The sequence below is a fragment of the Bartonella clarridgeiae ATCC 51734 genome (assembly GCF_000518185.1).
Taxonomy (GTDB): Bacteria; Pseudomonadota; Alphaproteobacteria; order Rhizobiales; family Rhizobiaceae; genus Bartonella; species Bartonella clarridgeiae.
This window is the reverse complement of the sequence record NZ_JADC01000009.1, coordinates 1-230,686: the sequence shown is the minus strand read 5'-3', so window position 1 is coordinate 230,686 and position 230,686 is coordinate 1. Positions and strand designations below refer to the sequence as shown.

Genomic DNA, 230,686 nt, shown 5'->3' with positions numbered 1-230,686 from the left:
ATTTCAAATCGAAATACGCGTTTATTTGTATCTTGCAAAATTATAACACTTATTTCACCATTATGAGACACTATTGTATTTGCAATCAATAACAAATTGAGTAGAAGCTTAACTTCATCTTTTTGTAGAAGCAAAGAAGAAGCTTGCCATTTCAAAGTTGCTTTTTCTTCTTTCATGTATTGTTGAGAAATCTGCTTAGCAAAATCCGTATCTATTTTGTCCTCTACTCCTCCTGCAGATCCAAAAGCTAATCGCGCAAATTGTAAACGAGCAGAGGCATTGGCAACAGATAAACGCACTAATTGCAAAGCATCTTCATCAGCACCTCCTTCATCATAAAGCTCCATAGCATTCTGAATAGCACCAATAGGAGAAATTAAATCGTGGCAAATACGGCTACAAAGCAAAGCAGCCAAATCAGTAGACTTTAAAGAAACAGCCAACGTCATATCTATTATAGCTCCTCAATTCTTAAAAATTTTCTTCAACTGAAGCTTTTAACATTTAATGAATATATTAGAAATTTAACAATCGCATTAAAATCTTCTTTTTAAGAAAAAATTTAAGAATTTAAATAACTTTATGCCTTATTTTCTATTTAATTGGATAAACATTTTAATTCTATCCTCTTGTGTATAATTAATTAAAAGAGAAAAATCCTATGGTACACTCTCTCTTATCACGTTGGTATATGAACATCGTACTCTTCATATCGCTCTTATTCACAACGATAAATATTGTAAATGCTCAGCTTCCACCAATAGAAGAGCATGATCAAAATTTCTCGCTGCAAGAAATTATTGCTTCCGGTCATAATTTTTTTGGTAAAACAGCAGGTAGCATAGCCATTGCAATTGAAAATATTTTTTCACGATATGGGCATCCAAATGCTTATATTTTAGGAGAAGAAGCATCTGGTGCTTTTTTTGCTGGATTAACTTATGGTGAAGGGAAAATCTTTACCAAAAGTTATGGTCAACATAAAATTTTTTGGCAAGGACCATCTGTAGGATGGGATTTTGGTGGTCAGGGGTCCCGTGCAATGATCTTAGTTTACGATCTGAATAAAATAAATAATTTATGGGGACGCTATGGAGGTATTTCAGGTTCGGCCTATTTAATTGCAGGAGTTGGCTTTCATGTCCTCAAACGGAACAACACTCTGTTGATTCCAATACGTACAGGCGTTGGCGCACGTCTTGGAATCAATATGGGATATTTAAAATTAACACCCACGCCAACATGGAACCCATTTTAAAGCTCTTATTGAAAAGAGGTATTATGCTTATCCAATCAATTCTTTTTTTTATTCTTGGAGTTGCAACCATTTCTTGGTTATTAGTGCTTGTTTCTCCTCTCATTTGGCGCAAGGTTCTTCATTTTGCATATCAATCCGTTTCCGCAAAAATTCCATTATCACTTATTGAAATACAAGCAAACTATAATTTTCTTTGTGCTCAACATGCGGTAGAGTTGGCGCGTCATGAACAACAATATGATTCTTTACAAAAAAAATATGCTCAACAAAAAATACAACTTAGCCAAAAAAAAGAACAGCTTTACTGTTCATATTCTCCTGCGCAATACACACCTTTTCCCCCTACTAAAATAGAAAAAGTAGAAAATAAAGACAATGTTCTAGCAATAGATATTTTGATAAGGGAAATTAAAGCTATGCAAGAGAAAATAGCACATTATGAACAACGTTTAAAAAATATTCAAATTGATGAGCTTGATACTGCTGCTAAAGATCAATTGTTGAATGAATTGTGCGAAGAAACAAAAGAATTAGCAGCTACACTAGCTGCCCATATCGCTTTGAAAGAAGGCAAAGACTCATCCCTTAATAAGTTAATTAAAAGCTTTAAAAAAAATAACGATCTTGCATCTTATATTCACAAAAAAATCGCTAATACTAAAATAGAATAAATCAATAAAACGCTTATAGTACATTATAAACTATACTGTTTACATAAATAGTGCGTTTCTCTTACAGATTTTATACACTATAAAAATCTCTTATACACTGAATAATTTTATCTTGATCGCCTTGCGATAAATAAGGATACATAGGTAAACTTAAGACACAACTTCCCAAATATTCAGAAACAGAAAGAGAATCTTTTACATAGGTAAAATTTTTATAAGCTGGTTGTAAATGCAACGGAGTATTATAATAAATCATTGTAGGAATGCCGTTTTTTTGTAAATAGGCTTTTAACTTATCGCGATTTTTCACTTTAATGGTGTATTGTGCATAAGCACAACAAACATCCGTTTTCACTTCTGGAACTTCTACAATATCCTTTAAATTCTCAGAATAACGTTGGGCAATTGCCGCACGTTTTTCTATCTCATCTTCAAAAATAACAAGTTTTTCTAATAAAATAGCGGCTTGAATTGTATCTAATCGTGAATTCATACCAATACGCACATTGTCATATTGTGTTTTACCTTTACCATGAAACAATAATGAACGTAAAAGGGCTTCCATACCATCATCATTGGTCATCATAGCACCCCCGTCACCATAACACCCTAAGGGTTTTGCTGGATAAAAACTAGTTGCTGCAACATCACCAAAAGCTCCGCACATAACATTACCACTTTTACCACCTATCGATTGAGCTGTATCTTCAATAACAAAAAGATTTTCTCTTTCAGCTACCAGAGAAATTTTATCATAATCAGCAGGGAGTCCAAACAAATCAACAGCAATAATCGCCTTTGGTTTAAGACGCCCCTCTTTTTTAATCATTTCGATTGCTTCACAGAGTTTATCAACATCAATATTGAATGTATCAGATCTTACATCAACAAAAACAGGTTCGGCTCCTACCAAAGCAGCAACCTCCGCAGTTGCAGAAAAAGTAAAGCTAGGACAAAAGACAGCGTCACCTGGACCAATATTCTTAGCCATAAGAGGCATCATTAACGCATCTGTTCCATTAGCACAAGCAATAACATGTTTAACACCAAGATAGTCCGCTAATCGATCTTCAAATTCTTTTACTTTCGGCCCTAAAATATACTGACCACTGGCTATAACATGCGCAATTGCAGCATTAATTTTGTCTTCGATGCGCGCACGCTGCGCTCCAAGGTCAATGAATTGCATATTAACTCCATTGATAATCACAATAATATAAAGGCTTACCTTACCTTTTATCCATAATGATCGACACTAGCTGCAGTTAGAACCCTTAAAATAGCGATAGCATCTTTTCCATTTGTACGAGGTGATTGGCGTGTCTCAATACAATTTAGAAAATGTTGCAATTCGTAGGTAAGCGGTAAACCTTCACAAATATCAATATAATTTATCTTATCAGTATTAGAAACCCATTCTTTATTCTCCTGCCAAACAGAAAAACGGTGAAATGCTAATTTACGATTCCACTGTTCCATATCATCAAATACAAGCATAGCCTTTGTACCAACAACTGTTAGGCGTCTTTCACAATAAGGACTAAGACGTGAAGTAAAAAGGTGGCTGCGCATACCATTTGGAAATGTCATATGAATATGTGCAAAATCAGAAAACCGGTTAATCACTGCGGATCCTTCTCCATGGACCCGTAAGGGCTCACATTTTGTCAAAGCTAAAATCATTGAAAGATCATGGGGAGCAAGATCCCATAAAGCACTGCTTTGTGTATGAAATTTACCAAAACCTAACCGATGAGAATAAATATAACATATATCTCCTAATGCTCCCTGCTCTATTAATTCACATAATTTTTCAAAGGCAGGGTGAAAACGCAGAATATGGCCTACCATAAAAATCCGTCCATATTCATTAGCAGTCCGAACTTGGAGTTCAGCATCAGCTATATTTAAAGCAATTGGTTTTTCAACTAAAACATCCTTGCCATTCTTAACAGCCCGCATCACATTTTCTGTATGAAATTGTGGGGGTAATGCCAAAATAAGCGCATCAATATCTTTATGAGTAAAAAGATTATCGGGTGTAATAGCCATAACACCATACATACTTGCGAAATGCGCAGCACGATTGGAATCAACATCGGAAACTGCTGTTAAAACTCCAAGACTTTGAAGGGTCTGTATATGATTTTTACCCCAATAACCGCACCCTAAAACCGCTACACGTGGCGCCATTTTTTATGCCTTATTCTTGCCAACTATATAAAATTTATATTTTCATTCATTCCATATCTGGGATGAAATAGAATAACAAGAGAAAAGCTTAAAAACGATGCTTGACATCTTACTATTCTACCTCTTAGTATCCGCCAAAGATAAAATTACTTATAAGATTTATCTATTTTGGCGGAGTAGCTCAGTAGGTTAGAGCAGAGGAATCATAATCCTTGTGTCGGGGGTTCGAATCCCTCCTCCGCTACCAATATTTATCTTATGACATTTTTTAGAAAAGTTTTCATTATGTAATTCCAATTAATTTTATTGAGTCATTATAAAAGATTTTTATAATTAATGAATAGAACTGAACAGGAAGTACGTAAATACTTCTCAAAAGAGACATTCAGAGGAACATTATAATAATTTATTATTTAATCCTTTTAAAACTTGATATAATTATGGTAACATATTTATACAGAGAAAAAACAGTGATAAAAAATAATAAAATAAATCATTATTTTTCTGTATATTTCGATTTTTAATTTTCGTAAAAAAATTGTTAAAAATAGAGTTACTACAATAGTAGTAGTAATCGTTCAAAATCGATTGTCCAAATTTCTAATTCAATTATGTGTAATCGTATCAAAAATACGTAGTATTATCATTAAAATCGTGGCTTCAATTATAATTATATACTAACAAACTAGTCTAATATCAGAAAAAAAGAAAATATAAAACTCTAGAAAGAGCAATATAAAAAAGAAAATTTGCCTTCTTATAATCTCTATAATGCTCTTTTTTCTCTATGAACAATAGGTTCAATACTGGATTCAAAAAACATCTTTGTATAGTCGTTTTTCGCATGCAAATGACGCAAATCATTATTGCTTAATTCTTCAAGAATTACACCTTTGTGCATGATTCCAGCACGTCCACATATATGCGCAATAACAGAAAGATCATGAGAAACCATTAAATAAGTAAGATGTTTTTCTTCCCGTAATGATTTCAACAAATTTAAAATTTCAGCCTGAACCGATACATCCAATGCAGATGTTGGTTCATCAAGCAACAAAACTTCTGGCTCAATAATTAAAGCACGGGCAAGAGCAACGCGCTGACGTTGACCTCCAGATAACTCATGTGGATAACGATAAAAAAATGAAGAACCTAAACCAACAGCGCTCAAAACATCATTTATCCGTTCTTTTTTATTGTCCATATTATGAATTGAAAGAGTCTCAGAAAGAGCAGTATAGACCATTTTTCTTGGATGAAGCGACGCATAAGGATCTTGAAAAACCATTTGAATGCGACGCAGAAAAGCTTTGTTTTTTTTCTGCAACACTTCTTTCCCATCAAAAATAAAACATCCTCTAGAACAGGAAATCAACCCAACTAATGCATTCAAAATAGTTGATTTACCGCACCCTGATTCACCAATCAAACCATAAGCTTCACCACGCTTAATATGAAAGTTAACATTTTTCAAAACTTCTACTGCTTGATATCCACGTCCAAAAGTCACAGATAAGTCAGAAACGTCAATAATATTTTCACAGTTGATCACAACAACCTCTTTCAACACCATTAACAATCGTAGGACCATCTAACCAACTAGGATCTCGCTCAGGAACAGCTAAAATATCAACTGGATTATCAAGCCGTGGCAAACTTGCCAGTAAAGCCTTGGTATAAGGATGACATGCACGAGATAAATCAGATGCTGATAACTCTTCCAATATACGACCAGCATACATTACCAAAACACGATCACAAAAATTAGCAATCATATTCAAATCATGACTAATGAAAATAAGCCCCATTCCTGATTTTGTCACAAGCTCATCCAACACCCTTAAAACCTGAGATCTCACTGTGATATCAAGTGCAGATGTTGGCTCATCTGCAATAATTAAATCAGGTTTGGGAATAAGCATCATAGCAATCATAACTCGTTGTCCCATTCCACCTGATATTTCATGAGGGAATAACCGCATAACATGTTCAGGGTTACGAATATGAACAGACTCCAACATAGAAATTGTCCGTTCCCATGCATCCATTTTTGAAACACGATAATGAATACGGTAAGCTTCTATAATCTGATCCCCAATTCGTATTAGTGGATTAAGTGAATATTTTGGATCTTGTAAAATCATTGAGATACGTTTTCCCCGAATAGTACGCATCTGATACTCACTTGCAGATAATAAGTCGATATCATCAAAACACATTTTCTTAGCTTTAATGATTGCTGATTTCGGATTTAGTTTTAAAATCGCACGTCCAGTCATTGATTTTCCCGATCCAGACTCCCCAACAATTCCAACTTTCTCTTTCCCAACAGAAAAGCTAACACCCCGCACAACATCTGAAATACCATCTGTTGTAGGAAATGAAATGTGTAAATTTTCTATCTCTAATAATTTTTTATCCATTGCGCGGGTCCAATATATCACGAAGTCCATCGCCTAAAAGATTAAAAGCAAGGCTTGTAAGTAATATTGCACAACCAGGAACCGCTGCCAACCACCAACTTGTCATCATAAATTCACGACCTGTCGAAAGCATAACCCCCCATTCAGGACTTGGTGGTTGGGCACCTAACCCTAAAAAACCAAGACCGGCAGCCATTAAAATAATCGCAGACATATTCAATGTTAATCGTACAATTACCGAGGGAATACACATCGGTGCAATATGAAATAGAATAATGCGCCAAAAAGATGCTCCTTGTAGTCGAATGGCAGAAACGTAATCAGATGAACGTATTGTCAGAGTTTCAGCACGCGCTAAACGTGCAATTGGTGGCCATGCTGCAATTGAAATCGCAATTGCAGCATTTTCAATACCTGGTCCTAAAGCAGCTGAAAAAGCAAGTGCTAAAATCAAATTTGGAAAAGCAAGAAAAATATCAATAATACGCATAAAAATAGTATCAACCCATCCTCCTATATATCCAGCTGTCGTTCCTACAATGAGACCTATAGGTGCCACAATAATCGTGGTTAGAAAGACAATATAAAGGGTAATACGCATACCAAAAATTAATCGACTAAAAATATCACGTCCTAACTCATCTGTTCCCAAATAATGCAATTTAGATGGTGGAAGAAGCCGATGAGCAAGATCATTACTCATAATATCATGGGTAGCAATCCAAGGCGCAAAAATCGCACACAAAATAATAGAAAAAATAATAACAAAACCAAATAAGGTGGAAATATTATGAAAAAATCTAATCAATGAATGATAAAATTTCTGTATATTGGCCTGAATAGCTGATTGTGGAACAGATCTATTTAACCAACATCTTAAAGAAAAAGATGATTGTGATTCATTTTCATGCAATATTGTCATAATTTAACGTATCCTTGGATCGAAGATTCTATAAAGTAAATCAGAAAGTAAATTAATAACAATAAAGAAGCACCCTATAAGCAATGTACAAGCTATAACCGCATTCATGTCACCTGCTAAAAGTGCATTAGTTAAATAACGTCCAAATCCAGGCCAAGCAAAAACTGTTTCTGTCAGCACAGCACCTTCTAATAAAAAAGCATAAGAAAGTCCAACAACAGTTATAATCTGAACAGCAGCGTTGCGGAAAGCATGCCCCCAAACCGTTTGTCGCCATGACAACCCTTTAACACGTGCAGTAATAATATATTCTTGATTCAGTTGTTCAATCATAAATCCACGAGTCATACGACTAATATAGGCCATAGCACCAAAAGCTAGAATTAAAGCAGGCATAATAATATGACTGAAAGCGTTGCCAAAAGCCTCCCATTTTCCTTGCATTGCAGTATCTAAAAGAAAAAATCCTGTTTTGGCTTCAAAAGAATATTCATAAATAAAATCAATACGTCCTGGACCACCAATCCAATCAAGTTTAGTATAGAATACCAATAATGCCATCAATCCAAGCCAAAAAGTCGGCGTTGAATAAACAAACAATGTAAAAAAACGCACAAAATAATCAATGGGTGAATTACGATACATTGCTGCAATAACACCAAAAGGAATACCAAAGCTTGTACCAATAATAATAGCAACTGTTGCTAATTCAAACGTTGGAGGAAATACATTCATGATATCTGTTAAAACAGGACGCCCTGAAACCAAAGCATCTCCAAAATCAAACAAAAAAATATGTTGAAGATAAGTCCAATATTGGATGATTAATGGCTGATCAAGACCCAACTTATAGAACATTTTATCGTAAGCTTCTTGACTGATATTATCTCCAAGAATGGCAATAACCGGATCTAAAGGAAGAAGACGACCAATAAAAAAAGTGATTGTTATTAAACCAATTAACGTAATAAATACCGAAATCAAAAGCTTAAAAATTTTTAAAAAAAAGGTCCATATATACAGATTTTTCTGCTTTGGTGATACTGCCATATCAATTTTTAATGATGAAGCCATCATAATATACTTTCCTACCCCCTATGAAACATAAGTCTAGCGTTATTTCCCACCATACAGTCAAACAAATTTTAACTACACATTCCATATGAGACTCTATTCATCATTTGATCGCACATACTTTTCAGCTTTATTATAATAAAGCCTGAAACTATTCCAAACCCATTTTTTCACTGTAGGTCCTACCCCAATAGTATAATATGTCTGGAATAAATAAGCCATAGGACCGTGATTAAAAATATAATTCTGTAGTTCCCGATACTGTTCAAGGCGTTTATTTTTGTCCTCCTCGAATAAAGCATCCATCACCATTTTATTTGCCTTTGCATCATAATAACCAGCCCGCCAAGCCAAATGCATACTGTGCTGTTCAGTAAATGTTGGATCAGGATTAAAAACATGGTGCCATGAAGATGCGTGTCCATCAGGATCAGCTGTATTCCAACTCATAATAGCAATATCATAATTTCCACCACGAACGCGACTTAATAATTGAGCTTGTGCCATTTTTTCAATGGTCAGTTCAATACCAATTTTATGTGCATTTTCTTGTATAGTCTGCGCAACAGATGACATATAAGTAAGACTGCCAATTAAAAGATTGGCTTTAAAGCCATTTAAATAACCCGCCTCATAGATTAACTGCTTTGCTTTTTTTAAATCCAATTTAAATGGCACACCCTCTTTTTCATCCAAAGCACCTGGCACTCCTAATGGCATATAACTTGCACGAGGAATGGCAATCCCTTTTAAAACAGTTTTACCAAGAGTATCATAATCAACTAGATAACGAAACGCCAAACGCACTTTTTCATTAGCAAAAATTACATTCTTATTATTCAATGAAAGATAAACAGACTGTGGGCGCAAAACACGATAAATTGTAATGGGTCCTCCTTGTTTCTCAATATCCAGTATATCCTCTGAAGAGAGATCGCGCGCTATATCTACAACCCCCTTTTCTAAAAGAAATCTTTGACTTGCTGATTCAGCCATATGAAGTATTAAAATCTTCTCAATTTTTGGTGCTCCTCCCCAATAATGTTGCGTTGCCTGTAAAACAACCCGCTCTCCGGGAACCCAACGTACTAATTTATAGGGACCAACACAAGCTGAATGAGTAGCTAAATATTTATTTCCCATATCATCATTAACAGCATGCATTTCGATTTTTCGTCGATCAAGCAAAGCAGAAGCATAAGATTGCCCAATTACAGTCAATATAAGACGCAGAGGATAAAATTTATCAAATTGCATTTGTAAAGTTTTATCATCGAGGGCTTGGATATTTGTTTCAACATTATCTTTAGTAAATCCATAATCCTTTAAAGATTGAGCATAACCCAATCCTAATTTAACAATCCGTTGCATTGACCAAGCAAGATCTTGTGCAGTAGCTACTGTTCCATCGTCAAATTTTAAATCATCACGAAGATGAAAAATAATTTTTTTCCCATCGTCTGAAACGTCCCAAGACTGGGCCATAGCAGGATGAATTACCATAGGATTATCTGGATGATACTGTACTAATGCACTGCAAATATTGGTCAATAATTCACTTGTCACCATTTCCACCGATTGTGCCGGATCAAAATTGGTAATTGAATCAATATTCCATGCCATCACCAATGTATTTTTAGGTGATGCATTCAGCACTATTGGCATTAGTCCACTAAAAAAAGCAATTAATCCTAATATAGTACAAATTCTCTTAAACATTTTCTTGTACACCCATTTTGTATTGTGTCTCACCCCTTCAAAACAAAGTATCAATTTAATTATCATAAAACACATTAAACTTATTTTACTATTCAAATCAAATATACTCTCGTATCTTTTTTGATGAAAGAAAACATACGCTTCATATTATCAATATTGATTGAACAAACTATAAACTTTACTTTGAAATAAGAATTATGCTTAATAACTTTATATTATAAATTATTATTGTATAGGGAAATATAATTTTATTACATTTCCCTAATTACTTGTTCTTTATATTTTACAGTGTCTAATATGCATTTATTTTTCAACTGCATTATAGAAAACACGGGGAACACTATTCCAAACCCATTTTTTAATAACAGGTGAAACCGCTACCACATTATACTTCTGATACAGAAAAGCATAAGGCCCTTTTTGCATAAGTTCAAGCTGCAAATCAACATATCTTTGTATTCGTTTTTTTTGATCCTTTTCAAACAAAGCATCTTTAATTTGTTGATTCATCTTTTCATCAAAGTACCCATGTTGCCAACTGGGATAAGCTGTATTTTTAGATTCAAACCGATTATCAGGATTGTAAACAATCCGTGCAGCTGTTGTATGAGGATCTAAAGATTCGCTATTCCATCCCAGAATAATTGTTTCAAAAGCACGTGTAGAAACTTTTGAAAATAGTTGTGTTCCTGCAAGACGCTTAATTTTAAGGCGAATCCCAACCTTTGCTGCATTATCTTGAATAGATTGAATAAGCTGTAAAGCATCAGAATTCCCTATAAGAACACTTATTTCAAATCCATTTGGATAACCCGCTTCAGTTAAAAGCTGTTTAGCTCTTTTAAGATCAAGCTTAAAAGGCAATCCTTCTTTTTCACTTAAAGCACCTAAAGCTCCGATAGGCATAAAACTAGAACGAGGAATACCAATGCCCTTTAATACTGTTTTTCCAAGCCCCTCATAATCGATGAGATAACGCATAGCCAAACGCACTTTTTCATGAGCTAAAATAGGGTGTGTCATATTAAACCCCCAATAAAACATAGCTGGCAGCAATAGTTTTTCAATCCTAATATCTGTTGTTGCTTGAAGATCTTCCAAAATCTCCACCGTCAAATCACGTGCTACATCAACATCTTTTTTTTCTAGTAACAAACGTTGCGTACTTGGCTCAGCAACATGGCGGATCAGAACTTTTTTGAGCTTTGGCTCCTCTCCCCAATAATGAGAATTAACACCTAGCAACACTGCTTCCCCTACACGCCAGCTTAATAATTGATAGGGTCCAACACAAGCAGAATGAGTTGTTAAATATTTATTTCCTATATCACCATTTTTTTCGTGTTTCATAATCGTTTCACGATCAAGCAACAGAGCAACAGGATTAGCGGCAATATTATTAAGAATAAGCTCTGCTGGATATGGCTTATCAAATTTCATCACAACAGTTTTTTCATTTAGTGCTTGAATAGCAGCATCAACTGTTTGTTGTGTAATACCATACTCTTTAAATAATGCCGCGCCTGCCATATCCAATTTAACAACCCGTTTCATACTCCAAACAAGATCACTAGCGCTAGCAGATCTACCATCAACAAACTTCAAATCATCACGCAAATGAAAAGTAATTATCGTATTATTCTCACCTGAAACATCCCAACTTTTTGCTAAATTAGGAACAATTTTGGTTGCATCATTAGGAGAATAATCGACTAAACTAGAACAAATATTGAGAATAATTTCATGACTATAAATATCATTTGTCTGTGCTGGATCAAATGTACTGATTGCATCAAGATTCCAAGCCATTACGAACGTGTCAACGGGTGTCTTTGCTAGTGTTTGTTGCAAAAACATATTCATAGACATAAAAGCAGAAATAAAAAAACAGCTTACTTTAAATATCTTCTTTTTCACATTCATGGATTTTCTTTCTAAAACTTTATTACATAAATCAACTATTTATATGTAAATTGACGAATTTACATCAGAAAATATTGAATCAACATAACGCAAGTACTTTTTAATAATTATTTTCTTTACTAATCAATGAAACTGATTTTTCCATTGTATTATAGAAAACATTTCACTTAATATAACCAAATTTATTTTTGATAATTAAGTACAACCACAACTATGGTATTTTTTATCGTAAGTATATCAGAAATTTTTAAATAAAAGCAACTCTTCTTTTCATTCAAAGTCTTCAAAACTCAATAGAAGTAACAACACAGAACACCTCAACATCTTTGATAAATTTCTAAAATCATTATAATCAAAAAAACATACAACTCAATATATTGTGTTCATTAAAAAATAGATCTATTATCTTGTTTAGACAAGAATATGTTATTCTTCTCCATTTTATCTACTATATTTTAGATATATAATAAAACTCTAAACATTAAATTACATGATGCATCAATATCCTTTACTTAGCTTGGCATTCTAGTAAATAAAAACTCTTTTAGGCTTAGATATTTTTTTCTCCAATAATTAAAGCTTATATGCAGAAAAATTTCTTTCTTCTCAAAGCATTAATTTATCAGCTAACAAAATCTGATAGACGCTACATAAGCATTCAAATGCTCGATTCTCAATAACACAATTTTGTATTTTAAGGATTTTAAAACAGTGCTTAAATATTCTGCTGCTTATTTATTATTTTTTAAATGATTCTTCTTTGTTTACAGGAAAAAATAGTGACGCTCTTAATAAAAATAAAATCAAACAAAAAAGATTTCAGCCAATTTATCGGCAAAAACATCCTTCAAGATGATCATTAACAATCCCCACTGCTTGCATAAAAGCATAACAAGTAATAGGGCCAACAAATGTCCAACCACGCTTTTTTAAATCTTTAGAAAGACGAATGGACGCAGGCGTCACAGAATTAGCTTTCCATATCTGAAAATCTTTCTTCTCATGTCGTTCAGACTGTAATGTCTGAAAAGACCAAAAATAGCGCGATAAACTACTCCATTCTGCTATAATTTTCTGCGCTTTGAGAGCATTATTGATCACCGATCTAATTTTACCCTGATGGCGAATAATACCTTTATCTTGCATCAGTATTTCTATTTTTTCTTCATCATAATGTGCAATCTTTTCAAAATCAAAACAATCAAAAGCACGATGAAAATTGGATATTTTTCTTAAAATCGTTAACCAAGAAAGCCCTGCTTGAAAACCTTCAAGACAAATTTGTTCAAATAGATGACGATCATCAAAAACAGGCTTTCCCCATATATAATCATGATAAGCGCAATAAAGCGGATCAGTCCCTGCCCATGAACAACGAATTTTTCCATCTTTTCCCATAAGAAGACCTTCACCAAGCATTAATATTCACCATATCAAAAAAGCGTTCCTTGATCATCTCTCTGCTGTTTTAATCGCCTAGGCTTTGGAAATTGCTTAGGAGCAGAATTACAGGTTGAAACATTAATTTCACCATCAAAAAATCGTAAGCTTATTTTTACTGCTCTAGGAAACTGTACCAATCGTTTAATTGGTTTATTTTCTTGCCCTAAAGCTAAAACAAAACCACGCTCTAAAATACTCTGATAAGATGTATTTTTTAAAAGCCTAAATGCCATCTCTATTTGGACGCGTTGTTTTTCAACACTACGTAAAAAAGCGTGATGAAGACGTACAGTATACTCTTTTGTATTTTGCTGTGCTGTTTCAATATTCAACAAACGTGGACACAATCGGATAACAAGTGTATAAAAATAAAAACGTTTTTTATCATAGTTAACACAAAGAGCACGTTGCAACCGGCTTGAAATTTCATCAAAGCTACGCCGTGGTAAAGCAAATAACTGATCGACAGTAGGAAGACCTCGTACAACAGAAGATAATTTTTGTTTATAAAAACTAAAATAACGCGCTAATCCTACACGAAAGCGTAAACTAAGTGATGCCAATCGCGTTTCAAGATCAAATTTAACTGGTACAGCTCTTTCTGCTGCTCCTGTAGGAGTTGGTGCCCGCCAATCAGCAACATAATCAATAAGAGTCCAGTCTGTTTCATGCCCAACTGCAGAAATAATTGGAATAGCAGATGCACTAACAGCGTGAACAACTGCTTCGTCGTTAAACCCCCATAAATCTTCTAAACTTCCCCCACCACGTGCCACAATAATAAGATCAGGTTTAGATAAAACACCATCTAAAGGTAATGCATTAAACCCAGTAATAGCGGCAGCCACTTCTCGACCACTGGTTTCTCCCTGTACCCGTACAGGCCAAACCAAAATATGTAAAGGAAAACGGTCTGATATACGATGAATAATATCACGGATAACAGCACCTGTTGGTGACGTTATGACTCCTATAATTCGAGGCATATAAGGCAAAGTTTTCTTCTTTGCATCGTCAAAAAAGCCCTCATCTGCAAGTTTTTTCTTACGATTTTCTAAAAGAGTCATCAAAGCGCCAACTCCTGTTGGCTCAAGAGTTTCAATAATAATTTGATATTTTGATGATCCTTGGTAAGTTGTTAACTTACCTACAGCAACTACTTCTATCCCTTCCTCAGGAGGAAATTGGAGCTTTTCTATAACACCTCGCCAAATAACAGCTTCTAATCGAGCTTTATCGTCTTTTAAAGCAAAATAGGCATGCCCTGAAGCGTGTACACCCCGATAACCTGATATTTCCCCACGCACTCGTACATAACCAAACTTCTCTTCAACAACACGCTTTAAAGCTCCTGCTATTTCAGAAACACTAAATTCTGCTACATTTGTTACCACTGATTTTTCAATAAACAAATCCATCTTATTATTCAATTCGCTTATATTGATTATATACTACAGCGCAGTCACTAAGATTACGTATGTTTTCATTACCTTTTTTATATAATACATCTTCTTGAATGAAAACCTATTGACTTTATTTAAAATAAGATAGACTTTTTAATCTCTATAGACAACAGGAATTATGATTTTGTAAATCTTTTCTTTCCATGTTATTTCAACACTAATATCACACTGGTTATTATTGCATATAAATATTGAATAATTTTTCAGAAAAAGGAAGTTTATATTTAGACAATACAACATTAGTATTATTATTACTTTTTCTTTTTTATGTAATCATTCAATAGAAAAATTAAACACCTTAGAGTTTTTCTTTATTCTAGTCTTTCCGAAAAGCAAAACGACATAAAAATCCTGTAGCCATAGCGACAAACACTGCAACTATCCCATACCAAAAACTGTGTTTGCGCGCTTCATGAAAAATTGTATAAGCAACATATGCTTTAACAATTTCAAGAGTAGTTGTTGCACTACTTATATACTGCCCATCACGGAAAAGATAAGCATTCACATGATAACGTCCAACAGGAACATTTGCCGGTAATTGAAAATGTGCTGTAAACAGTGAACCAGAACCAAAATACACACCACCAGCTTCTTCATGATAGAGGTTTTTAGCTTTCTGCAGCTCTATCAGCTCATTACGAAAGCTTCGTGTTTTTTCTTGATCTTTTTCATCAGTTGAAAGAAAAAAATAAGATAATCCTAAACCTAAACGCTTATAACTCTCAGCATCAGTGATATTATCAATTTCACGCGTTGTTACCATTGAATAAAATAAAGGAGCGTTTTTAAAAGTCACGCAATCTGCATTAATCCACATTCCTGCCTTACGTTTCTTTTCTCGTACAATCATCGATCGGGTTTGCCCTTCTAAACTAACAATAACATCATAACGATTTTGTTGGCGAAATAACGGATTCATATTTTCTAAAACGCCAGCAATATAAAGATCATGACCAGAAAAATTTGCGCCAACTGTGATCGTATTTGTTGTAACAATAATTTGAACAACCTCCTTCTCTTCTGATACAACTTCTTCACTGCCCTGTGCCTTCATAGAAAAAGGAATAAAACAAAACCAGCTTACCATGATAAATAAGAAGAATAATTTATCCATTATCATCTCATAAGAATAACAAGAGAAAAAAGATTATCAGGGCGTATAAATAACTGGAAAGCTAAACGCATACATACAATTATGACAAGAAATGCAAGTGCCATACGTAATTGTTCTGCTTTTAATTTTTGTCCAGCCCGTACCCCGTATTGGGCTCCAATTCCTCCTCCAATCGTAAGTAAGAAAGCTAAAACAATATCAACTGACTGGTTACTTACACTTTGCAAAACAGTGGTAAAAGCTGATACAAATGTCATCTGAAAAAGTGAAGTTCCAACCACCACACCAGTCGGAACACGTAAAAGATAAATCAGTGCCGGCACCGTAATGAAGCCCCCACCAACTCCCATAATAGAAGACAATAACCCAACGACAAAACCAATTCCTAAAACTGGAATAATACTTACACAAATCATCGATGCTTGAAAATGAATTTTAAATGGCAATCGATCGATCCAATTATAATAACTAGGAGAATGAGTAGTGATTTTTTTTTCTTTGCGTTGTCGCATCATAGCGCATAAACTTTCAACCATCATCAAACTCCCAATACTCCCAAGAAGGAAAACATAAAGAAGTGAAATAATAAAGTCTAACTGCCCTAATTTCCTAAGAAGAGAAAAAATTTGAATCCCGATCAAAGATCCAATTCCCCCTCCAATCACCAAAAGAATACCAAGTTTAATATCAAGAGTACGTCGTTTAAAATGCGTAATTGCTCCCGTTACAGATGAGGCGATTACCTGATTAGCTCCTGTTCCAACAGCAATGGTAGGAGGGATATTATAGAAAATCAATAAAGGCGTAATTAAAAAACCACCACCAATTCCAAAAAGGCCTGAAAAAAAACCAACAACTGCGCCCATGCCAATTAAAATCAGCATACTCAGTGACAATTCAGCAATCGGTAAATAAATACTCACTTAATTAAGAATCTTCAAAAAATTTAAGATTTATTTTTAATTTTTTCTTTCAATTTTACAATAACAAACAACCTTGACATCGCACACACTTCTGCAAACCTATGAACTGGCATCCATAACATACCTCTCATATCCTTTATTTAACTGAATAGCAACACACCAAAATTAATAACAAATAAGATGACGTAATAACATCAAAATACATTCTAAAGACTATTCTTTGAAAGAAAATGCACGCCGAACTCCTGTAAAAAAACCACTTAATAATTGAGTATCGGATAAATTCTTATTTGTTAGAAAATTTTTCGACGGTTTCACAAAATCAGTTGATAAGGAGCTTATATTCTCTTGTTTTAATGTGCCCACGGTATTTGTTTGTACTGGCTGAATTCTATCTTTTTTCAAAGTATTGAATCTCTCATGAGGCTGAGACCTCTTATTCTCCTCGCCTGCCATATGTGCAAGATGGCGCACAACAGAATTAATTGATTGTGAAGAGGTTTTATGCTGTTTTATTATTGTTTTTTGTAAACCTTCCTTTTCATAAAGAAGATTCTTAACAAGTTTTTTTATCTGCTCTAAATCCTCAAAAAGTTTTTTTTCTTTCTGATTTCTAGCATAATGTTCAGCCAAAATCGCTCGACTAATTTCGTCTAAATAAGATTTTATACTATTATCTACAGAAATCTGCTTAGCTAAATGATTATGCGTTTTTTTTATCTGCATTTTTTCATAAACATAACGTAACTTAGCAGAAATATCTGACATCTTTATTTCAGAAGGTACTTGTATTTTCTGAGTTTGATCAACAGTAGAAATAGAATAATGTTTATGCTTAGCTGGATTCAGAACGTCGTGTTTAATATTCACAGATTCTACCTCTTATCTATATTCAACATGAATCATCATTAATTAATGAAAAATGTGACCTATTTTAGTAAATAGAGCTTTAAGAACAATAAGAAAAATTGAAAATGATTTTACAAAATTAAATAAGCTCAACGTATTTTTACACCCAAAATATAACAAAAAATTTAGATTAGATAAAAACTATGCATTAAAAACGGAAAGAGAAAAATACAAATAAACACAGAGAAGTTTATATAACTAAAGAAGAACTATGATAAAATTCAATCTTAAATGATTTGGTTTCCCATGATTATTACTATAAACTCGTGGGCATATAAACTAAAGAGGATCATCATGAAAATAATTGTCGCTGTCAAACGTGTTGTTGATCACAATATCAAAATACGTGTTAAATCTGATAGCACAGGTGTCGATTTATCTAATGTTAGAATGTCTATGAACCCTTTTGATGAAATCGCTGTAGAAGAAGCAATTCGACAAAAAGAAGCTGGAAAAATTTCAGAAATTATTCTTGTTTCAATTGGACCAGAAGCAGCACAAGAAACTTTACGCACAGGACTTGCAATGGGAGCGGATCGCGCTATTCTCGTAAAAACTGATGAAATACTCGAACCTTTAACAATCGCTAAAACTTTAAAAGTTATTATTCTTGAAGAAAAACCAGATATGGTCTTTTTAGGGAAACAAGCCATTGATGATGAATGCAATCAAACTGGCCAAATGCTTGCAGGTCTTCTTAGTTGGGGACAAGCGACTTTTGCTTCATGTTTAAACATAGAAAATGGGCAAGCTCAAATTACCCGAGAAATAGATAACGGCACACAAACTATTTGCCTCCCTCTTCCCATGGTTATGACTGTCGATTTGCCGCTCAACGAACCACGCTATACCTCCCTTCCTAATATTATAAAAGCTAAAAAGAAACCTATTGAGCAAAAGGATATTGCTAATCTTTGTGTAAATACGCAAAAACGCCTCACAATCCTTAGTGTTGAAGAACCCAAACCTCGTGCAGCTGGTATAAAAGTAGCAAATGTAACTGAGCTTATTAGTGCACTCAAAAAAACAAATTGCATTTAAAATATGCTAACAAATAATCAAAAGTAATAATGCATAAAAGGGCAAAAACTTATGGCAATTCTTTTATTAGCTGAACACAATAACCATTCTTTAGCAGAAGAAACTGCAAAAGCTCTCACTGCTGCTCAATTAATTGGTAATGATATCGACATTCTGGTTTGTGGAATGAAGGTTCATGCTGTTGCTGAAAACTGTGCTCAATTGGTTGGCGTTCGGCAAGTGCTTGTTGCTGAAGCTGATTATTTAGCGCATCAATTAGCTGAACCCATAGCAGCAACAATTGTTGAACAAGCTAATGATTATGATGTGATCATGGCAGCTTCAACAACCAACGGAAAAAATATCATGCCACGCGTTGCTGCTCTTCTTGATCTTATGCAAATTTCAGACATTATCGCTGTTGTCGCACCTGATACCTTCAAACGACCAATTTATGCAGGTAATGCCATTGAAACCGTTCGCACAAATGATCGCCAAAAAATTATAACAGTGCGTACAGCTTCTTTCTTACCAACACCTAAAGGGAATGCTGCCCCTATAAAAACAATGACACCAGCTCCTAACCCAAATCTTTCTTTTTTTGTAAAAGAAGAAATAAACAAAAGTAATCGTCCAGATCTTACTTCAGCACGCATTATTGTATCAGGTGGACGAGGTCTCGGTTCTGAAGAACAGTTTAAAGCACTACTTTTGCCACTTGCAACTAAGCTTGGCGCTGCCTTAGGAGCAAGCCGAGCAGCCGTCGATGCAGGCTATGCTCCTAATGATTGGCAAATCGGACAAACAGGAAAAGTCGTTGCTCCTAAACTCTATATTGCTATTGGTATCTCCGGTGCTATCCAACATCTAGCTGGAATAATGAATGCACAAACCATTGTTGCTATTAATAATGACGAGGAGGCTCCTATTATGCATATTGCTGATTATGCTCTTATAGGTGATCTTCATCATATTATTCCTGAATTGGAAAAAGCTTTGTAAATCATGAGTGCAGATATACATACCCAACGTGAAACAATAGAATGCGATATCGTCATTGTAGGCGGAGGACCGGCAGGGCTTTCTGCTGCCATTCGCTTAAAACAGATCAATCCTGATTTTTCTATTATAATACTTGAAAAAAGCACAGAAATCGGGGCGCATATTCTATCAGGAGCAGTCATTGATCCCATTGGTATCAATAAACTTTTGCCAGAATGGAGCAGTGAACAAAACCATCCTTTCAAAACACCTGTCATTAGCGATCAATTTTTCCTGCTCACATCAAAAAAGGCCCAAATATTTCCCAATATTCTCCGTCCTCCAATTTTATCAAATAATGGTTGCTATATTGTTTCACTCGGAAATGTCTGCCGTTGGCTAAGCAAAAAAGCTGAAGAACTGGGTGTTGAAATTTATCCTGGCTTTCCAGTATCCGATATTCTCTGTAATGATCACGGAAGTGTTATTGGTGTCCTTACAGGAGATATGGGCATTGAAAAAAATGGAACTCCTGGAAAAAATTATGTACCCGGTATAGCCTTATTGGCAAAATATACCCTGATTGCAGAAGGCGCGCGTGGCTCCATTGCTAAGCAACTGATACAAAAATTTAATCTCAGCAAAGATCGCGAACCACAAAAATTTGGTCTCGGGCTTAAAGAATTATGGGAAATTGATCCTCAAAAACACAAGCTCGGTTTAATTCAACATTTCACTGGTTGGCCACTCGATAATTATACTGGTGGTGGAGGTTTTCTCTATCACCAAGAAGACAATTTGATTTCTGTTGGTTTTGTCGTGCATTTGGACTATAAAAATCCTTATCTCTCTCCTTTTGAAGAGTTTCAACGTTTTAAAACGCATCCTAAACTCTACGAGCTCTTTAAAGGCGCAAAACGCCTTGCTTATGGTGCACGCACCATCACTGAAGGAGGATGGCAATCTGTACCAAAACTCACCTTTCCCGGAGGGGTACTTATTGGCTGTTCTGCCGGTTTTGTCAATGTACCTCGTATCAAAGGTTCACATAATGCTATATTATCTGGCATATTAGCGGCTGAAAAAATCGCCACTGCTCTTACCCAAGGTCGTGCTCACGATGAAGTTACAGAAATTGAAGAACACTGGCGCAAAGGTCCTATCGGTAAAGATCTTTATACAGTACGTAATGTTAAACCGCTCTGGGCAAAATACGGTACAAAATACGGAATCAAGCTAGCAGGTTTTGATTTATGGTGGCAACAATTTTTCCGTTTTTCTTTATTTAGAACACTCCCTCACAGAAAAGAAGACTATGCATGCCTTGAACCAGAGGAAAAATTTCACCCTATTGCTTATCCTAAACCAGATGGTGTTGTAACCTTTGATCGTCTTTCTAGTGTGGCCCTTTCGAATACACACCATGAAACAAATCAACCTTGTCATCTCAAAATAATTTCCATAGAAAAACAAAAAAGCTCTGAATATGCAATTTATGGTGGTCCTTCGACACGCTATTGTCCTGCTGCTGTCTATGAATGGCTCAAATGTGATGATCATGAAACTTATATTATCAATGCTTCAAACTGTATACATTGCAAAACTTGTGATATAAAAGATCCTAATCAAAATATTAATTGGACCTGTCCACAAGGAAATGAAGGGCCTGTTTATCAAAATATGTAATTAATATTTTCTGTTACAAAAATTGGCTATTACTAAGTTCAATCAAGAATATCATTTCATTCAAAAAAATTCTTATATTGCATAATTGATGTACTCAATTCCTCAAATAAAGAGAACAACATTGTAAGTCATACTTACAAATATAAGCTTTCAACGATTGCAATAAATCTCTCATCCAATTCACTTAATCATTTATCTTATTTAAAATTCCTAAAAAAAGGCTATGCAACGCATAGCCTTTTCCACTCTACATTTACTAAAACTATACTCAATTAATTACGAAATAACGCTAAAATATTCTGACTTCCTTGATTAGCTATAGAAAGAGCCTGAATACCAAGCTGTTGCTGAACTTGCAAGGCAGCCAACTTAGCAGATTCTGCATTCATATCAGCATCAACAAGTGCACCAATACCTACTTCAACATTATCTAACAACTTTTTAACAAAGTTTAGTTGGATATTCACCAAATTAACAGCGGCTCCAATTTTAGAACCTGCAGTCAAAGTCACATTAACTGCATCACGTACTGTATTTTGAACACTCGTCATAATCATACGTTGTATGTCTGAATGTAACTCGCCAAGGCCTTTTAATTCAGTAAAATCAGCTAAAGTCATACCATCAAGCACAGTTTGGAACTCACCTTTTGCTTTATTATATGCTTCCTGACCATCTTTTAAACCCGTTTTAGCAGTTTCTACAGCCTGTTTAGCCTTTTCTATAATTGCTTTACCGGGCTCATCTTCAGGGCTTTCACCATACTTAGCTATTGCCTTAGCGAGATCAGCCTCTGCATTCCTCAACGTATCTTCTAATCCCTTATACGTAGCATGTGCAGCACTGAATGCTCCAATTCCCTTCCCGACTACATCTTCTCCTTCATCTCCTTTACTGGTTCCAAAGATACCTCCCAAAACACCTTGAGACATATCAATTGTACCATCAGAACCAATAGTACCAAAATTCAATTCTGAGCCACCAACATCAATCATATCAACATAAACAGCTGTACCTTCACGACGATACCCTGCTGCCATACCAACAGTCTGACCTCCATTGGAAAGAATATTTTTTCCACCAAAAGAAGCCGATTGAACTGCATTAGAAATATTTTTCATATTACCTATAATGGAGTCTTGAATCTTAGCAATGTCATCACTGCCTTTTTCACGAGCAGAAACCATTGATTTTTGAATATCATCCAAAGCTTCTTTGGTAAGACCAATTGCTGTATCAGCAATACCAACCTGTTCTTTACCTAGATTAATCGCATCAACAATAGCACTCATCGTGTTACTGTCATGCCTCATCATTGATGAAATCGACCAATATGCAGTATTTTCAGAAGCATTACTGATACGCAAACCTGTCGAAACACGATCTTTTGACCGATCTAAATTAGCATCAATACTACGTAAAGTTTGCAATGCAGTCATTGCAGATTTATTTGTAAGTAAACTTGTACCCATAATATCGTCCCTATAACGAAAAAATAAAAAAGGGACATGCTGCTCTAAGCAGCGAATGATAGAGCGACATCATGCCTGTTGAATGAATAAAATCTAATTCAACCTACCATTGCTTTTAGTACTATCAAATAAAAAATGATTAATCAAGTTTTTTATTTAGTCTGTGGATAAACCTTTATTTTTTGCAAAGTTTTCTCAAGAGCCATTGTTAAAGCACGTCGCCCACCTTGATGAGAAAAACAATCTGATAAAAGTTCATTGGTTCCTCCTTTAGTTGAAAATTCTCTTTCAAGGTAGGAAAAATTAACAGCTGTTGAATGATTGGCTACTTTTGTCTTGCGCATTTCATCTGCAAGATTACCAAACATCATAGCAAGAAAATCTGCTGAATAAAGTGGATCTAATCCCTTTTTTACCAACCACTGATGCGCTGTTTCTATAAAATTAAAATAAACCCCCATCAGTGAACCCGCCGTCATGAAAAAATTAAACTGATCTTCTTCATTAAGAACCAGTGCGCCCCCTAACGCATTAAACATCGCACGTAAAAATGGATGATCTGGATAGATTGGGGTTACATTCTTGCATTCTGCAATAAAAGGTAGCGGAATAGCGCGATAAACTTTATGGTTGATCCATCCCTCAATTTCTGCCATTGGAGCCATCGCAAGGACAGAAACAACAAGCTGATCCGAACGAAAATAAAGAGAACGTAATATCTCTTCTGCAATTTGATTGCGCAAACACAAAAAAACACAATCACTAACATCCAACAATTTTTGGTTGTTTTCCGCAATCGTGACCTTCTTATACACACGTGCAAGACGCTCTGCTCTTTCTGCATTACGCGGAGAAACAATAATCGACTGTACATCAAAACTGCTTGCCATTAAACCATCTACCATTGCAGCACTGATTTTACCTGTCCCAAGAAAGCCAATTCTCATTTCTATTTCTCATCCTCATCATCACAAATAAAGCTTATTACTACAAGATTAACGCAAAGCTCTTTCCAATAAAAACGAATCATTATTCTGTAAAAACTTCTATAGCTTAATCCAATTCTAAACATTATAGCGTGATGAACAAATGAACATACCCTATTATTCTGTTCTTACCTTTTAAAAATCTTTTGTCTTAAATATACAAAATATACAACGCACCATATCAGATATGGTAAGCATACAAATAAAAATCATTTTAGCTCAATCTGTTTCATTTAATATAATCCTCGATAGAAGCAGCAACAGATAAAACGGCAAGAATAGTCATCTCTAAATAAATTTTAGGTTTATCTAATAAAACTGAAAAAGCAGAAAACTAGCCAATAATGTAAACAAAAAACCCGGTTTATTAATAGTCCAATATACATTGCTATTAAACCACTAATAATCAGCATTTCAAAAACAATTAGTAATCCCATTGCAAACTTTTCATAATCATCCACACTTTTCCCTCATCATGAAAAATTTCTCCTCTTTTTCTCTTTCAGTCTATGCACACTATGCACAACAACAAAACAGAATATCTTTGCTTATGTTGAAATATATTTATTTATAAGGCTCAAAAAACGCTGGAATATGATGAGGCCAACACCATGGCAAAATTGCAATCAAATCAAAACGCATACATAAAAGGGAACGGTCCTTTTGCTGAGCAAGCCAAATATCAGCTGTTGCCTCAATACGCCTCTCACTTGTTCGGCAAACAGCAGTCATTGCTTCAGCTAATGTTGAGCGTGCTTTTACTTCAACAATTAAAACAAGATTTCCACGTCTTGCAATTAAATCAATTTCACCACATTTTGTTTTAAAACGCCTTTCGACAATACGAAATCCTTTCAAACGCAACCACCAAGCTGCGCATCTTTCCGCACGAATACCCCGATAAAAAGAGCCCTGCTTACGTTTTTTTTGCTTCATCTCCTCTTCCCTCTAAAAGAGTCAAACGCCGAAAAAGTTCCTGCTTTTTACATCCTGTTTTCTTTGCAGCTAAAGCAGCCGCTTTAGATGCAGAATGAACACTCGCTAATTCTATCAATATCTTATTAATTTCATTAGTGCTCATTTCCTCTAAAGAATTAGTTTCTTCCCCAACCAACACAACAATTTCCCCACGAACACGATCTTTTTTTTGATAATTTTCAACTAAATTTCCTAAGGTAGAAACGTCGACTGTTTCAAACTTTTTTGTTAATTCGCGACATATCGCCGCTGGACGATCAGATGCAAAAATAGTAACCATATCTTGTAAAGCTTCCACAAGACGGTGAGGAGATTCATAAAAGACTAAAGTTGCAGGAACAGCCTTTAATTGCTCTAACTGCTTCTGACGTTGCACTCTTTTCGCGCTCAAAAAACCTGCAAAGAAAAAACTATCCGTAGGAAGACCTGTTGTTACAATAGCTGCTAAAAGAGCTGACGCACCAGGAATCGGAATAATTTTATAACCGGCTTTACGCGCTTCTTCTACCAATCTAAATCCAGGATCAGAAATAAGAGGAGTTCCAGCATCTGATACAAGTGCCACCGTTTTATTTTCTGCCAACGCTGCTAATAACATCAAACGTGCTTTTTGTGCATTATGTTCATGATAAAGAAAAAGTTTTCTCCGAATACCATAATGGTCCAATAAAACACGCGTTACTCGTGTATCCTCACAAGCTAAAATATCAACTCCTGCAAGCACTTGCAAAGCACGAATGGTTATATCCGCAAGATTTCCAATAGGTGTTGCTACCAAATAAAGCCCAAACTCCATAACAGATGCAGAATAAGCGTGAGCACCTATAAAATACGTTTTTTCACTCATGCTCTTCCTTCATCCCAAGTGTTCCTTTTCTAAAAGCCTACACCTTCACTAATGATTATCAGTCATTTCTGCTAAAATCGCTTTTGCTGCAGCTAAAGGATTGGTCGCTTGGATAATCGGTCGCGCTATCACAAGGTGGCTTGCACCAGCATTCAATGCTTCCTTTGGAGCCATAACACGTTTTTGATCACCTTTATCACTTCCTGCAGGACGAATCCCTGGCGTTACTAAGGCCATATTAGTTCCAATAATTTTCCTCAAATTGGCTGCTTCACGGGCTGATGCAACAATTCCACCCATCCCTGCTTCTCGAGCTTGCTCAGCCCTTTTAACTGTCAAATCCGCTAAATTCTCTTTATAACCGGCATTTTTCAGATCAACTTCATCCATTGATGTCAACACCGTCACCCCCAACAAACATAAATCGCTTCCTTGAGCAGCTGCAACAGCGGCTTGCATTGCTGTTGGATAGGCATGAATCGTTAGCATCGAAACACCTAATTTTACGATATTTTCCACAGCTCTGGCAACCGTATAATCAATATCTAGTAATTTCATGTCAAAAAATACTTTTTTTCGTGCTTGAATAAGATCTCTAACGAACTCCATTCCTCCAGAAAAAACAAACTGATAACCAATTTTATAAAAACTGACATAATCACCCAATTGTGTAACCAATTTTTCTGCTTGCTTCATATCCGAAACATCTAACCCAACAATAAGGCGTTCAAACATTTTCGTTCCCATCAAAATACTCCCTTAGTATTTCATGATCATTCTGTCTCAATAAACCATACGAGAAAAACACAAATTCAAGAAAATCTATCTTTCATCTGGTGAATTATTGTACGATAAAGGTTAGAATGCTCCCCCTCAGGATCAGCAACAAAAATTGGCACACCATCATCTGAAGAAGACCGTAAAGCTGCATCAAGTGGCACTTCTGCCAAGAAAGGAATTCCCCGACTTTCTGCTTCTGATCGCGCTCCACCATAACCAAAAATATCATAGCGTCTTCCAGTATCAGGGGCAATAAAATAACTCATATTCTCAATAAGCCCTAAAATAGGAACCTCAACTTTCATAAACATTTCTATTGCCTTGCGTGCATCAATCAAAGCAAGATCTTGTGGAGTAGAAACAATTAATACACCTGTTAACTGAACCTGTTGAACAAGCGTTAATTGTGCATCTCCCGTTCCTGGGGGCATATCAACTACCAGAATATCAAGAGGTCCCCATAAAACACCTCTAAGTAATTTAGTTACCGCAGCCATTACCATAGGACCACGCCACACTATCGGTTTTTCCTCCTCAATCAAAAAACCCATCGACATTAATTTGAGGCCAAATTTTTCGAGAGGCTGGAACTTCCTATCATTAATCATTCTTGGTTTTTGATTAACAAGTCCTATCAAACGTGGCAGAGATGGGCCATAAATATCTGCATCCATTAAACCCGTTTTAAAACCAGCATCTTGTAAAGCTAATGCAACATTTATCGCCATTATAGATTTACCAACCCCCCCTTTTCCAGAAGCAACCGCAATAACATGTCGAACGCCTTCTATCGGCGTCTTCATGAGTAAAGCACCTCCCGCTTTACGTCTTGGTGCAAAAACAGTTGTATTTTCATTTACCTGAGAAGAAGTATTTTCATTTACCTGAGAAGAAAATGTCCTCGATTTTTTTTCTGCCGTAAGCGTCACCATAACAGCTTTAACTCCTTCCATGGCAGATACAACTTCTTCAGCAGCACGACGCAATGGTTCAAATTCCTGCGCACACTCATCAGGAACAGTAATGGAAAAAAAAACCTTTCCATCAGCAATAAATATTTCTGAAAGAAGGCCTAGTGATACAATATTACTATTACTATCACTCTCAAAATTGGGAACTTTAACTTTATGTAACTCTTTGCGGATAGCCTCGCGTGTAATAGGATCCACGCTCTTTCCTCTCATACAAATGCTAGATAATACAGCAATAAGGATGAAAAACACCCAAGTCAACCATCTCCCTATTTTTCTCTGTGAAAGTCTCTCTGTATAAGCCAGTGATACAATGATACTGAATTCAAAAATACAACTAATCCAATAATTCGAAATAAAACAATTTTACAGTATAAAGCTATGCAAAATAAAATCCTTTATGCTTATACAAAAGTAATGCATAATTTATCTTACATTTTATTTATCTTACATTTTAATTTTTTGAATATTTACTTTAGTGCAGAAAACAAATATAAATTAACTTGTTTTCTCAATAAAATACGCATTAAATAACAGTTTGTTTTCACATTTCTAGAAAACGCTCTATAATTGACTTTTTTCATGTTTTCTTTTATTGAAAGTGGTGTTCGCTTTAGAAATTTCTGATAAAATACAATATGTTTATTAAGCATATAATTGTTTATAGAACCAAGAAGGAAGGGCCGCACACCGCGGTTTTAAATAAATGAAACGTACTTACCAACCCTCTAAACTTGTTCGTAAACACCGTCATGGTTTCCGTTCTCGTATGGCAACTGCTGGTGGACGTAAAGTTATTGCAGCTCGGCGTGCTCGTGGTCGAAAGCGTTTATCTGCTTAATTTTCAATTTCACAATGAACTGGAAATGTTTGCTTTTGTATATAAAGATCAGGTATATAAATCAAGAGTAAGCATTTAGCAAAACTGCGAAGAATCCTTTATATGAAGCAAAAGCACCCTTGTCGCATTCGCAAGAGAGTAGATTTTTTAGCTGTACGCACAGGAGAAAAGCGACGTGGTCCTTTATTTTTACTTGAAATAAAACCCCGTGAAAAAACAGCAGAAACAAAATATCCTCTTGTGGCACGTGTAGGATTTACTGTAACACGAAAACATGGCAATGCTGTTCAACGCAATCGTATTAAAAGGCGTTTGCGAGAAGCGGTTCGAGTTGGACTAGTAAATGAAATGGAAGCAGGAACTGATTACGTTATTGTTGCTCACCGTGATGTTCTTCATGCACCTTTTACTTTTCTCATTAGCGAATTAAGCCGACGAATAAAGCTAAAAACAAAAAACACAACGGCAATAGGATAATATGAATGGAATATAATCGCAATTTTTTTATCGCCATTGGACTATCTTTTGTGGTTTTTGTTGCATGGCATTTCTTGTATATTGTTCCTCAACAAGCGAAATTGCAGGAATCAAAAATAATTGCACATAAATTATCAAATCATAATTCAACATTTCCCGCGAATGATATGCATTTTTCTAATCATGGATTGAAAGATGAAATAGTATCTATAACCAATCATCATGTAACGCCTGAAATTCGTAAAGCAGAATTAGCTAAAACAAACCGTGTTTTAATTAAAACCAATGAACTCGAAGGCTCTATTAATCTTGTTGGTGGAAAATTTGACGATCTTCTTCTCAAAAAATATCGCCTAACAGTCGATAAAACATCACCAGAAATTATTTTGTTAAATCCTAATGGACTTACAACAACTTATTTTGCTGAATTCAGTTTTATAAGTTCATCCTTACCAGCAAAGGCCTTGCCACAATCTAATACAAAATGGCAAATTGAAGGTAACAATACAATATTAACACCTTCAACCCCTATCACCTTAATCTATAATAATGGACAGGGGCAAATTTTTCGCCGCATTTTTTCAGTCGATAATCATTACATGTTTACCATTAAGGATTCTATTAGCAATGAAAGTAGCAGTCCTATACATCTTTCGTCTTATGCTCGAATTGCACGTGCTGCACCACCGGAAGATACAAATGCAACCTATTTTCTCCATGAAGGTATGATTGGTATTGCAGGTGATTCGCTTAAAACTGAAAAATACACAGCCTTAGCAGAGCTGAATCCTAATCCTAAAAATGGTCAGAAGAGTGTTATTTTCTCTAACGTTACAGGAGGATGGGTCGGTATAACCGATAAATATTGGGCTGTGGCAGTTATTCCTCCACAAGATAAAGAATATACAAGCCGTTTTGTTTATTTTGATCAATTAAACACCCATTATCAATCCGACCTGCAAAGTGCGCTCTTAACAGTTTCCCCTCATGAAACAAAAACCATTACCAACCGCCTTTTTGCTGGTGCAAAGCGAGTTGAAATCATTAATCACTATCAAAATCAATTAAAAATTAATAAATTCAGTCTTCTCATTGATTGGGGATGGTTTGATTTCATTACCAAGCCAATGTTTGCTTTCATTGACATACTTTATAAATATACAGGAAATTTTGGTGTTACTATCCTTCTTATCACAGTGCTCTTAAAAATACTTTTATTCCCACTTGCTCATAAATCTTATAAGTCTATGGCGCATATAAAACTTATACAACCGATGATGCTAGAAATTAAAGAAAAGTACGCACATGACCGGAATAAACAACAACAAGCAATAATAGAATTGTATAAAACCAAAAAAATTAATCCCCTTGCAGGTTGTTGGCCCGTACTGATTCAATTCCCTATATTTTTTGCTCTCTATAAAGTTCTTTATATCACTATTGAAATGCGACATGCGCCTTTCTTTGGTTGGATTAAAGACTTAGCAGCGCCCGACCCAACTTCTATTTTTAATTTATTTGGCTTATTACCTTATACAGTACCAGTATTTCTTACTCTTGGTGCATGGCCTTTAATTATGGGGATAACAATGTTTTTGCAAATGCAAATGAATCCGCTTCCTCAAGATCCAACACAAGTTATAGTTTTTAGATGGATACCGGTTATTTTCACTGTTATGCTAGCATCTTTCCCGGCTGGACTTGTAATCTATTGGGCATGGAACAATATATTGTCGATTATTCAGCAAAGCATCATAATGAAATGTCAAGGCGTAAAAATTGAGTTTTTTGATAATCTGAAAGCTATTGTGCAAAAAGATACCAAAAAAGAAATACATAAATGATATGCAATATCCTAACCTTTCAGAACTTTTCGTCTGCAATTGGATTTTCATTCGCGGTGTACCTACAATGAAATTTCTACCAGCCGAAGGACCACCAGAAATCGCATTTGCAGGACGTTCCAATGTTGGAAAATCTTCTCTCATCAATGCATTAGTTCAACAAAAAAACCTAGCACGTACTTCTAATACACCAGGACGTACTCAGGAGTTAAATTATTTCATACCTGATGGTTTTAATGGACAATCACAAAATTTTCCTCCTATAGCATTCGTAGATATGCCAGGCTATGGTTTTGCTGAAGCTCCTAAACACCTAGTTAACGCTTGGACACATTTAATTTTTGACTATTTACGGGGCCGTACAACACTTAAACGCGTTTATGTTTTGATTGATTCACGTCACGGAATTAAAAAAAACGACATCGAGACTTTTAATCTTCTTGACAAAGCAGCAGTCTCTTATCAAATTGTGTTAACCAAAAGTGATAAAATAAAATCAGATGCGCTTAAAGCTTTAATAATGATCACAAAAACAAAACTTCTTAAACATCCAGCAGCTTATCCTGAAATTCTAGTAACCTCTGCAAAAAAAACTTTTGGTTTAGAAGAATTACGCACTGCCATTATACAAGTCATTACATAACATAATAAAATACGTCTCTAATTCTCTAATTAATGTGTTATAAAAATAGCCAACAGTTATTAATAGCCTTGTACTTATAGCAAAGCGCTTTTATAAAAATATTTTGCTTTTAAAGAATCCATCGACTCTATCTGATCGTATAAACTATGCTAACACTTTTCCATTATCCTCTCTCTTCTGCTTCCCGTTTTATACGCATTATTCTTGAAGAATATTGTGTAGCCACTCACCTAATTGAAGAACATGAATGGGCAAGAAGGAGTGAATTTCTTGCTCTTAATCCGGCAGGACATTTACCCGTTCTTCTTGCTGAACGTGAAGTTCCATTATCAGGTGCCATTGTGATCTGTGAGTATTTAGATGAAACACGTGGTAGTTTACGGCAAGAAAAGAGATTTTTTCCAGAAACTTCTTTAGAACGCGCTGAAGTACGCCGTCTTATTGATTGGTTTTTAAACAAATTTGAAAATGAAGCTACACGCCATATTGTGCGAGAGCGAATCTATAAACGTGAAATGCCATTAGCTATTGGTGGTGGAGCACCTAACTCGCAAATCTTACGCAACGCTCGAGCCAATATTGTACCACATATGAATTACCTAAATTGGCTTTGTGCATCCCGCGACTGGTTAGCTAGCTCCGAACTATCTTACGCCGATTTAGTAGCTGCAGCTTCTGTTTCTGTACTTGACTTTTTAGCAGAAATTGACTGGAAACAATTCCCAGCTGCCCGCGAATGGTATACGCGAATTAAATCCCGTCCTTCTTTTCGGCCTCTTTTAATGGATCGTGTTCGAGGAATTGCACCTAGTTCTCATTATGCTGATCTTGACTTTTAACCAGAAGCGTATAACTTAAGTCTTTTATATTAAAATATCTGTACAAAAATTGTATGTTATTATTACAAGACTACATTTCATATAAATAAAAATCTTCTTCAATTTCTTGATAAAAGCTATCGCAAAGGCAGTAATTTTGATCAAATAAATGATTGCAAATTTCCTGATCATTAACTAGATATCACTCTCCTGCTTCGATATGGTTCTAATACACAAATATTTTATCCAATTTTGAAATATCCTATAACTTTTATACAAATACTTATATCTCATAATCTAATTATTATTTCACTATCGTTCTTCCTAGAAAATCTAGTAACTTCGATCTCTTTGGTATAAAGCACAAGCTCTTCTTCAACGGAATTGATAATTCTTCAAAGACGAGTTTAGAATAATCATTATAATAATTACTATGATTACTTAATTACTAAAATGATGAAATAGGAGGATAAACAAATCAGCAATTTATGGTGAACTAATCATAACAAGTTGTTCCCTTATATAAAAAAGATACAAAGCTTTATACTGCAAAAGCTGCAGTCTTTACTCTCGTGTCACTAACTCTGAATGCTTTAACTTGCATGCATGCTTCTTGCGATTGCTTGATCATTTGTGTAATTTCCCGTGCTTTACTTACTGATATGCCGACACTTTGAGCAAGTTGCTCATAACGATTCTTACCAATTGCATTATGCTCGTTTGGTGAAAAACGAATTTTGATTTTACTCATAAAATCTTCAAGTTCTTTGTGAAGAGAAGGATTGGCATTTAAAGTTGTTATCCGATCTTCTTTTGGCAAATTAAGAATATCTCGCAATGCTTGGCTAGGCATTTCTAACACTTTTTTGCAACGTTCTTGTGCTGATTGATGTTCTTGAAGAATGTTTTCTCTAGTAGAGATTACAATACTTATATAATCATCAATTTTTTGACTGAGATCAAAAGCTTTCGCTTCAGCTTGTTTGTATTTTTGACTTTTCATGCCTAATATTTTGATACCTGCAAACTTAGAAGTAGCTTGAGGAAAATTCATAACATTTCTGACATGGTGCTCACCCAAGCTTGAATCTGTATTAATCAGATACATATATTCGTTCACCATTCTCGAGTTGCCATAAACAAGCCCTGATAAACGTTCGATTTCTTTTCGACACTTTTGGACAGAGGCATTTTTTACAATTCTTGCAACAATTTCTTTTTCCGTTAAAGAAGGTAATTCTTCTCCTGGGATAAGAATATTTTTAAAGTTGTCTGGCATTAAAGCTCTAAAAGTAAGCTTATCATCAAGCTGCAATGTCTTTACTGTTATTGGTGAAAAATAATCTTTTTTGCATAAAACATAACTATCTTTCACCATGAGCATAATGGAATCTAGGCTACAACCTTTATAAATACCTGTATAGGTACTGCCTTCATCTGGTATTACAATAATCTTATTGTGCATCTGTTCGGGCGTGATAACATCGGTCTCTCTTATGTATATCATAAATTCCTTTAAAATACCCACTTTTTCTGGATTGGAGATATCTTCAAACAAATGGAGCATAGGGGTTATATTGCCTCTATTATTATTGCCGTCGAATGATAACGCAGCATGAATGGCAAACTGCATACGTTTTTCTGTCACAACTGAAAAATCAAGCTTATGCCCTGCAGCTTCGGCTATTTGTTCAAAAAATATTCGTTGTACATATTTATTGCCAACCATGAAAGGACGTATTTTATTAAGCAAAATAAACACTGTCGATACTTCATGAATAAATTCTTTACGTGATAAGCCCTGGAAATTATTCTTCTCGGCAAGTATTTGATCGATTCTTTTTAAACCCTCTTTAATTTTATTATTGATCGGCACCTTAGTAACTGTGCCATCTGAAAATGTAAATGGAGTATCGCAAGTACATCCAGCCCACTCAAACATCTTCTCGTACAAACGCTGATGAAGATATTTTAGATAAGAAGAATCAAACTTTTCTGGCAGCGGTTCTTTTCGTAGATTAAGCATCGCTTGTAATAAATCATATGCACATCTCTCCTGCAAAGCCTTACCCTGCATTCCATATTTATTTTTCAGCGTTCTACCATCAAAATGGGTATAACCATAAAATGAGATGGAACTTTGCACGTAATCATTACAATTAGCACGTGACATCAGCTCTTCTGGGTCTTTTGGGTCTTTTGGGTCTTCTCCGATATAATGGGATATAATGGGATATAATGGGATATAATGGGATATAATGGGATATAATGGGATAGAATAGGTATAATCAAAAAATCTTGGGATATAATTACTCGCATTTTCATAGCGAATTTTTGGGGAAGTATTTTCCATAAATTCCTCTCCAATTTTAATCAATATTTGTAAAAATCATTTATTTTTTTGATAAAAAATATCTATATGATAAATTTATACTTTCTTTTTAAATTATTTTCAACATGTTATTTAATAATATATAAGTTTTATATTTATAAATCGCAATTTAATTAAATAAATTTATTTTAAGAATAGATTAAGTTTTTATATTATATTATATATGTTTCATAATATATTTATATAAAATCAGTGATTTTTATTTAATAATTATTAAAAATAAAATCATTTGCGATGAAATCATTAAATAAAATACAAATTATTATTTATGTAATAAAATATAACTACTAGAAAATATCATTACAAATTTATAGAACAATATTTTAATAGCTTTTTGTTCTAAATCGATTACGTATAGAAATGAATCTTAAGTTTTCTAGAACACCTCTAGATTTTATCACGCTACTCAAAAGACAATTAATGACCAAATTCAATCTTTTGATAACAGCCTCTGTGCAAATAGTAGTACGGATAACACAAATGATTAAAAAATTCTTAATCACTAAATTAGATATGGCTCTCCCACTCCGATCTGGTTCTAATGCATAAATATTCTATCCAATTTAAAATATCTTATACTTTTTATGCAAATTCTTATACTTCGTAAGCTAATTATTATTTTACTATTATTCTTTCTCGAAACATCCCGCACCTCTGCCTCTTTGATATCAAGAGAAAGTTCCTCTTCTTTAACTGAACTGATGATCTCTCAAAAGTAAATTTAGAGCAGTCATTGTAACTACTAAAATGATGAAATAGGAGAATAAACAGGTTATAAACTTATAATGAAACAATGCAAAATAAGTTGTTCACTTATATAAAAAGAACAGTTGGAAAAAAAGAGAATTTGCCTATAATTTTAAAAATAAAATGTCATAAGGAGAGAAATATGCGCCTTGCAGTTGTTGGTGCTAATGGAAAAATGGGGCGAGAATTGATTACAGCTCTCCAATATAGGCAAGATGTAAAGCTGAGCGCTGCAATTGTACGCAAAGGATCACCTTTTATCGGAAAAGATGCTAGCATATTGATTGGTTCAAACTTACTTAAAATCCGCATCACTGATGATCTTGAAAATGCTTTTTCTAACGCAGAATGTATTTTAGACTTTTCTCAGCCACAAGCCAGCGTCGTCTATGCAGATTATGCCGCCAAAAAAGGTCTTATCCACATTATTGGAACGACTGGATTCAGCAAAAAAGAGGAAATGCAAATTGCCGCTTTTGCAAAACATACTACTATTGTCAAATCCGAGAATATGAGTCTCGGTATTAATCTTTTAGCTAATCTCGTTAAAAAAGCAGCTAAAGTATTAGAAGCTGACGATTTTGATATTGAAATTTATGAAATGCATCATGCCGAAAAAATTGATGCTCCCTCTGGCACAGCCCTTCTTCTCGGAAATGCAGCAGCTAAAGGACGCAATGTTACACTCAAAGATGTCAATATTAGCGAACACAATCGCTATACAAGCAAGCGTAAAAAAGGCACTATCGGTTTTACCTGCTCACGAGGTGGGACAGTTATTGGTGATCACAGTGTTACTTTTGCAGGTTTGAATGAACGCATCGTTCTTTCACACTTAGCGCAGGAACGTTCTATTTTTGCTAATGGTGCATTAAAAGCAGCATTATGGGCAAAAGAGCGCAAAAATGGTCTTTATTCAATGCTTGATGTTCTAGGATTAAAAGATTAATTTTCATAATCAACAATGATCACAGAAAGTTCACCATGGGACGTACGCTTGTATTAATTCGTCATGGACAAAGTGAATGGAATCTAACCAATCGCTTCACCGGCTGGAAAAATCCAGCTTTGACAGAAAAAGGTCATACAGAAGCAATAACAGCAGGAAAAAATCTAAAAGCAGCTGGATTTAAATTTGATATCGCTTATACATCTGCCTTACAGCGGGCGCAAAAAACTGCAGAACATATTTTAGAACAGCTAGGGCAATCAAACCTTCACTTGGTGAAAAATACAGCATTAAATGAACGCGATTATGGTGATTTATCCGGTTTAAATAAAGATGAAGCACGTCAAAAATGGGGAGACAAACAGGTGCATATTTGGCGTCGTTCTTATACCATTGCCCCTCCCAATGGAGAAAGCCTGCGTGATACCGGTGCACGCGTCTGGCCCTATTATCTTTATCATATTCAACCTCATGTTTTACGCTCTAAGACTGTTCTGGTCGTAGCACATGGCAATTCTCTTCGTGCTCTTATTATGATACTTGAAGGCCTAAATAATGAAGAAATCATGTCGCAAGAATTAGAAACTGGAATTCCTATTATTTACGAATTCAACACTGACTCAACAATTAAATCAAAAGAAATCATTGTACCTTAATTATTAAATCGAGATAGATACGAGCATTTTAAAGTAATGCTTTCCAAAACAGTTCCCCTCCATCACATAAAAATGCAAAACCTTACTTGGAAAATCCTGTAGCCATAATTCTCGAGCGATCAGCTTTGAATACTTTTTCTTTCTGGCATACCTCTTGGGCTCGCTTAATAATTTGCGTAACTCTCTTTGCTTTACTTACTGATATGCCGATACTTTCAGCAAGTACATTATAATTATTATCACCAATTGCTTTACGCTCGCTTTGTGAAAGACGAGATCCAACTTTACACATAAAATCTTGGAGATGTTTGCACAACAAAAAGTCAGAATTTAAGATTTCTATACTAATATTCCCTGACATACTTAAAATATCTTGTACCGTTTTGCAAGGCATTTTTACTACCTGTCCGCAACGTTCTTGTTCTAATGAATGCTCTTTAAGAATTCGTTTCCTAGAATGTAGAACGGCGCTTATATAACTATTAATTTTTTGATCGAGATAGAAAACATTCTTTTCAGTTTGTTGGTATTTTGGATCTGCTCTGCCTAACATTTTAGTACCTGAAGACTTTAAAATAGGTTTAGGCAAATCCGTAACAGCATATCTGACATTCTGTTCACCCGCGCTTGAACCTATATTAATCATATCCATATGTTCGTTCAACATTTCTGAATTGCCATAAATAAGTTTTGATAAACTTTTGATTTCTTTTCGACACTTTTGAACAAAGAAATCTTTTTGAATTTTTTCGATAATTTCTTCTTCGGTCAAAGAGGCTAGTCTTTCTTCTGGAATGAGAATGTTTTCACAATCTTTTGATATTGAAGCTGTAAAGGTAATACTATCACCGAGTTTTAATGTCTTTAATTTTTCTGGTGGAAGATAATCTTTTTTGCATAAAACATAACTATCTTTCACCATGAGCATAATAGAATCTAGACTACAACTTTTATAGAATCCCGTATAGGTTTCGCCTTCATTTGGCATTACAATAACTTTATCTCTAATATCTTCACCTTTAATATCACTTGTATATTGTATGAATTCTTTCAAAACACTCACTTTTTCTGGATTGGAAATATCCTCAAAAAGATGACGCAGAGGGGCTACATTGCCTTCATTATCACCGAATGATAACGCAGCACTACCGGCAAATTGCATACGTGCTTCTGTCACAACCGAGAAGTCAAGCTTATGACCTGCAGCCTCAGCGATTTTTTCAAAAAATATTCGTTGTGCGCATCCATTCCCAGCTACAAAAGGCTGTAAATTATGGAGAAATGCAAATGTTACTGATGCGTTATGAACAAATTCTTCACGCGATAAATTCCGCCAATTATTCTTCCTGGAAAGCTTTTGGTCGATTATTTTCAAACCTTCTTCAATTTTATCACTCCTTGCCAAGTAAGTGTTCGAGCCCGATATTCTTATTGACGATGGCGCCTCAGCAACTGTGCCATCTAAAAATTTAAATAAAAGATCGCGGGTATACCCAGCCTATTCAAATACATTATCATATAAACGTTTATGAATAAATTTTAGATAATCAGTATCAAACCATTCTGGAAGCGGTTCTTGTTTTAGATTCACAATTGCTTTTACTACATCATATGTACATCTCTTTTTAAAGGCTTCTGCATCTATTAATCCATATTTATTTTTCAGTACTGAAGAATTAGATCCATTATGATAGTTATAACCATAATATATTATCCCTTTCTCCAATAACTGCACTATATCAGTTATTTCTGATACAGAGGCATCCCCCATAGTGTTAAATTCCTCTAGGTTGCCCCCATGCTTTACATATTTTTCTAAAATCTTGATCGTCTTAGGCGGAGAGGAGAGGAATAGAAATCCCATCAGTCACATACATACCGTTGATGGAATCATTGGCTTCAAGGGCTTCTTGTAATTCTTGTTGCAAAAAAGAACTAAATTTAATACCGTCAACTGTTTTCATATCTTTATTTCATAAGTAATTTAAGAGTATATACTATTATCTTTCTCTTTTTTGAATTATTGTTAATATGTTTTTTTAAATCTAATTATTATATTTGATTATTATATTGCTTAAACAATATATTCGTAACAACTTTTGAATCAATTATTCTTTTTGTACATATATTAATTTCATCCGTAAAATTTTTAACAGTTTCCATTAATTGATAATTTTTATAATTACATTGACAAAATGTATTTAATAAGCTTAATATGAATTTCATTGTCCAAATGGCGGAATTGGTAGACGCGCAGATTTCAGGTATCTGTGCCACAAGGCGTGGAGGTTCGAATCCTCTTTTGGGCACTAAGTTCTTTTTATATAATATATTGATTCTATTGATATTTCTAATGTGAAAGAATAGGATTTTATATTTTCCTTTAATAACGTACTATAAATCAAGATTTCTTTTCGTTTTTATAACCTCTTTAATCTTTATGACTTGATCTTTTTGGACATGTTGCCACTCACACAACTGTTCACCATATTTTATGCTTCAAAACTTGTTTTGCTAGATTGATATTGATCAATTGAGATCTTTCTGATCTCAATACATTGGAGACCAATCAATAAAGAAGGACTCCTACTTGCACGCCTACTTAGCAAGATCAGAATGCACATCAGTATTTTTTATTAACTTCATTCTCCACCTTAAACCTGTTGTTGCTGTCTTTAAAGATTCCTGTATCTTCTATAGCACCCAGATTTTTTACTAAGCAGAAAAGCTTTTGCTAATAATCCAAACAAAGCAAAAAATGCGGCTATTGCCATCATTAGGTTTTTTAATCCACTGATTTCCATTTTGCTAAAAAATTGTCTATTAAATTGCTCTTACATCCTTATAAGCTTTAAGACAAGGACCTTCGACGCATTATGAAACAACCACAAAAGCTACACCGACAAAAAAGGCACCAATCTAACAATTATTCGAAATTGCTGTGCCAATATAAGTAAAGTGGTTCTTGAGGTTATCCATTCTTTCTATTGAGCGTTTAAAAACATTAAAACACCCATTTTTCACTTCTTTAAGAGCTTAATCCAGCAATAACAATGCCATAATTTTCTCCTAAGCTTTGTTCAGCACCATAAGAAGCCGATTTAAGAGCTGCTTCTTCATTAATTGTTATAGCAGAAACAAGCAATTCAAGAACCTAGGAATTGGTCCTTTGTTCTTATAGCATCCATTTGGGAACTAATTCATTGTTCTCTACTAAGCCTGTTTTCATAGCTTACTTACGTTTATGCAGTGGCAAATTCTCAAAAAAGCGATGTTTCAAAAAGCATTTTCACACGCTGTTCATCATTAAAAACTTTTATCACTTAATTCAAAATGAGTTCTAATAAAACCTACTAAGAAGGCCATTTTTCTTTTCAAGACAGAAAAGAAGATAATTAAAGATAAAATTTAAACACAATTTATGAAAATTTCTTCTTATTAAGGAAATTGATATTATATAGAAGTCATCAGATTTAACAAACAGTGCTAATAGTTCATTAAAAACTAAAGCAGATAACATTATTCAGAAATAATTTATTTAAGTATTTTTGATCATCTTAGTCAATAAATTGGAATGAGGTTACACATTCAAAATTTTTTATAAAAACATCTTGAACCAGGATATTGATTTTATCTCATTTCTTTTTAGGAAAAGAAAAAAGTGATATGTAGCATAATTTAGTCATATAGTGTTTTGATACTTAACTTCGGTTTTTACAGGGAGAATGGTTAATGCAGAGATTATTAAATGCAATAAAAAATGCTATTGGTTTACCTAACACTGAAGATAGCTTTAGCAATGCATCGCTAGAAAATATCATTACAGATTTAGAGAATGACATCGCTAATAATTATTGGCACAATAGAGTGTACGCAGAAAGAGATTTTAAAATGATGCCTGCCTTGGTAAAGCAAGCAAACGATAAATATCCAGAGATGAATCTCAAATTGATTAAAGAACCTATAGACTTCGTTTCATCATTCAAAAAAACAATTAAGAAAGGGATTCAGTCTTCTAGATATATAGTTAGCGCAGGAGGTGATTATCAATCGCATTTTGGAGTAGTTGATCATCAAACTCTCAATAACAAAATATCCCTAATATTATTTGAACCTGCAAGATTTGATCTTACAAAACCAGCGATTCTAGGAGCGAAAATGCAAATAATCATGGAAACTCGATTATCTCATTGTTATTTTTCTATGGCGGAAATGGATATTCAACGAAGTATATCTGAATGTGGAATTTTTAGTTTAGCTATCGCAAAAAAACTTTATCGTCAATCTGATAAATTAGAAAAATTACATATAGATAATATTAAAGGTGATCAATGGGATAGGGGAATCCATTTATCTTATAATCTTTTGGATAAATATCTTCCAGTCAGCTTTTATAAACACACGCAAGGTATGAGACGTATCAAAGAGTACATAGAAAAAAATCCAGGGTCTGAAGATGAAATTGTTAACAAAAAAAATCAAACCATTGTTGAGAGATTTGAAGAAAATTTGGTTATATTACCATCTAAAAGTATATCTGTCTCAATACACAAGAAAAGAGTTTCTGAATATAAATCTCTAATGAGATGACGATATCATTTTTTAATGTTGTTGGTTAATGTTAATTAGAGCCATACATTATTGATGTGTGTAATTTATTGGGTTTAGTGGTTTTGTGTACTTTTTAAAATTTATAATATACTAACAAATATTATAAATTAAAGATAGTAAGTGTACTCTTTTAAATGTTTAAATGTTTTCTCTGAAGAGAAATACTCTATGCTGATACAATTGACATAAAATAGTTATATAGTTATGAGGAGTGATTTTTTTATATATTCCCTTTATTTATTTTCCAAGTGATATCTCTATAAATTTGATAATTGACCTCCAAAAGACTTTTCCACTACATGTAAATCACTCAAATGAATGCGAAAATTTCTTTATTTAATACGCCTTTCTTGAATATGCGCTAATAATTCTAATGTTGAATTATCATGGTTGTTATTTTTATTTTCCCCACAAATCATTGGTAATAATTCATTTGCTAGCTCTTTGCCAAACTCAACACCCCATTGATCAAATGGATTAATATTCATCAAAATACCTTCAACAAAAATACGATGCTCATAAAGTGCAATTAAACGACCAAGCGTAAAAGGCGTCAATAGATCTTGGAGTAATATAATATTGGGTCGGTTTCCTTTACAACTTTTATGAAGCGCTAAATTATCTAATTCAGTATCGTCAACTCCATGAATAGTATGTCGTACTTCTTCAATATTACGGCCCCTCATCAAAGCTTCTGACTGTGCTAAACAATTAGCCACCAGCATATCATGCATATGACATAAATTTGGTTCATGCCCTTTTACAAATAGAATAAATTCTACAGGGACAATATCTGTTCCTTGATGTAAGAATTGAAAAAAAGCATGTTGTCCATTTGTTCCTGAAGAACCCCAAACAACCGGCCCACTTGGAAAATTCATTGGCTTACCATCCAAAAAAACTTGTTTGCCATTTGATTCCATATCAAGCTGCTGTAAATAAGCTGGAAAACGCTCTAAACGCTGCGCGTAAGGAATAACAGCACGCGATGTATAACCACAAATAATACGATGCCAGAATCCTAAAAGAGCAAACCGAATAGGAATATTCTGATGCAAAGGTGCACTCTTAAAATGTTGATCCATCTGCTGAGCACCTTTGAGAAATTGACGAAAATTCTGACCACCTATTGCCAACATAATAACAAGACCAATTGCTGACCAAACTGAATAACGTCCCCCTACCCAATCCCAAAATCTAAAAATTTTTGATGAATCTATACCAAATTCTATTACTTTATCGACTTTACTTGATACGGCAACAAAATGCGTTCTTATTGCTTCCTCGCCTAAATGCGCACTGATCCACTGACGCGCAACACGAGCATTAACCATTGTTTCAATAGTAGTAAAAGTTTTAGAAGCAATAACAAATAAGGTTGTTGCTGGATTTAAATCAGCAAGAATGTCAGAAATATGTGCACTATCAACGTTAGAGACAAAATGGCAACGCGGACCATCATGATAGGGCTTCAAGGCGTTAGTAACCATTGCAGGCCCAAGATCAGAACCCCCAATACCGATATTCACAATATCAAGTATCCTCTCACCACTGCTTCCCTCATAGCTACCATCGCGAACCATTTCAGAAAATATTTCCATATGGGCAAAAACAGCCTGAATATCTCGAACGATATCACGTCCGTCTAACATAAAAATTTCATCAACAGAAAAACGTAATGCAACATGAAGAGCTGAGCGTTTTTCAGTAGTATTAATAACTTCACCAGAAAACATCGCTTTACACCAGCCTAATACATCTGCCGCAACAGCAAGATTATCCAAAAGTTGCAACGTATTAAATGTCACACCGCATTTCGAAAAATCAAAAAGAAGATCATCAAGCTTTAGAGAAAAACGAGAAAAACGTTGTGCATCTTTTGCAAAGTGTTGACGAATATCACAAACTCCATCTTTTATAAGATGCTGTTTTAATGCCTTCAAAACTTGCTCAAAAGCTCTTTCATTACGAATTATCAATTATATCTCCATAACCATTGATAATAGAGTTTTAAACATCAATGATAACAAAACAGAGAACTATCCAACTTATTTAATTCATTCTCATTGCTAACTCACAAAATAAAGCAATAAAAACGAAAAAGATAAGATATTACAATGATATCTTTTAAATAAAAACTTAAAAAATCTATTAGTCTTTTATTTAAGAAAAGTCATTCAATTTGGCGAGTTCTTTTTTTAAACACATCTCTTCTTCTGCTTTTGGTTGTACAAAACGTCCCAGTAAGAGATAAACAACTGGTGTCACATAAAGAGTAAAAACCGTTGCTAGGCCTAAACCACCAAAAATAACCCACCCTAAAGCTATACGTGCTTCTGCACCAGCACCTTTTGCTAAAACTAAAGGAATTCCTCCTAAGATAGCGCAAATCATCGTCATACACACTGGACGAAGACGAATATTCGCTGCGTCTTCTACAGCTTCACGCACGCTTTTACCTTGATTACGTAACTGATCTGCAAATTCAACAATCAGAATACCATTTTTGGCCATAACTCCAACCAATAAAATCAAACCAATTTGACTATAAATATTCAGACTAACACCGCTAAAAAGCATAGCAATTACAGCACAACCGATTCCTAAGGGTACAGTAGCCATTATAATAAAACCTGAAACAAAACTCTCAAACTGCGCAGCTAAAACTAATAAAATAATCACAAAAGCAATACCAAAAACAATCATAAAACTAGAAGATGTTTCACCAAGTGTCGCAGCTTCCCCCAAAGGAACAATATAATTTCCTTCCAATAATAAAGGAGAAGCAATATCCTTTATAATTTGATACGCATTTCCTAAAGAAACACCTGAAGCAAGACCGGCACTTAAAACAACAGCACTCATACGTTTTTCCCGTTTCAACTGAGGTGCAATAGCTTTTTCATGCAAATCTGCAATAGCCGATAAAGGAACATATTTATCATCTGTAGTTTTAAAAAAGACATTCTCCAAATCAGCAGGATTATTAATAGGATTCTTACGTGATGTTAATTTAACATTATAAGAATGGTCATCTATATAAATGGAACCAATTTTTCTTCCATCTAAGATTGCTTGTAGCGTATTACTCAAATTGGTGATATCAATACCTAAATTAGAAGCTTTCTCTCGATCAATTTCAATAAAAAATTGTGGTTGTGTTGCATCTACCGTAAGCCGTGGACGAACGAAACGTGCATCAAGCTGCAAAAGCTTAATAAGTTCACCAGCAGTGGATTCTAATTTTGTATAATTATCCCCAAGGATTGCAAATTGTAATCCTTGACCAGTTTCTCGGATTCCTAATGAATTACCTTGGGCTGCAAATACAAGTACTGCCGGAAATTCCTTAACCTTCCTATTAATATCTTCCACAATTTCTTGCTGACTCCGAGAACGCTGATCCCAAGATGAAAGCAACAAAACAAGAAAAGCACTATTAGGTGAACCACCAATTCCAGCAATAGAGTAACTATTAATAATCTCACCAGAATCGCGCAAAGGCTCTAAGCTCGCTTCAATCTGTTTCACCTGCTCATTCAAATATTGCACTGAAATCCCTTGTGGCCCATTAATCACCAGAAGGATAACTGCCCTATCTTCTTCTGGCGTTAGCTCCTGTTGTAACTTCATATAGCCTCCAAAACAAAAACCTGCAAAAATAAGGGAAACCAATATAACAGTCCAAGGGCGTTCTAAACATTTATGTAAACTATAAGCATAACTTCTGCTAAAAAAAGTACCCCATTTATCTAAAAGAACAAAATAATGTGTTCCTCCTCCACTGTCTTCAACATATTTTCTAAGAAAGCGTGAAGCAAGCATGGGACAAAGTGTCAAAGCAACGACTGAAGAAAGCAAAATAGAAATAGCTAAGACAAAACCGAATTCTTTAAAAAGTCCCCCAACCTGCCCAGGAAGAAAAGAAATAGGTACAAAAACAGCAACCAAAGTCAATGTCGTTGCTAAAACAGCAAAAAATACTTCTCGCGTTCCTACTACTGCTGCTGATCGAGATCCTAATCCCATATTACGCCATCGAACAATATTTTCAAGAACAACAATTGCATCATCTACAACAAGGCCCGTCGCCAAAACAATTCCTAAAAACGTCAGAATATTCAATGAAAAATCTGCAAGATAAATCGCTGCAATTGTCCCGATAAGAGCAACTGGAATAGACAAAACAGGAATAAGTGTTACACGAATATCTCTAAGAAAAAGAAAAATAACCAAAATAACACTCAATATAGCGATAACTAAGGTAATCTTAACTTCATGAAGAGCACTTTTAATAAAAATAGCATCATCACTAAGAATACTTATATCCACAGAAGGAGGCAGAACAATTTTAAGATTTTCAAGAACCGCGCGAATACCTTCAGAAATATCAAGAGTATTAGATTGCGCCTTACGCACAATCCCCATCCCTATCCCTGTCTTCCCATTAATACGAAGAATAACTGTTTCTACATCAGGGGATAAAGTGACATGAGCAACATCTCCAAGTCGCACATGAGGTTTTAAAACAACCTGTTCAAAAGCTTCAGGCGTTGTCAAACGAGCAGTAGCACGTACAATTAAAGTTTGTATAGAATTGCGCAATGATCCTACAGGAGCATCAGTTGTCATATCAGCAAGAACACGCGAAATATCTGCAACAGTCAATCCATAGCTAGCAAGCTTAACTTGATCAACATCAATCTGAAAAATCTTCGTACGAGCATTATCAACTTGTACATCACCAACACCATCAACAGCAGAAAGCACATCAACAATTTGATCATTTACAACCGTTGTTAAATCATCAATACTCATTGTTGGTGAAGTCACAACTAAATACATCATTGAAGCAGCATTTGAATCTGCTTTAATAATCAAAGGTGAATCTGCATCTTTGGGGAGAGAATATGCAATACGAGAAATGGCATCACGAATGTCAGATGCTGCAACATTTAAATCGACACCAACATTAAAATTAATTTGCACACGGGAACGACCAAAAGAGGAAGTTGAAGAAATCGTTTTAACTCCTGAAACACGAGCAACAGCATCTTCTATAACTTTCGTAACCTCACGATCAATTGTTTCTGCCGATGCACCAGAAAAAATTGTCATAATCGTCGTTACTGGAGTATCAACGTCTGGCAATTCACGTACATCAACATTCATCCATGCAGCAAATCCTGCAATCATGATCATAGCATTCACAACAAAAGTGAAAACTGGTCTCCGAATAAACAATGCGATCATACCGCCTTGCTCTGGCTGTATTATAGACTGTTTTGTCTTAAACTCTTGACTCATTATAATACATCCCGCTCATTCATCACCGATAATTACTGTTGAGGCCCCTTTGAAACTTCAACAATGACACTCCTACCTGGATAAAGCGTTTGTACTCCCTGAATAACAACTTGAGCATCATTTTCTAGAAAAGCCTTCACAAACACTTTATCTGTTTTATGCTTAATAATCGATACTGGAGTACGTTCTACTTTATCTTCTTTTACACACCATACAAACGACCCGTTACTATCCCATTGAATAGCAAGAGGATTAACAACAGGAAATAAGCCAATATCGAATTGAAATGTAACAGAAAAAGACATACCAGACATAAGTGTATCTTTTTCATTTTTGATCTCAACTTGAACGTGAAATGTACGACTTGCAACATCAACTATATTATCAATCGCATAAATATGGCCAATAAAAGTTTCACTAGACTGAGTTGTTAAAGTTACAGCTACTTTATCTCCTTTGCTAATACGTGATGCATATCGTTCAGGCACCCATATATCAATCAAAATGCGCTCTCTATTTTCAATACGACCTATTTCAGTATTAAGAGCAACGGCGTTCCCTACATCAATAGGTAAAATACCAACAATTCCACTAATTGGTGTACGAATTGTTCGTCGATCAAGTGCTAATTCAGCATCACGCAAAGCTAAATTTGCATTATCTAACTCTAAGCGTGCCGTGAGTTCTTGCACTTCTGTTGCTGTATTAGTAGCACGTAACTTAAGAATACGAGAAAGTGTTAAAGCACTATTATCACGTTGTACCTTTGCTCTTGCAGCCGCTATTTCTTCCTTTTTAGAATCAAGTTTTGCAATCAAATCACCAGCTTGCACCTTTTCTCCAGCTGATACAAAAAGTTTATCAACAACACCTGCTGACCAGGGAGTTAATCCTACCGTTGCAATAGCTCTTCCGTTGCCAATTACATTGAGCCTTTCAGAAAATTTTTTAACCTTAACAGAATCAACAATAACTTTCGCTGCCGGCATACCTGTTGATGATTTTAATGTTTTATGCGACACATTTTTTGTTTGATCCACTGCACGAATAGAGTTTTCTGAACTATGTTTTGACTTACAATAAGAAAAAATCAAAACGAAAGCTAAAAGTACAAATGGAACAGTCTTTTTCAACAACCCCATAGCTCTTCCTTGATTTATAATAAATATGCACATCTGTATGAAATAATTTTATGCAATATTAAAGTTTTATATAAAACCAAATTGCAGATAGTATCTCTTAAACTCTCATCACAAAAACCTATCTCATTTATACTTGACTATCTTTCGTAGATCAGACCGTCAAGTTAACTATCGTTCATATTGAAATTTTACTATAACAAACACAATGATATAAGAACTATGCAGAGACTTTATAGTAAATAGTAATCCCAAAATTACAACAGTACTTAAACAACATGTAATGGATCAACAGATAAAAATCTTTATTTTACCAAGTTTCACTTGTAATTCACTAACGAAACGATTAAGAACCCTATATCCTAACGATACGAAAAACTGAATACGCACCCGTAGCTCAGCTGGATAGAGCACCAGACTACGAATCTGGGGGTCAGGAGTTCGAATCTCTTCGGGTGCGCCAATAGAGTTTTATACTCATAAGATATTGATTTTATTTATATTTTTTGATAATTAGGAACAGTATAATAAAGGTACGAAAACAGGATTTTACATTTTCCTTTAACAGTACGCTATAAATCAAGATTTCTTTCTGGATTGTCTTTTTATTTTTGTAAGCTCTATATTTGTAATTTTTTTGGATACCGCTATTTTTACAAATTCAACACTAACTTAACAATTCAATGAAAAAAAATTATTATAACTTAAATTATTAAAATCGAGATAGACACAAGTATCTTAAACTAATACTATTCACAGACAATTCATCCCTGAATATAAAAAAAGATATAAAACCTTACATTTTTAACGAGTCATACCCATCGTTCTCGACTTATGAATTTTGTATTTTCTGGTTAACTGTCTTGCTATCTGAACTTTCTGAACAATTTCTGCAATTTTTTGTGCCTTACTCATTGATATGCCAACGCTCCTAGCGAGTTTCTCATAATGATTCCCATCAAGTGCTTGATGCTCTCTTGGCGAAAGACGAATTTTGACTTTATTCAAAAGATCTTCGATATCTTTGTTCAGCGAAGGATTGTCATTTAACGCTTTTATTCGATCTTCTTTTGGCAAATTAATAATATCTTGCAATGCCTGGCTAGGCATTTCTACTACTTGTTGGCAACGTTCTTGTTCTTTTTGATATTCTTGAAGAATTTTTTCTCTAGTAGCGATTACAGTACTTATGTAACTATCAACTTCCTGAACAAGCTTAAAGTAATTCGCCTGAGCTCTTCTGCGTTTTGGACTTCTTATACGCAATATTACTGTACCTGCAAGCTTAGAAGTATATTTAGAAAAATCCACAATCTGTTTGACATGCTGTTTACCCAAACGTGAATCTATATTAATCAGACTTATATCTTTGTTCAATATTTTCGAGTCCCCATAGACACGTTTTGATAAACGCTCGATTTTTTCTCGACTCGTTTGGACAGAAGCATTTTTTACAATTCTTGCGACAATTTTTTTTTCCGTCAAAGGAGCTAATTTTTCTCCTGGGATCAGTATGTTCTCAAAATTGTCTCGCATTGAAGCTGTAAAAGTAAGCTCTTTACCAAACCGTAATTTCTTTAATGTTTCTGGCGCAAAATAATCTTTTTTGCATACAAAGTAATTATCCTTCACCATAAACATAATGAAATCTGGGCTACAATCTTCATAGATTCCTGTATAGGTACTGCCTTCATTTGGCAGGACAAAAATCTTATTTTTCATCTCTACGTATTTGATAACATTCGTATCTCGCATGTGTATCATAAATTCCTTTAAAATACGTACTTTTTCTGGATTGGAAATATCTTCAAAAAGATGGTGCATAGGAGTTATATCACCTATATCGTTGCCATCACTTGGTAATGCAGCATGACAAGCAAATCGCATGCGTTTTTCTGTCACAACTGAGAAATCAAGCTTATGTCCCGCAGCCTCGGCCATTTTTTCAAAAAATATTCGTTGTGTGCATTCACTTCCAGCCTGAAAAGGATATAAATTATTGAGCAAGGCAAATATTGTTGATGCTTCATGAATAAATTCTTCACGTGATAGACCTCGCAAATTATTCTTCTCGGCAAGCATTTGATCAATTCTTTTTAAACCGTCTTTAATTTCATTATTGATCAGTGCTGTGCCATCTGAAAATTTAAATGGAAGCTCGTGGGTAAAACCAGCCCATTCAAACATCTTCTCAAACAAACATTTATGAAGATATTTTAGATAATCTGAAAATTTAAATGGAGGCTCGCGGATACAACCAGCCCCTTCAAACGTCTTCTCAAACAGACATTTATGAAGATATTTTAGATAAGAGGAATCAAACTTTTCCGGCAACGGTTCTTCTTTTAGATTAACGATCGCTTGTATTATATCATGTGCACATATCCTCTCAAAAGCCTTACCTTCCATTCCATATTTATTCTTCAGCGTTCGGCTATTATTATAAGCATAACCATTAGAGGACTGTAAGGTATTACTGTTTATCTTTACTTTCCGCGCATTTAATCTCACATCATTATTCTTTAGTCCAGCATTATCCATCAAATTATTAAATTGTTCGAGTGAATAACCCTTGCGCGCATATTTTCTCACAATTTCGAGTGTTTCATAAGAAATAAATAACCCATCAAGCATATACAAACTGATGGCCGCATCAAACGCTTCGTGGAATTTTTGTGGTTGTTTTTGCAAAAAAGATATAGAATTAGGAGTTGAATCTTTTTCCATACATTTTTTCTAGCTCTAATCAAATTGTGTAAGAATTATTTATCATTATCATAATAAAAATATGTATATTCTTTTGATTATTATCAATATGCTGTTTATTGTGATAATATATAAATGTTATGTTGTTTAAACACAATATTTAGTAAAAACTTTATTCTAAAATATTTCTATATATATATTTATAATAGTGATGTTTATTCACTTAATTATTATATATTAAAATAATTTATGATGAAATCATGAGATAAAGTTGTTGTTTTTCATCGATTACGTAGAGATGAATTTTGATATAATGAATGCCTTGGTAAAAGATGAAGCTTCGATTTACTGAAATACCGGTAGCTGCGCTGCTTAACCACAAAAACAATTAATGACCAGTTTTAATCTTCCAGATATATTAGTGTTCATTTCGGAATAGTTGATCATCAAACTATCGATAACAAGACATCCCTGATATTGTTTGAGCTTGCACAATGCGATTATATGCGACCGGATCTAAAATTAATAACAAAACTGACCATACTTTTGAGAGAGGCAACATATTAGCAAGTAATAGCAAAAAATAGAGTTTTTGAAAAGCAATATAGACAAATACCCTATTTATATGATAAGTATCTTGTGCTATATACTCTTTTTACTCAACAGTTTAAAGAAAGTTAGGTTTTAACCTATTTATTTTTAATATTGAAACAAAGCAGGATAAGCTGTGCAGGTACTCGTTCGTGATAATAATGTTGATCAAGCACTACGTGCATTGAAAAAAAAGATGCAACGTGAAGGTATCTTCCGTGAAATGAAAATGCGTGGATACTATGAAAAGCCGTCAGAAAAACGGGCTCGTGAAAAAGCTGAAGCTATTCGTCGCACACATAAGCTTGCTCGTAAACATGCACAAAGAGAAGGGCTTATTAGTGGTGGTCGCACTTTTCCTGTGCGGTAATATAGTCGTCTAACCTAGAATATGAATAGAGGGGAAAGTTTTTGTGTGTTTTTTTATGTGAAATTATTTTATCTTACGGTTAAGTATATTAAAATACTTTGATTATTTTTTGGTATTTCATTAAATTAATAAAGTAGATTCAACAGTAAAAATAGTTGTGGGGAGGGTGTTTTTTGTGGCTTTTTCATTGATAAAGCTGCATTTTCCTGTTTTTCCACAATAACGTTACACTTATAGGATTCGAATTATTCGAATATAAGGTTGTGTTAAAACTAAATACTAAATGATAAACAGCAATTAAAGTATGTGCATTATTAAAGAAGATTTTTTTATTTTAAACAATTCAGTAAGTATATTCTAAAAATACTCGATCCACAGATTTACCCCAAATAGAATGATAGTTAGATAAAAGTTTATCAGCATTTGTTTGCCCTATTGCTACAACTTCTTCCAAAGGAGTCAGAAAATCTGTCTCATCAAAACCACCAGTATCATACTGCTGACGATTTTTTAAACCTTTACGTGAAATAGCAAGGACTTGACGTGCTAATTCTAAAATCATAGTTTGACGGAAAGGTGTTTTTAACCCTTCTTTAGCAACACGTGTATGCATTTCTAAAACTTCTTCAAAACACCAATCTTTTGTCAAAGCCTCCGCTTCATTGAGTGCCTCACTATCATAAAGAAGACCAACCCAAAAAGCAGATAATGCACAGATATGCTGCAAAGAACCACCATCAGCACCTCTCATTTCCAAAAAGCGTTTTAACCGCACTTCTGGAAATAAAGTCGATAAATGATTAGTCCAATCTCCCATAGCTGGTGTTGAATCTGCAATTTGCCTTCTCAAGGCTCCATTCATAAATTGGCGAAAAGTTATATGCGTACAATCATAATAATGTCCATCACGCACAACGAAATACATTGGTACATCAAGTGCCCATTCAACGTAATCAGAAAAACCAAAACGCTCAGAAAATACGAATGGAAGTATTCCTGTTCTTTGATTGTCAGTATTGCGCCAAACGTGAGAGCGCCAAGACAAAAAACCATTTGGCTTCCCCTCAGTAAAAGGCGAACTGGCAAATAATGCTGTTGCAATAGATTGTAATTTCATTGATACTTGCATTTTCCGTCGCATATCAGTTTCAGATGAGAAATCAAGATTAACCTGAATGGTCGCTGTCCTATACATCATATCAACGCCGTTATGACCAACTTTTGGCATATAATTGGTCATAATTTGATAACGTGACTTGGGCATTCTCGGTGTTTCATCCAATGTCCATTTTGGGCTAGCCCCCATACCTAAAAAACAAATACCTAGCGGCTGTGAAACTTTTTTGAGGAGTTCTAAATGCGCCATAACTTCACAGTAAGTATTGCCAATTGTTTTCAGTGGTGCCCCAGATAATTCGAACTGCCCCCCAGGTTCTAAAGAAATAGCACCTTGATCTACTGATCCTAGGAGCCCAATAATATTCCCCTCATCTAAAACAGCTTTCCATCCTAAAACTTCTTGCATTTTTTCCAATAACACTCGTATTCCTTTTGTACCTTCATATGGAACAGGACGGAAACCATCTACATAAAACGGAAACTTTTCGTGTTCTGTACCGATACACCAGTCATCCTCTGCTTTACAGCCCTCTTCGAAATAACCAACTAAAGAATCTAAGTTGTTAATTTCACTTTCATCAGTTGTATCAAGCGCCATCAATTATTTTATCCTACTATTAAGTGTATTATTAAAATGAATTGTTTTGGATGATATTGCAAGCCTCTTAATCAATTGGCCAATCCCCTATATAGCATTAACAAGAGCTAATGCAGCAACAGCTGCAGTATCAGCACGCAAAATGCGCGGACCTAATGACACAGAAAATACAAAAGGATATTTCTTTAAAAAAACTCGCTCCTCTTCACTAAACCCACCTTCTGGTCCAATAAGAACACCCAACGGAGTTGTTCTATGCTTTTTAAAAAGAGGAATCGTATTATACGATTCGCTTAACTCGTCACAAAAAAACAAAGCATGCGTTTCATCCCAATTTTCTAAAAATGTCTTTAATGGTACAGCAGGGGCGCATTTTGGCAAAGATAAAATACCACATTGTTCAGCAGCTTCTATAATATTAGCCTCTATACGAGCCATATTGATACGCGTGACTTGTGTATAATGTGTTATAATAGGATGCAAAACAGAGGCCCCCATTTCTACAGCTTTTTGTATCATATAATCCAAACGCATATATTTAAGGGGAGCAAAACAATAAAAAAGATCTGAACTTTTTGTCTGCAATCTTTCCTGATTAATAAGACGAACCACCACAAATTTTTTCTTAATAAAAGTAAGCTTGGCAAGCCACTCGCCATCCTGTCCATTAAAAAGCAAAATTTTAGCGCCTTCTTTCATGCGCAAAACATGCATAAGATAAGAAGCTTGTTGACCCTCTATTACTATTTCTTTGTTTAAAGCTAGTAATTGCCGAACAAATAGTCTTTTCAATTTATAATTTACACGCATAAAAAGTTTGTGCCAGAGCTTTTTAAAATGGTCAAGAGAATGGTAATCAGCACGAAAAATACAATCTATAAAACTAAATTATAAAAGGCGATAGAATTTTTTTACTTTTATAAGATATACTTGGAACAATTAGAATGCTAAATGATTCTGTTTTCATAAAAATTTATCATTAATAATACACATCATTGCACTCAATAGATTATCTTGTAATTGGAGAAAAATATGTCTTTTAAAAAAGCTACAGTTATCACTATTATTACAATTCTAGGCTTTATTTTGGTTACTGTAGGAATTGGATCAGTTGGAGCAAATGAAAAGCGTGTAATTATCCACGATGGCTACGGTATTTCTACTCACTTCAATACACATACACCAGCATAAATACATACACGTCAGCATATTTTTAAAATTTTATATAAAATAATATTTTCTAAAAACTCTCTGCATTACCACTAATAGTGAAAAGCAAAATGTTAGTTTTCAGTGATATTTTTTTTCACAAAAAAATTGCCGAAAACTTTCTCAGCAGGACTGAATGAAAAAACCAAAGGTTGTACAAGACTATTAGTGAGACACTCAATATCTTTGCATATAGTCTCTGAACGATTATTCTTCTGCAATTTTGCTCGTAATATCAAATCATTCCGCTCACCCTTAGTAACAAAAGTTTCTATTGCTTTATGAACAGACAAATTCCAATCCGCAGTATGCATTAATGCTTCTGTCACGGATATTACACCATCTGAAAGTTTCGCTTTAATATTCAAACGATCAAAATCTGTTGAAAGCTTCTGATTATTCATTAAAAGAAACTGTTCATTTTCTGAAAGTTTACTCTGCAAATCATTTAGATTATACCCCACCAATCGACCAGAAGACATATTCAATGTTAACTGTCCTTGCATCTGAGTAAGAATTTTTGACCAACAATTAGGAAACATCTGCATTGTCATAATGAAGTTGGTTTTTGCCTGTAAAAGCGGAGAAAGTCCTAAAGCTAATGAAATAGCCTGTACGTCAACAGAAGTACCTGAAGCACTTCCTTTAATATTTGCTCTTTTGCCATCTGGAATAATCTGAATATTGCTCTGAATAGAACCACCAAAAATATTCACGTTTCCAAGATCAAAAATGCCATGTCCATTTTTAATTTGTATTGCTGCTGCCAAATCAGTCAATCCAATATCACCTATTTTTGCTTGTGGTGCTGAAAGGCGTATGTCCAATCCTATACGGTTTAAAAAAGCTACATCAAAAAACTCATTTTCCTTTTCAGAACAAAAAAATAACGATTTCAAAATATTAAAATCAAGCTTATCAAAACCTAAAGATCCAATGAGAACAGGTACATGATTTTTAAAATCAAATTCCAAAGCTCCACGTGCGTTTGCTGTACCGATTGTAAATATAATATTGTTCATTCGAATACGTGCCGGCTGTGCTAAAAAATGAGATTCCCATACAATAGGTATCTTCAACCCATTCCCCCAAAACTGATTACCACCAATCCACGCGACTGTCTGATCCCACCCAGGGAAACGCAGTGAAAGTTTCCCGTCAAAAATATAATATTCAGATAACTGTGCTTGTCCTTTAAATGTTATACCACCACGCACGGAATTGAAACTCACCTTAAGTGAGCTTTTCCCTCCTGCTAAAAGAAACAAAGCTTGATCAGCGTTAATTAATAATTCCGTTAACTCTCCATGCCAACGGGCTTTTGCGCGAAACTGCACTGCCTGTGTTAATCCAGGCCAATCTATCGATGCATTTAATCCTGTTATTTTTTCCATTACATCAGAAATACCATCACGATATATCAGTGTACCATTTTCAATAACAATACGCCCAAAAGGTTGATTTAAAAGGCTTGCTACATCTGGATTATCAGGATTATGCTTAATAATCTCACGAGCACTCTGTATTGCCAAACCTAATGCACCTTGCGACCGCAAAAGTGTATCAAAAAAATCAGATATCGTTTTAACAGGTTTATCCATAACAAATTTTGGGTACATAACTCGTGTTTCTGAAAAAGAAATATGTCCCCCAAGGAGAGAAACCAAAGAAAGATCAACTTCAATCGATTCTACTTCCATTAAAGGTGCAATACTTTCAATTTTTGGTGTTAAAGTAACTCCTGAAAGAAATGCTTTGGGATAAGGAAAAATTTTTAATCTTGGAGGATCGCGTAACTGAACATTATAGCCAGTCCATACACTTAAATCCTGTGCTAAACGGATACGAATCGCATCTGTTGATACAATATAGGGAAAAATAATAACTGCAGCCCCACCTAAAGAAACAATTGCGATAAAAATTCCACTTAAAAATTTTATTATTTTAATGCACACAATTTTACTCTAAGCTCTCATCCTTATCACAAACTAAAATCAAATAAAATAAAAGTTCAGAAAGGTTTTTACACTCTTGAAATCTCTTATATATATTAACAGTTCAATTATTTCCATTTTTATCGAAATTTCATTGGAACAGAAATATTATTACCTTTTTATCAAACATTCATTTTAACTGCCTTCACAGTGTTAAAAAACATAAGAACCATTTAACCACCTTTTTTATTCTAACTTAAACATTGCTATAAAACTCTATTTTATTATCAGCAAATGCTTTATATAAAAGCCAAAAAGCCTTACCGAAAGGACTCCTCTTATGGATAACATTATTGACGGCAAACAACTTGCCGAAGACATTCTTGTTAAAGTTAAAAATGAAACAAAAAAACTCCACAAAAATCATACAATACAACCTGGCATTGCTGTTATTATTGTAGGAGATGATCCTGCAAGCCAAATTTATGTTTCATCAAAAAGTAAAAAAGCTGAAGAATGTGGCTTCCTTTCAATCAAACATGTAATGTCCAAAGAAACACAAGAAAAAGAACTCCTTAAGCTTATCGAAACATTAAATTCTGATCCTAAAATTCATGGTATTTTGGTGCAACTTCCTCTCCCTGCTCATATCAATACAAATAATATAACACAAACTATCGCTGTCCACAAAGACGTTGATGGTTTTCACTATATAAATATAGGAAAACTTACAGCAAACGTCTTCGAAGACACAATCATTCCTTGCACACCAGCTGGTGTCATGATGATGATCCAACAAAAATGTGGCAAAGATTTATCCGGTCTTGATGCTGTCATCGTTGGACGATCTAATATTGTTGGTAAACCCATGGCAGCCCTCTTAACAGCAGCCAACGCCACAGTAACGATTGCTCATAGTCGTACCCGTGATCTTGATGAAGTATGCCGCAGCGCTGATATTTTAGTAGTGGCTGTCGGTCGTCCAAAAATGATCAAAAAGGGATGGGTTAAAACAGGAGCTATTGTTATAGATGTTGGTATTAATCGAATTGCAACATCAGGAAAAAATACAACAAAATCGCATATTGTTGGCGATGTTGATTTCGAAGAAGTTAGGGAAAAAGCTAGCGCTATCACTCCTGTGCCAGGAGGTGTTGGTCCTATGACTATTGCCATGCTTATGGTCAATACGCTTAAAGCCGCCGCCCGAGCGCATAAATTACCTGTACCAGAATTCTAAAGATTTTATGCACTTTTATTACATGAATAATAAATTATTTCTTTTATATTCTAATAACACCTAATAAAAAATATTTCTTGAGCTGCGCAGCGCAGTGTGCTGATCAAAACAATAACAGCGCGCGTGTCCAGTGCTATATCCATTATTTAAAAGGTCTAGCAATGTGATTGTTGCGATGTTCAATTACCTTATTCCTTAATTAAATAATCATATAAGCATCAAAACAAACTGCATTACTACCTGCACCAACACAACAGAAGCATCATCAAGAGTATTTAATGCTATATAGATAGCTGCAGATATTTTGTTTAATGCTTTGAATATACAATTTCTGCAATTAAAACCTCCCAATTAGCACCTCCATCAGCAATTCACTTGGAGCAGTTTTCTTATATCTTTGCATCTTAAGCTAGATAAGATTTCAATGCTGGCACACAAAATACTTACAAACTCTTTGCGTAACCGTAGAAATTGTCTTTAAAAAAGTCTCTCAATTTCTTATTCATTTGCACATTTAATTATCAGAAAGAGCATTACATTTTCAAGATACTTTCATTATTTTTTCGCCTCTTATATTTCATTTTCTGCAGGCGACCAATAAACTTGAACCAGATGGTGTGCGTGATGCAAAACTGCTCTGATAGGAATTTCCATTTCAGATCCATTTCGACAAGCTTCTTCGAAACAAGCGTATTTTTGAGATCCTTCAAAATGAAGAGCGATAAAACGAGACTGAATTATAACTGGCAAAGTCAACGTCAATCTTGGCTCAGCAGCACTCCTAGCATAAATAGGTAAAACAAGTGCTTGTGATTGGAGATCAAGTGCTTGCTCCAAACGGTCACTATCTGGAAAAAAAGAAGCAGTATGTCCATCAATACCCATTCCTAAAACAGTAACGTCAAAAGGCATAGGCAAAGTATTTACGCGATTAGCAGCTGAAAAAGCCGCAAGTTCAGCAGTCACTGCTTTATGATAAAGTCCTACAAAACGTGCTTTAGCAGCAAAATTTTGTAATAAATGGCGCCGCACACAATATTCATTTGAACGCTCATCGCTAACAGATACAAAACGTTCATCAACCAAAGTTATAATGATATTTTGCCAATCAATATCAACTTTCGACAAATAATGAAAAAACAGTTCTGGTGTTTTCCCACCAGAAACAGCTAAAATTGCTTGTTTACGCTCAAGAATAGAGACGCTAAGCTCCGCTGCAACCCGATCCGTTAATGCTAATGCTAAAGCAGAAGGTGTTTCAAAACGGTTGATATTCATTTCATACATTATTATCGCCCCAAACTAAGTTATTCTATATGCGTCCATCACGTTCATTCAAAATAGTTAAAGCAAATTTCCTCTCAATGAACCAGAATTATGCCAATGCACAGAGGACTTGATCATCTTCCATTCTTTAAGAATTCGATCAATCCAGTACCAGACAACTTTATCACGATGCACAAACAATGTTTTATTTTCGGCACATACCATCAACCAATAAGCATTCACAAGCACCAAAACCCTCTTCAGAAAACGCATCTGAAAATTCAGATCTAATGGTATATAATAAAACCATATTTATTGAAGCTGGATCATTCATCATCAAGCACTGTTTCTTATGATTAAGTTATGGATGAATAATCAATCAGTTAGAAAAAAATTTATTTATATTCATATGAAAAATAAGTTTTAAAATCACAACAACTTCAGACATGTTCTTATCTGTCTGTAAATAAAAAGTTGTATTCTTCTACCAAAAATTATCAATCATAATCTTACGAAATATAACATTTCTTTATTATTTATTCCTTTCCCAAAATCATCTAAATAAAGTCTTACAAAAACCATACTACAAAGCAGATAGACTTTAAATAAGCCATTAACTTTCTTCATTTCAAATCATGACTAATTAAAAATGATCCATCAACGAAAACCAATTCATGGCTAAAAATATAAGTGGATAACGCAAAAATTTTCCACCTGGAAAAGAAGAAATTTTTAAATCTTGAAAATATGCAAAACGTTCATGCTTTCCACACAACCATTCAGCATATAATTTACCTATAAATGGAGCTAACATAACCCCGTGTCCTGAATATCCACCACAATAAGTAACACCTGGCATAATTTGGCGAACATAGGGCATACGTTCAACTGTAATTGCTACTGTTGCTCCCCAACAATGAGTCAAATTTATAGACCGTAAATGAGGATAAATTTCAATAACTTGCCGACGTATACGCTCATTTAAATTAACCGGATATCGATAATCATAACTTTCTACTCCGCCAAATAATAAGCGATTATCCATACTTTTGCGAAAATAACGAACCATAAAACGCGAATCATCTACTGCTTCACCCTCTGAAAGAATCGAACTATGTTTTGGTAACGGCTCTGTTGCTCCAATATATGAGCGAATAGAAACAATATTTTTCTCAATAAAATGCTGAAGTCCAAGTTTATATGCATTGGTTGCTAATAAAACATTCTCGGCTGTGATGTTCGTTCGCTCTGTTATTACTATACACTGATTTCCCTTTCGTTTTATTCCTGTTATTTGTGTTTTTTCATAAAGCTTAGCACCAGCCTTTTTTGCTCTTTTTGCCAACCAAACAACTAATTTTAAAGGATTGATATGACCAGTTTCTGCATCATAAAGACCACCGTGATAAAAAGAAGAGCCAAGTCGCTCAGCTGTTTCATTTTTATCCATAAAAGTAAGGCTAGAGTAACCATAACGCTGCAATGTCTCAGCATGCTGCTGATAAGCTATAATCTCACGTTTTTTATGGATAACTGAAAGCTGCCCTATCATAAAATCAATCTTACAATCAGGTCTAGTACACCAAGACAAAATATCTCTTTTAGCTTCTTCAGCTAAATCAAATAGTGCTTTACTTCGTTCAAAACCGTATTTTTTCTCTAACGTTTCTACCCATTGTCGTTGACCTGTTCCCAATTGCCCCCCATTGCGTCCAGAAGCTCCATCGCCAAAACGTGAAGCCTCACATAAAATAACACTAACTCCATTTTTAGCTAAATGATAAGCAGCTGAAAGACCCGTAAAACCACCTCCAATAATAACCACATCACACTGTGCTTTTTCATCGACAAATGGATACAAAGGACGCTCTTCTAAAGTATCTTCATACCAAGAATATCCAGGAGAAATGGGATTATAATCAATCATAGTAAAATACTTAAACATTCAGCAGAAGATATTCACGCTCCCACGGACTAATAACTTCCATAAAAATTTCAAATTCTTGTCGTTTAATAGCAGCGTAAGTATTAACAAATGTATCTCCTAAAATAGCACGTAGCGCTTTGTCTTGTTCAAACAAATTAACCGCCTCAATGAGTCCGCGTGGTAATTCGATATTATCGGCATTGACAGTTTTTTTTGTTGGTTTATCGGGTTCGAGTTTTTGTTGCAAGCCAATGAGGCCGCAAGCCAAAGAAGCAGCAAATGCCAAATAAGGATTAGCATCTGATGAAGGAATTCTATTTTCAACGCGTCGTCCTTGTGGAGCAGAACGTGGCACACGAAAAGCTGTTGTACGATTATCATATCCCCATCGTAAATTAACCGGCGCTGAGATTCCAGGCATGAGACGTCGATAAGAATTAACATAAGGAGCAAGCATAACAAGAGCGCCTGCCATATGTCTTTGTAACCCGCCAATGAAATAGCGAAAATATATACTTTCTTCACCATCCTCTTCTGTAAAAATATTAGAACCTGTTTCTTGATCGATAACAGATTGATGAATATGCATAGCAGATCCTGGCTGCCTCTGGATAGGCTTTGCCATAAACGTTGCATACATATTATGTTTAAGTGCCGCTTCACGGATAGTTCGTTTAAACATAAAAACTTGATCAGCTAATTCAATAGGATCTCCATGACGTAAATTAATTTCAAATTGGCCTGCTCCTTCTTCATGAATAAGGGTATCAATTTCCAATCCTTGTGCTTCTGAAAATTGGTAAATATCGTCAATCACTTCATCAAATTCATTCACACCAGCAATCGAATATCCCTGTCCTCCTCCAATTGAACGCCCAGAACGACCAACTGGAGGCACCAAAGGATAATCAGGATCCGGATTTTTTTGCACAAAATAAAATTCAATTTCTGGTGCAATAACTGGCTTTAAACCCATCTGAGTATAAAAATCAATCACTGTTCTCAAAACATTACGCGGTGTATACTCAACACTCTGTCCATCTTGATAGATAAGATCACAAATCACTTGTGCTGTAGGAGCCTCTTCCCATGGAACAATAGTCAATGTAGAAAGATCAGGCTCAAGACGTAAATCACCATCTGCTTTTGGGTATTCAAAACCATTGCCATCTTCAGGATAATTTCCTGAAATTGTTGACATAAAAACAGATGAAGGTAATGCTAATGATGTATCCGATGTGAGTTTTTTAGAAAGCATCATCTTGCCACGTGCCACCCCTGCCTGATCGGGTGTAATACACTCGATATCCTCTACGTTTCGGAATGCAAGCCATTGTGAAACTTGTTCCCAATCTTTTACACCACGTAAATTTTCGAGAAAATTAGAAATAGGCTTACAATTTTCGTTCTTCATTTGTTCACTATTTTTCACAGTCATAACGCATCAATTCAAAAAAACAATTAAGCCCTTTTTGTTATGACATTATTTATATAATTAATATTATGCAAAAATTGCATTAACTTAATTTTTATTTAAAGAACGCAATAACTTTTATCAAGTAAATACATCTAACAGTTTTCCAAGATACCGTTTAATTTTACAAAAAACAGTGAAAGATGGTACGGTTGGTGGGATTTGAACCTACGACCTCTGGTGCCACAAACCAGCGCTCTAACCAGCTGAGCTACAACCGCATAAATACTTACTTTTCGTTTGTGTGACATACGGAAGATCAAAAGAGTTTGCAAGCCCCTTAAAAAAAATCTTGCATTTTTTATCAAAAAATAACAATTTTATCATAAAGGAAGTGCACATTTTGCCCAATTGTCAACATTATAATCACGATAAGCTGTTATAGTATCAATACCATCTTGCTGCATCAACCGCAAAATTTCTTTCATAATGGTCACAGCAATATTTGGCCCTTCATAAATCATTCCGCTATAAATTTGAATCAAATCTGCACCAGCTTTAATTTTTTCCAAAGCTGTTTGTGCGTCCTTCACACCACCAACACCAATGATTGCAATATTTTTTCCTAATTTTTTACGCATTTTTGCAAGGACAATAGTAGAACGTTCAAATAATGGGCGTCCCGATAACCCACCTTCTTCAGCAATCCACTTATTATCCGTGAGTCCTTGACGCGAAAGAGTCGTGTTAGAAATAATTAAACCATCAAAATCAGAAACACTTATTTCTTGGGCCACATCATCCAATTCCTTTTCTGTCAAATCAGGAGCAATTTTCAAAAAAATCGGAACAGAAAATCCATGTTTTTCCTTTTGTTCGCTACGTGTTTGCGAAATTGCTTGAATCAAAAAACGTAAGCTATTACGGATCTGTAAATTACGTAAACCTGGTGTATTAGGCGAAGAAATATTAAGTGCAAAATAATCAGCAGCGTCATAAAAGCAAACAATACCAGAAATATAGTCGTCAATCCTATTTACTGTATCCTTATTCGCACCAATATTGACTCCTATAATACCACCTCGTTTACGCTTACAAAGCTTGTGATAAACAATTTGATATCCGTCATTATTAAAGCCCATTCTATTAATAATAGCTTCATCTTTTATCAAACGGAAAAGCCGGGGTTTTGGGTTTCCAACCTGGGGTTTTGGTGTAACTGTACCAATTTCAGTAAAACCAAACCCTAAGCGTAAAATAGCATCTACAACTTCTGCATTTTTATCAAAACCTGCGGCAAGACCAATAAAATTCTCAAACTGAAGCCCCAAAATATTGACACATAAACGCTTATCAACAATCCTTTGACAACCACCCAATCCACTTTTTAGTCCAGAAATAGCTAAATGATGAGCACGCTCTGGATCTAACATAAACAAAGCAGAATGACCAATACAACGAAAAAAATTCATAAATCTGCCTTTATACAATTATATAATAAAATCTATCTTTTCCATTTTATTGAAATTCTCGCACATCAAAAACTACCAACAAAGGCAAAATAGCATATAAATGATGAAATAAATCTCTATAGTACAAAAATGTATAATATAACTCAGTGATTAAATTTACTCTTACAAAAATTGGACAGAAATCAGATAAAACACTAATATAAGTTTATAAAGCTAATCTATTTTTATAATTTTAAAATATAGATTTTTATCATCAAATACCTTTAATATTAATCTAAAATGAAATATTTAGTAGAAAATTTTCATTTATCATCATAATAATATCATTGTAAAATATTGTTGATATCTAAACCATAATTTAGCAAGAAAATTAAAATTACTCTTTTCTTTTTTATTAAAAGCGATAGTTAAAATTGTTATACATCGCACATATAAATAGGAAAAAACAATGCTTAAAGAATTCAAAGAATTTGCCTTAAAAGGAAATATGATTGATTTAGCGATCGGTGTCATTATAGGAGGCGCTTTTGGTGGCCTAGTTAATTCAATCGTTAATGATATTTTTATGCCAGTTATTGGTCTTATCACAGGTGGTATTGACTTCTCTAATATGTTTATTCAACTCGCCGGTGAAAAAAAAGCAACTCTAAATGCTGCGAAAGAAGCAGGAGCAACCATTAGTTACGGAAATTTTATAACACTTTTTATCAATTTTCTGATTATTGCTTGGGTTCTTTTCCTTTTTGTCAAAGGCATCAATAAAATGCGCCGCCAACAAAAAGAAGCTGAAAACCCAACAGATATGTCTCTTGAAGAACAACTTCTAACAGAAATCCGAGACCTATTAGCCAATAAAAAATAAATTCACACACACACACAGACTTATTCACGGAACACAGAAAAAAATAATTTTCACCTTTGTTCCGTGATCAAGCTTGAAAATAATAAAATTGGCTACTAATTCTTTCTAATTTCTAATATTGTCTGATAAATAGATAGTAGTCTTAAAAAGCCAGTTCTCTAAATATGCTGTCACCATACTTGCATCTATTTGATCATAAGGCTGCATCATTTGTACAATTTCTTTATCGCCCTTCCTAACCATTATCTCTCATTACAATTTTGAAGTATTTTTCTCCTCTAGATAAATAATAATTATTTAACTGAAACCTTAAAATAGCCTTTTGCTCTATTATTTAATTTCATGATAAAAAAATAAGCGTAGAATTATCTCCTCACTTATAAAGAATCACTTAGCCCTTAATATAGATGTGATAATTTGAGATCTTAATATCGTCTTTAAGTAAACTTACTAAGCAAAATTTCACGTTTTCCTACATGATTGGCTGCCCCAACAATACCTTCTTCTTCCATTCGTTCTACAAGAGAAGCTGCTTTATTATAGCCGATTGCAAGACGACGCTGAATATAAGATGTTGAGCATTTCTTATCACGCAATACAATTTTAACTGCTTGTACATAAAGCTCTTCACTATCTTCTTTAGAATTTCCTGCTGCAACAATTTCAGAAACAGAATCAACAACTTCGGCATCATTATCATCCTCTTCACTATCCGTTACTGTTGCTAAATAATCAGGTTTTCCTTGCTTTTTAAGGTGCGCAACAACTGATTCCACTTCTTTATCAGAAACAAAAGGTCCATGCACACGCACAATACGGCCACCACCAGCCATATGAAGCATATCTCCCTGACCTAAAAGTGTTTCAGCACCTTGTTCACCTAAGATTGTACGACTATCAATTTTCGATGTAACTTGAAAAGAAATGCGAGTAGGAAAATTTGCTTTAATTGTGCCTGTAATCACATCAACAGAAGGACGCTGTGTGGCCATAATAAGGTGAATACCAGCCGCCCGAGCCATTTGTGCTAAACGTTGAATAGCACCTTCAATCTCTTTACCAGCCACCATCATAAGATCAGCCATTTCATCAACAATAATTACAATATAAGGTAGCTGTGTCAAATCCATCGCTTCTTCATGATAAAGTATTTCTCCGCTTTCCTTATCAAAGCCGGATTGTACAGTACACATAATTGTTTCGCCTCTTTCCACAGCAAGTGCAATCCGTGTATTAAAACCATCAATATTACGTACACCCAATTTAGCCATTTTTCGGTAACGCTCTTCCATTTCACGAACTGCCCATTTTAAAGCCGTCACAGCTTTTTTGGGATCAGTGACAACAGGTGTTAGAAGATGCGGAATACCATCATAAATGGAAAGTTCCAACATCTTAGGATCAACCATAATCAAACGGCACTGCTCTGGTGAAAGCCGATAAAGAATCGATAAAATCATTGTATTAATAGCAACTGACTTTCCTGAACCTGTCGTTCCAGCAACTAACAAATGGGGCATTTTTGCCAATTCTGCCGTTACAGGCTCACCATTAATCCCTTTTCCTAAAGCAAGAGCTAATTTAAATTCGCTATCACCAAAAGTACTTGATTGAATTAATTCACGCAAATAAACAGTCTCACGAACTGCATTTGGCAACTCAATCCCAATAACATTACGTCCAGGAATCACAGCAACACGTGCAGAAATAGCAGACATAGAACGAGCAATATCATCAGAAAGACCAATAACCCGTGATGACTTAACTCCAGCAGCTGGTTCAAATTCATACATTGTCACCACTGGCCCTGGACGAACATGAATAATTTCACCCTTAATGCCAAAATCTTCTAAAACACTTTCCAAAAGCCCTGCACTACGCTCCAATGTTTCTTGCGAAATAATTGTGCCATCCTGAAAAATAGGCTCCTGTAATAAATCAATTGGAGGAAACTTATAAGCATCGCAGTTTACAGAATGAAAACTTGGTACAAAAACTGAATCACGGCCAAAAAACGGTATACTCGTAGCTCCCTGTTCACCTTCTTCTCCTCTCGTTCGAGAAACATTCACTGCATTCTCTCTTACTGTTACGCGATCAGTAACATGAAGAGGATCATTATGCATTACAACACCCATCATATTGTTTGTTTCATGAATAGCTTCAATAACAGACAAATCTTGGATCTTTTCAACGTCTTTATTGTCTTCGTCTTGCAAAGAAGATTCAACATGACACATTTGAATCTCTTGGATAACTTCGCTTTCTGTATAGCTCACATCAGAAGCTTTCTCAGAATCCTTCATATCCGCTGTTGAAGTTTTTGATACACCCATATTACAAAACTGAGGAAAACGGCATTCAAGCACACGATAAAAATCGGTAATTGATTTATCAACAACAGAATTGGTCTCCAATAAATCTTCATTATGAATAAAATTAACCGATACTTCCTTTTTTGAAGTCTTATGATTCATTTGTTCTAATATAAAAGGACCGCACTCAAAAAATGCATTATCAGACAAATAATTAGACAGATATAACGTATGATCTGTTTTTTGTGTCATGCCTTCTACTTCTACCAAAGATGAATGATGCACTTTTTTTTCTTCAATTGGTGTAACCATAGTCTGTTGCACAAATTGCTTGAAAGCAGCTGAAGAATAAAGTGATGCTTTTTTTTCAGACAACTGAATATTCATTTCATTCTCTGTCAATTGAGGCTCCATTACTGCCCTATCCAATTTTGTCATATTTGCAAACCTTTGCTGCTTTTGCTCCGCAAAAACTTTAAATTGTTTTGCAAAAACCGGATCTGTTTCTATGCGACGACGCAAAATCTCTACTTCCGGTGTTCGAGTAAAACGTACGTTCTGTCCAAGAGAAAATGCTTTTTTCCACACTGCAGGATAAGAAAGTACTTCAACAACACTGACCGATGAATTTTTTTTTGATACACCTTCCGCACTTTTATCAGCAGGAAAAGAAGTAGAAATAGATTTTTTTTTCAAATGGCGCATGATACCCAACAAATTATAGAAATGAGAATAACTACTTTTACAATGAGAATGCGTAAATTTTATATTACGAAGGTTAATAACTTTTTGCCAATCGTCAATTTTTAAAGAAAAATTCGCAATAAAAGAAATTAAACGCTCTACTGGAAAAAAAATTAATTAAAGCAAAAGCTCATTACTATGATAGTGTTGTGTTAATCTTTTGTTTTAAACCTGTTTTTTGTATTTCAGTGAGAAACATCTTGTTACAAAAGCCAACTGTATTATACAGTTTACAGACAAAGAAACGGTAAACAGATTATGTTAAATAAGAGACAATTTTATATCAACGGTCTATGGGAAAATCCGAATACAAGCGATGATCTTCATGTTATTAACCCATCAACAGAGGAAATCTGTGCCGTTATTAGTGTTGCGAATATCAAAGATATAGATAAAGCAATTACTGCGGCCAAAAATGCTTTTCAAAACTGGAAAAAAACTGTACCAGAACAACGTCTTGCTTTTGTTGAAAAAATTTTAGAAATTTACGAAAAACGTTCTGAAAATATCGCCAAAACTATTTCAATGGAAATGGGTGCACCTATTGATATGGCGCGTAATTCTCAAACTGCAGCCGGTAGCTACCATATTCGCAATTTTATAAAAGCTTTCAAAGATTTTTCTTTTCAAAAAGTTTTAATAAAAGGCTGTAGCCGCGCAATCTTGCAATATGATTCTATTGGCGTCGTCGGATTGATTACACCATGGAATTGGCCCATGAATCAAATAACTCTAAAAGTCATCCCTGCATTATTGGCTGGCTGTACTATGATCTTAAAACCCTCCGAGCTTGCTCCTCTTTCTGCAATGCTCTTTGCTGAAATTTTAGATGAAGCTGCTTTACCTGCTGGTGTTTTTAATTTAATCAACGGCGATGGAGCTAATGTAGGCTCTTATTTATCTTCACATCCAGATTTAGAAATGATCAGTTTCACTGGCTCAACAAGAGCAGGAAAAGCGATTTCTAAAAATGCTAGTAATACCTTAAAACGGGTTTGCTTAGAACTAGGAGGAAAGGGAGCTAATCTTATTTTTGCTGATGCTGATGCTGATGCTCTTCAACGTGGCGTAAACAACTGTTTTCATAACAGTGGGCAAAGCTGCAATGCACCAACACGTATGCTTGTAGAGCATTCAATCTATAAAAAAGCTATAACAATAGCAAAACATATTGCTGAAAAAACAATAGTAGGTCCAAGTTACCAATCAGGAAATCACATCGGTCCCGTAGTATCAAAACAACAATACGACAAAATTCAAGCCCTTATCCAATCTGGAATCGATGAAGGAGCAACTCTTGTCGCTGGTGGCATAGGTCTTCCTACAGGCATGAAACGAGGTTATTATATACAACCAACAGTCTTTGCTGATGTTAAACCACATATGCGTATCTTCCGAGAAGAAATATTCGGTCCAGTTCTCTCAATTATTTCCTTTAATACAGAGGAAGAAGCTATAGCCTTAGCCAATAATACAGAATATGGCCTCACAAATTATATACAATCACAAGACCGAAGCAAATGTCAACGTATTGCTACACAACTGCGTTCTGGTATGGTAGAAGTTAACGGATACGATTTACCTGATGGGAGTTATTTTGGAGGTGTAAAACAATCCGGACGTGCTCGTGAAGGTGGAAGATGGGGAATTGAAGAATTTTTAGATACCAAAGCGATTTCATATTGGTAAAAAATCTCATCAAAAAACCTCAAAAGAGGATCGTGTAGTGGCACAACACATAACAAATACAAATGAAAATGCATGTGGGCAACGAATTGATCAATGGCTTGCTAAACAATATAAAGGTGAAATATCGCGTTCGCGTTTGCAAACTCTAATCCGCGAGGGTCATTTAAAAATTGATGGTCAATTAATAAAGGAACCGAAAACAAAATTAAAATCTAATCAAATAATTGAATTGATAATACCCGCCCCTAATGACGCACGACCTCAAGGTGAAGCTTTAGCTCTTGATATTTTCTTTGAAGATGATCATGTTATTGTTATTAATAAACCAGCCGGTCTTGTTGTCCATCCTGGCAATGGTAATTGGACAGGCACCTTAGTAAACGCTCTTATTTATCATTGTAGTGATAGTTTATCTGGCATCGGGGGTATTAAACGTCCTGGTATTGTTCATCGTCTCGATAAAGACACAAGCGGTGTTATGGTTATCGCTAAAAATGATATTGCTCATAGAAACCTTAATGCCCAATTTGCTGATCATGGACGAACTAGCGCATTAGACCGACGTTATCATGCTATAATTTGGGGCTCTCCTAATCGCAATATTGCGACAATTGATACATTCCTTGCCCGTTCTTCTCACGATCGAACAAAGCGCGCTGTTGTTCATAGTGAACATGCTAATGCTCGCCATGCTATTACGCATTTCTCTTTATTAGAGAAATACGGAACTTGTAACGATACAACACCTTTTGCTAGTCTCCTGGAATGTCGTCTAGAAACCGGACGCACACATCAAATTCGCGTTCATATGGCCCATATTGGACATCCCCTTATAGGTGATAAAGTTTATGGAAACGCTTTTAAAACAAAATCAAATGTTCTTGACCCTGTAATTAAAAATAAAATTGATCAGTTTAATCGGCAAGCGCTCCATGCAACTAGCCTTACTTTTGAGCATCCAGTTAACGGCGAAATTATGTCTTTTTCCTCGCCATTTCCCAAAGATCTCGCTGATCTCATCAATCATTTAAAAAAACTTAATTGAAACCTTTAATCATTACAAGATTTCATAATAAAATACCTAATTTCGAATAAAATTACCAATTTTAGTAGTATAAATAAAATAAGAAGCGTATTATATATGTAATGTTTGTCAATAAAATTCGCCTTTAAGGGAATTCATGCAAAAGGAGGGTGCTATATGGCCCATATAAACTTACCATCGTTTATCGCAAATGATAGCGGTCTTAGTCGTTATTTAGAAGAAGTCCGTCGTTTTCCAGTACTTGAGCCACAAGAAGAATACATGTTAGCTAAGCGTTATCATGAGCATAACGATCCAAAAGCGGCTCATAAATTGGTAACGAGTCATTTACGTCTTGTAGCAAAAATCGCAATGGGATATCGAGGTTATGGTTTACCTATTGGAGAAGTTATTTCAGAAGGAAATATTGGACTCATGCAAGCTGTTAAGCGTTTCGAACCAGAACGCGGATTTCGTCTTGCAACCTATGCAATGTGGTGGATTAAAGCATCAATTCAAGAATATGTTTTACGTTCATGGAGTTTAGTAAAAATAGGGACAACTGCTAATCAAAAACGCCTTTTTTTCAACCTTCGTAAATTAAAAAACAAACTGCAGATGTTTGATAGCGGTGATCTCAATGCAGAACAAGTTAAAGAAATTGCAACACGATTAAAAGTTACAGAAGACGAAGTGGTATCAATGAACCGTCGGCTTAGCGGTGATGCTTCTCTTAATGCTCCTCTTCTTACAAATAAAGGTGAGAGTTATGAATGGCAAGATTGGTTGGTTGATGATTCAAACAGCCAAGAACAAATTTTAATTGAGCAAGACGAATTAGAGAATCGTCATTCCATGTTAATACAAGCTATGGATAATCTGAATGAACGCGAAAAACGTATCTTTAAAGCGCGCCGTTTAAGAGATGAACCGATGACGCTAGAAGAACTCTCAAATGAATTTAATATCAGCCGAGAACGTGTTAGACAGATTGAAATGCGCGCATTTGAAAAAATACAAAATTCCATTAAACTCTCTGCTTTATTCCAAAAGAAAGCGCAAGATCAGGTTTGTTTGCAAAAATCTGAAAAGTAAGAGGAACTTAGCGCACAGGACGTGTATGCATATTGCGAAAATGGGTCCGCTAAAGTGAGTCTAGAAAGAACTAGCTCTTATAGGGTTATTGTATTTTTTTCTATTAGAATTTTTGGTTTTAAAACTAGAGTCTTATGATTTATTTTTTTGCATAAGCCATTGTCCAATAACCTTATTAAAAATGGCTTCACCTGCTGGTCCTTTTGCAAAAGTTAATTCATGTACACGGCCATTTTTGTCGCTCATCACTAAACGAAGCCAATCCAGATCACGTATCAACTGTAGATTTCGATCAAGAAACGGATGATTGCCAGTCAATGCAAAAAGGAAAAAATCATTATCAATCTTAGCAGTTACAGTTCCAAATAGAGTTTGACCGATCGATTTTTCATTTGCTTTAAAGGTCAATGATTTAATATTATTAATTGTTTGACCTGAAAATTTATCAGAAGTAATAAAAATAAGATCTATAATATAAGCAGCACACAGGGATTCATCAGTATTACGACGTAAAGTTAACCGCAATGATAATCCCTCACTCGGAATTGTAATATCACCCCTCAAAGCTAATTCTCCTGAAGCTCCTTTAACAGAATCCTCCTCTATAAGTGACCATGATGCACTACCCTTTGTTACTTTTTCTGCATCATGTTTCGTACGCATTTGATATAGTACAGCTTCACCCACCTGTCCAAACAACTTTAAATTAGTCGCAACAACTGTTGATGTACCTTCTTCACTGGAAGAGACCGTTTTTTCAGCTGGACCAACATCAACTTCACTTCCATCCTCTAATAAGCGTTGTGTTAATTTTCGATTCGTTTGAGCTGCTTTTTGTAGCGTATTAGATATTTGAATATTTTTCTCCTGTAAATTTTGATCACCTGATATAAATATACGTCCACTAACGAAAAAAGTACCACTGAACAAAATAATAAGACTAAAAAAAACAATAACACCTATCAAAATACGCTTTTGTAACGATGACCGATTAGCACGTCGTAAAGCTTGCGAAAAGATATGTGAAACAATATGAGAATTATCTGCTTGCAAATTAGAAGCCAAAAGAGCATTCTTAGACATGCTTTCTTCAATATTCTGGCCTTTTTCATAAATATTAAGAGAATCTATATTAACAAGTTTCGCATCCGGCATATCTGATATTACAGATGCATTATCAAAAATCTCATTATCAACTGAATTAGTAACAGATAATTGTTGTTGTTGTTTTTCTGTAACCAAAACTGAACCATCATTTTCTAATGATAAGAGAGAGTTTTGAGCATTTTTCTCATCATTTCTTTTTTCTGTATAATTCCACCCCATAATTGAAGAAAGTAGTTCTTTTTCAACAGCTAAATATTCTTCTTCAACAGTCGTAATAGCACTTTGCAAAGCACGCCTTTGCGCCTCTATTGCTTCTTTTGGCAATTTCATATTTACAATTTTATGCTCTAATGTTTCAGTAGCCCGTTCATAAACTCGCTCGCGTAATTTTGGTGTAGCATCTTTTTGCGCATTAATTGTATTTTTTAAGATCCCAACGAAATCTACCATATTCTATATAGTCTTTCTTAAACTCAAGAGGAAAATTTCTCAGTTTACAAAACTAAAGTGCCAATAATTCATTACTTTAGCCCTCAACTAACGTAATTAATATCAGTTGCCATAGCAATTTAAGACGAGTACAAAAAATAAACAACGCTATTTTGTACCTTCTTTATTATATAGCCTTAGATGCTTATCTTAGCCATAACCAAAGCATAAGATTAAAAATTAATCTGCAAAAGGATCAGTAATGAGGATTGTGTCTTTTCGCTCAGGACTAGTTGATAATAAAACAACTGGCACACCAATTAATTCTTCAATATAGCGCACATATTTGATAGCTTGTGCTGGCAATTCTGCCCAGTTTGATACATGTGCGGTTGTTTCTTTCCACCCCTCTAATGTCCCATAAATTGGCCGAACACGTGCTTGTGCTCCCATAGACGATGGCAAATGATCTATTCTTTTACCGTCGAGTTCATAACCAATACAAACTTTAATTTCGTCTAAACCATCAAAAACATCAAGCTTTGTCAGTGCAATACCACTAACGCCACCAATAATCACCATTTGACGCACTAAAACAGCATCAAACCAACCACATCGACGTTTCCGACCAGTCACAACACCAAACTCATTTCCGCGCGCTCCAAGAAATTCACCGATTTGGCTCATTTCTTCTGTTGGAAATGGCCCTTCTCCCACACGCGTTGTATAAGCCTTTGCAATACCCAACACATAATGAATTGAACCCAGCCCTAGACCAGAACCAGTAAAAGCCTGCCCAGGAATTGTGTTAGAAGAGGTTACATAAGGATAAGTTCCAAAATCATTATCCAATAATGCACCCTGTGCACCCTCAAATAGAATACGCCGTCCCATACGATAACTTTCATTCAAAAGACGCCACGTACAATCCATAAAGGGTAAAATTTCATCTGCCACTTGCATCAATTCATCATAAAGTGTTTGTGGATCAATTTCTGCAGCCCCCATACCACGACGCAAAGCGTTGTGATGTTCCATAAGCCTTTCAATCTTTGGCATTAAAGTGTCCGCTTCTGCCAAATCCATTACCCGTATGGAACGACGACCTACTTTATCCTCGTAAGCAGGACCAATACCACGTTTTGTTGTGCCAATTATCAAACTCGAAACACTATTATCTCGAGCTGAATCAAGATCACGATGCACCGAAAGAATCAAAGGAGCATTTTCAGCAATACGCAAAATCTCCGATGTAATCTTTACACCCTGAGCACGTAATTTTTTTAATTCCGCAACAAAATGATGGGGATCAACAACTACACCATTACCAATAATTGATAGTTTTCCACGAACTACGCCAGATGGCAAAAGTGATAATTTATAACTAATCCCATCAATAACCAATGTGTGACCTGCATTGTGCCCACCTTGATATCTTACTACAATATCTGCCCGCTCAGACAACCAATCTACGATCTTACCCTTGCCTTCATCTCCCCATTGTGTGCCGACAACTACTACATTGGCCATAACTTTCTCCGTTGTGTTTGGTGAAATAACACCATTGTTCAAAAACAAACGGTTCTTTATAGCGAAATTTTATAGCAAGTATGACTCTTCATTTCAACTTTTTGCTTATTTTCACATGAGCCAAAATTTTTAATCGTCAAAATAGACTGAATGTCAATATCAAAAAACACTTCTCTCTTTATTCAAACACACCACAACTTAATGAAAAAGCATAAAAAGTATTAGCACACATTTAAATCACTCTTCTTTTCTAAAGATAAGCTCACATCACTATTACCAACAACCTCTTCTAATAACAAAGCACGTAAATTAAAGGCGATACAACTTCCCTAAAATTCTAGCATTCCAGTTTTAAACTGCAAATATTATTGTAATCTTTTCCAAATCATTAATTCAAGAGAGATTTTAGAATAATTTTTCTTTAAAATATTTCGAAAAATTTCTCATTGTACCAATAGTGGGTAGTGGACTTTCTTCCAGTTTGCATCGTGTGCTGTTCTGGATTTACTATATTGATGATTAATTTATATTTTATATTCGAGTGTTTTTCTTCCACGCAAAAAAATGAAATATAGTAAACTATCTACCTAGTTTGGAATAGATACTAGAGAATAAATCTATAAAAAATCAATTATTTTTATTTTGGCGACTAGACAGAAAGAATTTTAATGTTATAACCTCACGCATTCTACGCATTTATTAGGGTATGCCCAGATAGCTCAGTTGGTAGAGCAGCGGACTGAAAATCCGCGTGTCCGTGGTTCGAATCCGCGTCTGGGCACCGCTTTTTATTTTTAGTGTATTGAAATATATAGATTTTTTTCTTTTTTGAGACTACTTTTCAGATCACAAAAGTGCAGAAACATCACAAGAGCAAACAAGCGTTCCTCTACAAGAGAATGAATATATTCATATTCAAGATATCGCATACCAAACCAATCAACAAGAATAATATAAAATGGAATAAAGAACTGCAGAATGGTTTAAGAGAACTAATACAAAAAGGAATTTTAAAATCAAAATTACCTAATCAATATTCGGTTAACCCTTCTATTTTTCAAAGATGAAAAAATTGTTTTCATAAAAGAATATCAAATAGAACCATCTTCTAAAAAAATAAACAAAAGACTAACCTAATTAAAGCCATATTTTTATAGATGATGGATATCAAACTGATATTGAAGATTTTACGAATTAAACTTTTCTTTCTTTATTAAGAATAATATTTCTACCTTAAAGTATACTAAAGTATTAAGATATATCTACATTGCTATTCTATAAAATCTTGTTCTTTAAAGCAGTAATGTAGATTGGCCTGCATTTATATCAGGATTGGCTTGATTAGAAAACCAGGATTATATAATTTTTTCCAATTTGGAGTAAGAGCTTCCAAGGTGACAGTCCCTCTTCCTTCTGGGTGTACCGGATGCTTTTTTCTTTCACATAATCTGTTGATTTTATTGATCTTTTTAAATTAAAGGGCAGTATAATAAAGATAAGGAAATATGATTTCACATTGTTCTTTAATAACATATATAAATCGAAGTTTCTTTAAGAAATTATCGCACTTTAGATTATTAAAATCGAGATAGACACAATTATTGTAAACAAATACTTCCACAAACAGCTTCCCCCCTATAAATATAAAAAAGATGCAAAGCCTTATATTTTTAACATGTTACATCGACCGTTTTCTACCCTATTATCTCTGTATTCTCTATTTGCTGATACGGAGATACCTTGCTTTGCTCGGCTATGGATTTTTACCGCTTGTTCGCTATGTTCTTGTCTAACAGCATTTACATAATTATCAATTTCTTTCAAAAGACTGGAATCATCTTCAAGCTTATAATCTTCTTTTAACCGAACCTTTAAACATTGCACAATACGTTCCATATAACGTTTATCATATTCATTACGTTCACCGAGAGCTAAACTTCTGTAAATCATGTTTAGATCATTATCCAAAATTTTCGGCTTTCCAGAGATAGATTGTAATAATCCCTCGATTTTTTCTCGACTTTGAACAGAGTTACTTTTTATACTTTTTATACTTTTTGTGGCAATTACTTCCTCAGTTGGTTTCCGAAACAGCCTAACAATATTTCTTTTCATGTATTTTCTCTAATTTTAAGCAGACTTTGCAAGTTTTATTTATTGTTTCCAAAATAGAAACATAAAATATTTATTTATAGATTCTATTTTTTATTATCAATATGTTTTTTATGCAGAAATATATGTATATTATATTGACAAATATAAATATTTGTAAAACATTTCCTTTAATAAATATAACTATAGTATATTATAGTATAGTTATAAAAATAATATTTATATTTATTTAATCATTATTATAAATAAATTGATTTATGATAAAATAGAAATTATTTTTGATATAATAATAACATTATTACAGATTTCATGGATACTCTAATAGAGTTTTATGCACATAAATACTGATTTTTTTATATTTTTATGATTAGGAATAATATAATAGAGTTGACGGAATAGGATTTACATTGTTCTTTAATAACATACTATAAATGGAGACTTCTTGCTTCTCATGAATATAAAAAGAAACAGCGGTTTAAAGAAAAAATCTATATATTTCAGTGTATTGACCAAATGGAACGGTGCCGTATGCCGGATTTGAACCAGCGACCCCATCATTACGAATGATGTGCTCTACCAACTGAGCTAATACGGCATAGGCTTTTACGTTATTTAAAACTAAAGGCCAAATCGAGCGTAATAACTAAAAGTATGTATAAAAGCAAGCAGGTAATTTTTTCAATAATTCATAAGATGCAAAAGTTACTAAAATAAAAAAATAGATCCTTATAATGAAGAAGGAATAAAACTATATTTTTGATTTTTTTGTTATCTTAAAGCGTAATTAAAAATCCCTTCAATTTATGATCATATCTAACTTCAGAAGTAAGGTTGAAGGTAAAAATTTTTCGTAACAAAATGCTACTAAATGCTCTGTTTAAAGGCAAACATTAGTAATTTTGAGAAGAATGAAAAAAATTATTTGACAAGTTATTTTTTGAATGGAAAAAATAAGAGTGTTGTTTTTACGCTATCAAAGTGATGCTGGTATGATAATCATTTGATAGAAGCGTGTTTCTCATTTCTGTGCCTATATAGGTATAAAAAGTAAAACGGGGTTAGAAGACATGTCACATGAAAATAAAATGATAGAATTAGAGATTAAACTAGCTCATCAAGAAAAACTTATTGAGGAACTTTCTTGTGTGGTGACTGATCAATGGAAAAGTTTAGATGAAATGTCTAAAAAGTTAAATGCTTTAACAAAACGATTGCTAGAATTAGAAGAGCGCGGTTTTTCTGAAGTTCCTGTTGAGCGTCCTCCTTACTGATAATAAGTATAATTTAAGTTAGAACCTTTGTTTCTTGGAAATTAAAAAATTATTTTTGTCTCTTTTAAGATGGAATTTTTTTAGGGGTTAGTGGTTGAATGAATATTATTGTTTTTATTGTTATATTTCTTGTAATTTTTCTTTAATATAGTGTAGAGAATATTTTTAATTTTTGCTTATTGACGCAATTGATTTCCGTTATCTTAAAAGTGCAAATGTTTGAGATATTATTTTATGCGTAAGCATAATAAATCTTAGAGAAAATTCTTTAATATTAAATATACTCTCCTTCTTGATACGAGATTTTATGAAAAGGTTTTCGTGGTTCGTAACTTAAGATATAAAATGTTATTGCCAAAATGCCAAATATCAACCATGCTGGAAAGTTAATGAGAATAATGCAAGTTGAAGATAGCAGAGATGGCATAATACTACATATAAATTGATTGAGACTATTAATATCTGTATGCAAAAAAACTGCTAATATTTTACTAAATGGATTTATAGTCAAATTTGATGCACTAACAGAACGCATGCCATCAACGACTAATGTTATACATGTCAACGTAACAAAAATAAAAATCATTAATTTAACTAAAGGACGAAACATCTTATTCCTATTATCTTAACAAAATATTTGATAAAACGTATTTAGAAACTAAAGAGTTGCATTATAATAAGAATAAAAATGAATTAATTTTTATTGTTATTTTTCTCGAAAACAAAAAATACATTTAAAATTAAAATAGAATTGTTTTTTATATAAAAATTTGGGTTTAATATATAAGAATAATGGAAAATGTTGAACTAAAATATAATGAATTAAAACGTGGACTTAAAAATCGTCATGTTCAAATGATTGCCTTAGGAGGTGTTATTGGAACAGGCCTTTTCTACGGATCAACAGAAGCTATTCAATTAGCTGGCCCTTCAACTATTTTAGCATATCTTATTGGAGGATTCATTATCTATCTTATTATGCGAATACTTGGTGAAATGTCAGCAGAAGAACCAACTTCAGGTGCTTTTAGTTTCTTTGCTTATAAATATTGGGGATGTCTTGCTGGTTTTATAACAGGTTGGAATTACTGGTTTCTTTATATTCTTGTTGGTATGACCGAACTGACAGTTATTGGATTTTATCTTGATCACTGGATTTTGATTGATCATTGGAAATCATCTTTGTTGGTTCTCTTGTTTGTCACATTGATTAATCTTACCAATGTACGTTTTTACGGAGAATTTGAATTTGGTTTAGCTTTGATTAAAATCATTTCTGTTATTGGTATGATTGTGTTTGGGATTTTTATCATTATAACAGGGATGAATGGAAGCCAGGCAAGTATTAGCTATCTTTGGAATCACGGTGGTTTTTTCCCTTATGGCGCAATGGGGTTAGTATTTGCTACTTCTATACTCATGTTTTCTTTTGGTGGCACAGAGCTTATTAGTATTGCAGCTGGAGAAACATCAGATCCACAAAAAACAATTCCAACAGCCATTCGTAAAGTTATGTGGCGTGTTGTCATCTTTTATATCGGTTCTATAAGTGTAATTATGATGATAAGCCCATGGAATATGATTAAAAAAAATGGCAGTCCTTTTGTAACTATTTTTGAAACTATAGGTATTCCTGCAGCGAGCCATATTTTAAATTTTGTGGTGATTATGGCTGCTATTTCAGTCTACAATAGTGGAATTTACTCTAATGGTCGTATACTTTATAGCTTAGCGATACAAAAAAATGCGCCGCATATTTTTAGCAAACTTAATGCTACGTGTGTTCCCTATGTTGCTATTCTTTTTTCATCAATTTGTACTGCAACAATTATTGTCATTAATGTTCTTATACCGGATAATAGTTTTATCCGGATCATGGCTATTACAACCGTAACAGCAGCTATTACGTGGGCTATTATTGTTATTGTACATTTCAAGTTTCGAAAAGCCCATAAAGGCCAAGAAAAATCCTTCGTTTATGCATTTGGTTTCTATCCTTATGGAAATTACCTTTGTCTTTTTTTTCTTGCGCTATTGTTTTGTATTATGTTTGTAAGTGGTTTTGGGAAAAATGGATTAATTACCCAACTCTTTGAGATGATAGGAATAAAAGTAAACTTTATTGAATCTTATATTCCTACACAAATGCCTGATATGAGTTTAGCAGTTATTATTATTCCTATATGGTGTTTATTTTTATTATTGGGGTATAAACTCAAACGATAGTTCTGAAATCATATAAAGAAATCGATTGGAATAAACATTGGGGATAAAATTTGATAAGGTGACGCAAATCTTTGATGATTTGTGCGTTTTGAAAAATATTACCGTAAATCTCACTGAAAAACGGATTGCAATTATTGGTGCGAATGGTTCTGGAAAAAGTACATTTGTACGCCTTATTAATGGTTTACAGCTCCCATCGAGTGGTTCTGTGAATGTTGATGGGTTGGATACAAAGCACAATGCAAAAGCAATAAGGCGTAAAGTGGGATTTGTTTTTCAAAATCCCGATAATCAAATTGTATTACCATTGGTAGAAGAGGATTTATCTTTTGGTCTTAAAAACTTAAAATTGAGTAAGGACGAAATTAGAAAACGAGTAGATGAAGTTTTACAGTATTATGATCTCCAAGCCTTCAAAAATCATGCTGTTCATTTATTAAGTGGTGGACAAAAACAATTGGTTGCTATCTCAAGTGTGGTAGCAATGAGACCAAATTACATTGTTTTTGATGAACCAACAACATTACTTGATTTACAAAATAAACGTCGCGTTACACAAGTCATTAAAGAATTACCACAAACAACTATCGTTGTGTCACACGATTTGGAATTTCTGAAAGAATTTGATAGAATACTTGTTTTTGATAAGGGGGAAATAGCTGTTGATGATGTGCCTTTGGTTGCAATCAAAGAATATATAAGAAGAATGTCGTGATCAGTTCATATATACCCCACGATACACTTATTCACCGACTTAGACCGGGAACTAAGTTATTATTTCTGATTCTGTGTGGGACTATTATCTTTATGGTTTCATCAATATCTGCTTTTTTACTTTTTTTATTATTCATATCCTCGTTATATAGAATAGCTAAAATTCCTTTTAACAAAATAATAAAACAGTTTAAACCAGTATGGCTTTTTTTAGTCTTTATATTTATTTTTGAATCTATTTTTGATAACTGGCTTACAGGTTTTTCGATTATATTGCGCTTTATTATTCTGATTTCTCTAGCATCACTTATTTCACTAACAACAAAAGTTTCAGATATGGTAGCTTCAATTGAAGTAGGATTTCGATCCTTTCAATGCTTGGGTATCAATCCATCAAAATTAAGTATGGTTTTATCTATGGCAATTAGATTTATTCCAGTTATTAGTGAAAAATTCAATGCGATATGTGAAGCACAGCGAGCACGTGGACTTGATATAAATATTATAGCTCTTGCAATACCCTTAATTATCCGAACAATAAGAATAGCATCAGAAGTAGCTGAAGCATTAGATGCACGCTCTTATGATTCTGATGACAAAACACTATAGGAATAATTCAGTGAATACAAAAGATTTAACTTATATTGCTTTATTTGCTGCTCTTTATGCAGTTTTAGGTTTTTTCCCTCCTATTTTTCTTCCTTTTTTTCTTGGTCTTCCTATTACTGCTCAGTCTATGGGGCCAATGTTAGCTGGATCTATACTTGGAGCAAAAAGAGGCGCCGCAGCATCAGCACTCTTTCTTTTTCTGGTCGCTATCGGTTTGCCTCTATTGGCTGGTGGACGTGGAGGTATTAGTGTTTTTTTGGGAGCTGGTGGTGGATATATGATTGGTTATCCATTTGCAGCATTCTTTATTGGTCTTATGGTTAAATCGTTTTGGCGACAGCTAAATTTTGTAAAATTGGTTATAATAAACAGTGTAGGTGGAATTGGCATTATATATCTTTTTGGAATATTCTGGATCGTTTATATCTCTAAAATTTCTTTATTGGCAGCTTTAACAATGTCATTAGGATTTATGATTGGTGATTTTTTAAAAGTTCTGGTTGCGTCATTTATTGCGCTTACAGTTAAAAAATCCGTTCCACTCATTACTCCCTCAAAAAAGTAATAGTCATTCATACAAATTACAACAGTTCTATTCTGAGAGCTGCAAAGAAAATGATTGAAATATTTTAAAACAGATAGCTTAATTGTTTTTATTTAATAGAGTTAATTTTTATAAAAATTATCTATCCATTTGCAAAAATAAAATAATATATTTAAGATACGTTATAAAATTTGTTAAAAATTATCGATAATATCAAAAGGAAATCAAATAACATTACACCTTACTCTTTTCGCATTTAACAAAATGACTTTGCGAAGCCCAAAACGCTAAACTCTTCTTATCTTGGTCATCCTTGTAGACTCTCTGGACTAACTAAGTTCTCACGTGTAATTTCTTTAATTGTACGAACACCAGTTAATGTCATAGCCACACGCATTTCTTGAGCAAAAAGCTCAAGGAGATAAGTAACGCCTTTTTCACCTGCTGCAGCAAGCGCATAAATAAAAGCACGACCGATCATAACAGCATCCGCACCTTGTGCTATCATACGAACAACATCAAGACCAGAACGAATACCAGAATCAACTAAAATCGTTAAATCACCTTTTATAACATCCGCAATTTTTGGCAATGCCCGTGCAGTTGACAATACCCCATCAAGCTGACGTCCACCGTGATTGGACACAACAATACCATCAGCTCCAAATCGTACTGCCTCACGTGCATCCTCTGGATCAAGAATACCTTTTAAAATCATTTTTCCTTTCCAAAAGTCTCTAATCCATTGCAAATCACCCCAGCTAATTGATGGATCAAAGTTTGCACCAAGCCAACCAATATAATCTTTTAGTGTCGTTTTTTTTTTAAGATAGGCAGAAACATTTCCAAGATCATGTGGATGCCCCATAATACCAACATTCCAAGCCCAATGAGGATGGAAAACAGCTTGTACAATACGGCGCAATCCAGCATAAGGCCCAGACATTCCCGAATGAGCATCACGATAACGTGCTCCAGGAACCGGCATATCAACTGTAAAAACCAATGTACGAACACCAGCAGCCCACGATCTTTCCAATGCATCACGCATAAACCCACGATCCTTGAGAACATAAAGTTGAAACCAAAATTCTTTTCCAACCGCTGCTTGTACTTCTGAAATAGGACAAACTGAAACCGAGGACAAAGTAAAAGGAATACCTTTCGCAACAGCTGCACGTGCAGCTTTTACTTCACCACGACGTGCATACATACCAGTTAACCCTACAGGTGCAAGCACAATTGGCATACCAAGTTTTTGACCCAAAATCTCAGTTGAAAGATCAACATCACCTATCTGCTTTAGAATCCGTTGACGTAATGCAAGTTCTTGAAGATCTGTACAATTACGCCGCATTGTTTCTTCAGCATAAGCACCACCATCAATATAATGAAACAAAAAAGAAGGTAAGCGACATTTTGCTGCTTTGCGATAATCAAATGTTGAAGAAATAATCATAGTAACACCGTTATTCAAAATACAAAAAGCTTTTTCAAAAGATAAATCTCTTGTATATACTTTGTCAAAATCTATATTAATAAATTCATTTAAAATGCTTAGACAATTTTAATCCTTGTTCTTGATAATGTGAACCAATATCATCCCCATAAAGTTTCACTGGCCGATTAAGCATATGTTCATAAACCAAGCGGCCGATAATTTGGCCATGCTCTAAAATAAATGGAACCTCGTGATTCCGCACTTCTAAAACTGCACGTGCCCCTTTTCTACTTATTTTCATATTCCCAAATCCTGGATCAAAAAAACCTGCATAATGCACTCTAAATTCTCCAACTAAGGGATCGAATGGTTTCATTTCAGCAGCATAAAAGGGAGGAACATGAATAGCTTCTCGTGAAACTAAAATATAAAATTCATGGGGATCAAGAACCATTTCTTTTGTTCCATGATCGTAAATAGGTTCCCAAAAATCTAAAATATGAGCAACAGCGCTTTTATCAACATCAATAACACCGGTATGACGTTTACTACGATACCCCATAAGCCCGTTTTCATTGCCTTCTAAATTAATGGAAATTCCAATACCATCATCGTTAATATTAGGGTTATCATCAGATACAAGCATTTCATTTTTATGCAAATCATACAATTCAACTTCTTTTAAATAACTATGTCCCTTACGAAATCGAAGTTGTGATAAACGCGAACCGGTGCGGACCAAAATCGGGAATGTTCGTGGACTAATTTCAAGATAAAGTGGCCCATGATAACCCATACAAATTTTATCAAATTCCTGAGCATAATCTGAAATCACGCGTGTAAAAACATCCAATCGCCCCGTAGAACTTTTTGGATTAGCAACCGCAGAAAGCACTTTCGGTAAAGCTAAATTTTCCAAAAGAGGAACGATATAAACACAACCTGTTTCTAAAACTGCCCCATCTTGCAAATCAAATTCGTGCAGCTTTAATCGTTCAAGTTTATCACTAACTTTCACACCAGGTCCTGGCATAAAAGAAGCTCGTATACGATATGCCTTATCTCCTAAACGTAAATCAAGACTTGCAGGTTGTATTTGATCCTTATCAAGCGAGCAAATGGCGTTAACAATACGATTGTTAACTAAAGTCTGTATATCACTATCTGCAAGAATACCATTCATGCGCATCATAGTTTTGCCTTCCATCTTTTTATCTCTTTTTACGGGTATTACTGATTGGGGCGATCCTTTTCAAAGATAACAAATGATTTATTCTCAATTTAATGATTTTGTTCACAATTATAATTAATGACTTTAAACCATAAAACCGCATTCGGTAAAGCATTCCCTCATAAGAGAAACTTTGGATATCCATCATGTATGGCTTTTTACTAAAATCTTATATACTTACTCTTAGAATATATTTTCAGTTTTTTTCTTTCGTCAAAGTTGATAAATATTGTTATTATAGTCCAAAGTTCTATACAGTAAAAAAGAAGCCTGTTAAAATCTAAATATGATTATACGTCACCTTAGCGAAACTATTATTAATCAAATTGCAGCCGGCGAAGTTATTGAACGACCCACTAATGTTGTTAAAGAGCTTATTGAAAATGCTATTGATGCAGGGGCAAATCGCATTGAGATCGTTATAGCAAATGGCGGGAAAAACCTGATAAAAGTCAGTGATAATGGCTGTGGTATTCCAGAAGATCAGTTAACTTTAGCAATTTCTCGTCATTGTACATCTAAAATTACTGATGATGTACATAATATTTGTTTCCTTGGCTTTCGTGGAGAAGCGTTGCCCTCTATTGGTTCTGTTTCAAAACTTAAACTGACTTCACGAACACAAAATTCCGATAGTGCAGCTGAAATTATTGTTACTGCAGGGAAAATAGAAGGACCAAAACCCTCTGCTGCTAATCCTGGAACCATCGTTGAAGTTCGTGATCTCTTTTTTGTTACACCAGCACGACTGAAGTTTATGAAATCTGATCGTGCTGAAACAAGTTCTATCATTGACACAATTAAACGAATTGCAATCGCCTTTCCGCACATCCGTTTTTCTCTTGCAGGTATAGATCGAGCATCTATGGAATTTCCTGCTATGGAACAAAATACCCAAGGGCAATTACAACGTATTACACAAATTATGGGAAAAGAATTTGCTTCAAACAGTCTTATCCTGGATGCTAAACGTGAATCTGTTCATCTAACCGGTTTTGCCGGTTTGCCATCTTTCAATCGCAGTAACAGCCTTCACCAATTTGCTTATGTTAATGGGCGTCCAGTGCGCGACAAACTTCTCTGGGGAGCAATCCGAGGAGCATATGCCGATGTTATTGCTCGAGATCGTCATGCTATAGCCATTCTTTTTATTAATTTACCGCCCACTGATGTAGACGTCAATGTACACCCTGCAAAAATGGACGTACGGTTTCGTGACCCAAGTCTAATTCGTGGTTTAATCATTGGAGCAATCCGTGAAGCATTGCATCAAACTGGCGTTCGTCCTACTTCAACAGGATCTGAAGCAATGTTAGCTGCATTTCGAACACAATCTTTAGAAACTGTAAAAACGCATCAAACTTCTTCTTATGGTGCGCGACCATGTCATCTTGAGCCAGAGCTTACATCAATATTTCATAAACCATTAAATATAAATAGCTCTATTGATTTACAAGAAGATACGATCCCTATTATGGAGTGTCTTAGCAGGCCAAGTGGTGATACACGTGCTACAATTAATGTATCAACATCAGAAGAATTACATTATCCATTAGGAGCTGCAAGAGCGCAAATCCATAAAAACTATATTGTCTCTCAAACTCAAAACAGTCTTATCATTGTGGACCAGCATGCTGCTCATGAGAGATTGGTTTATGAAGCACTTAAAAATGCTCTATACTCCAAACCACTTCCTTCACAATTATTGCTCATTCCTGAAATTGTAGAACTTTCTGAAGAAGATGCCACATGCCTTCTATCTCACAAAGATGCTTTGAAAAAATTTGGATTAGGAATTGAATCTTTTGGAATTGGTGCAATCGCTGTACACGAAACACCTTCTATGTTAGGAGAAATTAATATACAAGCTTTAATCAAGGATCTTGCCGATGAAGCAGCCGAATATGATACAATAGATAATTTAAAAGGAATGCTTGATTATGTTGCAGCAACTATGGCTTGTCATAGTTCAATACGTTCAGGACGTCTTTTGCATCCTGAAGAAATGAATGCGCTTTTACGACAAATAGAAGCAACACCTAATTCAGGCACATGTAATCACGGACGTCCTACTTATATCGAACTTAAACTCGCTGACATAGAACGCCTTTTTGGTAGAAAATAAAACTTCATGAACTATTCTGGCTAAAAACTACTTGCTTCATTTATACTCAACTCTATAAAATATCTGTAATATTTTAGCTGCATTATTTTTTCATAAGTACATAGAAAGGGCTCATAAAATATGTTCTCTAATAATGAATGCGAAGCAACAATCCATTATTTTAATAATAGTTATAAAATTATTAAATACGGAACTTATACTGTTTGTGCAGTTAGTGGACAAAAAATTCCTCTCGACGATCTAAAATACTGGAATCATCAGCGTCAAGAGGCGTATGCTAGTTGTGAATTATCTTATCAGCGCGAACTTGAGTGTAATCCACATCTTAGTCAATTACTAAAAAACATAAAATAGCCCATAAGAAATCCTGAAATAGCGTTATTCATATGCCTTTGCCTCTAAATATATCAATTAAAGGCAATATTTCGTTTCTTAAAACGAGCAATAGATTCCTCAAGGAGCATACGGCAAAAATCCCCTTGAACAAAATCAACTTTAACATCAAAGATAATAAGCTTTTCTAAGCTTTTATGTAAATCATTAGCTTGTATGCGTATATAGTCCTTAGCGGTCGTAGTCAGCCACAGATTATGAGTTTTGGCCTTACGTGCCAAATTCTTTAGATCCGTAGCTGTAAAAAAATAATGATCAGGATAAGAATAAGTTTGCACAACATGACCAGACATTTCTTTAATGGATTTGAAAAATTTATCTGGATTTCCAATACCCGCAAATGCCAAAAAAAATTTTCCAGCAACTTCATCATCAACTAGTGATTTAAGATGCGCATAATGCAAAGGTTTTCCAGTACTTGCAACAAAAAGAGCCACATCATCACTCTCATCCAAACAGCCAATAACTAAAACACTGTCCATCAAAGATAATTGCGTTTTTAACGGTGCACGCAAAGGTCCCGCTGGAAAAACAGCTTTATTACCAAAACCACGCATCGCATCCACAACAAGCAACGTATAATCCATATAAAGGCGACGACTTTGAAAACCATCATCCATTAAAATAAAATTACATCCCTTTTCTTTAAGCCGTTGTGCTGCTGCATAACGATCAGGAGATATGGCAACAAAAGCATGACGTGCAAGCAAAAGTGACTCATCGCCAACATCACGCGCATTATCACGTTTAATATCAACGAGGTGCACTTTTTTGACTCTTCCACCATAGCCACGTGATATAATACCAGGTATTAAACCAAGTTCCTTAGCCACTTGAGCAAACGCAATAACAACAGGAGTTTTACCTGCACCACCTAATGTAAAATTTCCAACACACAAAACTGGCAAATCAATAGCAAGAGGCTCTCTTTCCATACGACATCTTGCAAAATAACCATAAACCTCAGAAATTGGTGCCAATAAAAAACGCCAAAGGCTTTTATTTTTCCACCAAAAACGTGGAGAACAAATATGCATGCCTATTTTTGACACTGCCTTAAACCCGTCTGTATTACAAGTGGCTGCAAAAACGGATCAAGGACCTTTAATGTACACTCAAGTGCACCGGCCATACTTGTTGCCACTTCATAAGCCTTATCAACCACTTGTTGTCGCAATGTTTCATTTGTTAAGAATTTATTCACTTGGATAGCAAGTTGCATAGTATCTTCAACTATATATGCTGCATCACATGATAAAAATCGTTCAAACGTATTTTGAAAATTTGCAATATGTGGTCCCGTTAAAATAGCCACTCCAAGCAAAGCAAGCTCTAATGGATTATGACCACCATAGTTACACAATGATTTACCAATGAAGGCAACTTTTGACAAACGAAGAAAAAGACCCATTTCTCCAATTGTATCTCCTAACAAAATATCAGTATCCATATCTGGAACAGTATTGCTGCTTCTAAGAACATAACGCAAATCCTCATGACCAAACGCCTTGATAATATCTTTTGAACGTTCAGGATGACGTGGAACAACAATCGTTAATAAATCTGGAAGATGACTTTTGAGAATTCTATGAACTTCAAAAGCAATTCTCTCTTCTCCTTCATGGGTTGAAACAGCTGCCCAAACTGGACGATTACCAATAGCATTATAATAATGCGCAAGCAATTCCTGATCCTCAACCGGACAAACCTCAGCCTTAAGATTACCAGAAAGCGCAACTGATTTTACACCAAGTGTATGGTAATAAGTTACATCCGTTTCATTTTGACCAATAACCACATCAATATGTTTGAAAATATGTTTAGCAAGAAAGAGTCTTTTGTGCCAAGCCTTAAAAGACTGTTCCGACATACGAGCATTAACCAAAATCTGTGGAATGCGCATTTTAGCAAGTTCTTTAATACGTAAAGGCCAAATCTCTGATTCACAGATCAATGCCAAATCAGGCTTCCAATGAGCAATAAAATGACGCACAGCTAATTCTAAATCCAACGGAGCATATTGATGAATTAATCGATTGCCAAAATGTTTCTTGACAAGAGTAGAAGATGTTACAGTACATGTTGTCAACAATACTTGTATTTTTAAAGATAAAATGTAATTAATGAGTGGTAAAAGGGCTATTGTTTCTCCAACGCTCGCTGCATGAAACCAAATTAATGGACTTTGAGGACGCACTTTTTGACTTTTTCCCAAACGTTCCTTTTGGCGCCCTCGCTCTTCTTTTCCACGCATCGCTCTAAAAAACAAATAAAAGGGTACTACAGGGTGCAAACAAAAACCAACTATCCGATAGATTGAAAGAGCCACACGTGCCTTTAATTCCATCATTTAAAACCCCTCATTTCCTTGTTTTGAGATAACTGTAAGCTTCATTCGTCAAACGATTCATCACGTCCGTTAATTGTATACGTTTTTCTTCTAACAAAGAATCATCTGCATCCTTAGGAACAAAAAATGCTTCACCTGTGAGGACAATTGAACGTCCAAACGGAAGTGGGATTGCAGTTTTATCCCATGTTTTTTCAAGAATTTTTTCTCGCGAAAATGCATACACACAAGGTATAATAGGACGGCCAGATAATTTAGCTAATAAAATAATTCCTTTTCCAGATTCACGCGCTTTTCCACATGCGATATCTGCAATCATAGCAACTGTTTTACCAGATTTAAGAGCATTTTTAAGTGTTAATAATGCTCGTGCTCCCCCTTTATGAACATGATGCGTTTTACCGCGTCCCCCTGAGCCACGGACAATTCCAAGCCCTAATTTTTGGGCCAATTGTGCATTTATTTCTGCATCAGCAGAACGAGAAAACATAGCAATAACCTCTTCGCCTTGAGAACGTAAAAAAGGCCCCATAATATGACGTCCATGCCAAAAGGTTATAATAAACGGATTATAGGCATTATATATCTTCCTAATATCATCTGAGCTTTTTAAACGCGGATTCGTCCAATAAACAAAACGCAGATAGTTCGCCAAAATCCTCACAACAAAAATTTTTACAAACCATGTTTTCATCAATGAATGACGATTATCCCGCCAAAATCTTTTTAAAGCGCTATTTTTTTTCTCGTAAAAAGTTTCTCTCATCCTGATATTAAATCTAGCAAATTCAATCTTTTGGTATTCTCATAGAGCGAAAAATAATGATTGAATATTTAAAGTTTATGATACATTGCTTGTTTCATGGTCAAGAAACTGATGTAAAGGCACAACATAATAACGTTGTAATGCGTTGTCTACACTACTTTGTGCTTTTGTCCGCCATGCTTCTTGAGCTGATTGATAATCTGGAAAAATACCAACCACATCCAAATTACTGAGATCTTTAAATTGATTATCACTCAGATTTTTCAATTCCCCACCAAATACAAGATGCAACAATTGCCTCTTTTCGTTGACTTCAGCCATATTTGCCTCCGTATCATTAAAAAATTTAATATGTTTTTATTCGATTAAACTAACTTTGCTTGACGAACAATATTTACCATATTTTGACAGCAATTATTTTCACCAGCAACTAAAAAACTATCTTGAGAAGATTCAATCCCATAAGAAATAAACGGGGCCTTAAGTGACATAAAACGTCCACCACACTCCTGCAAAACAAGATCAGCAGCGGCAATATCCCAATCATGGCAATTTGGCCGAACTAATACAATATCAATCTTACCTTGAGCAACAAGAATAACACGGTAAGCAAGAGAAGGAATATAACGAAAAAAACTGATTCGATTGCAAAAATCATACGGTAATTTCTGAGCAATTGATTGATCAATTGAAACCCTATATTTTTGATTAGTTTTAGATCTTAAAAGGGGCATTCTTACACCATTCAATGTTGCTCCTTTCCCAGTCATAGCTGCATATATATCACCTTTAGCAGGACATTGTAAAACACCTACAACAGGGCGACCCTTCTCAATAATAGCAACTGAAATACACCAATCAATACTCCCGGAAAGAAAACCACGAGTCCCATCAATGGGATCAACTACAAAACAGCGTTTATAAGTAGCTTGCCCCCTATTATCTTCTGTTTCTTCTGAAATCCAACCATAATTTGGACGTGCACTAAGAAGCCTTTCTTTTAAAAAAACATCTACTGCAACATCTGCTTCACTGACTGGTGAATTACCATCTTTAAACCAAACATCCAGTTCACATCCAAAATACTTCATTGCTAAATCTCCTGCCTCCCAACAAACATCGAGCAAAAGACTTAAATCAGCATAATAATGCGCATTATTTTCCTGCAAGTGTCATTCCTTCAATTAATAATGTCGGTGCTGACGTACCATAACGTCGATCAATATCATTTGCGGGTGTTAAATGCGCTAACATATGAAGTAGATCAGAACCTAGTGTTACTTCACTCACCGGGTAAGTGATTTCCCCATTTTCAATCCAAAAACCAGAAGCTCCACGGCTATATTGTCCCGTAACAAAATCAACACCATGCCCAAATAATTCTGTCACATAAAAACCATTCTGCATACTTTTTATCATATCATGAGGTGATACCAAACCCGGTTCAATAGAAAAATTAGTGCTTGCCGGCTGAACAAGCGATGCAGAACGCACACCACGACCATTTGTTTTAAGCCCTAATTCACGAGCTGAAGATGATGAAAGAAGCCAGTTCTTTAGCACACCATTTTCAATAATATTCAGTGTATGTCCTTCCACCCCTTCACCATCAAAAGGACGAGAAGCATTTCCACGTAATCTTAAGGGTTGATCCACCACATTAACACCAGACTTCATAACCCTTTCCCCCTTTAAATTTTGCAAAACACTTGTTTTGCGAGCAATCGATGCTCCATTAACCATAGATGCAATATGACCAGCGATTCCACGAGCCACACGCGGATCAAAAACAACACTTACAACCCCAGTTTCTGCGCGAACTGCTCCTAAACGTCGAACTGCACCTAGTCCGGCATTTCTACCTATCGTATCTCCTGATTCTAAATCAGAGAAATGTAAAGCCGTTGTATAATCATAATCTCGCTCCATTTCTGTTCCCTCACCAGCGAGTGCGCTACAAGAACGCGAAAAATAGCTAGAATTATAAGATCCATAAAAACCATCACTATTGACAAGAACAAACCCACTTTTGCCATAAGCTGTTGCCGCACCACCAGAATTGCTCACGCCCTTTACATCAAGAGCCGCTGCTTCCATTTGTAAAGCATCTTCTGTTAAAAAATGACTTTGTGGAATAAAATTATCAAAAAGATCAAGATCCTTAGGATGAGTAACCAAACACTCTTTATCCGCCAAACCTTCAAATAAACTATCAGGTGAAACCTTAGCCATTGCAATAGCACGCTCTGCTAATTCTTGCGGATCAACAACAAAATTAGCAGAAACACTTGCCACCTTTTTGCCAACAAAAACCCTCAATGTAAAATCATCACTTTCTAAAGCATCGGTTGATTCTACTTTGCCAAGACGAACTGCTACACAAACAGAATTTGAGTGTATAACAACAGCATCAGCAGCATCTGCTCCAGAACGCTTTGCTGCTTCAACCAACGAACTAGCTTTATCAAGCTGTTTCTTGTTCATTTTCATAGATATTCTCTTAAATAGTAATTATTTATCTTGATAAGAAATTTTAAATGAAAAATATAATTCTTGTCTATTCATAGTTAAAAGTTACGTGCCATTAATGCACTATTTTTCTTTCAACTAATTCAGAAATTTGCCTCTTAGCTTTTTCACGAAAAGGCCCTACACGTTGTAAAATTTCTTTAACTTCAAAAAAATTTAAAATTTGGATTCCATCAACAGGAGGACATAATAAAAGATCTAACTTTGCACATTGTAAACGCGTTCTCACGAGCGCTCGTTGTCCTACAATACCTGCAGCAATAAGACTTTCAGAAACCGAAAGATTGCCATTTTTACATCCAATAATCGGAAGTCCAGTAACATCAACACCAATCGAAAGATCAATTGGTTCAGTAAAACAATCAAAAGGTACTGGATTAGAAACCGCTCCATCAATCAAAAAATCATGATTACGTAAAACAGGCTTAAACAAACCAGGAATAGCAGAAGAAGCTGCTAAAGCAGAACGCAAATCGCCCTCTTGGATAACAACCATCTCTGCTGTTTTTAAATTTGAAGCTACAGCACAAAAAGGAATTTCTAAAGCACAAAAATCCCGCGGAAAATTCAATGGTAAAAAATTCTCTAAAATTAACTCCAAATTAAATTGAAAAAGATGTAAACTACATTCCCAAAACTCTTTCCATGACGTCGGCATTAAAGACCATAAACGCTTCAAAATATCATTTGAATTAGAAAAAGTTGATAGACAATATTCTTTCCAATCAGTCTCTGTCATTCCAGAAGCTACACCAGCACCCACGATAGAACCTATAGAAGATCCTGCAATGGCATTTGGTTTCAAACCCAAATCCTCAAGCGCCCCAATAACTGGGAGATGGCCTAAACCTCGAGCCCCTCCACCACCGAATGCCAAACCAATTTTCACTCTATCTCTCCTATATCATTCTTTAATTCTCCAGTAAGTACAAAAGAAACACTCTCCCCGATGATTACTGCCTCTTACATTTATAGAAGTCCCTTAGAAACGACAATAAAAAATGTACAATCTTTACTTTCTTTTAATTTATTCACTAAGCTCAGATAATATCAAATGATTTTCATGATAACTCGAATATCATATCCTTCAATCACGCTTACTTTTATCCATTAGCTAATAGCTAAAATAAAACTTTGAAACAAAATTCTTTTGCTTAATTGCAAAAAATAGCAATTTTCTCTCCTTCAAAATCTTTATACTAAACCGGAAAAAATCTTGCAATAACGAAACAACTTTTTCATAAGGAGTATGGTAGAACTATGTAAAATAATCTTGTATCTGGCTTCACTTGATGAAAATAAAACCTTTCTCAAGTGTAAATTACTTTTGAAGTTTATAGATCCGTATTGCTGTATCACTATAAAAACGCTCATCCTCCAAATAAAATGGATCAGGCAAATTAATAATCGCTTCTTTTGCTTCTTCAAGAATAAAAAATGTTTCAGTTTTTGCCCACTTTCCTTTAAAAGCTTGAATAAAAGCCTTTTCACCTAAAGAACAGCCATAAGGGGGATCTGCAAAAATAATATCAAATGCAAGCATTGTTCCAATATTTCCAAGTTTGGTCGCATCACGGCGTAAAATCCGTCCAACGCCTTGCAACCCTAAAGTTTCAATATTCTTTTGAATTAAGCTACGTCCTTCAATTGAATTTTCAACAAAAACAGCTGCCTTTGCTCCACGCGAAAGTGCCTCAATCCCTAAAGCACCAGTGCCAGCGAAAAGATCAAGAACACGCTTATCTGACCAAAAATTTTCTTCCTGGCTAGTAAGAATATTAAAAAGGCTTTCACGCGTACGATCACTTGTTGGACGAATGGATCGATCAAGAGGTTTTGACAAAACATGCCCGGCAAATTTACCGCTAATAACTCTCACGTGATCCTCCAGATCGCTGAGACATTCTTGCACTATTATTATATCTTTTAGACTGTTTCATGTTATTATCAAATGACCTAGATTTCCATTTACTATTAAAAAAATGTTTATCATGATCATCTTTAACAACCTTCCTCTCCTTTTTAAATAATTGATCTTTCTTGCCAATAATACTTGATTCAATATAAGGTGTTTTGCTACGTTTTTTAGAAAAATCAATATTATCTTTCTCTACTCGTCTTTCTGATCGTTTTTCCTTCCCTCTATCTGTAAATCTTTTACCAACCCAATTTATCTTACGACCATAATGATTATCTGCAACAGAAGAGGGCTTTTTACGTGCAATCTGCGGACATGCACCAGGAGCCATCCAAACATTAGAACAACGTGAACGTAAGAAAACACGTTCTTCCTTCCCGCTCTTATTTTGATCTTTAACTCTTAATTTTTCATCAAATTTTTTACTCAATCGTACCTGGCTATGCCCAGGAAATCTGCCTTTTTTTCCACGTAATATACTTTCTTTTCTAGAGACAATCCAACTATTCTTCATCACAGGAGGTTTTGTACTGTTTTGTTTTTCAATAACAGCAGAATTTGAAAATGGCTTAATAATAGGCGCATTAAAATCTGCATTAGCTTGCAAAATCAAACGTTCTCCTAATTGATCACGCAACATCCGACCTTTTAACTCACGAACTGCACCTTCTTTTAAATCAGATAACTGAAATGGACCATAAGACACACGAATTAAACGATTAACAGATAACCCTAAAGCTCCCAAAACATTCTTGATTTCACGATTTTTTCCTTCACGCAAAGCTACAGAAAGCCATACATTTGATCCTTGCTCACGTTCGATCGAAGCCTCAATTGAACCATAAAAAATCCCATTAACTGCAATACCATTCTTTAAATCTTGAAGCGCACTTTGTTTAACTTTTCCATGAGCACGAACCCGATATTTGCGCACCCAACCCGTTAAAGGAAGCTCCAATACACGTGCTAAACCACCATCATTGGTTAAAAGCAAAAGGCCTTCTGTATTCATATCAAGCCTCCCCACAGAAAGAACACGAGGCATATCTTTTGGCAAATTATCAAATACTGTTGGTCTCCCCTGAGGATCACGATTGGTCGTAACAAATCCTACTGGTTTGTGATAAAGCCATAACCGTGTTCGTTCTATAGGAGGTAAAGGCTTACCATCAACTGTAATAACATCAGAACGAGTAACATTAAAAACAGGTGTAGCTATAATTGCACCATTAACAACAATACGACCTGCAAAAATCATCATTTCTGCATCACGGCGTGATGCTACTCCGGCACGCGCTAACCTTTTAGCAATTCGTTCACTTTCACTCTTTTCACTCATTTTCTTTTCACTTTGATCTTTTTCAAATCGTATAGAAAATTTATTACGTGCACTATGTCGTTTATTCTCAAAAGAAGGAGGAGTGCAATCGTTCATCATATTCTATCCTTTATATCTAATGTATCCTTTTACTTTTAAAGCAGCTCTAAACACTTTTTAAAATGTAATAGAACCTTTTCATCACACAATGAGTCATAATAAAAAGCTTGCTCACTTCATAGACCTCTTTAATATAGCTTTTTGGTTACTTATACTTCAATGGAAGAAAAATATGAGACTTACTCCCATGGAAATAGCCCTTTTAGAAGCGCAGTCAGCAAAAAAACAAGCTGAAATTCCCGTGGGCGCAGTTATCACACATGGTAAAACAATTATTGCACGTGCCGGTAATTACATAAAAACCCCATATGATCCTACAGGACACGCAGAAATGCGTGTTATTCGCATAGCTTGTCAAATCTTCAAAAGTGAAAGAATTCCTGAATGCGATCTTTATGTAACACTCGAACCCTGTGCTATGTGCGCCGCAGCCATTTCATTTGCACGCATAAGAAACTTGTATTATGCAACGCAAGATTCAAAAGGTGGTGCTATTGAACATGGACCGCGTTTCTACCAACAACCAACCTGCCACCATAGACCTAATGTTTATTCCGGTTTTAAAGAAAGAGAAGCAACTCTATTGCTTAAAGACTTTTTTTCACAAAAACGACGTAAAAAATAAGCTTTATTTCAATTTAAATACCTAAATCTTTAAACAATAAAGCCTTTTTGTAAAATAAGGCCAGAGCCTTCCTTATTGCTTCCTATTTTCGAAGTACTGCCCTTTTTCAAATACTTTTGTTTATTCCAATTTATCCTTTTGCCCTGCAGATGCAGTTACTGCTGGTTGACGATAAATTAAAGGTGGTTCACTAAGGTATCGACGATAATTTGCATTCCCACCATCAGCCTCCTGCCGCCGACGCAAGTATTCCTCACGTTGTTGTTTTTCATTAAACTGTACGATACCCTCTGAATCATCAATATTTATACGACCTCTTGTCACTACTTTTTTATCTGAAGAAAGAGAAACTTTATCATTAGAATTGGCCCTATTAGCTCCCACTCCACCTTGCAAACTCTTCTGAGACTGCTCTGACACTTCCATCTCATCATAAGAATCAATCTCCGTAATATCTACCTGAGGTGGAGGTAAAACTACACGTGCATTAGGTTCTGGAAATACAAGTTGTGGGCGCTGTTTCATTACAAGCTGATTGTTTTTATTTTTTGATCTTAATGAAGCAAGATTAGTTATATCATCAACAAACTGCAATGAAGCTGTTTTATCCGTACCATAAGTCGGAGCAGATAAATTACACCCTGCCAACATAAAACACACACTTAGCGTGCTTGCTAAAAATATTTTCATTGCGTATCTCTTCCTTGTTCATCCATTTTCCCAAGCGCAAAACCTGCTGACATCAATATGACTCTTCGTAGACTGTCCAATAATGCACAAATTACCCCTTCATAGACAAAACAATGTGCTCTATTTCTAACATAATTTCCCCCTTCCATCAATGTAGAATTCAAATGATATCAAAGCTATTAATACCATCCTTTCAAATTGCCTTGCTCAAAAACCCTTTAAACTTTGCCAAGTGCTTGTAATTCTCGTAAAGCAGCTGCATCACGAGCAGATACATCAGGATAATCCGGATCACTCCCAACATCTTGTGTATAACGCCATGATCGAGCACACTTAGTACCCACAGCCTTATGCGAGCATATACCAACACCTTCAACATCATTCAAAATAAAAGCATCCGAAGGGGGTATATCTTGAATAATCGTTAGAGCACTAGTAATACAAATTTCCGCCATATCTAAATTTTCCAAAGATTCCAATAAAACCGGATTAGAAATAAAAACAACAGGTGCCGCTTCTAAAGATGACCCAATACGTCTATCTGCTCGCTCAATCTCTAAAGCACCCGTAACAACTTTACGAACCTGTCGTACTTTTTTCCAACGCTCTGCTAAAAGCTCGTTCTTCCATTCTGCCAATGCAGGACGAAACTGCTGCAAATGCACCGAACAACTTTCTGGATAACGCTCTAACCAAGCTTCTTCCATTGTAAAAGGTAACATTGGAGCAAGCCATGTTACCATTCGATCAAAAATTTCACGAATGACTTGCAAAGAAGCTTTACGCTTTCCTGACGAAGGCGGATCACAATAAAGAGTATCTTTGCGGATATCAAAATAAAACGCAGATAACTCAATGATTGAAAAATCCAATAATGCACGCATAATTTTCTTAAAATCAAACTCATCATAGGATTGATTAATCAACCGATCAAGTTCATACAATCGATGCAATATAAATTTTTCAAGATCCGGCAGTACGCAATAAGGTATTTCTTCTCCTTCATCATAAGTTAAAATACCAAGCATCCAACGAATTGCATTCCGCAACTTGCGGTATGAATCCACATTTGTTTGAAGAATCTTCTTGCCCAAACGCTGATCTTCCGAATAATCAGTTGTCATCACCCAAAGACGAAAAATATCAGCGCCAGATGTTTTAATGATATCTTGTGGCATAATTGTATTGCCCAAAGACTTAGACATTTTTTTGCCATTCTCATCCAAAGTAAAACCATGTGTGACAACAGCTTTATAGGGTGAACAAGCCCGTGTTCCACAACTTTCTAAAAGAGAAGACTGAAACCACCCACGATGCTGATCAGATCCTTCAAAATAAATATCAGCAGGCCATTTTAAATCAGCACGATCTTCTAACACAAAACTATGACTCGCCCCAGAATCAAACCAAACATCCAAAATATCATAGACCTGTTTCCAAGTTTCATGAACACGTTCACCTAAAAAACGTTCACGTGCTCCTTCTGCAAACCATGCATCTGCGCCTTCTGCTTCAAAAGCTTGTAAAATACGCTTGTTCACTTGCTCATCTTTAAGAATAAGACCATCCTCATTAACAAAAATACAAATCGGAACACCCCAAGCACGCTGACGAGAAAGCACCCAATCTGGACGATCTGTAATCATAGAAGCCAAACGGTTTTGAGCCGAAGATGGAACAAAACGTGTCATCATCACAGCTTCCAAAGCTCTGCTGCGTAAAGTTGAACCATCACCAAGATCTTTATCCATTGCGATAAACCATTGAGGCGTATTCCGGAAAATAACTGGTTTTTTTGAACGCCAACTATGAGGATAAGAATGTTTTAAACGACCACGTGCAAATAATAGCCCTACTTTAATTAAAGCATTAATCACTTCTTTATTAGCATTACCCATTTTTCCATTATCATCAATAACGCGGATAGCTCCCTCTTCACGATCTGGTCCAAAACCAGGAGCATCTTTTGTATAAAAACCAGCATCATCAACAGGAAAAGGTATGGCAGAATCAATACCAGCCTGCTCCAATACAGACTTATAAGCATTCCAAATTTCAAAATCCTCACGCCCATGGCTAGGTGCTGTATGAACAAAACCTGTACCAGCATTATCAGTCACATGGGAACCATCAAGCATCGCAATCTTATAGTTATACCCTCCAGCTAAACCTTTAAACGGATGAGAAAGAATAAGAGTCTTAAGCTCATCAGCAGACACAGAACGCAAGCGTTTCAAAATAATCTTTGCTTTTTCTGCACAACTCTCAACTAAAACATCAGCAAAAAGAAGCTTTTCCCCAACTTGAGAACCAAAATCATTTTCTGCACTTTCAACAAGATAAACACCATAAGAAATTTGCGAAGAATAACTAACCGCACGATTACCAGGAATTGTCCATGGTGTTGTTGTCCAAATCACAACACAGGCACCATCTAAATCATGATCACGCGATTCCAAAATAGGAAATTTAACCCAGATAACATCAGATTCATGATCATGATATTCAATTTCTGCCTCAGCCAAAGCTGTACGCTCAACAACAGACCACATCACAGGTTTTGAACCACAATAAAGTTGATCAGACATAACGAATTTCATCAATTCGCTTGCAATGCGTGCCTCCGCGTGAAAAGCCATTGTCGTATAAGGATTTTTAAAATCTCCTACAATACCAAGACGCTTAAATTCCTCACTTTGAATTGTTATCCAAGACTGCGCAAAATCACGACATTCTTGACGAAATTCGCTTAAAGGAACATCATCCTTATTTTTCCCTTTTGCGCGATATTTTTCCTCAATTTTCCATTCAATTGGAAGTCCATGGCAATCCCAACCAGGCACATAATTTGCATTAAAACCCCGCATTTGAAACGAACGAACAATAACATCCTTTAAAACTTTGTTCAGAGCATGTCCAATATGAATATTGCCATTTGCATAAGGTGGCCCATCATGAAGAATGTAAAGTGGACGATCTTTCGCTTGTTGTCGCAATTGAGTGTAAAGATCTATCTCTTCCCATCGCGTTATCAATTCAAGCTCCTTTTGCGGTAACCCTGCACGCATAGGAAAATTAGTTTTGGGTAAATAAAGAGTCTTTGAGTAATCTACTGATTCATTTTTCACAGACATTGTTAAATATTCCTGTCCACTTTTACTATTTTATTTTTTTATTATTTCCCTGACCCCTGCAACTGTGGTTGCTCAATCTATGAAAAGGCCGGGCCAATAATTCGTACTCAGCAGTGATCAAGAATATATAACATCATCTATTACAATTTTATCATGAAACCATTAAAAAAAGAAACCCAAAAATAAATCTCTCAAAAAAAGCCCTGCATAAACAAGGCCTTTTCACAATAAACTTAGTTTTTCAATAAATTAAAATTTATACGCTACACCAACACGGAAGTTATTGGTTTTATAGCTAAGATCGACTTCTTCCTTTGCAAATTTCTTTTTACCAAAATCCGAGTAACGATATTCAGTGCGCACAATAATACTATTAGTCAGCGCAAAATCAACACCACCACCAAAGGTATAACCAATCATTGTTTTTGATTCATCTGCTTTGTTTTCTTCAGTACCTATCACTACCGATAAAGTATCTTGAAGCTCCACATAAGAAATACCACCAGCGACATAAGGCATAATACGATCAGCAGCAAAGCCAATACGTACCCTTGTAGCACCAGTCCATTTTTCTTTTAAAGAGTGATTAAAAATGATATATTGTCCCGCTGCATCTCCTGATCTAGCTACATGCTGATACATTGCCCGTCCCAGATTTTTGGGACTGAAGGGAGATATTATTATTCTCTCTCTACCTTGTTCTGTATTGCTGCTGCCTCCGCTCCCTGTCCGATATGTTGGAACTAAATCATCGCTAATAATAATAGTTTTGGTGTCTTTCTGTCCAGACCACATCATATCTGTATCAACACCTACAACCAGGTTATTACTAAGGTTAATATTAGACCCTGCATAAATACCACCTCTCATACCAAAGAGTTGAGGCAAATACTTCTTATCAACTGGTGTCCATCGATCAACACCATCATTACGATCAGAACTTAGAGGAATATCAACATCAAGAGCGTTTGCAGTAACATTACTTGAAAAACCACCAGCCTGGCCACCAATATAAAAACCTGTCCAAGAAAATCCAGAAGCAGCAGGTGACCTTGATTCTTGAAATAATATACTATCAGATGCTTGCACTGCAGAAATAGAAACTGAAGAAGCAATAGCAAATGTAGCTAAAAAAGACTTTATATTCACAGATTATCTCCAATAATAATATTCAAAAATAATATTCAAAATGCACTTTATATAAAATTTTATTTTAAAAATCTGTAGTAACAATGATACAATAAAAACAAAAAAGCCCTTTTGAAAAAAGAGCTTTTTTATAATTTAATCTTCTAATAAATTAGAATTTATAAGCTACACCAACACGGAAATCATTGGTTTTATAACCAATTTCCATTTTATCCTTTGCAAATTTCTTTTTACCAAAATCTGAGTAACGATATTCTGCACGCAGAATAACACTCTTAGCCATTGCAAAATCAATACCACCACCAAAGGTATAACCCACAAAAACCTTTGTGTCATCTATTACATTACGCGTAATGGGAAGCTCTTTGCCCTCTTTTCTTATTGTAAGAAGATCTTGAAGCTGCGTATAAGCAACACCACCAGAGACATAAGGCATCACACGATCCACTGCAAAACCAATGCGTACCCGTGTGGCACCAACCCATTTTTCTTTTAAGGTATGACTAGAACTTACAGGATTACTACCTTCTTCTGCAACTGCACACACTTGTACACTTCTTTCTACCCTACTATTATTATTCCTAGTGTTTTCTTGACGACGTGTACTCTCTTCTTCTACCGTTTCTTCATTTTGTTCCTCTCGATGAATAATTTTTGTATCTTTTTTTCCAGACCATGCCATATCCGTATCAATACCTAAAATAAGGCCATTGCCAAAATTAACATTAGATCCGGCATAAACACCCCCTATAACACCTGAAAGTTTGGGTAAATATTTCGGTTCAAGCGATTCCCATTCTGCGTCACTATTTCTACGACCTCTTACAGTAGATTTACTTGAAAAACCGCCAACCTGACCACCAAAATAAAAACCCGTCCACGAAAAATCAGAAGAAACGATCATCGGTGCTGGCTGATGACTTTGTTGCTGATACGGTATCATAATATCAGCTGCCTGTACCATAGAAGCTAGTACAAATATCCAAATAGACGTTATCATTAAACGCGTTACATTCATAAACTTATCTCCTCAACAAATATCCAAATTGGTCTTTATAAAATATTCTATTTCAAATATCTATAATTAAAATGATGCAGTCGTAGAGAAAATAAAGGCCCCGTCTCTGACAGGGCCTTTTTGTAATTTAATTTTGTAATAAATTAGAATTTGTAAGCTACACCAACGCGGAAATCATTGGCTTTATAGTTAACTTCAAGTTTATCATTATGCAATTTCTTTTTACCAAAATCTGAGTAACGATATTCTGCACGCAAAACAACATTATCAGTCATTGCAAAGTCAACACCAGCACCAAGAGTATAACCAATCATTGTTTTTGATTCATCAACTGTATTAACTGTATTTGGCTCAGCAGAGGGCTCTTTGTCGGCTCTTTCAGCTTTTGCTCCAGAAACTTTTTGCCTACTAACTGACGTTGAAAAGCTGTCTTGGAGCTGTGTATAAGCAACACCACCAGCAACATAAGGCATAATGCGATCAGCAGCAAAACCAATACGAATCCGTGTAGCACCAGCCCACTTTTCTTTCAAAGTATGACCGTACTTTGTAATTTCAACTTCTTTTTCCTCACCATCAGCGAAAACAACAGGAGAACGGGATACAGACTTTTCCTGATGTTTGTTTTTATCTTTATCTTCTAATTCAACTGTCACTTCGTGAGTTTTCTCGTCTTTCCGTCCAGACCAAATAACATCGGTGTCAACACCTAGAATCAGACCATTTCCGAGATCAACATTGGAACCTGTGTAAAAACCACCTGTGAAACCTGAAGGTTTAGACCACAAGTCTTTATGAAGCGGAAGCCACTTTTTAGAATCATCACCATCACGACTACTAAAAGAAGTCTTACTTGAAAAACCACCAATTTGTCCACCGACATAAAAACCTGTCCAAGAAAAAGCAGGAGCAACAACAATTGTTTCTCCCGTTTCTTGAGGAACTGTAATATCTGCTGCTTGCGCTGCATAAGCTGTCATCAAAGCAACAACAGATGCTGTCATTAAACATTTCATATTCATAAATTTGCTCCATAACTAATGTTTATGTACACAATGTTACACACCTCCTTTAAAATATCTGTAGTAAAAATGATACAGACATAAAAAAAACATAATTATATGCTATAATTCCTTATTTTTTATAAATTTATAAACAGAACACTGTAGTCATAAAGCTCGTTATTGTTTTTCAAAGTTATTAATGACTAAAATTCGCATGACATTGATTACTACACAATCAACAACATCATGAATATAATTAATCACATTCTAAATTATATTCAGTTATCAAAAATACTCTCTCCTTCCCCGCTTTTCTCACTGACTAGAAATAAAATTAATCTTCCACACCCAGTGATAGCAAAAAATATACACGCAGTTATTATCGACTAAAAACTCATTGGGCCTCGACTAAATTTTGGTCTGCCTTTTTTCTTTTTATCTTTTGAATTTCTTGAATTACCAGATACAAAAGTTACACGTATCGGTTCTGTTATTTCTTTCCACTCGCTATAAAAAATACGACCATCATCTAAAACAGAATCTTTCAAAAAATCCTTATTGTACTGACTAACGTAAGAAGTAGAATCAATAATCGGCACTTCCTCTTTAAAACCGGATCCTCGAACTGTAGAAACTGTAATTATAGTGAAACCCAAAACTGCAACAAGATACTTCATATTCATAATTTATCTCCCTTTTCTATATTATAAAATACAAAACGTGTTTTTTTATAAATCATTTCATAATACATATCTACAAAAAAATGATGCAGACACAGAAAAAATAAAAACCCTGTCCTTGACCGAGTCTCCCTATAATTTACTCTCATAACAAATTAAAATTTATGAAATCCACCAATGCAAAAATCATTAATAAAGAAAACTTTAAATAAAATCTTAATAATATTTTGTATGCTAAATGATATCGCTTAGCTATTCAAAATTAATGCTTAACCTTAGAAAACCAAAAGGTATTTTTATTTCATCTATTTCATTAACCAATCCAATAAGCTTTTTATAGGTTTAATTTGATTTGAAAAATACCTTACCAAATTCATTTTTCTGAATAGCGCATTCACTTATTACTAAAAATTACTAAAAACAATCCTAACAACGATAAAAAAACCTCATTTTCATAAAAATTCATTTTTTACCTACCATCATATTTTATAATACATAATGTATTTTATGTATTATAAAAATAACAGTGGATACTCCTAAAATGATATGGGAGGAAAAATTTGTAATGTGCAGATATTCTGTATAACTACACCAACTATTTCTTCTGTTTTCGATTCCACAAATAAATTTTAAAGCTCAAACATGGGCAAAGATATCAACTTCTGACCATCCCAAAAGATCAAGCTTTGCTCTTACAGGCAAAAATTGAAAACACGCCTTTGCAATATCTTCTCGTTCTTCGCGTTTTAAACGTTCTTCAAATATATTTTTTAAACGATGTAGATATAAAACATCAGAGGCCGCATACTCAATTTGTGCACGCGATAAAGCATCTGCTGCCCAATCTGATGATTGTTGCTGTTTAGAAATATTAATATTCAGTAATTCACTACAAATTTCCTTCAAACCATGACGATCAGTATAAGTACGCGTCAATTTTGAGGCAATCTTTGTGCAAAAAACAACATCGGGTATCACACCAAATGTATGTGCTAAAATAGCAAGATCAAAACGCCCAAAATGAAATATTTTGGTAATTGCTTTATCTTCAAGCAATGCAACCAAATTAGGAGCCCTATTTTGTCCTTTAGCAACCTGTATAATATCAGCAGTACCATCTCCAGAAGAAAGTTGAACCACACATAAACGATCACGGTGTGGTTTCAATCCTAAAGTTTCGGTATCAATTGCAATAGAATTAACACAATAATTATCCAAATTTGGTAAATCACCTTGATGAACACGAATCTCTACCATTTATTCTCCTATTTGCTAAGGCTGCAAGAATGCGTACCCAAGACCGCTGCCCCTTATGAAATGATTTTAAATTATATTTCTCATTAGGTGAATGAATCCGATCATCAGCTAATGCAAATCCAACCAAGATAGTTTCCATATTAAAAATTGACTGAAAATCCTCAACGATTGGAATCGAGCCCCCCATAGCAGTTAATAAAGCAGGAGTCTTCCATTCTTGAAATAAAGCATCCTGTGCTGCTTGAATAAAAGGCGAATCATAAGGAAGTTGGATAGCTTTAGAAGCACCATGCTCTTTAAATGCAACTGTACAATCCGCAGGAACAAGAAAGCGCACATAATCACGAAAAGCCTGGCGTATCTTTTCTGGATTCTGCTTATGCACTAAACGAAAAGAAATTTTCGCATACGCTTGAGCAGGAATCACCGTCTTAAATCCTTCGCCCTCATATCCTCCACTAATGCCATTGATTTCTGCTGTAGGACGAGCCCATACTTGTTCTAAAAGACTCCGTCCCTTTTCTCCAGCAGAAATAGAAAGACCAATAGAACCAAGAAATGTCTCAGCATTACAACACAGTTTATCCCATGATTGTAAAATCTGTAAAGGCGTTTCTTCTACACCATCATAAAATTCAGGCAGCGTTACTCTACCATTTTCATCATGAAGTCCTGCCAAAATTTTAGCTAAAATGCGAATGGGATTAGCTGCTGCGCCTCCAAAATAACCCGAGTGGAGATCACAATTAGCTGCCGTAACAATAATCTCTTCTCCTAAAATACCCCGAAGACTAACAGAAATCGATGGTGTATTCGCATCCCACATTGAGGTATCACAAACTAATGCACAATCAGCCTTAAATTCATCAATATTTGCCTTTAAAAAAGGAATAAGTGAAGATGAACCACTTTCTTCTTCACCTTCTAACAAAATAGTGACCTTTACAGGAAGCTGTTTTGTTTCCTCTTTAAAGGCACGACATGCCTCAATAAAAGTCATAAGTTGGCCCTTATCATCTGAAGCACCACGAGCACAAATGATCTTGTTTCCATTTTGCTCTTTTAAAGAAGGCTCAAACGGATTATCTTCCCATAAATTCAATGGATCAACTGGTTGGACATCATAATGCCCATAAAACAAAACATGCAAACAATCATCAGAAGGTCCTGGATGATGTCCAACAACTATTGGATGACCAGGTGTATCACGGCGTGAAGCTGTGAAGCCTATACTTTTCAAATCCTCCACCAACCAATCAGCTGTTTTACGACATTCATCTTTATATTTTGGATCTGTAGAAATAGATTGAAAACGTAAAAGAGAAAAAAGATGTTCAAGGCTTTTTTCTAGATTCCTATCAAGATGTTCTAGCACTTTATTAAGCATAAAAAAAACTTTCAATCTTTGCAGAATTATAGATATGACTTTAAGCTTGTTACAGGATTTTGCAAGACAGATTATTCATTTTTGACATTGTGGACAATAAAAGCTTGAACGTCCTGACTGTAAAATACGCACAATAGGTATCTCACAATTCAAACATTCTTTTCCTTCACGTCCATAAACTGAAAAATAGTGTTGAAAATACCCAAGTGACCCATCTGCATGCATATAATCACGTAAAGAAGTTCCCCCCGCGACAATCGCTTCAGTGATCACATCACATATATTTTGTGCAAGAAAATTTGCAGATTCTAGCATACATAAATCTTCTAATGCCAATGTAAATGCACTACGCTGTGGTGATAAGTGACTACGCCAAAGTGCTTCACAAACATAAATATTTCCAAGACCAGCAACAATAGACTGATCAAGCAAAGCAGTTTTAAGAGACGTTTTTTTATTAACAAAAGCTTTTTTCAAATAAGCGCCAGAAAGCGTATTTTTCATAGGCTCAACCCCTAGCCTCTTTAAAAGTGGATGTTCATAAAGCTTTCTTGTATCTGTTAAAAGCATAAAACCAAAACGGCGAACATCATTATAAGTGAGACGATAAATTCTATCATCTTTTGCCTGAACATTTATAATACAATGATCATGCGCAACTAATTTGCTTACAGAAGAATGCTCTTTTTTTAAAAATTCACCTTCTATACGCCACGATCCTGACATACCTAAATGACTCAAAATCGTTTCATTGCGTGAAAGATAGAATAATAAATATTTGGCACGACGACCAAGTTTTACGATCGTTCTGCCCACCAATCGCTCAGAAAATGCTTCTGGAAAAGGAAAACGCAAATTTTTACGATTAAGTTTAACAGATATAATTTTTGCACCAGTTAAAAAGGGATTAAGTCCACGGCGAATTGTTTCTACTTCAGGAAGTTCAGGCATTATCTCCCTAATGATTTCATATTTGTAAATTAAACCCACTCACCCCGACGAAATACAGGAATTTTTGCACCATCTTGCATAATACCGTCTATGTTAATTTCATTTGATCCAATCATCCAGTCAATATGAATAATACTCTTATTCCCACCACGCATTGCAATATCTTCTGCAGTTAATGCCGCTCCATTTAAAAAGCATTTAGAATAACATTGTCCTAAAGCGATATGACATGCAGCATTTTCATCAAACAATGTATTATAAAAAAGTAAACCACTCTTAGAAATAGGTGAAGAATGAGGAACAAGAGCAACTTCACCCAATCGACTAGCCCCCTCATCACTTTGTAAAACCCGTTGCAAAACTTCCTGTCCCTTTGAAGCAGACGCATTGATAATACGCCCTTCTTCAAAACGCACTTCAATATTATCAATGAGCGTTCCTTGATAGGAAAGTGGCTTTGTTGAACGAACAAAACCATCAACTTTATAAGCATGAGGAGTCGTAAATACTTCTTCAGTTGGAATGTTAGGGTTACAGACAACACCATTTTGAGCTATCGAGGTACCTCCATGCCATTCATGTTCATCTGCTAAACCAACCGTTAAATTGGTTCCTGGACCTATAAAATGCAAAGCAGCAAAACGTTGTTCATTAAGCCAAGATGAACGTTGCTTTAAATTAGCATTGTGTGCATGCCATTCATATACAGCATTATCTTGTGTCACACGTGAAGCAGAAAAAATAGCTTCTGCTAATTTCTGAACTGCTTTATCAAGAGGCAAATCAGAAAACATTGCGATAGCCCATTCCGGAGTTGGATAAGCGATAATCGACCAATTAATCGTAAAATTCGATATTTTGTTAAGAGCTGGCTGATAAGCCATCGAAGTAGCTTTATTCAAACGTGAAATTTTATCCAAATCTTGATTGGAAAACAACAACGGATCATCACCAACAATCGCCAAACGTGCAGCTCCATTTTCAAAAGCTTTTGCCATTCCTTCATAAAGCCAAGAAGGTGCACAATCAAAACTAGCAGAATGAGCATTTTCAAAACGGATAAGTGATAATGCTTCATCACCAAAAAGTGGTGTAATAACACCAGCACCAGCCTTATAAGCATAATAAGTTATCCGCCGAACCAAAGGTAAAGCTTTAACTGGAGCAGTCAAAACAAGATCCTGTCCTTCTTGTAAATTGAGCCCTACTTTTATTGCGACTTCTGCAAGGCGGTCAAGCATTTCAGGAGAAATCATCTCATCGATATCAAAACGCATACCCCCATCCCTTAATTTAACTACAGAAAAAATTACCGACTTTTATGCCGTTCTTCTAACATTGCAACAACTGCATTTAACTGGTGTGGTAAAGGCATAGTATACGCTACAATTGTTGTGCTTTCTCTTAGCTCATTTTCACGACGAGGCGCAAATTTAGGAATAGGGATTCTATCAAGTTGCGCAACACCAAAAGGCATAGAACTCTTTTTATCTGCTTGTGCAATCGCTATTGAAGCAGGTACTTCCTGTATCTCTGCTGTTCTTATTTTTCTACTTTCCATAGTTGAATTCACAAAGTTGGGCATATTGCCAGAATGTTCTTGAGAAAAAGCAAACGCAACATCATAAGGACTGTCATTAACCGGAACTTGAAGCGATCCATCACGCCGACGTTTTTCATAGAAAGCGTTACCTCCCGCAACACGAACATAATGCATGTTCTGATAAGGGAAAGATAAACCAGCAGTATGGAAAAACATGGCATTTTTACTTTTTTTATCCCTTTCACCACGTAAAACAGCATCGGCAGCTTCTTTAACACGAGCAACAGACGCCTTTTCAAGCATAGGACGCGTTAAAACACCGGGAGCGAACTGTTTTCGTTGACCAACAACACCACAAATAGTCTTTGGATAAGCGCTTGAATTTACACGGTTCATAACAACCGTTCCAACAGCAATCATTCCCTCACGACTTGAACGATTCGATTCAAAATACATTGCACGCATAAGACATTGGCGCTCTGTTAATGGATACTCGACTGATTTAGTTTTTTTATGGTTGCTCACTTTTTGAAAGTTCACATGATTCGAGGAACATCCAACAATAACCGATAATATAACACAAAGGATAATAATAACCCACTGATTTTTCTTCATTTCACACATACGTTCCTATGTCTTTAAATATCTAAAGTTCAAGTGAATTTTTAAATACAACTCAAAAAAGTATATAATTCATTATTAACTTTTTAGTAAATTTTTAACACGATATAATTGCCAAAAAGCATTTATACACAAAAAACAATAAAAAAATCTTAATCTAAAACATCTCTCATTGCCTAAATCATCCAATGAATCATTTTGTCATTATTAAAATTAAGCGTTACACATAACCACCCAAAACTTTTATAGTTACATAGTATTCGGTAACCATAAACATCACACTTCAGCACTACCCAAAGCTTTTTAAACAAAAAAATATAACTTCGTGAATACATAAAAATTTTTGTCAGACTCAAATGCAATCCATTACAGATTTGAAAATCTTTAAGGCATCTAGTTAACACTAAAGGCAAAGCCTCTTACAATTGGTTCATTAAAAATAAAAACCTAATTTGTTTTCTTCTCATTTACTCCAACTGTATATGTCATATCATCACGGGGGCGACCAGACGTCATATGGTGACCTGTTATAATATAATGAAGCGTTTCAGCAATATTGGTAACATGATCCCCAATCCGTTCGATATTCTTTGCACAAAAAAGTAAGTGCGTACAAACTGTAATATTACGCATATCTTCCATCATATAAGTCAAAAGTTCGCGAAAAAGAGAGGTGTACAAAGAATCAATTTTATCATCACTTTCGCGTACTGCATCAATGCGATCCAATAAACGACTCGTATAAGCATCAAGCACTTCCTTTAATTGATTGCGTGCTAAAGCTGTAATCGTTTCAAGCCCACGGTAAAAAGCTGCAGGTTGACGTGTTTCCGAAATAGCAACTGTCCGTTTTGCAATGTTTTTTGCCATATCTCCAATTCGCTCAAGATCAGAAGCAATACGGATAGCACCAACAATTTCACGTAAATCAACAGCCATTGGTTGGCGTTTACAAATAATGGTAATAGCTTTTTCATCAAGATCACGTTCTGCTTCATCCAAAAATAAATCATCGGCAATAACTGTAGCAGCTAACTCAGGATCATCACACACAATTGATGCCACAGAACGTTCAATCATTCTTTCAGCATGGCGACCCATTTCCGAAATCTTGGATTCCAAATATTCTAATTCTATATCATAAGAATGAACAATATGACTCATAGATAATACCTTATACCCTTCAATTCACTTACCCAAAACGCCCAGTAATATAATCCTGCGTCCGTTGCTCTTTTGGTGAAGTAAACATCATTTCTGTTGCACCAACTTCTACCAAGTGCCCTAAATGGAACATAGCTGTATATTGAGAAACACGGGCCGCTTGCTGCATAGAGTGTGTCACAATAACGATTGTATAATTTTCTCTTAGCGCATCGATCAGTTCTTCAATACGTGCCGTTGCAATTGGATCAAGAGCTGAACAGGGCTCATCCATCAAGATAACTTCAGGACTTACAGCAATAGCACGTGCAATACACAAACGCTGTTGCTGTCCGCCTGATAAACTCGTTCCTGGCCCATGAAGACGATCTTTTACTTCTTCGAATAATCCAGCCTGTATCAAACTTTTTTCAACAATATCCTGCAATTCAGTACGAGATTTCGCTAAACCGTGAATACGTGGTCCATAAGCAACATTCTCAAAAATAGATTTTGGAAAAGGATTAGGCTTTTGAAAAACCATCCCAACACGCGCACGCAATTCTACAACATCAATACGTGAATCATAAATATTTTCCTCATCTAAAGTAATCAGACCTGTTACTTTAGCACCTTCAATTGTATCATTCATACGGTTAAAACATCGTAAAAAAGTCGATTTTCCACACCCTGAAGGTCCAATTAATGCAGTAACTTGATGTTCAATAATATCAAGAGTAATGCCATGAATCGCTTCTTTCTTTCCATACAAAACACGAACATCTTGACCACGCATTTTGATCTTCATGTTAGATTCAACCTCGGTTTTATGCATAAACTCTCCCAAAATTACCAACGTCGTTCAAACCGCCGGCGCAAAATAACTGCTGAAATATTCATAAAAACGAGAAAAACCATTAGTATAATAATAGCACCTGATGTCTTCTCAACAAAAGCACGTTCTGCTTCACTTGCCCACATAAAAATTTGAACAGGCAAAGCTGTTGCAGGATCCATCGGTGTCATAGGAATATCTACAACAAAAGCAACCATCCCAATCAAAAGCAAAGGCGCTGTCTCACCTAACGCCTGAGCCAAACCAATAATTGTACCTGTCAGAATACCAGGCGCTGCTAAAGGAATAACATGGTGAAAAACCATTTGTGTCTTCGATGCACCCAATCCTAAAGCTCCTGCACGAATAGAGAATGGAACAGCTCGTAAAGCAGAACGCGTAGCAATAATAATTGTTGGTAATGTCATAAGAGCTAAGACAAGCCCTCCAACAAAAGATGCTGAACGCGGCATTCCCATAAAGTTGATAAAAACAGCAAGTCCTAAAAGACCAAAAACAATCGAAGGAACAGCAGCAAGATTATTAATATTAATTTCAATAAAATCTGTGAATTTATTTTTTCGCGCATATTCTTCAAGATAAAGAGCTGTCGCTATCCCAATTGGCAATGAAATTACTAAAACAATAATCATCATATAAAAAGAACCAATCATTGCGACACCTAATCCCGAAGTCTCAGGACGACTTGATGCACCAAACGTAAAAAAATGACGATTGAAAGTCTTATAAAGAGTACCGTCATTAATTAAATATTTCATCCATTTTATCTGTTGATCAGAAATCTTTCGATTTTTTTCTGGTACATGTAAATCAATCTGGCCCTTACATGCTGAATCAATATTTGCTGCAGCTAAAACTTTAATTTTTTGCGTTGTTCCAATCAAATTTGGATTTTTTGTAATTATATCACGCAATTGAACACGGACACTCTGCGAAAACATACGGTTAATATCACGCATAGATGGTTGATCATTTTGATCTACTCCAAGTTTTTCTGCCAAAGCATTCCGTACAAGAAGTGGGTAATTGGCAGTTATTAATATCTTTGGATTACTCTCACGCTGACCACCCGGATCAATTACTTTTTCATCCAAATAAACCGACAAAATCATCTCATTTTGAAAAAATGCTGTATAACCTTGACTGATAATAGACCATAAAAGAGCTACCAAAAAAAACAAACTAATAAAAATAGCACTTAAACCATAAGCGCGAAAACGACGCTCAGCTCGATAACGACCTTTAAGGCCAATATTACGACGATGCGCAAAAAAAACTTCACTCATTCATATCGTTCCTGATATTTACGCACTATGCAAAGAGCTAAAATATTCATTAAAAGAGTCAGAATAAAAAGCGTCATCCCTAAAGCAAAAGCCACAAGTGTCTGTGGAGAATTAAACTCAAAATCACCCGTCAATTGATTAACAATTTTAACCGTCATTGTGGTCATCGCCTCAAATGGATTAAAAGTCAAATTTGCTGCAACACCGGCCGCTAATACCACAATCATTGTCTCTCCAATCGCACGTGATGCTGTCAACAAAAGTGCTCCCACAATCCCAGGAATTGCAGCGGGTATAACTACTTTTTTAATTGTTTCAGATTGTGTTGCTCCTAAACCATAAGAACCTTCACGTAAAAAACGTGGAACGGCACTAATGATATCATCTGACAAAGATGAAACAAAAGGAATCAACATAATTCCCATGACAATACCAGCTGTCAAAACACTTTGAGCCATAATAAAATTAATCCCACCAGAAAGAGACAGTGAAAGATCCTGCAAAAAAGGCCCTACAATCTTCAAAGCAAAAAAACCGTATACAATAGTTGGAATACCAGCAAGTACTTCTAATAATGGTTTCACAATCGACCGTAATCGAGTTGAAGCATATTCAGCCATATAAAGAGCAGCAAATAACCCAACAGGTACAGCAAAAAGCATAGCGACAAAAGCAATATAAAGCGTACCAGCTAAAAGCGGTATTAAACCAAACTGTCCCACACTATCTTCTGCATGATTCATTGAAAAACGAGGATCCCATACTGTTCCAAAAAAGAAATTTGAAAATGATACAGATTGAAAGAAATTCATTGTTTGAAAGAACATAGAAATCGCAATACCAACTGTTGTTAAAATAGCAATTGTAGATGCACAAACCAATCCAATAACAATCAAATACTCGACTTTATTACGGGCACGTTGGCACGGAGAAACTTGCATAAGTCCAACAATAAAACAGCAAAGTGTAATAATAAAAAACAAAATATGACCAATAAATTGCAATTTTTCAGAAAAAGAATACCATGACTCTGCAACTCTCAACATGTAATCCGGCACTGTTACAGGCAAAATAAACCCTTGCGCTAACAATTGGCCTCGTACATCCTCATATAAAGCAGCATTAATAGTTCCTTTAAAGTGAGGTATCATTTTAACTAAACTGCGGATAAGTCCATGATTATTTATTTCTGTCGTATACACCATATATGCTTCTAGCTCTCGTGAAGTAGTATATTCCAAATAAACAGAACTGCTACCATTCCAAAAAATCAAAAAAATTAGAGCCGGAACAATAGTTATTAAAAATGTCCACCAACCATAATAATGTGCACGAGAATGCATCTTGAATCCTGAACGTTGAAGGAAACAGGCTCGCATATAAGAAATGAAAAAGCCAACAACACCAAAAATCAACAGAAGAACAATAATGAAAGAAACAGCCATTTTGTTTTTCAATTTCTACAAAAAAGAAACATAAAAGAATTCCCCATTATCAACGCAAAAAGTTATTGCAAAACCATGACTTTACCAGAATAAAAAGCATCTCGTTGTACCTGTCTTTCTCGTTCAGAAATAGGAATTAAGCCGTACTCAGTTAATGGACTATGTAGACCAATCATTTGATCAGAAAGAAACAAATCAACATATTCCTGCATACCTGGAACAATAGCTAAATGCAATTTCTTAACGTAGAAAAACAATGGACGTGAAATCAAATATGAGCCATTAGAAATTGTTTCAGCACTTGGATAAATACCATTAATAGATGCAACCTTAAGTTTATCTGCATTGTTTTCATAAAAAAACAAACCAAAAACTCCAATCCCTATTTTACCAGAAGTAAGACGAGCAAGGGTCTCAGAATAATCACCATCAATATCAATAGCTTTCCCATCTTTACGAACAGTAACACAAGCAGCATTAATCGCCTTATCATTCATCCCCAAAGCTTTCATCTGCTCAATTGCACCACTGGCTTTACAGCCAATAGCAAGCACCTTTTCTTCAAAAATTTCACGGGTTCCATGCTTTTCACCAGGAATATAAGCTGTAATTGTCCAATCAGGAAGATCACTATTAACTGCACTCCATTTCATAAACTCATTTGGTTGCAATTTCCCATCGACAATAACCTGCGCAGCTAATGCTCTATAAAGATCCACTGGCTGCAATTTCCAATCAGGACCATTGATATCTGTTGCAAAAACAATGCCATCATACCCAATACGCATTTCTTCAACATCCTTTACGCCAGCATCAAAACAAGATCGCAATTCATTTGGCTTCATTGCACGTGAAGTATGAACAATATCAATTGTATTATCCCCAATACCACGACAGAATTCCTTAATACCAGCTCCTGAACCTCCGGATTCAATAACAGGAACTTTAAAATTAGAGTACATTTCTCCAAAAATCTCAGCAACAATTTTCCCATAAGGCAAAACTGTCGATGAACCTACAATATGAACTCGATTGCGAGCATAACCAATATCAATCAATAATATAATAGATGAAACAAACCCTATTCCAATTGATAATAATTTGCTCATCTATAATTCCTTCAAATTTAATTCAAGATCTATCGTTTACATTACCGTGATATACAAAATTTAATTCATATCAGTTATAAAGGACATTTATAATTTTTTTTATAATAAACTATATTTTAGTCATCTATTTAAACAAATTTAATTTAAACGTTTAAGTTCAATAATATCCCAAAAAAGAGAAGCGATATCTGCACCTCCAAAACGTTTAATTTCACGAATTCCTGTGGGAGATGTAACATTGATTTCTGTTATATAATCTCCAATCACATCGATCCCTACGAGAAGAAAGCCACGTTTTTTCAAAGCAGGGCCAATACGTGCACAAATCTCATAATCACGTTCTGTCAAGTCAATACATTCTACGCGCCCTCCAACATGAATATTGGAACGAACATCCGTAGCTGTAGGAATCCGATTAATTGCTCCAACTGGCTCACCGTCAAGCAAAATAATTCGTTTATCTCCCTCTCTTACGCTCTCTAAATAACGCTGAACAATAAAAGGCTCTCTATAAATTTTTTCAAACATTTCTATAAGTGATGCGAAATTGCGATCATCTTGTTTTAAATGAAAAACACCTGCACCTCCATTCCCATAAAGTGGCTTAATAATAATATCGCCAAACATAGACCTAAATGCCTTCATTTCTTCAATATCCTTTGTAATCAATGTCTCTGGCATCAGATCAAAAAATTCAGTAACAAAAATCTTTTCCGGGCTATTGCGCACCCATACTGGATCGTTCACAACCAGTGTTTTAGGATGAATACGCTCTAAAAAATGAGTAGTAGTGATATAACTCATGTCAAAAGGAGGATCTTGTCGTAAAAGAACCACATCCATATCTAACAATTCTGTACGAATAGACTCGCCTAATTGGTAGTGAGATCCTTCTTCATCACACACAATCAGTGGCTCTAACCTTGCAATCACACACCCATCGCGTATAAATAAGCAGTCCGGTGTATAATGGAAAAGAGAATGTCCACGTTCTTGGGCTGCCAAAGCAAGTGCAAATGTAGTATCTCCTCGGATCTGAAGCGTCGCAATATGATCCATCTGAATAGCAATTTTCATTAATAAAACCTCCTACCGCTGAACACAAACGGGTCAAGCAAATATAAACTTATTAGATAGTAAAAGAAACTATGACAAGAGAGAGCCTATGATAAAAAAAATTAATGAAAAATTAAGTAAAGAGGAAATCGAACGCTACGCACGTCATATCATTCTTCCTGAAATTGGTGGAATAGGACAACAAAGGCTTAAAGCTGCACGCGTTCTTATCATTGGTGCGGGTGGTCTTGGAACTCCTGTCTTACTCTATCTTGCTGCAGCAGGCATTGGAACCATTGGAATTGTTGACGATGACATCGTTTCATTATCCAATTTACAACGTCAAGTTATTCATAGCACAAATACAATTAACCAATACAAAACTATTAGTGCCGAAACAACAATAAAAGCAATAAATCCTCATGTGAAAGTTGAAAAATATAATCTCCGTTTAAATAAAAGTAATGTGGATAAACTGCTTAACACCTATCACATTATTATTGACGGCAGCGATAATTTTACCACGCGCTATCTCCTCGCAGATCATGCTGCCCAATGCGCTAAACCTTTAATAAGCGGTGCTATACACAGATTCAAAGGTTCACTAACAGTACTTATGCCTTATAAAGATAATAATCCACACTATCGGGATTTATTTCCCAACCCACCAGCCCCAGACACTACCCCTACATGTGCCGAAACTGGAATCATCGGCGCTTTGCCTGGAGTTATCGGTACATTACAAGCAATGGAAGCAATTAAACTAATCACAAATATTGGCGAACCTTTAGTGGGAAAGCTTCTTCTTTATAACGTATTGTCAGCACAATTTGATATAATTTCCTATAAACGATCAGCTTCTAGCGCAAATGCAGCAGACATTAAAGTTTGAGTATAAGGATTTTGGGGACAAGAAAACATATGATCAGCAGAACTATATTCAACTATTCTGCCATGATGCATAACAATCACCTCATGCGCAAGCGCCTTAACAACTTTCAAATCATGACTAATAAACAGATAACCTAAATGATACTTTAGTTGCAAATAACGTAAAAGATCAACAATTTGTGCCTGCGCACTCATATCAAGAGATGATGTTGGTTCATCAAGCATAATAAAGCGTGGTTTAAGAATAATTGCACGTGCAAGAGCAATCCGTTGTCTCTGCCCACCAGAAAACTCATGAGGATAACGAAAACGGGTAGTAGGATCAAGATCAACTTCACACAAAGCTTCAATCACACGATCATTACGCTCAGAAGAAGAAAGTTTAGGCTCGTGAATTGATAACCCCTCAGCAATAATTTCACTTACAGACATACGTGGAGAAAGTGAACTAAAAGGATCTTGAAAAACAATCTGGATATGACGACGCAAAGAACGCATCTGCTTAAAATTAAAATTGCTTATATCAACACCATCAAAGATGATCTGACCTTTAGAAGAAAGCATTCGTGTCAACGCGAGTCCTAATGTTGTTTTTCCTGACCCCGACTCTCCTACTACACCAAGTGTTTGACCAGAACGAATTATAACATCAATATCCTGAACAGCTTTTACATAATCAACCGTCCGTCGAAGCAACCCTTTTTTAATTGGAAACCAAACTCGTACTTTCTGACCTTGAATCAAAACAGGTGCGTTATTATCAGCCTGAAGAGGATGATTTTTAGGCTCTGCTGATAATAATTGCTGTGTATAAGGATGTTGAGGATTTTTAAAAATTTCGTTTGTTGAACCATCTTCAATAATTTTTCCTTTTTTCATCACGTAGACACGATCTGCAATACGACGCACAATAGCCAAATTATGCGTAATAAAAAGCATTGACATTTTGTGATGTTTTTTAAGCTGTATTAATAATTCAAGAATTTGTGCTTGAACAGTCACATCAAGTGCAGTTGTTGGTTCATCAGCAATCAATAATTTTGGATTATTGGCAAGTGCCATTGCAATCATCACGCGTTGTCGTTGACCACCTGATAATTGATGGGGAAATGAATTCAAACGTTTTTGTGGTTCACTAATACCTACTTGTTTCAGTAAATCAATAATATGCACGCGCAACAGTTTATCAGAAATAACTGCATGCATTTTAAGGACTTCACCTATTTGACGTTCTACAGTATGTAAAGGATTAAGAGAAATCATCGGCTCCTGAAAAATCATGGCTATATCCTTGCCACGAATTTTACGCAAATCTTCTTCTTTCAGCTTCATTAAATCTTTATTATTAAAGAGAATTTCACCCGATTGATCAAGCCTTTTCAAAAAAGGCAATAATTGCAAAATAGATAGTGCTGTTATTGATTTTCCTGAACCTGATTCTCCAACAAAAGCAACTGTCTCCCCTTCCCGAATATTGAAAGAAACTTGTTTAAGAATATATTTTCTTGTCTCTTTCTGAAAAAATGCAACCGAAAGATCACGTACTGAAAGCAATTCTGTCATTATTTTATCTTTCGCGGATCAAAAGCGTCTCGAGCTGCTTCACCAATAAATGCCAACAACGATAATATCACAGCAATAACAACAAAACCTGTTATACCAATCCAAGGAGCATTTAAATTAGAGGTAGCCTGCCGCATTACTTCTCCTAAAGAAGCATAACCAGGAGGAAGACCAAAGCCTAAATAATCAAGCGATGTTAATAATGAAATCCCGGATGTCAATAAAAACGGCAGATAAGTTAAAGCAGCCACCATAGCATTAGGCAATAAATGATGCATCATAATAATCCTATCAGGAACACCTAAGGCGCGTGCAGCACTAATATAGGTAAAATTTCGTGCTCGTAAAAATTCTGCACGTACCACACCAACCAATACTACCCATTGAAAAAGCAGCATAACACCCAATAGCATCCAAAAGCCCTGTGCTAAAACTGCAGCCATAATAATCACTAAATAAAGTGATGGCACAGAAGACCATATTTCAATCAAACGCTGACAAATTAAATCAATCCAACCTCCGAAATAACCTTGAACTGCACCAGCTGTAATACCGATAATTGCAGAAATAACTGTTAAAAGAATACTAAAAATTATCGATACACGAAAACCATATAAAACCCGCGCAAAAATATCACGTGTCAGATCATCCGTTCCAAGCCAATTCCAGTGATTAATGGTACATTCTGGATCAGCACTTCCCTGTGCATAACTAATACAACGCTCCTCTTTGCTTTGGAGCCAAAAAGGAGGCGCTAATGCTAAAGTTTTATTCCCCACTACCGTATTATAGGAATAACGGACCAGTGGCCAAAATGCCCAACCATGTTGTGCTATTTCATTTTGAATGAAAGGATCACGAAAATCTGCTTTAGCTAAATTTCCACCAAATTTTTCATCAGGATAATCAAAAAAAATAGGAAAAAGGAGTTCTTCTTTATAAGAAACAATAATCGGACGATCATTAGCAATAAATTCTGCTAAAAAAGAACAAACACATAAAAATAAAAAGAACCACAATGACCACCAACCACGACGATTCTGTTTGAAATTATGCCAACGATGCGCATTTAATGGAGAAAGAAAAGTCCATCGTTTCAATTTATCATTACACAATCTATTATATCTTTCCTTTTCCATCATAAATCCTTTTTATCAAAGTCAATACGTGGATCAACCATCATATAAACAACATCAGAAATGAGGCTTATAATAAGACCAATTAACGAAAAAATATAAAGAGAAGCAAATACAACAGAATAATCACGATTAACAATAGACGTATAACTTAAAAGACCTATACCATTTAATGAATAGAGCATTTCAATTAATAAAGATCCACTAAAAAATGATCCCATAAAAGTCGCAGGAAAACAAGCTATGATAACTAAAATCGCATTACGAAACACGTGGATATAAAGAACTGAATGCTCACTTAAACCCTTAGCGCGAGCTGTAATAACATATTGCTGGCGAATTTCTTCCAGAAAACAATTTTTTGTCAACAATGTCGTTGTCGCGAAAGAAGAAATAACCATCGCTGTCAATGGTAAAACCAAATGGTACAAATAATCCAATATCTTTTCTCCAAAAGATAATGTATCAAAATTATCAGAAGTTAAATGACTCAATGGAAACCAATCAAAAAATGATCCCCCAGCAAAGAAAACCATTAAAAAAATACCAAAAAGAAAACTTGGAATCGCATAGCCAATAACAATAATGGTACTTGTCCATGCATCAAAAATAGACCCCTCCTTGAGAGCTTTACGGATTCCCAACGGTATAGAAATAGCGTAAGAAATTAATAATTGCCAAAAACCAAGAGAAAGAGACACAGGTAAGGCATCTTTAATAAGATCAATAACCAAACGTCCCTGTATATAAGACTCTCCAAAATCAAAACGCATATAACGACTAAGCATTGTTAAATAACGCTCCAAAGGGGGCTTATCAAAACCGAATTGTTTTTCAAGTCTGGCAATGAATTCTGGATCCAATCCCTGTGCACCACGATATTGAGAAGCCCCAGAGGATAATGATCTAACGTGAGCACTATCAGCAATAACATCAGAAGACAAATTAAAATCTCCGCCACCAGCTATGCGCCCTATAGCGTCTCCCCCTGTTCCTTGTAATTGAGCAATGATATTTTCAATAGGCCCACCTGGGGTAAATTGAACAATGATAAATGTCACTGTTAAAATACCAATAAGTGTCGGTATAATCAGAAGAAAACGCCGTGCAATATAAGCTGCCATTTCTTTCCTTTTCCCTTTCAATAACAACGTATTATATCATTTTAATGACGCATCAATAATAATTTTTAATAAATTCAAAAAACAAAATTACAAATAAAACCTAATTATATGAGTTTTTTTACATAAACTAATCTTGTTCATCATCTTGTGGTAGAGGGATAGAATGATCAGATAAGCTGCGTAAATAGAGTAAAAGATCAGCGCGGTCTTGATCATTTTTAATTCCACGAAAAGACATAATCGTTCCTGGAAAAGCTTGACGCGGTGATTGAAGATAACGATCCAAAGTAAAAAAATCCCATTTTTTATCAGAATTCGCACGCAATACTTTTGAATAAGAAAAATTTTTTACAATTGCAAAAGGACGGTTAACGATCCCCCAAAGTGGTGGACCAATACGATTAAATTCATCACGTTTAGAAGTATGGCAGATCGCACACTGACGAAAAATTTTCCGCCCATTCTCAAGATCACCTTGTTTAAGAAGGTCACTCAACAATAAGGATTCATCAGACATATTTTGTGTTTCTTTAAGCGTATCATCATTGGTAATTTTATAAGAATGTTGGACTGAATCATCATAAATCATATTGCTGATAGTAGAAATGCCCACTACAACAATCAACAAAAACAAACACGCACAAATTAAACAAACGAAGGTCGATCGATTCATAAAAATTTAAAGATTCATATTTCTATTATTATTTTCAGTTTAAGCTTTTCCCTTACAATGTACAAGATTATAAAAGATTATAAAAGCATCAAGCATACAATATTTGGAACTCTGTAATGACTCTTGAACCACTCATTCTTATCCCTGCACGCATGGGATCAACTCGTCTACCTGGTAAAGCTCTCGCAGAAATCGCTGGAAAACCTATGATCGTTCATGTTGCTGAACGGGCAAAAGAAGCTGCATTAGGGCGTATTATCGTTGCAACAGATCATGACAAAATTGCTCAAACCGTTACAGCTTATGGCCATGAATGTATCATAACCTGTACTAAGCATCTATCGGGATCCGATCGCATTTATGAAGCCTTAACCAAAGTTGATCCTGAACGACGCTATAATGCCATTTTGAATTTACAAGGTGATTTGCCAACAATAACGCCCAATGCCATCGTAAGTACCTTACGACCTCTAGAAAATAATTTAACTGATATTGCAACATTAGGGACAAAACTTGTTGAAGAGAATGAAAAAATAAACCCAAATGTTGTAAAAATTATTGGCACACCAATTGCTCAAAATCGCCTTCGTGCTCTTTATTTTACTCGTGCAACTGCACCTTACGGAGATGGACCTTTTTACCATCATATTGGATTATATGCTTACCGACGCGAATCTCTTGAACAATTTGTAAAACTTAAACTATCCACACTTGAAAAACGTGAAAAGCTTGAACAACTCCGCGCATTGGAAAATAATATGCGTATCGATGTAGAGATAATCGATACAACTTTTTTAAGTGTCGATACACAAAATGATCTTGATAGAGTCCGTAGAATTCTAACGTGAAACCAACTACAGAATCAATAAAATTTCTTTTTCAAAAAAGTATAGAACTAACTTCCATACTATTTGATTTAGTATGTCACAAGATTAAACAATATTTTTTGCTAACTAAACATAATCACGCTATAATGTTTTAAAAACAAAGGGGGGAATTTATATTAAATAATGAAAAAAAATTCTATCTCAAGGGCTAACTTCTGTAAGTATTTTGAGTATTAATGCTTTTGGGGGATTTGGCGAATATAAGTGGTTATTTCAACCTCATGAAAAACATATAATTCCTAAAACTGAGATATATAAAGAATTTTTTTGACAATTTTAGCCCTGCAGCCACATTTCGTTTAATATATACAGATCCTCGTGGCTTAAAACATCTGAAAGTTATTACTCAAAATCCACGTCAAATAACTCATAACAAAGACAAAAAATTATTTATTAGTAACTTATTAGTAGCGTTGATTAGGTTTCCGTTGGATAGGAGGGCCTTATACTTTTGAAAATATAACTGACAAAAAATTGTGGGAACAGATTGTGATAGGGGAATATATCATAAATAGTATCGCACTATTAAAATTTTAAAGTAAGCAAAACTTATTTCTATGTGAACATGCTTTTTCTGAATGCTCATCAAAAAATTCAGATACGAATTTTATTCACCTGTATCACATGTTTTTTGGTTCTTTCTTGATTTTTTATTTTAAATCTATAATATAAGCTAAAGGAGGTTGGTGATGGACGAACTACTCGCCAATCGGGTCAGGTCTGGAAAGAAGCAGCCCTAACGAGTTTCTGTACGGGTCATTGTGCCAATCTCCCTGTTTTTTAAATAAGCATATATCTACGTTTTAAAGTATAGCATTTTAGTTTTTAGGGTAGTATTTTATCTCAAAAAAGGAGAGATTTTGAGCTCTTTAAATTTAAAACGCTTTATTTTTAATAAAATACGCTGGTTGAAAAAACTCTCTTAATATTCAAAATACTTTCTGTTAATCTGTGCTCTCATCTTATAAATATATATCCAAGAGAGCTTCAAAATTGGAACAATTAATAGAAGATATGCCAGCAAAAATGACCTATCGGGTTCTTGCTCGAAAATACCGACCTCAAAACTTCTCTGACCTCATTGGTCAAGAAGCAATGGTATGTACCCTCAACAATGCCTTTAAAACAGGACGTATTGCACAAGCATGGATGTTGACAGGGATACGGGGAGTAGGAAAAACTACAACAGCACGTATTTTAGCGCGAGCTCTCAATTATAAAACAAAAGATATTGATCAACCAACTACCCTATTCGATAAACTTGGTGAGCATTGTACACAAATCATTGAAGGTCGCCATATGGATGTTATTGAAATGGATGCTGCTTCGCATACTGGCATCGACGATATTCGTGAAATTATTGAACAAATCCGTTATCGACCTATTTCTGCACGTTATAAAGTATATATTATTGACGAAGTCCATATGCTCTCAACACAAGCATTTAATGGTCTATTAAAAACACTTGAAGAACCTCCTCCACATGTAAAATTTATTTTTGCAACAACAGAAATTCGTAAAGTTCCTATTACGATTCTTTCACGCTGTCAGCGTTTTAATTTACAGCGTATTGAAACAGCTGTTTTGGTCAACCATTTACGCCAAATTGCTCAATTGGAAGAAATTGAAGTACAAGATCAAGCATTATTTGTGATTGCCCGTGCAGCAGAAGGGTCTGTCCGTGATGCATTATCTATTTTTGACCAAGCAATTGCTCATGGTAATGGCAAAGTCGATGCTATTGCAGTACGAATAATGTTAGGATTAACCGATCAATCTCGAATTATTGATCTCTTTGAATCTATTATGAAAGGAAATATTGTTCATGCATTGCATGAATTACGCAATCAATACAATGCAGGTGCAGATCCCTTCGTTATATTAACAGAATTAGCTGATTTTATTCACCTGATCACACGATTACGTTTGACACCAGAAATAATAGAGAATTTATCATTTACAGAAGAGGAACGCTCAAGAAGTTTAGATTTTTCAAAAAAACTTTCTATTCCGATTCTTTCACGTAGCTGGCAAATGCTCCTCAAAGGCTTACAGGAAGTTAATCAAGCCGCCCATCCTATTCAAGCTGCCGAAATGTTATTAATTCGTCTTACCCACGTTGCTGATTTACCAACTCTCGATGAAGCTTTAACAAAGCTTATACAAGAAAAAACAACACCTATAATTGTTCAAAACCATTCTTCTCAAGAAATAATAAGAGAAAAAAACATTATAAAAACCGAAGTTGCGCATAACTATGCTTCCTCACCAATTTCAGATACACTGCAAAACCAATCTAATCTTTCTCAAAAACGTACAGAACACTTAAAGATTAAAACTTCTGAGAAAACGAACCTTTGTGATACGGTTGAAATTCGGGAAATTGTTCAAACTAATCAACCTGATGAAAATATAAAAAATTTATCTCATATTTCCCCCCAATCAGAAATAGAAACCACAGAGCAAAAACCCATCATCATAAACTCCTTACAGGATATTGTTGATCTGGCTGAACAACATAATGAAATACATTTTAAATTGTTGATCAAAGAATTCGTCCATCCTGTTTCTTTTGAACCGGAACATATTACGTTAAGACTTGCTGAAGAAGCTCCCCGTTCCCTTGAGCGTGATATAAAAAAAATGTTGCATCAATGGACTGGAAAACACTGTACTATAACTCTTGTTAATGAAGGCGGAGAGCCAACTTTACAAGAGAAAAGTATAGCTATACAAAAATCTCTTTTTTCTGATGCACAAACAGACCCTGATATTGCAAAAATTCTCAATAATTTCCCAGGAGCGAAAATCATTGATATTCGCTTCAATAAAAAAGAAAATGATCTTGATTTGATCCCTGATATTTTTAACACTGATAATAACACAAATGATGAATAAGGAAACCAATCCCTATGCGTGACATGATGAATATAATAAAAAAAGCTAAAGAAATGCAAACAAAAATGCAGCAAATTCAAAGTGAGTTGGCTACTCTGGAAGCAACTGGTATTGCAGGTGGAGGGCTTGTCAATATCACTATTAATGGTCAAAATACAATATCGTCAATCAAAATTGATACTTCATTGATGAATCCTAAAGACGTAGAAATTCTTGAAGATCTTGTTATAGCTGCCTATAACGACGCTAAAATTAAACTTGATGTAATCATTGAAGAAAAAACTAAAAGTGTAACTGCAGGAATGCCAATCCCATCAAATTTTCAATTTCCGTTTTTATAGACAAACTATATTAAATCTCTTGGTAATAATAGCATGTCTAAACATATTGCAGGTCCTGAAATTGAGCGCCTTATTCAGCTTTTAGCGCGAATACCAGGCCTTGGCCCACGTTCAGCACGTCGTGCTGCTCTCCATCTCATTAAAAAAAAAGAAACCCTGCTAGAGCCTTTAGGATCTGCTCTGCAAGAAACTGCAAATAAAGTTCGAATTTGTTCTGTTTGTGGTAATGTAGATACAAAAGATCCCTGTTCAATTTGTATAGATCCTCGCCGTGATAAATCAATAATTATTGTTGTTGAAGATATTTCTGATCTCTGGGCTCTTGAACGTGCAAAAATTTTACCAACACGTTATCATGTCTTAGGTGGACGATTATCTCCTTTAGATGGAATAGGCCCTGATGAACTGAATATCACTTCCTTGATCAACCGTGTTACCAATAACTCAATTACAGAGATCATCCTAGCTGTTAATGCTACAGTTGAAGGGCAAACGACAGCTCACTATATTACCGATCAACTTTCCCAGTTTTCCGTTAAAATTACCCGCCTTGCTCATGGAGTGCCAGTAGGTGGTGAACTAGATTATCTCGATGATGGAACTTTAGCTGCTGCCTTACGGGCAAGAACTAACCTTTGAAATTATTTACTTACCTATCATTTTCTTTGATAATCCCTAAATTCTATGATAGAAAATGAGCGTTCAGTTTAATGAGTAGGAGGGGAATAACTGAAATGTCGAATAAAAACTTATCTTTCCTAATTAATTTAGGAGGGGGGGTTTTAATCTGTACACTTATATCAGTATTCGCTTATGGTTTAGAAACCATAGAAAAGCAGCTTCGTGCAGAAGCATGGATTGAAACTCTTGTTTTAGCGATTTTATTAGGCTCTATTGTCCGCAGTTGTTCTTCTATTCCAGAGTATTTTGATAAAGGTATAAATTTTTGTGCAAAAACACTTCTCGAAATCGCTATTGTTCTTCTAGGAGCAAGCGTTAGCGTCCATACAGTACTTTCCGCCGCTTGGACTTTACTTGCGGGTATTATAGTTATTGTATTTCTTACTATTTTCATCAGTTTTGCTATTGGACGGCTTTATGGACTTTCTAAAAATTTAGCAATGCTTGTCGCCTGTGGTAATGCTATCTGTGGTAATTCAGCAATTGTAGCCACTGCACCTGTTATTAACGCGAAAAGTGAAGAAGTAGCTGCGTCAATTGCATTCACCGCTCTCTTAGGAGCTATTATTATTTTCATTCTGCCTTCTTTACAACCGTTCTTTAATTTATCATTTAACCAATATGGTATATTAGCAGGCATGACCGTTTATGCTGTTCCACAGGTTTTAGCAGCAACAACATCTATATCTTTTGTAACTGTTCAAATAGCAACTCTTGTTAAATTAGTGCGAGTTTTAATGTTGGGCCCGGTTATTTTTACTTTAGCAATTATCTATCCTCGGCCAGGACATCATCTACGCTTACATAATTTCATTCCATGGTTTATAATTGGTTTTATTATCATGATGCTTATCCGCTCAGCGGAACTTATTCCTACAACTGCTCTTACCCCCATCAATTTTATTACCCAACTTTTCACTATTATTTCAATGGCAGGATTAGGATTAAGTGTTGATATTCGTTCATTTAAAAAAGCAGGATGGCGTGTTATATGTGCTTCAATCAGCTCTATATTTGTCCTAAGTGTCTTCAGTATTCTTATGATAAAGCTCTTTAATTTTAATTATATAACATTTTAAAAAGTACATCATATACTTCACTTTCTTAAATATGGTTTGCAGAAAAATCTAAGACATTAAATCTGTTTCACACGTGTCTTTTTTCTGCGATAATATAAGCGCTATGCCCAAAACACATCTAAAAGAATTATATTATCCTAATGATCTAACCATTTTTTAATATTTCATAGATAAATAAAATTTCTAAAAACTAAAACTGATCTTTTATTTATCACTATATTCAGCTAAAAAGCGTTTATGCTTATTCTTGCCATAGATACTGCTTCAATTTATTGTGCTGTTGCACTTGTTCAGCATAAATCTGTTATTGCACGCATCAGTAAACGCATTGGCAAAGGTCATGCTGAGAAACTCATTGGTCAAATCGAACAGCTAACTAATCAAGCAAATATCAAGCTTGATCAGATTAATCGGATTGCCGTCAATATTGGGCCGGGATCATTTACAGGTATACGTATAGGTATTGCTACTGCAAGAGCTTTGGCCTTAGCGTTAGAAATCCCAGCGATTGGAGTAAGCTCACTTGAAGCATTAGCAGCACAAGTAGCCAATGAAAATACCACATTAATCATCTCTGTTGTCATTGAAGCCGGTAGAGGGATGTTCTATCATCAAAATTTCAACAAAAATCTTATAGCTTTAAGCATGCCAAGTTTAAAAACAACTGAAAATATTGTCGCAGATCTACCCCAACACACCATACTCACTGGCCCAGCTGCTGAAATTATTGCTCTACACATTAGAAACAATACTATAAACAAAAAAACTATACCAGATCACATTCCATGTGATGCAGCGGACGTCTTAACCTATGCACACCTGGCTGCAAATAAACAGCCTCACGAATCACCACGTCCTCTCTATTTACGCGGTGCTGATGCAAAACAACAAACTGATTTTGCTTTACCACGAAAACAATAAATGGCTAAATCTTCATTGACAAAAAAATTTTTTGTAATTGCACCATTACACTCTGAGGACAGTATTTTTCTTCATCAAATTCATAAAAATTGTTTTCCCCTAGCATGGACAAAACAAACATTTGAGACTTTTTTAAAAGATCATTCTATTTTTGGTTATAAAGCCCATCTCATTGAACAACCCCATCAAATTTTAGGATTTTGTCTTTGCCGTCTTATTCTTGGTGAAGCAGAAATTATAACGATTGCTGTTCATTCTAATAACCGTCAACAAAAAATTGGCTATTTTCTTATTGATCATATATTTCGTCATCTTTGTCGTGAAAGGGCAACGAAACTTTTTCTAGAAGTAGAAGAAACTAATCTTCCTGCCTTAGCCCTTTATAAACGATTTAAATTTCAAAAGATTGCTAAACGCCCAGCTTACTACCAAGCGCAAAATGGACTCATAGATGCAATCATCATGCAAAAAACTTTCAAGCAAATAGATTGAGATTCAAAAAAAAAACGTCTAGAAGCACAATATGAATCATCATACAAACTCTAAAAACATACTTCCCAGTGGCCCAAAAAAAGTTTTTATCAAAACTTATGGATGTCAGATGAATGTTTATGACAGCCAACGAATGAATGACAGTTTAAGTGCTCAAGGTTATATCACCACACAAACACCAAATGATGCTGACCTTATTCTGATCAATACCTGCCATATTCGCGAAAAAGCAGCAGAAAAGCTTTACTCTGATCTTGGTCGCTTGCAAATAATACGTCAAGAACGTACAAATGATAAACCTTTGATGATCGGTGTTACAGGTTGTGTTGCACAAGCCGAAGGAAATGAAATCTTACGGCGTGCACCGACTGTAGATTTTATCATTGGACCACAAATGTATCACCGCCTACCGGAACTGTTAAAACAAGTCACACAAGGAAAAAAAGTTGTTGAAACAAATTATGCCGTTGAAGATAAGTTTACCCATCTACCACCTCATAATAAACGAGCCGTGCAACAACGAGGCATTAGTGCATTTTTAACAGTACAAGAAGGCTGCGATAAATTTTGTACTTTTTGTGTTGTTCCCTACACACGTGGCGCAGAAATATCACGATCCGTTGAACAAATCACTAATGAAGCACATCAACTTATTGAAGCAGGCGTAAAAGAAATTACACTTCTTGGGCAAAATGTAAATGCATGGCATGGACAGAGTATCGATGGAAAAACTTGGCGCCTTGGTGATCTTCTCCATCATTTGGCCAAAATTGATGGTTTAAAACGATTGCGTTATACAACGAGTCATCCATGTGATATGGATGACAGTCTTATTGCTGCGCATCGAGATCTTGATATACTTATGCCTTATTTGCATCTTCCTGTTCAATCGGGTTCAGATCGCATCTTAAAAGCAATGAACCGACAACATAAAAGTATTCATTATCTTCATCTCATCGATAAAATTCGTGCTGCAAGGCCTGATATTGCTTTCTCAGGCGATTTCATTGTAGGATTTCCAGGGGAAACTGATGAAGATTTTGAAGAAACTATCAAGCTTATTAAACAAGTAGGTTACAGTTCGGCTTATTCTTTTAAATACTCATCTCGACCTGGTACAGTCGGCGCAACAATGAAAAACCATGTTGATGAAACAGTGAAAAATGCTCGCCTCCAGCATTTACAAACCGTTCTTCTTGACCAACAACATATATTTTTACATTCTAAAATTGGTCAAACAACCGATGTTCTCATTGAAAAAATTGGTCGTCACTCTGGGCAAATGGTAGGGCGCTCCCCTTGGCTTTTACCTGTTGTTGTAAATACACAAGCCTCTGTTGGAACTATTATAAAAATCCGTATTAAAAACGCAAGCTCTAACAGTTTTGTCGGTGAAAAAGCAGACATATATTAAAAAGCCTTATAATTCTATTTTAAAAATATAATCTTAAAAGCTATTTCACTTTTAAAGACAAGTGATTATATTAAAGCTATAACATAAACAAATAAGGAGTATGGGTTGAAAGCATCAACCAAAAAATCGAAACACATTCCAAAGATAAAAAGTGTCCCCTTCCAAAATACAGGTATTTCTAAAACAGCTGATACATTCAATATCAACCATGTTGTTTTAACTTTTGAAAACAACAACATTGCAAAAATAGTTTTTGGCAAATTTGATGAAAACCTTGCTTATATTGAAAAGAAACTCAAGCTTGATATCCGTCCACATGGTAATAAAATTTCAATCCGTGGAACAGCTACTGCTATACAACAGGCGCAATATGTATTAGATCAGCTTTATCAAAAAGCAAAAACACATCAAGAGCTTACTCTATCAGATACAGAAAGTGCGATCGCTATGGCAAATTTGCCCAATGAGCAGCAAAAAAAACTTCAAATAACTGAGCCTTCTGCAAAACATAGATTAGCACAATTTAATACCCATAAAAAAACAATCTATGCTCGTACCTTAACACAAGACGCTTATATGCGTGCTATGGAACATGCTGAACTTGTTTTTGGCATAGGTCCAGCAGGTACTGGAAAAACATATCTTGCCGTTGCTTACGCTGTAATGCTTCTAAAATGTGGTATTATTGAACGGATTATTCTTTCACGTCCTGCCATTGAGGCTGGAGAACATCTTGGCTTCCTTCCCGGTAATCTTAAAGAAAAAGTTGATCCATATTTACGCCCTCTTTACGATGCTCTGTATGATATGATGCCTGCTGAAAAAGTAGAACGCGTCTTAGCCTCTGAAGTTATAGAAATAGCTCCTCTAGCTTTCATGCGTGGTCGAACACTTGCTCATTCAGTGATCATTCTTGATGAGGCACAAAATACTACACCCATGCAGATGAAAATGTTCCTGACACGTCTAGGAGAAGGATCACGAATGATTGTAACCGGTGATTTAAGCCAAATTGATTTGCCTGCAGAACAAAAATCAGGCTTAGTAGAAGCAGTTCGTATTCTTTCAGATATAGAAAATATTACAATTATTCATTTCAATGAAAAAGATGTTGTGCGACACCCTCTTGTTTCTACCATCATTCGAGCTTATGATTATGATTTTGCTGAACAAAAAAAACAATATCGTTCCCATACTTTCCATAAAAAAAATGAGTGCAATTTCTTATGATTGCTATTGATATGACCATTGAAAGTGCTAAGTGGGGTGATGAGAAAATGCTTTATAACATCACTGAAAAAGCTCTAACTACCACATTGCAGCATTTATCACTAAATGAGGTAAGAAGTGAACTCAGCCTGCTTTTTACAGATGATAAACATATGGCACAAATTAATGCACAATGGCGCCATCAAAATAAATCCACCAATGTTTTATCCTTTCCTTCTTTTCCTCTTAAAGCTGGACAAAATCCTGGGCTTATGCTCGGTGATATCATCATTGCGCAAGAAACTATTATGCGGGAAGCAGAAGAAGAAAAAAAATCATTTCAGGATCATTTAACACATATAATCATTCATGGTATTCTTCATCTTCTTGGTTATAATCACGAAACAAATGATGAAGCTAATCAAATGGAAAAACTAGAAAGAGAAATACTGCAAAAGCTATCTATAAAAGATCCCTATACTAAATTGTTGTAAAATGATAAAAGTTAATTTTAAAATCAGAGTTACAAATAATAAGATTTAAGATAATTGATGAAGCTATTATAATTGAGAAAGTTTAGAAGATTTTTAAAGCTATGGCGGATAAAATTAATACACAAAATAATACTCAAATATCTTCTAATTCTGAAGAATATCCCCTACAACGAACAAGTCACACAAAGAAAAATTCATTGCTAGGTTGTCTATTTTCATTTTTACGTAGACGTAATCACACATTACTACGCGACGGTCTTACTGATGTACTCGCTGCTGATAATGAAAAAGGAACAGCACTTTTTTCTCCTGAAGAGCGTACTATGCTTCACAATATTTTATGCCTACGCGAAGCACGTGTTGACAATATTATGATTCCACGTTCTGAAATAGAAGCATTGGAAATCAACACTCCTCTTGGTGAAGCTCTTAAATTTTTTGCAAAAATTGGACATTCACGTATACCCGTATACGCCGAAACATTAGACGATCCACGAGGTATGATCCACATCCACGATATTCTTAATTATATAACTCCCTTTATTACCGGTTTCACTCAAAATGAACAAAAATATGACTCTTTGCAGTTAAGTCATACAGATTTACACCACCCTATCGGTGAACTAGACCTTATTAGAACAGTTCTATTTGTGCCTCGTTCTATGCTCGCAAGCAAATTATTAACACGCATGCAAACCACACGAACACAAATGGCTTTAGTTATCGATGAATATGGCGGTACAGATGGTTTAGTTTCTATGGAAGATATTGTTGAATTGGTCGTTGGTGATATTGAAGATGAACATGACAATACCGATAACGCTATCGTGCGCGAACCTGATAATAAATGGTTAGTTGATGCAAAAACTGAATTAAAAGATGTGGAAAAAGCTCTTGGTCCTGATTTTGTCGTGGGAGAATATGGTGATGACGTGGACACCATTGGTGGTTTAATCGTTTCTATTCTTGATCGCATTCCTTCAAAAGGTGAAATCATTGAAACTGTACCGGGTTATCGTTTCCGTATTTTAGAAGCTGATAAACGTCGAATTAAACGATTACGCATTTTTCGTATCCCAGAAAATGAAAATCTTAAGGAAAAACAGCCTTATAAGGATAGCTAAGTGTTGTTAAAGAGGCTGAATTTTTTCCTGCTTTCTATCATTGGTTGGAAACGACAAATATGTGTTTTTTTATGTGGTGCATTGACATCTTTTGCACTCCCACCCTTTTATTTAACACCCATTTGCTTTTTAACATTTCCCATCTTCGTTATTTTTCTCGATGAAATTAATACTATTCAAAACAACAAAAAACGCCTTTTGACAAATGCACTAATTTTTGGAAATTTTGGCTTTGGTTATTTTATTTGTAGCCTTTGGTGGCTAAGCAATGCTTTATTAATAGATCCGATTTCTTTTGCTTGGGCACTACCATTTTCTATTTTTTGTCTTCCTGCTTATCTTGCTTTTTATTGGTTTTTTGCTGGCATTATTGTTTTCTTATTATGGACAAAAAACATAGCACGCTTCTTTGTTTTAGCCTTTGCACTGGGATTAGCTGAATGGTTGCGTGCTATCCTATTGACAGGTTTTCCATGGAATGCTCTTGGTTATACAGCTATGCCCACCCCGATGCTCATGCAATCAGATATGATTGTAGGACTCTATGGAATGAATATTCTCGCTGTTTTATGCTATAGTTTACCAACTGTTTTATTAACAAATGAAAAAAAATTCTCAGCGCTTTCGCTCTGTTTTCTTATTATATTAACCCATAGTGGATTTGGATTTTATCGTTTGAACATAGCACCTAATATAGCAGAATACCACAATAGTAATCATTGGGTGCGCATCGTGCAACCCTCTATCCAACAAACCACAAAATTAAGCAATACAAAAAGAGAAGATATATTTGCAACTCATCTAAACTTAAGTATCAAAACAGCCATTAGTCAGAATCCAGAGCCTGATTTTATCATATGGCCAGAAGCATCCCTTCCCTATATTATTAGTAATTCATCTTCTATTTTTACAAAGAGCATTGGTTCTTTTCTCAAGCCCCAACAATGGGCCATTATCGGTGCCATCCGAACCGATGATACTTCCCCTGATACCCAAACACAATATTTTAATACAATTGCAGTCATTGATGCCAAAGGTGATATTCTTCACACATCTGATAAACTTCATCTCGTCCCCTTTGGTGAATATCTTCCATATCAAAATTTACTGAAAAAGATTGGATTGCATGCTCTCGCCGATACCATTGGTGGATACAATGCTGCCAATGTGCGAAAAACTGTTATGACGCCAAATGGATTTTCTTATCTTCCACTTATTTGTTATGAAGCTATATTTCCTAATGCAACAACTTTTAAAGGTCCTCCCCCTCAAGCAATTATCAATATAACAAATGATGCATGGTTTGGTAAAACACCTGGCCCATATCAACATTTTCAACAAGCACAACTCCGTGCTGTCGAATTAGGAATACCTCTTATCCGAGCAGCGAACAATGGAATATCAGCTGTTATTGATTCTTATGGAAGAATCATTTCCTCTCTTGGACATGATATTATTGACGTCCTTGATGCACCGATTCCACAACCAATTAACCACATCTGGAACAATAAATACAGAACATTCTCTACTTTCATCTTATTCATTCTTATGCTATTGTGTCGTATTAGTTTTGGTTCTACAAAACAGCTGAAATGATTGAGTACTTATGTACAATATCATGTTATGTGTACCAGTAACATCGAGAAAAGTATTACATATCATCTTCATTTATAATAAACTAACCTCACATGCACCTAATGTTTGTTTAGAAACAAAGCGCTGAAAATAAAGAGTTGCATTATGACCGAAACTAGAAAAAAACCTGATCCAATAGATATTTATGTTGGAACCCGTATTCGTTTACGTCGTAATATATTAGGCCTCACCCAAGAAAAACTGGGTGAAAAATTAGGTATCACTTTTCAGCAAATCCAAAAATATGAAAAAGGAACAAACCGTGTTGGAGCAAGTCGTCTTCAAGCAATTGCAGAAATTATGGATGTTCCAGTCTCTTATTTTTTTGATAAGGGAATTGGTATACAATCTGTAGAAGGTTTTGAAGAAAGCGATAATAATTTTATGAATTTTTGTTCCAGCAGTGAAGGTATTCAGTTAATGCGTGCTTTTACTAACATATCTGATGCTAAAGTACGTCGGAAAATTATCGATTTAGCAAAAGCCCTTTCTGAAGAAGATCACACCAATAAGCTATAAAATTATATTCTTTTTTTTTATCATTGACGATTTGCCATAGGATTGGCAAAGAGAATAAATTTGAATATACGACATATGAAATATCGGTTTCTTTTTTGAGAGAGTTCCCATGCCGCATCAAGATTATCTTTTTACAAGTGAATCGGTATCGGAAGGACATCCGGATAAAATTTGTGATCGCATCTCTGATGAAATCGTTGATATGGTCTACAGGGAAGCTCACAAAGCAGGAATTAATCCATGGTTAATACGAGTCGCTTGTGAAACTTTAGTGAGTGTCAATCGTGTTGTCATAACCGGTGAGTTACGTGTTCCCGATACACTTTTAAAAAAAGATAAAAATGGTCAATTTATACGTGATAAAGTTGGCTCCCCTATTATTAATCCTGCCCCTTTTCGCAAAGTTGTACGTCATGCTATTCGTATCATTGGCTACGAACAAGAAGATTTCCATTGGAAAACTGTTAAAATTGATGTTCTGTTACGTCCACAATCGGCTGATATCGCACAAGGAGTTGATAATGCCATTGATCGTCAAGGTGAAGAAGGAGCAGGTGATCAAGGCATTATGTTTGGATATGCTTGCCGTGAAACACCAGATCTCATGCCTGCACCAATTTATTATGCACATAAGATTTTAGAGCACCTTGCTATAGCCCGTCATAAAAAAGAAGGAGAAACAGGTAAACTAGGACCAGATGCTAAAAACCAAATAACAATACGATACAAAAATGGAAAACCTGCTGAAGTAACATCCATTGTTCTTTCGGTACAGCATCTTGATGAAACTTGGGATTCGAATAAAGTTCGTACAGTTGTTGAGCCTTATATCCTTCAAGCTTTACATGATATACCGATTTCTAATCAATGCAGTTGGTATATTAATCCAACAGGAAAATTTGTTATCGGCGGTCCTAAAAGCGATGCAGGATTAACAGGACGAAAAATCATTGTGGATACTTATGGTGGTGCTGCACCTCATGGTGGTGGTGCTTTTTCAGGTAAAGACACAACAAAAGTTGATCGTTCTGCAGCTTATGCTGCACGCTACCTAGCAAAAAATATTGTTGCAGCTGATTTAGCAGATCAATGCACTATTCAACTCTCCTATGCAATTGGCGTTGCAGAACCTTTGTCCATTTACCTTAACCTTCACGGAACAGGAAAAGTAGATGAAAGTGTCATCGAAGCTGCAATTCCAAAAATAATGGATCTATCACCAACAGGTATCCGAAAACATCTTGATCTCAATAGACCTATTTACGCGAAAACAGCTGCTTATGGACATTTTGGGCGCAAACCAGAAAGTGATGGTTCATTTTCTTGGGAAAAAACTAATCTAGTTGGAAAACTTAAAAAAATGATTAAGATACCATGACTGCACATAAAACACTCATGAATGAAGCATTTTTTGGTCGTCGAAAGGGAAAACGGCTACGAAATAATCAAATTAAACTTATAAACACGCTTCTTCCCACTCTTAACATTAATTTAAATGAACCTGCACCTTTAAAATTAACATCCTTATTCACCAATCCAGTAAAAGAAGTCCGACTTGAGATTGGTTTCGGTGGAGGAGAACATTTGCTTCATGAAATAAAATGTTTTCCAAATACCGGTTTTATTGGTGTAGAACCTTTTATTAATGGCATGGCAAAAATATTGTTATATATTGAAAAGCACAAAGAATATCAAAATCAGCTTCGTCTTTATAACGATGATGCAACGCATTTTCTTGATTGGTTACCAACAGCATCACTTTATGGAATAGATTTATTTTATCCTGACCCATGGCCTAAAAAAAAGCATTGGAAACGACGCTTCATTAATGAAAAAAATTTAAATCGTTTTGCTCGAGTTCTTAAAAAAGGTAAAAAATTCCGCTTCGCCAGTGATATAGATACCTATGTAAACTGGACACTCTATCATTGTGTACAACACGATAGTTTTGAATGGCTCGTAGAAAATCCTAAAGATTGGAAAATTCCCTATCCGCTGTGGCCAAGCACTCGATATGAAGCCAAAGCTCTATGTGAAGGTAGAACACCTACCTATCTTACTTTTATTAAAAAGTAAGAGATAAAATACTTTACTACAAATAACTTGTAAAATTTTCTGTTTAAGAGTATAATAATATAAATTTTTGGCCTTATGAGGAGTGGTCCATTTGGAGCCGCTCTTTTTTAATGTTTTTAATGTTGTAAGTTCGATAACAACTTGGATAAGCTATATGAACAAAATTGAAAAGGGCGATATTGATGAACCGCGTTTGTTTGAAGAAGACGGCATTGCAGCGCGTGTTGCCGCTCTTATTGCACCATTACTAAAACCTTTAGGCTTTCGTTTAGTTCGTATAAAACTTTTGGGTTTAAATGGTTTAACACTCCAGATAATGGCGGAACGGGCTAATGGCACCATGACAATAGAAGATTGCGAAACGGTTAGTCGGACTGTTGCTCCTCTTCTTGACATAGAAAACATCATTGAACGCAAATATCATTTAGAAATTTCATCCCCTGGTATTGATCGCCCACTCGTAAGAAAATCTGATTTCTTTCATTGGCAAGGACATCTCGCAAAAATTGAAACCAGTACCGCCATTAATGGGCGCCAGAAGTTCCGTGGTAAACTTATAAATGTTGCACAAAATGGATTTACTTTAAATATCGACAAGACGGCTGATGGAGAAGAAATGCATGAGTTTATTTCTTTTTCTAATATTACCAATGCACATTTGGTCCTTACCGATGAGCTTATCCGTGATACGTTGAAAAAAAACTATAACAATTAATATTAACATAACCACTGCCCTCATGTGGCATAAAAAAGGAGAGAATCGATGGCTATAAGCGCTAACAGGCTTGAACTTCTGCAAATTGCAGATGCTGTTGCACGTGAAAAGTCAATTGACCGTGAAATTGTCATTTCTGCAATGGCTGATGCTATTCAGAAAGCGGCGCGTTCTCGTTATGGCCAAGAAACCAATATCCGTGCTGAAATTAATTCTAAAACAGGTGAAATTAAATTACAACGTCTTCTTAAAGTTGTTGATATCGTTGAAGATTATACAACTGAAATCGCTTTATCTGATGCCTTAAAGCGCAAAAAAGATGCAAAAGTTGGTGATTTTCTCTCTGACCTTTTACCTCCAATGGATTTTGGACGTATTGCAACACAATCTGCTAAACAGGTTATTGTGCAAAAAGTACGTGATGCAGAACGTAATCATCAATTCGAAGAATTTAAAAATAAAATTGGTGAAATTATTTCTGGCACAGTCAAACGCGTAGAATACGGCAATGTTATTGTCGATGTAGGGCGTGGAGAGGCTATCGTACGACGAGATGAATTAATTCCTCGAGAATCTTTCCGTTATGGAGATCGCATTCGTGCATTTGTTCATGATGTACACCGTGAACCTAGAGGGCCTCAAATTTTCCTTTCACGCACACACCCTCAATTCATGGCAAAACTTTTTACTATGGAAGTCCCAGAAATTTACGATGGTATCATAGAAATTAAATCTGTTGCTCGTGATCCAGGTTCCCGTGCAAAAATCGCTGTTGTTTCACGTGATGGGTCAATTGATCCTGTTGGCGCATGTGTTGGAATGCGAGGAAGCCGTGTTCAGGCTGTTGTTGCAGAATTACAAGGCGAAAAAATTGATATTATTCCTTGGTCACCTGATGCTGCAACATTTATCGTCAATGCGCTACAACCTGCTGAAGTTTCAAAAGTCGTTCTTGATGAAGATGCCGAACGTATTGAAGTCGTTGTGCCTGATGATCAGCTTAGTCTTGCAATTGGTCGACGTGGACAAAATGTGCGTTTGGCTTCGCAATTAACAGGATGGAATATTGATATTTTAACAGAACAGGAAGAATCTGAAAACCGTCAAAAAGAGTTCACTGAACGTAGCAAACTTTTTATGGAAACTTTAGATGTTGATGAAATGGTTGGGCAAGTTATGGCATCAGAAGGTTTCACCTCAATTGAGGAAATCGCTTATGTCGATCTTGAAGAAATAACTTCTATTGATGGTTTTGATCATGACACTGCTTTAGAAATCCAAAATCGTGCACGTGAATATTTAGAATGTAAAGAAAAAGAACTCAATGAAAAACGTAAAAAGCTGGGTGTTTCAGATGAATTGCAAACACTTCCTGGTATGACAAATGCTATGTTAGTTGCTTTGGGTGAAGATGGTATCAAAACAATGGAAGATTTTGCGGGCTATGCCGTTGACGATCTAGTTGGATGGCGAGAATGTAAGGAAGGTCAAACACAAACTTTTCCTGGCATTTTAACCGCATTTGATATTACGCGTGCTGACGCAGAAACCATGGTCTTAGCAGCACGTGTGCAAGCAGGTTGGATAAATCAAACTGATCTTCCACAACATCCTGTAGAAGATGCAGTAATAGATAATTTGGATGTGGATACACTTTAATGAATGAGCGAACTTGTATTGTGACGAAAAAAAGTGCTTCAGCGGCAACGCTGATCCGCTTTGTCATTGATCCAAATAATCAAATTATCCCTGACCTTAAAGCTAACTTACCGGGACGTGGTATTTGGGTTTCTGCTCATCACGCTACTATTGAAGAAGCAGTCAAATGTAAAGCTTTTAGCAAAAATCTTAAAACAGATGTTAAGGTTTCTGAAGATCTTGCTCATATTGTGGATAAACTATTATTAAAAACTGCCCTTGGAAGCCTTTCTATGGCCCGAAAAGCAGGAGCTATTGTCACAGGGTCAACCAAAGTTGTTTCTGCTATCCGTTCTGGTCAAGTTATTCTTGTTTTTCATGCAAAAGAAGCAAAAGAAAATGGAAAACGCAAAATTTCGCAAGCCATCCATGCAATACAACAACAAATAAACCAGAATATAAAAACCATATCTTTATTTACAAGTGATGAAATGAGTATGGCTTTTGGGGCTAATCCTGTGATACATGCTGCCTTATTGAATACGAAAGCTGCAGAGGGATTTATCAAAACGATATACAAACTAATCACCTATCGTGAGGACAAATGTAATCAGCTTGGTACAATGACAGCAAAGGTCGTGAAGGAAATACAATGAGTGAAAACAATAATGACAAAATAACAGCTAAAAAAACACTGACCTTAAAACGATCAGGATTGGAAACCAGTACAGTCAAACAAAATTTCAGCCATGGTCGTACAAAAGCTGTGGTTGTCGAAACCAAACGACGCAAAATTACGCGCTCTGATGAAAAAGCTGAAGTACCACAACCGATTACTAAACCACATGTGGCTCAACGCACTAAACCAAAATTTGAAGAAGCACCACCCAGTAAACCTGTAGCCCAAAGTAATCTTTCATCAGCTGAAATAGAAGCGAGACGCCGCGCTTTAGAAGAAGCACATATCCAAGAAAAAATAACACGTAAAAAAGCCGAAAAAGAAAAACGTGACAAAGAACGTGAAGAGAGCTTGTATTTACAAACTCATCAAGAAACGCAAATATTACAAGAAAATAAAAGTGCCTTAGAGCAAATTCCAACTCATACTTCTGCACTCTCCCCAACAGAACCTATCGAAGTGATAGACGTAAAAGCATTAGAAATAGCTATCCCGCTCAAAAATATACCCCCAGCGGAAAAACGTATTACCAATGATAATGACAATGAAAACAGACATAACCGACGTGCTAATTCCTCTAAATCAGAAATACGTTCGCCTAAAGTTGTGAAAGGAGCCGATGAACGTCGCCGAGGAAAACTTACTCTCAATAGTGCGTTAGATGAAGAGGGAAGTGCACGTGGCCGCTCAATAGCAGCAATGCGTCGCCGGCAAGAAAAATTCAAACGTGCACAAAACCAAGAACCAAGAGAAAAAATTTCCCGTGAAGTTATTCTTCCTGAAACTATTACCATCCAAGAACTTGCTCAGCGCATGACTGAACGTTCTGTTGATGTTATTAAATTTTTGATGAAACAAGGACAAATGATGAAGCCTGGTGATATCATCGATGCAGATGTTGCTGAACTCATTGCTGTTGAATTTGGTCATACAGTTAAACGTGTTTCAGAATCTGATGTAGAAGATGGCATCTTCAATATCAATGATGATCTGTTAAAGATGCGCCCACGTCCACCTGTTGTGACCATTATGGGCCATGTTGACCATGGAAAGACCTCTCTTCTTGATGCTATTCGTAAAGCCAATGTTGTTTCTGGTGAAGCAGGTGGAATTACACAGCATATCGGTGCTTATCAGGTTGAGCAAAACGGTCAAAAGATTACCTTTATCGATACACCTGGACATGCCGCTTTTACAGCCATGCGTGCTCGTGGGGCTCAAGTGACCGATATTGCTGTTTTAGTAGTCTCTGCTGATGATAGTGTGATGCCACAAACTATTGAATCCATTAATCATGCAAAAGCTGCTGGTGTCCCCATTATTGTTGCCATTAATAAAATTGATAAACCAACTGCTGACGCACAAAAAGTACGTACAGAACTTTTGCAACATGAAGTTTTTGTCGAAACAATGGGTGGTGAAACTTTAGAAGTTGAAGTTTCTGCCAAAACCGGACAGAATCTTGATAAACTTTTGGAAGCTATTCTTCTTCAAGCTGAGCTTCTTGATCTTAAGGCGGATTCAGAGCGAACAGCAGAAGGTGTTATTATTGAAGCGAAACTTGATCGAGGACGCGGATCTGTTGCAACTGTTCTTGTCCAAAAAGGTACATTGCATCTTTCTGATATTATTGTTGCCGGCAATGAATGGGGACGTGTCCGTGCTTTAATTGATGATCATAGCCGCCATATTAAAGAAGCAGGACCTTCTACACCAATTGAAATTTTAGGTATGCAAGGTACACCACAAGCTGGTGACCGATTTGCTGTAGTGACAAATGAAGCAAAAGCACGAGAAATTGCTGAATATCGCCAGCGCCTAGCGCGTGATAAAGCCGTAGCCCGACAAACTGGTTCTCGTGGGTCTCTCGAACAGATGATGACAAAATTACAGACGACTGGTGTAAAAGAATTTCCACTTATCATCAAAGGAGATGTTCAAGGATCTATTGAAGCGATCGTTTCAGCACTAGAAACACTAGGGAATGAGGAAGTGCGTGCACACATTGTGCACTCGGGCGTTGGAGGTATTACTGAAAGTGATATTTCTCTCGCTGAAACTTCTCATTCTGCTATTATTGGCTTTAATGTTCGAGCAAATAAACAAGCACGAGATGCCGCTAAAATTCAAGGAATTGAAATCCGTTATTACAACATCATTTATGATCTTGTTGATGATATAAAAGCAGCTATGTCAGGATTGCTTTCACCAGAACAGCGTGAAACTTTCCTTGGCAATGCCGAAATTCTAGAAGTCTTTAACATTACAAAGACTGGAAAAGTCGCTGGCTGCCGGGTTACAGAAGGGAAAATAGAACGAGGTGCTGGTGTTCGTCTGATTCGAGATAATATTGTTATTCATGAAGGAAAGCTGAAAACTCTCAAACGTTTTAAAGATGAAATCAATGAAGTACATGTTGGTCAAGAGTGTGGAATGGCATTTGAAAACTATGATGATATCCGCACCGGTGATATTATTGAAACCTTCCGGGTCGAACATATTAGCCGTACATTATAAAGCCATCTATAAGCTTTATTCTCTATAAAAGTAAGAAAAATCTTTGAACTTAATATACAATGCTTTCATCTTTTCTTACCTTTTAAAAGAACAAAGGAAAGACAGTTTATAAAAGGTAATAATTTTGATAAAAAATATAGGCCCATCGCAACGGCAATTAAGAATAGGAGAACAAGTCCGCCATGCAGTAGCTCATATATTGCAGCGGGATGTTTTACTTGATGATGCCTTAAGAAATATTATTATCTCTGTCTCCGAAGTACGTATGTCATCAGATTTGAAAATTGCCACTTGCTTTGTTTCTCCTCTCAACACCGTGGATAAAACTTCGCATAATGCCATCATTAGCGCTTTAAATAAACATAGCCGTTTTATCCGCGGGGCAGTTAGCCATCAGTTACGACAAATGAAATACATGCCTATACTCCGTTTTCGATTTGATAACAGTTTTGACAATTTTGCAAAAATTGATGCCTTACTCCGATCACCTGAGGTTGCGCGTGATCTTCACCATAATGATAAACTTAAAGATTAAAAAACGTGACACGACAACGCAAAAAAAAAGGTCGTCCTATTTCTGGTTGGATCATCCTTGACAAACCCAAAGGAATGAGTTCAACAGCAGCTGTCTCAAAAATCAAATGGCTTTTTAATGCACAAAAAGCTGGACATGCTGGTACACTTGATCCACTTGCTTCTGGCATATTGCCTATTGCGCTGGGGGAAGCAACAAAAACTGTTCCTTATGTCATGGAAGGCACCAAAACTTATCATTTTCGTGTAGCTTGGGGAGAAGAGCGCTCCACAAATGATCTAGAAGGTAAAATTACTAAAACATCTCCAATACGCCCAACACAAGAAAATATTCTTACACTTTTACCAAAATATACAGGTGTTATTTGGCAAAAACCTCCACAATTTTCAGCAATTAAAATTGCTGGTAACCGTGCCTATGATTTAGCACGCAAGGGTGAAAATATTGAAATTCCGCCCCGCCAAGTCGAAATTAAAACGCTCAAACTCATCGAAACCACTGCCCAAGGACATTCGATTTTTGAAATGACATGCAGAAAAGGAACTTATGTACGCTCCTTAGCACGCGATATGGGATATGATCTTGGTTGTTATGGATATATTGTTGACCTACGCCGTATAAAAGTCGCACCTTTTGGAAAAAATGATCTCATTACATGGGATGAATTAAAAGCAGCAATGTCTCACAAAGAAACAACAAATGAAAATTGTACTCTACCTAAGAGAGATTTCTCTAAACTTGATCAATTATTGATTAAAACAGATGCTGCATTACATTACCTATCGCATTATACTCTCGATGAAACCCAAGCAATGCTTATAAAAATGGGTAATTCAGCACTTTTATTTGAGAAAAACGTCCTTATTGATGAAGAAAACGTTTATGTAACTTACAAAGACCAACTTCTTGCTATAGGTGCAATTGACAAAAATCAATTCAAACCAAAACGAATTTTCACAATTTAATGAACTGTTATTTCTAATGCTAGGTTCCTTGTGCGGAAGATTTTTTCTAGATTGATCAAAATACAGCTATTTTTTCTGCCTTATACTCAATTCTATACCATTCAAATTATTGATTATTAGACAATTTCAAACGCATCTCATTAATTTTTGGTACTGTTTGCCACTTAATCATACGATGCACCTTTATGCCATTGGATATGCGGTTTAACTTATCAAGATGTTTGTTAACCTCTACATCTGCTTTTGTGCGACGGCGATTATGACGCAAATAATCCACCCATGTTGGCATATGATAAGATTCTGTCCAATATTCTGGTCTTTCAAGATCACGCAAAAGAACCCACTGGCGAGCACCATCACGTATTCGAATATGGCGGCGACGTGTCATAATTTCTAGAAATTCTGCAAGATCATTTTCATTAATCTGATAATCAATCATAATCATAATTGGACCACTTTGTGCTTCTAAGTCTAATGAAAGATCTGGCTCTCTAAATTGATCAAGCGGTTCAAGATTAATTTGAGGAATTTCTTGAATTCTGAATTTAATACCTGTAAGAGCTCCACAAATTAAGAATATCGCGCAAACATTCAAAGCAACTGTTAAAGAATAGCCATCAGCCAATGCGCCCCAGATTGCACTTCCAACTGCCATACCACCATAAGATGCAGTTTGATAAAGCGCTAAAGCACGCGCAACAACCCAGCGTGGTGTAGAAAGCTGTACAGAAGTATTAAATAGTGATAATGCCCAAACCCAACATAAACCAGCAGGAAATAAAACAAAGTGACTTATAAACAACGAACGACTCATTGCCAAAAAAAAGCAAGAAAAAGAAAGTCCAACAAATGCACTTGTAACAATTATTTCTGACTTAAAATGGCTTCGTACAAACGAATTAATAATGCCAGCTGTAATGGCTCCGAGACCAAAACAACTAAGTAATGTACCATAAAGCAGTGCATTCCCCCCAAAAAAATCATGTACAACAATTGGCAATAGCGCAAAAACAGAAATAGCACCAACACAAAAAAGGAAAGCTCTTGTCATAATATTCAGAAGATTGGGAGACATTGCTACATAACGTAGACCATCTGCTACAGATCCCAAAAACCTCTCCCGTGGTAATGTATTGTTTTTATAATTTGGTTTCCATAAAAACAAAACGCCAATTAAAGGAATATAACTCAACGCATTGACAAAAAAAGCTGCAATACCACCCAAAGTAGAAATAATAGCTCCTCCAATAGAAGGACCTATACTGCGCATTAAATTCAAACCAACACTATTCAAACTAACGGCAGTAGAAATACTTTCTCGATTCACAATATCTCCTATTGTTGCTTGCCAAGAAGGATTATACAAAGCGCTTCCACATCCAATCAAAAATGTAAAGAATAAGAGAAGCCAGGGGGTAATTAGTTCCATATAAGATAAAATAACCAAATTAATTGAGACAATCATCATCATAATTTGTGCAAAAAGCATAATACGACGCCGATTAAAATTGTCAGCTAATGCACCTGCCATCAGAGAAAAGAAAACAAGTGGTAATGTCGTAGCACTTTGCACAAATCCTACCATAGAATGCGAAGAACTAATCAATGTCATCATCCAGCTTGCTCCAACCGTCTGTACAAGTCCCCCTAAATTAGCTACAAGAGTAGCAATCCACAAATTTCTGAATGTTGAATTATGAAAAATCTCTAATGTTGAAATCCTCTGCATCTTTTGTCTCCAAATCAGCAGTTTTTTCTTCTCTTTTAATGCATCATGTAAAGTTATAATCTTTTCTATCAATTAGAATAATAATTCTTTAAGAAACTTTCATAAAAAAATCTTAAAATAAATATTCCCAAATAAACTCATTTGCTGAAGAAAATCTTCAAGGACTAGTATTTTAACTTTATTTCCTATATAAGCATCAAAATAAGTAAGAGTTTTTTCTTCTCTTGTTATTTCATAGCCTTTGCTGGACGACATCTCGGCTATAGGTGTTTTTTCTCATTTTTTGAAAGGATGGTACGATGTCGATTACTGCTGAGCGTAAACAAGCTCTTATTACAGAATATGCAATTAAAATGGGTGATACAGGTTCACCAGAAGTACAGGTTGCTATTCTTTCTGAACGCATTTCTAATTTAACCAACCATTTTAAATCTCACAAAAAGGATAATCATTCCCGTCGTGGTCTTTTAAAGATGGTATCCCAACGCCGCCGACTTCTTGATTACCTAAAAGACATTGATCAAGATCGCTACCAAAAGCTTATCGAGAGACTAGGTCTACGCCGTTAAAGAAAAGTAGGTGATTATTTTCTCTATGAAAAATCATCCTTTTGTTTTAATATGCTGCTTGTAATCTGTAATCAAAGACTAATGAAGAATCGTGAGTAAGATTGCCGGATAAGTGGCATTCGATCTGTTACCTGTCTCTCTCTTTGCAAAAAATAGAAATATCTTGTTGTATTGCTCATAACTTTAAAACATAACGCAAAACCAGAATATAAATATTGGTCATTAAGGATAAAAAATGTTTAAAACCCATAAGGTAGAAATTGAATGGGCCGGTCGGCCACTTATCCTCGAAACAGGAAAAATTGCACGTCAAGCAGATGGTGCAATTATTGCTACATATGGTGAAACTGTTGTTTTGGCAACTGTCGTTTCAGCAAAAACTCCAAAACCAGATCAAAATTTTTTTCCGCTCACCGTTAATTATCAAGAAAAAAACTATGCAGTTGGTAAAATACCTGGCGGTTATTTTAAACGAGAAAACCGTCCAAATGAAAGTGAAACTTTGATTTCACGGTTGATTGATCGTCCAATTCGTCCTCTCTTTGTCGAAGGTTATAAAAATGACACACAGGTGATCGTCTCTGTTATTCAGCATGATCTAGAAAATAATCCCGATATCCTTGCTATAATTGCATCTTCTGCTGCATTAACTCTATCAGGTATTCCTTTTATGGGTCCAATTGCTGCTGCTCGTATTGGCTATTGTAATGGACAGTATATTCTCAATCCTAATATTGATGAGATGCCTGAATCAAAACTTGATCTTGTTGTTGCTGGAACAGAAAATGCTGTACTAATGGTTGAATCAGAAGCGCATGAGTTACCTGAAAATGTAATGTTGAACGCTATCATGTTTGGCCAAAAAAGTTTTCAACCTGTAATTAATGCCATTATCAAACTTGCCGAAGTAGCCGCTAAAGAACCTCGCGATTTTATTCCAGAAAATCTGTCTGTCCTTGAAAAAAATATGCTTAAAATGGTCGAACAGGACCTGAAAGACGCTTATACAATCACTGATAAACAAAAACGTCACACTGCGATTGATGTTCTTAAAGAAGAAGTCATCAATAAATTTATGCAGAAAACAGAAGAAAACTGCGAATTTAATACAGATCAGATTGCAACTGTTTTCAAACATTTGCAAGCAAAAATCGTTCGCCAAAATATCCTTGATACCGGAAAACGTATTGATGGGCGTAATCCTTCAGATGTTCGTGCAATTCAATCAGAGGTTGGTATTTTGCCCCGCACACACGGATCAGCGTTATTTACCCGTGGTGAAACACAAGCACTTGTCGTAACAACATTAGGAACTGGAGAAGATGAGCAATATATAGACTCCTTAACAGGTATGTATAAAGAAACATTCCTCCTTCATTACAATTTCCCGCCTTTTTCAGTAGGTGAAATAGGCCGTATTGGCTCTCCTGGCCGCCGCGAAATTGGTCATGGTAAACTGGCATGGCGCGCTATTCATCCCATGTTGCCGACAAAAGAATCCTTTCCCTACACCATTCGTACTGTATCAGAAATTACCGAATCAAATGGATCTTCTTCAATGGCAACCGTTTGCGGAACCTCACTAGCACTCATGGATGCTGGTGTTCCTCTAGCACGTCCTGTTGCTGGTATTGCAATGGGCTTGATTAAAGAAGGTGAAAAATTTGCTATTCTATCTGACATTTTAGGGGATGAAGATCACCTTGGTGATATGGATTTCAAAGTAGCGGGTACAGAAAACGGTATTACTTCTTTGCAAATGGATATCAAAATTGATGGCATTACTGAAGAGATTATGAAAATTGCACTTGCACAAGCTAAAGATGGTCGAATCCATATTCTCAATGAAATGGCAAAAGCCTTAACTAGTGCACGGAGTGAACTCAGCGAATTTTCTCCACGTATTGAAATGATGAACATTACTGTAGATAAAATTCGTGATGTTATCGGTTCTGGTGGTAAAGTGATACGGGAAATTGTAGAAAAAACTGGAGCTAAAATTAATATTGAAGATGATGGAACAATTAAAATTGCTTCTTCTGATCTAAAAACCATTGAAGCAGCAAAACATTGGATCCTTTCGATTGTTGATGAACCTGAAATCGGTGCTATTTATCAAGGAACGGTTGTTAAAATTGCAGAATTCGGTGCATTTGTTAACTTTTTTGGTTCACGCGATGGACTTGTTCATATCTCTCAACTTGCATCAGAACGCGTAGCAAAAACAACCGATATTGTCAAAGAAGGTGATAAGGTTTGGGTTAAATTAATGGGTTTTGATGAACGTGGTAAAATTCGGTTATCGATGAAAGTTGTCGACCAACAAACTGGAAAAGAACTTATCAATAATGACTCGATAAAAACAGAAAAAGACAATAATACTGATGAAAAGAATCCATCTGAAAAGAAACACCGTAGTAAGAAAAAAGAGGATTAATCTTATTTTCTTATTATTAAATAAAATGCCGTTCTAATATTGAAGAGGCATTTCTTTGAAAGAATAAAATGTGTCTCTGTTTTTGCCTTTTGAAATCTATGATCTCCCTAAACCTTATTCGAACCAACATTTTCTAGGTTTTGGTTTAACCGAAATTCCTGATCAAGAGTGGATAAAAAACCTTGAAATTGTAACCCCTTGGCGACCGGATTTTTTAAAATTTACCAATGCTAAATTTCGATGTAGCCCCCAAATAAATCAAACTATGATCTATGATGGAGCACTGCTACAACTTAGTAAATATCGTGATCTCAATCACAATCGTTTTCTTGATCTACTAGAACGAGTCAAACCTGGTGGATGGATCATTGTCAGTGGGGAAAAAACTGTTGGTTCTGCCTCAATAATGAAATGGATTAAAACTATTGTTCCTATTAGTAAAAAATTATCCAAAAATCATAGCCATGTTTTCTGGATTCAAGTGCCACAACAAATAGATAAACAAAATCTCACTCATTTTCGTTCATCACCACTCAGTTTTGAAAATAAATTTCAAACTACTTCTGGTATGTTTTCTCACGGCCGTATTGATCCGGGATCTGCTGCACTTGTACCTTATATACAAAAAGTCATTTCTGGAAAAACAGCTGATTTTGGAGCTGGTTGGGGATTTCTTTCTTACACTGCACTTAAAGTAAGCAAAAACTTAACCACACTCGACCTTTATGAAGCGGACTATAATGCTTTAGAAACAGCAAAAAAAAATATGAAACACATAACAACCTCTATTCCAATTAGCTTTTATTGGCATGATCTTGTTTGTGAGCCTATCAAAAATCTTTATGACACAATCATTTCAAATCCACCATTTCATACACAAAAAGCGACAGATATCTCATTAGGAAAGCATTTCATTACAAATGCTGCAAAATATCTTAAACCTAAAGGTCACTTTCTTCTTGTTGCAAACCGTCATCTTCCTTATGAAAAATTATTAAAGAAACTCTTTCGCACAGTTTTTATACATGAAGAAGTTCATGGTTTCAAAATTATCGAAGCACGTCGATAGATCAAAATACACAAAAACTCCTAAAGAATAAAACGTGAAAGATCGATATCAGAAGCAAGCTCTCCTATAGACTTTCTAACATAATCAGCATCAACTTTAAATGAAGTACCGGCCTTATCAGGTGCTGTAAAAGAAATTTCATCCAAAACACGTTCCATAACTGTTTGCAAACGACGTGCTCCAATATTTTCAATCCTCGCATTTAAATCAACAGCAATATCAGCTAAAGCATCAATTGCGTCATCAGTAATTTCTAAATGGACTTCTTCTGTTGCCATTAAAGCAACATATTGTTTAATCAAACTGGCTTCAGGTTCAGTAAGAATACGTCGTAAATCTTCCCTTGTTAAAGCATTTAACTCTACACGGATAGGCAAACGACCTTGAAGTTCTGGCAATAAATCGGATGGTTTAGATACATGAAATGCACCAGAAGCAATAAAAAGAATATGATCTGTTTTTATTTGCCCATATTTGGTTGCAATCGTTGTTCCTTCAACTAAAGGCAGCAGATCCCGTTGGACCCCTTCACGTGAAACAGCAGCGCCTGCTCCACCATCTCGAGTCGCAATTTTATCAATCTCATCAATGAAAACGATTCCATCATTTTCAGCAACACGCAGTGCCTCTTGAATAATTTGATCTTGATCAAGGAGTTTTTCAGATTCATCATCAATTAATGGTTTAAAAGCATCCCTTACAGTTGCTTTGCGTATCTTTGTACGAATACCCATTTTTCCAAAAATATCTGATAAATTCATAATACCCATTTGCGCACCGGGCATACCAGGAATATCAAAAGTTGGAGCACTATTACTATTATCAGTTACTTCAATCTCAATCTCTTTGTCATCTAATTCTCCTTCGCGCAATTTTTTACGAAAACTATCACGAGTAACAGGACTTGCCGTTTTTCCCACAAGAGCGTCTAAAACTCGTTCTTCAGCATTAATATGAGCTTTTGCCTTTACTCCATCACGTTTTTTTTCACGCACAAGGGAAATTGCAATTTCAACGAGATCACGAATAATTTGCTCAACATCACGCCCAACGTAACCCACTTCGGTAAATTTAGTGGCTTCTACTTTAACGAAAGGCGCTCCAGAAAGTTTTGCTAATCGACGAGCTATTCCTGTTTTACCAACACCCGTTGGTCCTATCATCAAGATATTTTTGGGCATAACTTCTTCACGCATTTGCCCTTCAAGCTGTTGTCGACGCCATCGATTACGCAGTGCAATAGCAACAGAACGCTTAGCATCATTTTGTCCAATAATAAAACGATCAAGTTCAGAAACAGTCTCGCGGGGAGAAAATACAATACACATTCAAATAGCTTTCTCTAAAGAAGGTAATTCAGCATCCAACGTTTCTATTGTAAAATTGTCATTGGTGTAAACACAAATTTTAGCAGCAATACTCATGGCTTTACATGCAATAGCTTCTGCATCTAAATCGATATCCATCAGTACTCGTGCAGCTGACAAAGCAAAATTCCCTCCAGAACCAATTGCCATAACCCCATCTTCTGGTTCTAATACATCACCAAGACCTGTTAAAGCCAAAGTAACTTTTTTATCAGCCACAAGCATCATCGCTTCAAGACGGCGTAAATAACGATCGGTGCGCCAATCTTTTGCAAGTTCTACACATGCACGCATAAGCTGATCAGGATATTGCTCAAGTTTTGTCTCTAATCTTTCCAATAATGTAAAAGCATCGGCTGTAGCACCTGCAAAACCAGCTATCACTGTTCCGCCTTTCCCAAGACGACGGACTTTGCGTGCATTACTTTTCATAATTGTTTGTCCAAGTGAAACCTGACCATCACCAGCCATAACCACTTTATTGTCTTTTCTTACAGTTACAATTGTTGTACCATACATAATATTAGGCTTATGCTCTGTCATAAGAAAACTCCTTAACATTGCTTCCTTTTATCATCCATAAAATCAAATCACTAATCTTTTTATTTAATAATATATACTGCAAAACACAACGACTGAGCATATCTCAATTTTGCTCAATATATAAATTTGCTCAATATATAAAAATGATATCATTGTTGTATACTCGAATTATTGTTATATTACTTTGTATAAGCAATCTGCCTTCTTACAAGGAAAAATTATGAAAAAAATAGTAGTAGGAACATTAGGCGGAACAATTGCAATGACAGCTGATAATTTGGGCCAAATGCAGCCGATTTTAACATCAGATATGCTCATAAAAAATGTTCCTGGTTTAAAAAACATTGCTGATATTCACAGTCAAACGTTAACACAATTACCAAGCGGATCTCTATCTTTTACAATTCTTCTCGAAACAATAGAGTGGGCAACACAACAAATCAAGGCCGGTGCAGATGGTATTGTTTTAACACAAGGTACCGATACACTGGAAGAAACAGCTTTTTTTCTTTCTCTCTATTGGAATAAAGCTGAACCACTTGTTGTGACCGGTGCTATGCGTATACCCTGTGAAGCAAGTGCTGACGGACCTGCTAATCTTTTGGCTGCAACCCGCGTCGCTGCTGATCCACAAAGTCGGAATAGAGGGGTCCTCGTTGTAATGAATGATACTATTCATTCACCTTACTGGGTACAAAAAAGCCATACTGTTAAAGTTGAAACACTTCAATCAGGTCTAGCAGGTATTCTAGGAACAATTTTAGAAGGAAAACTCTTTTATTTCAATGATCGAAATTTTGTTCCTACAATTTTTACAGTTCCTCAAAAGATTGATCATCAAGTTGCACTTCTATATTCCTATTTATCATCTGATACAAATTTGATGAGATTTTGCCTTGAAAGTGGACATTATGCAGGTCTTATCATAGCAGGTTTTGGTGCAGGTCATTGCAGTTTTCAAGAAGCAGATATAGTGCGACAATATGCTAAGAAAATACCAATCATCATTGCAAGCCGTTCTCATCATGGCCCAACAACTCGTACAACCTATGGTTATAAAGGATCAGAAATTGATATGATCGCTTCTGGTGCTTTAATGTCTGGCTATTTATCAGCAGTAAAAGCACGTTTACTTTTATGGGCTTTTTTGGCAAAAGGTCTATCACAAAAACAAATCATTGCATGCTGGAATAACTGGACTATAAGTTAAGTCTAATATTACTCATTATTTTAAAGAAAAAAACATGCGAAACATAAGCTTTGTAACTAAAATAATTTTCCTTCCTATTCTCAATCATGACCATTGCTAACTAAAAAATAGTCTAAAAAACTCTTGGCCAATAAAAATGATTGATATTATTTCATTAAAAGGTGATCAAGAAGATAACTTGATCAATTATGTTTCTGAGCAATATTCTCCCTATACTTTCTTTACTGTACAGGAATGGTCTCAGTTTCGTGCAAATACACCACTTACCTTAACTTTTGATGAAATTAAGCGTTTACGATCAATGGATGATCCCATCGATTTGGAAGAAGTGCAATGTATTTACCTTTCTTTAGCACGTCTCTTATCGTATCATGTTGAGGCAGTACAGGAACTTTTCCGAAAACGTCAAATATTTTTGCATCAAACAGACATCCAAAAAACTCCCTTTATCATTGGAATTTCTGGTTCTGTTGCAGTAGGGAAATCAACAACCGCACGTATTCTCCAAGAGCTTATGAAACGATGGAAGTCCAGTCTTAAAGTTGATCTTATTACAACTGATGGATTTCTTTATCCCAATATCATTTTACAAGAAAAAAATCGTATGAATCGTAAAGGATTTCCTGATTCCTATGATATTAAAAAATTACTGCGCTTTCTTTCTGACGTAAAAGCAGGTATTAGTAATGTTAGCGCACCGCTTTATTCGCATATGACTTACGATGTTTTAGAAAATCAAAAAATTATTATTGATCGACCCGATATTTTAATTGTTGAAGGTGTTAATGTACTTCAAGTGAGTGATTATCCCAAAGATGGAAAAATTGTACCTTTTGTTTCAGACTTTTTTGATTTCTCAATCTATGTAGACGCTGCAACAGAAGTGATCCATCAATGGTATTTAGAACGTTTCAAACGTTTACGTAAAACAGCCTTTCAAAAACCCGAATCCTATTTTCACCGTTATGCACTGTTAAATGAAGAAGAAGCCTCACAAATTGCTGAAAACCTTTGGCAAACAATTAATCTAAAAAATTTACAAGAAAATATATTGCCAACACGACCACGAGCTGATCTCATTCTAAGAAAGGGAAAAAATCATTTGGTTGAATATGTTGCACTTCGAAAACTATAAGGATTATAAATACATGCTTCAACACCAAATCAATTTCACTGCAACACGTTCTGATAAAAGCTGTCCTATCCTCTTAATTGATACAAAAAGTCTTGCCAATTTATCCCTTGATTCGTCAATAACCTCATGGATGCAAGTGAATGATTTTACTGGAAAAGCAGGACAAATATTATTTGTTCCTCACGAAACAGGGCAATTAAAAAAAGTTTTATTTGGGCTAGGTGATAAGGAAAACCCTTTCATCACTGGACTCCTTCCTAAAAACCTCCCTACTGGCAATTGGCATTTAGAAGGAACAGCCTCAAATGAAATGAATACTTATCTTGGATTAGCATTTGGAAGCTATCAATTTAGCCGCTATCGTCAAAAATCCACTTCTAAATCACTATCGATCCATGTACATAACGTAATTGATCTGGATGAACTTAAACGAATTTATGAAACTGTCTTTTTGGTCCGTGATCTTATCAATATTCCAGCCAATGATATGAATCCTGATACTCTCGAAATAACAACACGACAGCTAGGACAAACTTATAAGGCCCATGTCAAAAGTATTTGTGGAGATGAGCTTTTAACACAAAATTTTCCGATGATTCATACTGTAGGACGAGCAAGCAGCATTGCACCACGGCTCATTGAACTACAATGGGGACAAGAAAACCATCCTAAAATCACATTAGTTGGCAAAGGAGTAACCTTTGATACTGGAGGATTAGATATTAAATCTGCTAACAATATGTTATTAATGAAAAAGGATATGGGTGGTAGTGCACATGTTTTGGGATTAGCTAAAATAATCATGGATGCAAAACTACCCTTTTGTTTACACGTTTTAATTCCCGCCGTTGAAAATGCTATTTCTGCTAATGCTTTCCGACCAGGTGATATCCTTCAAAGCCGTAAAGGATTAAGTGTTGAGGTTGGCAATACAGATGCTGAGGGTCGGCTTATTCTTGCCGATGCCCTAACCTATGGTGATGAAAAAAAACCACAATTCATGATTTGTATGGCTACTTTAACAGGAGCTGCTCGCATAGCATTAGGGCCAGATCTTCCTGCATTCTATTGCAGTAACCCAATCTGGGCACAAAAAATTTCTCAGTCAGCAAATTCTGTTGCTGATCCTCTATGGCAAATGCCTCTTTGGAAACCCTATAAAGAAATGTTATCATCATCGATTGCTGATATTAATAATACATCCGGTAACAACTTTGCTGGTTCTATAACTGCTGCTCTATTTTTAAATTCTTTTGTCGAAAAAGCTGAAAATTTTGCTCATTTTGACCTTTATGGGTGGACTCCAAAAGAAACACCAGGCCACCCTATCGGTGGCACTGCACAAGCCATCCGGGCTCTTTATAATCTCTTCAAAGATCAAATTCGATATAAATAATCGGTGAAGATGTACAACAGCTTGAAAAAAATGACAATTTTATTTTTCCTGTCAGAGAAAAATGCATTAATATTCACCATTAGACTATTAAAGAAATAAATTCAAAATAATAAAAGATAAAAAAATGCCTCATAAAAATCCACAGTTGCATACATCTAAAGATAACTTCACAAATCAACAATCTGCAAAAGAAATAAAGACTCCCTGTTCTGCTCAAGAAAAAAAAAGGCGAGTTAATAAAGCTGTTGCAGGTCTATTTAAAGAGAACAGTAAAAAAAGTGAAAGGCAAACAGAGTGCCTCTTCGGAGAAGAAATCTTAATCCTTGAGCAAGGTGAAACCATGTCAAAGGTGCAATCACTTAAAGATGATTACATAGGTTATATTGATACACAAATTCTTTGCACATCAACCATAAAACAAACGCATATTGTTTCAGTTCCTCGTACTTTCCAATATTCGCAAGCTGACTTAAAAAAAACCGTAGAATCCGCTTTATCTATGGGAAGCAAAGTAAGTGTCGTTAATGAAACTGAAACACGTGGTACAATGTATTCTATTCTTGAAAATGGAACAGCTATTATTTCTTCTCATCTTCACCCTATTGAACATACTTTTGAAGATTATGTAACTGTTGCACAAACTTTTATTCGTACACCTTATCTTTGGGGTGGCGTTAGTGGCTTTGGTCTTGATTGCTCTGGATTAGTCCAACTTTCTATGATGATGGCAGGGAAAATGGTTTTACGTGATACTAATATGCAACAGCAAACCATAGGAGAACAACTAACAGACACTGATACTCTTGAACGAGGTGATTTGATTTTTTGGAAAGGTCATGTTGCAATTATGGTCGACCATAAAAATATCATTCATGCAAATGGCTATTCTATGGATGTTATGATTGAACCTTTAGAAGAAGCAATTAAACGGATTGCCAAAAATCATAAATATCCTGTAGCAAAGCGTCGACCACTTTAACAACATTATACAAAATCCAACACCTGCACTGTTCTAAACACCATTTTAGAACATTCTGTTCGTCGAATTAATTTAAATTTTTAATGTTTTTAAATACAACCTATAATTATTTTTTATCTCTTTAATCGACTATTTTTTCTATATTTAACCTTTTGATATTACAAATCATTTTTTCAAATGAGGATCAAATAAAATGAAGATTTTCTAATTTACCTCTACATAATTTATCAAAATGGCATATTTTGTGGAATTTTTGGATAGCAAATTATATTGTTTTTAACGAAAATTATTTTATCTTTTGACACAATATCTTTATCTTTCCAAATTAAATGCGTAAGTTCTAAATACTACATTACTATTAAATATGTTTTAGTACCTCGATGTGCCTATAAAATGTCATAAATACTTCTGAAAACTAGGATAAAAATCCGTATAAGTTCCACTAAAAAATTTAACGGAACTTATAACAGTTGTTAAAAACAAAAATAAGCTAATCTTTATGAATTAAAATTGATAGCGCAATCCACCCGAAACACTAATTCCAGAGAAACCAGCTTTGGTTAATTTATGTTTATATAACAGATCACCATGAAGCGCTATATTAGGAAATAATTGGGCATGAAAACCTAAACCTGTTTCAATTGCAGAACCAAATGCCCCTAACTGAAAAGCATCTTTAAAATACACCATCCGTTTGTTTTCATAATTATGCGCAAGATGAAGTTTGCTATAAAAAGAAACAACACGTGCTTCTTCAGAAGAGGTAACAGCTTTCATCAAACAACCACCAACACGCGCTATCACCTGATCATGGTTTCCTAATTCAATATCAAAATGATCAATATCACGAGCTTTATTAAACATGATAGACTGATAAATGATCTGAAGCTGCGGTTCAATAATAAATCCGTCATAATTCGTTATAATAGCTTGCCCCCCCATCAAAGAGGCGCTGAAAAGTGTACCTTTTAATATTGTTGTTTTTCCCCGAACAAAAGTTGCAACATCACCATTAAAAAGATCATAAAACATAAATCCATTCACATAAAAGCCTGTATCATGCTGCAAATGAGCATAAAGCTTTCCTGACCATTTATTAAATGTACTCTTTTGACTTTGTTCAACATCATGAGGCTGAAGAGAAAGCTTACCATAAGACCCCATAACTCCAAAAGACAACGCACTATGCTCACTCTCTAACGTATTTAATACAACACCTGCCATCATAGCATTATAGTCAAGATCGGCCCCATAACCATATTCAAACACAGTCAAATTCGAAGCATAGCGGTGATGACCGCTATAACCACGTGTAAAAAAGCTTACCTTTTCATTGTGCTCAGGTTCATTGGCAGTATTTTGCGTAATTTCCAACAGTTCGTTTTGATTGCTCATATCTACCAAACCCGCATGAAGTAAAGCATGAGGCAAAAGCAAATAGCTTGGAAGTTGTGGCACGACTGCCGACACTCTTTTTTTAGGTAAATTCGGTTTCTGCGGATATTTAGGTTCAGATGATGCAGATTTGAATGGTGGTGAAGGAATATATTCACTCTGAAGACGATAATCCCAAAAATCATTTCCATGACCACTAACTAACTTTTGATCAATATTAGCCTGACCGCGAGAAGAACCTGGACCATAAGCATAAAGACTATATCGATAAGGTGAACCGTTAATCGTAATATACCCCCCTTCCAATTTGAAAGAATTTTCTTGCGCCGCACCAGAAACCTGAATAAGCGAAATACCTTGAGTATTCCCGTCCCTTCCTATATCATCTTTTGCACTTCCATTTTGACCAGTAACATAAACAGTGGTTGTACCGGATACATCGCCATGAATCAAAAGCCTATCAGTCTTTTGGTTATTAATGTTATTTTCTTTACTAATAAAAGTATTCAAATGAAGCTTAGCATTGTTAGTAGCACTATAAACAATACCCGATCCTTTTCCAATTTTAAGTGTTTGATAAACAACATTTTTTGGCGTATCAAATTGAACAGTACTATTATCCAATCCTAAAGATGTTATAAACCACTCGATGTTATTCAAGTGCCTTTGATTTGTAAAATTGTTGCTTTTTTTTGTTGTCAAAGTCCATGTTGAATTATTCTTTAAATCAAACTTTGCAATAGCTCCATTAGCAATAGAAACACCACCTTTGAGTATAGACTGATCAGCTTGAATTTCTATAATACCACCCTTAGCTTGTAACAAAAGGTCTCCAGAAATATTTGAATTATTTGATAATTTAACAATGGATTTTTTCTCACTAGCATCAAAATTTCTCATTGAAGAATTTTGTTTCGCAACATAAATAGCTGGATACATTACAGCTGTAATGGTTGAGTTTTCAATGTTGACCTTCTCCTCGACAATACTCCTATCTACAGCTTGATACACTGTTATGCCGTAAGTATTAGAAACAGAAATACGTCCATTCTTAAAAAGAATAGATCCTCCTGAATCTAGATATAACCCACCCTTATCATCTGTCGCACTCTTATCATCATTGTTTCTTCCAGTAATTGTGACACCATCTAAAACAGCATATCCTTGTTTTTTTGCAAGTACTCCGACTCCATTTGTAAAATCAATTGATCCATTAATCATTTTAAATGTACTAGCATTATTAGCAATGTATATCCCTAACGAATCATAAGGATACTCATTGCCACCACCATTCTTTACTGTCATCTTTACATTAGTTAAGAAAATATTACCTTGAGAATCCTCATCTATTCCAGCACCAGTACCAACAACATTTATTGATCCATTGGTCATTGTAATTCTGGAATTACACATTTTATTAGAAGAACACACAGCATATAAACCAGTACTTGCACGCTTCTCCTTCCCTTCACTCAACGTAATATGAACATTCTCTAACTCTACTCCTTGACTACTCCACGAACTCACTCCTATGCTACCTTTATCATAATCCAAATCAATTGTTCCACCTACCATTTTAATTGTCCCATTTTCACTAACAGAAAGAGCTTCTGCTACTTTCTGAATAGTTGAATTCTGCAAAATAACTTTTCCATTCTCTTTTGCAGATACACCTGTTTTAGAGTTAATAATGGTAGCGTTTGCCACATTAATAACTGTTCCCTGTTTTTCTACGAATATCGCCCGAGAAAACGAAGAGCCACTCTGCTCAGGCGATTGATAGTTCTTACCCGTAAAAGTATGTGTTTTACCATCAGAACACTTAAGAAAAGGACTATTTTCTGAACAATCTTCTACTTTAGATGTCGCATTAACATTTATATTTTGCAAAAAGAAAAAAGCACTTGTTGTACAAGCACAAAAATACGTATAATTTTTAAAAACTTTAAGCATAATTTTTCCTCAATTTTTTTCCCTCCGATCAAAATCAACACCTCAAAAGAATAAACTAATACAACTAAAAAGTGTATTAGTTTATCTTTACACATATTCAAATTTAATACATAATGTATTTAATTTAATACACTATGTATTTTATGTAAAGCAAGAAATAAATTATTAACTGTTCCTAACTTAATATGTATTACTTTTTATGAAACCAAACTATTTCACGTTTGATATAATCAATAATGTCAGATCACCCTTCTACACAAAAACCACCACTTTTTACTTGAAAATAGATTTCTGCAGTATCCAAGATATCTAATACGAGAAAATAAATATATTAAGTTTGTGATATTAGCTTTAATTCAGATAAATGTGTTTTAAATGATATTATGCCTATTAAACAGGAGACAAATCATATACCTGCTACTTTATAGAAAAAAATTTCACATTGACTACATCACTGATCATATTGAATTGACATAAAAATTTTCAAATTTGTACACCATTTTTAACTATTTTTTATAATAATATTCTGAGTATTTAGACCTCTTTAACCAGCTGTATGCCATACTTGAATAAAGTTTCGAGTCTATCCTCCGTATCTCAAATTGCAAATTACACAAGTGAAGAAAAAGAGGTTTAAATATGAAACATTCTATCTGGTTTCGGTTTTTTGTACTCCTATCATGTGTATTAATGACAGGAGGGCTTCTATTTGGTTCTTTTGCTTTTTCATATTCACAAACACCACATCAAGAATTTAGTCCTAGTGGTTTACCGCTTCCACGATTTGCTTCGATAAAATCTGCTCGTGTTAATATGCGCGTTGGACCAGGAAATAATTATTCTATTATCTTTACTTATCAGAAGCAGGGATTGCCTATTGAAATCATCCAAGAATATGATCAATGGCGCAAAGTTCGTGATGCTGAGGGAGATGAAGGATGGATTTACCAATCACTTTTATCAGGAAAACGGACTGCAATAACTATTCCATGGCAAAAGGATAAAAAACACAGACTCATGTTGCGCAAAAATCCAAGAGATAATGCAAAAATTGTAGCAGAAGTAGAACCTAATATCATTGGCAATATCCGCCAATGTAACGGAAGTTGGTGCGAATTGGATATCCATAACATTCGTGGCTGGCTCAACCAAACCCAATTATGGGGAATTTATCCTGATGAAAAAATTAAAAATTAAAGAATCTTAAAGTACCAGCATTTAATTTTTATTCTTGACACAACCTTCAACCTTTTAAAATTAAATGCGACTCTTTGGCCTTAAACGGATGATTAAATCAACATGTGAAATTTCCATATCCTTTGGTGGTTGAGGGAGATTTTCAATAATAGGAGAACCCTCCAAATTACAAGGAATGTCAATAATACGATTTTCACCCTCAATATAAAAATGATAGTGATCAGATGTATTCGTATCAAACCAAGTTTTCGAACCCTCTACAGCAATAATCCGTAATAAACCTGCTGCTGTAAACTGATGAAGAGTATTATAAACCGTCGCTAAAGATATAGGTACACTTGATTTGATTGCCTTTTCATATAGCTCTTCAGCAGCAACATGGCAATTACCCTGAAAAAAAATCATATTAGCAAGCTCTAATCGCTGACGCGTTGGCCGTAAACCGTTTTTACGCAAATGCTCTTTTAACTCAGATAAAGAATGGCAATTCACAACTTTCTCACGATTCCCTCACGATTTCTTATAAACCGTTCTTTATTTATTCAATCTTAAATCACCAACACTCATCGCAGTATTATAAACCGTCCTACATTCATATGCAAGTTTGGGTTAAAATTTAAACATAATAAGGAAAATAAGATATTAAATATTTTAAATGATAATCTTTCGCAATAAGAAACATAAAAAATTTTGTCACCAAAATAATATAAAACATTTCCCTCTCCTTAAAATTTGCTTTAAAAGTAGATTAGAATAGAGGCGTAGAAAAAACATACGCAGATAAATGGAAATAACAATGGCTGAACAAAAGTCTCGCTATACTTATGAAGAGCTTTTAAGCTGCGCTCGCGGCGAAATGTTTGGTAAAGGTAATGCGCAATTACCTGCACCTCCAATGTTAATGATTCACCGAATCACTCATATCAGTGAAACAGATGGAGAATATAACAAAGGAATAGTTTGTGCTGAATTTGACATTACTCCAGACTTGTGGTTTTTTGATTGTCACTTCATCGATGATCCTGTTATGCCAGGATGTCTTGGTTTAGACGGCATGTGGCAATTGACAGGTTTTTTTCTTGGATGGTTAGGTGAACCAGGAAAAGGGCGTGCTATTTCAACAGGAGAAGTAAAATTATCAGGTATGGTAACTCCGCAAACTAAATTGCTTAAATATGAAATAAATTTTAAACGTATTCGACGTGGAAATTTAGTCTTAGGAATAGCCGATGGATCGTTAAAAGCAGATGGAGAAACAATCTATAAAGCTATTGATTTGCGTGTTGCTTTGTTTAAAGAAAGCTAAACATTCTTTTAATAAGAAAAGATATTTCGTTACTCTATAGGAAACAAGGAGGTATAAATGCATCGAGTTGTTGTAACCGGAATGGGTATTATCTCCGCAATTGGAAATGAACTTCAAACCGTTTTAACAAGTTTATATGAAGCAAGATCAGGAGTTTCCTACGCACCAAAACATGCTGAACTAGGTTTCCGTAGTAGAGTATATGCTAAACCAAATATTAATATAGAAGAATTTGTTGATCGACGAGCCATGCGTTTCCATGGTTATGGAACAGCATGGAATCATATTGCTATGGACAGAGCAATTGTTGACGCAGGTTTAGAACCTAATGAAGTGTCAAATGAATATACTGGTATTATTATGGGCTCTGGAGGACCATCAACTCGATCAATTGTTGAAGCTGCTGATCTTACACGTCAAAAAGGTCCAAAACGCGTTGGTCCTTTTGTCGTCCCTAAAGCAATGAGTTCTACAGCTTCAGCAACTCTCGCAACCTTTTTTAAAATTAAAGGAATAAATTATTCGATTTCTTCAGCGTGTGCTACATCCAATCATTGTATTGGAAATGCTTATGAGATGATACAATACGGAAAACAAAATCGTATCTTTGCAGGTGGTTGCGAAGATCTAGATTGGACATTATCCGTTTTATTCGATGCTATGGGCGCCATGTCCAGCAAATATAATGATATACCAGCAGTAGCTTCGCGTGCTTATGACATTAATCGTGATGGATTTGTCATTGCTGGTGGAGCAGGTGTTTTAGTTCTTGAAGAACTGGAATTAGCTAAAGCGCGCGGTGCAAAAATCTACGGCGAAATTGTTGGTTATGGCGCTACATCCGATGGGCATGATATGGTTTCCCCATCTGGTGAAGGAGCAGAAAGATGCATGCGTATGGCTCTTGCAAATGTAAAAAATAAAATTGATTATATTAATCCTCATGCAACAGCAACACTTGTTGGTGATTCTTCTGAAATAAAAGCAATTCGTCGTATTTTTGGAGCAGGTGACCAATGTCCACCAATCTCTGCTACAAAATCCTTAACTGGACATTCCTTAGGTGCAGCAGGTGTTCAAGAAGCAATTTATACACTATTAATGATGAATCATAATTTTATTTGTGAAAGTGCTCATATTGAAGAACTTGATCCAGATTTTGCCGATATGCCAATTATTCGTAAACGCTGCGATAATCAAGAACTTAATACCGTCTTATCAAATACTTTTGGCTTTGGTGGTACCAATGCAACACTCGTTTTCCAGCGCTATACATAAGCAGAAATTCTTAGTGTATTGAAACTAGCAAAGTCTTACGGAGAATGATATGAAAGGTTTGATGAAAGGTAAACGTGGTCTTATTATGGGGATTGCAAATGACCATTCGATTGCTTGGGGTATTGCGTATCAATTAGCAAACGCAGGAGCTGAACTAGCACTGACATATCAAGGAGAAACTTTTAGAAAACGTGTCCAGCCACTAGCAGAGAAACTTGGTTGTAAATTATTATTAGAATGTGATGTTGAAAAAATTGAAAATGTCAATCGCATTTTTGAATATCTTGAAAAAGAATGGAAAACTATTGATTTTGTTGTTCATGCCATTGGTTTTTCAGATAAAACGGAATTAAAAGGACGTTACGTTGACGTTACAACACGTAAAAATTTTAATCGCACAATGGTTATTTCGGCCTATTCCTTTACTGAAGTTGCTCAACGCGCTGGTAAACTGATGCCCAATGGTGGTGCACTATTAACACTTACTTATGGAGCCTCACAAAGAGTTGTTCCTAATTACAATATCATGGGTATAGCTAAAGCAGCTTTAGAAGCTATGGTGCGTTATTTAGCCACAGATTTTGGACCCCAAAATATTCGTGTTAACGCAATTTCAGCTGGCCCTATTCGGACTTTAGCTGGCAATGGCATTGCATCTGCGCGAGCAATTTTTTCATATCAACGTCGTAATGCACCTCTACGTCGTACTGTAAATATTAATGAAATTGGAAATGCCGCTCTTTACCTGCTCTCTGATTTATCATCAGGTGTTACAGGTGAAATTCACTATGTTGATTCAGGTTATAATATCCTATCTATGCCAACACTTGAAGAACTAAAACAAAGCGAAGAAGCTCAAGAAAATAAAAACTCATACAACAAAAAATAGCAAAAAGACCTATTATATAAAAAAACTTATACAGTTGGAAAATATTTTAAACTTTAAAGATATATTTAATATATGGCCCTGATAACCCCATCAGGGCCATATTAATTTATAAGCTGTAAAATTCAATCACTCTAATCTTTTAAATATGATCGATCTGGCAATGAATCTATTGATAGCCTCTCAGAAGATTGTTCTACTGGTTCTGATGTTTCAGAAGATTGTTCTACTGGTTCTGATGTTTCAGAAGATTGTTCTACTGATTTTGATGTTTCAGAAGATTGTTCTACCGGTTCTGATGTTTCAGAAGATTGTTCTACCGGTTCTGATGTTTCAGAAGACTGTTCCATCGAATCTGGAACACCAATGAATTCTTCTTCTGGTATATCTTCTGGTATAGTTGTATTTATTTTTGGTTCAATAATACGTCCTGAGCCGCCCATCATATTATAATTTAAATGAGAAATAGCCCACCAAGTACCACCAATAATAACGAAAACACACATAGCCGTAAATAATAAGGTTACTATATTCCACTTGGCATCTGGACCAGAATTTAAATGCAAAAAGAAAACAATTTGTACAATAATTTGTATAAGTGCCATCCCAATAAGATAAATGACTTTTGTACTAATCGCCCAACTATCTAACAGTCCATACATTACAGGAATAAAAGAACCTAAAGTAAAAAGAACAGCTAAAATAAAGCCAACTAAATAAGAACCAATACTTGGATTATGTGTTTTTTTATCCGTACTCATCACAGTGCTCCTAGCAGATAAACCATAGTAAAGACACCAACCCAAACAATATCAAGTAAATGCCAGAAAATTGAAAGACATGTTAAGCGTGTTTTGTTATTCTGATCCAAACCGCTACGACGCAAATGAAAAAACATTACAACCATCCACAGTAAACCAACACTTACGTGAAGGCCATGGGTACCAACTAATGCAAAAAATGCTGACCAATAAGCGGATAGAACATTTCGCCCAAAAGATTTTATGCCTGTTGCAGGATCAATACCAACATAAGCATTAGGATCGTAATAGAATACTTCATTGAGCAGTTCATGAAATTCATAAAGTTCCATTCCAACAAAGCATAATCCAAGCGCGAAGGTGATTGCCATCCAGACGCGTAAATTAGCAAGAGATCCCTTATAAGCATAGACCATAGCAAACCCATAAGTAATCGATGACAACAATAAAATTGTTGTTTCAACCAAAACAAAGTTTAAATTAATAAACTCATTACCAGCTTTACCTCCTCCATAAGAAGCAGAGAATACAGCAAAACTAGAAAACAATGTTGAGAACAAAATCAAATCTGAAAGAATGTAAACCCAAAATCCAAATATCATTATCGAACTATTGTGATGATCGTGATGATACTCGTTCGTACATACATGATTCATTGTCGTTGCATTCATAGTTTTACCTCTTGTTCTTTTAGAACAGCTGTGAAGATATCTTCTGTTTTTTGCACTTCTTCAGCTGAAATATAATAACCATGATGATCACCCGTTAATGAATGATAAATAATCGTTGTAATAAAACCAATTAACCCAAGAATAACCAGCCACCAAATATGCCAAACAAGAGCAAAACCAACAATTAATGAGAAAAAGCCTGCAACAATTCCAGCTGATGTATTTGAAGGCATATGGATTTTTACAAACCCACTTGTCGGACGCTGATAACCTCTCTTTTTCATATCCCAATAAGCATCTTCACTTTGTACTTCTGGAATAATTGCAAAATTATAAGAAGGAGGAGGAGAAGAAATAGACCACTCAAGTGTTCGTGCATCTCCCCAAGGATCATTTGATGTTACCGGCAAATGTCCTTTATGCTTAATACCATACCAAATCGTTAAAACCATTTGTAATACGAAACAAAGTATACCAAGGAGAATAACAAAAGCGCCTACTGCAGCAATCATAAACATCGGCTGCCACCCTGGCTCAATATAATGTTGAAGACGACGCGTAGCACCCATCAATCCAAGCATATAAACTGGAAAAAAAGCAAGGTAAAAGCCAACAAACCAACACCAAAAAGATGCAATACCTAATATACGATTTGGTTTAATGCCAAAAACTTTCGGAAACCAAAAGGCTAACCCAGCTAAATAAGCAAAAACAACACCTCCAATAATCGTATGATGGAAGTGAGCTACCAAAAATAAAGAATTATGGAACTGCCAATCAGCAGGAACAATTGACATCAAAACACCCGTTAATCCACCACCAACGAACGTAAAAATCATCCCCATGCACCAAAGCATCGGAGGCTCAAAACGAATCCGCCCCTTATACATAGTCAGTAACCAATTAAAGACTTTAACACCCGTTGGAACTGAAATGATCATCGTCGCAATACCAAAGAAGGTATTCACAGCTTCACCACCTCCCATCGTAAAGAAATGGTGTCCCCAAACAAGAAGAGAAAGAACCAAAATCACTATAATTGCCCATATCATTGAAGCATAACCAAAAAGGCGTTTTGAAGAAAATGTTGAGACAATTTCAGAAACAATTCCAAAGGCAGGCACAACTAAAACATAAACCTCAGGATGACCAAAAACCCAAACATAATTAATCCATACCATTGGGTTACCACCAGCAACATTAGTAAAAAAATTCATGCCTAAATAACGATCAGCTGCCAAGAGTACAAATGCAACACCTAAAACAGGATAAATAACTAAAATAAGAGTGTTACTAACAAAAGCAGACCAACAAAAAACAGGCATTTTCATCATCGTCATTCCAGGAGCACGCATTTTAATAATGGTTGCCACAAAATTGACTGATCCCATCGTTGTTGCAATGCCAGAAAGCTGAAGAGACCACAAATAATAATCCACTCCTGTATCTGGACTATTTTGCAATTCTGAGAAAGGTGGATACATTAACCAACCACCACGACCAAAATTACCAACCCCAAGTGATATATTAATTAATACTGCTGCCGCAACTGTTATCCAAAATCCTAGATTATTCGCAAATGGAAACGCAACATCACGAGCACCAATCTGAAGTGGTATAAGATAATTGAAAAGACCAAATAAAATCGGTGTAGCCATGAAGAAAATCATAATAACACCATGTGCTGAAAAAATCTGATCAAAATGCTCAGGAGGCAAATAACCTGCTGTTTCACTGCCAAACGCTAAGGCCTGATGTGTTCGCATCATAATCGCATCAGCAAAACCACGAACAAGCATAATGATGCCGAGAATGATGTACATAATACCGATCCGTTTATGATCAACAGTCGTAATCCAATCTCGCCAAAGAACTTTCCACCAACCAAGTATTGTTAAAGCAATAGCAACAACTAAACCACCCAAAACAATTGCAATACATGTATAAAGAACGATTGGCTCATGTGCAAGTGCATGAAAAGCAGCAGCTGTGGGATCTGTAAGTCTTCCAAACATTTTTTACCCTATATCAAATGAATTCTAATTGAAAAGAATCATTATTTTAAAAAAGGATTCTTTCTCGATTGACTATTTCCTAAATAGCACCCGGATCAAAAACTGAACAAAGTGTACCCCAAAGCGTCTGAGCAGCAGCCCGCTTCATTAAATCTTCATTACAGATTACATTTTCATCAACGCATCGATTTACAATACGATAATAAAGCCGTTTTTCAACAGGTGAAAAATAACGCACTTCAGCATCTTTTTCTTTCGCAGCAATATCCCCCATAAGAGGAGCAACAGAAAGTTGACGATAAGACAGACGATCAAGCTTTTGACCATTTTCCCGAACTTTAGCAACCCAGCTATCGAAATCTTTCAATGATACAGAATGCCATTGAAAACGCATATTTGCAAAACCATCACCACTATAATTTGCTGAGCTTCCATTAAATACCCCTTTCTTATCAGCCACTAAATGCAATTTAGCATTCATCTGCGGCATAGCATAAAGAACTGTACCAAGTCTTGGCACCCAGAACGCATTAACAGAACTCTCTGACGTTATCTGCAACAACACTTGACGACCTTGTGGCGCATAAATTTCATTAACCGATGCAATACCATACTCAGGATAAATAAATAACCACTTCCAATCTAGTGCGACAACATCCACTTGCAAAGGCTTTTCTTCACCAACAACATCCGTAGGAAGAGAATTTGATGGTTCAAGTTTATAAGTATAATAGGCCGTAAATAGACCCAAAACCGTCACAATAATAATGGGAATACCCCACATAAAAGCTTCAATTTTATTTGAATGTCCCCAATCCGGTAAATAATCTTCTGTCGTTTTCGAAGCGCGATATTTTACGGCTAAAAAAACTACCGCAACCATTACTGGAATTACAACGCACAACATAACTAGAACACATAAAATAATTAAAATAAGTTGCTGGCGTGCAACATATCCCGCAGGCTGAAGAACATCAATTTTACAACCAGATAAAAGCAATGCCATCCATAAAATCGCGAGCATCTTTATTTGTTTAATAAAGTCTCTCATTCCTATCTTCCCCGTACATGCCCCTGGCAGTTATCATAATATAAGAGCAGCATTCTTTAGTTATGTCTTACTTATTCAAACAAAAATTATCAAGTAAATTTTAAATAAGTATATCAATATCATCTAATTTTAGCTTTTTAAACTACATTTAAGCTGCTTAGCAATATATTCAAGTGCAAACCAATACCCCTCACAAACACACCCGATAATAACCGCATTTGCTGCCGTGGAAAATAAGAGTGATGACGAAAAGATTCACGTTGATAAATATTTGATAAATGAACTTTTACTATTGGTCCTGGAAACATCTTTAATGCATCAAAAATTGCAAAAGATGTATGACCATAAGCACCTGGATTAATAATCAACCCGTCACTCACTTCAATGGCTGTTTGTATCCAATATACTAATTGGCCTTCACAATTACTTTGATAAAAGTGTAATGTTATTCCAAATTCTACGGCTCGATCTTTACATGATCTTTCAATATCTTTTAAAGTCGCATTACCATAAATTTCTGGTTCACGTTTACCAAGAAAATTCAAATTAAGACCATTCAAAACCGTTATAATCGTAGACATGACAGGCCTTTATTTCAATTATTCCCTTATAAAAAAATTATTAATATACTTCTCATGACAATAAAATGCCATTTTCAATTTCAAAAAACTCTGCCCGTCCTTTTAAGGAATCAAATAAAACATGATCTGTTCCTGTCATAAATGCCTGTCCACCCAAATCATCAAGAATATCAAATAAAGCAGCACGCCGATGAGAATCAAAATGAGCAGCTATTTCATCAAGAAGAAGAATAGGTGCCATATTAGATATTGTGCTTGTTAAACGTGCATGACACAAAACTAAGCCTGTCAACAAAGCTTTTTGTTCACCAGTTGAACAAAATGTCGCGTCCATATTTTTATCTGCATAAAAAACTTGTAAATCTGTACGATGCGGACCTTCTAATGTTCGCCCAGCAGCACAGTCTATCGCACGGTTTTTACGCAACCGATGCAAAAATTGTTCTTCAACTTCAATGGCAGATGTTTCCCTAAGCGCTTTTTCCAAAAAACCATCAACTTTTAACAAAGCCCTTGGAAAGGGTATACAAGAAGAAGTTTGCGCAAACATATCATTCAAAAGCTGAATAACATCAATCCGCGCCGCTGCAATGGCTGTTGCAAGTTCAGCCATCTGCACCTCTAAAGCATCTAACCAAGCACGATCGTTATTTCTATCTAAAAATAAACGATTGCGCGCACGCATCACTCTGTCATAATCTGCTATACGGCGGCCATGCAAAGAATCAATGGATAAAACCATACGATCCAAAAAACGGCGTCGATTAAGTGAAGGACCTGTAAAAAGTCGATCCATAGAAGGCGTCAATATACTAATGTGGCAATAGTCTGTTAAGCAATCGCTTGCCTCATTAATACCATTAATATGTACTTTTCTACTACTATCATTAACTTCTAAAGCTGTACCAATATTTACTTCACCATAAAGAGCACATTCAAGACGAGCAAATACAACAAACCCTGCACCCTTTCTCTCAGAAAAACTGACATCAGAATAAGCTGCACGTCGCAAACCACGACCAGGAGAAAGAAAAGATAGTGCCTCTAAAAGATTGGTCTTGCCAGCACCATTACGACCAGTTAAAACAACATGCTGACCTAATAAATGAAGAACTAGAGAACAATAATTACGATAATTTGCTAATTTCAGTTGTCTGACAGCCACTTTATGTATATGGCCAGCACTGCATCGCAAAACCGATCATCCTTAAACACGAATAGGCATCAGCACATAAAGGGCGTTTGTATCACCATTTCCACGAATCAGCGCTGGTGCACCAGGGTCAGCGAGCATAAAAATCATCTCATGACTTGAAATTTGTGCTGCAATATCCAGAAGATACCGTGAATTAAAACCTATCTCAAGTAGATCAGATGCATAATCTGCAACCAATTGATCTTCTGCACTTCCTGAATCAGGATTATTCACTACAAATCTTAAAAGCCCTTTTTCGATCGTTAATTTTACTGCACATCCACGATCGCTTGAAATTGTTGAGACACGATCAACTGCAGAAGAAAAATCTTGCCGATTGATAACCAACTTTTTATCATTTCCTAATGGGATAACACGTTGATATTCTGGAAATACTCCATCGATTAATTTTGACGTTAAAATCACAGACCCAACAGAAAAACGAATCTTTGTATCTGAAAGCTCTATACAAACATCATTATCAGCTTCCTCCCCAAGAAGTTTTTGCAACTCTCCCACGGTTTTACGAGGAATGATAACACCCGGCATGCCACCAGCCCCTGAAGGGGCTTCTATATCAACCTGTGCTAAACGATGACCATCAGTAGAAACCAAACGTAACTTCGAAGTACCATCATCAATGATATGAAAATAAATACCATTTAGATAATAACGTGTCTCTTCAGTAGACATAGCAAATTGCGTACAATCAAGTAAATATTTTAATCTTGATGCTAGCAAAGAAAAACGACAACTAAACTGACCTGGAAGCGATTCTGGAAAATCTACCTTAGGAAGACATTGAAGCCGAAAATTAGCACAACCAGAGGTAACAGACATGGTACTTGGTTGGTTTTCATCAACTTCTAAAATAACCTCACTGTCATCAGGAAGCTTGCGAACAATATCATAAAGCAAATGTGCTGGAACAGTTATCGCTCCGGCTTTTTCAATATTAACTGAAGAAGATTCTATAACTTCTAGATCGAGATCTGTTGCTTTTAATTGCATACCACCACTACTTGCATCAATCAATACATTCGACAAAATGGGAATAGCATTACGACGCTCAACAACACGGTGAACACGACTAAGAGATTTGAGCAGCTGACTGCGACCAATGATAATGCGCATAAAAATCCCTGTTTATAACTTATTATTCAAATAACTATAGGAATTCGCTAAACTAAAAGCAACTAATTAACTTAAAGCCATATACCTAAGGTTTAATGAACTTCTTTAAAAATAGCAATAGATTTTAATACAAACCAAAATCACTATTTTTGTCAATCCTCTCTTATATTTTTAACAACTCAAAAAATATTGTGAATACTATGCAGCATGCTCTCCTATTAATCGCTTAAGCAACTCGAGCTCTTTGGCTAAAGTTTGATCATCACAAACTAAATCTTCAATTTTACGTACAGCATGTAAAACAGTCGTATGATCGCGTCCCCCAAAACGACGTCCAATTTCAGGTAATGAACGAGGTGTCAAAACTTTTGCTAAATACATTGCAACTTGCCGCGGTTTAACAACTGTACGTGTTCGGCGATTAGACAATAAATCTTGCCTAGAAATATTATAATGACGTGCAACAGTACGCTGAATTTCCTCAATCCGAATACGCTTCAATTCACCTGAACGTGTCAAATGACCTAAGAATTCATCAATCCGCTCTAAAGATAAATCAGTTTCAAAAGATTGACGGAATAACAACTGGTTAAAAGCCCCTTCAATATCACGACCTGATCCTAAAACCGTTTTAGCAATATATTCCAAAATCTCATCAGAAATTGTAATCATATTATCATCTTGCTGCGCAGCTTTTAATCTTTGGCGCAATATTTCCAAACGCATTTCATAATCCGGCGCTTCAATTTCAAGAGCAACACCTCCTTGAAGACGAGAGCGCACACGAAGATCAAGCGATTCTAATTCTGCCGGCGGACGATCAGCAGCTACAATAACTTGTTTTGCACTATCGAGTAACATATTAAGTAAATGGCAAAATTCACGTTGAATTGATTTTCCTTGCAAAAATTGCATATCGTCAATAATTAAAAGATCAATATCACGAAGTTGCTCTTTAAATGAAAGAGCATCATTATCGCGAATGGCCGTAGCAAAACGCCACATAAAATATTCAGCGGTCAAATAAATAACCCGCACAGGCGTTGAGCGCTTGAGCGCAGCTGCTGCGATAGCCTGAAGCAAATGTGTCTTCCCTAAACCAACAGACGCGTAAATAAAAAGAGGATTAAAGCGCAAAGAACTTTTATGTCCTTCTGCAATCGAGCGGGCTGCAGCCAAAGCAACACGATTCGAAGAACCTTCAACAAAACTCTCAAAAGTATAGCGAGAATCAAGTGGAGAACCAAAAACACCCACCTGAATACCCTTAATTGATTGTTCCCCATAACTCTCAACTAAAGGAGAAACAGATTGTTCTTCAGGAACAATAACAACTGAGCTTTTATTAGACCTACACACGAGACCTTTTGAAACACGCTCCATACTTCGAACAATAACTTCAACGCGAAGAATTTCTGAATTCTCCTGTTGCCATAAAGTAGTTAAAAGAGCACTATAGTGATTATTAATCCATGAACGTAAAAATGCTGTAGGAACAGAAAGCTTTATAAGATTGCGATTATATTCAGCAAGTTTCAGACGGCCAAACCAACTCGTATAAGCCTCAACACCAATTTGCGCCTTTAACTGCGCCATTACGCGTGCGAAAGCAGCAGTACTTTCTTCCTCTGAAAAAACGAGAGGTTCTAAAGAAGACTTAACACCACCTGCTCCTTTTATCTCCACCATTTCATTTATCATTTTCTCTGTCGATAGGATATCCATTGTAACCTTTTTAAAGGAATCAGCTTTAGAATTCAATTTATTCACCATTTTTCATTCCAAAAAAAAACTATAATCTCGCTCTACCAAATAACAAAAGTCCACCCTGCGAAGGTAGAAACACACCCTTCCCCAAATAAGATTATTCATCCCCCCCCTTAGGATAGCGTTAATACAATCCTACTAACAAAGATGACCAATAAGATTTATCTTGTTTGATTGCATGATATGCTTTCCAAAACTGAAAACATATCAGTAATGAAAACTAAAAAACCTCGCTAAAAAACTTCCTAACATGAGCTCATACACAAAGCATAAGATAAAATAACTCTATATAACATAATATAGAATACTCACCTGATGTAAACCTTGCGTATTTTCAATTTTCATAAGGAACATACAAAACAGCAAAGGTAAAATGCAAGAGGCTAAAATGAAATCAAAAGACCATAAAAAACGGCTATAAATTTGTATTTGCAGAAAGAAAATGAGAAAGACTATTGATTCAAATAACTTTTTTTTCGTAAAATTTACCAATAATTAAAGATTTCATTTATTAAAAATAAAAAATAAAAAAAGCTTGACAAAAAACGACTCTACCAAAATCCACAACACTTGTGGATAACTATTCAAATATAAAAAAACAACGATATTCTTTCGGAAGTAATTATTGAATCACCTTCCTGAAAAAAACGAATTAAAAAAAAACCAGCACCAATTTAGATGCCAGTAATGAGCATACTTAGTTATATATAGCGAAATTAAGCTTTAAGAGCTTTTAAACGTTTAGCCAAACGCGAAACTTTTCGTGCAGCAGTATTTTTATGAAGAACCCCTTTAGAAACCGCGCGCATAATTTCAGGTTCAAAATTCTTAAACGCCACTTCAGCAAATTCTTTATCACCAAAAGCTAAAGCGTCATCCAACTTACGAATAAAAGTGCGCACACGCGAACGACGCGCTTTGTTGATCTGCGTACGTGCTGCGATCTTACGGACAGCCTTTTTGGCTGAAGGTGTATTCGCCATAAACATATCTTTCTTAACTGATCAGTACAAATAGCCTAAACTACGTCAATACTGAAACAAACAACTTCAAGCTATAAAAAGCTATTCACTACCTGCAAACTTATAACGTAACATTAAAGCTAACGTCAATTAAATTCTCAAAAATAAGTATAAAATTAATAAAGCATTTCCTCAATTTCTCATTTTTAAATATATATTCTCAATACGAATAAATTGAGTTAGTATTGTTTAAACTGCTAAATTACGTAAAACATATTGCAAAATACCACCATGATGTAAGTAATCCAGCTCATCTTCAGTATCAATACGACATAATAATGGTAATGTCTTCTCTGTTCCATCAATAAAAGTTATTGTAGCTGTTATCTTTTGACGAGGTTTTAAATCATTGATTCCTTCAATTGTTATTGTTTCATTTCCCTTCAATCCTAGCGATTGCCAACTTGTACCTACTTCAAAGACAAAGGGAACAATTCCCATACCAACGAGATTAGATCGATGAATACGCTCAAAAGATTGAGCAACTACTGCTTTTATACCAAGAAGATAGGCACCTTTAGCTGCCCAATCTCGAGATGATCCGTTACCATATTCAATACCAGCAAAAACAACAAGGGGAACTCCTTCTTGTTTATATGTCATTGCTGCATCATAAATGGATTCTTCCCTTTCTGACGGATAATGAACTGTATAACCTCCTTCACGGCCATTTTCCCCAAGAATAAAATTACGAATTCGGATATTAGCAAAGGTTCCACGCATCATAACTTCATGATTTCCACGACGCGTTCCATACTGATTAAAATCAGCGACTTTAACACCATGATCAATCAAATATTTTCCTGCAGGCGAATCGACCTTAATGGAACCAGCAGGAGAAATATGATCAGTCGTGATTTTATCACCAAATAAACCCAAAATTCTTGCATTTTTAATATCTGCTAACGCACCAGGAACTTTAAGCATATTATCGAAATAAGGTGGATTCCGCACATAAGTCGACTGATCATCCCAAGAGTAAGTAACTCCGGCTGGAGCCTGAACTTTCTGCCAATTTTCATCTCCCTTAAATACATCTGCATATTTCTCAACAAAAATCTCACGAGTAACATTTTGTTCGATAAATTCTTGTATTTCTTCAGAAGTTGGCCAAATATCTCTTAAGTAAACAGGTTGACCATCTGACCCTACACCAAGAGGCTCCTTTGTTAAATTTTTACGCACTGTCCCTGCTAGCGCATGCGCAACAACCAACGGAGGTGAAGCCAAATAGTTTGCTTGCACATCAGGTGATACACGTCCTTCAAAGTTACGATTACCTGAAAGAACTGCTGCAGTAATTAAACCATTATCGTTAATGACTTTAGAAATGGCTGGCGATAAAGGACCAGAATTCCCAATACATGTTGTACACCCAAATCCCACTAAATTAAATCCTAACACATCTAAATCTTTTTGAAGACCTGAATCAATAAGATAAGCTTCAACCACCTGCGATCCCGGTGCAAGAGAAGTTTTAACCCATGGTTTACTCCTGAGACCTTTTGCTACAGCATTACGTGCTAAAAGACCGGCAGCAATAAGAACGCTTGGATTTGATGTATTCGTACAAGAAGTAATTGCAGCAATGACTACATCCCCATGACCAATTTCATAATCCTTATTCTCAACCTTATAATAATCATTTTGATTAATGGTTTTCTTATAATCATCAACCAGTGCCTTCTCAAAACCTTGCCCGACATTTTCCAATGAAATACGCCCTTCTGGACGTTTTGGACCTGCCATAGAAGGTACAACACTCCCCATATCCAATTCAATTGTATCACTAAAGACAGGATCTTCAACTCTTTCATCATGCCACATTCCTTGTGCTTTAGAATAAGTTTCCACCAAAGCAATGCGACCTTCATCACGTCCTGTCATATTGAGATAACGCACTGTCTCTTTATCGATTGGAAAAAAACCACAAGTTGCGCCATATTCCGGTGCCATATTTGCAATCGTAGCGCGATCAGAAAGCGTCATATGTTTCAGTCCCGAACCAAAAAATTCAACAAATTTACCGACAACACCTTTTTTGCGTAACATTTGCGTAATTACGAGCACTAAATCAGTCGCTGTCACACCTTCTTTAAGTTTGCCCGTTAAACGAAAACCAATCACCTCAGGCAACAACATTGAAACTGGCTGTCCTAGCATTGCGGCTTCTGCTTCAATACCACCAACACCCCAACCTAAAACACCTAAACCATTAATCATGGTTGTATGCGAATCAGTTCCTACGCATGTGTCGGGGTAAACAGTTTGACAGCTTTCATCATCCTTCGTCCATACGCATTGTGCTAAATATTCTAGATTCACTTGATGACAAATTCCTGTGCCAGGAGGAACAACACGAAAATTTTTAAACGCTTGCTGTCCCCACTTTAAAAAACGATAACGCTCACTATTGCGTTCATATTCATATCCAACATTTTTCTTAAATGCCTCTGAATTACCAAAATCATCAACAATAATTGAGTGATCAATAACAAGATCAACAGGAATAAGTGGATTAATTTTTTCAGCGTTGCCTCCAAGCTTTTGCATGGCATCTCGCATAGCAGAAAGGTCAACAACTGCAGGAACACCTGTAAAATCTTGCATTAAAACGCGCGCAGGACGATAAGCAATTTCTACACCAGAACGCCCTTTATTATTTAACCATTCGGCGACATTCAAGATATCCTCTTTCTTGACTATGCGACCGTCTTCAAACCGCAACAAATTCTCAAGAAGAACTTTCATCGAAAATGGTAAATGAGAAACCGCTTCAAGTCCATTTTTTTCTGCTTCAATCAAGCTGTAATAAATGTATTCTTTACCATCAACACTTAAAATTCTGCGACAATTAAAACTATCAATTTGAGACATGACTGTTCACCCTTAAGTATTACAAACCAACCCATTTCTCAGAACGAACAATGCAAACTGCAGGTCAAGGTCACAGCTTGAATGCGGGTAAAACTATTTCCGCTATTCATTCCCCGCCCTTTTATCGGTAGATTCAGAGAATGGCTTTAAACCCATTCGAAGCCGACTGCTGGCGTAACACGTGCCTTATAGAACTATTTCTAGAACTATTCTAGGTACAATTTCATAAAAAACGTGTTTTTTTATTTTATTATGCAATAAAAACTAAAAAAATAATAGAATAACAGGTTATTATTATGGTGTTATCGGGTAAAAATCTAACGGTACATAGAAATGAAAAAACTTTATTTAAAGGTCTTTCCTTTTCCTTATCTACACAACAACTCATGACAATCACAGGCCCAAATGGTATTGGAAAATCTACATTATTGCGAATCATTGTCGGTCTTTTCAAAGCTACTGAAGGCGATTTAAAGTTAGAAGATAAGGGGAAAATATATCCTCTAGCAATCGCATGCCACTATCTCAACACTCAAAACGCCATGAAATCTTCCTTATCAGTTATTGATAATCTAAAATTTTGGGCTGAATTTTACGGACAACATTTCTACTATCCCCATGATGCTCTTGCAGATATTGGTCTTTCTGACCTCGCGCATTTACCCTTTAATATTCTATCAACTGGACAAAAAAGACGTGTAGCTATTGCTCGCCTTCTCCTCTCCTATCGCCCTATTTGGGTTCTAGACGAACCAATATCTGGACTTGATCACTATGCTCAAACGATTTTTGCTAAATTGTTTCAGCGTCATCTCAATCAAGGTGGGATGATTATTGCAGCAACTCATATTCCTCTTGGTCTAAAAGAACACCATGTTATTGCCTTAGAGCATTTTTATCCCCTTAGGAAAAAATAAAATGAAAGCATTATTTTGGCGCGACCTTAAATTAATTTTAGCATCACACACTTCTTTATTAACAGGGCCCTTGTTTTTCATTGCCATCATTATAATAACCCCCTTTGCCCTCGGGACAGATCCAGATACTCTCACACGAATAGGGCCAGGCATATTATGGCTAAGCGCTCTTCTAGCAGGACTACTCAATCTTAATAAACTTTTTCAAACCGACCGCGATGATGGAAATCTTGATCAACTTATTCTTTTTGGTCAAAGGAAAAGCTTAACATTCATTGTCTTTATCAAATGCCTTGCTCATTGGGCAGGAACTATGCTCCCCCTTATTTTTATCATCCCTATCGCAGCGTTTATGTTCCATTTAGATACTATAATAACTTTTACAACAATTCTAACCCTTGTATTTGGAACACCTGCTCTCATTTTCATTGGTGCAATTGGAGCAGCTTTAGCAACATCATTAGCGCATAACACAATGCTCATCTTTATTATTATTTTGCCATGGACAATTCCAATTATAATTTTTGGCGTTACAGCCGCCACAGCTCCAATAACATCAAAAATTTCTTTCCTTACTGCTTTAGCTTTTCTGTTCGCTTTTTCAATCTTTTTTGGTATTTTCAGTTCTTTCGTAACAGCTATAACACTCAAATACTTATCAGAATAACAAAAGATAATTGCTACAAAGCAAAAATCTGCCTATTATAAATTTATGAATGAATTATCGCAAAAAAAAACGAAGATTTCCCTCGAAAATCCAACCCGCTTTATGGAAATAAGTAGTGCTGCTTTACCTTGGTTAACCAGTATAACATTATTTCTTCTTATCTTAGGTCTTATTTTGGTTGTGTATTCTCCTAATGATTATCAACAGGGTATCACTGTCAAAATTATGTATATTCATGTTCCGTTTGCCTGGTTATCTACCTTTTGTTACATCATAATGAGTGCTGCCGCATTAGGAAGTCTAATCTGGAGCCATCGCCTTGCTGACATAGCACTAAAATGCGGCGCCCCTATTGGGACTATCTTTACAGCTTTAGCACTTATAACAGGAGCACTTTGGGGGCGTCCTACTTGGGGAACATGGTGGGTATGGGATGCCAGATTGACATCGGTTTTAATTTTGTTTTTTATTTATCTTGCCATTGTTACTCTTGCTTATTCTTTTGATAACCAAATCAAAGCTGCACACGCTACAGCAATTTTAACATTAGTTGGATTAGTCAATATTCCCATTATAAAATTTTCCGTCAATTGGTGGAATACACTCCATCAACCAGCATCACTTTTACGTGCAGGCGGTATGACCATTGATCGTACCATGTTATGGCCTCTCATAACGATGACGTTTTGTTTTACCTTCATGTTTATTGTATTACATTTAATGACTATGCAAAATGAAATCACCTATCGTCATATTAAAACACTTCAAATTAAAGCAGCCCATCATCAACACCAGGATTTTTCGCCATGCTCCAACTAAATGACACTCAAAATGAAGCTTTTGGAAATTTTGTCCAGCGAATTGATTTTTTTCTTGGAACTCTCCACCATGAGCAAATTGTTGCTTTAAGTTATATGCTCTCTGCAAGTGTTTTATTTTGTTTTATTGGATACATCCTTCGTAAAAGTGTGCGCCAGAAAAAAATTCTGAAACAACTTCAAACAAAAGACACAATTTGGAAAAAACAATATAATGAAAATCATTCCTCTCAGACCTAAAAAAAACATATCTTTGCCTGTCTTATTAAGCTTTTTGTGCCCATTTTTTCTTTTTCTCCTTCTGATTATATTTTTCTTTAAATCTATAGAAAACAAACATTCCCATAATATTTCTTTCATCTCAAACGCATTAGTTGGAAAATTCGCTCCTCAAACCCGGATTCCCTTGCTAAATAGTAAAGACTATTTTAATTCAGAGCAGCTTAAAGGACGCGTAACATTGATTAATTTTTGGGGATCCTGGTGCTTACCCTGTCGTGCAGAACACCCAATTCTTATAGAAATCGCAAAAGATAAGCGTTTTGATCTTATCGGAATTAATTATAAAGATAACCAAGATAATGCCCAACGTTTTTTAAACAATTTTGGCAACCCTTTTAAATTAATTGGTTTTGATGCTTTAGGTCTTACAGCTATTAATTGGGGCATATATGGACCACCAGAAACCTTTATCTTAAATAAAGATAGTATCATCATCGGAAAACATACTGGCCCTCTAACGTGGCAAATTTATCAGAAAGAAATCCTGCCAAAAATCGAAAAAGCTATAATTACAGATTACATTCATGTTAAAAGTAATTTAACCATAACAACTCATAACACATAAATAGGAAAATCGAAGTAAAATCGTGACTCACTCAATTTTTAATAACAAAATACACTACTGAAATGAGTGAAAAGATTACAGTGCAACAGTAAAAGATTAATAACTGTCTCAATTTATATTAACTGGTACTAATAAATATCTGAAAATAAAGTTTAAGTGAAAAATCAATATCTACTAGAAGTAGAAACTTATTCTTACCACACTTTATTTTTTAAGTTTAGTGTAAATAATAACTGTTTTCTCAACAAAATAATTGCTATAGGCTAAATTAATACTCAAAATATCAAAAGAGTTGACTATTTGTACATATCATACTCTTAATCTCCGTCTTTCTGATAATGGTTGAAACGCTATTTTAGCATGAAAATCACAATAAGGACTATTTTCGCTAGAATCAGCACCACAAAAATGAAAGCTCGATGATAGAGGATCCCCAACAGGCCATCTACATGTATTTTCATTTAATTGTAAAAGATTAAGATTACGTGACATAGGAATAACTACATTTGATTTTTCAGGTATGCTCGCTTCTGTCACATTCTCAATGACAGACTCTATTCTTAAATTTGTTACTTCAGAATCGCAAGAAGAACCATTATCTTGTAAAATCGATGATGTCGCACGACGCATCCGCGGCGCTGATGCATTAACACCTGTTAAAACTTTTTGTACACGTGACACTACTTGCGTTGTTTTACCCCGTCCTGATAATTTTAACCGATGTACCTTACCAATCACAGCATTTCTGCTGACTCCACCCAACTGAGCTGCAATTTGACTTGCACTCAAACCTTCACCCCAAAGCTTCTTAAGAAGTTCAACGCGCTCACATGTCCATCCCATACTAGAACTCCATTCCAATTATCTTACTGAAAAGTCTTAACTGCATCTTCAAATATCTTAATCATATTTGAACAGCTTAAAAACTCAACCTAACAAAATGCATAATACTTTACCCAAATCACGGAATTTATAAATAGAAACACAATTTCGCTTACTATAATATGCACTGACTCCATAACAAGAGTCATTATGTCTTGATCATGTTCTTTTAAAATATTTTCCCCAACTTGCAAACAAATCATAGAAAAAATTTTTATTTTAACTCTGATTTTTTTACCTAAACATATCTTTTCGAAACCTTAATTGATTTTTTATCAATTAGCACGATAGTTTATTATAATAAAGTAGATTATCAATGTGTTAATAAACACAGCATAACTTTCGTATGTCGTATTGCAGTATTTAAAATCAAGAGTTCATAATGAAGACTACCCTTCCACAATCACTTTACAACAATTTTTCTCGACGCAACTTGCATTTTACACAAGGAAAGGGTGTATGGCTTATATCTGATAAAGGAGAAAGTTATCTTGATTTTACATCTGGCATTGCTGTCAATGTTCTAGGATACACACACCCAAAGCTCGTTGATGCTATTAAAACACAAGCTGAAAAACTTTGGCACGTTTCTAATCTTTTTGAATCACCTGAACAAGAATCACTTGCTACGCGTCTTTGTGCCAATAGTTTTGCTGATAAAGTTTTTTTCTGTAATTCTGGTGCTGAAGCATTGGAATGCGCATTCAAAACTGCTCGCCGCTATCATTATACATCGGGTCAACCAACACGATTCGAAATCATTACTTTTGAAGGTGCATTTCATGGTCGTACACTTGCAACAATTGCTGCTAGCGGGCAAAAAAAATATCTTGAAGGTTTTGGCCCAAAAGTTTGTGGCTTTATTCAAGTGCCCTTTGATGATGAAAAAGCTTTACGTAATGCTATCAATAAAAACACTGCAGCTATCCTTATTGAACCGATTCAAGGAGAAGGAGGATTACGAACAGTCCCGTATGAAACTTTAAAACTGCTACGCAAATTATGTGATGAAAACCAACTATTATTGATTTTAGATGAAGTTCAAACCGGCATCGGACGCACAGGAAAACTTTTTGCATATGAATGGCATGATATCACACCTGATATCCTCACTCTTGCAAAGGGATTGGGTGGTGGTTTTCCATTAGGGGCTTGCCTTGCAACAGAAAAAGCGGCAAAAAGCATGACACCAGGAACGCACGGTACGACCTTTGGAGGCAATCTTCTTGGCATAGCTGTAAGCAATAATGTTCTTGATATTCTCTTAGAACCCGGTTTTCTTGATCATGTCCAACATATGAGTAGTAAGCTAAAACAAGGACTTCTAAATATTTTTAACACTTATCCTGATATTATCTGTGCAATTCAAGGTATAGGCCTTATGATGGGCATGCAATGTGTTATCCCTAAAAATGAGGTCATCACTGCATTGGATAACGAACGTATTTTAAGTGTTGGGGCTGGTCATAATATCGTTCGCTTATTGCCTCCCCTTATAATCACTGAAGAAGAAATGTATGAAGGTTTGCGTCGTATTGAAAAAGCAATTGCTCATCTTTCGCAAACAAACAAAAAAAGACAAGTATAATAATATGACAAATGCCCTTCGCCACTTTACCGACATATCTATTTTGACTCCACAACAAGCACGCGCTCTTATCGATTACGCAAAAATACTTAAAACCGCCTTTAAAGCAGGGGAAAGTTCAAAACCTTTTGCTGGTAAAACACTAGCAATGATTTTTGAAAAACCCTCTACACGAACCCGAGTTTCATTTGATCTTGGCATGCGTCAACTTGGTGGAGAAACAATCATGTTAACGGGATCTGAAATGCAGCTTGGTAATAGTGAAACAATCGCTGATACAGCGCGCGTATTATCACGTTTTGTAGAGATTATAATACTACGGACTACAGCACATCATCGGATGCTCGAATTGGCACAATATGCGCAAATTCCTATCATTAATGCTCTTACAGACGACACACATCCTTGCCAAATTTTAGCAGATATCCTTACCTATGAAGAACACCGTGGACCTATTGTTGGAAAAACCTTTGCTTGGATGGGAGACGGCAATAATGTTCTTCATTCCTTAATCGAAGCAACAGCTATTTTTAATTTTCATCTGCACATTGCTACCCCACAAGGAAGTGAACCCCAAGAAAAATATGTAAACTGGGCACGGGAACGAGGAGCACATATTATGCTTACCCAAAATCCTCAAAAAGCCGCTGAGAATGTCGATTGTATTATCACCGACACATGGGTCTCTATGGGACAAGAATTTCGTGCGCGTGGTCGTTCTATTTTTCAACCTTATCAAGTCAATGAAGCTTTAATGGCATATGCTAAACCTGATGCTCTTTTCATGCATTGCCTGCCCGCCCATCGTGGTGAAGAAGTTGTAGATGCGGTAATCGATGGACCAAATTCTGTCGTTTTTGATGAAGCTGAAAATCGCCTACATGCCCAAAAAGCAATCCTTTCCTGGTGTTTACAAGATGCATTCTTCTTAATCTGATAATTTATGACACAAACTATCAAAAAGCAGGAAATATGAACAAAGAATCTAAAGATCAAATCTATTTAAATAATTTTTATCAAAATAGAGATGATACCGTTGTTCCCTTTCAAGTTGAAGAACTTGATATTCGTGGACGCGCTGTAAAACTTGGAGAAAGCTTAAATTCCATTCTCACAAGGCATCAATATCCTGATCCCGTTTCTCATCTCCTAGCAGAGGCTTTAGTCGTAACTGTTTTACTTGGAACATCATTGAAATTTGAGGGAAAATTTATTTTACAAACTCATTCTGATGGACCAGTTAATATGTTGGTATGTGACTTTGTTCCTCCCTCCAATTTGCGTGGTTATGCCCGTTTTGATAAAGAAAGATTAAAACAGGCCACAGCTAATGATCAAACATCTTCAGAAATTCTTCTTGGAAAAGGAACTTTAGCTTTCACTATTGACCAAGGCCCCTATACACAGCGCTATCAAGGAATAGTTGCCTTAGATGGATCAAATTTTCAAGAAGTTTCCCGTACCTATTTTAATCAATCAGAACAAATTCCTACTGATCTCCGTTTGGCAGTTTCCATGTTAATTAACCTTGATCAAAAGGGAAAAATACAAAAAAGCTGGCGGGCAGGAGGATTTTTGACTCAGCTCTTACCCCAGGCCTCTCCTGATCATGTACCATATCAAACAAATACAAAATCAGAGAAAACCAAAACCTGTATCCAACTCGAAAACCAATGGCAAGAAGTTAAAGCTCTCACTGCAACTATTGACAGTACAGAACTTACAGATCCTCAGGTTAGCACTGAACGATTACTTTTCCGCCTTTTTCATGAAAAAGATGTAAAAGTTTTTCAAACCTCTTCTATTATAGATCAGTGTTCTTGCTCACGAAAAAAAATCAAACAAATATTAAAAAATTTTTCTGTTGAAGAACGCACTCAAACAATAGAAAACCAACAAACTTCTGTCACATGTGAATTTTGCTCAACGATTTACCATTTCAAACCAGAAGAACTTTTTGAAGTAAAAGCATAAACAATTATTCCTTATTACTGTAACAGAAAAGCTTTTCTTTCCATAAAAAAATTATGCTAAAAATTTACAAATTTATTATCAATTTTATTGCACATAACATATTCATCTATTTGTTATTTTTTTATTTTGGAAACTTTTATTAATGCCAAGGTATAAGATACTAAAAATTACATTATAATTTATTATAAAATTTGAAAACTTTTTTCGTAAAACTTCTTCACAAATATATGAATGATATGCTATAAGATACAAAATGAGTTTTTTATCATGGGAATATTAAAATGAGGTAATAAATTTATCAGAGATTTGAAATCGATTAAATAGCTTTCTCAATCTATTTCTAAGTTTGCAAATTTTAAAATATAGGTCATAAAAATCTGCAATGCAAAAGAGGTGAAAATTTTTTAAAAGTTAGTTAAAAACTAAGAATTATTCAGAACCATAAAGTCTTTAAAAGCTGAGGTGAGATTAGGAGTATTAAACAGACCAATACCACTACACATAAGCATTAGAAGTACTTGAACAAACAATATAAATATCCTTTAACGTGTCAAAAAATATACGGAAAGATACTTTGAAAATATATTAAAAACTTCTTTTTAATTTAATAATGATCTTTATAGTTTATAATTTGTGGATAATCACTTTCTGTATTTCATAACATCAAGCGTTAAATACTCAATGATCATCATTATAAGAATCATCTAAAAGTGCATTAATTACATCAGTAAATCAAGCAAAGAAAATTAGAAAATATTAAATAATGCAGATAAATCGGTAAACAGTTTCGAACACTCAGAGTGCACCATTTGAAAGTGGTAAGGATGGTTGCTAATTCAAAATTTGAGAGAGGGCATTATCTGCTATAAGAATTTAATATGTCTAGGAATGAAATTACATTATTTAAGAGGTTATTATGAATGAAGAAAAAATAAGCTTAATCTATGACTATAACTATCCAAATAGTGGCACATTGAAAAATAAATGGAACATTAAAAATTCTGAAAAACTTCAGCTGGTATATGAACATCACGCAGCATGCGCAGCCGCTAAGCTGTACCAAGAGCCTCTACCACAAAAATTTGATTCCAATTATTTAAAATATATTCATAAATCTTTGTTTGGAAAGGCGTTTGAATGGGCTGGACATACTCGTGATATTCCATTTACATTTTCGGATGGAACAATTGTTGCCCAACCAAAACTGAAAAAAGTGCTTTCGAATACTTTCTTTGCAATTGGTAACAAAATTCAGGAAGATTTAAAAGAAATCGAAAAGACACTTGCCGAGAAGAACAACTTAAAAGGCTTATCGCGCGAAGAATTTCTCAATGAAATAACACAAATATTTGCCTCTCTTAGCTATATACGTCCTTTCAAAAAAGGTAATAACTTAACGCAACAGATATTTTGTGAAAGGCTCGCTGAAGCTGCAGGCTATCAACTTGATTTTAAAAGTGTGACAGAAGACTGTATGTTGGACGTTTGTGTTAGTGCAATGCCAGATAAAGATTTAAAGCCTATGCGGTCTATGTTCGAAAAGATCTGCGAGTGCAAAAAAATGCGTAAGACTCGAGGCTATTGTATATAATCAAAACCAAAACGTAATTTATACATGCATTAACGGGCTCTATATTCCTTTTCCTTTATAGAAAACGGCGTAACTGAATATAAAGGGCACCACTACCTCCATGTCTATGAACTGCTTGCTCAAAAGCGTGAACATAACATTGAAAAATAGGTGTTGATAACCAATAAGGGACAAACTGACATAAAACGCCATCACTTCCGTGCGAACGACCTTTTCCTGTTATCACGAGAACATAACGCAATCCGCGTTGGTGAGATGATTGTAAGAATTCTTTTAAACAACGATATGCTTCATCTTGTATCAAACCATGAAGATCGATACGTGCTTCTATACGATAGAGACCTTTTGCAATTTTACGATGCACTGTACGATCGAAACACCGCATTTTCTCTGCTTTCATTATTCCTTTCTCTTGCCCTTTAACTACTGTTGTCTTTTGCTTCTGTGGACTTTCCTGAGAAGATGAGAGAACTTGTATGGCTTGTAGTTTTGTATTTTCAACATTTTCCCGCATAAGACGGTTAAATCGATCATAAAGCGGCACTGCCGTACGACAGACGCGCTCCCATAAAAAATAGTCTTGTAGAATCAGTGGATTTTTTTTTCCTTTATCTTTAACCATTAAACTCTTTAATCTCATATAATCTTATGAAAAATTCTTCATAAACCAAAAATAATTTTAATTTTCATCTTCCGTTGCAAAAAGTTTCCAATTTGGGCTTTGGGACGTAGTATTACGAACAAAAGTCCAGATATCTCTAATTTCTATAATAGCTTCAGGATTACCATCTATGCATTCCTCTTGTTCATTATAAGTTGCAGAAATCATTTCACTAACAATACGTACTGTCAAAAACGCTTCTTTTTTCTGCATCTCTGCTGCAATAAATTCAATCCTATTAATCCCCACAAAAGTAAATTGAATTCTTTCATTATTTTTTTCACGTTGCTCAATAGCCGCACAAAAACTCTCAAAAACATCAGATGAAAGGTGTTCTTTAAGCTTAACACGATCACCTTGCGCAAAAGCTGTCATAATCATTTCGTAAACAATTTGAACACCATTCATAAAAAATCGAGGAGAAAAAGAAGGATCAAACTGACGAATAGTACGCAAACTAACATTCAGTTCACTTCCTTCTGGTGCAATAGCATCAATTTCGCTAAAATCACTCTTTTGTGAAGAAGACTGATCAGGCAAAGAAACAATATTATCGGTTGTTTCTACTTCGATCTGCTTTTTAGGATAACCGGAATAAGAATCAAAAGGAGGCTTTTCAAAACCAATCCGTTTTCCCAATACATTCCGCAGTTGCACAAAAACAACAACTACGACAATAAGAGCTATTATCAGTACAACGTCAAATTCCATGAGTGCTGTCAATCTCCCAGCCTTAAATGATTATCATTGCAGTCAATATCATTTATCAATAAACATGTAAAATAAGTAAATCTATTATTTAATAATCTTTATGACTCCCCAATTTAAATTGAGAAAACAATAATATAATTTTCTCAACAAAAAACTGAGAAGGATACCTTCATTTGACAAAATTTTATCATATAAAGTCTCGATTTTTTTTAATTATAGTCCTCAGCGCTCTCTTTTTTGAAATCGCGGGCTTTATTATTGTTGGAAAAGAAATTGGAATTTTAGCAACTTTGAGTTTAATTCTTTTAACAATGATAAGTGGAATTGTTTTGTTGCGTATTAAAGGTATAAGTCTTATAAAAAATATACAAAATAAACTCATTCAAAGACATATACTAGAATATTACATAGCCAATGATGCGCTTACTGTTCTTGGTGCAGTTCTGCTTATTCTTCCTGGTTTTATAAGCGATATTTGTGGAATATTACTTCTTATAAAACCAGTTCGTACTTTTAGTTGGAATCTTTTTTTATCCCTTATCAATAAAACAAATTCTAACACACAAAATGAATCTGAAAAAATAATTGAACTTAACGCGGAGGATTATCAGAGCTATAATACCGAAAAATCTCCCTGGTACAAAAATAATGATAATCACTAAAATATAAAAAAATAAATAAAGATAAAGAGAGCATTTCTTGCAACCCTTTGCAAGTCATGATAACTTATTTTAAACTTACGATAGAAATATGTGTATTATAATGAAAGGTTTTTAGTATGGCCGAAGGTGAAATGCATAATAATAGTGGAGAACCGGTGTTTGCTGTTTTGACCCAATATTTAAAAGATTTTTCATTTGAAAATCCGAATGCACCTCGTTCACTGCGCCCACGAGAAAAAGCGCCACAAATTGATGTTAACATTAATGTCAACGCCAATCCAATTGGTGATGACAATTATGATGTCATATTATCCCTTTCAGTTAAAACTAAAGATGATACTGAAATGTTATTTCATGTAGAGTTGATTTATGGTGGTATTTTCCATATTAAAAATATTCCACAAGAACATGTAATGCCGCTTGTTTTTATTGAATGTCCGCGTCTTTTGTTTCCTTTTGCTCGGCAAATTATATCTGATGCTACACAAAATGGTGGTTTTCCACCCTTGTGGATTGATCCAATTGATTTTGCAACTATGTTCCAAAAACGTGTCGCCGAAGAACAAAAAAATAATCAAACACAACCATCTTAAAAATTAGCTTTTAAAATTACATAAAATCTATTTTTACTTCTTTCATTACAAAAAACCCTTGAACTTCAAAAGCTTTTTTAGCAACTTTTCTGCATAATAAGCAGTCAAAGTTGCAATATTAGCAATATCTATGTCAGCACCTACTAAACGGTACAATTTGCACTGATCTCTCCAATCCAATCAGGATAGGACCAATAATGGTTGCTGCACTAAGTTCTTACAACATTTTGCTAGAAATTGAAGATGAATGATATTCAGACATCACTAAAATATTAACCGGTTTCGTTAGTCCCATAAAGGAACATTGTTGCATTAATTTCGAATTAAGAGTTACATCAGCACTTATTTCTCCTTTCTTCATCAAATTCAAAGTCAACTTTATGTTCACATAAAATATAAACAGCTCTCTGAACACGTTGTTTAACTTGATCTTTTATATGACCAAAAGTAGAAAACGCTACCCACGGTTGATATCCAAATCCACAAACAAAAAAAGCTTTCTGTTTAGCTATATCAGCAAATTTTTCAGCATTTGGATGCTCATAAACAGCTGTATCAGTAATAAAAAAGTGCGTCCGCGACAAATAGCTATCGAAATACCAATTAATCGTTTTTATAGTTTCTTAATCAATCATTCGACGTCGACGTATATCTCCAAGGCCGTTTCATAATTGCCTGTTACTCTTGTAATCATTGCATCAACATCACTCAAAGCTAACATATAGGTAAAAAAATAATTGCGATCATTATTGATAATATTATGACAATCATGCAACAGCCAGCCTTGGCGCTGCATCTTTTTATAAAATACTGAGTATAAGCATCAATGCAACAAGATCGCTTTGCATTCAGAATAGAAATTCTTTCACGCTCAAGATCAATTCCTGCAATAGAGAAAGTATCTTTAATCTGTTCTTCATGACCAATTAAAATTGCTTTCCCTAGTTTTTGGTGAACGCAAGGTACAGCCGCTCACATGACCAGCTTTTCTTCCCCTTCTGCAAAAACAATTTTCTTTATTACTTGACAAACATAATCATAAACACCAAGCCATAATCATAAACACCAAGCATCGTGAATGCAATCGGATCACGTTGAGCATTCAAATCACGTTCATACGCTTTAAATCATGAATATGCTTTCTAGCAACACTGGTTTCCATCGCTCCTTTTTCCACCGTAATTAAAACAACTGTCAGTAAAAGTGGATCAAATGGAACTAGAATAAATATAATTGGGACCAAATTTCAGACGGTTTCCATGATAAACTCCTACAATACCATCAGAGACTTCCTCATGAGCTAATTTTGCAATAGCTTTTTCTGCAGCAATTTTCATACTTTCATTGATAACCGTTATACAAACATCAAGAGTATCCCGAAATATATAGGGAAAACAAAGAACATTATTAATTTGATTGGGATAGTCTGATCGACCTGTTTACTATAATAGCATCATCACCTATTTCTGCTATTTCTTCAGATGTAATTTTTGGATCAGGATTATCCATAGCAAAAATAATTGATTGTGGCGCCATTGATTTTACCATTTCAGTGATTAGTGCATCTTTTTCGAAACTACAAAAAATATATCAGCACTTTCCATTGCTTCAGAAAGGGTGCATTTATCTGTTTTAATGGCATGAACGATTTTCCAATGATTCATCCCCTCTTTACGACTTTCATAGACAACACCTTTTTGTATCACACAACAAAATATCTCAAGATCGAAAACTCTTTACCTTAATGAATTTAATACAAGAAATTTCTGCAAAACCTGCTCCATTACACACTAATCATGTATCTTGCATATTACGCTCCGTTAAATGCAAAACGTTTATCACACCAGCAGCCACAATAATTACTTTACCATGATGATCATCATGAAAAACAGCAACATTCATGAATTCGCGCAAACGGCTCTCAAAAAAACAATCAGGTGCTTTAATATCTTCAAGATTAATGCCACCAAAAGATGGTTCCAAATACCGTATAGATTAATAAAGCTTTTTGTATTGTTCGTATCAGTTTCTAAATCAAACCAATTGAATCCACATCTGAAAATCGTTTAAAGAAAACTGCTTTTCCTTTTATCACTGACTTAGATGTCAAGGCACCATTACCCAAACCCAAAACAGCTGTCCCATTTGATATAACAGTGACAAGATTCCCTTTTGTCGTACAACCAATCGTAAGCCATTAACCGATTTTCAGCAATTTCTTTTTCTTTAACTGGAACAGAAATACCCCGTGAATAAGCAAGTGCTAAATCATACTGTATTGCTATAGATTCTGTTGCAACAATTTCAAGCTTACCAGGACAATCACCACTGTGAAAATCAAGAACTTCTTGCTCGCATACACTATAAAATTTTTTATATGTTGTTTGGTCCTGTCCATTTTTTTATTTCACTTACTTTCTGAAAACACATAAATTTTGATTAAAAATTTGATTCATATGCCAAAAATCGTTATGCTCTCTTTATAAAAGCACCTTATCATGCGCTTCATTTTAAAGGTAATTAAGATATATTTCGAAATAAATAAAAAAGGCCAAAAAAGCCCACATTAAAGAGGGAAAAATCGTACTAAAATGGAAAAAGAGACTGAACATAAAAATGATTCACTCCAACACCCTACGATTCCACCCAATACTCATCAAGAGCGTCTTACACCTATGATGGAGCAGTATATAGAAATAAAAGCTCTTAATAGTGATTCTCTTCTTTTTTATCGTATGGGTGATTTCTATGAATTATTTTTTAACGATGCGATTGAAGCTGCTCAAGCCTTAGGGATTACACTCACAACACGCGGTAAACATTTAGGTAAAGATATCCCGATGTGTGGTGTTCCTGTTCACTCTGCAGATGATTACTTACAAAAACTTATTGCCTGCGGTTATCGCGTTGCCGTATGCGAACAAATAGAAGATCCTGCAGAAGCAAAAAAGCGTGGTTCAAAATCAGTTGTTCAACGGGATGTGGTCCGCCTTATAACACCCGGAACTATAACAGAAGAAAAACTTCTTGATCCAACACGTGCAAATTATCTCATGACACTTACTCGCACTATAATAAGCAATAGAGAGGAATATGCCCTTTCTTGGATTGATATTTCTACTGGTATATTTCGAGTTACAGAAAGTCGTCATGAAAATCTCTTAACAGACATTATGCGTGTGGACCCACAAGAGGTAATTGTAGCAGATTCACTTTTCCATGATAAATCTCAAAAAGCTCTTTTCAATGTTCTTGGTCATATTATCTCCCCTCAACCAGAAAATCTTTTTGATACCACCACTGCTGAACGAGATATTTGTCATTACTTCAAACTCTCAACCCTTGAAGGCATTGCTGATTATTCTCGTTCAGAACTTTCAGCAATCGCGGCTGCTATTCGCTATATCGAAAAAACACAAATCACACACCGTCCCCCTCTCATGCGACCTGAGCGTCAAAATGAAAGCACAACTCTTTTCATTGATACAGCAACAAGATTTAGCCTTGAACTCATTCGAACCACATCCGGTCAACGCGATGGCAGTCTACTAAAAGCAATTGATCGTACTGTCACAGGAGGTGGTTCACGCCTTCTTGTTGATCGTTTAATTTCTCCCCTAACCAATCCAACAGCTATTGACAAACGTCTTGATTCAATAGATTTTTTTCTGCGTAATCCTCCTCTTGCAGAAGCTATTAAACTTATTTTGAAAGGAGGACCAGATATGCCACGCGCAGTATCACGTTTAGCGCTTGGTCGAGGAGGACCGCGTGATATGGGTACAATCCAGCGCGGTTTTGAAATCATCAATGAAATTAATCAAATTCTTAATAATGAATTACTTCCTCAAGAAATCAATGATGTACGAGAGGTATTCTCACACTTACCTACCACTCTGCATTTTCATCTAGAACAAGCACTGGCTGACGATCTCCCTCTTTTCAAGCGGGACGGTGGTTTTATTCGTCTTAATTATCACCAAGAATTAGATGAAATGCGTAATTTGCGAGATGAATCGCGTTGTGTCATTGCTAGACTCCAAGCACAATATGCTCAAGAAACAGATATCAAAACACTCAAAATTAAACATAACAACATTTTAGGTTACTTTATTGAAGTCACGAACTTACAAGCATCAGCTCTCACAAACACTCCACAAGCAAAAGCCCGTTTTATCCACCGACAGACAATGGCAAATGCCATGCGCTTCACCACAACAGAGCTGACCGAACTCGAAAGTCGTATTGCCCATGCAGCAAATCATGCCTTGACACTTGAATTGGAAATTTTTGATACACTTGTTTATGAAATTACCGAACAAATTGATTTCATTCGTCAAGCTGCTGAAGCCCTTGCTATTTTAGATGTATCTGTTGCTTTAGCTCACTTAGCTGAAGAGCAAGGATATTGTCGTCCCAAAATTGATAATTCATTAGCCTTTCATATTACCGCTGGCCGTCATCCCGTTGTAGAACAAGCATTACGAAAACAAGCTGCAGAACCATTTGTTGCCAATGACTGTGACCTTTCAGCACGGAACCAACATCCAAATGCAGACATTTGGTTGTTAACAGGCCCCAATATGGGAGGAAAATCAACTTTTTTACGACAAAATGCTCTCATTGCTATTATGGCGCAAATGGGCTCATTTGTCCCAGCCACTTCAGCTCATATTGGCATTGTTGATCGTTTATTCAGTCGTGTTGGTGCTTCTGATGATCTTGCTCGAGGACGCTCAACCTTTATGATGGAAATGGTTGAAACAGCAACTATTCTCAATCATGCCAGTAGTCATTCTCTCGTCATCCTTGATGAAATTGGACGAGGAACGTCAACTTTTGATGGTCTTTCAATTGCTTGGGCGACAGTTGAACATCTCCATGAGATAAATCGCTGTCGCGCTATTCTTGCTACACATTTTCATGAAATGACAGCGTTAACCAAAAAACTCAATCGCCTTCATAATGTAACAATAAAAGTCAAAAATTGGAATAGCGATGTCATTTTTCTTCATGAAGTCACTAAGGGCACTGCTGATCGCTCCTATGGTGTACAAGTTGCAAAGCTGGCTGGCTTACCTGCAACAGTTATTTCTCGTGCAACAGATGTTCTGCGCCAATTAGAACAAGGTGAAATGTCGGGAAAAGGGCATAAATTAATTGATAATTTGCCGTTATTCCCTCTTAAATTAACATCTTTCACAAATGAAAAAAATGAAAAATGTTGCGCGATTAAAGATGCTTTTAAAAATATCGATCCTGATGAATTATCACCTAAAGCTGCTTTAGAAGAACTCTACCGTCTCAAACAACTTGATAAGCAATAGACTGGCGATACAAAGTTAAAGAAAAATCTTACAATAATAAATTTTCATATTCCTAAAAGGCTTTTTTATTTAGCTAAAAAATTAAATTAAAAAAGTTCTAATCTGTACCAACGATTTAAAAAATGAATTAAATTCATCTTTCATACTCATAGAATAATCACAAAAATATTATAAAATATACAAACGACAATACTGTTTGATCATCTTTTTATAATAACGCTCAGAATTTTAGCTATCGGAACCATAAAATTTCAAATCATTTTATGAAGCCCATTTGGCAATTGTAGTTTACAACCAATAAAGAATCTTCATAAAAAATACTCATAATCTTTACTTATTTATTCCTTAACGATTCCAAATGTAAAATAGCATATTATAATTGTAAACATATACTTTATGAAGGAGCTTTTAGCTTATTATTACTATATCTCCTATTATAAATGATAACAAAACTTTATGATATTTTTATAAAGCTTTTTAAGTATTAAATAATAATGAAATGATTTTTATCTCGATGAATATACCAAACTCTATTTTCGAATGTTCTCATTTTATTAAGGAAAATATTTGATCTTTTTGGTGGAGCTAAGCGGGATCGAACCGCTGACCTCTTGCATGCCATGCAAGCGCTCTCCCAGCTGAGCTATAGCCCCACAAAAGAAAATAAATAATCTGTAAGAATTCTTAGAACGAGACAAACTGAAGATCAAGAAAAATCTATATTCAGTAAAATAGAACATAATATCTTCTTGCTTTTCTTAAACATCATCATTAGAGACGCCATTTCCAAGGATATCAGCCACATCATCATCTTCATCGCTTTCGTCATGAGATAAAAATGTATCATCACCAAGATCTACATCACCATCATCCAAATCAGGAAGCTCATCATCTTTAGACACATCGACTTCTTCTTCAAGTAACATAAAGGCAGACTTCTCAAGTGCCGTATCAAGCTCTTCAGTATCAACCTCTTCTTCATTACTTGCTTCAACCGCTGCAACCTCAAAATAAGAGCGCGGATAAGAAAGCCCTGTATAAGGTGACACAATAGGGTCACGATTAAGATCATAAAATTTCTTTCCCGTTTCCGGGTCAACACGTTTGGTTCCAAGTTCTGGTTTTGCCATAGACCGTGCCTCTTTGTTTAGTTAAATTGCATTAAAAACGGATTTCATGGTGCTTAAGCGAAAAAGTATTCACTTGTCAAAGAGAAATAAATAATTACACACCAATTTTCCCATGACGCTTATTACAACATATGATAAAGAGCGTCTAATTTTTTTTAATTCATATCTTATTAAATAAAGATTCGATGTATAAAGCAATACCAGCAACTGCTAAAAAATCAACTAATCTTTCTGGCACTATCAAAATACCAGGAGATAAATCAATCTCCCACCGAGCAGTTATATTAGGAGGATTGGCGCATGGAGAATCACATATTTATGGACTTCTTGAAAGTGATGACGTTCTGCGTACAGTCACCATCATGCAAGCTATGGGAGCACAATGTTACAAGAAAAATAACCTTTGGATTATTCGTGGAACCGGTAATGGTTGTTTACTGCAAGCACGAACACCCTTAAATTTTGGCAATTCTGGAACAAGTGCTCGCCTGATCATGGGACTGGTTGGTTCTTATCATATGAAAACAACTTTTCTCGGCGATGCCTCACTGTCTAGACGTCCAATGGAGCATATCCTCAATCCATTGCGTTTAATGGGAGTTGAAATTGAACCAACTCTTGGTAATCACTTACCTTTAACGCTTTACGGTCCCAAAATGGCTAACCCGATTCGGTACCGTGTACCTATGGCTTCCGCTCAAGTAAAATCAGCAGTCCTTCTTGCTGGTCTCAATACTGCTGGTACTACAACTGTTATTGAACCAACCCTCACACGAGATCATACAGAAAAAATGCTCAAAGCATTTGGTGCTGAACTTGATATAGAAACAGATAAAGAAGGCGCGCGTTTCATCTCTCTAAAAGGCCAGCCACATCTTACCGGACAAATCATTAATGTTCCAGGTGACCCATCCTCAGCTGCTTTTCCAATTATCGCAGCCCTTCTTGTAGAAGATTCTGATATCACACTTGAAAATGTTCTCATAAACGACTCTAGAATGGGATTCATCCAAACATTGTGGGAAATGGGTGCTAAAATTGAACTTTTGAACCAACGCGAAATAGGTATAGAAAATGTTGCCGATATACGGGTTAGATCATCAGAATTAAAAGGTGTGACTATACCAAAAGAACGAGCACCATCAATGATTGATGAATATCCTGCTTTAGCAATAACGGCAGCCTTTGCGAATGGCACAACAGTTATGTCAGGAATTAAAGAATTGCGTATTAAAGAATCGAACCGGCTTTCCGCGCTTGCCGAAGGATTCAAAATCAATCATGTTCATTGTGAAAAAGGAAATGATTTTCTTATTGTTCATGGAAAAAACTCTATCAAAGGTTTAGGAGGTGGATACGTTACCACACACCTTGATCATCGAATTGCAATGTGTTTTCTTATTTTTGGACTAGTCTCAGAAAAACCTGTTATTATTGATGATAAACGGATGATTGCTACCAGTTTTCCAGAATTTATTCCCTTAATGCGTCAACTTGGAGGCCAAATCTATTGAAACCTTTTATTATTGCGATTGATGGCCCAGCAGCTTCTGGCAAAGGAACCTTAGCAAATCAAATCGCTGCCCATTACCATCTTCATCATTTAGATACTGGTCTAACTTATCGTAGTGTTGGCTATTTTCTTTTAAAACAAAATTTGGCCCTAGATGATGAAATAAACGCTGTTGCATATGCTAGAAAACTTGATCTTAACTCTCTAAATCCAGATCTTCTCACTTCCCCTGATATTAGCGAAGCCGCATCAAAAATAGCGACCATACCAGCTGTGCGTGAAATTCTTGTTAGCAAACAACGTGACTTTTCTCAAAAATTACCAGGAAGCGTACTTGATGGCCGCGATATTGGTACTGTTGTCTGTCCTCATGCAGATATAAAATTTTATGTCCTAGCAAATATTCAAACACGTGCAAAACGCCGTTACCAAGAAATTTTAAAAAAAGGAGGGCAGATAGATTATCATGAAATTTTGGCCAATCTTGAACAACGCGACAGACGTGATCTGACTCGAAAACATAGTCCTCTAAAACCAGCTAAAAACGCCCACTTGCTTGACACATCAGAATTGAGTATAAAAGAAGTATTGGAAACTGCTTGCGCCTTTATTGATCCTCTTATAAAAAACCATGCAGTTAAATAAAATCATCAAGGTGATTTCAAACCTAGCGCTTATCTTTCTTTCTATCAAAAGAAAGAGGGTTTCGATTCACCTCATATCAACACTAACCTAGCGCTTATACCTTTAGCAATATAAGGTATATATCAGGAGTTCTCATGTCACAATACAATCCCACTACAGCAGATTTTGAAACCCTTTTAATGGAATCATTTCAAACTAATGACCTTAATGAAGGATCTGTTGTTAAAGGTCACATCATTGCAATCGAAAAAGATATGGCCATTATTGATGCTGGTCTTAAAGTAGAAGGACGTATTCCACTTAAGGAATTTGGTAGTAAAGGTAAAGACGGTTCCTTGCAAATCGGTGATGAAGTTGAAGTTTACATTGAACGTATTGAAAACGCGCTAGGTGAAGTTGTGCTATCACGCGAAAAAGCACGTCGCGAAGAAAGTTGGATTCGTCTTGAAGAAAAATTTAATGCTGGTACACGAGTAGAGGGTGTTATCTTTAACCAAGTTAAAGGTGGTTTTACAGTTGATCTTGATGGTGCCATTGCTTTCTTGCCGCGTAGTCAAGTTGATATTCGGCCGATTCGCGACGCTGCACCTTTAATGCATAATTCACAACTCTTTGAGATTTTAAAAATGGATCGTCGTCGTGGCAATATTGTTGTCTCACGCCGCACTGTCTTAGAAGAGAATCGTGCTGAACAGCGTTTAGAAATTGTTCAAAATCTTGAAGAAAACCAAATTGTTGAAGGTATCGTTAAAAACATAACAGATTATGGAGCCTTTGTTGATCTTGGTGGCATTGATGGTCTTTTGCATGTTACTGATATGGCGTGGCGACGTATTAATCATCCATCTGAAATTTTAACAATTGGCCAAAATATCAAGGTTCAGATTATTCGCATCAATCAAGAAACGCATCGTATTTCGCTTGGAATGAAACAACTTGAAAATGATCCATGGGATAGTATTAACACCAAATATCCAATCGGTAAAAAAATTACCGGTTCTGTCACAAATATTACTGATTACGGTGGTTTTGTTGAAATCGAACCAGGAATCGAAGGACTTATCCATGTTTCTGAAATGAGTTGGACGAAAAAGAACGTGCATCCTGGGAAACTCCTTTCCACATCACAAGAAGTAGAAGTTGTTGTCCTTGAAATTGATTCTTCTAAACGCCGTATTTCTCTCGGTTTAAAACAAACATCTGAAAATCCGTGGGTAGCTTTTGCAAATAAATTCCCTGTAAATTCAAAAATTACAGGAGAAGTAAAAAACAAAACAGAATTTGGTCTTTTCATCGGTCTTGAAGGTGATGTGGATGGTATGGTCCATCTCTCTGATCTTGATTGGAATCGACCCGGTGAACAAGTTATTGATACTTATAACAAAGGTGATACCGTTCAAGCCGTTGTTCTTGATGTTGATGTTGAAAAAGAGCGTATTTCTTTAGGAATTAAACAGCTTTCCAGTGATAAGGTGAAAGAAGCGTCAGCATCTGGTGAATTACGTAAAGGTGCTATTGTTACATGTGAAGTCATAGGAATTAATGAAAATGGAGTTGATGTAAAACTTATTGAACACGATCTTGAAGTAACCATCCGCCGTACTGATTTGACACGTGATCGTGATGAACAACGTCCTGAGCGTTTTTCTATTGGACAAAAAGTTGATGCTCAAGTCACTGCATTTGATAAAAAAACCCGTAAGCTTTCAGTATCGATCAAAGCCTTAGAAATCAAAGAAGAAAAGGAAGCTGTTGCTCAATATGGATCTACAGATTCAGGAGCTTCTCTTGGTGATATTCTTGGTGCAGCTTTAAAAAAGCAAGAACAAGATTAATAATGAAACAAAAGGTCATTAATTTTTAGTGGCCTTTTTTCATTAGAAATTCTATTTTAACTCTTTAATTTTAAAAAAATTAAAAATTTACAATAAAAATAAAAACTTATTTTTAATGAAGTGTTCATTTATTGAGATAAAATACCAACAGTCTATTGAGTAAACAACAATTATCGAATGGCAATAGAATATTATTATGGTATCCATATTACATCGCAAGAAGTGGTTTTCTTCCCAAAAGGCAAAAATTCACTATCTCGATGAAACTAATTCCCCTATCCGTTCAACCAGTAAATCACAAGAAGAGCTTTATAAGTTAGGTCATAATATAGCCTCTGGCCAAGAAATCTTTCTTCCTGAATATAAAGAAGAAAATGATTTTCGTAGACGATTGATTGAAAATTCTAAACTTATTCTCCATGTCTTTCGCATCAATGATGTTGCTGCACGTAATAATGAAACAATTGCACCATCCGCCCAGTGGCTTATTGATAACCATTATACCATTGATAAAACTATACAGCAGCTATGCTGCAATTTTTCTAAGTCTTTCATCAAGCAACTCCCCCCTTACCAACAAAAGAAAGAAATTCCACGTATTTTCGCTTTAGCCTGGCTTTATGTTGCGCATACAGATAGCAGGTTTTTACAAGAAACACTTACAGCAATGGTGAATGGTTTTCAAAAAGTTTGTACTCTAAAAATTAGTGAATTGTGGGCGCTTCCTTTTGTTGTTCGTATGATCTTAATTGAAAATGTCCGTCGTCTTTCATTGCGTATTGAGCAAGCACGGTATATGCGCTCTCTTGCTAATCAAGTAGCTGATAAAACTGCCCTTGCAAAAAATGAAACTCAATTAAATATTCTCACTCTTTATGAAAAACTAACTTCTCATTCGACTTTTTCAGCTCATTTATTTTACCGTCTGCGAGGTACATCTGTTGATTCAACAAGAGCATTAACCTGGCTTGAAGAACAGTTGTATCTTCATGGTAGTAGCACAGAAATGATAACAGCTGATGAACATACTCGTCAAACAACAGATGGTATAACCATGGGCAATATTATTCGTGCTCTCAAAACTATTGATGATGTTGATTGGACAGCATGGTTTGAAACAGTAAGTTGTGTAGACTTTATCCTGCGTGAAAATAGTGATTTTTCTGAAATTGATTCTCACTCACGCAATGCTTATCGACAAGTCATCGAAACGATCGCACATCGTTCACCTCTTAGTGAAGTAGAAATTGCACGTAAAGCTGTAGAGATGGCGCAAACTTGCTCTCAAGATGTTGCTCATAAAAATAATTTTTCTGTTGGATGGTACCTTGTTGATGACGGACGTTCTATTTTTGAAGAAGCCTGCGGATACAATCCATCATTTCTGACAAAATGGATACAAACTTATTATCGTTTAAAAATAGGAGCCATTGCAATCCCTGTTTCTCTTTTAATACTTGTTCTTTTGTTTGCGATCTATACTTCGTTACGAATATCCGGCCTGAAAACATTAATGACACTCCTCTTCACTGCACTAGCTCTTTTTCCTACTATGGATGCCGCTTTTGCTTTTTTTAACACTGTTGTGTCATGGTTTGTTCCACCAAATCAGCTCATTGGTTATGAATATAAAGAGGGTATTCCCGAAGATGCGCGTACAATAGTCGTTGTCCCTACTTTAATCACATCACGTAATGATATCGATGAACAAATACGTAATCTTGAAGTGCACTATCTTTCTAACCCTCAAGGTGCCATTCATTTTGCTCTTATCACGGACTGGGCAGATGCCCCTTTTGCGGAAACACAAAACGACCTTGATCTGTTGCACTATGCACAAAAGGGTATTGCTCAACTTAACCATCGTTATCATCGTGATACCACTCCCCTATTTTTTCTTCTCCATCGTCGGCGTCTCTATAATGCTCATGAAAAATGTTGGATGGGGTGGGAACGCAAGCGTGGGAAACTGCATGAGCTTAATCTCTTACTCCGAGGAAATAAAAATACCAGTTTTTATACTCCAGATCCACATCTTCCTATGGATTGTCGTTTTGTTATGACTTTGGACTCAGACACACGTTTAACTCCTGAAAGTGTCACTAAACTAGTTGGTAAGCTCAACCATCCACTTAATCGCCCTATTTTTTCTAAAAAAAATGGAGCAGTTGTAAAAGGCTACAGCATTTTACAACCCCGTATCACACCCTCTCTCACAGCAGAAGAAGAAACATCAATTCTGCAACGAGTTTTCTCTACTAATCGTGGAATTGACCCTTATGTCTTTGCTGTATCCGATACCTATCAAGATCTCTTGGGAGAAGGAACTTTCACTGGAAAAGGTCTTTATAATATCGATGCCTTTGAACAAGCACTGAATAATAAAATCAAAGATAATACTGTTCTTAGTCACGATCTTTTGGAAGGAAGTTATGCACGTGCTGCACTTGTAAGCGACGTAGAAATTATTGAAGATTATCCAACAGCCTATAACGTTGATATTGCTCGCCATCACCGTTGGATCCGTGGTGACTGGCAACTATTGCCTTATCTTTTAAACCACCATAACACGAGTCTAACTACACGCTGGAAAATGCAAGACAATTTGCGCCGTTCTCTCACACCACTCATGTGGCTTATCGCAGCAACAGCAGGATGGTCTCTTTTACCGTTAAAGATAGCAATTTTTTGGCAAATATTTCTTCTTCTCAGCCCCTTCATTGCACCAATTTTAGGTGTCCTTCGCACATTTATTCCTTCCAGTAGTGATTATTCTTTACGCGGACAGTTACAATTAATTTCAAGTAGCATTTCCTCTACAATATTAGAAATGCTTCTTAAAATCACATTTATAGCTCACTCAGCTTATTTTATGACTGATGCAATCATCCGCGCACTCTATCGCATGATGATCTCAAAACAGTATCTTCTTGAATGGAAAACTTCATCCGCAACGAAATCAATTCCCAATAGTTTAAGCTTCTATATTATCACTATGTGGCCAGCAGTGTTTATTGGTATTATTGCTATAGGATTACCACTATACTTTCATAATTCAACAATCTTGATTGCTTTACCCTTTGGGCTTCTTTGGTTTTTCTCACCACTGATTGCATGTATTGTCAGTAAACCAAAAACATTTCAAGATGTTCTTGATATATCTATATCTTCCAAAGATAAAAAAATACTACGATGCATTGCACGACGGACATGGTTTTATTATACAACTTTTGTCAATTCACAAAGTAATTATTTGCCACCTGATAATTTTCAGGAAGAGCCTGAACCTCTCGTTGCGCAGCGCACATCACCTACCAATATTGGAGTTTATCTGCTTTCTATTATTGCTGCACGCGACTTTGGTTGGATTAGCTTTGAAGATGCTATTACGCGAATTAAGTGCACATTAAGTACTCTTGAAAAAATGGAAAAGTTTCGTGGTCATCTTTATAATTGGTATGAAACAGATACACTTAAACCTCTTCTACCAACTTATGTTTCAACAGTTGATTCAGGCAATCTTGCAGGCCACTTAATAACATTGGCTTCCGCTTTAAGCGAATGGGCTGAAACACCTGACACTTTTTTACAAAGTGATCTAGATAGTTTATTCGATGTTAATAATATTCTTGAAGAAACCTTAAAAGAAATTCCTGATAATCTTAATATTCTTTATCCATTACGCCAACAGATCAAAGAGCATATTGCTAATTTTCATCACTCTGTTAGCGCACTCAAAACAAAATCAAAAACCGTTACGAACATTACTCGTCTTTCGATTACTGCTCGTAATATTGTACATTTGATCAACGAACTCGATAAAACAATCCAAACAAAAGAATCTGCTCACATGTTATCTTGGGCTAAATGTCTGGTAGAAACTTGTGAAGCTCATAAACATGATATTACCAGTGACTATGATATTAAAGAACTATGCAAAAAATTAAATATTTTATCTGAAAAAGCGCGACAAATAGCTTTTGATATGAAATTTGATTTTTTAGAACAAACTGAACGACAACTTTTATCTATTGGCTATCGCGTACAGGAAAATAAACTCGACGAAAGCTGCTATGATCTTCTAGCTTCAGAAGCACGTCTCGCAAGCTTATTTGCTATTGCTAAAGGCGATATTAAATTTAAACATTGGTTTCATCTCGGCCGATTACTTGTCCCAATTGGTTGGAAAGGTGCTCTATTATCATGGTCAGGATCCATGTTTGAATATCTCATGCCTTCTCTAGTTATGCATGAGCCCTTAGGATCGATACTCGATCAAACAAATCGGCTCATTATCCGCCATCAAATACAATATGCGCGTAAACGACGATTACCATGGGGTATCTCAGAAGCAGCATTTAATGCCCGTGATCACTTAATGAATTACCAATATTCTAATTTTGGTGTTCCAAGTCTCGGACTTCAACGCGGCTTATCACGCAATACCGTTATTGCTCCTTATGCCAGTCTTTTAGCTGCACAATATATGCCAGCTCAAGCCATCGCTAATCTAAAGCAACTACGTAATCTTGGTGCTTTAGGAACATATGGTTATTATGATTCTATTGATTTTACTCCTTCACGTGTGCAAAAAGGAAAAAAATATGCCATTGTGCGTAATTATTACGCGCATCATCATGGTATGTCGATTCTTGCTATCAATAATGTCATTTTTGAAGGGCGGATACGTGATCGCTTTCATCGTGATCCAGTTATAAAAGCTGCACAAATATTATTACAGGAAAGAGCTCCACGACAAATTCCTGTCATTCATACTAAAATCAACAATCCTATGCGCAATAATTCTAAAGGTTTTGATGATGCCCCTGTGCGCATTATTACGAATCCTCTTCTTAAACCTCGAGCAACTTTACTTCTATCAAATGGCTGTTATTCCATAATGATGACAGCAAATGGTTCTGGCTATAGCCGTTGGCATAATTATGCTATTACGCGTTTTATTCCTGATGCATCAGAAGATCAACAAGGGACTTTATTCTTCATCAAAGATACACACAATAAACGCTGGTGGTCTATCACCAATGAACCAACACGTGTGGCTGAAGAAGAAGTTGTCAGCATTTTTACAGATGAAAAAGCTGAATATACAAAAACGGTTGATGGCCTGAAATCAACACTTGAATGTCTTATTGCTTCTGAAGGTGATGGTGAAGGTCGACGTATACAATTAATCAACACAACCAACAAAGATCGAATAATTGAAATAACTTCTTATGGTGAATTAGCGCTTGCAACAATTGATAATGATTGTGCTCATCCTATTTTTTCACGGATGTTTATAGAAACAGAAATTCTTGATTCAGGTGGGACAATCTTAGCTAAAAGGCGCAAGCGTTCTCCTCATGATCCCAATATTCATATCGCTCATTTTGTTACTGATCCATCAGGAATTATTCCAGAAGCAGAAGCAGAAACTGATCGCCGTCTTTTTATCAGCCGTGGTCGATCTATTCATCATCCAATTGCCTTTGATCAAAATACTTATTTCAAAGGCAATCAAGGGTGTGTTCTTGATCCGATTATTTCAATCCGCAGTTGTGTAAAAGTTCCGGCGCATGGAAAAGCAGAACTTATTTTTTGGACTTTTGCGGCCGATTCAAAAGAAACGTTACAACATTACATTAAATACTATCGACAACCTGATATGTTCCAGCAAGAATTATCAAAAGCATGGACGCATTCACAAGTTTCACTGTATCAAAACAATATCAGTCCTAGAGAAGCTATTACTTATCAAAAATACATAACACCACTTATCTATCCTGATCGAAAATGGCGTCTTTCTCCCGAAATATTAGCAAAAACTCTTGGAAAACAATCTGATTTATGGCCAATGTCCATTTCAGGGGATTATCCTATTTGCCTACTCAGACTAGATAATGAAACGTATATCACTGTACTACGTGAGCTGCTTAAAGCATATGAGTATTGGCGTATGCGGGGTCTCATCGTTGATATAGTTATTTTAAATGAACAGACATTTTCTTATCTACAAGATACACAACGCGCCATTGAATGGGCATGTGAATCTTACCGTCACCGTACAAAAGAAATGAATGGACAACATCATATTTTTACCCTCCAACGCAATCAAATAAGCGAACAAAGTTTCAAAACACTTCTCGCGTCAGCCCGCATTATTCTGCATGCTCAAAATGGATCTTTATCTGAACAATTGAAACATATAGAAAATATTGATTCCGATTTAGTTATTCGCAGTCATAACCAAGAATCTAATAATAAATTAAACTACAAAAAATATAATAAAAGAACACAAAAAACCCCACGAACCAAACAAAATCTATTTTCTTCTATTGCTCTCGCTGACCAACAAAAAGCTTCTTCTTTCCCCATACAGCGCGAAGATCTGCAATATTGGAATGGTTATGGTGGTTTTAATCAGCATAACCATTACGTAGTGCGTCTAAATGGATGTCAAACAACGCCACATCCATGGATTAACATAATTGCAAACCATAGCTTTGGCTTTCACGTATCCGCTGAAGGAACAATCTTCACCTGGGCTAATAATAGCCGTGATTACCAATTAACTCCTTGGAGCAATGATCCCATTACCAATCGTCCAGGGGAAGCGCTATATCTTGTTGATCGCTTTTCTTTAAAATGTTTTTCTCCAGTTTCTGCTGTCGAATGTGATGATAGCGTCATTTATGAAGCTTGCCATGGTTTTGGATTTTCAACTTTTAAATCTACACATTCAGATATTGCATTAGAACTTACCCACACACTTAATCGAGAAAAGCCAATTCGTTTTTCTCGTCTCATCATTAAAAATAAAGGAAAAAAATCCCATAGCTTACGCCTTTATAATTATGCTGAATGGGTTTTAGGCAACATTCGCACAAAATACGCACCTTTTATTATTCCCCATTACGATCCTAAACGTGGTGCACATTTTATCCAGAATCCTTATCACATCGAAAAATCTCAACAGGTTACTTTCTTATCAGCGTCCGAAATGCCAACCAGTTTTACTACTGATCGTACTGAATTTATCGGTACAACAGGAACAGTTCAACATCCACAAGCTATCCGTAAAGCTGAAGCACTTTCAAATACAGTAGAACCAGGTCGTGATCCTTGTTCAGCACTTGTCTATGATATCGATTTACAACCAGGACAAGCAAAAGAAATCATTTTCTATCTTGGCAGTGCTGAAAATATAGAAAAAGCTGAAAAGCTACTAGATCAAGTGCGTAAAGATGATTTTAAAGTTCTCCTTGCACAACAAAAACAACAATGGAATGATTTTGTTTCTCCATTACAAGTAAAAACCCCTGATCCCTCTTTTGATATTATGGTCAATCATTGGCTACCCTATCAAATTTATGCATGCCGTTTGATGGCACGCTCAGCTTTTTATCAAGCCAGTGGAGCATTTGGTTTCCGTGATCAATTGCAAGACAGTTTATCTTTATTATTGCTTGAACCACAATTAGCACGTGAACACTTGTTAAATGCAGCAGCACACCAATTTCCCGAAGGAGATGTACAGCATTGGTGGCTTCCTGATACAAATGCTGGTGTCCGCACATTTATTTCTGATGATGTCGTTTGGCTTGCTTATGGAACAGCCCTATATGTTAACACCACTGGCGATGATGCATTTCTTGATACTCCAGTTCCTTTTATCGAAGGTCCCCCTTTAGCCGCAGGGCAACATGATTCTTATTTCCAGCCTACACAATCCTCCAACATTACAACACTTTATGAACATTGTGCTTTAGCTTTAGATCTCGCTATCAAACGCTGTGGACCACATAATCTACCCCTTATTCTAGGTGGTGATTGGAACGATGGTATGAACTTGGTGGGTATTGAAGGAAAAGGTGAAAGTATCTGGCTGGGATGGTTTCTTGGTACTACCTTACAAGCATTCATTCCTCTCGCTAAAAACCGTAGTGATCATAGCCGTGCTAAAGCCTGGAGTGCATATTTGAAACGTCTAACCAAAGCTCTAGAAAAAAATGGTTGGGATGGTGCTTGGTATAGACGTGGTTATTTTGATGACGCAACCCCTCTTGGATCTAAAATAAATGCTGAATGTCAAATTGATGCTATTGCCCAATCTTGGGCTGTAATTTCAAAAATGGCATCTTCTAAACGCCAAAAACAAGCAATGGCATCACTGCTTGATCATCTCTATGATGAAAAAACTGGTCTCATACATCTTTTCTGGCCACCTTTCAACAAAAGTACCCTTGAACCAGGTTATATTAAAGGTTATCCTCCAGGAATTCGAGAAAATGGCGGACAATATACTCACGGTGCTATTTGGAGCATTTTAGCACTTGCTGAAATAGGAGAAGAAGACAAAGCTTACACGCTGTTTTCGAGGATAAATCCTATCAATCATGGCCAAAATCCAGAAATTTATCGTGTTGAGCCCTATGTTATGGCGGCAGATATTTACACAGTTGAACCATATCGTGGACAAGGTGGCTGGACATGGTATACAGGCTCAGCAGGATGGTTTTATCGTGCAGCAACACAAACTATCCTTGGGCTTCATCTTCAAGCTGGAAAGCTATTTTTACGCCCACATTTACCCTCATCCTGGCCTGAATATGAAGCAAAAATGAAATTCCACAATGCTGTTTATAAAATTAAAGTCAGACGAGCAAATAAAAATATGCTCAATATTGATGGAAAAGAGTATATCAAAATTGATAGAGGTATAAAATTAAAAAAAACAGGCAACCATGAAATTGTATATACCCTAGATAAACAATGAAGGACTTTTTTATATTGCTCAAAACTATAAAATTGTTATAGTTTATACATTTCTTGTAATGACCATGTTGGGATACGCAACAGTTTTAGATTTTACTCAACGAAAAAGAGAAAAGGTCATGAATTGTACAGATATTGCTAGACGTGTCTATAACCATACGTGGAAACTTGATCCAATCATTCGTTCTCTTCTTGATACAGATTTTTATAAGCTTCTTATGGTGCAGATGATCTGGGGACTGTATCCAGATGTTAATGTCACTTTCTCTCTCATAAACCGCACAAAAACAATTCTCCTTGCCAATGATATTGATGAAGGTGAGTTGCGCGCTCAACTTGATCATACCCTTAGCTTGCGCTTTACTAAAAAAGAAATGATCTGGCTTGCTGGCAATACATTTTATGGACGTAAAAGGATTTTTGAACCAGATTTTCTACAGTGGCTTGAAAATTTTCAGCTTCCAGAATACGAACTAACCTGCAAAGATGGTCAATATATCCTTCGTTTTGATGGACCATGGGCTTATAGCTCTATGTGGGAAATTCCTGCTCTTGCTATTATTAGTGAATTACGTTCACGTGCTGCTATGAAAAATCTTGGTCGTTTTGCACTTGATGTTCTTTACGCCCGTGCCAAAACAAAAATGTGGAGCAAAATTGAACGACTTAAAAAACTACCTGATATTAAAATATCTGACTTTGGCACTAGACGTCGACACTCTTTTTTATGGCAACGCTGGTGTGTTGAAGCATTAAAAGAAGGAATTGGCAATTCTTTTACAGGCACTTCTAATGTTCTTTTAGCTATGGACACAGATTTAGAAGCTCTTGGCACAAATGCACATGAATTACCTATGGTTATCGCTGCTCTTACAAACAATGACAACGAACTGCGTAAAGCATCTTATCAAGTCTTACAAGATTGGAATCGTTATTATGGTGGCAATCTTTTGATTGTTTTGCCTGATACTTTTGGCACAGAAGCGTTTTTACGCAACGCCCCAGAATGGGTGGCAGATTGGACAGGTTTTAGACTGGACAGTGCTCCACCTATTGAAGGGGGTGAACGCACCATCAAGTGGTGGCAAGAAAAAGGAAAAAAGCCACATGAGAAATTATTAATTTTTTCCGATGCGCTAGATATAGACACAATCGAGAAAACTTATCACCACTTTCACGGCAGAGTCCACATGAGTTTTGGTTGGGGAACTAACCTCACTAATGATTTTGAAAACTGCGCACCTCAAGATATTGCAAACCTTGAAGCTATCTCCCTTGTTTGTAAAGTTACTCACGCTAATGGCCGACCAGCTGTAAAACTTTCAGACAATCCTGAAAAAGCTATTGGTGATCCACAAGAAATACAACGCTATTTAAATTTTTTTGGGAATGAACAACGCATTGCTAAATCTGTAAAAGTTTAATCATTAATCAATTTGTATAAAAATAAACTTCTTAACAGTAAACTCACCCAATAAAATCTTTCTCTTAAAATATATAATAATATCCTAATTCTAATGATCTAGCTTTGCCCGTCACAATAACACTCACTGGCACAGTAATTATTTTTAATGAACGCATCAAATCTTATAATATTCTGAAAAATCTTATAAAAAGCGAGAAACTATTTTGAACTCACAAGTGCTTAATAAACTCCTAAAAATAAGCTAGAGTTAAAGCATTTTTTGTCAATCAAATCTTTCCATTTCAATCATGTTTTTAAGAAGATGGACGTGTTACAATATAGAAAGAAATCATCAATAAAATAGTCGCAACTAATAAAGCAAACCACAAAGCAGGGTGAATTAGCACTAAAAACGATAAAAAGCCACCAAGCATACTTACCACTGCAAAAATTTTAATAAATGGTGGGATGGCTTTTCTTTCCTCCCATTGTTTAATAGGAGAACCGAAAATTCTGTGATTATGCAACCAATGATGAAAGCGCGGTGATGAACGAGCAAAACACCATGAAGCAACCAACAAAAAGGGTACTGTAGGCATAATAGGTAAAACGACGCCAATAAAACCCAATACAATCATTGCCCACCCTAATATAGAATAGAAAATACGTAAAGGACGGGATATCTTAAAATCTTTCTTCATTATTTATTTATCGCTGTTTTTTCTTATTCAGATATCATTATGCAAGATATTATTTACAAAATTTTAATACGTCATCACCTCTCCACACAATACATTAATTAATGCATTTGCGTGGATAGCAATCTATACAATATGATGATAATTTTAAAGTTTTCAAACAATAAAAATCAATTCTTTAGAGAATTCAAAACGAAAAGGCTGCATGATAAATCAATGCAGCCCTTTAATTACTAATGCAGTGTTGGGAGGAGTAATACTGCATTGATTAACTAGACATTAGGAGGAAAATGATCTAGCTTTTCTTTATGTAATGAAAACAAATTCTAGAAACAATATACAAAAATGCATAGCTGCTATGCATGAGCTCCATTAGATTTAAATTTCTTCAACTGTACTCTGAACAAAAAAATTTGATATAAAAACAGCAATAAAAATGAGTGTTAAAATCAATACAATTGTGGCAGCAGAATCAGAACCAATAAATAAGCTGAGATAAATTCCTAGAAAACTCGAACACACTGCAATAAATACAGCAATCAATAGCATAGAAAAAAAACGCTTAGTGATAAGATAAGCAATAGCGCCCGGTGCGATTAACAAAGAAATAACTAAAATAATTCCAACTGCCTGCAGAGCAGCAACAATTGTGAGAGAAATCATTGTTAAAAGAATATAATGAAGCACTGATATTTGTAATCCTATTGCACGTGCTTGAATCGAATCAAAAATGTACAACATAAAATCACGCCATTTTATACTCAAAACCATTACAACAATCATAGCAATTATTGCTGTTTGCGTAATATCAAGCCAATTAACACCTAAAAGATTACCGAATAAAATGTGATTTAAATCCAAATCACTATATATTGCTGTTGCCAAAACAAGTCCCAAACCAAACATGGACGAAAAAACAACACCCATAATCGTATCCTGTTTAATACGACTGTTATTCCCTAAGAAACCGGTTGCAATGGCACAAATCATACCTGCTAAAAAAGCACCACAAGCAATCAAAGTCATTGTAACATTAGCAGCACGCACATCATGAAACCAAAGAAACGGTATAGAAGATAAAAATGTCATCGCCCATGGGGTCGCCATATAACCAATAACTACCCCAGGAAAAACCGCGTGAGAAATTGCATCTCCTAAAAGGGCCCATCCTTTTAAAATAAGAAAACAAGAAAGCATAGCCATTGGAACAGCCAGAACAATGGTAATGATCATACCTTTAATCATAAAAGAAAACTGAAAAGGAAGCAGCAATTGATGAATCATATATCGCTACACCTTTTTGCTGTTCTCACACGTAAGCGTGCAGCAATGTAACCGTGTTTAGGAGCAAAAGTAAAGGCTACCATAAATAAAAATGTTTGAAAAAGCACAACAACACCACCGGTTTGCGCGTTTAGAAAATAACTCATATAAACACCCAAGATACTTGTAAGGGTTCCAATCATAACTGCAATGATCAAAAGATTTACAAAACGATCAGTTAAAAGATAAGCAGTTGCCCCCGGTGTAATCACAAGACAAATAACTAAAAAAGCTCCTACTGTCTGCATAGCCGCAACAGTACAAGCAGCAAGAAGTGTAAAAAAGAGAATTTTTAATAACGTGATATTTAATCCAATAGCGTGTGCATGACTCTCATCAAATAAAAAGACCAATAAGTCTTTCCATTTTATACACAATATAAAAAGGGAAAAGAATCCAATACAAGCCAACTGCATAATATCTGATGAACTAACTGCTAAAATATTTCCAAGAACAATCGTATCAATATTAACAGACATTGGTCTTAGTGATTTCAGAAATAATCCAAACGCAAAAAAGGAAGAAAAAATTAAACCAATAATTGTATCTTCTTTTAGTTTTGTTCTGTAATTTAAAAATAACATTGCTGCAGCAGCAAGCCCGCCAGAAAAAAAAGCTCCAAAAGAAAAAGGTAGTCCTAAAAGATAAGCCCCAGCAACTCCAGGTACAATCGAATGGGAAAGCGCATCACCAATCAATGACCAACCTTTTAACATTAAAAAAGCAGAAAGAAAGGCACAAACACAGCCAACTAACCCTGAAACCCACATTGCATTAATCATATATTGATAAGTAAAAGGCTCAAGCAACCAAGCAATCATAAAATATGCTCCAGTTTTTGATTGCAATCATGAAATAAAAACTTATCATCATTTGTGGTAACATTATTTTTTTGTGCATTTTGAAAACCAACATAATGATGACGTAGAGCACCATCAAAAATTTGTTCAAGATTTTTTTGTGTAAAAACCACTTCTGTTAACCCAGAAGCTACAACCGTCCCCTTGATTAAAATCGTACGATCACAAAATTCAGCAACGGAATCTAAATTGTGAGTAGAGACTAATATGATAGCACCTTCTTTACGCAGATCTTTTAACAAAGCAATAATTTTATCCTCTGTTTTGACATCAACTCCTGTAAAAGGCTCATCTAGTAAAATAGCTTTTGCTTTCTGGGCAAGAGCACGTGCCAAAAAAACGCGTTTTTTTTGTCCGCCAGACAGTTCACCAATCTGACGTTTAGAAAATGGCAACATATCGACACGTTCTAAAGCAACACGAACAGCTTCATAATCTTGTGCTCGGGCATAGCGAAAGAAATTCATATGGCCATACCTTCCCATCAAAACAACATCTTCAACGAGAACAGGAAAATTCCAATCAACATCCTCACTCTGGGGAACATATGCAATAAGGTTTTGTTTCAAAGCCTTTTTAACTGATAAACCTAAAATGCTAATTTTTCCCTTTGAAGGTTTTACAAATCCCATAATAGCTTTAAATAATGTAGACTTCCCTGATCCATTAACCCCAATCAATGCGGAAATAGAACCCATAGGACTTTCAAAACTCACTTCTCGCAAAGCTGTATGTCCATTACGATAAGTCACAGATACATCTTGGGCAGATATTCCCGACTCAGTCATCGACCCTTTACCTCATCTGACAAAGCCTTAGTAATACGGGCACTCGTAACACGTAATAAATCAATATAAGTAGGAACCTCACCATCTTTATCACTCAATGAATCAACATAAAGTACCCCCCCATATTTAGCTCCTGTTTCTCTTGCCACCTGCTTAGCAGGTGCAGCGGAAACAGTGCTTTCAGAAAAAACAACTGGAATATGATATTTCCGAACCGCATCAATGACATTCTTAATCTGCTGCGGTGTCCCTTGCTGATCAGCATTAATGGGCCATAAATAGAGTTCTTTCAAACCGAAATCACGAGCTAAATAACTAAATGCACCTTCACTTGTTACAAGCCAACGTCTGTCTTCTGGTATTGTTTGCAACTCAGCTTTAATTGGATCAATGCTCAAACGAATCTTTTGTTTATAAACTTCAGCATTTTTATTATAAACAGCAGCATGCTCAGGATCATATTTTACAAAAGCATCACGAATATTATCAACATAAATCAGAGCGGAGACTGGTGACATCCACGCATGGGGATTTGGTTTACCACTAAAAGGCCCATCTCCAATTTTAATAGTCACAATACCTTCTGAAACGACTACACTTGGAACATCCTTGACATTTTGAAAAAACTTCTCAAACCAAAGCTCTAATTCCAAACCATTCCATAAGATAAGGTTAGCTCCTTGAGCACGCATAAGATCGCGTGGTGTAGGCTGATATTCATGAATTTCAGCACCTGGTTTAGTAATTGATTCAACATCGGCAACATCACCTGCAACATTACGAGCCATATCAGCAATTATAGTGAAAGTTGTAACAGCTTTAAATTTACCAGCACTTAAAACTATACCGGGAGTTAAAAGAATTATACCCAAAAAACATGCGATAAAAAACGCCTTCAGTTGCATTGATTTTCTTTCTATTGCTAATGATTTGCATTACCATATCACAGATAACAGTTAATTTCTAATTTTGCAATAATTTTAAAATAATGCCTTTTCCAGATATCTTTAAGATTAAGGAACATTTAAATATTTTTTTCATATCCAAAAAAGTAAAAACCGTTTCTGTAAAATAAAATAATTAACAACGCAAATATGCACCAGTTATTTTAGTAACATTCTCAATTATTTTTAAAGACAGTTTTTCAAGATCTTTATCAGTTAAAGTACGTTCAATAGGCTGAATAGTAACTTCAACTGCAACAGATTTCCTATCTCGACCAAAACTTGGATCTTCAAAAAGATCAAAAACCTGTACTGAATGAATAAGTTTTTTATCCGCTCCACTCGCAGCACGAACAATAAGAGAGGATGCAATTTCTTTATCAACAACAAACGCAAAATCGCGTCGCACCATTTGAAAAGGTGACAAACTTAAAGGAGGACGAATTTTAGTGACCTTTTTTTTGGGTCCGGGAATTTGATTAAGGAAAATTTCAAAACCGCATATAGGACCACTTACATCTAACTTTTCCAGAGTACTAGGATGAAAAATACCAAAAAAACCAAGAATAACCTTCGATCCAAGTTTGATAACACCTGAACAACCAGGATGATACCAATCAGGTGCTCCAACCTCAATTTGCACTTTACTGCTATCCATACCACATGCTTCCAAAACAGCTAATGCATCCGCTTTAGCATCAAAAACATCAACTGCCTTTGCATTGCCAGTCCAAAAGCGTCCAGCTCCTTCAAATTTCTCCGTACCACAACGAATACCACTAGCAACATTCTGTTGCTTATCAGGTGTGTCACCTTCATAAATGTTTGAAACTTCAAATAAAGCAAAATCTGAAAAACCACGATCAATATTTCGCTGTGCAGCAACAAGTAAACCAGGTAAAAGAGAAGGACGCATTACTGACATATCAGAAGCAATAGGATTCACTAATTTAAGCTGTGCTTGACCGCCTCCAAAAGCTAATGCTTGATTTTCAGAAATAAATGACCAAGTTATAGCTTCCATCATACCTCGATACGCTAAAATCCGACGCGTAATGTGTGAGTAAATCTGCAAAAACTTTAAAGTTTGCTGTTTAACTTCAGCAATTTTTTTCAACGGTATAGGCTGAATTTTATCTAATCCATAAATTCGCATGATTTCTTCTACTAAATCAGCGGTACCAAAAACATCAAGACGCCAGGTTGGTACTTTAACCGTAACCACATTCCCTTTTTCTTCAAGGCCAAATCCAAGGTGTGTCAAAATAATAAAAACTTCCTCTCGTTCTATCTCTAAATTGGTTAAACGTTTAAGTTCAGAAAACGGAAAAACGATCTCTTTGATTTCTGGTTTTTGATACCCAATAACTTGTGTCATTGATGCTTCACCACCACAAAGACGCAAAACTAATTCTATGGCAATCTTAAGACCCAATTCCATAAAAGCCGGATCAACACCTCGCTCAAACCTGTAACGCGCATCACTAATAAGCCCTAATGAACGACCCGTTTGCGCAATATTCCTTGAATCCCAAAGCGCTGATTCAATAATGACACGACACGTCTTTTCATCACAGCCTGTTCTCTCACCACCGATAATACCGGCAATAGCAATAACGCCCTCTTCATCTGCAATAACACAATTTTCAACGCCTAAATTGTAAACTTTACCATTCAATGCCTGAAATTGTTCACCCTCACGACCAAGACGTACACTCAATTTCCCTTTAAGCTTATCCGCATCAAAAACATGAAGGGGACGACCAAGATCAAAACAGATATAATTTGTTACATCAACCAACGCATTCACTGATCGCAAACCAATTGCATTCAAACGCTGTTGCATCCATTGCGGCGATGTACAATTTTGTACATTGCGAATTTCACACCAAGAAAAACCTAAGCATAATGATGAGTCCTGCGGATAATCCAAAGAAACTTTGACTAAAGTTTCAAAAGAAGAAGACAATTGTGGTAAAGATAATTCTTTTAATCTCCCCATTCCAGCTGCAGCCAAATCACGAGCAATCCCTCTAACACTTGTACAATCAGAACGATTAGGAGTTAAACCAATATTAATAACGGGATCATCTAATCCTGCATAAGTTACAAACGACATTCCAATGGGTGCACTTTCTGAAAGTTCAATAATCCCGCAATCCTCATCTGATAGGCCAAGTTCTGCTTGTGAGCACATCATACCAAAACTTTCAACACCACGAATTTTTCCTACAGATAACGTCACATCAAGTCCCGGAACATAAGTCCCTGGCAACGCAAGAACACCAACAAGCCCAGGACGTGCATTTGATGCACCACATACAACTTGGATAGGCGCGCCAGACCCTATATCTACTGACAAAATCTGTAATTTATCCGCATCAGGATGTTTAATAGCAGTTAAAATCTTTGCAATTAAAAAACTTGTTAAACAAGAACGGTCTTCGACATGATCGACCTCAAGACCAATAGATGTCAGTTTATCACAAATTTCATCCAAAGACGCATTTGTCTCTAAGTGATCCTTCAACCAGGATAATGTAAATTTCATTTTTAAACCTCACATGACAACTGTATAAGATCACAAATTTTTCAAACCAGAAAATAAAAGAGATATGTCAAAACAGCGAAAACCATAATGATTTAACCAACGAACATCAGCATCAAAAAAAGCTCGTAAATCAGGCATACCATATTTTAACATAGCAATACGATCAATGCCCATTCCCCATGCAAAGCCTTGATATTCAGTCGGATCAAAACCAGCATTCTTCAAAACATGAGGATGCACCATTCCACATCCTAAAATTTCCAACCAATCACGACCTTCACCAAATTTGACTTCTAAACCAGAACGATCACATTGAATATCCACTTCCATAGAAGGCTCAGTAAAAGGAAAGAAAGAGGGACGAAAACGCATCTTTACCGAAGGTACTTCAAAAAAAGATTTACAAAAAGTTTCATGAAGCCACATCATATGTGCAATGTTAGAAACTTTATCAATCACTAATCCTTCCACCTGATGAAACATTGGTGAATGAGTTGCATCAGAATCCATACGATAAGTTTTTCCAGGAATAATGATACGTATCGGAGCTTGTTCTTTTTCCATTACACGAATTTGCACCGGTGATGTATGCGTACGCAATAATTTCCGATTTCCCATTTCGTCAATACCAAAAAAGAAAGTATCATGCATTTCTCGTGCTGGATGACCTTCAGGAAAATTTAATGCGGTAAAATTATAATAATCTGTTTCAATATCTGGCCCTTCTGCAATAGAAAAACCCATATCCGTATAAATGGTTATGATTTCATCAATCACCTGCGAGATAGGATGAATACGACCCCGCTCTATAGGTGATGAGCGAACAGGTAAAGTCACATCAACGGTTTCATTAGAAAGGCGTATAGCCATTGCTTGATGCTTAAGAGCATCACGCTTTTGCATCCATAACTTTAGAACCCGCTTTTTTAATCCATTAAGTGCCGGGCCTACTTTATGCCGTTCATCAGCAGTCATCTTGCCTAATGCCTTTAATTTTTCAGAAATGCTTCCCTTTTTCCCTAAGGCCCCAATACGCACTGCTTCAAGTGCTTGTTCATCATTTGCCGCTTCTAAAGCAAAACAAATTTCTTGTTCCAAATGCTCAATATCGTTCATAATTTCTGCCTATTTTTTCAATAAAAAAACCGCACCAGTAAAAACCAGGGCGGAATCCCGAATAAATGAATGCCTAAAGAGAACGCAGCTGGCTACTTGACAGCGCTTTCAAAAGCATTAGGTGTTGTGTTTTTCAAATATTCTAAAGCTTTCTTTGCGGAAGCCACCAAAGCATTAAATATTGTTGGCTCATTAATAGCTATATCAGAAAGAATCTTACGATCAATCTTAATACCAGCCTTTGATAGACCATCAATAAAACGCCCATAAGTCAAACCTTCCACGCGAACAGCAGCATTGATTCTTTGTATCCACAAAGCACGAAAAGTGCGTTTTCTATTCTTACGATCACGATAAGCATATTGCTTTGAACGATCAACTGCTGTTTTAGCTGCACGAATGGTATTTTTACGACGACCATAAAAACCCTCAGCCTGTTTTAGAATTTTCTTGTGCTTAGCATGAGCTGTAACACCTCTTTTTACACGTGCCATGGATAATCTCCTACAAAATCAAAAGTGCAATTCTTAAAGGCCATTTGGTAAATAACACTGAATAACTTTTTTAGCATCTTGTTCAGCTAATACCATCATTCCACGCGCATCACGAATAAACTTATTAGAACGTTTAATCATGCCATGTCGTTTACCTGCAGCAGCAGCTTTAACTTTACCTGTCGCAGTAACTTTAAATCGCTTTTTAGCGGATGATTTTGTTTTCATTTTGGGCATTTCGTTACTCCATACGTTATACGTTTTAATTCGATAAAGCTGATTAAAGCTCGAGTAAACATTTGAACAGCCACGGCATGCCCTGCCGGACAGTTCTGATTTCAGTTTCATAAGCCAGTATGCATAAAATAGCAAGTCCGTGTTAAAAAAAAACTGGAGCCCCATTCCCTTTAACTTCAACTAAAGGCGCTGGAATCGCATTCGTTTTAATTGCTGCTTTGCAGAGATCTGAAATGATACACTGTGTGCATTCTACTTTACGTGCTTTGCAAATATAACGTCCATGTAAAATGAGCCAATGATGTGCATGCTGTAGATAACAATCCGGAATAATTTTTACTAATTTTTCTTCGACCTCTTCCGGTGTTTTTCCCGATGCCAAACCAAGACGATTTCCAAGACGCAAAATATGCGTATCCACTGCCATAGTAGGTTGTCCAAAAGCAATGTTCAAAACAACATTAGCAGTTTTACGTCCTACACCAGGGAGCGTCATAAGTGCTTCACGACTATCAGGAACTTGACCATCATATTGATCAATCAAACGACAACAAAGCTCATAAATATTCTGGGCTTTTGCACGCCAAAGACCAATCGCACGGATATGATGTGCAATTCCCTCCTTTCCTAAAGTAATCATTTTTTCTGGTCGATCAGCAAGGCAAAATAATTTTTTTGTAACTTTGTTAACGCTAGCATCCGTAGTCTGAGCAGAGAGAACAACCGCGACCAAAAGAGTGAAAACATTAGTATAACTAAGATCACTTTTAGGTGTAGGACGTTGAATGGAAAAACGACGAAATATTTCTGCAATTTCGTCCACTCCATAAACTGTATCGGTATCTTTATACACCTTTAATTTTAATGATTTGATCGCTTTTTCAGTCATTGCACTCTATTTGATCTTATTTTTTGAAGTTTTTGTTTAATTTTGCTAAATAGCTGCTTTGCAGAACTACCACAATGGTGTTATATAATTATATTTATTTCTTCTAAAATTTGAAATATTCGTCAAATTGATGATGCTCCCTATTATTGGTAATGTTGGTCGTTTTTATCAAAACGGTTAGGGAATAAAAATTCCATGCATGTTTTTTATTAAATTTAAGATCAATGATCTCAAAAACTAATCATTCATTAAAGCATAAAAAGAGTTCAAAATATTAGTATTTATATTACAGTGTAGTCTTTCGACCAATTTCAATATATCTTCTTCTTGTTAAGAGTAATCGATATCACAAATGCTGAGTTGAAAAATTGTCTTTTATCCATTAATCTTTAACAATCACAATTAAAATCAAGACCAGTAGTAAAAAGTAATAGAAGGTAATGCATAAAGGATCAATACAATGAAAGAGTGTAAACAAATCTTACAGTTACAAGATACGGTCTTTCCTGATGCACGACAAATCGCTTATTTAAAAGAAGTTTGTACAGATGATCTAGCTAAAAACTTTCCAGATCTTCCACCTATGATCCCAGGAATTACAATATGGGCTCTTTTCGGAGAAACAGGACACCCAATTATTTTATCCGATGAACGTTCTATCGCCCTCGCGGGTGCTAATGAGCATGAACTAAAAATTGTAACACTTCAATAAATCAACCGATTCAAAATTTCTGAATCATTCCTAAGCAACATGCCAAAATTCGATAAGACGTAGTGTGTGTTTATATCAGTAAACACAGCAAAAGAGATAATTATTCTAAAACTTAGAAATAGAGATTAGAAGCAATTCATATCTATTCCCAGCATTCATTCAATAACAGCTACCCATTTCAGCAATCATTAATATTACACTATTTTGATAAAAGAATTTCATGGCTTTTTCTAGCGCCGCCCACATGCTTTTAATTGCTGATCATAAAGTTTAGATAGCTCTTCTACACGTTGCGCTGTCTTAGCAATAGCAGCAGACGAAGGGCCTTTGTTCCGCGCATAAGCACCATGCCCCATATGATAATTTAAATAGAGATTATATGCATCATTGGGGCTAATACCATTACGTCGAACACTTTGGCGATGATACCAAGCAATAAAATCTACTGTATCTGCAAAGCTGGTACGCCACGCAAAAACTTTTCCTGTAGAACGGATATAATTATTCCATGTACTCTCAAGTGCTTGAGAATAACCGTAAGCCGTCGAACGACGTTTCCATGGAATAAAACCGAAAAGTTTTTTACGTGGAGGGCTTGCGTTATGACGAAAACTTGATTCTACACGAATAGTTGCAAGAATAATAGGCATAGGAATTCCATGCAGTAACTCTGCGTTTTTAGAAGCCTTTCTCCAATTATTAAAAAAACTGTCTTTTTGAGCTAAAATAGCACAAGCGTTGTTAATATGTATAGGAGGTTTTGTAGCACAACTTCCTAATATAAGCACACATCCGCCTAACAAAAAAAAGTGCCGTATCACCTGTTTTCCCTGAACCTAAAATTAAATGGAATATCATTAGAAAACTCTTACTAAATTTACAAATAAAAAAAATCAATATGGTATTTTGATATTCTTCTTTTACTCCTTATCATCTAAATGCAAAGTTTTTGATTGAGGTTGAGTATTTGTTGTTATCGGCTTCGATATAGAATCATTTTCTTGTAATTCTAAAGATTCAATGCGATTAACCCGTTTCATAATTTTAGATGACGATGCCAAAATTGCTTCGATATCTTCACCCATTTTGTAAAAATGTTTCTGTAAAGCGCGAACACGTATATCCATTCGTTCAAAATCTTCCATTAATTTTATCACTTCTGATTGGATTAAATGCGCTTGTTCACGCATCCTTGCATCTTTCATAATAGTTTGCACAACTTGAATAGATAACATTAATAAAGAAGGTGATACAATAATCACATGTGCTCGATTGGCCTTTTGCACTAATGACTCAAAATTCTCATAGATTGTTGCAAAAATAGATTCCGATGGCACAAAGAGAAAAGCTGTATCATGTGTTTCTCCAGGAATTAAATATTTTTGCTTAATATCACGAATATGAACATCCATATCATTGCGAAATTGGCGTTCAGCTTCCTGACGTTCTTGAGATGATGATGCCTCACGCATTGCATTCCAAGCTTCTAAAGGAAATTTAGCATCAACAACAAGAGCTGGTGCCTTATTAGGCATATGAATAAGACAATCAGGTCGTTTTCCATTTGAAAGAATCGCTTGGAAAACATAAGCACTAGATGGTAAAGCATCAGCAATAATTGCTTCCATTCGTCCCTGACCAAAAGCACCTCGTGTCTGTTTATTATTTAAAATAGCTTGTAATTGAACAACCTGTCCAGTGAGCGACTTAATATTATTTTGTGCTGCATCTATCACTGCCAAACGCTCTTGTAAACGAGTCAAATTTTCATAAGTAGACCTAGTTTGTACCTGAAGAGTTTGATCTAAACTGGTTCTCATTCCATTGAGTTGCTCGCAAATAGATTGATTCAATTCAAACTGCCTTTGACCAAAAATCTCTGCCATTGTTTGCATACGCCCTTGCATTTCAATTTGTGTTTGCAGCAACGTAGCCATCTGCATTTGTGCTTCGCGAGAACGTTCAGCCACTTCACGTTCCCAACGTTCCCAAATGGCTTTTTTCCGGTTATTACGCATAATGATTAAAAGCACTACACCAATTAGAACAAAAAAAATCACCAGTTGACTAAAATGCCACCCAAAGGGCATTATTAAGAAAAGCGAATCAAACATAAAAGCAAATATAGCGGTTTTGTCGCAAAAAAATACATCCACTTATTCAATGCTTATCTGTAATAAATTCAACGTTAATTTATAAAATCATTTTTATTATATTTACTATGCCAATAAAGCCTTTAGTTATTTTACCTGATCCTATTTTACGTGAAGTTTCAAAACCAGTTGAGCATATTGATTCAATTATTCAAAAATTAGCTGATGATATGCTAGAAACTATGTATAATGCCCAAGGTATTGGACTTGCGGCGGTTCAGGTTGGTGTGCCATTGCGGATGTTAGTTTTAGATATCTCCTCAAAAGATGCCCCTAAAAATCCTCTTGTTGTTATTAATCCAGAAATTTTATGGATATCAAATGAGCGTAATATTTACCGAGAAGGTTGTCTTTCTATTCCTGAATATTACGCAGAAGTTGAACGTCCCAAATACCTCCGTATTTGCTATAGAGATCGTGAAGGAAAACAGGCAGAGATTGAGGCAGATGATCTTTTGGCTACTTGCTTGCAACATGAAATTGATCACTTGAATGGTTGTCTTTTTATTGACCACATTTCAAAAATCAAACGTGATATGGTAATACGAAAATTTAAAAAACGTGCAAAAAAGCAAAATGCATAGAAAGCAGTTTTATAATGGCATTACGATTAAGCTTTATGGGAACACCGAGTTTTTCTGTACCCATTTTGTACGCTTTATTAGAAGCAGGTCATAACATCGTAGCAGTTTATAGCCAACCTCCTCGTCCAGCAGGGCGGCGTGGTCTCAAATTGTCTCCTTCTCCTGTTCAAATTGCAGCAAAAGAGAAATCGATTCCCGTTTTCACTCCTCAAACTCTCAAAACAACTAAAGAGCAAATCCAATTTGCAGAACTTTCTGTTGATGTCGCTGTTGTTGTTGCTTATGGGTTATTGTTGCCCAAACCTATTCTTGAATCACCACGCTTTGGTTGTTTCAATGCTCACGCTTCACTGTTGCCGCGCTGGCGTGGTGCCGCACCTATTCAACGTGCAATTATGGCTGGTGACAAAGAAACAGGGATGATGATTATGAAAATGGATGAAGGTTTAGACACAGGACCTATTGCTTTATCCCGTTCAATTGCTATCACTGATAACATGACAGCTTATGAACTTTCAGATAAGCTATCACATATAGGAGCAAAACTCATCGTAGAAGCTTTATCAGCTCTTGAAAAAGGTCAACTTAAATTTACTCCACAATCGTCAGAAGGAGTGACCTATGCTGCTAAAATCAAAAAAGAAGAAACTCAAATTGATTGGACTAAATCTGCCAAATTCATTCATAAGCACATTTGCGCTCTTTCTCCGGTTCCTGGTTGTTGGTGCATCATGAATATCAATGGTAAACACGAACGGGTGAAAATTCTTGGAAGCCGCTTAATAGAAAAGCATTCTCTCGAAATTGGACGGATAGAATCAGAGCAATTGATTATTCATTGTGGACAAGGATGTATAGAAATAACTCATCTCCAGAGATCCGGTGGCAAACTTCTTGATCGCGCAACATTTTTGCGAGGAGCCAATATTTCTGCAGTTTTTTAATATGGCACGTTTTAAACTTACTCTTGAATATGATGGCTCAAATTATGCTGGCTGGCAACGTCAAGCGAATCTCCGTACGATACAAGGTTCCATTGAGCAAGCTATTTTTCACTTTAGCGGACAAAAACTAACCATCACAACAGCTGGAAGAACCGATGCTGGAGTCCATGCTACAGGACAAGTTGCTCATATTGATTTTGAGAAAAATTGGAATACGCATACTGTACGTGATGCTCTCAATGCACATTTGCAGAAACAAGGAGAAGATATTTCTATTCTAAATGTCCAGAATGTTCCCGATAACTTTGATGCACGATTTTGTGCGACTAAACGCCACTATCTTTTTAAAATTCTCAATCGTCGCTCACCACCAGTTCTCAATGCCAAGCGCGTTTGGTGGTTACCAAAACCACTAGACGCTGATGCTATGCATAAAGCAGCTCAAAGACTTGTCGGACAGCATGATTTTACCACTTTCCGATCAGCTCACTGCCAAGCCAAAAGTCCTATCCGTACTCTTGAACGCTTAGATATCCAAAGAAAAGGAGAAGAAATTTTCCTTTATGCACAAGCTCGTTCTTTTCTTCACCATCAGATTCGTTCATTTGCAGGAAGTCTGATGGAAGTCGGTATTGGACGCTGGACAGCTGAAGATCTCGAAGCAGCTCTTCATGCTAAAAATCGCGCTCGTTGTGGTGTAGTTGCACCTCCCTCAGGCCTTTATTTGATAAAAGTTGACTATTAATCGCTCCATTAAAATTGTTTCCATAAAATAGTATTAATAAACAGGAACATTATAAAAAAAATCTAAACATTTTCATTAATCAAGATCAGTTATCGAATTGAGAAACCACCACATTATGATATGATTAAGAGAGTATTAATACGTTCTTGATATTTTTTCTTTAGCTTTTTAAGTCACACCAACATTCTGAAACCGTTTGTACAGTTGCTGTAGTTTTAATGTGATTAGAATATTTAAATATTTTAAAGACTTTTGTTGTGTTATTTTAGTCAATAGAGAATTCACACTTTTTAAATTAAAACTAAAATTTTTTTAGTAGCACTTTTTATTTATCTTTTTAAAAGATTTTTGAAAGTCTGTATTGGTCTTTGCGTTTTGTATTATTCTTTGCTAAATCGCCTTGTATGATAATAGATCGCAATTATATTCGTAATTTCTCCATTGTAGCTCATATCGACCATGGAAAGTCCACTTTGGCTGATCGTTTAATCCAAATGACAGGTGGTCTCGAAACACGGGAAATGAAAGAGCAAGTGCTTGATTCTATGGATATTGAGCGCGAACGTGGAATCACTATTAAAGCTCAAACGGTGCGTCTACGCTATAAAGCAAAAAATGGTGAAACTTATATCTTAAATCTTATTGATACACCTGGCCATGTTGATTTTGCTTACGAGGTATCGCGTTCATTGGCAGCTTGTGAAGGATCACTCTTAGTGGTAGACGCTAGTCAAGGAGTAGAAGCACAAACATTAGCGAATGTTTACCAAGCTATTGATAATTCTCATGAATTAGTTGTGGTACTTAATAAAGTAGATCTTCCAGCTGCAGAACCTGAGCGTGTGAAAGAGCAAATTGAAGATGTAATCGGTATTGATACATCTAAAGCCGTGGAAATATCAGCGAAAACAGGCTTTGGTATTGCTGACGTTTTGGAAGAAATTATTACGCAATTACCACCTCCACATACTGGCAACGTTATAGACCCTTTAAAGGTGATGCTGGTTGATAGTTGGTACGATGCTTATCTTGGTGTTATCGTTCTAGTGCGTGTGATTGATGGTGTTTTGAAAAAAGGTCAAACCATTCGTATGATGGGTACAGGAGCCAAATATCCAGTTGAACGAGTTGGAGTGTTCACTCCAAAAATGGTTTCAGTTGATAAATTAGGCCCAGGGGAAATTGGCTTCATAACTGCTTCTATTAAAGAAGTTGCTGATACACGAATAGGGGATACTATTACTGAAGATCGCCGGCCTTGTAAAAAAGCCTTGCCTGGTTTTAAACCTGCTCAACCAGTTGTTTTTTGTGGTATTTTTCCAGTTGATGCAGCCGATTTTGAAAATTTACGCGCAGCTATGGGCAAATTACGTTTAAATGACGCTAGCTTTTCTTTTGAGATGGAAACATCAGCTGCTTTAGGCTTTGGCTTTCGTTGTGGCTTTTTAGGACTTCTTCATCTTGAAATTATTCAAGAAAGGCTAGAACGCGAATTTAATTTAGATTTAATTGCGACCGCACCTTCTGTTATTTACCGCATGAATATGAATGATGGTTCTGTTAAGGAATTACATAATCCAGCCGATATGCCTGATGTTGTTAAAGTTGTTTCTATTGAAGAACCGTGGATTCGGGCAACAATTATGACACCCAATAATTATCTCGGAGCTATTTTAGAACTTTGTCAAGAACGGCGTGGGTTACAAACTGGTTTATCCTATGTTGGTACGCGAGCTATGGTAATGTATGATTTACCTTTGAATGAGGTGATTTTTGATTTTTATGATCGTTTGAAATCCATCTCAAAAGGATATGCTTCTTTTGATTATCAAGTAACTGATTATTCTGAAGGCGATTTGGTTAAAATGTCTATTTTGGTCAACGGAGAGTCTATTGACGCATTATCGATGCTTGTGCACCGTAGCATAGCGGAAAAGCGTGGGCGTTCTATGTGTGAAAAACTTAAAGATCTTATTCCTCAACATATGTTTCAGATCCCAATTCAAGCAGCAATTGGTGGTAAAATTATTGCTCGTGAAACAATTCGTGCTTTACGAAAAGATGTAACAGCTAAGTGTTATGGTGGTGATATTACCCGTAAACGTAAACTGCTGGAAAAGCAAAAAGCAGGTAAAAAACGGATGCGTCAATTTGGAAAAGTAGAAATTCCCCAATCAGCCTTTATTCAAGCACTTAAAATGAGTAAATAACTCTTTATTATTGATTTAATTATCAATCAATAATTCTTAGAAAATACTTTTTAATCACGCAATAAATCATTAATTGATGTTTTTTCTCGTGTTTTTTGGTCAACGCGTTTAACGATAACGGCGCAGTAAAGATTGGGACCTATTTCACCATTTGGTAGTGGTTTCCCACAGTACGAACCTGGAACAATAACTGAATAAGCAGGTACTTCACCGATAAAAACTTCACCTGTTATACGATCAATAATTTTAGTGGATTTTCCAATAAAAACTCCCATGCCTAAAACAGCACCTTCACGGATAATACAACCCTCAACAATTTCAGAGCGTGCACCAATAAAACAATGATCTTCAATAATTGTCGGACCTGCTTGCAATGGTTCTAAAACGCCCCCGATACCTACACCACCAGACAGATGAACATATCGACCAATTTGTGCACATGAACCAACAGACGCCCATGTGTCAATCATTGTCCCTTCACCCACATAGGCACCAATATTAACAAAAGAAGGCATTAATATCACATTAGGAGCAATATAAGCAGAATGACGTACAATTGCCCCCGGAACTAAGCGAAAATTTGCTTTTTTAAAATCAACTTCTCGCCAACCAGAAAATTTTGAAGGTATTTTATCCCACCAATGCGTTTCATTTGCACCACCAGAAATGATACACATAGAGTGAAGTCGAAAGGACAAAAGAACAGCTTTTTTTAACCATTGATGAACATGCCATTGACCATCATCTTGACGTTGAGCTACACGAATCTCACCTTTATCGAGAAGATTTAATATGTGCTCAACACTCTCGCGAATTTCACCCTTTGTAGCAGAATTGATAGAATCTCGATTATTAAAAGCTTTTTCAATAATTTCTTCAAGTTGTATGAGATTAGTCATTACCAAAGGTCCGTTTAGAAAATCAAAAGTACAAAAATTATTATTGATGATTTACGTGAAGAAATATACGCAGTCAATAAAATGGCTATAGGAAAAAATTATAGAGAATAGAAAAACACTAAAAAATTTCCACGTTTATACTTACATTATTTTGTACGTCTAAATATTTTGATTTTTTTTACTTCAGTCTGGAGTAATGAAAATAGGTAAGCTTAGTTTCTTGATATGCGTATATTTTCATACTGTTTTATCACATGAATAAATGCTTATAATTTAAATTTAAATAATCTGTATGTTAATTTTCTTCCAAATTCGTATCAATTATATATTGGCTCTCTTACATTTTAAACATCCGGAAAATGTTTAAAGCGATTTCATCTTCATTACAGAACACACAACTTAACTTAAACAAATTAAATCATTTTTATCAAAAACCTCATTGTTTCTATACCACATAAAAATTTTTATGAATCTCTGCTTTGCTCTCAAAAAGAGAATTTCAACAGTATTTGTTGCAAATTAAGCACATTTTGTAAAGAAAAACATTATTTTTTCGCTCTTAATATTGTCATTTTGATAAAATAACAATATCCATATCAGATTTTATGGTTTAAATTTTCTGTCTCTTAGGTAGAGGATTTTAAATAAAGGCTTTTGATAAAATGTTCGTGATCAAAGAGACTTAAAACTGTTAAGTCTTATGGTATTAGAGGTCTTTAACTTTTAGAGATAAGAGGATGTCAATATGTAACAATATTCTTTTTGAAGAGAGGTTAAATGACAAACAACATATCTAACAATATATCTAAGAATATCTATATATC

The 230,686-nt window shown here is 35.6% G+C and carries 189 protein-coding genes, 7 tRNA genes, 1 other RNA gene and 3 pseudogenes (1 of these 200 cut by a window edge); 88 read left to right on the top strand and 112 right to left on the bottom strand.

What is annotated here, in order from left to right; genetic code table 11:
• On the bottom strand, window positions 1–449 hold the 5' portion of the coding sequence (gene chpT, locus T420_RS0101440; RefSeq protein WP_013544643.1) for a histidine phosphotransferase ChpT. Its footprint begins 190 nt before the window's first position; only the first 449 of its 639 coding nucleotides appear in the window; it begins with the start codon at window positions 447–449; its stop codon lies off the left edge, out of view.
• Window positions 450–661: 212 nt separating this feature from the next.
• Here chpT and T420_RS0101435 point away from each other — a divergent pair, with 212 nt between their 5' ends.
• Window positions 662–1,258 carry a DUF1134 domain-containing protein gene (locus T420_RS0101435; RefSeq protein WP_013544642.1) on the top strand — a complete coding sequence of 199 codons (597 nt, stop codon included), beginning with the start codon at window positions 662–664 and terminating at the stop codon, window positions 1,256–1,258.
• Window positions 1,259–1,281: 23 nt separating this feature from the next.
• Window positions 1,282–1,929, top strand: a complete 648-nt coding sequence (locus tag T420_RS0101430) for a hypothetical protein (RefSeq protein ID WP_013544641.1) — start codon at window positions 1,282–1,284, stop codon at window positions 1,927–1,929.
• A gap of 70 nt (window positions 1,930–1,999) precedes the next feature.
• Here the strand turns inward: T420_RS0101430 and T420_RS0101425 are convergent, their stop codons facing one another.
• Window positions 2,000–3,118, bottom strand: coding sequence for a DegT/DnrJ/EryC1/StrS family aminotransferase (locus T420_RS0101425; protein ID WP_013544640.1), 1,119 nt, complete (start codon window positions 3,116–3,118; stop codon window positions 2,000–2,002).
• Window positions 3,119–3,165: 47 nt separating this feature from the next.
• Entirely contained in the window at window positions 3,166–4,122 is a 957-nt protein-coding gene (locus tag T420_RS0101420; protein WP_013544639.1) for a Gfo/Idh/MocA family protein, read from the bottom strand.
• A gap of 170 nt (window positions 4,123–4,292) precedes the next feature.
• Between T420_RS0101420 and T420_RS0101415 the strand changes: the two genes are divergently transcribed.
• A tRNA-Met gene (locus T420_RS0101415) sits at window positions 4,293–4,369 on the top strand.
• Between the two features lie 519 nt (window positions 4,370–4,888).
• Here the strand turns inward: T420_RS0101415 and T420_RS0101410 are convergent.
• From T420_RS0101410 to T420_RS06815, 11 genes are all read right to left on the bottom strand, one after another.
• Window positions 4,889–5,674 carry an ABC transporter ATP-binding protein gene (locus T420_RS0101410; protein WP_013544638.1) on the bottom strand — a complete coding sequence of 262 codons (786 nt, stop codon included), beginning with the start codon at window positions 5,672–5,674 and terminating at the stop codon, window positions 4,889–4,891.
• The gene (locus tag T420_RS0101405; RefSeq protein WP_013544637.1) at window positions 5,661–6,545 is read right to left on the bottom strand and encodes an ABC transporter ATP-binding protein; all 885 of its coding nucleotides are present in this window, start codon (window positions 6,543–6,545) and stop codon (window positions 5,661–5,663) included. Before T420_RS0101405 ends, T420_RS0101410 begins: the two co-directional genes overlap by 14 nt.
• On the bottom strand, window positions 6,538–7,467 hold the full coding sequence (locus T420_RS0101400; protein ID WP_013544636.1) for an ABC transporter permease: 930 nt from the start codon (window positions 7,465–7,467) through the stop codon (window positions 6,538–6,540). Before T420_RS0101400 ends, T420_RS0101405 begins: the two co-directional genes overlap by 8 nt.
• A 3-nt stretch (window positions 7,468–7,470) precedes the next feature.
• Window positions 7,471–8,541, bottom strand: a complete 1,071-nt coding sequence (locus T420_RS0101395; RefSeq protein WP_423775982.1) for an ABC transporter permease — start codon at window positions 8,539–8,541, stop codon at window positions 7,471–7,473.
• A 96-nt stretch (window positions 8,542–8,637) separates the two neighbouring features.
• Window positions 8,638–10,260: an ABC transporter substrate-binding protein gene (locus tag T420_RS0101390; protein WP_013544634.1), complete on the bottom strand. Its 1,623-nt coding sequence runs from the start codon at window positions 10,258–10,260 to the stop codon at window positions 8,638–8,640.
• A gap of 303 nt (window positions 10,261–10,563) precedes the next feature.
• Window positions 10,564–12,183: an ABC transporter substrate-binding protein gene (locus T420_RS0101385; protein ID WP_026501078.1), complete on the bottom strand. Its 1,620-nt coding sequence runs from the start codon at window positions 12,181–12,183 to the stop codon at window positions 10,564–10,566.
• Between the two features lie 828 nt (window positions 12,184–13,011).
• Window positions 13,012–13,602, bottom strand: a complete 591-nt coding sequence (locus tag T420_RS0101380; RefSeq protein WP_013544632.1) for a DNA-3-methyladenine glycosylase I — start codon at window positions 13,600–13,602, stop codon at window positions 13,012–13,014.
• A gap of 14 nt (window positions 13,603–13,616) precedes the next feature.
• A complete protein-coding gene (xseA, locus tag T420_RS0101375) occupies window positions 13,617–15,044 on the bottom strand; it encodes an exodeoxyribonuclease VII large subunit (RefSeq protein WP_013544631.1) in 1,428 nt (475 codons plus the stop codon).
• A gap of 361 nt (window positions 15,045–15,405) precedes the next feature.
• Complete coding sequence (locus T420_RS0101370; protein ID WP_423775983.1) at window positions 15,406–16,146, bottom strand: TIGR02186 family protein; 741 nt, start codon at window positions 16,144–16,146, stop codon at window positions 15,406–15,408.
• A gap of 62 nt (window positions 16,147–16,208) precedes the next feature.
• A complete protein-coding gene (locus tag T420_RS0101365) occupies window positions 16,209–17,129 on the bottom strand; it encodes a sulfite exporter TauE/SafE family protein (protein WP_013544629.1) in 921 nt (306 codons plus the stop codon).
• Window positions 17,130–17,342: 213 nt separating this feature from the next.
• Entirely contained in the window at window positions 17,343–17,999 is a 657-nt protein-coding gene (locus T420_RS06815) for a hypothetical protein (RefSeq protein ID WP_013544628.1), read from the bottom strand.
• A 333-nt stretch (window positions 18,000–18,332) separates the two neighbouring features.
• Here T420_RS06815 and T420_RS0101355 point away from each other — a divergent pair, with 333 nt between their 5' ends.
• From T420_RS0101355 to T420_RS0101345, 3 genes are read left to right on the top strand one after another with little or no spacing between them, the layout of a single operon-like run.
• On the top strand, window positions 18,333–19,079 hold the full coding sequence (locus T420_RS0101355; protein WP_013544627.1) for an electron transfer flavoprotein subunit beta/FixA family protein: 747 nt from the start codon (window positions 18,333–18,335) through the stop codon (window positions 19,077–19,079).
• A gap of 51 nt (window positions 19,080–19,130) precedes the next feature.
• A complete protein-coding gene (locus T420_RS0101350) occupies window positions 19,131–20,060 on the top strand; it encodes an electron transfer flavoprotein subunit alpha/FixB family protein (RefSeq protein WP_013544626.1) in 930 nt (309 codons plus the stop codon).
• 3 nt (window positions 20,061–20,063) lie between these two features.
• A complete protein-coding gene (locus T420_RS0101345) occupies window positions 20,064–21,725 on the top strand; it encodes an electron transfer flavoprotein-ubiquinone oxidoreductase (protein WP_013544625.1) in 1,662 nt (553 codons plus the stop codon).
• Between the two features lie 272 nt (window positions 21,726–21,997).
• Here T420_RS0101345 and T420_RS07560 read toward each other — a convergent pair whose 3' ends face one another.
• The 7 genes and pseudogenes from T420_RS07560 to T420_RS0101315 all read right to left on the bottom strand — a co-directional run bounded on the left by T420_RS07560 (window position 21,998) and on the right by T420_RS0101315 (window position 27,957).
• Complete coding sequence (locus tag T420_RS07560; RefSeq protein WP_013544624.1) at window positions 21,998–23,197, bottom strand: flagellin N-terminal helical domain-containing protein; 1,200 nt, start codon at window positions 23,195–23,197, stop codon at window positions 21,998–22,000.
• A gap of 152 nt (window positions 23,198–23,349) precedes the next feature.
• On the bottom strand, window positions 23,350–24,144 hold the full coding sequence (locus T420_RS0101335) for a pyrroline-5-carboxylate reductase (protein WP_013544623.1): 795 nt from the start codon (window positions 24,142–24,144) through the stop codon (window positions 23,350–23,352).
• Window positions 24,145–24,412: 268 nt separating this feature from the next.
• A pseudogene (locus tag T420_RS07170) lies at window positions 24,413–24,644 on the bottom strand (hypothetical protein).
• Between the two features lie 103 nt (window positions 24,645–24,747).
• A complete protein-coding gene (locus T420_RS0101330) occupies window positions 24,748–25,119 on the bottom strand; it encodes a YraN family protein (protein ID WP_026501076.1) in 372 nt (123 codons plus the stop codon).
• Complete coding sequence (rsmI, locus tag T420_RS0101325) at window positions 25,100–26,008, bottom strand: 16S rRNA (cytidine(1402)-2'-O)-methyltransferase (RefSeq protein ID WP_013544620.1); 909 nt, start codon at window positions 26,006–26,008, stop codon at window positions 25,100–25,102. Before rsmI ends, T420_RS0101330 begins: the two co-directional genes overlap by 20 nt.
• A 48-nt stretch (window positions 26,009–26,056) precedes the next feature.
• Entirely contained in the window at window positions 26,057–26,755 is a 699-nt protein-coding gene (gene pyrF / locus T420_RS0101320; protein WP_013544619.1) for an orotidine-5'-phosphate decarboxylase, read from the bottom strand.
• Between the two features lie 65 nt (window positions 26,756–26,820).
• A complete protein-coding gene (locus tag T420_RS0101315; protein WP_013544618.1) occupies window positions 26,821–27,957 on the bottom strand; it encodes an Mrp/NBP35 family ATP-binding protein in 1,137 nt (378 codons plus the stop codon).
• Window positions 27,958–28,465: 508 nt separating this feature from the next.
• On the opposite strand from T420_RS0101315, the gene rpmH reads away from it, so the two are divergent.
• The 5 genes from rpmH (at window position 28,466) to T420_RS0101290 (ending at window position 32,403) form a co-directional block, all read left to right on the top strand.
• Entirely contained in the window at window positions 28,466–28,600 is a 135-nt protein-coding gene (gene rpmH, locus T420_RS0101310) for a 50S ribosomal protein L34 (protein ID WP_013544616.1), read from the top strand.
• A gap of 102 nt (window positions 28,601–28,702) precedes the next feature.
• On the top strand, window positions 28,703–29,077 hold the full coding sequence (gene rnpA / locus T420_RS0101305; RefSeq protein ID WP_013544615.1) for a ribonuclease P protein component: 375 nt from the start codon (window positions 28,703–28,705) through the stop codon (window positions 29,075–29,077).
• A 5-nt stretch (window positions 29,078–29,082) separates the two neighbouring features.
• Window positions 29,083–30,921 carry a membrane protein insertase YidC gene (gene yidC / locus T420_RS0101300; RefSeq protein WP_013544614.1) on the top strand — a complete coding sequence of 613 codons (1,839 nt, stop codon included), beginning with the start codon at window positions 29,083–29,085 and terminating at the stop codon, window positions 30,919–30,921.
• 1 nt (window position 30,922) lies between these two features.
• Window positions 30,923–31,564: a ribosome biogenesis GTP-binding protein YihA/YsxC gene (gene yihA, locus T420_RS0101295; RefSeq protein WP_013544613.1), complete on the top strand. Its 642-nt coding sequence runs from the start codon at window positions 30,923–30,925 to the stop codon at window positions 31,562–31,564.
• A 146-nt stretch (window positions 31,565–31,710) separates the two neighbouring features.
• A complete protein-coding gene (locus T420_RS0101290) occupies window positions 31,711–32,403 on the top strand; it encodes a glutathione S-transferase family protein (RefSeq protein WP_013544612.1) in 693 nt (230 codons plus the stop codon).
• 520 nt (window positions 32,404–32,923) lie between these two features.
• Here the strand turns inward: T420_RS0101290 and T420_RS06810 are convergent.
• On the bottom strand, window positions 32,924–34,735 hold the full coding sequence (locus T420_RS06810; protein WP_051406283.1) for a BID domain-containing T4SS effector: 1,812 nt from the start codon (window positions 34,733–34,735) through the stop codon (window positions 32,924–32,926).
• 928 nt (window positions 34,736–35,663) lie between these two features.
• Here T420_RS06810 and dapB point away from each other — a divergent pair.
• Together dapB and T420_RS0101275 are read left to right on the top strand one after the other, a co-directional pair.
• Window positions 35,664–36,470, top strand: a complete 807-nt coding sequence (gene dapB / locus T420_RS0101280) for a 4-hydroxy-tetrahydrodipicolinate reductase (RefSeq protein WP_013544607.1) — start codon at window positions 35,664–35,666, stop codon at window positions 36,468–36,470.
• A gap of 35 nt (window positions 36,471–36,505) precedes the next feature.
• Window positions 36,506–37,126 carry a 2,3-bisphosphoglycerate-dependent phosphoglycerate mutase gene (locus T420_RS0101275; RefSeq protein ID WP_013544606.1) on the top strand — a complete coding sequence of 207 codons (621 nt, stop codon included), beginning with the start codon at window positions 36,506–36,508 and terminating at the stop codon, window positions 37,124–37,126.
• Window positions 37,127–37,208: 82 nt separating this feature from the next.
• Here T420_RS0101275 and T420_RS06805 read toward each other — a convergent pair whose 3' ends face one another.
• The 3 genes from T420_RS06805 to T420_RS07555 form a co-directional block, all read right to left on the bottom strand.
• Window positions 37,209–38,531, bottom strand: coding sequence for a BID domain-containing T4SS effector (locus T420_RS06805; protein WP_013544605.1), 1,323 nt, complete (start codon window positions 38,529–38,531; stop codon window positions 37,209–37,211).
• A 93-nt stretch (window positions 38,532–38,624) separates the two neighbouring features.
• Complete coding sequence (locus T420_RS07115; protein WP_049785180.1) at window positions 38,625–38,897, bottom strand: hypothetical protein; 273 nt, start codon at window positions 38,895–38,897, stop codon at window positions 38,625–38,627.
• A 61-nt stretch (window positions 38,898–38,958) separates the two neighbouring features.
• Entirely contained in the window at window positions 38,959–39,090 is a 132-nt protein-coding gene (locus tag T420_RS07555) for a hypothetical protein (RefSeq protein ID WP_275039070.1), read from the bottom strand.
• Between the two features lie 263 nt (window positions 39,091–39,353).
• Between T420_RS07555 and T420_RS0101260 the strand changes: the two genes are divergently transcribed.
• Window positions 39,354–39,435, top strand: a tRNA-Leu gene (locus T420_RS0101260).
• Between the two features lie 719 nt (window positions 39,436–40,154).
• Here the strand turns inward: T420_RS0101260 and T420_RS07165 are convergent.
• Window positions 40,155–40,271: an N-acetylmuramidase domain-containing protein gene (locus tag T420_RS07165; RefSeq protein WP_013544602.1), complete on the bottom strand. Its 117-nt coding sequence runs from the start codon at window positions 40,269–40,271 to the stop codon at window positions 40,155–40,157.
• 587 nt (window positions 40,272–40,858) lie between these two features.
• Here T420_RS07165 and T420_RS0101250 point away from each other — a divergent pair.
• Entirely contained in the window at window positions 40,859–41,716 is an 858-nt protein-coding gene (locus tag T420_RS0101250; protein ID WP_013544601.1) for a YopJ/AvrA family T3SS effector serine/threonine acetyltransferase, read from the top strand.
• 353 nt (window positions 41,717–42,069) lie between these two features.
• Here T420_RS0101250 and pgi read toward each other — a convergent pair whose 3' ends face one another.
• The 3 genes from pgi to T420_RS0101235 form a co-directional block, all read right to left on the bottom strand.
• Window positions 42,070–43,713, bottom strand: a complete 1,644-nt coding sequence (gene pgi / locus T420_RS0101245; protein ID WP_026501075.1) for a glucose-6-phosphate isomerase — start codon at window positions 43,711–43,713, stop codon at window positions 42,070–42,072.
• A 187-nt stretch (window positions 43,714–43,900) separates the two neighbouring features.
• The gene (locus T420_RS0101240; protein ID WP_013544599.1) at window positions 43,901–47,044 is read right to left on the bottom strand and encodes an efflux RND transporter permease subunit; all 3,144 of its coding nucleotides are present in this window, start codon (window positions 47,042–47,044) and stop codon (window positions 43,901–43,903) included.
• A gap of 32 nt (window positions 47,045–47,076) precedes the next feature.
• Window positions 47,077–48,186, bottom strand: coding sequence for an efflux RND transporter periplasmic adaptor subunit (locus tag T420_RS0101235; protein WP_013544598.1), 1,110 nt, complete (start codon window positions 48,184–48,186; stop codon window positions 47,077–47,079).
• Between the two features lie 383 nt (window positions 48,187–48,569).
• Here T420_RS0101235 and T420_RS0101230 point away from each other — a divergent pair.
• Window positions 48,570–48,646 (top strand) — tRNA-Arg (locus tag T420_RS0101230).
• 341 nt (window positions 48,647–48,987) lie between these two features.
• On the opposite strand, the gene T420_RS0101225 is transcribed toward T420_RS0101230, so the two are convergent.
• The gene (locus T420_RS0101225) at window positions 48,988–50,910 is read right to left on the bottom strand and encodes a BID domain-containing T4SS effector (protein ID WP_013544596.1); all 1,923 of its coding nucleotides are present in this window, start codon (window positions 50,908–50,910) and stop codon (window positions 48,988–48,990) included.
• A gap of 706 nt (window positions 50,911–51,616) precedes the next feature.
• Between T420_RS0101225 and rpsU the strand changes: the two genes are divergently transcribed.
• The gene (rpsU, locus tag T420_RS0101220; RefSeq protein ID WP_013544594.1) at window positions 51,617–51,850 is read left to right on the top strand and encodes a 30S ribosomal protein S21; all 234 of its coding nucleotides are present in this window, start codon (window positions 51,617–51,619) and stop codon (window positions 51,848–51,850) included.
• Window positions 51,851–52,193: 343 nt separating this feature from the next.
• Here rpsU and T420_RS0101215 read toward each other — a convergent pair whose 3' ends face one another.
• The gene (locus T420_RS0101215) at window positions 52,194–53,567 is read right to left on the bottom strand and encodes a glutamate--cysteine ligase (protein WP_013544593.1); all 1,374 of its coding nucleotides are present in this window, start codon (window positions 53,565–53,567) and stop codon (window positions 52,194–52,196) included.
• Between the two features lie 67 nt (window positions 53,568–53,634).
• Window positions 53,635–54,377: pseudogene (locus T420_RS0101210) on the bottom strand (16S rRNA (uracil(1498)-N(3))-methyltransferase).
• A gap of 222 nt (window positions 54,378–54,599) precedes the next feature.
• Here T420_RS0101210 and T420_RS07400 point away from each other — a divergent pair.
• Window positions 54,600–54,758, top strand: coding sequence for a hypothetical protein (locus tag T420_RS07400; RefSeq protein ID WP_013544591.1), 159 nt, complete (start codon window positions 54,600–54,602; stop codon window positions 54,756–54,758).
• A gap of 92 nt (window positions 54,759–54,850) precedes the next feature.
• On the opposite strand, the gene T420_RS0101200 is transcribed toward T420_RS07400, so the two are convergent.
• The gene (locus T420_RS0101200; RefSeq protein WP_013544590.1) at window positions 54,851–56,731 is read right to left on the bottom strand and encodes an AsmA family protein; all 1,881 of its coding nucleotides are present in this window, start codon (window positions 56,729–56,731) and stop codon (window positions 54,851–54,853) included.
• 319 nt (window positions 56,732–57,050) lie between these two features.
• On the opposite strand from T420_RS0101200, the gene folD reads away from it, so the two are divergent.
• A complete protein-coding gene (folD, locus tag T420_RS0101195; RefSeq protein WP_013544589.1) occupies window positions 57,051–57,950 on the top strand; it encodes a bifunctional methylenetetrahydrofolate dehydrogenase/methenyltetrahydrofolate cyclohydrolase FolD in 900 nt (299 codons plus the stop codon).
• 570 nt (window positions 57,951–58,520) lie between these two features.
• Here the strand turns inward: folD and pgl are convergent.
• The 6 genes from pgl to T420_RS0101160 form a co-directional block, all read right to left on the bottom strand.
• A complete protein-coding gene (gene pgl, locus T420_RS0101185) occupies window positions 58,521–59,237 on the bottom strand; it encodes a 6-phosphogluconolactonase (protein WP_013544588.1) in 717 nt (238 codons plus the stop codon).
• 57 nt (window positions 59,238–59,294) lie between these two features.
• A complete protein-coding gene (locus T420_RS07290) occupies window positions 59,295–59,465 on the bottom strand; it encodes a hypothetical protein (RefSeq protein WP_155914824.1) in 171 nt (56 codons plus the stop codon).
• Between the two features lie 394 nt (window positions 59,466–59,859).
• Entirely contained in the window at window positions 59,860–61,143 is a 1,284-nt protein-coding gene (locus T420_RS0101175; protein ID WP_013544586.1) for an NAD(P)/FAD-dependent oxidoreductase, read from the bottom strand.
• A 10-nt stretch (window positions 61,144–61,153) separates the two neighbouring features.
• Entirely contained in the window at window positions 61,154–62,581 is a 1,428-nt protein-coding gene (locus tag T420_RS0101170; protein ID WP_026501073.1) for a glutamine synthetase family protein, read from the bottom strand.
• A 180-nt stretch (window positions 62,582–62,761) separates the two neighbouring features.
• Window positions 62,762–62,838, bottom strand: a tRNA-His gene (locus T420_RS0101165).
• Between the two features lie 102 nt (window positions 62,839–62,940).
• On the bottom strand, window positions 62,941–64,029 hold the full coding sequence (locus tag T420_RS0101160; protein ID WP_013544584.1) for a quinone-dependent dihydroorotate dehydrogenase: 1,089 nt from the start codon (window positions 64,027–64,029) through the stop codon (window positions 62,941–62,943).
• 448 nt (window positions 64,030–64,477) lie between these two features.
• Between T420_RS0101160 and mscL the strand changes: the two genes are divergently transcribed.
• Window positions 64,478–64,891: a large conductance mechanosensitive channel protein MscL gene (mscL, locus tag T420_RS0101155; protein ID WP_013544583.1), complete on the top strand. Its 414-nt coding sequence runs from the start codon at window positions 64,478–64,480 to the stop codon at window positions 64,889–64,891.
• A gap of 105 nt (window positions 64,892–64,996) precedes the next feature.
• Here mscL and T420_RS07285 read toward each other — a convergent pair whose 3' ends face one another.
• Together T420_RS07285 and T420_RS0101145 are read right to left on the bottom strand one after the other, a co-directional pair.
• Entirely contained in the window at window positions 64,997–65,134 is a 138-nt protein-coding gene (locus T420_RS07285; RefSeq protein WP_013544582.1) for a hypothetical protein, read from the bottom strand.
• Between the two features lie 194 nt (window positions 65,135–65,328).
• The gene (locus tag T420_RS0101145) at window positions 65,329–67,911 is read right to left on the bottom strand and encodes a DNA translocase FtsK (RefSeq protein ID WP_013544581.1); all 2,583 of its coding nucleotides are present in this window, start codon (window positions 67,909–67,911) and stop codon (window positions 65,329–65,331) included.
• 297 nt (window positions 67,912–68,208) lie between these two features.
• Between T420_RS0101145 and T420_RS0101140 the strand changes: the two genes are divergently transcribed.
• The 3 genes from T420_RS0101140 to rpoH all read left to right on the top strand — a co-directional run bounded on the left by T420_RS0101140 (window position 68,209) and on the right by rpoH (window position 71,758).
• Window positions 68,209–69,639: an aldehyde dehydrogenase family protein gene (locus T420_RS0101140; RefSeq protein ID WP_013544580.1), complete on the top strand. Its 1,431-nt coding sequence runs from the start codon at window positions 68,209–68,211 to the stop codon at window positions 69,637–69,639.
• Between the two features lie 37 nt (window positions 69,640–69,676).
• Window positions 69,677–70,684, top strand: coding sequence for an RluA family pseudouridine synthase (locus tag T420_RS0101135; RefSeq protein WP_013544579.1), 1,008 nt, complete (start codon window positions 69,677–69,679; stop codon window positions 70,682–70,684).
• A gap of 156 nt (window positions 70,685–70,840) precedes the next feature.
• Window positions 70,841–71,758 carry an RNA polymerase sigma factor RpoH gene (gene rpoH, locus T420_RS0101130; protein WP_013544578.1) on the top strand — a complete coding sequence of 306 codons (918 nt, stop codon included), beginning with the start codon at window positions 70,841–70,843 and terminating at the stop codon, window positions 71,756–71,758.
• 132 nt (window positions 71,759–71,890) lie between these two features.
• Here rpoH and T420_RS0101125 read toward each other — a convergent pair whose 3' ends face one another.
• Together T420_RS0101125 and T420_RS0101120 are read right to left on the bottom strand one after the other, a co-directional pair.
• Entirely contained in the window at window positions 71,891–73,315 is a 1,425-nt protein-coding gene (locus tag T420_RS0101125; RefSeq protein ID WP_013544577.1) for a hypothetical protein, read from the bottom strand.
• A 219-nt stretch (window positions 73,316–73,534) separates the two neighbouring features.
• Entirely contained in the window at window positions 73,535–74,824 is a 1,290-nt protein-coding gene (locus tag T420_RS0101120; protein WP_013544576.1) for an adenylosuccinate synthase, read from the bottom strand.
• Window positions 74,825–75,532: 708 nt separating this feature from the next.
• On the opposite strand from T420_RS0101120, the gene T420_RS0101115 reads away from it, so the two are divergent.
• Window positions 75,533–75,605, top strand: a tRNA-Phe gene (locus T420_RS0101115).
• Between the two features lie 881 nt (window positions 75,606–76,486).
• Here T420_RS0101115 and T420_RS0101105 read toward each other — a convergent pair.
• Window positions 76,487–76,939: a hypothetical protein gene (locus T420_RS0101105; protein WP_026501072.1), complete on the bottom strand. Its 453-nt coding sequence runs from the start codon at window positions 76,937–76,939 to the stop codon at window positions 76,487–76,489.
• Window positions 76,940–77,458: 519 nt separating this feature from the next.
• A tRNA-Thr gene (locus T420_RS0101100) sits at window positions 77,459–77,531 on the bottom strand.
• 472 nt (window positions 77,532–78,003) lie between these two features.
• Between T420_RS0101100 and T420_RS0101095 the strand changes: the two genes are divergently transcribed.
• Entirely contained in the window at window positions 78,004–78,207 is a 204-nt protein-coding gene (locus T420_RS0101095; RefSeq protein ID WP_013544572.1) for a SlyX family protein, read from the top strand.
• Window positions 78,208–78,481: 274 nt separating this feature from the next.
• Here T420_RS0101095 and T420_RS07440 read toward each other — a convergent pair whose 3' ends face one another.
• Window positions 78,482–78,817 (bottom strand): hypothetical protein, encoded by a 336-nt coding sequence (locus T420_RS07440; RefSeq protein ID WP_013544571.1) that lies wholly within the window; start codon window positions 78,815–78,817, stop codon window positions 78,482–78,484.
• A gap of 182 nt (window positions 78,818–78,999) precedes the next feature.
• Between T420_RS07440 and T420_RS0101085 the strand changes: the two genes are divergently transcribed.
• The 4 genes from T420_RS0101085 to T420_RS0101070 are packed head-to-tail and all read left to right on the top strand — an operon-like array spanning window position 79,000 to window position 82,321.
• Window positions 79,000–80,433 carry an amino acid permease gene (locus T420_RS0101085; protein WP_013544570.1) on the top strand — a complete coding sequence of 478 codons (1,434 nt, stop codon included), beginning with the start codon at window positions 79,000–79,002 and terminating at the stop codon, window positions 80,431–80,433.
• Between the two features lie 37 nt (window positions 80,434–80,470).
• A complete protein-coding gene (locus T420_RS0101080) occupies window positions 80,471–81,148 on the top strand; it encodes an energy-coupling factor ABC transporter ATP-binding protein (protein WP_013544569.1) in 678 nt (225 codons plus the stop codon).
• On the top strand, window positions 81,145–81,756 hold the full coding sequence (locus T420_RS0101075; protein ID WP_026501070.1) for an energy-coupling factor transporter transmembrane component T family protein: 612 nt from the start codon (window positions 81,145–81,147) through the stop codon (window positions 81,754–81,756). Before T420_RS0101080 ends, T420_RS0101075 begins: the two co-directional genes overlap by 4 nt.
• A gap of 10 nt (window positions 81,757–81,766) precedes the next feature.
• Complete coding sequence (locus T420_RS0101070; protein ID WP_013544566.1) at window positions 81,767–82,321, top strand: biotin transporter BioY; 555 nt, start codon at window positions 81,767–81,769, stop codon at window positions 82,319–82,321.
• Between the two features lie 286 nt (window positions 82,322–82,607).
• Here T420_RS0101070 and lldD read toward each other — a convergent pair whose 3' ends face one another.
• Together lldD and T420_RS0101060 are read right to left on the bottom strand one after the other, a co-directional pair.
• Window positions 82,608–83,759 (bottom strand): FMN-dependent L-lactate dehydrogenase LldD, encoded by a 1,152-nt coding sequence (lldD, locus tag T420_RS0101065; RefSeq protein ID WP_013544565.1) that lies wholly within the window; start codon window positions 83,757–83,759, stop codon window positions 82,608–82,610.
• A gap of 85 nt (window positions 83,760–83,844) precedes the next feature.
• Window positions 83,845–84,933, bottom strand: coding sequence for a 2'-deoxycytidine 5'-triphosphate deaminase (locus T420_RS0101060; RefSeq protein ID WP_026501069.1), 1,089 nt, complete (start codon window positions 84,931–84,933; stop codon window positions 83,845–83,847).
• Between the two features lie 325 nt (window positions 84,934–85,258).
• Here T420_RS0101060 and mutL point away from each other — a divergent pair, with 325 nt between their 5' ends.
• Both mutL and T420_RS0101050 read left to right on the top strand, forming a co-directional pair.
• On the top strand, window positions 85,259–87,097 hold the full coding sequence (gene mutL, locus T420_RS0101055) for a DNA mismatch repair endonuclease MutL (protein ID WP_026501068.1): 1,839 nt from the start codon (window positions 85,259–85,261) through the stop codon (window positions 87,095–87,097).
• A gap of 120 nt (window positions 87,098–87,217) precedes the next feature.
• Window positions 87,218–87,451: a DUF2093 domain-containing protein gene (locus T420_RS0101050; RefSeq protein WP_013544562.1), complete on the top strand. Its 234-nt coding sequence runs from the start codon at window positions 87,218–87,220 to the stop codon at window positions 87,449–87,451.
• Between the two features lie 53 nt (window positions 87,452–87,504).
• On the opposite strand, the gene lpxK is transcribed toward T420_RS0101050, so the two are convergent.
• The 9 genes from lpxK to T420_RS0101005 form a co-directional block, all read right to left on the bottom strand.
• Window positions 87,505–88,527: a tetraacyldisaccharide 4'-kinase gene (gene lpxK / locus T420_RS0101045; RefSeq protein ID WP_013544561.1), complete on the bottom strand. Its 1,023-nt coding sequence runs from the start codon at window positions 88,525–88,527 to the stop codon at window positions 87,505–87,507.
• A gap of 2 nt (window positions 88,528–88,529) precedes the next feature.
• Window positions 88,530–89,840 (bottom strand): lipid IV(A) 3-deoxy-D-manno-octulosonic acid transferase, encoded by a 1,311-nt coding sequence (gene waaA / locus T420_RS0101040; RefSeq protein WP_013544560.1) that lies wholly within the window; start codon window positions 89,838–89,840, stop codon window positions 88,530–88,532.
• Between the two features lie 10 nt (window positions 89,841–89,850).
• Window positions 89,851–90,606 (bottom strand): lysophospholipid acyltransferase family protein, encoded by a 756-nt coding sequence (locus tag T420_RS0101035; RefSeq protein ID WP_026501067.1) that lies wholly within the window; start codon window positions 90,604–90,606, stop codon window positions 89,851–89,853.
• Window positions 90,607–90,681: 75 nt separating this feature from the next.
• Window positions 90,682–90,927 carry a DUF4170 domain-containing protein gene (locus T420_RS0101030; RefSeq protein ID WP_013544558.1) on the bottom strand — a complete coding sequence of 82 codons (246 nt, stop codon included), beginning with the start codon at window positions 90,925–90,927 and terminating at the stop codon, window positions 90,682–90,684.
• A gap of 44 nt (window positions 90,928–90,971) precedes the next feature.
• Window positions 90,972–91,775: a 3'(2'),5'-bisphosphate nucleotidase CysQ gene (locus T420_RS0101025; protein WP_026501066.1), complete on the bottom strand. Its 804-nt coding sequence runs from the start codon at window positions 91,773–91,775 to the stop codon at window positions 90,972–90,974.
• Entirely contained in the window at window positions 91,762–93,096 is a 1,335-nt protein-coding gene (locus T420_RS0101020) for a TldD/PmbA family protein (protein ID WP_013544556.1), read from the bottom strand. The genes T420_RS0101025 and T420_RS0101020 overlap by 14 nt, the downstream gene beginning before the upstream one ends.
• Before the next feature lie 94 nt (window positions 93,097–93,190).
• Window positions 93,191–94,024: a patatin-like phospholipase family protein gene (locus T420_RS0101015; RefSeq protein ID WP_013544555.1), complete on the bottom strand. Its 834-nt coding sequence runs from the start codon at window positions 94,022–94,024 to the stop codon at window positions 93,191–93,193.
• Between the two features lie 432 nt (window positions 94,025–94,456).
• Window positions 94,457–95,014 carry a 16S rRNA (guanine(966)-N(2))-methyltransferase RsmD gene (rsmD, locus tag T420_RS0101010; protein WP_026501065.1) on the bottom strand — a complete coding sequence of 186 codons (558 nt, stop codon included), beginning with the start codon at window positions 95,012–95,014 and terminating at the stop codon, window positions 94,457–94,459.
• Window positions 95,001–96,392, bottom strand: a complete 1,392-nt coding sequence (locus T420_RS0101005; RefSeq protein ID WP_026501064.1) for a pseudouridine synthase — start codon at window positions 96,390–96,392, stop codon at window positions 95,001–95,003. Before T420_RS0101005 ends, rsmD begins: the two co-directional genes overlap by 14 nt.
• Window positions 96,393–96,663: 271 nt before the next feature.
• Between T420_RS0101005 and T420_RS0101000 the strand changes: the two genes are divergently transcribed.
• Window positions 96,664–97,116 (top strand): nucleoside deaminase, encoded by a 453-nt coding sequence (locus tag T420_RS0101000; RefSeq protein WP_013544552.1) that lies wholly within the window; start codon window positions 96,664–96,666, stop codon window positions 97,114–97,116.
• 120 nt (window positions 97,117–97,236) lie between these two features.
• On the opposite strand, the gene T420_RS0100995 is transcribed toward T420_RS0101000, so the two are convergent.
• The 17 genes from T420_RS0100995 to gshB form a co-directional block, all read right to left on the bottom strand.
• Window positions 97,237–97,806: a hypothetical protein gene (locus T420_RS0100995; protein ID WP_035450831.1), complete on the bottom strand. Its 570-nt coding sequence runs from the start codon at window positions 97,804–97,806 to the stop codon at window positions 97,237–97,239.
• 218 nt (window positions 97,807–98,024) lie between these two features.
• Entirely contained in the window at window positions 98,025–100,940 is a 2,916-nt protein-coding gene (gene ileS, locus T420_RS0100985) for an isoleucine--tRNA ligase (protein ID WP_013544550.1), read from the bottom strand.
• Between the two features lie 249 nt (window positions 100,941–101,189).
• Window positions 101,190–102,089: an outer membrane protein gene (locus T420_RS0100980; protein ID WP_013544549.1), complete on the bottom strand. Its 900-nt coding sequence runs from the start codon at window positions 102,087–102,089 to the stop codon at window positions 101,190–101,192.
• A gap of 151 nt (window positions 102,090–102,240) precedes the next feature.
• Window positions 102,241–103,107 (bottom strand): outer membrane protein, encoded by an 867-nt coding sequence (locus T420_RS0100975; protein WP_013544548.1) that lies wholly within the window; start codon window positions 103,105–103,107, stop codon window positions 102,241–102,243.
• 143 nt (window positions 103,108–103,250) lie between these two features.
• Window positions 103,251–104,129 (bottom strand): outer membrane protein, encoded by an 879-nt coding sequence (locus T420_RS0100970; protein ID WP_013544547.1) that lies wholly within the window; start codon window positions 104,127–104,129, stop codon window positions 103,251–103,253.
• A 368-nt stretch (window positions 104,130–104,497) separates the two neighbouring features.
• Window positions 104,498–104,794: a hypothetical protein gene (locus T420_RS0100965; protein ID WP_013544545.1), complete on the bottom strand. Its 297-nt coding sequence runs from the start codon at window positions 104,792–104,794 to the stop codon at window positions 104,498–104,500.
• Window positions 104,795–105,427: 633 nt separating this feature from the next.
• Entirely contained in the window at window positions 105,428–106,048 is a 621-nt protein-coding gene (locus T420_RS0100960) for a ribonuclease D (RefSeq protein WP_026501062.1), read from the bottom strand.
• Window positions 106,020–107,435 (bottom strand): M20/M25/M40 family metallo-hydrolase, encoded by a 1,416-nt coding sequence (locus T420_RS0100955; RefSeq protein WP_013544543.1) that lies wholly within the window; start codon window positions 107,433–107,435, stop codon window positions 106,020–106,022. The genes T420_RS0100960 and T420_RS0100955 overlap by 29 nt, the downstream gene beginning before the upstream one ends.
• Window positions 107,436–107,510: 75 nt before the next feature.
• Window positions 107,511–108,386 (bottom strand): bifunctional DNA-formamidopyrimidine glycosylase/DNA-(apurinic or apyrimidinic site) lyase, encoded by an 876-nt coding sequence (gene mutM, locus T420_RS0100950; RefSeq protein ID WP_013544542.1) that lies wholly within the window; start codon window positions 108,384–108,386, stop codon window positions 107,511–107,513.
• Window positions 108,387–108,415: 29 nt separating this feature from the next.
• The gene (locus tag T420_RS0100945; RefSeq protein WP_013544541.1) at window positions 108,416–109,663 is read right to left on the bottom strand and encodes an aminopeptidase; all 1,248 of its coding nucleotides are present in this window, start codon (window positions 109,661–109,663) and stop codon (window positions 108,416–108,418) included.
• Between the two features lie 32 nt (window positions 109,664–109,695).
• Window positions 109,696–110,544, bottom strand: coding sequence for a cell wall hydrolase (locus T420_RS0100940; protein ID WP_026501061.1), 849 nt, complete (start codon window positions 110,542–110,544; stop codon window positions 109,696–109,698).
• 453 nt (window positions 110,545–110,997) lie between these two features.
• Window positions 110,998–111,714, bottom strand: a complete 717-nt coding sequence (phoU, locus tag T420_RS0100935; protein WP_013544539.1) for a phosphate signaling complex protein PhoU — start codon at window positions 111,712–111,714, stop codon at window positions 110,998–111,000.
• 28 nt (window positions 111,715–111,742) lie between these two features.
• Window positions 111,743–112,501, bottom strand: coding sequence for a phosphate ABC transporter ATP-binding protein PstB (gene pstB, locus T420_RS0100930; protein WP_026501060.1), 759 nt, complete (start codon window positions 112,499–112,501; stop codon window positions 111,743–111,745).
• A gap of 41 nt (window positions 112,502–112,542) precedes the next feature.
• Window positions 112,543–113,835 (bottom strand): phosphate ABC transporter permease PstA, encoded by a 1,293-nt coding sequence (gene pstA, locus T420_RS0100925; RefSeq protein WP_013544537.1) that lies wholly within the window; start codon window positions 113,833–113,835, stop codon window positions 112,543–112,545.
• Window positions 113,832–115,280: a phosphate ABC transporter permease subunit PstC gene (pstC, locus tag T420_RS0100920; protein ID WP_013544536.1), complete on the bottom strand. Its 1,449-nt coding sequence runs from the start codon at window positions 115,278–115,280 to the stop codon at window positions 113,832–113,834. The genes pstA and pstC overlap by 4 nt, the downstream gene beginning before the upstream one ends.
• A gap of 62 nt (window positions 115,281–115,342) precedes the next feature.
• Entirely contained in the window at window positions 115,343–116,389 is a 1,047-nt protein-coding gene (locus T420_RS0100915) for a PstS family phosphate ABC transporter substrate-binding protein (protein WP_013544535.1), read from the bottom strand.
• A 138-nt stretch (window positions 116,390–116,527) separates the two neighbouring features.
• Entirely contained in the window at window positions 116,528–117,466 is a 939-nt protein-coding gene (gene gshB / locus T420_RS0100910; protein ID WP_013544534.1) for a glutathione synthase, read from the bottom strand.
• A gap of 88 nt (window positions 117,467–117,554) precedes the next feature.
• Here gshB and T420_RS0100905 point away from each other — a divergent pair, with 88 nt between their 5' ends.
• Window positions 117,555–118,337, top strand: coding sequence for a molybdopterin-synthase adenylyltransferase MoeB (locus tag T420_RS0100905; RefSeq protein WP_013544533.1), 783 nt, complete (start codon window positions 117,555–117,557; stop codon window positions 118,335–118,337).
• On the opposite strand, the gene T420_RS0100900 is transcribed toward T420_RS0100905, so the two are convergent.
• The 4 genes from T420_RS0100900 to T420_RS0100885 form a co-directional block, all read right to left on the bottom strand.
• Complete coding sequence (locus T420_RS0100900) at window positions 118,289–119,899, bottom strand: ABC transporter ATP-binding protein (RefSeq protein ID WP_013544532.1); 1,611 nt, start codon at window positions 119,897–119,899, stop codon at window positions 118,289–118,291. The two genes, T420_RS0100905 and T420_RS0100900, sit on opposite strands and share 49 nt — an antisense overlap.
• The gene (locus T420_RS0100895; protein WP_155914823.1) at window positions 119,899–121,041 is read right to left on the bottom strand and encodes an ABC transporter permease; all 1,143 of its coding nucleotides are present in this window, start codon (window positions 121,039–121,041) and stop codon (window positions 119,899–119,901) included. The genes T420_RS0100900 and T420_RS0100895 overlap by 1 nt, the downstream gene beginning before the upstream one ends.
• Window positions 121,038–122,159 (bottom strand): microcin C ABC transporter permease YejB, encoded by a 1,122-nt coding sequence (locus T420_RS0100890; RefSeq protein WP_013544530.1) that lies wholly within the window; start codon window positions 122,157–122,159, stop codon window positions 121,038–121,040. Before T420_RS0100890 ends, T420_RS0100895 begins: the two co-directional genes overlap by 4 nt.
• A 127-nt stretch (window positions 122,160–122,286) precedes the next feature.
• Window positions 122,287–122,832: a c-type cytochrome gene (locus T420_RS0100885; protein WP_026501059.1), complete on the bottom strand. Its 546-nt coding sequence runs from the start codon at window positions 122,830–122,832 to the stop codon at window positions 122,287–122,289.
• A 116-nt stretch (window positions 122,833–122,948) separates the two neighbouring features.
• Between T420_RS0100885 and T420_RS0100880 the strand changes: the two genes are divergently transcribed.
• The 22 genes from T420_RS0100880 (at window position 122,949) to truB (ending at window position 145,651) form a co-directional block, all read left to right on the top strand.
• Window positions 122,949–123,680 carry a 3-deoxy-manno-octulosonate cytidylyltransferase gene (locus T420_RS0100880; protein WP_013544528.1) on the top strand — a complete coding sequence of 244 codons (732 nt, stop codon included), beginning with the start codon at window positions 122,949–122,951 and terminating at the stop codon, window positions 123,678–123,680.
• A gap of 717 nt (window positions 123,681–124,397) precedes the next feature.
• Window positions 124,398–124,495, top strand: an RNA gene (gene ffs, locus T420_RS07160) — signal recognition particle sRNA small type.
• A 238-nt stretch (window positions 124,496–124,733) separates the two neighbouring features.
• Window positions 124,734–126,617, top strand: coding sequence for a DNA polymerase III subunit gamma/tau (locus tag T420_RS0100875; RefSeq protein ID WP_423775985.1), 1,884 nt, complete (start codon window positions 124,734–124,736; stop codon window positions 126,615–126,617).
• A gap of 14 nt (window positions 126,618–126,631) precedes the next feature.
• A complete protein-coding gene (locus tag T420_RS07435) occupies window positions 126,632–126,958 on the top strand; it encodes a YbaB/EbfC family nucleoid-associated protein (RefSeq protein WP_013544526.1) in 327 nt (108 codons plus the stop codon).
• A gap of 33 nt (window positions 126,959–126,991) precedes the next feature.
• Complete coding sequence (gene recR, locus T420_RS07430; protein WP_013544525.1) at window positions 126,992–127,597, top strand: recombination mediator RecR; 606 nt, start codon at window positions 126,992–126,994, stop codon at window positions 127,595–127,597.
• Between the two features lie 95 nt (window positions 127,598–127,692).
• On the top strand, window positions 127,693–128,718 hold the full coding sequence (locus T420_RS0100860; RefSeq protein ID WP_013544524.1) for a YeiH family protein: 1,026 nt from the start codon (window positions 127,693–127,695) through the stop codon (window positions 128,716–128,718).
• 237 nt (window positions 128,719–128,955) lie between these two features.
• Window positions 128,956–129,639, top strand: a complete 684-nt coding sequence (gene tsaB / locus T420_RS0100855) for a tRNA (adenosine(37)-N6)-threonylcarbamoyltransferase complex dimerization subunit type 1 TsaB (RefSeq protein ID WP_013544523.1) — start codon at window positions 128,956–128,958, stop codon at window positions 129,637–129,639.
• Window positions 129,640–130,131, top strand: a complete 492-nt coding sequence (rimI, locus tag T420_RS0100850; protein WP_013544522.1) for a ribosomal protein S18-alanine N-acetyltransferase — start codon at window positions 129,640–129,642, stop codon at window positions 130,129–130,131.
• Window positions 130,132–130,162: 31 nt separating this feature from the next.
• Window positions 130,163–131,545 (top strand): tRNA (N6-isopentenyl adenosine(37)-C2)-methylthiotransferase MiaB, encoded by a 1,383-nt coding sequence (miaB, locus tag T420_RS0100845; RefSeq protein ID WP_013544521.1) that lies wholly within the window; start codon window positions 130,163–130,165, stop codon window positions 131,543–131,545.
• A 105-nt stretch (window positions 131,546–131,650) separates the two neighbouring features.
• On the top strand, window positions 131,651–132,775 hold the full coding sequence (locus tag T420_RS0100840) for a PhoH family protein (RefSeq protein WP_013544520.1): 1,125 nt from the start codon (window positions 131,651–131,653) through the stop codon (window positions 132,773–132,775).
• Window positions 132,772–133,248: an rRNA maturation RNase YbeY gene (ybeY, locus tag T420_RS0100835; RefSeq protein ID WP_013544519.1), complete on the top strand. Its 477-nt coding sequence runs from the start codon at window positions 132,772–132,774 to the stop codon at window positions 133,246–133,248. Before T420_RS0100840 ends, ybeY begins: the two co-directional genes overlap by 4 nt.
• Before the next feature lie 101 nt (window positions 133,249–133,349).
• The gene (locus tag T420_RS0100830; RefSeq protein ID WP_013544518.1) at window positions 133,350–134,372 is read left to right on the top strand and encodes a hemolysin family protein; all 1,023 of its coding nucleotides are present in this window, start codon (window positions 133,350–133,352) and stop codon (window positions 134,370–134,372) included.
• Window positions 134,373–134,375: 3 nt separating this feature from the next.
• Entirely contained in the window at window positions 134,376–135,968 is a 1,593-nt protein-coding gene (gene lnt / locus T420_RS0100825) for an apolipoprotein N-acyltransferase (RefSeq protein ID WP_423775986.1), read from the top strand.
• Window positions 135,969–136,112: 144 nt separating this feature from the next.
• On the top strand, window positions 136,113–136,526 hold the full coding sequence (locus T420_RS0100820) for a helix-turn-helix domain-containing protein (protein ID WP_013544516.1): 414 nt from the start codon (window positions 136,113–136,115) through the stop codon (window positions 136,524–136,526).
• Window positions 136,527–136,635: 109 nt separating this feature from the next.
• The gene (gene metK, locus T420_RS0100815) at window positions 136,636–137,904 is read left to right on the top strand and encodes a methionine adenosyltransferase (protein WP_013544515.1); all 1,269 of its coding nucleotides are present in this window, start codon (window positions 136,636–136,638) and stop codon (window positions 137,902–137,904) included.
• The gene (trmB, locus tag T420_RS0100810) at window positions 137,901–138,602 is read left to right on the top strand and encodes a tRNA (guanine(46)-N(7))-methyltransferase TrmB (RefSeq protein ID WP_013544514.1); all 702 of its coding nucleotides are present in this window, start codon (window positions 137,901–137,903) and stop codon (window positions 138,600–138,602) included. The genes metK and trmB overlap by 4 nt, the downstream gene beginning before the upstream one ends.
• 154 nt (window positions 138,603–138,756) lie before the next feature.
• Window positions 138,757–139,317 carry a ribosome maturation factor RimP gene (rimP, locus tag T420_RS06800; RefSeq protein WP_049785198.1) on the top strand — a complete coding sequence of 187 codons (561 nt, stop codon included), beginning with the start codon at window positions 138,757–138,759 and terminating at the stop codon, window positions 139,315–139,317.
• Between the two features lie 48 nt (window positions 139,318–139,365).
• Window positions 139,366–140,976 (top strand): transcription termination factor NusA, encoded by a 1,611-nt coding sequence (gene nusA, locus T420_RS0100800; protein ID WP_013544512.1) that lies wholly within the window; start codon window positions 139,366–139,368, stop codon window positions 140,974–140,976.
• Window positions 140,976–141,611: an RNA-binding protein gene (locus T420_RS0100795; protein WP_013544511.1), complete on the top strand. Its 636-nt coding sequence runs from the start codon at window positions 140,976–140,978 to the stop codon at window positions 141,609–141,611. The genes nusA and T420_RS0100795 overlap by 1 nt, the downstream gene beginning before the upstream one ends.
• Entirely contained in the window at window positions 141,608–144,151 is a 2,544-nt protein-coding gene (infB, locus tag T420_RS0100790) for a translation initiation factor IF-2 (protein ID WP_013544510.1), read from the top strand. Before T420_RS0100795 ends, infB begins: the two co-directional genes overlap by 4 nt.
• 127 nt (window positions 144,152–144,278) lie before the next feature.
• Entirely contained in the window at window positions 144,279–144,686 is a 408-nt protein-coding gene (gene rbfA, locus T420_RS0100785; protein WP_026501056.1) for a 30S ribosome-binding factor RbfA, read from the top strand.
• Between the two features lie 5 nt (window positions 144,687–144,691).
• Window positions 144,692–145,651, top strand: coding sequence for a tRNA pseudouridine(55) synthase TruB (truB, locus tag T420_RS0100780; protein ID WP_013544508.1), 960 nt, complete (start codon window positions 144,692–144,694; stop codon window positions 145,649–145,651).
• A gap of 106 nt (window positions 145,652–145,757) precedes the next feature.
• Here the strand turns inward: truB and T420_RS0100775 are convergent, their stop codons facing one another.
• Window positions 145,758–147,380 (bottom strand): MFS transporter, encoded by a 1,623-nt coding sequence (locus tag T420_RS0100775; RefSeq protein ID WP_013544507.1) that lies wholly within the window; start codon window positions 147,378–147,380, stop codon window positions 145,758–145,760.
• 299 nt (window positions 147,381–147,679) lie between these two features.
• On the opposite strand from T420_RS0100775, the gene rpsO reads away from it, so the two are divergent.
• The 3 genes from rpsO to T420_RS0100755 all read left to right on the top strand — a co-directional run bounded on the left by rpsO (window position 147,680) and on the right by T420_RS0100755 (window position 151,455).
• Window positions 147,680–147,949: a 30S ribosomal protein S15 gene (rpsO, locus tag T420_RS0100765; RefSeq protein ID WP_013544505.1), complete on the top strand. Its 270-nt coding sequence runs from the start codon at window positions 147,680–147,682 to the stop codon at window positions 147,947–147,949.
• 235 nt (window positions 147,950–148,184) lie between these two features.
• A complete protein-coding gene (pnp, locus tag T420_RS0100760; RefSeq protein WP_013544504.1) occupies window positions 148,185–150,386 on the top strand; it encodes a polyribonucleotide nucleotidyltransferase in 2,202 nt (733 codons plus the stop codon).
• 70 nt (window positions 150,387–150,456) lie between these two features.
• Window positions 150,457–151,455, top strand: a complete 999-nt coding sequence (locus T420_RS0100755; RefSeq protein ID WP_013544503.1) for a class I SAM-dependent methyltransferase — start codon at window positions 150,457–150,459, stop codon at window positions 151,453–151,455.
• Between the two features lie 20 nt (window positions 151,456–151,475).
• Here the strand turns inward: T420_RS0100755 and hslU are convergent, their stop codons facing one another.
• The gene (gene hslU, locus T420_RS0100750) at window positions 151,476–152,783 is read right to left on the bottom strand and encodes an ATP-dependent protease ATPase subunit HslU (RefSeq protein WP_013544502.1); all 1,308 of its coding nucleotides are present in this window, start codon (window positions 152,781–152,783) and stop codon (window positions 151,476–151,478) included.
• Entirely contained in the window at window positions 152,784–153,365 is a 582-nt protein-coding gene (gene hslV, locus T420_RS0100745; protein WP_013544501.1) for an ATP-dependent protease subunit HslV, read from the bottom strand.
• 220 nt (window positions 153,366–153,585) lie between these two features.
• On the opposite strand from hslV, the gene T420_RS0100740 reads away from it, so the two are divergent.
• The 4 genes from T420_RS0100740 to T420_RS0100725 all read left to right on the top strand — a co-directional run bounded on the left by T420_RS0100740 (window position 153,586) and on the right by T420_RS0100725 (window position 158,085).
• Window positions 153,586–154,575, top strand: a complete 990-nt coding sequence (locus tag T420_RS0100740; protein ID WP_013544500.1) for an asparaginase — start codon at window positions 153,586–153,588, stop codon at window positions 154,573–154,575.
• A 136-nt stretch (window positions 154,576–154,711) separates the two neighbouring features.
• Window positions 154,712–155,710 carry a type I pantothenate kinase gene (coaA, locus tag T420_RS0100735; RefSeq protein ID WP_013544499.1) on the top strand — a complete coding sequence of 333 codons (999 nt, stop codon included), beginning with the start codon at window positions 154,712–154,714 and terminating at the stop codon, window positions 155,708–155,710.
• 13 nt (window positions 155,711–155,723) lie between these two features.
• Window positions 155,724–157,106 carry a leucyl aminopeptidase family protein gene (locus tag T420_RS0100730; RefSeq protein ID WP_013544498.1) on the top strand — a complete coding sequence of 461 codons (1,383 nt, stop codon included), beginning with the start codon at window positions 155,724–155,726 and terminating at the stop codon, window positions 157,104–157,106.
• Between the two features lie 124 nt (window positions 157,107–157,230).
• Complete coding sequence (locus T420_RS0100725) at window positions 157,231–158,085, top strand: C40 family peptidase (protein ID WP_013544497.1); 855 nt, start codon at window positions 157,231–157,233, stop codon at window positions 158,083–158,085.
• 504 nt (window positions 158,086–158,589) lie between these two features.
• On the opposite strand, the gene T420_RS06795 is transcribed toward T420_RS0100725, so the two are convergent.
• Entirely contained in the window at window positions 158,590–161,433 is a 2,844-nt protein-coding gene (locus T420_RS06795; protein ID WP_013544496.1) for an autotransporter outer membrane beta-barrel domain-containing protein, read from the bottom strand.
• Between the two features lie 639 nt (window positions 161,434–162,072).
• Here T420_RS06795 and T420_RS0100715 point away from each other — a divergent pair.
• Window positions 162,073–162,630, top strand: coding sequence for an SH3 domain-containing protein (locus T420_RS0100715; protein ID WP_013544494.1), 558 nt, complete (start codon window positions 162,073–162,075; stop codon window positions 162,628–162,630).
• 60 nt (window positions 162,631–162,690) lie between these two features.
• Here T420_RS0100715 and irr read toward each other — a convergent pair whose 3' ends face one another.
• Entirely contained in the window at window positions 162,691–163,122 is a 432-nt protein-coding gene (gene irr, locus T420_RS0100710; RefSeq protein WP_013544493.1) for a Fur family transcriptional regulator Irr, read from the bottom strand.
• Window positions 163,123–163,426: 304 nt separating this feature from the next.
• On the opposite strand from irr, the gene fabA reads away from it, so the two are divergent.
• The 3 genes from fabA to fabI are packed head-to-tail and all read left to right on the top strand — an operon-like array spanning window position 163,427 to window position 166,103.
• A complete protein-coding gene (gene fabA / locus T420_RS0100700) occupies window positions 163,427–163,936 on the top strand; it encodes a 3-hydroxyacyl-[acyl-carrier-protein] dehydratase FabA (RefSeq protein ID WP_013544492.1) in 510 nt (169 codons plus the stop codon).
• Window positions 163,937–163,993: 57 nt separating this feature from the next.
• Window positions 163,994–165,214 carry a beta-ketoacyl-ACP synthase I gene (gene fabB / locus T420_RS0100695; protein ID WP_013544491.1) on the top strand — a complete coding sequence of 407 codons (1,221 nt, stop codon included), beginning with the start codon at window positions 163,994–163,996 and terminating at the stop codon, window positions 165,212–165,214.
• A 49-nt stretch (window positions 165,215–165,263) separates the two neighbouring features.
• A complete protein-coding gene (gene fabI / locus T420_RS0100690; RefSeq protein WP_013544490.1) occupies window positions 165,264–166,103 on the top strand; it encodes an enoyl-ACP reductase FabI in 840 nt (279 codons plus the stop codon).
• Between the two features lie 131 nt (window positions 166,104–166,234).
• Here the strand turns inward: fabI and cyoD are convergent, their stop codons facing one another.
• The 10 genes from cyoD to acnA all read right to left on the bottom strand — a co-directional run bounded on the left by cyoD (window position 166,235) and on the right by acnA (window position 179,174).
• The gene (gene cyoD / locus T420_RS0100685; RefSeq protein WP_035450825.1) at window positions 166,235–166,861 is read right to left on the bottom strand and encodes a cytochrome o ubiquinol oxidase subunit IV; all 627 of its coding nucleotides are present in this window, start codon (window positions 166,859–166,861) and stop codon (window positions 166,235–166,237) included.
• The gene (locus T420_RS0100680; protein WP_013544488.1) at window positions 166,861–167,532 is read right to left on the bottom strand and encodes a cytochrome (ubi)quinol oxidase subunit III; all 672 of its coding nucleotides are present in this window, start codon (window positions 167,530–167,532) and stop codon (window positions 166,861–166,863) included. Before T420_RS0100680 ends, cyoD begins: the two co-directional genes overlap by 1 nt.
• Window positions 167,529–169,547 carry a cytochrome o ubiquinol oxidase subunit I gene (gene cyoB, locus T420_RS0100675; protein ID WP_013544487.1) on the bottom strand — a complete coding sequence of 673 codons (2,019 nt, stop codon included), beginning with the start codon at window positions 169,545–169,547 and terminating at the stop codon, window positions 167,529–167,531. The genes T420_RS0100680 and cyoB overlap by 4 nt, the downstream gene beginning before the upstream one ends.
• 79 nt (window positions 169,548–169,626) lie before the next feature.
• Entirely contained in the window at window positions 169,627–170,598 is a 972-nt protein-coding gene (gene cyoA / locus T420_RS0100670; protein WP_013544486.1) for a ubiquinol oxidase subunit II, read from the bottom strand.
• Window positions 170,599–170,735: 137 nt separating this feature from the next.
• Window positions 170,736–171,179, bottom strand: a complete 444-nt coding sequence (locus tag T420_RS06790) for a type II 3-dehydroquinate dehydratase (RefSeq protein WP_013544485.1) — start codon at window positions 171,177–171,179, stop codon at window positions 170,736–170,738.
• Between the two features lie 52 nt (window positions 171,180–171,231).
• Entirely contained in the window at window positions 171,232–172,374 is a 1,143-nt protein-coding gene (gene recF / locus T420_RS0100660; protein WP_026501055.1) for a DNA replication/repair protein RecF, read from the bottom strand.
• A gap of 12 nt (window positions 172,375–172,386) precedes the next feature.
• The gene (dnaN, locus tag T420_RS0100655) at window positions 172,387–173,508 is read right to left on the bottom strand and encodes a DNA polymerase III subunit beta (RefSeq protein ID WP_013544483.1); all 1,122 of its coding nucleotides are present in this window, start codon (window positions 173,506–173,508) and stop codon (window positions 172,387–172,389) included.
• Between the two features lie 198 nt (window positions 173,509–173,706).
• Window positions 173,707–175,281 (bottom strand): chromosomal replication initiator protein DnaA, encoded by a 1,575-nt coding sequence (gene dnaA, locus T420_RS0100650; protein ID WP_026501054.1) that lies wholly within the window; start codon window positions 175,279–175,281, stop codon window positions 173,707–173,709.
• 710 nt (window positions 175,282–175,991) lie between these two features.
• The gene (gene rpsT / locus T420_RS0100645) at window positions 175,992–176,258 is read right to left on the bottom strand and encodes a 30S ribosomal protein S20 (protein ID WP_013544481.1); all 267 of its coding nucleotides are present in this window, start codon (window positions 176,256–176,258) and stop codon (window positions 175,992–175,994) included.
• Between the two features lie 228 nt (window positions 176,259–176,486).
• The gene (gene acnA, locus T420_RS0100640; protein WP_013544480.1) at window positions 176,487–179,174 is read right to left on the bottom strand and encodes an aconitate hydratase AcnA; all 2,688 of its coding nucleotides are present in this window, start codon (window positions 179,172–179,174) and stop codon (window positions 176,487–176,489) included.
• A 296-nt stretch (window positions 179,175–179,470) separates the two neighbouring features.
• Between acnA and ccmA the strand changes: the two genes are divergently transcribed.
• Genes ccmA through T420_RS06785 form a run of 5 tightly spaced genes read left to right on the top strand, consistent with a single transcriptional unit; the run spans window position 179,471 to window position 182,423 of the window.
• The gene (gene ccmA / locus T420_RS0100635; protein ID WP_013544479.1) at window positions 179,471–180,091 is read left to right on the top strand and encodes a heme ABC exporter ATP-binding protein CcmA; all 621 of its coding nucleotides are present in this window, start codon (window positions 179,471–179,473) and stop codon (window positions 180,089–180,091) included.
• A gap of 1 nt (window position 180,092) precedes the next feature.
• The gene (ccmB, locus tag T420_RS0100630; RefSeq protein ID WP_013544478.1) at window positions 180,093–180,758 is read left to right on the top strand and encodes a heme exporter protein CcmB; all 666 of its coding nucleotides are present in this window, start codon (window positions 180,093–180,095) and stop codon (window positions 180,756–180,758) included.
• Window positions 180,759–180,803: 45 nt separating this feature from the next.
• Window positions 180,804–181,577: a heme ABC transporter permease gene (locus T420_RS0100625; protein ID WP_013544477.1), complete on the top strand. Its 774-nt coding sequence runs from the start codon at window positions 180,804–180,806 to the stop codon at window positions 181,575–181,577.
• Window positions 181,565–181,816, top strand: a complete 252-nt coding sequence (locus tag T420_RS0100620; protein WP_013544476.1) for a heme exporter protein CcmD — start codon at window positions 181,565–181,567, stop codon at window positions 181,814–181,816. The genes T420_RS0100625 and T420_RS0100620 overlap by 13 nt, the downstream gene beginning before the upstream one ends.
• Complete coding sequence (locus T420_RS06785; protein ID WP_049785178.1) at window positions 181,791–182,423, top strand: DsbE family thiol:disulfide interchange protein; 633 nt, start codon at window positions 181,791–181,793, stop codon at window positions 182,421–182,423. Before T420_RS0100620 ends, T420_RS06785 begins: the two co-directional genes overlap by 26 nt.
• Window positions 182,424–182,732: 309 nt before the next feature.
• Here T420_RS06785 and T420_RS0100610 read toward each other — a convergent pair whose 3' ends face one another.
• The gene (locus tag T420_RS0100610) at window positions 182,733–183,266 is read right to left on the bottom strand and encodes a GcrA family cell cycle regulator (RefSeq protein ID WP_013544474.1); all 534 of its coding nucleotides are present in this window, start codon (window positions 183,264–183,266) and stop codon (window positions 182,733–182,735) included.
• Between the two features lie 421 nt (window positions 183,267–183,687).
• On the opposite strand from T420_RS0100610, the gene T420_RS0100605 reads away from it, so the two are divergent.
• The 4 genes from T420_RS0100605 (at window position 183,688) to T420_RS0100590 (ending at window position 188,458) form a co-directional block, all read left to right on the top strand.
• A complete protein-coding gene (locus T420_RS0100605; protein WP_013544472.1) occupies window positions 183,688–184,893 on the top strand; it encodes an aspartate aminotransferase family protein in 1,206 nt (401 codons plus the stop codon).
• Between the two features lie 4 nt (window positions 184,894–184,897).
• On the top strand, window positions 184,898–185,830 hold the full coding sequence (gene argF, locus T420_RS0100600) for an ornithine carbamoyltransferase (protein ID WP_013544471.1): 933 nt from the start codon (window positions 184,898–184,900) through the stop codon (window positions 185,828–185,830).
• 35 nt (window positions 185,831–185,865) lie between these two features.
• Window positions 185,866–186,867, top strand: a complete 1,002-nt coding sequence (locus tag T420_RS0100595) for an Hsp33 family molecular chaperone (protein ID WP_013544470.1) — start codon at window positions 185,866–185,868, stop codon at window positions 186,865–186,867.
• 916 nt (window positions 186,868–187,783) lie between these two features.
• On the top strand, window positions 187,784–188,458 hold the full coding sequence (locus T420_RS0100590; RefSeq protein ID WP_026501053.1) for a Fic/DOC family protein: 675 nt from the start codon (window positions 187,784–187,786) through the stop codon (window positions 188,456–188,458).
• A 55-nt stretch (window positions 188,459–188,513) separates the two neighbouring features.
• On the opposite strand, the gene T420_RS0100585 is transcribed toward T420_RS0100590, so the two are convergent.
• Window positions 188,514–189,080 (bottom strand): Smr/MutS family protein, encoded by a 567-nt coding sequence (locus tag T420_RS0100585; RefSeq protein WP_013544469.1) that lies wholly within the window; start codon window positions 189,078–189,080, stop codon window positions 188,514–188,516.
• A gap of 57 nt (window positions 189,081–189,137) precedes the next feature.
• The gene (locus tag T420_RS0100580) at window positions 189,138–189,830 is read right to left on the bottom strand and encodes a Tim44/TimA family putative adaptor protein (RefSeq protein WP_013544468.1); all 693 of its coding nucleotides are present in this window, start codon (window positions 189,828–189,830) and stop codon (window positions 189,138–189,140) included.
• 173 nt (window positions 189,831–190,003) lie between these two features.
• On the opposite strand from T420_RS0100580, the gene T420_RS0100575 reads away from it, so the two are divergent.
• Both T420_RS0100575 and secB read left to right on the top strand, forming a co-directional pair.
• Complete coding sequence (locus tag T420_RS0100575; protein ID WP_013544467.1) at window positions 190,004–190,492, top strand: FxsA family protein; 489 nt, start codon at window positions 190,004–190,006, stop codon at window positions 190,490–190,492.
• Between the two features lie 116 nt (window positions 190,493–190,608).
• Window positions 190,609–191,085, top strand: a complete 477-nt coding sequence (gene secB / locus T420_RS0100570; RefSeq protein ID WP_013544466.1) for a protein-export chaperone SecB — start codon at window positions 190,609–190,611, stop codon at window positions 191,083–191,085.
• A 45-nt stretch (window positions 191,086–191,130) separates the two neighbouring features.
• Here the strand turns inward: secB and T420_RS07455 are convergent.
• A pseudogene (locus T420_RS07455) lies at window positions 191,131–193,388 on the bottom strand (phosphate acyltransferase).
• 288 nt (window positions 193,389–193,676) lie between these two features.
• On the opposite strand from T420_RS07455, the gene mutS reads away from it, so the two are divergent.
• Window positions 193,677–196,412, top strand: coding sequence for a DNA mismatch repair protein MutS (gene mutS, locus T420_RS0100530; RefSeq protein ID WP_013544462.1), 2,736 nt, complete (start codon window positions 193,677–193,679; stop codon window positions 196,410–196,412).
• A 577-nt stretch (window positions 196,413–196,989) separates the two neighbouring features.
• Here mutS and T420_RS0100525 read toward each other — a convergent pair.
• Together T420_RS0100525 and T420_RS0100520 are read right to left on the bottom strand one after the other, a co-directional pair.
• Window positions 196,990–197,065: transfer RNA gene (locus T420_RS0100525), tRNA-Ala, on the bottom strand.
• Between the two features lie 105 nt (window positions 197,066–197,170).
• A complete protein-coding gene (locus T420_RS0100520) occupies window positions 197,171–197,542 on the bottom strand; it encodes a TIGR02300 family protein (protein ID WP_013544461.1) in 372 nt (123 codons plus the stop codon).
• A 185-nt stretch (window positions 197,543–197,727) separates the two neighbouring features.
• On the opposite strand from T420_RS0100520, the gene aroA reads away from it, so the two are divergent.
• The 5 genes from aroA (at window position 197,728) to pncB (ending at window position 211,734) form a co-directional block, all read left to right on the top strand.
• Entirely contained in the window at window positions 197,728–199,056 is a 1,329-nt protein-coding gene (gene aroA, locus T420_RS0100515; RefSeq protein WP_013544460.1) for a 3-phosphoshikimate 1-carboxyvinyltransferase, read from the top strand.
• Window positions 199,053–199,700, top strand: a complete 648-nt coding sequence (cmk, locus tag T420_RS0100510; protein ID WP_013544459.1) for a (d)CMP kinase — start codon at window positions 199,053–199,055, stop codon at window positions 199,698–199,700. The genes aroA and cmk overlap by 4 nt, the downstream gene beginning before the upstream one ends.
• A 134-nt stretch (window positions 199,701–199,834) precedes the next feature.
• Window positions 199,835–201,535, top strand: coding sequence for a 30S ribosomal protein S1 (gene rpsA / locus T420_RS0100505; RefSeq protein ID WP_013544458.1), 1,701 nt, complete (start codon window positions 199,835–199,837; stop codon window positions 201,533–201,535).
• 196 nt (window positions 201,536–201,731) lie between these two features.
• A complete protein-coding gene (locus T420_RS0100500) occupies window positions 201,732–210,311 on the top strand; it encodes a glycoside hydrolase family 94 protein (RefSeq protein WP_026501050.1) in 8,580 nt (2,859 codons plus the stop codon).
• Window positions 210,312–210,429: 118 nt separating this feature from the next.
• Window positions 210,430–211,734: a nicotinate phosphoribosyltransferase gene (gene pncB / locus T420_RS0100495; protein ID WP_013544456.1), complete on the top strand. Its 1,305-nt coding sequence runs from the start codon at window positions 210,430–210,432 to the stop codon at window positions 211,732–211,734.
• A 295-nt stretch (window positions 211,735–212,029) separates the two neighbouring features.
• Here pncB and T420_RS0100490 read toward each other — a convergent pair whose 3' ends face one another.
• From T420_RS0100490 to nth, 10 genes are all read right to left on the bottom strand, one after another.
• On the bottom strand, window positions 212,030–212,416 hold the full coding sequence (locus T420_RS0100490) for a YbaN family protein (RefSeq protein ID WP_026501049.1): 387 nt from the start codon (window positions 212,414–212,416) through the stop codon (window positions 212,030–212,032).
• 375 nt (window positions 212,417–212,791) lie between these two features.
• Window positions 212,792–213,697, bottom strand: coding sequence for a metal ABC transporter permease (locus tag T420_RS0100485; protein WP_013544454.1), 906 nt, complete (start codon window positions 213,695–213,697; stop codon window positions 212,792–212,794).
• Entirely contained in the window at window positions 213,694–214,557 is an 864-nt protein-coding gene (locus T420_RS0100480; protein WP_013544453.1) for a metal ABC transporter permease, read from the bottom strand. Before T420_RS0100480 ends, T420_RS0100485 begins: the two co-directional genes overlap by 4 nt.
• Entirely contained in the window at window positions 214,554–215,384 is an 831-nt protein-coding gene (locus T420_RS0100475; RefSeq protein ID WP_013544452.1) for a manganese/iron ABC transporter ATP-binding protein, read from the bottom strand. The genes T420_RS0100480 and T420_RS0100475 overlap by 4 nt, the downstream gene beginning before the upstream one ends.
• Window positions 215,381–216,289 carry a metal ABC transporter substrate-binding protein gene (locus T420_RS0100470; protein ID WP_013544451.1) on the bottom strand — a complete coding sequence of 303 codons (909 nt, stop codon included), beginning with the start codon at window positions 216,287–216,289 and terminating at the stop codon, window positions 215,381–215,383. Before T420_RS0100470 ends, T420_RS0100475 begins: the two co-directional genes overlap by 4 nt.
• 175 nt (window positions 216,290–216,464) lie before the next feature.
• Window positions 216,465–218,879: a phenylalanine--tRNA ligase subunit beta gene (gene pheT, locus T420_RS0100465; protein ID WP_013544450.1), complete on the bottom strand. Its 2,415-nt coding sequence runs from the start codon at window positions 218,877–218,879 to the stop codon at window positions 216,465–216,467.
• A gap of 30 nt (window positions 218,880–218,909) precedes the next feature.
• Window positions 218,910–219,995: a phenylalanine--tRNA ligase subunit alpha gene (pheS, locus tag T420_RS0100460; RefSeq protein ID WP_013544449.1), complete on the bottom strand. Its 1,086-nt coding sequence runs from the start codon at window positions 219,993–219,995 to the stop codon at window positions 218,910–218,912.
• A gap of 92 nt (window positions 219,996–220,087) precedes the next feature.
• A complete protein-coding gene (gene rplT, locus T420_RS0100455) occupies window positions 220,088–220,489 on the bottom strand; it encodes a 50S ribosomal protein L20 (protein ID WP_013544448.1) in 402 nt (133 codons plus the stop codon).
• A gap of 33 nt (window positions 220,490–220,522) precedes the next feature.
• A complete protein-coding gene (gene rpmI / locus T420_RS0100450) occupies window positions 220,523–220,726 on the bottom strand; it encodes a 50S ribosomal protein L35 (protein ID WP_013544447.1) in 204 nt (67 codons plus the stop codon).
• A 142-nt stretch (window positions 220,727–220,868) separates the two neighbouring features.
• The gene (gene nth, locus T420_RS0100445) at window positions 220,869–221,615 is read right to left on the bottom strand and encodes an endonuclease III (protein WP_013544446.1); all 747 of its coding nucleotides are present in this window, start codon (window positions 221,613–221,615) and stop codon (window positions 220,869–220,871) included.
• A 460-nt stretch (window positions 221,616–222,075) separates the two neighbouring features.
• On the opposite strand from nth, the gene T420_RS0100440 reads away from it, so the two are divergent.
• Window positions 222,076–222,327: a BQ00720 family protein gene (locus tag T420_RS0100440; protein WP_013544445.1), complete on the top strand. Its 252-nt coding sequence runs from the start codon at window positions 222,076–222,078 to the stop codon at window positions 222,325–222,327.
• A 230-nt stretch (window positions 222,328–222,557) separates the two neighbouring features.
• On the opposite strand, the gene T420_RS0100435 is transcribed toward T420_RS0100440, so the two are convergent.
• Both T420_RS0100435 and T420_RS0100430 read right to left on the bottom strand, forming a co-directional pair.
• On the bottom strand, window positions 222,558–223,145 hold the full coding sequence (locus T420_RS0100435; RefSeq protein WP_026501048.1) for a transglycosylase SLT domain-containing protein: 588 nt from the start codon (window positions 223,143–223,145) through the stop codon (window positions 222,558–222,560).
• 102 nt (window positions 223,146–223,247) lie between these two features.
• Window positions 223,248–224,441, bottom strand: coding sequence for a DNA recombination protein RmuC (locus T420_RS0100430; RefSeq protein ID WP_026501047.1), 1,194 nt, complete (start codon window positions 224,439–224,441; stop codon window positions 223,248–223,250).
• Between the two features lie 107 nt (window positions 224,442–224,548).
• Between T420_RS0100430 and def the strand changes: the two genes are divergently transcribed.
• From def to lepA, 4 genes are all read left to right on the top strand, one after another.
• Window positions 224,549–225,064, top strand: a complete 516-nt coding sequence (gene def / locus T420_RS0100425; RefSeq protein ID WP_013544442.1) for a peptide deformylase — start codon at window positions 224,549–224,551, stop codon at window positions 225,062–225,064.
• A gap of 14 nt (window positions 225,065–225,078) precedes the next feature.
• On the top strand, window positions 225,079–226,008 hold the full coding sequence (gene fmt / locus T420_RS0100420) for a methionyl-tRNA formyltransferase (RefSeq protein ID WP_013544441.1): 930 nt from the start codon (window positions 225,079–225,081) through the stop codon (window positions 226,006–226,008).
• A 1-nt stretch (window position 226,009) separates the two neighbouring features.
• Entirely contained in the window at window positions 226,010–226,753 is a 744-nt protein-coding gene (truA, locus tag T420_RS0100415) for a tRNA pseudouridine(38-40) synthase TruA (RefSeq protein ID WP_013544440.1), read from the top strand.
• Window positions 226,754–227,157: 404 nt separating this feature from the next.
• Window positions 227,158–228,963, top strand: a complete 1,806-nt coding sequence (lepA, locus tag T420_RS0100410) for a translation elongation factor 4 (RefSeq protein WP_026501046.1) — start codon at window positions 227,158–227,160, stop codon at window positions 228,961–228,963.
• A gap of 50 nt (window positions 228,964–229,013) precedes the next feature.
• Here lepA and dapD read toward each other — a convergent pair whose 3' ends face one another.
• Complete coding sequence (gene dapD, locus T420_RS0100405) at window positions 229,014–229,862, bottom strand: 2,3,4,5-tetrahydropyridine-2,6-dicarboxylate N-succinyltransferase (protein WP_013544438.1); 849 nt, start codon at window positions 229,860–229,862, stop codon at window positions 229,014–229,016.
• Between the last annotated feature and the right edge of the window lie 824 nt (window positions 229,863–230,686).

Bases quoted from the DNA above. Each gene is read 5' to 3' on its own strand.
- T420_RS0100905 (WP_013544533.1), top strand. From the start codon at position 117,555: ATGATAAAAAAAATTAATGAAAAATTAAGTAAAGAGGAAATCGAACGC.
- dapB (WP_013544607.1), top strand. From the start codon at position 35,664: ATGCGCCTTGCAGTTGTTGGTGCTAATGGAAAAATGGGGCGAGAATTG.
- xseA (WP_013544631.1), bottom strand. From the start codon at position 15,044: ATGGATTTGTTTATTGAAAAATCAGTGGTAACAAATGTAGCAGAATTT.
- T420_RS07400 (WP_013544591.1), top strand. From the start codon at position 54,600: ATGTCTTTTAAAAAAGCTACAGTTATCACTATTATTACAATTCTAGGC.
- T420_RS0101050 (WP_013544562.1), top strand. From the start codon at position 87,218: ATGTTCTCTAATAATGAATGCGAAGCAACAATCCATTATTTTAATAAT.
- truA (WP_013544440.1), top strand. From the start codon at position 226,010: ATGGCACGTTTTAAACTTACTCTTGAATATGATGGCTCAAATTATGCT.
- T420_RS0100885 (WP_026501059.1), bottom strand. From the start codon at position 122,832: ATGAATCGATCGACCTTCGTTTGTTTAATTTGTGCGTGTTTGTTTTTG.
- T420_RS0101290 (WP_013544612.1), top strand. From the start codon at position 31,711: ATGCTAACACTTTTCCATTATCCTCTCTCTTCTGCTTCCCGTTTTATA.
- T420_RS0100725 (WP_013544497.1), top strand. From the start codon at position 157,231: ATGCCTCATAAAAATCCACAGTTGCATACATCTAAAGATAACTTCACA.
- pstB (WP_026501060.1), bottom strand. From the start codon at position 112,501: ATGAAGATCAAAATGCGTGGTCAAGATGTTCGTGTTTTGTATGGAAAG.
- aroA (WP_013544460.1), top strand. From the start codon at position 197,728: ATGTATAAAGCAATACCAGCAACTGCTAAAAAATCAACTAATCTTTCT.
- recR (WP_013544525.1), top strand. From the start codon at position 126,992: ATGTCTAAACATATTGCAGGTCCTGAAATTGAGCGCCTTATTCAGCTT.
- T420_RS0100620 (WP_013544476.1), top strand. From the start codon at position 181,565: ATGCTCCAACTAAATGACACTCAAAATGAAGCTTTTGGAAATTTTGTC.
- rnpA (WP_013544615.1), top strand. From the start codon at position 28,703: ATGAAGCAAAAGCACCCTTGTCGCATTCGCAAGAGAGTAGATTTTTTA.
- T420_RS06795 (WP_013544496.1), bottom strand. From the start codon at position 161,433: ATGCTTAAAGTTTTTAAAAATTATACGTATTTTTGTGCTTGTACAACA.
- T420_RS0101125 (WP_013544577.1), bottom strand. From the start codon at position 73,315: ATGGTAGATTTCGTTGGGATCTTAAAAAATACAATTAATGCGCAAAAA.
- pnp (WP_013544504.1), top strand. From the start codon at position 148,185: ATGTTTAAAACCCATAAGGTAGAAATTGAATGGGCCGGTCGGCCACTT.
- rplT (WP_013544448.1), bottom strand. From the start codon at position 220,489: ATGGCACGTGTAAAAAGAGGTGTTACAGCTCATGCTAAGCACAAGAAA.
- mutM (WP_013544542.1), bottom strand. From the start codon at position 108,386: ATGCCTGAACTTCCTGAAGTAGAAACAATTCGCCGTGGACTTAATCCC.
- lpxK (WP_013544561.1), bottom strand. From the start codon at position 88,527: ATGCATATTTGTTCTCCACGTTTTTGGTGGAAAAATAAAAGCCTTTGG.
- T420_RS0101235 (WP_013544598.1), bottom strand. From the start codon at position 48,186: ATGGGGTTGTTGAAAAAGACTGTTCCATTTGTACTTTTAGCTTTCGTT.
- T420_RS0101225 (WP_013544596.1), bottom strand. From the start codon at position 50,910: ATGGAAAAAGATTCAACTCCTAATTCTATATCTTTTTTGCAAAAACAA.
- yidC (WP_013544614.1), top strand. From the start codon at position 29,083: ATGGAATATAATCGCAATTTTTTTATCGCCATTGGACTATCTTTTGTG.
- T420_RS07560 (WP_013544624.1), bottom strand. From the start codon at position 23,197: ATGGGTACAAGTTTACTTACAAATAAATCTGCAATGACTGCATTGCAA.
- yihA (WP_013544613.1), top strand. From the start codon at position 30,923: ATGCAATATCCTAACCTTTCAGAACTTTTCGTCTGCAATTGGATTTTC.
- T420_RS07285 (WP_013544582.1), bottom strand. From the start codon at position 65,134: ATGGTTAGGAAGGGCGATAAAGAAATTGTACAAATGATGCAGCCTTAT.
- T420_RS0100895 (WP_155914823.1), bottom strand. From the start codon at position 121,041: ATGATGGAAAAGGAAAGATATAATAGATTGTGTAATGATAAATTGAAA.
- rimI (WP_013544522.1), top strand. From the start codon at position 129,640: ATGGCTAAATCTTCATTGACAAAAAAATTTTTTGTAATTGCACCATTA.
- T420_RS0100475 (WP_013544452.1), bottom strand. From the start codon at position 215,384: ATGACTGAGTCGGGAATATCTGCCCAAGATGTATCTGTGACTTATCGT.
- rpmI (WP_013544447.1), bottom strand. From the start codon at position 220,726: ATGCCCAAAATGAAAACAAAATCATCCGCTAAAAAGCGATTTAAAGTT.
- T420_RS0100860 (WP_013544524.1), top strand. From the start codon at position 127,693: ATGTCGAATAAAAACTTATCTTTCCTAATTAATTTAGGAGGGGGGGTT.
- T420_RS0101240 (WP_013544599.1), bottom strand. From the start codon at position 47,044: ATGAGTCAAGAGTTTAAGACAAAACAGTCTATAATACAGCCAGAGCAA.
- dnaA (WP_026501054.1), bottom strand. From the start codon at position 175,281: ATGGTGAATAAATTGAATTCTAAAGCTGATTCCTTTAAAAAGGTTACA.
- rpsO (WP_013544505.1), top strand. From the start codon at position 147,680: ATGTCGATTACTGCTGAGCGTAAACAAGCTCTTATTACAGAATATGCA.
- T420_RS0101335 (WP_013544623.1), bottom strand. From the start codon at position 24,144: ATGAGAATTGGCTTTCTTGGGACAGGTAAAATCAGTGCTGCAATGGTA.
- T420_RS0101160 (WP_013544584.1), bottom strand. From the start codon at position 64,029: ATGAATTTTTTTCGTTGTATTGGTCATTCTGCTTTGTTTATGTTAGAT.
- T420_RS07435 (WP_013544526.1), top strand. From the start codon at position 126,632: ATGCGTGACATGATGAATATAATAAAAAAAGCTAAAGAAATGCAAACA.
- T420_RS0101095 (WP_013544572.1), top strand. From the start codon at position 78,004: ATGTCACATGAAAATAAAATGATAGAATTAGAGATTAAACTAGCTCAT.
- T420_RS0101330 (WP_026501076.1), bottom strand. From the start codon at position 25,119: ATGAAGCAAAAAAAACGTAAGCAGGGCTCTTTTTATCGGGGTATTCGT.
- waaA (WP_013544560.1), bottom strand. From the start codon at position 89,840: ATGATGGAATTAAAGGCACGTGTGGCTCTTTCAATCTATCGGATAGTT.
- T420_RS0101170 (WP_026501073.1), bottom strand. From the start codon at position 62,581: ATGACTGTGAAAAATAGTGAACAAATGAAGAACGAAAATTGTAAGCCT.
- nusA (WP_013544512.1), top strand. From the start codon at position 139,366: ATGGCTATAAGCGCTAACAGGCTTGAACTTCTGCAAATTGCAGATGCT.
- pheS (WP_013544449.1), bottom strand. From the start codon at position 219,995: ATGAACGATATTGAGCATTTGGAACAAGAAATTTGTTTTGCTTTAGAA.
- T420_RS0100430 (WP_026501047.1), bottom strand. From the start codon at position 224,441: ATGTTTGATTCGCTTTTCTTAATAATGCCCTTTGGGTGGCATTTTAGT.
- trmB (WP_013544514.1), top strand. From the start codon at position 137,901: ATGACTGCACATAAAACACTCATGAATGAAGCATTTTTTGGTCGTCGA.
- T420_RS0101405 (WP_013544637.1), bottom strand. From the start codon at position 6,545: ATGGATAAAAAATTATTAGAGATAGAAAATTTACACATTTCATTTCCT.
- T420_RS0100995 (WP_035450831.1), bottom strand. From the start codon at position 97,806: ATGAAAATATTTTTAGCAAGCACGCTAAGTGTGTGTTTTATGTTGGCA.
- T420_RS0101120 (WP_013544576.1), bottom strand. From the start codon at position 74,824: ATGGCCAATGTAGTAGTTGTCGGCACACAATGGGGAGATGAAGGCAAG.
- T420_RS0101420 (WP_013544639.1), bottom strand. From the start codon at position 4,122: ATGGCGCCACGTGTAGCGGTTTTAGGGTGCGGTTATTGGGGTAAAAAT.
- metK (WP_013544515.1), top strand. From the start codon at position 136,636: ATGCCGCATCAAGATTATCTTTTTACAAGTGAATCGGTATCGGAAGGA.
- T420_RS0101175 (WP_013544586.1), bottom strand. From the start codon at position 61,143: ATGATTGATTATAATCCCATTTCTCCTGGATATTCTTGGTATGAAGAT.
- T420_RS0100730 (WP_013544498.1), top strand. From the start codon at position 155,724: ATGCTTCAACACCAAATCAATTTCACTGCAACACGTTCTGATAAAAGC.
- rpoH (WP_013544578.1), top strand. From the start codon at position 70,841: ATGGCCCATATAAACTTACCATCGTTTATCGCAAATGATAGCGGTCTT.
- rimP (WP_049785198.1), top strand. From the start codon at position 138,757: ATGAACAAAATTGAAAAGGGCGATATTGATGAACCGCGTTTGTTTGAA.
- T420_RS0101145 (WP_013544581.1), bottom strand. From the start codon at position 67,911: ATGCGCCATTTGAAAAAAAAATCTATTTCTACTTCTTTTCCTGCTGAT.
- T420_RS0100440 (WP_013544445.1), top strand. From the start codon at position 222,076: ATGAAAGAGTGTAAACAAATCTTACAGTTACAAGATACGGTCTTTCCT.
- T420_RS0100480 (WP_013544453.1), bottom strand. From the start codon at position 214,557: ATGATTGCTTGGTTGCTTGAGCCTTTTACTTATCAATATATGATTAAT.
- rpsT (WP_013544481.1), bottom strand. From the start codon at position 176,258: ATGGCGAATACACCTTCAGCCAAAAAGGCTGTCCGTAAGATCGCAGCA.
- T420_RS0101350 (WP_013544626.1), top strand. From the start codon at position 19,131: ATGGCAATTCTTTTATTAGCTGAACACAATAACCATTCTTTAGCAGAA.
- T420_RS0100820 (WP_013544516.1), top strand. From the start codon at position 136,113: ATGACCGAAACTAGAAAAAAACCTGATCCAATAGATATTTATGTTGGA.
- T420_RS0100485 (WP_013544454.1), bottom strand. From the start codon at position 213,697: ATGATTCATCAATTGCTGCTTCCTTTTCAGTTTTCTTTTATGATTAAA.
- T420_RS0100970 (WP_013544547.1), bottom strand. From the start codon at position 104,129: ATGAATATGAAATGTTTAATGACAGCATCTGTTGTTGCTTTGATGACA.
- pstC (WP_013544536.1), bottom strand. From the start codon at position 115,280: ATGGCTGTTTCTTTCATTATTGTTCTTCTGTTGATTTTTGGTGTTGTT.
- T420_RS0100740 (WP_013544500.1), top strand. From the start codon at position 153,586: ATGAAAAAAATAGTAGTAGGAACATTAGGCGGAACAATTGCAATGACA.
- fmt (WP_013544441.1), top strand. From the start codon at position 225,079: ATGGCATTACGATTAAGCTTTATGGGAACACCGAGTTTTTCTGTACCC.
- T420_RS0100900 (WP_013544532.1), bottom strand. From the start codon at position 119,899: ATGACAGAATTGCTTTCAGTACGTGATCTTTCGGTTGCATTTTTTCAG.
- T420_RS07115 (WP_049785180.1), bottom strand. From the start codon at position 38,897: ATGGGGGATGCCTCTGTATCAGAAATAACTGATATAGTGCAGTTATTG.
- fabA (WP_013544492.1), top strand. From the start codon at position 163,427: ATGGCTGAACAAAAGTCTCGCTATACTTATGAAGAGCTTTTAAGCTGC.
- acnA (WP_013544480.1), bottom strand. From the start codon at position 179,174: ATGTCTCAAATTGATAGTTTTAATTGTCGCAGAATTTTAAGTGTTGAT.
- rpsA (WP_013544458.1), top strand. From the start codon at position 199,835: ATGTCACAATACAATCCCACTACAGCAGATTTTGAAACCCTTTTAATG.
- cyoD (WP_035450825.1), bottom strand. From the start codon at position 166,861: ATGAGTACGGATAAAAAAACACATAATCCAAGTATTGGTTCTTATTTA.
- fabI (WP_013544490.1), top strand. From the start codon at position 165,264: ATGAAAGGTTTGATGAAAGGTAAACGTGGTCTTATTATGGGGATTGCA.
- ileS (WP_013544550.1), bottom strand. From the start codon at position 100,940: ATGTCTGTGAAAAATGAATCAGTAGATTACTCAAAGACTCTTTATTTA.
- T420_RS07555 (WP_275039070.1), bottom strand. From the start codon at position 39,090: ATGAAAACAGTTGACGGTATTAAATTTAGTTCTTTTTTGCAACAAGAA.
- T420_RS0101430 (WP_013544641.1), top strand. From the start codon at position 1,282: ATGCTTATCCAATCAATTCTTTTTTTTATTCTTGGAGTTGCAACCATT.
- T420_RS0100715 (WP_013544494.1), top strand. From the start codon at position 162,073: ATGAAACATTCTATCTGGTTTCGGTTTTTTGTACTCCTATCATGTGTA.
- pstA (WP_013544537.1), bottom strand. From the start codon at position 113,835: ATGAGTGAAGTTTTTTTTGCGCATCGTCGTAATATTGGCCTTAAAGGT.
- T420_RS0100580 (WP_013544468.1), bottom strand. From the start codon at position 189,830: ATGGAATTTGACGTTGTACTGATAATAGCTCTTATTGTCGTAGTTGTT.
- lepA (WP_026501046.1), top strand. From the start codon at position 227,158: ATGATAATAGATCGCAATTATATTCGTAATTTCTCCATTGTAGCTCAT.
- cyoB (WP_013544487.1), bottom strand. From the start codon at position 169,547: ATGTTTGGAAGACTTACAGATCCCACAGCTGCTGCTTTTCATGCACTT.
- rsmI (WP_013544620.1), bottom strand. From the start codon at position 26,008: ATGAGTGAAAAAACGTATTTTATAGGTGCTCACGCTTATTCTGCATCT.
- T420_RS0101105 (WP_026501072.1), bottom strand. From the start codon at position 76,939: ATGAAAAGAAATATTGTTAGGCTGTTTCGGAAACCAACTGAGGAAGTA.
- T420_RS0100945 (WP_013544541.1), bottom strand. From the start codon at position 109,663: ATGCGTTTTGATATCGATGAGATGATTTCTCCTGAAATGCTTGACCGC.
- gshB (WP_013544534.1), bottom strand. From the start codon at position 117,466: ATGAAAATTGCTATTCAGATGGATCATATTGCGACGCTTCAGATCCGA.
- T420_RS0100490 (WP_026501049.1), bottom strand. From the start codon at position 212,416: ATGAAGAAAGATTTTAAGATATCCCGTCCTTTACGTATTTTCTATTCT.
- T420_RS06810 (WP_051406283.1), bottom strand. From the start codon at position 34,735: ATGGAAAATACTTCCCCAAAAATTCGCTATGAAAATGCGAGTAATTAT.
- folD (WP_013544589.1), top strand. From the start codon at position 57,051: ATGGATAACATTATTGACGGCAAACAACTTGCCGAAGACATTCTTGTT.
- dapD (WP_013544438.1), bottom strand. From the start codon at position 229,862: ATGACTAATCTCATACAACTTGAAGAAATTATTGAAAAAGCTTTTAAT.
- T420_RS0100775 (WP_013544507.1), bottom strand. From the start codon at position 147,380: ATGCAGAGGATTTCAACATTAGAGATTTTTCATAATTCAACATTCAGA.
- fabB (WP_013544491.1), top strand. From the start codon at position 163,994: ATGCATCGAGTTGTTGTAACCGGAATGGGTATTATCTCCGCAATTGGA.
- T420_RS0101250 (WP_013544601.1), top strand. From the start codon at position 40,859: ATGCAGAGATTATTAAATGCAATAAAAAATGCTATTGGTTTACCTAAC.
- T420_RS0100680 (WP_013544488.1), bottom strand. From the start codon at position 167,532: ATGAATGCAACGACAATGAATCATGTATGTACGAACGAGTATCATCAC.
- T420_RS0101380 (WP_013544632.1), bottom strand. From the start codon at position 13,602: ATGCTTGGTGAAGGTCTTCTTATGGGAAAAGATGGAAAAATTCGTTGT.
- T420_RS0101370 (WP_423775983.1), bottom strand. From the start codon at position 16,146: ATGAAGGCACAGGGCAGTGAAGAAGTTGTATCAGAAGAGAAGGAGGTT.
- infB (WP_013544510.1), top strand. From the start codon at position 141,608: ATGAGTGAAAACAATAATGACAAAATAACAGCTAAAAAAACACTGACC.
- T420_RS0101000 (WP_013544552.1), top strand. From the start codon at position 96,664: ATGAGACTTACTCCCATGGAAATAGCCCTTTTAGAAGCGCAGTCAGCA.
- T420_RS0100940 (WP_026501061.1), bottom strand. From the start codon at position 110,544: ATGAAGAAAAATCAGTGGGTTATTATTATCCTTTGTGTTATATTATCG.
- T420_RS0100595 (WP_013544470.1), top strand. From the start codon at position 185,866: ATGAACAAAGAATCTAAAGATCAAATCTATTTAAATAATTTTTATCAA.
- T420_RS0100975 (WP_013544548.1), bottom strand. From the start codon at position 103,107: ATGAATGTAACGCGTTTAATGATAACGTCTATTTGGATATTTGTACTA.
- T420_RS0100625 (WP_013544477.1), top strand. From the start codon at position 180,804: ATGAATGAATTATCGCAAAAAAAAACGAAGATTTCCCTCGAAAATCCA.
- pheT (WP_013544450.1), bottom strand. From the start codon at position 218,879: ATGAAATTTACATTATCCTGGTTGAAGGATCACTTAGAGACAAATGCG.
- rpmH (WP_013544616.1), top strand. From the start codon at position 28,466: ATGAAACGTACTTACCAACCCTCTAAACTTGTTCGTAAACACCGTCAT.
- T420_RS0101355 (WP_013544627.1), top strand. From the start codon at position 18,333: ATGAAAATAATTGTCGCTGTCAAACGTGTTGTTGATCACAATATCAAA.
- T420_RS0101385 (WP_026501078.1), bottom strand. From the start codon at position 12,183: ATGAATGTGAAAAAGAAGATATTTAAAGTAAGCTGTTTTTTTATTTCT.
- mscL (WP_013544583.1), top strand. From the start codon at position 64,478: ATGCTTAAAGAATTCAAAGAATTTGCCTTAAAAGGAAATATGATTGAT.
- mutL (WP_026501068.1), top strand. From the start codon at position 85,259: ATGATTATACGTCACCTTAGCGAAACTATTATTAATCAAATTGCAGCC.
- dnaN (WP_013544483.1), bottom strand. From the start codon at position 173,508: ATGCGCATTATCATTGGTCGCAGTCAGCTGCTCAAATCTCTTAGTCGT.
- ccmB (WP_013544478.1), top strand. From the start codon at position 180,093: ATGAAAGCATTATTTTGGCGCGACCTTAAATTAATTTTAGCATCACAC.
- T420_RS0101345 (WP_013544625.1), top strand. From the start codon at position 20,064: ATGAGTGCAGATATACATACCCAACGTGAAACAATAGAATGCGATATC.
- T420_RS0100610 (WP_013544474.1), bottom strand. From the start codon at position 183,266: ATGGGATGGACATGTGAGCGCGTTGAACTTCTTAAGAAGCTTTGGGGT.
- argF (WP_013544471.1), top strand. From the start codon at position 184,898: ATGACAAATGCCCTTCGCCACTTTACCGACATATCTATTTTGACTCCA.
- T420_RS0100500 (WP_026501050.1), top strand. From the start codon at position 201,732: ATGGTATCCATATTACATCGCAAGAAGTGGTTTTCTTCCCAAAAGGCA.
- T420_RS0101390 (WP_013544634.1), bottom strand. From the start codon at position 10,260: ATGTTTAAGAGAATTTGTACTATATTAGGATTAATTGCTTTTTTTAGT.
- tsaB (WP_013544523.1), top strand. From the start codon at position 128,956: ATGCTTATTCTTGCCATAGATACTGCTTCAATTTATTGTGCTGTTGCA.
- T420_RS0100605 (WP_013544472.1), top strand. From the start codon at position 183,688: ATGAAGACTACCCTTCCACAATCACTTTACAACAATTTTTCTCGACGC.
- T420_RS0101395 (WP_423775982.1), bottom strand. From the start codon at position 8,541: ATGGCTTCATCATTAAAAATTGATATGGCAGTATCACCAAAGCAGAAA.
- T420_RS0100470 (WP_013544451.1), bottom strand. From the start codon at position 216,289: ATGCAACTGAAGGCGTTTTTTATCGCATGTTTTTTGGGTATAATTCTT.
- T420_RS0100795 (WP_013544511.1), top strand. From the start codon at position 140,976: ATGAATGAGCGAACTTGTATTGTGACGAAAAAAAGTGCTTCAGCGGCA.
- cyoA (WP_013544486.1), bottom strand. From the start codon at position 170,598: ATGAGAGACTTTATTAAACAAATAAAGATGCTCGCGATTTTATGGATG.
- hslU (WP_013544502.1), bottom strand. From the start codon at position 152,783: ATGTGTATTGTATTTTCTCCCCGCGAGACTGTTTCTGAACTTGATCGT.
- ccmA (WP_013544479.1), top strand. From the start codon at position 179,471: ATGGTGTTATCGGGTAAAAATCTAACGGTACATAGAAATGAAAAAACT.
- T420_RS06790 (WP_013544485.1), bottom strand. From the start codon at position 171,179: ATGTCTACGATTATAACGGTTTTGAATGGTCTTAATTTGAATTTTCTT.
- T420_RS0100875 (WP_423775985.1), top strand. From the start codon at position 124,734: ATGCCAGCAAAAATGACCTATCGGGTTCTTGCTCGAAAATACCGACCT.
- ybeY (WP_013544519.1), top strand. From the start codon at position 132,772: ATGATTGCTATTGATATGACCATTGAAAGTGCTAAGTGGGGTGATGAG.
- T420_RS0101215 (WP_013544593.1), bottom strand. From the start codon at position 53,567: ATGGCGCTTGATACAACTGATGAAAGTGAAATTAACAACTTAGATTCT.
- T420_RS0101020 (WP_013544556.1), bottom strand. From the start codon at position 93,096: ATGAAAATGAACAAGAAACAGCTTGATAAAGCTAGTTCGTTGGTTGAA.
- hslV (WP_013544501.1), bottom strand. From the start codon at position 153,365: ATGACAGAGCATAAGCCTAATATTATGTATGGTACAACAATTGTAACT.
- T420_RS0101400 (WP_013544636.1), bottom strand. From the start codon at position 7,467: ATGACAATATTGCATGAAAATGAATCACAATCATCTTTTTCTTTAAGA.
- miaB (WP_013544521.1), top strand. From the start codon at position 130,163: ATGAATCATCATACAAACTCTAAAAACATACTTCCCAGTGGCCCAAAA.
- T420_RS06785 (WP_049785178.1), top strand. From the start codon at position 181,791: ATGAAAATCATTCCTCTCAGACCTAAAAAAAACATATCTTTGCCTGTC.
- coaA (WP_013544499.1), top strand. From the start codon at position 154,712: ATGATTGATATTATTTCATTAAAAGGTGATCAAGAAGATAACTTGATC.
- T420_RS0100890 (WP_013544530.1), bottom strand. From the start codon at position 122,159: ATGGCAGCTTATATTGCACGGCGTTTTCTTCTGATTATACCGACACTT.
- T420_RS0101060 (WP_026501069.1), bottom strand. From the start codon at position 84,933: ATGATGCGCATGAATGGTATTCTTGCAGATAGTGATATACAGACTTTA.
- T420_RS0100915 (WP_013544535.1), bottom strand. From the start codon at position 116,389: ATGAGCAAATTATTATCAATTGGAATAGGGTTTGTTTCATCTATTATA.
- pncB (WP_013544456.1), top strand. From the start codon at position 210,430: ATGAATTGTACAGATATTGCTAGACGTGTCTATAACCATACGTGGAAA.
- phoU (WP_013544539.1), bottom strand. From the start codon at position 111,714: ATGAGTCATATTGTTCATTCTTATGATATAGAATTAGAATATTTGGAA.
- T420_RS07440 (WP_013544571.1), bottom strand. From the start codon at position 78,817: ATGTTTCGTCCTTTAGTTAAATTAATGATTTTTATTTTTGTTACGTTG.
- T420_RS0101435 (WP_013544642.1), top strand. From the start codon at position 662: ATGGTACACTCTCTCTTATCACGTTGGTATATGAACATCGTACTCTTC.
- T420_RS0101425 (WP_013544640.1), bottom strand. From the start codon at position 3,118: ATGCAATTCATTGACCTTGGAGCGCAGCGTGCGCGCATCGAAGACAAA.
- T420_RS0100520 (WP_013544461.1), bottom strand. From the start codon at position 197,542: ATGGCAAAACCAGAACTTGGAACCAAACGTGTTGACCCGGAAACGGGA.
- T420_RS0100585 (WP_013544469.1), bottom strand. From the start codon at position 189,080: ATGGTTAAAGATAAAGGAAAAAAAAATCCACTGATTCTACAAGACTAT.
- T420_RS0101035 (WP_026501067.1), bottom strand. From the start codon at position 90,606: ATGAGAGAAACTTTTTACGAGAAAAAAAATAGCGCTTTAAAAAGATTT.
- secB (WP_013544466.1), top strand. From the start codon at position 190,609: ATGGCCGAAGGTGAAATGCATAATAATAGTGGAGAACCGGTGTTTGCT.
- T420_RS0100960 (WP_026501062.1), bottom strand. From the start codon at position 106,048: ATGGTAGAGATTCGTGTTCATCAAGGTGATTTACCAAATTTGGATAAT.
- T420_RS0100830 (WP_013544518.1), top strand. From the start codon at position 133,350: ATGGCGGATAAAATTAATACACAAAATAATACTCAAATATCTTCTAAT.
- pyrF (WP_013544619.1), bottom strand. From the start codon at position 26,755: ATGGGAACGAAAATGTTTGAACGCCTTATTGTTGGGTTAGATGTTTCG.
- lldD (WP_013544565.1), bottom strand. From the start codon at position 83,759: ATGATTATTTCTTCAACATTTGATTATCGCAAAGCAGCAAAATGTCGC.
- T420_RS0101030 (WP_013544558.1), bottom strand. From the start codon at position 90,927: ATGGCTGAAGTCAACGAAAAGAGGCAATTGTTGCATCTTGTATTTGGT.
- T420_RS0100880 (WP_013544528.1), top strand. From the start codon at position 122,949: ATGACTCTTGAACCACTCATTCTTATCCCTGCACGCATGGGATCAACT.
- nth (WP_013544446.1), bottom strand. From the start codon at position 221,615: ATGACTGAAAAAGCGATCAAATCATTAAAATTAAAGGTGTATAAAGAT.
- T420_RS0101140 (WP_013544580.1), top strand. From the start codon at position 68,209: ATGTTAAATAAGAGACAATTTTATATCAACGGTCTATGGGAAAATCCG.
- mutS (WP_013544462.1), top strand. From the start codon at position 193,677: ATGGAAAAAGAGACTGAACATAAAAATGATTCACTCCAACACCCTACG.
- pgl (WP_013544588.1), bottom strand. From the start codon at position 59,237: ATGTATGAAATGAATATCAACCGTTTTGAAACACCTTCTGCTTTAGCA.
- T420_RS0100590 (WP_026501053.1), top strand. From the start codon at position 187,784: ATGAATGAAGAAAAAATAAGCTTAATCTATGACTATAACTATCCAAAT.
- T420_RS0101085 (WP_013544570.1), top strand. From the start codon at position 79,000: ATGGAAAATGTTGAACTAAAATATAATGAATTAAAACGTGGACTTAAA.
- def (WP_013544442.1), top strand. From the start codon at position 224,549: ATGCCAATAAAGCCTTTAGTTATTTTACCTGATCCTATTTTACGTGAA.
- T420_RS0100955 (WP_013544543.1), bottom strand. From the start codon at position 107,435: ATGCTTAATAAAGTGCTAGAACATCTTGATAGGAATCTAGAAAAAAGC.
- T420_RS0101275 (WP_013544606.1), top strand. From the start codon at position 36,506: ATGGGACGTACGCTTGTATTAATTCGTCATGGACAAAGTGAATGGAAT.
- T420_RS0100965 (WP_013544545.1), bottom strand. From the start codon at position 104,794: ATGAATATGAAGTATCTTGTTGCAGTTTTGGGTTTCACTATAATTACA.
- T420_RS0101005 (WP_026501064.1), bottom strand. From the start codon at position 96,392: ATGAGTGAAAAGAGTGAAAGTGAACGAATTGCTAAAAGGTTAGCGCGT.